The following is a 230686-nucleotide window of genomic DNA, read 5'->3' on the forward strand; positions in this document are numbered from 1 at the left end:
ACAGTGATGAAAAGTAGCCGTATAAAATGAAAAAAAAGCAGGCAATGGCAGCTTAATTATTGAAAGATCTTGTTAGCACCTGGCACCTAACACCTAGCACAGAGCGCCTAGAACCTAGCACCAAGCACCTAGATACGCCAAGGATTACTGGCATTAGAGCGTTGTTTACGCGTCCGTGCACGATCGTTGGCTGCGTTTGTAGGTTGAATACGTTTTGCGTGACTAAGGCTTAACTCGCATGGTTCACCCGGTTTATGATCTTCAGGAATAACGCGGTCACGTGGTGGTAGTTCATATTGAACATCATCGGGTTTAGGAAGATTTTTTAATCTATAAAGATAAAAGTTTTCAACTTTATCTTGTGCCCACTGGGTTTTACGCAAAAATTTAACTGCAGATTTGATGTCAGGGTTGTTTTTAAAACAATTTAGCAGTAGATAAGCATGTAAAAGCTCCCACCCATATTGATCAACTAACTCTGATACAACTTGCTCAAGTTTAACGCCTTGTAGCGGGTTATTGCCGAATAAATCTTCATTACTCATGTTTTACACTCTTTTTCTAAAATCTAATCTCAGAATTATAATTTTTATCACGATAATTTGATACAAGAATATCAAGTCAGTTTGCTTGTGTAATTTACATTTGTTTACTTTATCGGTAATATTACCACGCTTTAATAAGCATCGGCATGACGCCACAACATTGGATGATAGATTTAAGGAATAATATACATGGGTCTTTTTAATAAAATTAAAACACAAGCTACCACTATTGGTTCAAATATCAGCGAATCAACGTCTAAACTAAGCTCTGATATGAGCACCTCAATGAAAGAGAACTCAAAGTTATCGGCGATCCGCTCTGAGATCACTTCAATAGAAGGGCAGCTAAATATTGGTTATCAAGATATTGGTAAAAAATACGTAGAAAATTTACTAGAAAACCAAGGACAAAATATCGAAAGTGCTTTGCAAGAAGCATTAAACCGTGTTGAACCGTTACTTGAGAAAAAAATTGAGCTTGAAGATGAAGCTATTGAAATTGAGAAAAAGCTAAAAGATCAAATCATCATTCAAGAAAAAGCAATTTTTCAAAAAGAATACGATCAAGAAAAAGAGAAGCTTGAAAAAGCCGTTAAACTTGATGTGATCTCTGTAGCAGAAAAAGAACAGAAATTAGCTAAAGCACGATTAAAACTTGATAATTTCGACACTATTCGTAAAGTTAAAAAACAGTATGAAATGAGTTTAATTTCAAAAGACGAATTAAACGAAAAGCTTGCTGCTTTAGGCGTGTAATGACGAAGAAATTAAAGCTTCTTTTACAAGAAGCTTTAATAATACCAATTGAGTTAAATATTTAACCATTCTAGCAGGCTAAATGAAGCGCTAACTACGTCAGTAATTTTTCAAGTAGAACAACGGCATGTCAAAATTCCTGTCTTGTTATTACTGCATTTCTATGTCGCTATAAATACTTAGTAACTTAACACGATTGGTATAACTTATTTTTACTGTTGGCAATTTACTACTACACGGCCTCGGATATTTCCGGCCATCAGCTCATCAGCCGCGTTAATAATCTGCTCTAAATTAATTTCAGTCGATATTTTATCTAAGTAGCTCTGCTCAACAAGCTCACCTAGACGTTGCCATGCTTGGATGCGGTCGACCTTTGGACGCATAACACTGTCTATGCCGATTAATGAAATACCACGCAAAATAAACGGCGCAACGGATGCAGGAAAATCCATGCCTTGTGCTAAACCGCAAGCAGTAACTACACCGCCATACTTTAAAGAAGCACAAATATTAGCAAGGGTGTGACTGCCAACTGAGTCAATGGCTGCAGCAAAACGTTCTTTTGCTAATGGCTTACCTGGATTTGATAGCTCATTTCGGTCGATCACTTCAGAGGCGCCAAGTTGTTTTAAATGTTCGCTTTGATCTACACGACCTGTTGCTGCAACTACGGTAAAACCTAGTAGATTAAGTAAATAGACGGCAAAACTACCTACACCACCGTTTGCACCCGTTACTAAAATATCACCAGAGTCGGGAGTGATGCCTTGCTTTTCAAGCGCAATAATACTGAGCATCGCGGTGTAACCGGCAGTACCAATTTGCATGGCCTGTTTAGGTGTTAACGACGTTGGGAGTGGGATCAACCAATCGCCATTAACAGCGGCTTGTTGAGCCAGCCCCCCCCAGTATTTTTCGCCAACACCAAAGCCATTTAATAATACCAACTGATCAATAGCGAACTCGCTAGAATCACTGGCTGTTACTTTACCCACTAAATCAATACCCGGCACCATAGGAAATGAGCGCACCACGGGGCCTTTTCCTGTGATAGCTAAACCATCTTTATAATTTAGGGTGCTGTAAAGCACATCTAGTTTGACAGGGAGATTGGGTAATTCGCTATTATTTAGTGTTTGTACTGACGCGGTATACTTATCGTCAGTATTATTTATAACAATGGCTTTAAATTGATTATTCATCTGGACTCCATTTAGACCGATCGTCTTTTAATTGTTATGCAAAAAGAGCAATTACTTAAGCCGTTACCTAAGCAATGCACGTAAAAACATTTCAGTATATAAAATAAGTGGCTGAGTATTTTTAGTTAGCTTGGCACGCATTACAGCACCTTCCCAGCCAATCCAAAAAAATTCACTCATTTGTGTGGTATTCACGTTGGCTGCAATAACACGCTCCTGCTGAGCTTGTGCCAGGCAAACTTGCACATGTTGTTGCCAAATCTCGTAACTGGTTAATAGTTTATTTTTAAAGTCAGCGCTGAGGTGGTTTAGTTCCTGATTTAAATTACCGACTAGACAACCGCGACTAAAATCGTACTTTTGCATACCCCTTGCTGCACTTTGGGTGAAATTGATTAGTCGCTCTAAAGGAGGGATATCGCTTGCCCCTAGATAGCGAATAAGTTTAGCAACAAAGTAATCGTTATAAGCGTCTATAACAGCTAAGCCGTAGGCATCTTTATTATTAAAGTAGTGGTAAAAAGAACCTTTTGGAACACCTACTTTTTTTAAAATAGTATCAAGTCCTGTGGCACTGAAGCCAAACTCGGTAAGTGTTTCTACCCCCGTAGCAATAAGTAATGCTTTGGTGTCGGCATTACTGCGGGCAACTTTTGGTGGGCGACCACGTCGTGGTGGATTTTGACTGTTTTTTAGCATAAACACATATTAGACCGATCGTATTTATATATGCAAGGATTAATTATTAAACAATTTAAAAAAGTGTACGTGAAATGTGGGCTAATTAAGTGCGAATAAGCCGCAGTAAAGTGGTCTGAAATAAGTTCAAAAATTAAACTTCTTTACTATTAATGAGTTGAAATAAATTTGTCATAATTACATTTTTTATAGGAACTTCATCCATAAACCGCAGTCACAATTAGAGCAGGAAACTGCGTGTTAGTGATTAGATAGTCGTAATTTTTTGTACATATATGGGTCGCACAGAAGATGGTACGACCACTTTACTTTTTTATATGTTAATTCATTTTTGCATCAGCAGCTTAGTTAAAGTCAATTTATTTAATTGCTTTTGTGATTTGAATTTAACAGTTTTATTAACTATTCATTAAATGTAGATGTCACGAACACTACAAATATATAAATATAAAAGGTGAGGATTTACCTATGAAGAGACAGAAAAGAGATCGGTTAGAAAGAGCTCATTCTCAAGGCTTTAAAGCAGGCCTCGCGGGCCGTTCAAAAGACCTATGCCCTTATCAACAAGTAGACCCAAAATCAGAGTGGTTAGGCGGTTGGCGCGAAGCGATAGAAAATCGCAATATGTATAAAACCTAATTTTTAAGTATTGAATTAAAGCAAAAACGCCGCTGTTTATGAAACAGCGGCGTTTTTGTAGCTGGGTTTTAATAAAAAATTAAAACGCGCTAGTATCTTGGAATAAACCAACTTTTAAATCTTTTGCTTCGTAGATAACGCGGCCATCTACTTCAACAGTACCATCAGCCATCCCCATGAATAATTTACGTTTAATAACGCGCTTCATGGTCAAACGGTAGGTCACTTTTTTTGCTGTTGGTAAAATTTGCCCAGTAAATTTAACTTCACCTACACCTAGCGCACGGCCAAGACCAGGACCACCAGACCAACCAAGGAAAAAGCCAACCAGTTGCCACATTGCATCTAAACCAAGACAACCTGGCATGACTGGATCACCTTTAAAGTGACAAGCAAAAAACCAAAGATCAGGGTTAATATCAAGCTCAGCAACGATTTCACCTTTACCATGCTCTCCACCGTCATCAGTGATTGAGATGATACGATCCATCATTAACATGTTGTCACTTGGTAGACGACAATTGCCTTCTCCAAACATTTCACCTTGACCACATAGGATCAAATCTTCTTTTGTATAACTATTTTTAGGTTCCATAACACTTTTCATCGCTTAGAAATTGCCACGTACTTTAGCGTACACTTGTACGCTAAACAACTCGGAGCAGTTAAAAAAATAATTTATTTGCACGAAATACCACCGCTTAGGTGAAGAACATGCTAATTACACGATTAAATCGCGCAATTACTAGCAAAAATCATTATAATTACCGTGATTTTTTAACCAGTATAAAGGAAGTTTATGATCCTTTTTGTTAACGCACTTACCGTAATTGATTTTTCTTACTTGTGTAATAAACGAGGCGCAGTTGGCGAGAGCTGGATTGTTGATTTAACCTTGCATGGCAAGTTAAATGAAGAGTCTATGGTGCTTGATTTTGGCTTAGTTAAAAAGCAAATCAAAGGCATTATCGACCAATGTATTGATCACAAGCTGGCCATTGGCAACCAAATTAACGGCCAAGTTGAAAACCATGGTGACTACACAACACTTGATTGTACTTTTGGTGATGATCACCACTTAGCAATGAGCGCGCCAAACCAAGCGTTTTGTTTAATTGATGCTGATGTTATTAATGAGCAGTCAGTTATTGAATTTTTAATTGCTACAATCATGCCGCAGTTACCAAGCAATATCGATAAAATCGAAATTGAGTTAAAGCCAGAGCATAGTAAGAGCTTTTATTATCACTATAGTCATGGCCTTAAAAAGCACGACGGTAATTGCCAGCGTATTATTCATGGTCACCGTTCGCAAATTGGTATTGCCCTTGATGGAATGGCAATGCCACGCTTACAAAAGCAATGGGCTGATAAATGGCAAGATATTTATTTAGCGACAGCAGAAGATCAAATTCAAGCGCCGCAGCTACAGCACATCAGCGCCAAAGAAAATGACCTCTGTTTTGCCTATACCGCCGCACAAGGCTATTTTGAAATGGCAATAAGTAAAGAACGGTGTGATATTTTACCCATTGATACTACGGTTGAATGTATTGCAGGTTACCTTGCTGAGCAAGTTAAAGCGCAGCATCCTGACAATGACGTAAAAGTCACAGCATACGAAGGTGTGGCCAAAGGGTCCATTTGTTATGCGTAAATTATTAGCCGTTTCGTTATTTGCTACTGTGAGCTTTTTTGCTGATGCAGTGGAGCTAAAAGGTCACTTAACCCAAGGCGGGTTAGTGACGGGTCAAATTGATGGGGTTAAGTCAGTTATTTTTAATGGCCAAGCATTAAAAACCACCGCACAAGGTGAGTTTGTATTTGGCTTTGGCCGTGATGCTGAATTAACCCATCAATTAGCCTGGGTTGATGCAGACGGTGTCAAACATCAGCAAGCGATTGAGATCACTAAACGTGATTATAAAATTGATAAAATTACTGGAGTGGCAAGTAAATATGTGTCACCGCCAAAAGCGGTAAGTGAACGTATCAGCCGCGAAGCTGTGGCAGTAAGAAATGCCCGAAAAGTTGACTCTGAGCTTAGGTATTTTTTAGATCCAGTTTACAAACCTGCACAAGGGCGTATTTCGGGTGTGTATGGTAGCCAACGCTATTTTAATGGTGAGCCTCGTCGGCCACATTTTGGTTTAGATATAGCCAACAAAACAGGCAGCCCTGTTTATGCGCCTGTCAGTGGTACCGTTGTTTTTGCTGATAACGACCTTTATTACTCTGGCGGAACTTTAATTTTAGATCATGGCCACAGTGTCACGTCTACCTACATACACTTAAGTAAGCTTGATGTAAAAGTAGGGGATACCATTAAACGCGGTGATAAAATAGCTGAAATTGGTGCGACTGGCCGTGTAACTGGCCCTCATCTGGATTGGCGTTTTAATTGGAAAGGCGAACGCCTTGATCCTGCACTTATGATGTTAGATAAATTAGCAAACCAAAAGTAGAGAACATGACAACTCAAGTAAACCGTGAAGAAATAATTGCTCAGCGTATTAAAGACTCAACGACTTCGGTCACAAAAACAGTATTTCCTGGGCGCACTAATCACCACAATACCTTGTTTGGTGGTGATGCATTGGCATGGATGGACGAAGTTGCATTTATTGCTGCAACGCGCTTTTGCCGTAAACCATTGGTAACCATTTCATCAGATAGAGTTGATTTTAAAGAAGCTATTCCAGCTGGAACCTTCGCTGAATTGATCTCAAAAGTTGTGCATGTAGGCAATACAAGTTTAAGAGTAGACGTTGAAATATTCTTAGAAACAATGCACAGGGATGATAAACACTCGGCAATTACTGGCAGTTTTACATTCGTTGCGGTCGATGACAATCACAGACCTACGCCGGTTGTATGCGATAAGATGATTTATGGTTTTTAAACCGAGTTGTTAAGTTAAGAAAGCACTTTTATGGTGCTTTCTTAACTTAATAAAAAGAACACATCATACTATTTTGCACTGTTATATATCTTTAGCATCTGCGTTAAAAAAATAATTTAGTAACCAAGTAGGGGGCTTAATCTATTCTCTACTTGGTTACTCACATTTAAGGTATTAAAGCACCATAGCGGCTATCCAGCCAAATATTAGCAATGGAATATTAAAGTGGATAAAAGTAGGCACAACTGAATCCCAGATATGATCATGCTGACCGTCAGCGTTTAAGCCGGAAGTTGGTCCTAAGGTTGAATCGGAAGCAGGGGAGCCAGCATCGCCTAAAGCACCTGCGGTTCCCACTAAAGCTGCGGTTGCCATCATTGAAAAGTTAAGCTCTAAGCACAGTGGCACAAACAAGGTTGCTATTATTGGCACTGTGGAAAATGAGCTGCCAATCCCCATGGTGATCATTAAACCAACTAATAAAATTAGTGCAGCTGCCAAAGGTTTGTTGCCATCAATAATCAATGCGGCGCTTTGTACCAAGCTAGTCACATCGCCTGTCGCTTTCATTACAGAGGCAAACCCTTGAGCTGAGATCATTATAAATCCAATCATTGCCATCATTGCTACGCCTTTACTAAATACGTCGCTATTTTGCTCCCACTTAACTACGCCAAACAAACTAAAAATCATCACCCCAACTAAGCCACCTAAAATCATTGAACCACTGACATTTTGTGCTGCTAAAGAGGCTAATACCGCTGTAATACCGACTAACAATACTTTTTTAGGTTGTTCTACAACCACATTAGTTGCGTGCTCTTGATGTTCATCATGCTGATAATCCCGATGTTTTCTATAACTGATAAACACCGCTACAATTAATCCAACTAACATGCCACAGGCAGGAATGATCATCGCCATAGGTACTTGGGTATTAATGATTTCTAAGCCATTTTCCACTAAGTTTTTATGTAAAATCGAGTATAAATAAATTCCACCAAAGCCATAGGGTAAAACCATATATGAGGTTGCTAGACCAAACGTTAAAATACAGGCAATAGCACGTCTGTCTAACCTTAGTTTATTAAATATAACCAGTAGCGGGGGGATCAAAATTGGTATAAAAGCTATATGAACTGGGACTAGGTTCTGCGATGAAATTGCACACACTAAAATTATCAGTAAAATAAAATAGCTTAAATTTGTTTCGCTATTACTACTATTGTTATTTACTTTAGCGAGTAGTTTTGCAGCTAAAATGCGCGTTAAGCCTGATTTTGAAATCGCAACAGCGAATGCGCCTAGCATTGCATAGCTTAGAGCGATCTCAGCTCCGCCAGAGAGGCCTGCGTTAAATGCGTTTAGGGTATCGTTTAAGCTAAGTCCGGCGGTTAAACCGGCGACTAAAGCACTTAAAGTCATAGCAACAATTACATTAACGCGGGCTAAAGTAAGGCCAAGCATTAAAATAACGCCAATCACGACTGCATTCATAGAGTTCTCTTAGTTGTTGTTTTAATTAATTTTACCAGATTTTTACTGTGTTTTTTACGATAAGCGCTAAATATTAGCTGGCGATAACGCACATCGGAGTATAATTGCGCAAATTGCATGATATATGTCCGCTTGTTAGGCAGCTGTTGAGCTGCATATGCTAAAAATTGCAGCGGCGTTTGATTTGACGGTGCAGAAATACCTTGCTTATTACACCAACGCACAACAGTAAGGTAGTCTTTTGCGAGTGAATGCGCTGGCGATTCTGGCTTTTTAGGCCAAGACAAATACACAAAGTAACAAATAAAGGCTAAACATACGGTTGCTATCACCATCAGTGAAATTTGCCAAAGCTGTTTATTACCGAATAATTCTTTTAGCAGGGAAGATTGCTTTTGCTGGTCAAAACCTAACACCCAATTTGTCCATTGATAATCAAGATTTTCAAGCTTAAGCCTTAACCAGTTAATACCAGCAATATTACTCAATCGTAATAAGCCAAAACTCAAGTTGCTTGTAAATTCGCTATTCAGCTGCAAGTGCTGTGATAAAGATCCGTTTAATCGTTCAGGTGAAACAACCGCAGTTGCATCAAAAATTTGCCAACCTTTATTTTTTATAAATACTTCAACCCATGCATGGGCATCATATTGATAGACGCTCATATAACTATTTTGTTGATTATACTCACCACCTAAGTACCCCGAAACAACGCGGGCAGGAATACCAACACTTCTAAACATAAATGCAGCTGTGCTGGCATAATGGCCACAAAAACCACGTTTATTAGCAAATAAAAACTGGTCAAGGGTGTTGTTACCGGTAATTGGATCCGGCGTTAAGGTATAGCTAAAGTTATTATTGGCAAAGTAGTCATACAGTGCTGAATAAAAAGCCTGATCATTGTTATTATGTTGTTCATATAGACGTTTAGCTAAAGACTGCGACTGTAAATTAGTCTCTTTAGCTAAACTAAGCTGCACGTTTTGATAGTGTGCAGAGCGAGAGAGTTCAGCCAAGCTAAAAGCATAACTCTGGGCTGTATAGCTAATACTATTAGCTAAAAAACGTTTCCGCAGTAGTAATCCATTGCTGGTTGTTTTTACATCTTGATGGGCCGAGTCGGCAAACTGTAAACCATAAAGCCAAGGCTTAGCGCCAGGCTCTGCAAAAATTTGATAACTATATAATGGTTCACCACGTTCAGCTGAGGTGATTTGGTCAATTACTTGTTGGCTTTTTAAAATGTCCGATATTAACCAGCGTTTCCCATCAAACTCATCATGTATAATCGCTCGCCAGTAATAGGGGGAAGATGGCTTTTGCTGATCAAATTTAGCTCGAAATACTAACTCATCTGAATTAGACAGTTTGGCTATATCAAATGGATCAACACTTTCTGACAAACCGGTTTTAGCGAGTTTTGGCCCCGGTAATTGCCAAAATGCGGGAAGTTTCGGTAACAATAATAATAAAAATATCGCTAAAGGTAGTGCTAGCAACAAAAGTTTGCAGCTGTCTTTAGCTGCAATTTTTAAACTATGTTTAGATTCAATCAGCGCTAAAAGCGCAAAATTTAAAATATATAGCATGCTAATTACTAGCGTAGCAAATAAGCTCTGAGAAAATAGATATACTGTTGAGAGACTAAAAAAACTTAACAAAATGATAGTTTGATAATGCTTTTTTGTATTGGCTTGCAGTAATTTAAATAAGCTAGAGAGGATCAGCATCGCAACAAATAAAGTCACCGTATCGCTAAAACCTACGTCATAAAACAAGATCAATAGACTCAAACCGGCCAAAGTATTTGCTAATATGGCATTGGGTTTATTTCTTTTCAATAAGGTAACGGCTAGATTCCAAATACACAAACTAGCTAATAATGTATTAAATAGAGGAGGTAACTCAGTAAAAATAAAACTCAGCACTAAAATATAAACAATAGATAACGACAAATTGATCGCGGATAAATTATCAGTGACTTTCATTTTCATCCTTTGCAAAACGGCTTAGTGCTTCTAAACACTGTTTACAATGTTCTTTGGTATCACTGATCGCGTATAGTCCTGCTTCTAATTGCAGGCCATAACTAACGCCTTGTGAGTAAGCCTGAGTGACTAAATAGCTTAATTGTTGTAGGCGGGATTCGGTATTTCCTTGTAACTGATTAAAATCAAAAACAACACTTTGGGCTGAATAATTTACAAACTCTTTTACCATTAATTGCTGAGTTTTTGCGTAATGTTTCCATGATATTCGTTTCATATTCATACCAGTTTGATGAATATTTAAACCATCAAATTCATCACTACCATGGCTGTTTTTATGCAGGCCATCATCAGTGTTGTGGTTATTTTGCAAACTAGCTTCATGCAATGGTTTGAGTTGTTGCGGGTAGACAAATACCGTATGTGCTAATTGCATGTAGCTCCATACTGATACTAATCCAAACGGGTACTTGCTGATTATTTTTAATCGGCGCAAGGGGTATTCACCACGTTCTTTTAATCCTAAATCTAAATTAACTATTTGCTTTTGACTGGTTATTTCATCAACGGTTGTGAGGGTTTTATTTTCATAAATAAACTGCAATGATTGACATTTTTTTTCGGTTTTTAGTTGCAGCTCTAATAATGCAGAGCAGGGAGCATAGCTAGCTATATGATTTTTATAATCAATTTTTAATCCTTTAAGATTGCTATAACCCATAAGTAGCGAAAATATCATTACGACAAGCATTAAATAAGCCATCGCTAAAATCAGATTATTCTGATAATTAATGCCTAATATAAAATTAAGCATAGTAACCACTAAAAAGCTCACGCCCAATTTTGATGGCAAAACATATATTGTGTTATGCGTTAAGGTAAGATGTTCGGTATTATGTTTATTTCTTACTAATAGCTTGAATACCTTAGCTTTAAACTGAAACCAAAAAGTAGGGCGCTTTCCTGTTTTATTGTTCATACCTTAAAGTGGCACATCAACAGTATTTATTAATTGTTTGATCTGTTGTGAGCTAACATCATGCTGCAGACCTAAACGATGTTCGCTAACACTAGCAAAAATAGTTTGCACATCATCAGGGGTAACAAAGTCACGACCATCAATAAACGCCCATGCTTTCGCGGCTTTGCCAACTGCAATACTGGCCCGTGGAGATAACGCATTAGCAAATTGGCTGTTATTTCGGGTAGCAGATACAAGCGCCAAAATATAATCAACAACTGGTTCACTTAACATAACAGCACTTACTTTATTTTGTATTTCAATTAATTGTTGTGTATCGATACGTACAGGTAAGTGTGCATAATCACGATTATGTTGGCCTAAAATGAGTTTACGTTCAGCTTCTTTAGGTGGAAAACCCAAACTAATACGCATAAAAAAACGGTCTAATTGAGATTCAGGTAAAGGATAAGTACCTGATTGATATAAAGGGTTTTGAGTTGCTATAACAAAAAATGGTGTTGGTAGGGCATGTTTATCACCATCCATAGTAACTTGGTTTTCTTCCATTGCCTCTAATAAAGCGCTTTGTGTTTTTGGACCTGCGCGATTTATTTCGTCCGCTAAAACAACTTGACTGAAGATAGGCCCTTTATGAAAAGTAAATTTATGCTCATTGGCATTAAAAATACTTGAGCCCAGTATGTCGGAGGGTAATAAATCACTGGTAAATTGTACTCGTTGATACGACAAACCTAATACCGCAGCAAGTGCATGCGATAAAGTGGTTTTACCCATACCTGGCAAATCTTCAATTAATAAATGACCTTGGCTAAATAAGCAGGTTAACGCGAGTTTTATTTGTTGCTGTTTGCCAAAAATAACCTGGGATAAATCATCAATGATCGCTTGTACGGTCTGTTGCATAGTAACCTTGTAGGTTGATAAATTACATTAAATAAGTTCGAGGCGTTTCATCACAGTATCAACTTTTTTAGCATTAAATGGTTTTGCAATAAAACCTTTAGCACCTAGTTCCCAAGTATTTTGAACATTTTCGAGGCTGTTATGGCCAGAGCACATGACAACATGTGTATGTGGGTAATTGTCATTTAAGTATTCAAGAATTTCTGTACCATCGGTATCGGGCAGTTCAATATCGAGAAAGATAACATTCGGGGATTTTTCATCAATCAACGTTTTAGCTGATTCAAAATCTCTGCTTTCAAGAATATCTTCAAAACCTAACTCAGTTAAGATCTGATTTAAGTAGTCACGTATATCTTGAACATCATCAATTATTAGGATTGGTTCTAACGGGCGCACAAATTCCATATTGTTTACTTCTTGTGATACAGCTTAAATTGTATTTTTAATACTATGCTAAGCGATAATGAAGCTCAAGAAAGATACTCGAATTAAACTGTATTATTGAAATAAATCATCACTAAGTCCGATACCGTCTAGTATTGGACTTAGCGGGTGGTTCTAGGTGTGTATTTGCAGAGGTTCGCATTAATATATTTAACAACCTATAATTTATATTATGTTAAATAGAGTGAGTTTTATAAGTAACAACCTAATTACCGTGATTAATAAACGCTATTTTCCCTATTTGCATGCAAATTTAGATTAAATCAGTTACACCAATTTCAAACACCTAACTCACACATAACTAATTGTTAATGGCTGGTTGTTTAACTTTGACTCTAAACGCACTTTAAAAGCTGTTTTATATTAGCTGACTTTGAGCACTGCTCATTTACACACAAATATAATGAGCTGCCGATGTTTAAACTTTACCGGCAGCTATGATGGTATTTAACCCTGGCCTAGCTCTGCCGTGATCATAAAATCTTGGTACGATATTTTTACTTGGTTGCCTATATAAGCAAACGTATTTGGTTTTTGAACAGCGTTCATTAGTTCGTGTACTTGCTCAATTGCCAGTTGGCCAGTTAAGAACTTTTCAACTTGAGTGCAGCTAACTGTAACAGCGCTACTATATATAGGTGCGTTTTTACGTGACATTCCGTTTAGTATATTCACAGGCAAGTGCCCTAGCGTTAATTGCTAGCTATCTGGTATCGACTTTTTAAGCGCTAACTTTGCTGCTGTTACTTAAATTTCAACCATACTTACTAATCATTTTTAACTTTACATAATTATATTTGTAAACCATGTTTATATTAGTTACTAATGTAAAGGAGTACGATATGAAACTTATTTCTATTATTGCTGTTACATCTATACTTTGTGGTTGCAGTACATACTTTAAAAAATCCTATATATCTATTGCCGATAAAAATGAACAAACTGTTGGTACGCTCTTTGTTTGGGAGCCAGATACCAGTGCTGCAGTTATCTTAAACGATCCAGATGGAACAATTAGAGCTTGCATGCAAACTGCATTAGCTATTAAAACAACCGATAGCAAAGGTGAAGCAACTATTTCAGAAGCTATTTTGAACTTGTCCAAAACTGCCGCAAGTGTCTCAACTAGTCAAGGCACTAGTTCTGAAAAAGCGCTTGCGCTGGCTGAGTTATCTGGTTCAATTAAGCAAACTGCAAATATTTTAACAACAACTACTGAACGAACTGCTTTTTTGAACATGGGATTATTTTATATTTGCCAACTATCTGCAAATAAATCAATATCTGAATCTACAACTCTACAATTAACATCTGAGCTTATTAAACAAACCGTTACAATGCACAATAAAGAATAAAAATTTTGAGTTTCAGCCAGTTAATATCATTTTTAAAAGTAATAAAATCATATTAACGGTAACCCCCTACTCCGGCCACTATTGGATTGTTTCTGCATTAACTAAATACCAATAGAATAACCTGCAGATGCGAGTTTGTCTGAAAATTTCATTTAAAAGTCTTTATGCTCATCATGAGTGATATAGCTCCAAACTAATGCCGTATTCAATATTCGTGATAGTTATTTACATAGAGTGACTAATAATGGTCTTTATTTCTTCAAATATCATTTTTTCAGAAGTCATGCTAAATTAATTCTATGCAAAATTTTTTGCTAAATAACATTATCGATAATATCGATGATGTTGACTTCGGTATTTTAGAAAAAGTAAAAAGAAAAGTTAGCAGTAAATAATGATAAAGGTTTACTACATGTAGCTATTGTATTCACATACATAAGAACACTCCGTGTTGTGGACAATTGTTAGTATGTACCTTAAAAAATATTCACTGGAACTTTATTTATGCATTTTGGCAGTTGAAATAGATGAAGTTAATAAAACTAGCTCAGAACTTCTCCAACTAATATTAGTGATTAGTAGCTAACACTTTGGTTGAAAAAGTTTTAGAGAAATTACTTTATAAAAAATTGCCTACAAGACGTGAACTTCTGATGTGCAAAAGTTACAACAATACTGACTCAAAAGCTTTTGACTGTCATGAGTGAGGTATTTGTTGATACTGTTGCAGATGGATCTTTGTCTATGGCGTAAAAAAGGATATTAATATGCTTAAAAATACATTTAAAATTGCAACTTTACTGTGTGCAACATTAACGATTTGTAATGTTGCAGCCCTTGCTCCTCAAGCTGATCGTGCAGTTATTCAATATATGAGTGCAGATATTTTACTACCAGATAATTCATTGCTTAATGTTGATATGAGCTTTGATTGTGGTAGTGACTTTTCTAAAACGGCGATGATTATAACCAGTGATGCAGGTGCGCATTTACTTGCTACTGCATTTGCAAGTATGTACGGCAACGCAGCAGGTGATCAGGTTTTGCATAGTTGGAACACTAAAGTAAATGAAGCTGACCCTCGAAAGCCTACATTTCTAGTTGTAACTCCTCCTGAAAATGCTCATGAAAATTGGTATAAAAGTACTATATCAAAAGGGGTTAAAAAAACGTTAAATTATCAAGCGGAATCATTAACATCTGAACGTTCTGATGATTTAAACGTAGAGTTACCAATTGTAAAGCCATATTGTGGTTCTAGAGATCACAGGCCAACATCGGCACAATAATGGTCACTAGGAAATGTGTAAGCCAATTTGATTGGTAATAATAATAAAATGGACACCATTATGAACAAGTTACTATTTTTAATCTTCTTTATGTTGAGTAGCACTTATTGTTTTGCATTTAACATGCAGCATTTGAATGCCGCTACCCAAGATAATAACAAGAATATTTATTTTTCTTCACATGATGGTGTCTATCGTTTCGATGGTAGTCATTACCTAAACCTTTCGAGTATCTCTATTTTACCTAAGCGCTGGACAAGTGATGTTATCTTTCAATCACCAGGTTATTTGTATATAGCCTATAAAGATAAAGAGGTGTGGCAATTTAATCTAAATACGCTTGAAGCCGTTAAACTTAGTGATATCGCAGCTAGAAAGCTGGCAGTAAATAATACATATTTATTTATGTTAGCTAGAGAGCAATTAACGTTACTTGATCTAGAAACATTTGAAGTTACTGAGCCGCTTGGTAAAAAAGATAAGATGTTTGATGTATCTGCCTCAGCCAACCATGGGTACATTATGGCAAATGACGGTGTCTACGTGATTAATAATAGGAGTGTACGATTAATTGATGACACACATGTTAGTGACGGAGAGCTAGTTGCTACACCTTACGGAGTGATTTATTTTTTAAATGATCATATGACATCATATTCATACCTGAATGACATAAAAATTTTTAATGACGACATTACAAGTGCAAGACATCTGCGCTTTTCACCTCCATATTTTTTGTATTATGTAGACCGTGGCTCTATAAACCAAGCTGAAATAACACAACTATCAGTGTTACAAAAAGGCATAAACTCCCATCCTCAAGCATATAAAGACTTGTTTGTTGATGATGAACAAAATTTATGGGCATTAGATGTTAATAGCTTTGAGGTCGTTTCATCTAAGGTCAGACTCGATCGTCTTTCAATTGCTTCGATTTACAATGTGATCGCAACAGTAAATGGTAAAACCTGGATAGGCTCTGATAACGGGCTTTATATTTACTCTGACGGTCACTATTCTGCTCTTAACAATTTGAATCAGCAAATCTCAAAACTTGGTTTTTCTGTCACTGCATTACAGCAAGAAGGTGACACGCTGTTCGTTACTACTAATTTAGGTGCATATGCTATTAACTTGACTACACAGCTTGTTACTCAGTTCTTTAAAGGTTATGTAATTAACTTAGCAGTTATTAATAAACAGATTTACTTATCCACAAATGATGAGGGAGTTCAAATATTTGATTTAGCCCTTTCGCAACTCGATTCAGGGTATATCAATAAATTTCTATCGCATAAGACTGCTTGGGCAACTAAAAACCTTGGAGGTATACTCTATATTGCTAATGAAAAGGGGTTGATATCTTTTAATCAACGGGGTGATGCCTCGATTGAACTTGAAAAATATGCACCTATCGCAGATATTCAATTGTTAGGTAATACACTTTATGCTGCAACTTACGGCAGCGGTTTATTTAGAAAAATTAACGGTCAGTGGGAATCTATTGTAAGCCCGCTATATATTAATGAGCTACATTCATTGAGCCAAGAGCTCTATTTATCTACTAACCATGGTATTCACAAGTTTAGTATGGATGATGCTTACACTAATCTTTTAGAAGGTACAGGAGATCATTCTTTTACACCAAATGGAATATTAAGTATTAGTGATAAAATTGTTGCGGTTAGCAACCAAGGCGTAATAAGAGTTGAAAGAAAAAAGCAAGAAACTATACCAAATAGTCGTATTAGTTATATAAGAACAAACACTAAAACGTACTTAAATCCAGAAACGTTAAAAGTGAATAACTCTGGCTGGCTTGATATAGCTTTGACTAATTATAGCTACACGCTTAGCGATCACATTAATTATCAATACCGCTTAAATATGAGTGAATGGCATGATATCCCTACCCCATTAATACAATTAAATAAGCTAAACCCTGATAATTACACATTAGAATATAGAAGCAAAGTTAATGGAGGTATGTGGAGTAAGCCACAGTCTTTCAATTTTTTTGTAAGTGGGCCTTGGTATAGCTCAAATAGTGCTTTGTGGTTTTATGCTTTAATACTAATTAGCTTATTTTTAGGTGTTGCTAGCTTTGTATTCTTTTGGTTGCAGAGTTTTCACCGTGTTTTTAAGTCACATCAAAAGCAATTACAGCGTGAAGGGCTAAGTGTTGCTGCTATAAACTTAGCAAACGGCATAGATTTATGTGGCGGAGATCAAATAATGGTATGTAAAGGCCTTGATAAACTTAAAAAAGCACATGAAATTTTAAGCCCTATTGCTAATAGCCATGCAAGCCTTGGGCAGAACGACTTGGCTACAGCGATTGATATGCTACATATTAAATGTTTATCAAGGGATGGTATTGAGTCGGAATTCAATATCACGCTTGGTAATGAAGTTCTTACTAAACAATTACAGTGTGATATTTATGCGGTGTTATACCATGCTGTTGAGAATATATTTAAACATGCAAGTGCAACTAAAATAACAGTTCACTTAAATAAGATCGGTAACAAGTTAATATTGCAGGTACTAGATAACGGTAAAGGCCTATCAATGTTTACCCGCTCTATAAATTTTGGCCTAGGTTATTACGTGATGAATAGTATTGCAAAAGAATATAAACTGCCTATCAAGCGAAGCTCTAGCAGCAAAGGGACTAAGGTAGTAGCCCAATTTCCAGTGATCTTACAACCCAAAAAAATTCAAAAAAGTGAGTTACATACAAGCAAATATCAGCCAAATTAATGGCTGAACATATGGCAGCTGTTGCTGCTCAGCGGTTATACACTTCAACGTGCACTATCAAGCGCTGATCTGATTAATGCAGCGCCGCAGTAAATGGGATGTTTTTACATATTTCAGCTTCAGCGATAAGAATTTCTTCTAATCGCGAATCGACCTCATTTTTATCAAAATATTCATAAGCCAGCTCGACAAATAAGTTTTTATGTTTTTCTTCTGATTTAGCTATTGCCACATAAAAATCTTTTTCTTTGCCGATTGGTAATGCTTGTGCAACTAAAGAGAAACGCTCGTGTCCCCTCGCCTCAATTACGGCACCTACTAATAATCTATCCATTAAAAACTCGTCGCGGCCATTTCTAAAAATCGCGCGAATTTTTTTTACGTACGGATCTTTTTGGTCGTTACCTAAGTTAACATCACGATCAAGCAATAGCTTTAATACTTGTTTAAAGTGGATCATTTCTTCCAGTGCTAAATCGGTCATTGCTTTTACAAGCTTGCGGCGATCTGGATAATGCGACAACATCGACATAGCCATACCGGACGCTTTTTTTTCTGCAGCGGCATGATCTTGTAAAAAGGTGTCAAAGTCTGCCATCACAGCTTCGGTCCATGCAAATGGAGTGTGGTATTTTAATTCGAACATAAATATTTTACCTAAAAACTAATGGCGAGATTTTAACGCAATTGAACTACAAAATCTTGTTACAGCAATAATTTTTAATTACCTTGAGTAGTTACTTCTTATCAAGATGTTGGGTATAGATATTTATCGATTTTACCATTTGCTGTTGATGCAACTTTTAGTGGATGTTTTATTGCATTCCAAGCTGTTACCTTGCCGCCAATATTCATTTTTTCAAACTTTGTCAGTTCAGTTTGTAATTGCAAAAAATCACAAAGCTGATTAAAACTGTTTGGATGGGCTATATCTATTGATAAAAAGTCAGCTGCTCGCTTAGCAAAATAGTTATGTGCAGCACTTTTGTGTTGCTCATAGCATTGTTGTAAATAGGCATCATTGTGTAACTCATTAATAGAAAAACTACCAAAGGTATGCAGATAACAACGCTTAATATGTGGGTTAAAACCCCCATCCTCTCGCATTAAGTTGGTGTGCATTCTCAGTAATAATTGGCGAATTGAAGGCAGCCACTTTTCTGCTTCCCGCTCTAAATAGATAAATTTAGCACCTGGATAAAGTGAATCTAAATATTCGTAATCATTAAAAATTGGTGTGTCAGCAATCACTTGCGCTTGGTTAAAACATTGCTTGGTATAGGCTGTATGGGCACAACTAAAACCAAGTTGTAAAAATGCATGGCATACACTGGTTGTGCCCGTACGAGGTAGGCCAATTATAAAGATTTTAGTTATTGGATTCATAATGACTTGTGGAACTGAATGCTTTTTTCTGGAGTAAACCATAATGCACTGTTGTTAATAGGAGTTAAGTGAGGAAGATGTGTATTTTCTAATTTTATAATCATTTTTTCTTGTAATTTTGCGCTTGCAATAATTTCAGCGAAGTGGCGATTAAATAATTTATCAAACTCACCATTTTGATGTGCTTTTTCTAGACCAATTTTAATTGCATTATGTAAATCATCGCGCTGCGAGTTAACAAAAAAGTAGATCGCTGCTGGATAATTAAAAACGACATTAGGCACCGTAGTAATGTGATCGCTTGCATCAAGCTGCTTTAATTCCCAATCAACTTCTAAAATTGAGCGAGGAAATGCATCCCCACGTCCTTTAACAAGCATATTAAATAAGGAGTCATAACTTGTTGATGTTGAAACTTGAAAACCGTTATCGCTTAGAATTACCGTGTCTGGCCAGTCATGTCCTTGAATAAAATAAAGCTTTTTAAGTTCAGATGGCATTTTTACGGCTGTAAATAATGAAAGTTTGTCTTCAGTAGTAAGTAGTAAACGCCAACCATATAAACCTTTATAAATTGGAATTCTAATAGGCTTAAACAACTGCTCTCTTTCTATACTTGTCATTGACCATACTACATTAACCAGCTCACCGTGTTCTAGCTCTTTTAAAGAACGGCTTTGTACCATTTTTATCGATGATTGTAAGGTATACGCTTGGCCACTATATTTTAGTGCAAGTTTGAGTAACTCTAGCGGATACCAATTATCTAGTTCGTATTCACGCTCTGGCTTAGGATAAATAACATTCAGTGTTTGACGCGGATCATTATGATCAACAGCTGCACTAACAGGGTTTACTATCAATGATGTAGAAAGTGCAAGCCATGTACAAAACATTTAGAAAAAACGACCGAGCAGTAACGCAATTGCACTTAACGCGAGGGTTGCAAAGGTTGATAGCATGCCTATAACTCTAAGTTTTAAGGTATTATCATTAATCGCAATGCTGTGGCATACGCGACCAAATACTAATAAAGTCCCTAAAAGATGGCAATAATGACTGCTTAAACCTTGGTACTCTGCTAAAAAAATAAGGATCAGCGCGAAAGGTACGTATTCAATAAAATTACCATGAGCTCGCGTTGCTCTCAGTAGTTGTTGGTTATCGTTAGTACCTAATGATATTTGATTTGCTTTTCGCACTTTTACAACATTTATACTTAAATAAATATACATAAAAGCTAATATGGCTGCGTAGAAAGATATGATCACAATAAACCTAATTTTTATCTAATAGTTTATAAGAACTTGTGTATTGCCAAGTCCCCCTAATAATTCGTATTACTATACAACTATTGTTATTTAAATAACAAATGATAATCAACCTCAGAAAACAACATCACTTATTTTAACCTTTGTATGGTCTTGCTACTGAGATTAATAGAATGACCTTATACAATGCCCTCTCAATGACGTCTATTATTTAGACGATTTCGTCGCATATCAAGCAATAAGCTAATATTGTAGTCAAGACGCTCAATGCGGTCCGTAAAATTAAAGTTACAACATCTTGCTGCTTGCTATTAGGAGTCCATATACTAAGTAAGTTTTAAGCCTCCAGCTAATAAAACATGCATATATTGGAAACGTTATTATTAATAATTAGACGTAAAACAAAGTTTGTTGTTAAGCTTACTGCATAAATTAGCTGTTGTTGGTACAACAACTAAGTCATCTTAAGGTTTCATATATGTTCACTCCGCGAAAAATTGCCGATAATTACCGAGAATTAGTCAGTAGTATCGGTTTCTATCCATCGTTATTATCAGTGATATTTTTATTGTTTGCTGTACTTGTAACAACTACAGAGTATACGTCTTTTGTTATGGAGCTTAAATCGCTGCTTGAGGTACTATTGGTTGATAGCGAAGAAAATGCACGAACGATTCTAAGTACATTAACGGGTAGTATTATTTCGCTAACTGTTTTTAGTTTTTCTATGGTTATGGTGGTACTTAATAGTGCCAGCGCAAGTCTATCACCAAGAGTATTACCGGGGCTTATAACGCGTAAATCACATCAACTTGTTTTGGGCTTTTATCTCGGCAGTATTATTTTTTCAATCGTTATGCTGATCAACATCCGGACTATGGATAATGGTGAAATAGGAATTCCTTCATTGGGCATACTTTTTTCACTTGTTTTTGGCCTGATATCGTTAGGCTTTTTTGTATTTTTCATCCATTCAATTTCAAGGGCTATTCAAGTCGATAACGTATTAAACGACTTATATAAGAATACTAAAAATGAATTGAAATCGATTATTAGCATGCAAAAAGATAACCCTATCGATGTATTTCCTAACTTTGACGATTGGTCTAGTATTTCAAGTAAAACTGAAGGTTACTTTAAAGGCGTCAATAGCGATAAACTATGTGCCCTTTGCCAACAACATGATATAAAAATTTATGTTGTAGTTAAGCAGGGTTTTTTTACTGTTGAAGGCTATCCGTTTTTAAAATGTAATCATGATTTATCTGATAACGAGCAACTCCTTGAAGATTTACTTAATTGCTTTATTTTTTATATCGAAGAATATGTAAGTGACAATTATCGATTTGGAATGACACAGATCTCAGAGATTGCAGTGAAAGCGATGAGCCCGGGTATTAACGATCCAGGTACTGCGGTAAAGGCGATCGATATGCTCAGTATTTTACTCATTGATCGATTAAGCATTTATAACGTTAATTACTCTTTAAAACATAGTGATGATAAACAGCCACTGTTATATTTCCATGAAACATCATTTGATGAATTATTGCATGATAACTTCACGCCAATCCGCAACTATGCAAAAAGTGATGGTTATGTGATGAATAATGTACTCGAAGCGTTCAAAAACATTTTGTTCAGAACCCACCAGAACAGTAAAGCAGCGCAGAGTCTATTTACTTATTTAGATGCTATTATCGATGATGTAAATGAGAATATTAGTAATCAGTATGATCGCGACCAAATAATTAATATGCTTAATGCTATCGCGAGAATCTCCCCTGAAATGGGAGATAAATTGGTGGCGAAATTTCGCCACCAATGAGTTGGCTGTTAATTTTTAATTAGATAAATAGCGTAACTGTCTGCCGAAATTGTGATTTCGCCGGCATGATAGGCATCAGGGACGAAACTGCCAGAATTACTGTCTGACAACATGGTTTTTTCAGCACGCATATAAGGTTGAGCTGATACGTTCATAGGGGCATTTGAAGCACTATACAAACCTTTGAGTTCTACGTCATAATCAGCAGCAAATTCTTTTGCCGCTGATTTAGCATCTGCAATTGCCATTTTTTGCACTTTCTTTTGCAATGACTCAAAACGACTCGATGTGAACTCAGTTTGGTTTATTTCATTAATGCCTGCGTTCACTAAACTTTGCAGCAGTAATGGATATTTTGTTACATCCGTCAGTGTGAGTGAAAGTGTGCGACTAACCCGGTAACCAATAAAGTCTTGCTTACCTGTTTCACGGTTGTATTGATTTTCTCGGTTAATTGAGATTTGTGAACCATAAATACTTTTTTCATCAATCCCCTGCTGCTTTGCTAATTTAATCGCTTTAGCCATAGTTTGATCAGCTTTTTGTTTAGCGCTCATCAAGTCCTTATCAACTTCAACAATTGCAACGCCTAACTTTACATTATCGGCAATAGTGGAGATTTGCGCTTGGCCTTGAATGTAAATGTGTGGGGCATCTGGTGTACTGGCTGCAAATACATTGAAACTTAGAGTCGCGGCTAACAATGGTAAATAACGCATACATATCCTTAATAGTTTTAATAACGTTATTAGATACCGTACGCGGTTAATTTAAAATGAACAAGCATAAAAAAACAGGCCGAAGCCTGTTTCTAGATAATTTACTAGTTAATCAGCAGTGATCACTTAGATACTACAACGTTTGTAATTACGGTATTTTGGTAACCAGTAATTTCTGTCAATTGCCGCCCATAACATATCATCGCTGATCTCAAGTGCAGCCCCCTCTTCGATGGCTTTTTTAGCCACACCAAAAGCAATGCGTTTACTCAGTGTTTCAATTTCTGTTAGTGCAGGTAATAAACTCCCTTTACCGGTATTAGCTCGAGGTGATGATTCTGCCAATATTTCACTCGACACCATGAGCATTGCATCAGTAATACGGGTGGCCTTCGCCGCAATGACACCTAAACCAATACCAGGGAAAATATAGCTGTTATTACATTGTGGGATTACAAATGTTTCACCGTCATAAACAACCGGTGCAAATGGGCTGCCAGTTGCAACAATCGCTTTGCCTTGTGTCCAATTGATCACATCTTCCGGCAGTGCTTCAACTTGCTTAGATGGATTACTTAACGGGAAAATAACGGGCTGTTCGCATCCATTATGCATGGCGCGAATAACTTGCTCAGTAAATAAACCAGGTTGCCCTGATACACCAATGAGAATATCAGGAGCTGTGCAGTGCATCACATCTAGCAATGACGCGTATTCACCGCTGTATGTCCAATCAGCTAATTTATCTGTAGGTTGGGCAAGTGCTTGCTGGAAGTCGCGCAGTCCTTCCATACCTTGAGTTAACAAACCAAAACGATCAACCATGAAAACTTGGCTGCGGGCTTGTTCGTCAGAAATACCTTCCGACACCATTTGCGTAATGATTTGCTCGGCAATACCACAACCTGCGGAGCCTGCACCTACAAACACTACTTTTTGTTCTGATAATTGTGCATTCTTCACTCGACATGCAGCAAGCAACGAACCAACTGTAACCGCCGCTGTGCCTTGAATATCATCATTAAAACTACAAATTTCATCACGGTAGCGTTTTAATAAAGGCATTGCATTAGGTTGTGCAAAGTCTTCAAATTGTAATAACACATTTGGCCAACGACGCTTAACGGCTTTAATAAATAGATCTAAAAATTCATCGTATTCATCTTGTGCAATACGTTTATGGCGAGCACCCATATACATAGGATCGTTTAATAACTTTTCGTTATTCGTTCCTACATCAAGCATAACCGGTAGCGTATAGGCTGGGCTTATGCCACCACAGGCGGTATAAAGTGATAGCTTACCAATTGGAATGCCCATGCCACCAATACCTTGGTCGCCTAAACCAAGAATACGTTCACCATCGGTGACAACGATAACCTTTACTTTGCCTTTGGTCGCATTACGTAAAATATCATCGATTTGATAACGGTCTTCATAAGAGATAAATAAACCGCGCGCGCTGCGATAAATGTCTGAGAATTTTTCACAGGCATCACCCACGGTTGGGGTGTAGATAATAGGCAACATTTCTTCAAGATGGTCACGCACTAAACGATAGTAAAGTGTTTCGTTGTTATCTTGGATGGCGCGTAAATAAATGTGTTTATTTAGGTTGTCTTTAAAACTTGAATATTGTTGATAACAACGTTCAACCTGCTCTTCAATCGTTTCATAGCGAGGAGGCAGTAATCCCGCAAGGTTGAAACTTTCACGCTCTTTTTGAGTAAATGCACTGCCTTTATTTAAGAGTGGCGTTTCGATCAGACCTGGGCCTGAGTGATGAATATAAAGATAATTTGGGTCAGTATTTGTAGTCATAAGTCCAAGCTTAACGAAGTCTTTAAGTTACGATCTGTCATTATTACTGTTGAATATTAAAAAGCAATGATATTCAATCTTGTCAGACCATTAGGAGAAAATAAGACGTGTGCGCTTAACACACACGTAAAAGTAGATTGTACATTAAATCACGATGTCAATTAAGGCTTATTCACTGGCATTTCGTGCTCTTTAAGAACAATACTTTGCTCACTTAAAGCGATCCCTTCGCGGCGAGGATCTGCGGCACCAAATAAAGTGCCATTGACGACTTCAACCGCATGCAAGCCAGAGTTTAAATCGACGACTTTTACTGTATGACCCCGTTTTTGTAAATCAGGAATAATCGCCTCTATAGCGGTGCCTTTTTCAACACTTGTATAATTATTACGATTAGTAATTCTTGGTAAGTCAATGGCTTGTTGAGCAGTTAGTTGCCAATCTAATACGCCAATAACTACTTGCGCGACATAGTCGATAATTCGGCTACCGCCAGGTGAGCCGACCACTAAGCGTAAACTGCCATCGTTATTAAACACCATCACCGGTGACATTGAGCTGCGCGGGCGTTTACCTGCTTCAACGCGGTTGGCTAATAATTTGCCGTTTTTGCGCGGCGACAAGGCAAAGTCGGTTAATTGGTTGTTTAATATATAACCGTTCACCATAACCGTTGAACCAAACGCCATTTCTATTGAGCTGGTCATTGATACCGCGTTCCCTTCACTGTCAACAATAGATACATGAGTAGTAGATGGCAATTCATACGCATCATCTTGTGCGTAACTCAGTAATGGACGAGGTTGCCCTGCATAGGCTTTTTCGTCTCGCTCACTTATTAATTTTGTCCGTTGCTCGATATAGCGTTTATCGAGTAGCTCATTAGTAGGAATATCTGCAAAATCGGGGTCGCCCATATACACATTACGATCCGCAAAAGCGAGTCGCGATGCTTGGCTAAAATAATGCAGGGCTTGTGCAGAATTAGCTTTAAATTGACCCATGTTCTTATCTTCAAGCAAAGCGAGAATTTGTAACACCGCGACTCCGCCACTGCTCGGTGGTGCCATGGAACATACTTTATAACTGTGGTACGGGGTGCAAACTGCGTCACGTTGTTTACTTTGATAATTAGCTAAATCGGTTAATGCTAAAGTACCTGGTGCCACAATAGAATGAGTGACCGCAGCAACCATTTGCTTAGCGTTATCGCCTTTATAAAAAGCATCAATGCCTTTACTGGCGATTTTTTTGTAAACTTCAGCAAGTGGTTGGTTCGTTTTAACAGTGCCAACAGCAAGCGGTTTACCATCTGGAAAAAAATAATCACGGATCACTGGAAGTGTTGTCACCCCAGGGTTTATTTGTTTGGCTAACAAAGCATGTAAACGCGGTGATACTACAAATCCTTGTTCAGCAAGTTCTATGGCCGGTTTAAACAGTTCCGCCCATGCAAGTTTGCCATATTGTTGATGCGCTTTAGCAAAGGCATGCAATAAACCAGGTACACCCACTGAACGGCCGCCAACCACTGCTTCAATCCAAGGTGCCGCGTTACCTTTTTCATCTAAAAACAATCTTTCGTCAGCATTACTTGGCGCTGTTTCGCGGCCATCAAAGCTGGTTAGCTTATTATGACCTTTGTCAAAATGCAGCATAAAAGTCCCACCACCAATTCCTGATGATTGCGGCTCGACCAAGGTCAAGACTAATTGCGTTGCAATGGCAGCATCGACTGCACTGCCGCCCTTAGCGAGTATGGTTTGTCCTGCTTTAGCAGCATAGGGGTTTGCCGCAGCAACCATATACTGCTGACCAGTTACATGTTGCTTAAGTTGATGGCCTGTAGCGGCTTCTGGCTCGCGTACTTCTCGTGGTGTTTGAGTGGCTAAAACAGGTAAAGTGAGAAGAGTTAAACTAAAGACGACGCTGGTTTTAAAAGGTAAAAACATAAAAAGACCTTAATTGCATTGAGATGTTTGGCATCTTAAAGTTAAACGGGCACAATATGCAAAATTTTGCTGTAAAAATAAGAATAAAATGGTCAATTTACCACTTCAACCCCGATATATTTTACCCCCGCTGTGTTTAATGGCATTAAGCGCCCTATTTGCAGCGTTTAATTTAAATGATGTTTTAGAGTTTAATCGCCAGCTCATTGACCAAGGCCAAGTATGGCGTTTGATCACGAGCCAATATGTGCATGCTAACTGGGCGCACTTAGCATTAAATTGTGCCGGTATCGTACTGATATGGGCGTTACATGCTGAGCATACAAAACCGACGCAATATGCATTGCACACCTTATTTTTGGCTGCTTGGTGCGGTATTGGGGTTTATTTTTTTTGTCCTGATATTCACATTTACACCGGATTGAGTGCACTACTGCATGGTGTAATTGTGTGGGGGGCAATCAAAGATATTGAAGTTGGCATGAAAAGCGGCGGTTTATTGTTTATCGGTATTTGGCTTAAAATTGCTTATGAACAATTTCATGGCCCCAGTGCTGAAGTGAGTAAATTAATTGCCTCTCGGGTTGCTGTTGATGCTCACTTAATAGGTGCAATTGGCGGAATAGTACTCGCAACGCCATTGCTGATAAATTATATAAAAAAACGCCAAGCATAAGCTTGGCGTTGTCTAAAAATTTAGTGCTTATAAACTTTCTTTAAATAGTTTATGAATACGACGGTATTCATCTAACCAACTAGAAGGCTGTACAAAACCATGTGGTTCGACTGGAAATATAGCCGTTTCAAAGTTTTCTTTTTCAAGCTCAATTAAACGCTGTACTAAGCGTACTGAGTCTTGGAAAAACACATTATTATCAACCATAGGGGCGTTGATCAATAAGCGGTTTTTAAGTCCCTGCGCATAATATATAGGCGAACTTTTTTCATACGCAATTGGATCAACATCTGGGTGATTTAAAATGTTTGATGTGTATGGACCATTATAGTGTGCCCAATCGGTAACTGGACGAAGCGCAGCCCCGGCTTGAAATAAATCAGGCTGAGTAAATAACGCCATAAAGGTCATAAAGCCACCATAAGAGCCGCCATATGTACCCACAGCACCGGTATCAACATTGGCATTTTCAGCCATCCATTTAACACCATCGGCTAAATCTTCAATTTCTGGGGTACCCATTTGACGGTAAATCGCCGTACGCCAATCACGTCCATAACCTTTTGATGCGCGATAATCCATGTCCATCACTACATAACCTTCAGAGGCTAGTAATGAATGAAACATAAATTCGCGGAAGTAACCTGACCAACCCATGTGTGAGTTTTGTAGATAACCTGCACCATGGTTAAAAATGATCGCTTTGCGGTTTTTGCCGCTCTCACCTTCTACATAGTCTGCTGGGTAATATACTTTAGCGTATACCGGTTGTTCAGTATGACTTGACGGTACCGCAACAATTTTAGGCGCAATTAATTGTTTTGCTAAAAATTCACTCGATACTGTATGAGTTAGCTGCGTTGCAGTTGTATTCGCTTTTGCATCAGCAACATATAACTCTGGTGGAGCCATGATTTTGGAATGTGTTAACAATAATTTGCTTTGATCAGGGCTTAATTTATAGTCGGTCATACCGTCTAAGTTGGTTACTTGCTCTGATTTTGCCGTTTGTGGATCAACGCGGTAGATTTCATATAGACCAGGATGCTCAACATTGGCTTTGTAATAAATTGCACTGTCGTCATCTGTTAGTGTGAGGTTCGATACGACAAACTGACCTTTGGTAAGTTGTGTTGCTTTACCATTGAGTGGTTTTTTATATAGGTGGCTATAGCCAGTTTCTTCAGATAAATAATACAAGGTATCTGAATTATTTAACCACCCAAAATCGTTATAAGCATAGTTAACCCATGCATCATCGTGTAAACGGTGTTGTGAAACAAGTTTGGAATTTTCAGCATCAACAGTAGCTAACCAACGGTCTTTGTTATCCCATGCTTCAAGCATAATCGCGACTTGCGTGCCGGCTTTGTTCCAGACGATAGCACTTTGATCCCATCCCCAATCCATCATTAGGTTGATAGCACGAAGTTCTTTTTTAGATTCATATGTTTTGCCGTCACGGGCATAGTTTTCTTTTTTAACTGCCGCTAATACATCTTCATCAAAACCAGGTAAGGTATCAAATGCGAGTGCTGTTTGCGTTTGCTCAGTTAAATCTATGTAGATAACTTGCGAGGTTTGTGGTTTTTCATCAGCAACACGACGACGTACTTTTTCAGCTTTTACCCGTGCATCATCAGCAATATAGTTTGGCATGATGTCGGCTTCATCTCGCCAAGGTTTGGCCTCAGTGACAACAGCAATTAATGCTTTACCATTTGGTGATAACTGCACATCGGCTAACTCATTGCCTTTACCTAAGTAAAACTGAGCATCGGCAATTGAACTATTTTGCTGGTTGAGTTGCTCTTTGCGCGCTTGTTTATCTTTTTTATTTTTATGAGTCAGCGCAATGTAATCAATCAGTTTATGCTGTTCTTTAGCGATGTAAGTTTCAGGCTCTGTAACTCCTTTTGGTGCATCGCTCAAATGAAGATTTACAAGCTCAGCTTGCAGTCCTGTTGCCAAATCTACTTTATAAAAAGTGTTTCCTTGACGATAAGCTAAATTACCATCAGTTAAAAATTGTGGTTTAGATTGTTTAGCACTGTCGTGAGTAATTTGTGTAATTGCACCTGTATTGATGTTCTTTACAAATATATTACCTTCAAATACATAGGCTTGCTGTGTACGATCCACTGAATAAACAGCATCACCAGCCCCTAATGTATGCAACTTATTTAACGCTACTTGGCTTGCCGCTTGGCTATCAACAGCTTGTGTAAATAAGTCTCGAAGCTCATTACCTTGTTGTTTTTGCGCATAGACAACTGTTTTTGAATCAGCAGCCCAAAACGCACGCTCTGCTTGGCGGCCTAACCAATCAGGATGAGCCATTGCTTGCTCAAGTGTGATCGCGCTGCTGCCTGTATCAGCAGGCGTTACAACAACGCTGGCAACAGTTGATTGTGGTTGCTCTTTAGGGGTAGATGCGGTTGATTGACAACCGGACAACATAACGCTGGATGCTACGGCAAGTGCAATTAAGGTTTTTTGAGTAGAAGATTTAAAAATCATAGGGCTTCTGTAAGGTTATTGTAATTCCCCCAATTTAAGCAGAAGCGCCTATGTAATAGCAATTATTTCAGACAAACAGCCAAACTTTGCTGTTTAATAACCAAGTTACTTTATAGAAATATCTAACCACACCATGCGATGATCTGACGATGCATTACGATCTTTAATTAACCGGTATAACTCGCTACTTTTAGTTGGCCAAAATACCCCACCGTCATGGACTTCAATGCCATAAGTTGAAGGCAAAACATAATCTGCACGAGCTTGCCAGTAAGCTGTGTAAGCCGCAGCATATTTTTCACTGTAAGTGGTTTTAGCGCCCTTACTAGTTGGTGTAAATTGACTATTTATTAATGAGTTTTTTAAAAGTTGATCCGTTGTATCTGGGCGTTTTTTATCTCCTTCAGGAGCCGCATTTAAATCTCCGACTATAACAAATCGTGATTTTTCAGCTAACCCGCCTTTGACACCATGATCGTCATAGAGGTAATCTGCGCTGGCGATATAATCTTTAATCAAACGTACTTCATCATGATTACGTAAGCCGTTTCTATCTTCAGCACCATCAAATACAGGAGGCGTTGGGTGCGATGCAATAACGTGCAGCGTTTTACCTTTTACAGTAACCGGAATATCCCAAAACGATTTTGAGCTGAGCCTCAAAGCTTGCCACTCTTCGTTGTTATACCAATTTTCACCTGTAGTTGGATCAATTGGCATTTTAGCATTTGGCATATCTTTGTATTTAAAGGTTTGTAAGGTACGAATTTTATTAAAATCAATTGGGTAGCGAGATAAGACGGCCATACCATAATGGCCTTCAAAAAAGCCAAAACCAAATGCATCCCCTTTAATACCAGTTGCTTGGCCGTCATTATCTAGATCAAATGGCGTTTTCAAACCTGTGTTTACTGGGCCAACATAGCTGTACGGATAATCTATAGCGGGCTGTTTATTTTGGCTTTTAGCAAGGTAGTGCGTTTTAAAATAATCAATGCCTTGCGCTTTGCTGACATAATCAAATTCATTTAATAATAAAATGTCAGGGCGAATACGTTGAATGATCTCGGCAATATTTTTGATTTGTGGATGATTTGTTTGTAACGCATTTACCAGGCCATTAGGATCAACGTCCTTATCATTTTCAGCATAATTTGTTGCATCCATGCTCACATTAAACGTGGCTACACGTAAAGATGATGCGGCCAATGCTGAGTTAGAAAAACCACTGATTAATAGGCACGCTAATGTGGCGATAGAAAACTGCTTCTTCATACGATATATCCATCTAAAATTAATAACAAAATGACACTACTTACGACTATCCATAAAATAATTGCCATTATAAAGGGCTTTAGTCCTGCTTGTTTTAATACAGCCAGTGATAAGCCACTGCCAATTAAGAATAAAGTCATTACCAATAGTTGTTTTGCTACGGTGTTGATCAGCTGCCAGAGATCCGTAAATTGAGGCAAATACGTATTGATCAATGCAGCAGCTAAAAAACCAACAATAAATAAAGGAATGCTGGCCTTTTCTTCTGAGCGCCAAAAGACACCTGCAATCGTAGTGTAGGGAATGATCCACATCGCACGTGTGAGCTTAACTGTTGTAGCAATACTTAGTGCCACAGCTCCATAAGCTGCTGAGGCCCCTACTACACTGCTTGTATCATGAATAGCTAACGCTGCCCATAAACCAAATTGGTGTTGGCTTAAACTAAAGTAATGACCAATGGTTGGAAATAGTAGCAAACCGACACCGTTTAATAAAAACACTACACCAAGTGCAACCGCTACTTCGTGATCTTTAGCTTTAATTACAGGCGCCATCGCTGCAATCGCACTGCCTCCACAAATGGCCGTACCGAATGATATTAATACACCTGTGTTACGATTTAATTTAAAGACTTGCGTTAAAATTTCACCAAGACCAATGATCGCTGTAATACTGACTATGGTCAGTACCAGCGAACTGCGACCAACTTCAATCACCTGATTAAAATCAACAGCAAAACCTAAGCCAACCACCGCGGCTTTGAGCATCCATTTACTCGCCTTTTGGGATAGCTCTGCAAATGGATTACCGAGCAAAATAGCAAACATCGCGCCACAAATTAGGGCACTACCACCACCAATCCAAGGGGTGATACACAGGCCAAAAAAAAGCAAGTATAGAGGCTTTTTAATCCGATCAGACACAGACAAAATAATCCCTTCGTTACGAGCGCACAATCTTTGTAGTGAGCTTATGCACAACTGGCGCTACAAGAATTACGGTAGGAAATGCGACACAAAATGCAAAAGCCCACGCCGCTAGCCAAATAGAAACTATGTTATCAATTAAACCAACATTAAAAATTGAAATTACCAATGACATAAAACCAGACATAAATAATGCCATGAAAAAAGCGAATACCACGGTTCTGTATTTAGCGCTAATCATAAAACCATTCCTCAAGTAAAAAGCCGAGATAAACTCGGCTTTTTTAGTTAATTTAAAATCAACGCGGTGCTGGCCGCTAATACGCCGGGATAATCTTCCTCCGGAAGATACTCCGACAATTGTGCTAAGCGTTCACCTAACTCATGAAGGTTCGCAGCAGATACATTAATATGGCCCATTTTACGACCAGGCTTTGCTGTTTTACCATACCAATGACTCGTAACCTCAGCAATGCTTAGTACTTGCTGAGGAATCGCGGCTTGTCCGAGCACATTCACCATTGCCGTAACACGCTGCAATTGTGTGCTACCTAATGGCAGCCCAGAGACTGCACGCATATGATTTTCAAATTGACTGCAATGCGCGCCTTGTTGGGTCCAATGACCAGAATTATGAACCCGAGGAGCAATTTCATTGACCAATAACTGCCCTGCCACATCGAAAAACTCAATCGCCAATACACCAACGTAATCAAGCTCATTAGCCAATTTATTAAATGCATCTTCAGCTTGTTGTTGAATCACAGATTTTTCTTTACCGGCGATAGATAAGGTTAAAACACCATTGGTATGCTGGTTTTCAGTAAGTGGGTAAATAGCGGTATTACCACTTTTATCGCGAACACCAATGATTGATACTTCACGATCAAATGGGATCATTTGTTCGGCAATAATAGTGTGTGGCGCGGATTCAGTACCGGAGGCAATAAAATCAGCCATTTGTGACCATATCTGCTCAATTTGATCATCTGATTTTAAACGCCACTGGCCTTTCCCATCGTAACCGGCTTGACAGGTTTTGATAACTAATGGCTTACCCAAGCTAGCAACGGCTTGTTCTAAATGGGCTTTTTCAGTGATCAACTGATATGGTGCGCACTTAACTGCGGTTTTACTTAGTAATGCTTTTTCTAGGGCGCGATCGCCACCCGTTTTAATCGCGGCTTTACCCGGATAAAACTTCTTGCTTGCACAGCATAGCGTTAGCACATCATCAGGAATATGCTCAAACTCAGCGGTGATCGCATGAGCGTCTACAATTGCTTGCTCTAACGTTGTAGTATAGATTTGCCCAGTTAATGGGTGAACAATTTTTTTACTACCAACATCATACGCAACCACATTTAAATTCAATGGCGCACCAGCTAAACACATCATACGTGCTAATTGGCCGGCTCCTAAAATTAAAATAGTCATATTACTCTGCTGGATTTGGGTTAGCTAAAATAGTTTCGGTTTGTTCTTTACGGAACGCTTCAACTTTGGCAAATATCTCCGGTTGCTGACAACCTAAAATCTGTGCAGCTAATAATCCTGCATTTGCAGCACCAGCTTCACCAATTGCTAATGTACCTACTGCAACACCTTTTGGCATTTGGCAAATCGACAGCAATGAATCAATGCCATTTAACGTTTTAGACTTAACCGGCACACCTAATACTGGTAACGATGTGAAAGCAGCGGCCATACCTGGTAAATGCGCTGCACCACCGGCACCGGCAATAATTACTTTAATACCACGTTCTGCTGCTGAACTTGCGTAATCAGCGAGTAGTTGAGGAGTACGATGAGCCGATACAACTTTAGTTTCGTAAGCGATGCCAAATTTATCTAGCATGATCGCCGCATGTTCCATAGTTGGCCAATCTGACTTGGAACCCATAATAATGCCAACAGTCATAAATACTCCTCAGTAATGGTTTTAATACCTATAGCGGACTTATGTCCGCATTAAAGGCGGTCATTATACACGTATTAATTGTTAAATTGCGAATATCGAGTAACAAAAAAGCCATGACTAGCATGGCTTTTTGATCAGTATGTAAATTGAGCTTTAGCCTTCTTTACTGGCTAAATATTCAGAGTAAGTACCTCTGAAATCAATTATTTTGCCGTCTTTGATTTCCCAAATACGGGTTGCAACTGAGGATACAAATTGACGGTCGTGAGATACAAACATTAACGTACCTTCATATGCTTCTAGCGCAAGGTTTAATGCTTCTATTGACTCCATATCCATGTGGTTCGTTGGCTCATCCATTAATAGGATATTTGGTTTATGCATCATAATCTTACCAAATAGCATGCGGCCTTGCTCACCACCAGATATTACTTTTACAGACTTTTTAATATCATTTTGTGAGAACAACATTCGGCCTAAGAAACTGCGAACAACTTGTTCATCATCGCCTTCTTGCTGCCATTGCTCCATCCACTGAAATAAGTTCATATCGGTGGCAAATTCATCAGCATGATCTTGCGCATAATAACCGATATTGTGGTTTTCAGACCATTTAAACTCGCCTTGCTTCGGTGCCAAACGACCTGCTAAAGTATTTAACAGTGTTGTTTTACCAACCCCATTTTCACCGATGATAGCGATACGCTCGCCTACTTCAACTAAGCCTTCAAGGCCAGTGAACAGCATATCGTCAAAACCTTGGCCTAAGTTTGTTAATTCAAGGGCATTACGGAATAACTGTTTTTCTTGCTCAAAACGAATGAACGGTGTTTGACGTGACGATGCTTTAACTTCATCTAATTGAATCTTGTCAATTCGCTTGGCACGAGATGTTGCTTGCTTTGCTTTAGATGCATTAGCTGAAAAGCGCGAAACAAACTGTTGTAGCTCGGCAATTTGATTTTTCTTCTTGGCATTTTCACTTAATAAGCGTTCACGAGCTTGCGTTGCTGCAAACATATATTCGTCATAGTTACCTGGGTAAATACGCAATTCACCATAGTCAATATCAGCCATATGCGTACATACAGAGTTTAAGAAATGACGGTCATGGGAAATGATGATCATTGTGCAATCACGTTGATTGAGTACATCTTCGAGCCACTTGATAGTATAAATATCCAAGTTATTAGTTGGCTCATCGAGTAGCATGATATCTGGATCTGAAAATAACACTTGCGCAAGAAGCACTCGCAGTTTAAAACCAGGAGCAATCTCTGACATCGGACCGTAATGCTGATCAGTTGCAATACCTACGCCCATTAGTAGCTCGCCGGCTTTAGATTCTGCAGAATAGCCATCCATTTCAGCAAACTCAGTTTCAAGATCGGCAACCTTCATGCCATCCTCTTCACTCATTTCAGGCAAGCTATAGATACGATCACGCTCTTGTTTAATCGCCCACAGCTCTTTGTGGCCCATTATCACAGTATCAATAACTGAATATTCTTCGTAAGCGAACTGGTCTTGGTTTAGTTTAGCAACACGTTCATTTGGATCAGTACTTACATTACCAGCTGACGGTTCCAATTCCCCACTTAAGATTTTCATAAATGTTGATTTACCACAGCCATTTGCGCCAATTAAACCATAACGGTTACCTTCGCCAAATTTAGCTGAAATATTCTCAAATAACGGTTTAGCACCAAATTGCATGGTGATGTTAGCTGTACTGATGATAGCGCTACCCTCCAACGGGGAAAATCAAAGAAATAAAATTGGCTGGAGTGTAAACCAAATAGGCCTATTTTTCCATGAATTATTAGCTTTGTGAGCTATAGCTGCAACGCATTAAAATAAGCTAATTTGGATCAATTTATTGTGCTCGCATTTTGTCGCCGGACAAAAAAGGAACAGAAATTAACAATTCAAATTTCCTCTATCATTTTTTAATGATATTTTTTCACTTTAGCCATTAATTTAGCTTTGTTAGTCTGCGCGACCAAAGGACAATGATAGATAGCACACAAGGCAATATCAAATGAATAGAAAATTAATTGGGGTCATTATCGCAAGCGCTTTGATGGCACCGAGCGTAAACGCTGTTGAAGTTTATGATGACGGAAAAAACAATTTAACCATCGGTGGTTTTATTGACGCCAGAATAATCCACACACAAGGGCAAACTGAAATAGTTAATGGTGCATCACGGATTAGCTTTGATTTTAGCCGCAAACTAAAAGATCAGTGGTCAGCTTTAGCCTTATTAGAATGGGGTGTAAACCCTGTTGGCAGTAGCGATATCATCTATAACAACCGCTTTGAATCTATTCAAGATGAATTTTTATATAACCGACTTGGTTATATAGGTATAGCGCATGAAAAATATGGCCAAGTGACAATAGGTAAACAATGGGGGGCTTGGTACGACGTAGTTTATAGTACTAACTATAGCCTAGTTTGGGATGGTAATGCAGCCGGTGTTTACACCTACAACAAAGACGATGGTGCAATTAATGGCACCGGGCGCGGTGATAAGTTATTGCAGTATCGTAATACGTTTGGTGATTTTAGTATTGCAACTCAAGTGCAATTTAAAAATAATGATTTTTATACCTGCGATATTGAAGCCATTTCAGAAGCTGCTTGCCAGACATTGTGGGAAAGTGGCAGTGATCTTGCTCAACAAGTAGAATTTAATTCAACCTATGGGGCAGCCGTTACCTATTCTGTAAGCGACGACTTAAAACTTACTGCCGGGTTTAACCGCGGTGAACTAACCGTAAATTACGCAGCAGGACGTATTCAGTCTGTTAATGATTTTATTTATGGCGCAGGTGTTACTTGGGGTAATTTCAACAATGATGGCCTTTATTTTGCCGCAAATATCAACAAAAATGAAAATCATGATACCGATAACTTAGGCCGTCTGATCAAAGACGCGATTGGGGTAGAGTCATTATTATCTTATAAGTTTGATAATGACATTCGTACCTTCATTGCATATAACCTCTATGATGCTGGAACAGATTACGTGATCCAGCCAAATTTTAACGCCGATCCTAATGACAACTTTAAACGTCAATTTACAGTACTTGGCTTTCACTATCTATTCGACGAAGATACGATTTTTTATATTGAAGCACGTAAAGACTTTAGTGATTTTTCAAGTGCCGATAAAGAGCAAGAATATCAAATGGGTCTATCAGAAGATGATGGCATTGCATTTGGTTTTCATTACACATTATAACTAGAACACTTACAGGCTGATTATTTAATCAGCCTGTTTTGCTAATATCAACCACCCGCTGCGATCACACTTTTTTGCTTTACCTTTAGTTGCAAACGCTTTTGTCAAAGCCAAATAACCTTCCTTAGGTCCTAAAATTATCCATAACATTAAAATTCCCCCCGGTAATAAAATTGCTTTAAGTAATGGTCCTAGCATGTAAGAATAAAAAATAATAAATGGGATAAATAGTCCGTAACCAATAACTTGTTTGATAAAGTTCATATAAGTTCCTTGCTTAAATGAGCGCGCTCATAAATATAATTGAGCGCAGTCACTTTTTCAAGTAACTTCATCTTTACTATCACAAGTTAAATATAATCAATTGATATACAATGAATAAAAAAACGCAAACCTATAATAAAATTCTTACCTCGGCTTGGCTGTTATTCTTAGAGCAAGGTTATGCTCATACATCTACACGAGAAATCGCAAAAGCGGCTAATGTGGCCGTTGGTACAGTGTTTAGTCATTTCGAAAATAAAATCGACTTACTAAAAGCAGGAATGCAGCAACAAATAGATACGATCATTCATCAGGCTAGTTTAACTGATCGCCAACATGCACCAAGGCTTAAGTTACGTCACTATGCCCTACCGTTATTTGAATTTTATTGTAATAACATTGAATTTAGTAAAATATTGATAAGCGATATGATTTGGCAAGCCGATTTTTTTGAACAGCAAACGAGTGAGTTTAAAAAACGGCTGTTCGATGAACAGCAAGAGTTTGACGATATAAAAGCAAGTGTGATGTTAGATTGTTATTTTATGACCATTATTTCAGGGTTAAATGAACCTGCGCCAGAACCTGAAAAAATGCTACGCCAACTCACCAGCAAAATATCTATTCTTTAGCGACAACTTATTTCACTTTTAGCATTAAATTTAAGCTTTTAACTTACCCTCTGTTTAAGTTAAAAGCTTAACTTAAAGTAATAGCGATTTTCTATGGTTAAGTGCAAACTCTGTAACTTATCTATTGATAAATTAAACGTCGTTAGTGTGTAAATAAAACTCACCTTCTGAACCCCTACTAATTCGCTGCAATTACTGACTTTTTACTGATATTTTTTGATTTAAGACGTTGTATCAATGAAGATCCCTCCATAGCCAAATAAGCATAACTCTTGTGATACGTTTAATCGAATTACTAACTTTGATTTATCAAGCTCATAATTCCTCTTGATAGCTTTTAGTAAAAAATAACTTTTATGCAGAGTTATCTTAATTAATAAAAATAGTATGATGTGTTCTTTTTTGGTTTATTACGCAGATTTCTTACTGTCTTATTCTTTAGTTAAGCATATTAGTTTATTGATGAATTATAGAAATCGAGTACCTGCTTAACACTAACCACCGGGTTTTCCAAGTGCTCTAAACCTTCATTAATTCTGCTATTCCAAATAATATCATTAGCATATATGTTAAGGCTATTATTAAGACCAGCAAAGGCACTTAACATTAAAGGATGCTCGGCGCTTCCTACTGTTATATAGAGCGACAGCGGTATGTTATCGTCTGTATTGAGGCTTCGTTGCGATAAGAATCGAGCAAACTCTTTTACAACTGTCATGTCGTCGTACCAAGCAGCCGGACTAAATGCAAAATAACCGTTAAACAACCAAGGTTTTGTGCTCATAGTGTATAAAACAAAACTCCCTCCTGCTGAATAACCCGACAAAACACGATTATTATCTAGCTTATAATGTGATTCTAAATACGGTAATAACTCACCTTCAATAAAAGCCAAAAATTGATCTGCTTGACCAAATAATTCTGGTGGATTTTAACTTGCTGGTCTTGCTTGGGTATTCACATCTTGGCGTGCATACGGTGGGACTAAATCACGATTTCTAGTAAAGGTCCAAAATTGTATCCTGCTGCGCTGGTAGCTCAGCCATCACTGAATCCCACTGCGTAAGATTAATTACCGTCGGTTCTAATGATCAAGGAGTAGCGTTTATTTGGCTCAAAATTGCTAGGTAAACGAATAAACACTTTCCTATTTTCATCCAATACCTGCGAATAAATTGTGATGTCTTTAAAATTTGACGTGTAATGCGCGTTGTATTTATAAATGACAATAGCGCATGCAATGAAGCCGGCTGTACTCAATAGAATTATGATTGCAGTGCGATTAAGTTTTTTTAATAGCAGCATAGCTTTCAGGTAAAGATTGTTTTAAAAACAATACCCTTTCTGTATTTTTAATTAAACTACCGTTATGTAACAAAGTATGATTTACAGTTGATACACCCATTGTTCACTCGCTACATGAGTGAATTTAAAACGGCGAAGTAATTGCTGGCTTTGGGTGTTTTCTACCGCCACTTTAGCCTTTAAATTAGTAATGTTCAACTCATTGCCTAACAGCTTAACTACGGCTTTTATATTTGTTAGCAAGAATGCTAATGCTTCAGACATAAACCCATTCCCCCAATAATTTGGAGACAACTCAAAACCTAACCAAGCAGTATCTTCTTCAATATCATATAAACCAATGCAGCCAATCAAGGTCGACGTATTTAATAAGTAGATTCCAAAGCGCAGCGTATTTCCTTCATACATGCCAGTAATATCATCTTGGATCAGTTGTTTTACGTCATCACGTGTTAGTGGCACTGCATAGTCATTAAACTGAGCAACTAGCGGCTCAGACAAAATAGCCCACAACGCGCTACAGTCCCTATGCTTAATTGGCTTTAATGTGATTCGACTTAGTGCAAACTCATTGTTCATAAATAAAATTAAATTACGGCTTTAAAGCCCGCTATTATTCCCTTAAGATACCCGTCATACAAGTTAATAACTGAGCTAATTATGAATGACGAATTTAAAGTAATACAACCTACAACCACAGTTTATTGCCCAAAGCGCGGTGAAGGTTGGACCCTTACAGGTATTACTAGCATTAATGAATTTACATCGGTTATGTTTGATGGTGTGCGTTATACGTTACCTGCACGTGAAATCATTGAACAGTTATTACCTAACCAGCTTGCTCGTGAACAAAAATAGCCACAACTTAAAATTCCCCGTTAAAGATACAAAATAAAGCCTTTAGTATTATAAAACACCTCAATTTAGCCAGCATTTCGTGTATAAATGCCAACCGTTCGTTAAGATATGTTGCTTTTGTAATCAACCATTAGGATAATTGTACAGTACTTTGAGGTTAATAACGGATGCGCTCGGCTTATAGGAATTAAGCAATACAATTTTGGGAACAAGGATAGGCAGCTATAAACCAAATTGTAATTACCTCAGACTAACTATAGCTGTAACAATGGATCCTCGTTAAAAGGCCTACTCTAAATGAAAACAACACTAAAAATTACAACCCTGTCTGTTGCTATCCTTTCATCTTTGCAAGTTGCGCATGCAAACCAATGTAACGGTCAACTTTATGGTATTAATGCTGGACGCGGTGACACCGGTATTATATTTAAACTAGACGAATATACACAACAAACTCAAGCACATTCTAGAGCTAAATACAGCTCTTCAGCGCTTGCTCATATTCCGGAAACAAATCGCTTGTATTACATCTCAGCACCTCGCCCTATTGAATATCAAGTAGATGTTGAGCACTTAGGTTTTAATTCAACAGAGCTCAAATCTCTACCTATTAGTGGCAGTAAGTTTAAGTACATCAAATTGGCCTATGTTGATTTAGATACAAACGAACATGTTGAAGTTGGCAGAACAAGTAACATGTATCGTTTAGTGTATGACCAACAAAATAATCGCTTACTTGGATCATATAAAGATAAGCTATACGCGATCGATCCTGAAACTAGCGAAACAACTTTACTTGGAAATATTACAGGCCTTGAAAATGACCAAGGTATCTGGCGTGGTGACATGGTATTTAAAAATGGTGAATTAATCTTAGTCACCAGTACAAGTTTATATACTGTGAATGTGCAGGAACTTACGGCAACAAAATTATCTGATCACAACTTAACGACTGTCACAGGCGCTGCACTTAACCAGCAAGGTGATATTGTATTAAGCCGAACTATTTTAACTGATCTAGGCCATTCTAATAAATCTGAGTTGTACAAAGTAAATAAAAACACTGGTAATACCTGCCATGTTGCAGATTTTCCAGTACGTTTAAATGATTTAGCAACTAATTTTAACGAATCAGTTGCATGCTACGATGCACCAGTTTGCACCGTGTCAGATATTCCAAGCTTTACTATTGTACCGATTGTTGATTCAGTAGACGAAGGTAGCGCATTATCTTATAAACTAGAGCTAAGCAATAGTTATGAACAAGATAGTGATATTTATGTATCGACTTCAGCAGGAACAGCAACAAGTAGCGACTACAGTTTCTCTGATCAAGTCATTACTATTGCGGCAGGTGAAACAACTGCTTCATTTACAATCCCAACAATTGATAACGATGACTATAGTGAAACTAAAACCTTTACCGTCAATGCCGTTGCTCAGCTTAATGTAACTGGTTCAAGTTCTCTACCAGCGTCTATCTTAAATGATGATGCTCAGTGTATTGCCGAGAATTACACACGGATCAGTTACTCTTTTATCTCTGAAAATTCTGGTTATAATAATGATTGGGGTATTAAGGTTAATAACCAATATATTAAATTGTTAGATGAGCATGGAGCATCAGGTTATTACGACGTTAAAGCCAGTGATTCAATCGTTTACGTACTTTCCGTGAACGGTAATGCAAACAATCTTAAAACAGCCTATAAAGCCAGTGGTACTAAGCAATATTGGGAAGATCAAAACGACAGAGACTACAATGACTTCGTCGTAAATGTCACAACACAACCAATTCAAAAAGGCTGTAATTAATCTGAACTTAGGATAATAAATCCCTTACCCAAGGTTCAGGTAATTCATAACTTTCCTGTTTATTATTATCAAATTTACCCCACAAAAAAAGCCAGCATCGCTGGCTTTTTTTGTGGGGTAAATTGAAAATTAACGTAACGCGTTAATTCGACCATAAAGTGGTGGGGGTGAAGAGAATAACTCAGCCATACCTTATACGAATCGACTTAAATATTTAACCATTCTAGCGGGCTAAATAAAGTGCTGACTGCGTTATTGATTTTTTATGTACGACTGCATGGATGCAGGAGGTAGAGCAATGCAGGAGCAATTGCCGAGAACAACTACATGTCAAAATTCCTGCCTTGTTATCACTGTATTTATCTGTCGCTATAAATGGTCAGTAACTTAACACGACTAGTATTAACCACTAGCAATACCCACCATAACAATAAAATAGACACCCACTTTTAATAATCTCAGAGTAAACATGATTTTTATCTGGTAATTTTACTGTGTCCCCTAACATGCTCTCAATTTATCATGCAAATAAACAACTCATGATAAAAAACCTAAATAACAAACACACTAAAAAGTGCATTATTGCAATGCGCAGCTTTTTGTTTGGTTGACGTTTTAAGCAAGTAGCTTTTCTATATTATGAGCAAGACAATAAAGTTGCCGCATAATGCAATGAAAGCATTACTTTCGTTTTTCCGTGTAAGGTCAATTTATTCATGCATTTTAAACTGTAATATTGCACAGTTTACTTACAAGCAAACAGGCTCAATACAGCCTAACCTTTTACCATTTCTTAAATAAAAAGCTGTCATAGCCCTATTGAGCTGTCTTTTTGAGCTTCATTCTGTCGATGTAACTTACTTGCAGTCTTCCAACGCTTATCGACTAACCGTGGGTTTAGAACACAAGATCCCCCGTTTAGTAATAATGTGTTACAGGCGACAGTGGTGTTTTTATAAAAATAGTACGCACTAATTAGATACGCAGTTTAATCAAGTTGAAGGTTAGTGATCGACTCGCCATATCCATACAGTGTGGTATCACCAATACCAAAAGTAGGCGCTTGAAAGCGAAAGCTCTTGTCAAAGCTCAAAAAAAAAGGCATTAACATTGCGCTAGGCAATGACTATTTAGCGTCACAAGGTTTAGTGTCATTGAGAGATATTTGGATCAATATTCATGAGGGGAGATGAGCCGCCCATTGCACTTGCTGTTAATAAAAAGCGCATGATGAGCGGTCTGGGGCTTGATGTTAGAGACCCCCGGCTATCCGATTTGCTCTCACTCTTTAATCAACACCCATCGCGCGGTTTTAACCCACTTTTTTAAACAGGCAATTTCTTCCATACAGCGTAGTTCATTTAAAACCGACAAATACTGCTCTTCATTTGACGTATACATAACAAATGCATCACCTTCGCTATCAAATTGAACAGATGCAAAATGTGTATTTGCTCTCACAACTTGCTCTATAGATGGGCCATTGCCGCTAAAACCGTAGGCATTAAACAACTCTGTGAATGATCGCTTATCATCCTTTAAATCAATTTCCACAGGGATCGTAATTGAAAAATAGGTCTCATCAGAATATATGATTGGAGGATAATATTCTGTAATGTCAGGGTTAGCCAGTGGACGAATCCAATAGAACACGAACAATACGAGTAAAATGCAAACTACAATTATTTTCAAAATTTTCATCCTTGAGAACTAACGCTGAGTTTTACGACAATTTTGATGCCGCGAAGCGGTGTAACAAGTAAAAATGACACCCCCATTTTAAAATCACCTAAAAATAGCATCAAATAAGTTCAGATCAAATCAATTTACCGCCTAAAACTCATTCAAAATTACATTTACAATTATCTTGGGAAGCTTTTATTCTACAAATCCAAAATTACTGACATGCAAACCCTTGCCTTGGGGCAATATTTGACGTTTTAGCTGGGTATAAGTACTGGCCAGTAGTTTTTCGCTGTTGTTAACGTTGCTACATTTTGCTGGTTATTCATTACGGCGTTAGCACATATATAAATACAAAATGTCTTTGCGACTAAAGCAAGTAACTTGCCTTTCCCCCCTCTGCGATGTTCATAAGACTTTCCTGTAAAGCAGTCTTCACCACATAAAAATGCTCGGCGAACACAACGTGAAATACAGTGATAATACTTTGTAGCGGCACCATGATTATTTTTCACACTAATTAAAACTTAGTATTTAGCTTTGTAAAATGCAAAAATTAAGGTGAGTGTCTTACTTATTTATTATTTATAAATTAAACATTGGGTTATCGTTAAAATGAGAGCCCAACTAAATAAATTATTTTAAAATCTAGAAAAAGCCATATTACTTATCTATATGTTCAAATAAATTGATAGGCTTTATTAACAAACAGGATACGGCTGTTACTTTTGTTTATTGCTTAATTGTGTTTTGATGAATTACCTAAAATTTAGATCCCTTTGGTTCTTAAGTAGCTTCATTTATAACAAAGCGAATAAAGTTTAAAAATAAGAAGAGAAAATAATGACAAAACTTAATAACAATAGCGTAGTTATATTAAGCGCAGTTCGTACCGCTATCGGCAGCTTTGGTGGCAGCCTTAAACATTTCACGCCCGCCGAGCTAGGCACTCTATGTGCGAAAGAAGCACTAGCCAGAGCCAAGCTATCACCCAACCAAGTTGGCTCCACTGTAGTCGGTAAAGTAATTCATAACGGCCCTAAAGACGCATACCTTTCAAGAGTCATTGGGCTAGATGCGGGGTTACCTATTAGTAGTCACGCAGTAACTCTCAACCGATTATGTGGCTCTGGTCTTGAAGCCATTATACAAGCAGTACAACAAATACAATTAGGTGATGTAGACGCAGCCCTTGCTGGCGGAGCTGAAAGCATGAGTAACTCAGCTTATACCCTCGAAAGTAATCGCTGGGGGCAAAAAATGGGCAATAGCATCATGCAAGATGAACTCACCTCCACATTACAAGACCCATGGGATAATAACCCAATGGGAATAACCGCTGAAAACATTGCAGATAAATACACTATTAGCCGCGACCAGCAAGACGCTTACGCAGCTCAAAGTCATCACAAAGCAGCAAAAGCGATTGCTGCAGGCCATTTTAAACAGCAAATACTCCCTATTGAAATCAAATCAAAAAGTGGCAGCCATATTTTTGATACTGACGAACACGTGCGAGCCGATACCACAACCGAGAAGCTCGCTACCTTAAAGCCCTACTTTAAAAAAGATGGAACCGTTACCGCAGCAAACTCATCAGGTATAAACGATGGCGCAGCCATGTTGGTACTCATGTCTGAGCAAAAAGCGAATGAGCAAGGCTTAAAACCTCTTGGTCGATTAATAGGTTATGCCAGAGCGGGCGTTGATCCCTCGTTAATGGGCACCGGCCCAATTCCTGCGGTAAAACACGTATTTGAAAAAACAGGCTTAACCATTGATGATATGGATGTAATTGAGTCTAACGAAGCCTTTGCAGTACAAGCTCTGTGCGTTGCCAACGAGTTAAATTTCCCAGCGCATAAGGTAAACCCGAATGGCGGTGCAATTGCCTTAGGCCACCCTGTTGGCGCAACGGGCGCAATTTTATCAACTAAATGCTTGTACGAACTCAAACGAATTAATGGCAAATATGGGCTAGTCACAATGTGTATTGGCGGTGGGCAAGGCATTGCAGCCATTTTTGAAGCGCTTTGATTCTAAGTTTGTAACAACTATTTGATACCACATTAGGTTTAAACATAAGAGCTTTATTCACAAGGAGAACTAAGAGACGCTTTGCTGTTAGAGGAAACAAACAATGTGAAAGGCTATTTTTCTTCTCGTTTGCTCCTCTTTCATTTTTATTTGTGCAAATAGCTCTTTAAAGGCTTTTTTCACAAAGGGAGCAAAGCGCTGCTACACCTTATAGGTTAATAACAAACGCTTTACTTCAAACCTCAGCAAGCAATTCGTCTACAAAACGTGTTTTAAAGTTAACTTTCTTACGCCTAATAAAACACCACCAAATGAGATTAAAAATAATATTGGTAAAAACAGTAATGCATCAGTGTTGTCTATATCTGTAGCTGGGCTACCAATAACCGCCAGCGTATTAATTAACAGCAGTATTAAACTTGATTGCAGGTAGCCCTTGTAACCAATAGCTCCTGCAAACAACAGCATAATAAATGATCCTGATATTGCAGGCGTAAAAGGTGCTGCGGCGAGTAACATGCAAACAAACGAAAATATAACAGCACAACCAATTATTACTTTAAACATAACATCCTCCATGGTGCTTAACAGTTAATCCAATATAGCTTAACTTAAAGCACCTTATCGTGCCTTTTTTCCACCAGCTATTTATAGCTGTATTATCAAAAATCGTATTCCACCTAACAGGTTTCAACCAGATTTTTGGTTTATCGAAAAAATACCTATTCCCAAACTGCCGTTCACAGGGCTCGCCATCTCTATCACCGTCCATTTTAGTATTTGGGCAATGTTGAATAAAAAATAACGCCTCTGCATAGGAGGTCATTTGGCTACAATGTTGGCGGCCATCACAACGAAATGTTGGTGGTGTTTTATTAATTGAGTTTGAACTAGCGGGCATAAATGACTCTAAGTTAGCATTAGTCACTACTGGTGTTTGCTTGGTATTTAAAAAACCGGTTTTATACGCACTAAAACCAATACTAAAAATAATGGCGAGCGTTATAAGTTTCATTAACGGTGAGTTTTTACGTGACGTTTTACTTATTTTAACCGGCCTTGTAGAGGCTTTTATTTGTGGTTGTGCTAATACGCCCTCAATACGGCAATTTACAGCTTTGGTTTTACCGTTAGCCTCGGTTGCAACCTCAAAATAGATAATGTCGCCCACTTTAGGTTTACGACTCATATGTTTGAGCGATGAAATGTGTATAAAGGTATCGTGTTGCAGTGTAGTTGATTTAATAAAGCCAAAGCCTTTATCGTCATTCCACGATTTTAATAATCCTTTGTTCATCCTTGAGTCGCCTAGTTTATTATTTTTAATTTTACAGCCGTTTTAAAAGAGGCTTAAAACCAAGCAAGCCTTAGTGAGTTAAACTTAGCAATTTTCCATGTTAACTAACTCATTTTGCAAAAAAGCGTATTTTTGCTTCTTTTAATGTGCTTAAAAATACAGAAAACGCACAAATCCCAGCACCTATAAACGCAATTTGAAAGCTAGATAGCGAAGAGAAACTAAATTGGTCAGAATACATGTACTCCCCTAATAACTGTGCAAAGGTAGCCACGCCTAAAATAATTAACAATGGGCACACAACTAGCGTAAACCAAAACCAAATACGTTTAATACCTTTCATAAAAAATCCTTTTATTTTAAATTTAACTTAGAGATTAATTAGCTTATAAGCTACCAGCATTTTAAAAGCAGCTTATAAGGTTGCCACATGAGTTTGATGTCTGAAGTCAAGATTTGACCCCATTTGGTTCTCTTGATGGAATGGTGTTGAATCTGACTTGTATTCAATAATCAAATTAGCCGATTTATCATGCCTCCACTTTTGATAAAGTCGAAGCAATGGAGCCACTAGCAAGCCTATACCTACCGCTACATAAGTTAAAACACCATCATCAAGAACATCACTAAATACCAAAAAACTTAGTTGGATAATAGCAGCGCCATAAATTCCAATAAAAGCTAATGAAAAAAGATGATTCATCGTACCTCTTGAGCACTAAAGCCCCAATAAGGGGCTGATAATAGCTTGCTAAAATGTGAAACGAAGTGGAACCGAGCAAACTGTTAGCAGTCCCGACTTTATTGGATTGTTATGTTTACATACCAAACCAACTAGTCATTTTGAAATAGACCACTTTAGTTTCGCCATTTGATGTTTCAATGGTTATAGCATCGTATACATCATTGCCGTTGGAGAGCATAGATTGACTTACTTTTTTAAAGTTTGGATACTTCTCTTGCAGCCATTGATTCTCCATTGGTATACCATCAAAGCTACTTTTAGCATTAGGAAAAACAACTGCATTTTCAAACGAGCTACCTTCAATCCCATCATATGAGGATGAAGTTGAAGCACATCCGACCATAGCTAGACAAAATACTAAAATAGATAATTTATACATAACTTTCCTTGTAAACATAACACCTAATTAACAGGCAAAAAATGGTTGGCTAAAATGTGTAGCGAAGCGAAACCGAGCAAACTATTTTTAGTCCCGCTTGATTGGCTTATAGTTATATGCAATTTACGGGATGCCAATTTCCCATAGTTGTTCATTACTTAAAAGCTCATTTGTCCCGTCATTTGCTTGGATTAAACCTAAACAATATTTATTAGAAATAAAGAGCTTGTTAGTTGCCAACATAACGACTACCACATTACCTAATTCATGTGGCTCTAGCCAAACATTTTGGGTAAATATTTGACCATCTATTTCTAATTTAATGTCAACGCAAGGCATCAATTTACCATTGATAAATTGATCTCTTAAAAACTCTAATTTGGCATAAATGCTAGATTCATTCATTTTGCATATAACGCCCGCTTAAATTGCGTAAAAAGCTGGCTTTGGTTTTTGCTCCGCAAAAAATATGAGCGCTTTTGGAGTCAAATTTAAAGCCCTTGTAGTTATATGTATTAAGCACAAAGCTTAATTGCTATCTCTTTACCGTTATTCCAGTACATATGAGGCCTAATTTTGTCAGAATTTAAAATATCAGTAACGCTATTATACTGATTAAAAAATGGAATAAGTTTAGAGGCTATAAGATTTGTTAATCTTGTAATTTTAGCTTCTGTATTTAGGCCTGACTCAAAATCAGACAGCCTATAAAAATCTCTAATTTCTTCATCAGAACTTAACAGCTGCTCAAATCGAAAGCGTAAATGGCAATCTAGTTCTTTTGGGTAGTCTACTTCTTTTGTTGCTTGAAAATAGATACCAACATTAAAGTAAACACAACCGCTGTTCCGAGAACATTGGATGTTGAACCACTTTGCTAATTCACCCTCAGCACAAGCCCAAGAAGCCCCTTTCTTTTTAAATCCAAAAGCTTTGAATTGAGCTTTTAATGCTTCTTGAAGTTTTTTACTTATAATCGACGACATATAGTACAACCTCAAAAATACATATAACGCCCTAATAACGGGCAAATAATAGTTGGTTAGAATGAGCGACGCAGGAGCAAAAAACAACTGTTTTTTGTCCTTGTTTAACAGCTTGTTAGCTATTTTTTATCTCGGTAGTGCGAATTGTTGCTTTATGCCAAAATCCTCCGCCATAAGTTCTAGCTAGCGTTATAAATGAAATACATGTGACTAAACTTAACCCAATTAATGAAGTATACAGCCAGTGAATAGGTGCAGAACAACTGAATTCAGGTAAAGAATTAAATAATAGAAAACACCATAATACTGTTACATAAAGACTAATTAACAAATTGATTTTAGACACTGATATTGGGGATGGACCGGTAATTAAATGAATCGAATTTTCTTTGATTCCTTTAGGTGCATTACGTCTTAAAACAACTTTATATAGAGGGCCTGTAACTTTATCTTCTAGCATGTCCACATGCTTTTCCCAGTTTTCTTGCCATTGTTTACTCCCTCTATTTACACATACCCAAGCAAAAGAGAACACTACACCTAGACATGACAAAATAACAGAAAGATCCTGCTTTTCATCAACAGATGAAGCTTGAATAGCAATAAAACCAGCAAAAATAGCACCAATAAAAGTCCAAAAATAAGTGGCTCTTTTCCAGTAAAGCTCTATTTCAAACTTACGAATATCCAGTGCGTGCTCAAGGGCTTTTTCATGTTTTTTGTCAACATAAAAATCCTTTTCGTATTCTGACTGAGAGTAATTAGATTCTGGCACTAAACTTCCTTGAAATAGCTAACGCCCGCCTAACACGCAATGTGTTGGCATGGCTTTTTGCGTTGTTTGCCAAAACCATGACAACTAATCATTGTCGGAGTTAAGGCGTTTGTTAAATTGCATTGCAAACGTTTCATAATCTCTTGATTTTAAGTTGGTAATATTATTTAGTACCAAGCGTTGAGAGCCATATGTAACTGCGAAACTTACGGCAACACCAGAATTGATATCTAAAACGATATCTGAACGTTTGAAACCTGTCTGTTCAAAATTACTGATTTTAGAAAGTACCAATGCTACTTCTTTACCTTTAATAGTAAATGTCATTGATGCTTCTGTGACTGGCTCATTATTAGCGTTTTTAGAAGGATAAATTAATACATTCCAGCTAGGGTCATTGCCAGCGGTTAGCCTGTGAATACCGAATTCACTCGCTTGCTCAGGCGTAATTATTTTCTCGGAAATAAATACCATATCCGTAGTAGCAACTGAGCACCACGGTAGAATCAAAAATAATAGGGCCAAAAGTCTAATCATACTTCCCTGCAATATAACGCCCCAAGCAGGCGATTTTATGAGTGTTTTTCAGCGAGTAAAATTCCCGCTGACTTGGCTTGTTATATGACATTAGTGCAAAACACCCCATGATTCACATACCCCACCAAAAGTAGAAACCAAAGATGAAGCCTTTCGCTGCGTATCCATTATCAGATCATAGGATACGATTGATTTGATATTAAAAAGCACATACCCATTACTTTCTTCTTCAGGCTCAAAAACCTCAATAGCACCGTACTCTTTTTCCAGAATATTTAATGCTTCTTGCGAAGGCGGCCAACTATTAAAATCAACATTGAAATCAATTTCCCAAGTTTTTGAGAAATCAAAACCAGAATCGTCTAGCCGCCGCAGAACATCACCGTCAACATCATTTGGAAAATTCAACCAATGCTCCTTGGCATATAACGCTTCAATCAGCTGCTGCGTCAGCAGTCTGCTGAATTGACTTGTGTACGCCCGGCATGGGCATTGACTTATGAGGTGAAAGTCCTCTGTAGGAAGATCACCGTTTAAATAACATACTGTTATTAAACGATAACTACTAGCGAATGGCAAGGGCTAAATCGCGAGATATTGCATATGAGTTCCAATGGATAAAACTAACGCTTACATAAGCGGAAAATTATAGCCAACTGTAATTTTTCCGTTTGATGTTCTTGTTAAGTTGCTGGAAAATACATCTCTGTGTCATTGATATATAGACGCAATATTTCGCCTCGTTTAATACCGCTAACGTTATGACCCAAATCTTTACGAATGGCAATAAACAAATCTTCTACGCACGCTAACATTACCGTTGTATCTGAAGTGTCAGCTAAATTTGTTAATGTATCTCTGAAATTACCAAACTCCTTAACAATGTCTTTGGAACCCCAGATAACTAGGTCTCGTGTCGTATCCGCAAAAAATTTAATCATTTCTTGCTCCGAGGGTTGTTCTTTACCTAATTTTTCAGCAAAAGTTATTAAGAAAATAAATTCAATTATATTTTCATAAATTGGTATTTTTTTCTCTCTTAGTTGGTTTTGTATATCTACTTTATGCTCTTGCTTTTTCGAAAATAAAACAGTGATAACTGAAACAAAAATAGTAGCAGAACCTGCAATCATTCCTGCGGCTAATTTAGGATCCACACTACTAAATATCGCCCCCACCGCTTTAAATAATAAATAAGCTCCCCAAATTAATAGAGCTATTAAAATAAAACCAATGATTAATTGAAATACTTTTTTAATTTTTTGCACGAGCTCTCCATAGCAACTTAACAGCTTATTGAACACCACTTTGGGGGTTTATAACACCCCAAAACGGCGTATATTACATTGCTTAATAATTCCACTAAACAACTTCAATGTAAACAAGTAATTACGTAGGCTATAAAATGACTATTGTTAAAATAGACCAAAAAGACTTTTAATAATGTTATGGGACAAAAAAACACTGTACAAATAAACAGTATCGCTAAATATGCCATTTTTTTGCTTATAAAACATTCAGCTCACTGGCTGGTAATTTAGCTCGGTGGTTTTAATTTTTGCTGCTGTTGATTATGATGAGCGCACACCCTGCCTTTTTAAATCCATTAAGGTTTTTTCAGTCATTTTATTAAGGATTATCTCATGTCTAGCTATAATGAATCTCCAGAGCAAATTGCACAGGCCACTGAAGGCTATGTGATGCAGCAAACTATGTTGCGTATTAAAGATCCAAAACCGTCGCTGGCATTTTATGAAAACGTATTGGGCATGAAACTATTAGGAAAGTATGACTTTCCTGGTATGGAGTTTACTTTGTACTTTTTAGGCTACGAGCAAGACATGCCAAAAGGCGATGATAAACAAAAAACACAGTGGGTGTTTCGCCGCCCTGCGCTGATTGAGCTTACCCATAACTGGGGCACTGAAAACGACGACAGCTTTAGCGGTTATCATAGTGGTAATGAAGAACCAAAAGGCTTTGGCCATATTGGTATTAGTGTGCCTGATGTATATGCAGCGTGCGAGCGCTTTGCTAAGTACGATGTGGAATTTGTAAAACAGCCAGATGGCGGCTCAATGAAAGGCCTTGCCTTTATTAAAGACCCAGACGGTTACTGGATTGAAATACTCTCGCCGGAGGGCATTACTGAGATTATTCAATCGCAATAAAAACCATTAAAAATAAAAAAGCCTGCAAATGCAGGCTTTTTGTTTACAAGTACTGTGAAAAACTTGAATTTTTTTAACGACGTAGTGCGTCTATTCGTGCGTCAAGCGGTGGGTGAGATGAAAACAACTCAGCCATGCCTTTACCACTGGCAATACCAAAGGCCATCATTGAGCCTTCTAATTGCGATGGGTGGTTTTGCTTTAATCGCTCAAGGGCTGAACGCATTTTATCTGCGCCTACCAACTGAGCTGCGCCGTTATCGGCTGCAAATTCACGTTTTCGGCTGTAATGGGCAACCACTATGCTTGCCAATACACCAAATAATACTTGGAATAACATATCGAATAAGAAGTAAGTCCAGCTGCTGCCGCCCTCTTCTTCATCGCTATTGATAAAGTTATCTACAATGCCAGCCAGCACTTTCGCGGCAAAAATAACAAAAGTATTAACCACACCTTGAATAAGCGTTAGCGTTACCATGTCGCCATTAGCAACATGCGATACTTCGTGCGCCAGTACGGCTTCTGCTTGATCTTGGCTCATGTTATGTAATAAACCCGTACTTACCGCCACCAACGAATTATTTTTACTTGGGCCGGTTGCAAAGGCGTTCATTTCTGGGCTGTCGTAAATCGCCACTTCTGGCATGTTAATGCCGGCTTTTTTAGCTTGAGCAGCCACAGTGTTTACCAGCCATTGTTCGGTTTCGGTACGAGGTTGGGTGATCACTTGCGCACCGGTTGATTTTTTTGCGATCCATTTCGACATAAATAACGAAATAAACGATCCACCAAAACCAAATACAGTCGCAATTAGTAAAATTCCGCCAAGGCTACGATGGCTTAAGCCCAGCGCACTCATTATTATTGAAAGCACCACACCTAATACCAACATAACCGCGAGGTTAGTTAATAAAAACAAAAATACACGTTTCATACGAGTTCTCCAAAAATAACATTTATTGCTGAGCGATTTACTATGTTTGATCGGCTTTGAGCAATCACTGCGTTATGACACACTATGTCATAACGTCAGCGCTATTCTGTGACAAACTATGTCACAACACAAGGGTTATTTATGGATTTATCGATAATTTTTCAAGCAGGGTTTTATAAATTTGTAATTTAGGGGTTTGCTCTGTGTATGGGCTAATGGCAAGCAGTGGAAATGGTAAACGTGTTTTCAGTGAATCTAGGTTTGCTTGGTATTCATCCATAGTGGCATCAACTTGGTTTGCAATCCACCCTACACAATTAATCCCTAAGCTTTGCATGTGTGCAGCAGTGAGTAATGCATGATTTATACAGCCTAGTTTCATCCCTACCACTAATATTACTGGCAGTTGCTCTGCTTTTACCCAGTCGTATAAATACTCGTTATTATTAATTGGTAATGCCCAGCCGCCTGCACCTTCTGTTAACAGATAATCGGCGCCTTGTTGCTTAACATGTTGATAAGCCGTGCTTAGCTTTTCTACTGTTATGTTTATACCCGCTTGCTCTGCAGCTATGTGGGGAGCTATTGCCGGCGCAAATGCAAATGGGTTAATTATGTCGTATTTAGCACTGACTGTGGCACTTTCCATTAGCATTAGCGCATCGGCGTTTACGAGCTGCTCAAACGCCATTTCACACCCAGAGGCAATCGGCTTAAAGCCTATTGCGCGCTTTTTATGTTGTGCGAGTAACTTTAACAGTAAACTGGTTACATGAGTTTTACCGGCGTCGGTATCGGTACCGGTAATAAAAAACTGGTTCATGGCATGGCCTTATTATTTTTACTGGGCTTTTTCTAATGATAACAATACTACATGGTAAGATACATGGGCTTTATTGTTTATAATCGGATAGGCATCACATACTTTTTTTAGTGCTGATTTAGTTAATAAACCACGACGACTTGTTGCATGATTTTGTGTGGTGGCACCAATGGCTTTAATCGATTTTATAGCCGCTAATGCACTGCTGTGTTGATCGGTATAGATGACTTTTTTTGAGGCGATGATCTTAAACCCGGCCTTTTCGACCGATTGGTTTATATTATTATGGCTTGCAAACTGATTAATATGATTGTGTGAATCAAGCGCAGCAAAGGCGGTTTTTATCTCGTTTAATGACCCTGCAACAACCGTACTAATATAGGCTTGCCCGCCTGGTTTTAATGCTTGGTAAAGCGAGTGCATTAAGATTTCAAAATTAGCAGACCACTGCAGCGCAAAATTACTAAATAGCACATCAATACTATTAGCTTGCAGCGGTAAGTTATCCATATCGGCGCACAGTTTAGGGGTGTTTAAGGCACTGCTTTTTAGCATGTTAAAACTTAAATCTATGGCAACAACTTGGCCAAATAATGCCCTTAAAGCCTGAGTATTAACAAGCGGCCCTGCGCCTAGGTCAACACAGAGCTTTTTAGGGTTTGCACTAATGAGTTTAAATAAATCATTCGCCGCTTGTTTTTGCACATTAGCATGCAGGCTGTAACTGTTTGCTGCTTTTGAAAAGTTATGTGCTGTGGTTTTTTTTAAAGCCTGAGTAGCTAAATACACTGTAGTGGGGCTAAGTGGCTTAGTTTTAATTGCCTGCGGGCTTATCATGAAATGACCTTTTGTAAACTACCAACGAGTTGTTTTATATCGTCATGGGTGTGGGCTGCACTTAAGGTAATACGCAAACGCGAGGTATTGTGTAAAACAGTTGGCGGGCGAATAGCCGTTAGCCAAATGCCCTGCTGCTTTAGTTGCTCACTGGCTTTTAACGTTTGCTCAGCGCAGCCTAAAACAATCGGTTGAATCGCGGTGTTTGATTCCATTAACGCAATGTGCTGCTCTTTAGCTAGGCGTTTAAACAGCGCAATATTAGCATTTAATTTGGCTCGCCTGTCGTTGGCGTCTCTTATGCTTTTAATACGTGCCAAAGTATGAGCGGCAATAAACGGTGACATAGCGGTTGAGTAGGTATAATCACGATTAAACTGCAGCATGTAATCTATAAAATGCTGCGAACCTAATACGCACGCCCCACTACTCGCAACCGCTTTACCAAAGGTGATCACTAAAATATCGGGCAAGGTGTCGGCTGCAATTAAGGCTTCACAACTGCCAAGCCCCGATTTTCCTAAAACACCAAAACCATGGGCGTCGTCTATCATTAACCAGGCGTTATGCTGCTTTGCTAATGTAAATAGCGCTTTAATTGGCGCGGTATCACCATCCATTGAGAACACACCTTCAGACACGATGAGCTTATTGCGCGCTTTTGATTTTTCTAGCCGTGAGCGTAAATGGTTTATATCGTTATGGTTAAAGCGTACTAACGCGGCGTTAGCGTGTAATGCGCCATCAATTAAACTGGCATGATTGAGTTTATCTTGAAAAATCGCACTGTGTTGCGCTGTCGCTTTATCTTGAAACAAGGCTTTAATAACACTGCTATTTGCGCTAAAGCCCGAATTAAACAACATGCCAGCCTCATAACCCAAAGCACTACATAAAGCTTGCTCAAGCGCTTGCTGTGGTTGTTGATAACCTGTCACCAATGCTGAACTGTGGCTACCTAGCAATGGCGCACTGGTTAACTCAACCGGCGAATCGCCAAACCCTAAGTAATCGTTACTCGCAAAGTTAAGGTAGGTTTTATCATTAACCGTAATAGTGCGCGCCGTTGCGCTTTGCACTACATAGCGTTTACGCAATAGCTGTTGTGCTTTGCGTTCATCTAAATGGGTGTTTATAAATTCAAATGACATAAATGCTTTAACCTGCAACGCGATACTTTAAACCATTACCATAGTACTAAGCGCTTTACGCTTCGTAAAACATCTCAGAGGTTGCTTTATCTGCCACTTGCGATGACAAAGACGCAGCAACGGCTTCATCTGAATAATCGTGGCGTGTTTCTGGGTTCATCCCGAGCTTTTTAATTAATTGCATGTCGGCATCGGCTTCTGGGTTTTCGGTAGTAAGAAGTTTATCACCATAAAATATAGAGTTTGCGCCTGCAAAAAAGCACATTGACTGCATTTGCTCGTTCATTGCAGTGCGCCCTGCTGATAAACGTACGTAACTATGCGGCATCATAATACGTGCTGTGGCAATGGTACGAATAAACTCAAACTGATCTAAGTCATCAACATTTTCAAGCGGTGTCCCTTTTACCTTTACTAGCATATTAATTGGCACGCTTTCTGGCTGCTGGGGTAAATTAGCTAACTGCATTAATAAGCCATAACGATCGCTTGCTTGCTCCCCCATCCCCACAATACCGCCGGAGCAGACTTTCATACCAGCGTCTCGCACATTACCAATGGTGTCTAAACGATCTTGGAATGTCCGAGTTGATATAATTTGCTCATAGTATTCAGGTGAGGTGTCGAGGTTGTGGTTATAGTAATCAAGCCCTGCACTGCGCAGTTCATGGGCTTTTTCGTTATTTAACATACCTAAAGTCATACAGGTTTCAAGGCCAAGGGCTTTTACTTCTTTTACCATTTGCGAAATGTATGGCATGTCTCTGTCTTTTGGATCTGACCATGCAGCCCCCATACAAAAACGGGTGGCGCCTTTTTGTTTTGCTAACCGCGCTTGCTCTACCACTTTTTCTACTTCTATTAGGCGCTCGCGTTCTAAATCAGTTTTGTAATGACCCGATTGCGGGCAATATTTACAGTCTTCTGGGCAGGCACCAGTTTTAATAGATAACAACGTAGAAATTTGTACTTCGTTTGGATTAAAATTAGCGCGATGCACAGAGGCGGCTTTAAACAATAAATCGTTAAATGGCATTTCAAATAAGGCTTTTACTTCCTGATGTGTCCAATCGTGGCGAACAGCTGCAAGCTCCATAATACTCTCTTTTATTTTTTGCTCTTGGTGTTATTGGCTTAGAATACGTATTGCCGTACCATTGTCAACGAACCTAAATAGAATTGAGTTTACGAATGAGCGAAAAACAATCGATTGACCTTAATTTTGATCGTCAACATATTTGGCATCCATACACATCTATGATCCAGCCGTTGCCTGTATACCCTGTTAGCCACACTCGCGATAATCGAATTTTCCTTGCCACCGGCGAAGTGCTAATAGATGGTATGGCCTCTTGGTGGAGTGCTATTCATGGTTATGGTCATCCGGTATTGAAAAATGCAGTGATTCAGCAAGTAGATAAAATGAGCCATGTAATGTTTGGTGGCATAACCCACCAGCCAGCAGTAGAGCTCTGTAAAAAGCTGGTTGCAATAACCCCGAGTAAGTTGCAAAAAGTATTTTTAGCCGACAGCGGCTCGGTAAGTGTTGAAGTGGCGATAAAAATGGCTTTGCAATATTGGCTTAGTCAAGGAGTAACCAGCAAACAAAAACTGATGACGCCTTATAAAGGCTATCATGGCGATACCTTCGCTGCGATGAGCGTATGTGATCCTATTAATTCAATGCACTCTTTATACCAAGGCTTTTTACCTGAGCATGTATTTGTGCCTGCACCAAAGACTCAGTTTGGACAACAGTTCGATAAACAAGAAGCACACCACCTTGCACAGTATTTCGAAGAACATCATCAGCATGTTGCAGCTTTTATCATCGAGCCAATTGTACAAAATGCAGGGGGAATGAACTTCTATCATCCTGAGTATTTAAGAACCGTGCGTGAACTATGCGATCGTTACGGTGTATTATTAATTTGTGATGAAATAGCCACAGGGTTTGGCCGCACAGGTAAGCTATTTGCCGTAGAACATGCTGATATTGAGCCAGATATTTTATGCATAGGTAAAGCACTCACAGGTGGCATGATGACGTTATCTGCAACATTAACCACAGATAAAATTGCCATTGGTATCAGCGAAGGTGAAGCTGGGGTATTAATGCATGGCCCAACATTTATGGGCAATCCATTGGCCTGCGCAGTGGCTTGTGCGAGTATTGATTTATTACTTGAGCAAGACTGGCAAGCACAAATAGCCCACCTAAACGATGCGCTGCAAGCATTACACCGTTGTAATGATCTTGAGCATGTTGTTGATGTAAGAACGTTAGGAGCAATTGGTGTGGTTGAACTCGATACTGTTATCGATGTAGCAAAGATACAAGCTTTCTTTGTTAGTAAAAATGTATGGATCCGCCCTTTTGGTAAGCTTATCTATTTAATGCCACCGTATATTAGTTGTTCAGGCGATATCACCACATTAGCTAACGCCATTTACGCCGCAATTGCCGGAAAACATTATTAGCATATCATCAAGACCCCAAATAATTACCCAACCTAATCGTAATTTGGGTAATTATTACCACTCAAACATATAAGCCATTTTGCTGATCATTTTCAGTGGAATGTTATGGCTATTACGTTTGGCGTACAGGTGTTGCATTGATTTGTCTTTTACTTCACCCACAATCACTTCTTTAACTTGGTAGCCTAGTGCAACAGCGGCTTGGCTATAAGCAATAAATTCCCATTTCTTGATGTTAGTATTATCAACAATAATAAGTGGGATTTCTTGCGCTAACGCATTTATAAAACGAGCTAAATTTAAATTGTGGTATTGCGACAGTTTGAACTTATCAAACTGATACTCCCCTTGCTCATTATAAAAATAATCATCGGTCGAACAGATTAAGTATTGGCTTTGATCGCCCGCTACCATTTCATCGGCTAGGTTTTGCGCATAATAAGACTTACCACACCCTGGTAAACCACGTAAAATAAAGACTTGTTTCATAATACCTATATGTTTAGCAAGTTAGTTTAAATATCGTAATTGCATATAATGCCACAAAACCCGTTTTTATCGCAGTGAAAATCGCCTTTAAATTTTGATCTAAGTTGTTTCTTATCACAAAAAATTAAAGTTCTAGGTTTTAAACGACAAAAAACCACAAAAATGCAAAAGAATAAGCAAAGAGTTACTTTTGAATGTTTTTTTATTTTACATTCAAAGGTAAGATACACCGTTCAAGTGCAATAGCGCACATATTAATGTAGGCAACTTATATCATTGGAGTGAAGATGAGCCACTTAGCGATTTCAGAGCTATTAAAAGGCAAGGTTGCGGTAGACAGCCAAGTAACAATTAAAGGCTGGATCCGTACACGCCGCGATTCAAAAGCAGGAATTTCATTTTTAGCCGTTCATGACGGTTCGTGTTTTGATCCTATTCAAGCGGTAGTACCTAATTCACTAAATAATTATGATGAAGTTACTAGCCTAACAGCCGGTTGCTCTGTGTCAGTTACTGGTGTTTTAGTACAATCAGCAGGCCAAGGTCAATCTTTCGAAATTCAAGCAAATAGCGTACAGGTACTTGGTTGGGTAGAAAACCCAGACTCATACCCAATGTCGGCAAAACGCCACAGCATTGAGTATTTACGTGAGCACGCTCACCTTCGCCCACGTACCAATATGATTGGTGCGGTAACACGTGTACGTAACTGTTTAGCGCAAGCTATTCACCGTTTCTACCATGAGCAGGGTTATTACTGGATCAGCACCCCTATCATCACCGCAAGTGACTGTGAAGGTGCAGGCGAAATGTTCCGCGTATCAACGCTTGATATGCAAAACTTGCCACGTACAGATAAGGGCGATGTTGATTACAGCGAAGACTTCTTCGGTAAAGAAGCATTCCTTACTGTATCAGGTCAGTTAAATGGTGAGACTTACGCCTCAGCGATGTCAAAAATTTATACTTTTGGCCCGACTTTCCGTGCAGAGAATTCAAATACTTCTCGCCACTTGGCAGAGTTTTGGATGGTCGAGCCAGAAGTTGCGTTTGCTGATTTAGAAGATATCGCCAAACTTGCTGAAAACATGCTTAAGTATGTGTTCAAAGCGGTTCTTGAAGAACGTCGTGATGATATGGAGTTTTTTGCTCAACGTGTTGAGAAAACAGCTATCACGCGCCTAGAAGAATTTGTTGAGAAAGATTTTGCACAAGTTGATTACACTGATGCAGTAGAAATTCTTAAAAGCTGTGGTAAGAAATTTGAATACGCCGTTGAATGGGGTGTTGACTTACAATCTGAGCACGAGCGTTACTTAGCAGAAGAGCACTTTAAAGCACCAGTGGTTATTAAAAACTACCCACGTGACATTAAAGCATTCTACATGCGCCAAAATGAAGACGGCAAAACCGTTGCTGCAATGGACGTTGTAGCACCAGGTATTGGCGAGATCATTGGTGGTTCACAGCGTGAAGAACGTCTTGATGTACTTGATGCACGTTTAGAAGAAATGGGCTTAAACAAAGAAGACTACAGCTGGTATCGCGACCTACGTAAATACGGTTCAGTACCACACTCTGGTTTTGGCTTAGGTTTCGAACGTTTAGTTGCCTATGTAACTGGTATGGGCAATGTACGTGACGTTATTGCCTTCCCACGTACAAAAGGCAGTGCAACTTACTAAAATGAGTTGATGCTCATTACTGCAATAGATTACTGCAAAAGCCAACCTTAGGGTTGGCTTTTTTGTTTGCTAAGTCAATCAGTCGACTTCCCTATTAGACCTTTTATTAATTGATTTTCTGTGCTTTATATTTAAGACTGAAAATTACAACTCAACAAAGGTCAATGGAATGAATTTAAAATCGCTATGCTATACACTCTTCGCTGTCAGTATTGGTTTTCTATATTACTTCGAGCAACTATCGATAGTCGCGGCGCTAATCATTGCAATTTTTACTGCTCTATTCGCTTTTACAGCCAAGTTAACTGACAAAAAACCAAACCCTGCGTCAGACATTAATAAACAGCCCCAACTCAGCAATGTTGCTCAAAACATCACAGTGGCAACCTCTCAAAATGCAATTGGTGCAGCAGAAGTCGGATTCTATGTAGATAGCCTAACTAAAGAAATTGATGGTTGTTACAGTGAAAGCGAATCGGTTAGCGCTGCAACACAGGCGTTATCCCATAACAGTAGTGAACTCACTAATAGTATCACCATCGTAAATGCAGCAATGTTGCAAACATCTCAGGCATCAACATCAGCAGAGCAACGCTTGCAAATAGCCACACAACAAATTGATTCGTTGTCTAACTCAATTACTAACGTCGCAAGTAAGTTAGATTTATTATTAAAAAGTGCAACTGATATTCAAAGCATTACCCAAGTTATTCAAACCATTGCTGAGCAAACTAATTTACTGGCATTAAATGCCGCCATAGAAGCTGCACGAGCGGGTGAACAAGGCAGAGGCTTTGCTGTAGTTGCAGATGAAGTACGTAATCTTGCCAATAAAACCAATCAAGCCACTAAACAAATTGCACAGATGCTAACTGAGATAAATACTAATAGCGTGCAAACAAATGATGATATGAAACAGGTTTCTTTACAAAGTGATGAAGTGAAAACCGAACTCGAAAATGTTACCCAAGCATTTTTAACAATAAATCATGATATTACAGACTCATCATCAACCTTAGAAAACATGCAGCAAGCAGTATCTGCTTTTCAACAAGCAACCACACAAATAAATACCTCTGTATCAAGTATAAGCCATTTGCTAGCTGAAATAGCAACCAAAGGTAACTCAATTTCATCACAAGCAGCTATGTTATCGATAGGATCTGAAACCATCTTTAGAGAGCTCAGTAAAGTTGAACACAATGCCTTTTTCAAGCCTATACTCAATGCAGCAACAACGGCAAGCAATGCAATCGCGGTAAAATTTACTGAGTTGCTAGAAACGAAGCAATTAACTGAAAAGCAGTTGTTCTCACAAGAATATCAAGCAATTAAAAATACTAACCCCACAAAATATACAACACCATACGATACTTTAACCGATAAAATTTTACCGCCAATTCAAGAGCCTATTCTTGAAAATGACAAAATTCTTTTTGCTGGTGCCGTAGACAAAAAAGGTTACTTCCCTACCCACAATAAGCGCTACAGCCAGCCAATAACTGGCAATTACCAACAAGATTTAGTGAATAACCGCACTAAACGTATTTTCAACGATGCCACCGGCAGCCGCTGTGGCAGCCACACTGAGAGCTTTTTATTGCAAACCTATAAACGTGATACCGGTGAAATTTTACATGACCTATCAGTACCCATTTATGTAAATGGCAAACACTGGGGCGGTTTTAGAATTGGTTTTAAAAGTAGTTAAAAAGAAGCAGTAAGCCGTCAGCCATCAGCCAATTATTAACTGCCGTTTTAGGGCAAAATAACAAGCTTTGAATTTCACTATTTTAATTACTTGTTTACAAAAGTAATTATTGGTGGAATTATCAAGGTATGTAATAGATACCGTTTTGGGGTGTTATAAACCACCAAAATGATGTTCAATAAGCTGTTAGGTTTCTAATCCAAGGTTGGTAAAATTGATTCAAAATGGATATACCAGAATAGCATTTTATGCACTGATCGTAGCCAGCATACTGAGTGTTTTAGTTAGCTCAAGTTTGTTAGCACTACTTCCCGACGCAGAAGGAGTTACTTTATTATTAGTGTTGCTTACGCCTCTTCTCATTTTCATAAACTTGTTTGTCGCATACAAAATTCGACAAGGTAAGGTGTCATTTATTAAACTGGCTTTTTGGCTCTATGTAATACAAATAGTAGGCTTTGATATTGGTGGTTGGGCATTCTCCTTATTATTGGGTTTTACATTCCATCTCTCTTGGGCAATAGGGGAATCTTCCATCACGATTAATTTCTTTGCTATTTTGATGTCGGTGTTATTATTTAAAGCAATGAAAAGCGTAAACGAAACCTAATCGGGTAGCCGGAGGTCTCTAACCTCCAGCCCCCACACCACCCATCATGCACTTTTTATTAACAGGAAGTGCATGATGGGTGTGTCATCTCCCGTGATGAATATTGATGCAAATATCTCTCAATGACACTAAACCTTGTGAATCTAAGTGATTGCCTAGCGCAATGTTAATTCCTTTTGTTTTTGAGCTTCGACAAGGGCCTACTTTTGGTACTGGTGATATCACACTGTTTGCTAACACCCAATTTCATTAAACTGCGTACTTTAGTGCGTGTTATACCTTAAAAGAGCGCCATTGCCGCCAGTAACACATTCTTATCCTACGGCGGTTCCAGTGATCTAAATCCACCGTTAGCTAATTAAAATAAAGGTCAAAATAGACAGCCCAATGGCGCGACGACAGCTTTTTCTTGAAGGAATGACAAAAGATTAGGATGTATTGAGCCCGCATACCTTTAAGTAAAAAGCGCAATATTACAGTTAACAAGGCATGAACAAATTGACCTTACGTGGTCAAACGAAAGTGAATGCCTTCACTTCATTCTGCGGCAACTGTATTGCTTAGTTCATACTATAGAAAAGCTTCAAAACACGATGCATTAATAAAGGTAAGCTGCTACCTCTCCAAATAAGCCACTAAACACCTGTCATACCTCCAAAACGCCAATTAAAGCAACAGCAAATCCTTTTTTATATTTTACGTATCATCAAAGTAACTAATTGAATCAAAATAGGAACTCGGCTATGGTTAATGCATCAATAAAAATAAATTAAAAACGAGTTATTCTTTAGGCTCGTTATACACCTAAGGAAAGTTTGGCATGAAGCTAACCATTATTTCACTAATCACTTTATTTTTACTAGGCTGCGCTGCGGCAGGAGTTCCATATACAAGTGACCCTATGACGAAGCTAAATTACGCATATCAACTAATGGGAACTCAGGGACGAGGATTAGCAGCTGAAAAACTTGGATTAGAGGCACTTGCTGAACTTGAAAAATCAAAAAATATTTATGGTGTTGCTGAGGCTCATACCTTTCTAGGTTTGTTTTATAAGAATAGCAGTTACCGCGAACACAAAGACTTTTACATAAAACACAATGAATACGATCCAACAGCTTCAAAATCAATTAAACATTTTGAGTTAGCTGCTAAAGCATTTGAAGAAGACGGAGATTACTGGGGTGTGTCAAAGGCTTTGTTTTCTATGGGTAATGCATACGGTACAGATAATGATTATGTTAATGGTTGCAAAAAATACCAAGAGTCTTTATCTGTATACAACAGCGATAAAAATGTGTTCAGGGGGCGAACTCACCCGCACAACCCAGTATTTAAGTCATTTGATGCAATGATTGAGGCTTTCATTGCGAAGCATTGTGAAAGCGGTGTATAAAGTTATTCTACAGCCTCGTTATAACTACTCGTAAGCTCGGTTGTAGTTTCGATATCACGGAGAGATGAAATTAATAAACTAATCACAAAAGAACACAAGCTACTGGTGGTTTTGTGTATATCAATACTCCTTGCAATTTTGGCTGTTAAATGGGCAAATGAAGATAGTCCAATTTATAGGCCATTAATTCAGGATATGCGTTTGGTTGACTCAGTTAAAATCGCAGATGTATTGGAGCAAGAGCGTATTCACTACTATGCAGATGTTAAAAACCATATGCTTTACGTCAACCAAGAACAATCAGAATTAGCTCGTGTATCGTTGGTTAAAATTGGTATTGTTATTGAATATCCCGAAGTTACTAAGCACTCTGATTTGAATAAAGCTTATGATGAATTCATCAAACAAAAGAAACTAGAAGAAGAAACTGGAAAAATATGGCAAAAACCTTGGTTCTTTAAACTAGTCAAATTGATTATGGGTGCACTGGTAATCATAGTTCTAATTCTTGCTGTTGTTCGCCCTGCTCTCGCAGCAATAATCAATGACAAAGATGAAAAGTAATTATATAATCGGGTAGTCGTAGGTCTCTAACCTCCAGTCCCCACACCACCCATGATGCACTTTTTATTAACAGAAAGTGCAATTGGCGGGTCATCTCCCGTAATGAATATGTATTCAAATATTTCTCAATGATACTAAACCTTGTGAATCTAAGTGATTGCCTAGCGCAATGTTAATTCCTTTTGTTTTCGAGCTTCAACGGTAAGCATATGGCTAACAACACCTAGTTTACTCAATGTTCCAGGGTAACAGCGGCTCAAGGTTATTAGGCTGCTCAGTAAGGTGCCCAAGCAAGTAGAAATATAGTGCTAAAAACTGGACTAACATTGGCACTAAACGATAGCTGAGGCGAAAGCTAAGAACCTTAATTAATTATTTATGAGCAACTGTTTAAAAAATCAATAACGTCCTCTTGTAAGTCACAATACTCATCATCATTCAAATGCAGTACATCTAAGACTTTTGATTCTATAATACCCCACTGTGGTATAGGCGAGCCTCGTCTGACCATAGTCACTAAGTTTTCAGACATTTTCAAAATAGCAAAGCAGATTTGTTCATCTGTATCTGTCACCTCAGCAAGAATAGCTGCATTGTGGTGGTTGAGGATTAACTGACATATCTCTTTTGGTAAATGCCAACTATTAGCAAAATAATAGCCAACAACTGCATGGTTTGTTTTATATAAACGCTCTTCAATCTCAATAATAGTTTCTTTGTCTGTTTGATTAGCGCAGTGCAAAGCGGTTAAATAATTATCATATTTTATTGCCATAGGAGGCACACCGCAATCATGAAAAAGCCCAAGCGTATACAAGGGCTCTATGGCTATTTGTTTTTTAAGACGCTGACCTATCATCATGTTTACATTAGCAATCTCGGTTGAAGTATCCCAAAATCTTTCTAAACTAATACAGCTGTTATCGGTTGCAAACATTTCTTTTAATTTCAAGCCCTGTGCAAGCGCATTGACTCCGTCCCAACCAAGAAACATCACAGCTTGTTTTATATCAGCCACAGTACGAGATAAGCCATAAGCAGGAGAATTTATTATTTTTAGTATTGCTGATGAAATTGCTAAATCTTTTACCACTACCTTAGCGGCATCAGCAATAGGCGCATCGCCAGTTGCTATTAAATTTTGTAACTCAGTTAATATTTCAGGTTTAGGAGGAATAATAAAATTTCTATTTATATCTTTCAGTATCTGTTCGTTTATCTCAATCATGTATGTTTGATCCCTGAAGGTGCTTATCATTATAAGAACAAATAGATAATTAATAGTAGAAGTTCATCGCAACTATGACAACTAAAATAGGAAGCGCTAGATGAATTACAGCTCAAATAGTTAAGCTATTACTGACAAACAAAAAAGCACTGTATATACATACAGCACCATTTAAAATGCTACTTTATTAATCAATTAAGCTATAAAACAAAAACGGCAAGCCGAGGCTTGCCGTTTTATTACACTTAAAAAAGGTTTACTTACAAACGAATACCGCCGTCAATCTCAACCACGCGACCGGTGAAGAAGTCGTTTTCGATAATATACTGCGCTGTGTGCGCAATTTCATCCGCTTCACCAAAGCGCCCTACGGGTGTTACTGCTAGCATACGCTGCTTGGCTTCTGGTTTCATAGCATCAGTCATATTAGTACGAATAACGCCCGGTGCAATGGCACCTACACGAATACCAAAACGGCCAAGTTCTTTTGCCCAACCTGTAGTCATCGCTACCACACCCGCTTTCGACGCAGCGTAGTTAGTTTGACCAATATTACCCGCACGAGCAACACTCGACATATTAACTATCACGCCACCTTTACCCGATTCAATCATATGGCACGCAGCTTCACGCCCCGCTAAAAACACGCCGGTTAAGTTTACATCAATCACTGACTTAAATTGATCAAGCGCCATTTTAGCAACCACTTTGCCTTCTTTGGCTTTGATAAACATACCATCGCGTAAAATACCGGCATTATTTATCAATACACCAATATGACCAAAATCTGTATTGATGGTATTAAATGTATTTACCACCGCATCTTCATCAGTCACATTGGCAACATAGGCTTTTACAGTTACACCATGTTGGCTAAGCTCAGCAACTGCATCATCTAACAGCGCTTGTTGCATATCAATTAACGCAATATTAGCACCAAGCGACGCAAGTTTATGCGCCATTGCAAATCCTAAACCTTGCGCGCCACCGGTGATCACCACGGTATTATTTTTAATTTCCACCTGTTACTCCTTCGAGAATAATTTAAATATGGCGCTAAAGTCTTCGCTGCCCGCACCTTGGTGTTGCAACATGGTATAAAGGTTTTTAGCCATTGACCCCATCGGGGTTACTGAATTACTTTGCTGCGCGGCTTCCATCGCAAGACCTAGGTCTTTAGCCATTAAATCAACCATAAAGCCTGGTTTATAATCATTACTAGCCGGGGCTGTGTCCATCACACCTGGGCAAGGATTGTAAAGCTCAAGAGTCCAGTTACGACCAGAGCTGGCGGTCATAATGTCGCTCAGCACTTTTGCTTCAAGGCCATTATTTATACCCATTTGAATTGCTTCACTGGTTCCCGCCATAAGAATACTCAATAGCATGTTATTACAAATTTTTGCGACTTGTCCTGCGCCAATATCACCTGCATGAAAGATATTTTTACCCATATCAGCAAGCACCGGCTGGGCCTTAGCAAATTGCTCATCGCCACCACCGACGATAAAGGTCAGTGTACCTGCCGTTGCACCGGCAACACCACCGGATACCGGCGCGTCAACAAAGTCGATACCATGTTCACTAAGCTCAGCGCCTACGTCGCGTGCTGATGCTGCATCAATCGTTGAACAATCAATTACTAACGTTGACTTTGCTAAAATATGTACAAGTCCGGTATCACCTAAATAAAGTGACTTAACGTGCTTACTGGCCGGTAGCATGCTGATCAATACATCAACATCCGTTGCACAATGTTTAGCATCATCCGCGGCGATCGCGCCATTTTCAGCAAGTAGATTTACGACCGTTCGGTTTAAATCAAACACCTTAACCTGATGACCCGCTTTAACTAAGTTGGCAGCCATTGGGCCACCCATGTTACCTAAACCAATAAAACCAATAGAAAGTGACATAACATTATCCTTGTGTAAGTTGTTTTAGTGGATGTGAGTCGTGATCCCAACGTTGAACAAAAAAACTCTCGACTAATTCATCAGGGATCTGTTCAATCGTTTTAAACTGCCAATTAGGGGCGCCGTCTTTATCAATCAGTAACGCACGAATACCTTCTTGAAACTCGCCGACTTCACCACAGCGAACCGACATACCCAGTTCCATTTGAAAACATTCGCCTAAACTTTTACCTTTTGAACTGGCAAGTTGACGCTCAACTAAGGCGCAACTGAGCGGGCAACCATGCTTTAATGCCTTTTGTGCTCGGGTAAGCCACGTATCGTCAGTTTCTAGATTTAAGATATAATTTACTTTATCGCGTAGATCAGTAAATTCACCCAATTTTTGAATGGTGGCTAAATGCGCCTTTACATTGCCTTTTGGCATTCGCCCAGAAACATTATCAAGCTCGGTAAGTAAACTGGTCAGCTTCTCGTGATTCAATGAAGCCGTTTTACCCCACTTAATACTGCACAATTGCTCAATCAGAGTGTCGTATTTATCCGCCTTGAGGTAGTGATCAGCCAATGCCACATACATTGCATCGTCACAATTAATAGACGCTGCAGTTAACCCCAAAAATAAGCCGACATGTTCAGGCATTTTATGTAGAAAATAACTACCGCCTACATCTGGGTATAAACCAATTGTTAGCTCAGGCATAGCAATACGTGAGTTCTCAGTTACCACACGATGACTTGCTCCGGCCATTAAGCCTAAACCGCCGCCCATCACAATACCATTACCCCAAACAAGGATCGGTTTATCATAACAATGAATGAGGTGGTCAAGGCGATATTCGTGAGCAAAGTAATCTTCTATTAGATTTGCCGGTTCACCGCTGTTCATAGCATTATGCAGGCTGACTACATCACCACCGGCACAAAATGCTTTATCCCCTGCCCCTTTAAGTATCACCATCGCAACATTACTGTCAGCCGCCCATGCGTTAAGTTGCGGCGCTAATAATTTGATCATCTCAAAATTAAGTGCATTTAACGATTTAGGGGAGTTGAGCGTGGCAAAACCAATGAGTGAGCCGTTTGCAGCGCTCGCAGTTTCAAACACCACGGGCGCATCTGGTGAATTTAATTGCGTTAACTCAATCATTAGCCATTCACCCAATTTGCTTTGCGTTTTTCTAGGAAGGCATTCACCCCTTCTTGTTGATCTTGTGTATCAAACAAACCAACAAATAACTCACGTTCAAGCGGTAATACATGCGCCATTGGCTGAGTGCGGCCCTTTTGGATCAGGGTTTTACAGGCACTAACAGCAACAGGACTTTGATCTGCCACTTGAGTAGCTAATTTAATTGCCACAGCAAGACTTTCGCCTTGTGGTACCACTTCTTCAACTAAGCCAATTTGCAGGGCTTTATCTGCTTTTAGACGCTCACCACATAAGATCATACGTTTAGCCCAGCCTTCACCAACTAACCATGCTAGGTTTTGCGTGCCACCCGCACACGGTAGTAAACCTACTTTGGCTTCTGGTAGTGCCATTTGTGCTTGCTCTTCTGCAATGCGAATATCACATGCTAACGCCACTTCTAGACCACCACCCATGGCATAGCCATTGATCGCGGCAATGGATACACCTCTAAATGCAGTTAATGCTTCAAATGCGTCACCAAATACTTGCGACATAGTCGCTGCTACGCCTTTATCGCCACCAGCAAATACATTTAAATCAGCACCAGCACTGAAGAATTTTTCACCTTCACCGGTGATCACTAAGGAGTAAACATTTTTATTGTCATTGAGCTCATTTACCATATTTTTTAAGGCAATTAACGTGTCTTTAGTCCAGGTATTCGCTGGCGGATTAGACATGGTTAAAATCGCTACGTGACCTTCAATGGTTAATTCAATACTTGGGTTTGACATTTCGCGCTCCTTATAAAATATCGGCTGCTGATTCAGCTAAAATACGGCGTGCAATAATCACCCGCATGATCTCGTTAGTACCTTCAAGAATTTGATGAACGCGCACATCACGAACGTGGCGCTCCAGTGGGTATTCTTTGATATAACCATAACCACCATGAATTTGTAGTGCGTCATTACACACAGTAAAACCTACATCAGTGGCAAAACGCTTTGCCATGGCGCAATAAGTGGTTTTTTCGCTGTCATTATTATCAAGTTTAAAAGCCGCTAAACGCACCATTTGACGCGCCGCAACAAGCTCGGTATTCATATCGGCAATTTTAAATTGCAGCGCTTGAAAAGCAGCCAACGGTTTACCAAATTGTGTGCGTTCTTTTAAGTATTCACGGGCTGTTTCAAGTGCCGCTTGGGCAGTGCCAATTGAACAAGTTGCAATATTAATACGCCCGCCATCAAGGCCTTGCATTGCAAACTTAAAGCCTTCACCTTCTTGACCTAATAAATTATGAGCAGGTATGCGTACATCTTCAAAACTAATTAGTCGTGTTGGCTGCGCATTCCAGCCCATTTTTTCTTCTGCTTTACCGTATTCAACGCCTTTGGCATCAGCCGGTACTACAAACGCAGAAATACCCGCCGCACCTTCACCGCCAGTACGCGCCATAACTACTAACACTTCGGTCTCGCCTGCGCCTGAGATAAACATTTTTGAGCCATTGATCACGTAATCATCGCCATCACGAACCGCTTTTGTTTTCAATGAGGCTGCATCGGAGCCTGAACCAGGCTCTGTTAAACAATAAGAAGCTAGTAGCTCACCCATAACAAGTTGATCACAATATTGAGCTTTTGTTTGCTCAGTACCAAAACTTGCAATCATCCAGGTCGCCATATTGTGAATGGTCAACATTGCGGTTGTAGCTGTACAACCCATCGCCAACTGTTCAAAAATAATACTTGAATCTAAGCGCGACAGGCCTAAACCGCCTGCTTCCTCTGGCGTATACAAACCACAGAAACCCAGTTCACCTGCAGCTTTAATGGTATCTTTTGGAAAAATATGTTCGCGGTCCCATTTTGCTGCATAAGGAGCCAGTGCTGATTCTGCGAATTGACGAGCTGTTTGAGCAAATGCTTGCTGATCTTCTGTTAAATTAAAGTCCATTGGAGACCTCTTGTTTATAATTGCGTTGTCAAATTAGATATTCGTGAAGAGCAACGAAGGCAATATTGTGTGTGAAATAGCCTTCGTGCCCCTCTTTTTTATTATGTGGAGTAAGTTAAATTAGTTATTTAAGATTAATGCTCATGTTTGGACCAGAGGCAATCTCGTCTTCAAACCAACGTGAAGTAATTGTTTTGGTCTCAGTATAAAAACGAATACCTTGCTTACCGTACGTATGCGTATCGCCATAGAATGAACCTTTCCAACCTGTAAACGAAAAGAATGGCAGTGGCACAGGAATTGGTACGTTAATACCCACTTGGCCGACTTCAATCTCATGTTGGAACTTACGCGCAACCGCACCACTTGAGGTGAATAACGACGTGCCATTCCCAAATGGAGAATCATTTATAAGCGCGATTGCTTCATCAAGCGAATCAACAAACATACACGCCAGTACTGGGCCAAAAATTTCTTCTTTGTATAAATCCATCTCAGTGGTGACGTCAGTAAATAAGGTAGGTCCTACCCAGTTACCTTTTTCAAAGCCTGCAACAGTAAAATCAGAGCCATCAATTAAACACGTTGCACCTTGTTCTTTACCTTGTGCAATCAGTGACAAAATACGCGCTTTGGCTGCGGTCGATGTTTGCGGACCATAGGCTGCATCTTTGTCATCCCACACACCCGGGCGCACATTGGCAAAACCGGCTTTGATGTCTTCAACCCAGTCTTTCGCTTGGCCAACAAACACCGCCACTGAAATACCCATACAACGCTGACCCGCAGCACCAACAGAGGCACCAACAAGGTTATTAACTACATGTGAGCGACTTGCATCAGGCATGATCACCATGTGGTTTTTAGCACCGACACAGGCTTGTACACGTTTTAAATTAGCCGTGCCTTTAGAGTAAATGTATTCACCTACGCCACACGAGCCAACAAACGAAATTGCACGTACTGCGGGATCTTCTAATAAGCGGTCAACTTGTACTTTAGTGCCATGAACAACTTGTAATACACCTGCTGGTGCGCCGGCTTCAATGAACAGTTCAGCGAGTCGCATTGGCGTCAGCGGATCTTGCTCAGAGGGTTTTAAAATAAAGGTGTTACCACAGACAATCGCCAGTGGGAACATCCATAGTGGGATCATCGCTGGGAAGTTAAACGGCGTAATACCCGCGCACACACCCAGTGGTTGCATGTATGAGTAAGTATCGATTTTACGGGCCACGTTTTCCATGGTTTCGCCCATCATTAAAGATGGCGCATTAGCTGCTTGCTCAACCACTTCAATACCACGCCAAACATCGCCTTTGGCATCTTCAAAGGTTTTGCCTAATTCATGGCAAATAATGGTGGCTAGTTCATCGTGGTGCTCTTTTAAAAGTGCTGCATACTTCATCATAATGCGCGCACGTTCAGTAATTGGCACATCTTTCCAGCTTTTAAAAGTGTCTTTGGCTGATGCGATAGCCGCATCCATTTCAGCGTCGGTAGCACACGGTACTTGTGCTAACACTTCTTGGTTTGCTGGATTAATAACGTCAATCAGTTGATCTGATGTTGATTGAACAAATTCGCCGTTGATCAGTAATGGTACTTGGTGCATAACGCACTCCTCCCCAGAGGGTAATAAATTAAGCCGCAGTAGTTATTGTTAAAAGAGCCTACGGCTGTAAGAGTTTAAATTTAACTAATTTATAGTGCTTCAACCGCCAGTGCGACCGCCTCGCCACCGCCAATACATAAAGACGCTACGCCTTTTTTCAGGCCTCGATTTTTAAGAGCATGGATTAGTGTCACTAAAATACGTGCGCCGCTAGCACCAATTGGGTGGCCAAGTGCACAAGCACCACCATTAACATTCACTTTGCTGGCATCAAGTTTTAATTCATTAATCGCCAACATTGTTACCATGGCGAATGCTTCGTTAATTTCCCATAAGTCAACGTCGTCAGTTGTCCAGCCTGCTTTTGCAAGCAAAGTATTCATTGCGCCAACAGGAGCAAGAGTAAACTCACTTGGTTTTTGAGAATGGGTACTGTGCGCAACAATACGACACAGTGGCGTAAGCCCTTGTGCTTTGGCGTGCGATTCACTCATTAAAATAAGGGCTGCGCCACCGTCTGAAATTGACGATGAATTAGCCGCAGTGATGGTGCCGTCTTTTTTAAACGCAGCACGCAAACCGGGAATTTTTTCTGGGCGTGCATTACCTGGTTGCTCGTCAATGCTGATGGTTACATCGCCCTTGCGAGAGCTAATAGTGTGCGGCGCAATTTCATTTACAAAATCGCCATTTGCAATCGCGGCATTGGCTTTGGTCAGTGAATTAAGTGCAAATTCATCCATTTGCTCGCGGCCAATACCGTATTCATCAGCCGTATCTTGAGCAAAACAGCCCATCGCTTTATTATCGTATGCGTCTTCTAGGCCATCACTCATCATGTGATCTTTAATTTCGCCATGGCCCATACGCATACCGCCACGCGCTTTAGGAATAAAGTATGGCGAGTTGGTCATGCTTTCCATGCCACCTGCAACCGCGCTGTTAATTGAACCGGCTTTAATTAAATCATGTGCAAGCATGGCGGCCTTTAAACCTGAACCACATACTTTGTTGATGGTCGTAGCGCCAGTACTGCGCGCAAGACCTGCTTTTAACATTGCTTGACGTGCTGGCGCTTGACCTAAACCTGCCGGTAATACACAGCCCATGATCACTTCATCAATAGCTGTATCGCTTAATCCGGTGTCAGCAAGCGCACTGGCAATGGCTGTTGCACCTAACTCAGTGGCGGCTGCATCACTAAGGGCTCCCATAAAACCACCCATTGGGGTGCGTTTTGCTGCTACAATAACAACGGCTTCGGTAGTCATAAAAAAGGCTCCATTTTATAATTGGCTATATTCATATGCAGAGATTAGCCAAACACTGTATTTATAATCTGCTTATGAGCATACATAATATTTACGTTTACGCCAACGTAAATCTAAAATCAAGGTTTTTGCGCCCAACAAAAGTGTAAACATATCTTTATTTTGCTGTAGCCTAATACAAACAGCGCCCCTGCAAGCTGCATTAATACAGGTTACACCTGCTATTTATGGCTTTAGGTTATTAGTCTAAAGTATAAGTTCTACAATCCACTTTACCTTTACGTAAACTTCACTTATATTGGAGTTATTCGAATGAGGTAAAAACACTATGAATCAAGATAATCAAACAAACTTTGCAAGTTCAGCCGCCGAACCGGCAAGCAATGAACAAACCTTTAGTATCAGTGAACTGGCTAAAGAGTTTGATATAACCACCCGCTCAATTCGCTTTTACGAAGATCAGGGCTTAATTTCACCTGAGCGTAATGGCCAAACCCGTATTTATTCAAAACGCGATAAAGTGCGTTTAAAACTTATTTTACGTGGCAAGCGGTTAGGTTTTACCTTAGCTGAAACAGGCCGTTTGTTTGAACTTTATGATGCCGATAAATCCAGCGCTAAACAGTTAGTGACTATGCTTGACTTAATTTCAGATAAAAAAGCTGATCTAAGCCAACAAATGGATGACATTAAAGTTGTCTTGATGGAATTAGTAACCGCAGAGCGTCGTTGTCGCGACACCTTAAATCAATTAGATGAATAACTAGTTTTAAACAATAACGATTAAATGACTATTCATTAACAGTCTCTCACACAGGAATGAATCATGAGCACTATTTCACTATATAAAGAAATGAACTTTGGCCTTGGCGAAACCGCAGATATGATCCGCGATCATGTAAACAGTTTTGCTAGCCAAGAAATTGCCCCTTTAGCTGAAAAAACCGATCTTGATAATGCGTTTCCTAATCAGCTTTGGCCACAACTTGGCGAAATGGGTGTATTAGGTATGACCGTACCCGAAGAGCTCGGTGGTGCCGGTTTAGGTTATCTAGAGCACGTAATCGCAATGGAAGAAATTAGCCGAGCGAGTGCCTCTATCGGCCTAAGTTACGGTGCTCATTCTAACCTGTGTGTTAATCAAATTAACCGTAATGGCACGCAAGCACAAAAAGAAAAATACTTACCAAAATTAATTAGTGGTGAGCATATTGGTGCCCTTGCCATGAGTGAGCCTAACGCAGGCTCTGACGTAGTATCAATGAAACTTAAAGCCGAGAAAAAAGGCGATAAGTACATTTTAAACGGTAATAAAATGTGGATCACCAATGGTCCAGATGCGCATACTTTAGTGATCTATGCTAAAACTGATTTAACCGCTGGCGCTAAAGGCATCACCGCATTTATTGTTGAGAGTAATTTCCCTGGTTTTTCTACCGCCCAAAAACTCGACAAACTCGGGATGCGCGGCTCAAATACCTGTGAATTAGTGTTCGAAAACTGTGAAGTACCAGAAGAGAACATCCTTGGCAATTTAAACGAAGGCGTTAAGGTACTAATGAGTGGCCTTGATTATGAACGTGTTGTGCTAGCGGCAGGCCCGCTGGGTATCATGCAAGCCTGTATGGATATTGTTGTACCTTATATTCATGAACGTAAGCAGTTTGATACACCGATTGGTCAATTTCAGCTGATACAAGGCAAAGTAGCCGACATGTATACACAAATGAATGCAGCTCGCTCTTATGTATACACTGTTGCGCGTTCATGTGATCGCGGTGAAACGACCCGTAAAGATGCCGCAGGCGCAATTTTATATGCGGCAGAGCTGGCAACTAAAATGGCACTTGATGCTATTCAAATTCTCGGTGGTAACGGTTATATCAACGAATACGCCACTGGCCGCCTATTGCGTGACGCTAAGCTTTATGAAATTGGTGCCGGTACCTCAGAAATTCGTCGCATGCTAATTGGTCGCGAATTATTTACTGAAAGCCGTTAAGGATAAGCGCTATGACTATTTTAAAATCAAGCGTCAACCCTCACGACCCGCAGTTTTTGCAAAATCATAAAAATATGGCGGCACTGGTTGATGATTTACGCGATAAAGTAAGCGAGATCAGCCAAGGTGGTGGCGTAGCGTTAATAGAACGCCATGAAAGCCGTGGTAAAATGTTCGTGCGTGAACGCATTAGTACCTTACTTGACGAAGGTTCACCATTTTTAGAGATTTCACAATTTGCAGCATTTGGTGTATATGAGCAAGCGATTCCTTGTGCCGGTGTAGTTGCCGGTATTGGCCGTGTTAAAGGCGTTGAATGTATGATCATCGCCAATGATGCGACAGTTAAGGGTGGCACCTATTTTCCGCTAACCGTTAAAAAACATTTACGCGCACAAGATATTGCCGAGCGGTGTCACCTACCGTGTATATATTTGGTTGATTCAGGTGGTGCCAACCTACCTGAGCAAGATGATGTGTTTCCTGACAAACTGCACTTTGGTCGTATTTTTTATAATCAAGCGCGTATGTCGGGCAAAGGCATTCCACAAATTGCAGTAGTTATGGGTTTATGTACCGCAGGTGGCGCGTACGTGCCTGCAATGGCCGACGAAAGCATCATTGTAAAAGAGCAAGGCACAATATTTTTAGCCGGCCCACCGCTGGTAAAAGCGGCTACAGGTGAAGAGGTAACCGCAGAAGAACTTGGCGGCGCTGATGTCCACTGTAAAACATCAGGGGTTGCCGATCATTACGCTGAAAATGACGCTCATGCGTTATCAATTGCTCGCCAATGTATTGAACGAATTAATTATCAACGCCCTACTTCGCCAATATTAGAGCAAGTAAAAGCACCGCGTTATGATATTAACGAATTATACGGCATTGTTGGCACCGATCTTAAAAAGCCATTTGATGTTCGTGAAGTGATTGCGCGTACCGTGGATGACTCTTCGTTTGATGAGTTTAAACGTTACTTTGGCGATACATTAGTGACTGGGTTTGCGAAAATCTATGGTCATCCGGTTGGGATTGTTGCTAACAATGGCATTTTGTTTAGTGAGTCAGCTCAAAAAGGCGCGCACTTTATACAGCTGTGCGCACAACGAAATATTCCACTGGTGTTTTTACAAAATATTACCGGCTTTATGGTAGGTAAAAAATACGAAGCCGAAGGCATTGCTAAACACGGCGCTAAAATGGTGATGGCTGTTTCGTGTGCTGATGTTCCAAAATTTACCGTATTAATTGGCGGCTCTTATGGCGCAGGTAACTATGGCATGTGTGGTCGTGCGTTTGAACCGACTATGATGTGGATGTGGCCTAATGCGCGTATTTCTGTGATGGGCGGCGAACAAGCAGCAGGCGTTATGGCGCAAGTTAAACAAGATGGTTTAGCCCGTAAAGGCCAAAGCATGACTGATGAGCAAATCAGCGAGTTTAAACAGCCGATTATCGAGCAATACGAGCAACAAGGTCATCCATACTATGCCAGCGCCCGTTTGTGGGATGACGGTATCATCGATCCAGCAGATACCCGAAGTGTGCTAGGTTTAGCTCTCAGTGCTGCAGCCAATGCACCAAAACGTGATTCGCAATTCGGCGTATTTAGAATGTAAGGACGTGAGTATGTCAGTAACACTACAAATAACTAAATCAAATGTGGCTGTACTCGTTTTAAGTCGCCCTGAAAAGCGCAATGCCTTTAACGAGCAAGTGATCCAAGAACTTATTCAATGTATAGAGCATGCTAATAGCTTAAATGTACGCGCCCTTGTTTTAAAAACTGAGGGAGAGCATTTCTCTGCAGGGGCTGATCTTAATTGGATGAAGTCCATGGCAAACAATGACTTCAGTGAGAATCTTGCGGATTCAAAACAACTTGCCAAATTAATGCATGTATTAGCCAGCAGCCCACTGCCAACGGTATGTGCTGTGCAAGGCGCGGCATTTGGCGGCGCACTGGGCTTAATTGCCTGTTGTGACATAGCCATATGCCAAGACAATGCACAGTTTTGTTTAAGCGAAGTAAAACTTGGCCTCATTCCAGCTGTAATCAGCCCGTATGTGATCAGAGCCATTGGCGAGCGCGCTGCACGTCGTTATTTTTTAACCGCTGAGATTTTTGATGCCCACACAGCCAAGCAATTAGGCTTAATTCATCAAGTAACCGGTAAACTTGAATGCGCGCTTGATCAACTACTCGAAACACTGATCAACAACGGCCCTGTCGCGGTTCGCGCAGCAAAACAATTGATCAACGATGTAGCTGGCCATGATATTAATGAACAAATCATAAATTTAACCGCAGAGCGTATCGCCAAAATTCGCGTATCTGAAGAAGGTCAAGAAGGGTTATCTGCCTTTTTTGAAAAACGCCCACCAAATTGGCAAAAATAGGGATCACCATGAGCACACAATCATTACAAAAAATTCTTATTGCTAATCGCGGCGAAATTGCCTGTCGGGTTATGCGTACCGCAAAGCAAATGGGCTTAACCACTGTGGCGGTTTACTCTGATGCAGATAAAAATTCACAACATGTAAAACTCGCCGATGAAGCCTACCATATTGGCGCAGCGCCGAGTAAAGACTCCTATTTGGTAGCTGATAAAATTATCCAAGTAGCACTGGATGCAGGTGCTGATTGCATTCACCCTGGTTACGGCTTTTTATCTGAGAACAGTGAATTTGCAAAGGCCTGTGAAGCCAATAATATTGCGTTTATAGGCCCACCAGCGAGCAGTATCGAAGCAATGGGCTCAAAAACCCGCGCCAAAGAAATAATGGCAGCCGCGAATGTACCATTAGTACCTGGTTATTATGGTGACAAACAAGATCCTGCGTTTTTACAAGCTGAAGCTGAAAAAATTGGTTACCCAGTGCTTATCAAAGCAGCCTTTGGTGGCGGTGGTAAAGGCATGCGCGTGGTTGAACATGCAAAAGACTTTATCAGTGCTCTACAAGGTGCACAGCGTGAGGCAATCGCCGGTTTTGGTAACGACTTAGTACTACTTGAGCGCTATGTTAATAAACCACGCCATGTTGAAGTGCAAGTGTTTGCTGATAATCACGGTAACTGTGTGTACTTAGGTGATCGTGATTGTTCATTACAACGCCGCCATCAAAAGGTGATTGAAGAAGCCCCCGCGCCTGGTTTATCTGACGAACTACGCAAAGAAATGGGCGAAGCCGCAGTACGCTGTGCACTTGCGATCAATTACCGAGGTGCAGGCACGGTTGAGTTTTTACTGTGTGGCGATGAATTCTTCTTTATGGAAATGAACACCCGGCTGCAAGTTGAGCACCCTGTTACTGAAATGGTGACTGGTGTCGATTTAGTTAATTGGCAAATTAACGTCGCCGCAGGTAACCCATTACCCATGCAACAAAGTGATATCCAATTACAGGGCCACAGCTTTGAAGCGCGTATTTACGCCGAAGATCCAAGCAATGACTTTATTCCTTGCTCTGGTACAATCAATGGCTTGTATATACCAGTTCAATCTGAGTATGTACGCATTGACACTGGGATCATGCAAGGGGATGAGATCAGTCCATTTTACGATCCTATGATCGCTAAATTGATCGTTCATGATGACTCGCGCGAGCAAGCTTTAGCACGATTAAGCACAGCCCTTGAACAATTCCATTTAGCGGGCTTTAGTTGTAATGTGAGTTTTTTACACACCCTTGCTAACCATGCAACCTTTAAGCAAGGCGCTCCTGATACTCACTTTATTGAAGAGCAAGGCGATGCGTTGCTTAAAGTTGATCAACAACACGCTGTTAGCAGCCGCATTATAGCTGCATTTAGCTATTTAACTGGGCTTAATCGTCAAGGAACTCAGAACGCATGGGACAGTCTAGCTGGTTTTAAACTCAATGCAGAAGCAACAATTAAGGTGCCATTCGTTGATAATGCGATCACTGCCGCAGCTCATCAAGCGGGGTACACAGTCCGCATCGATGAGGTTGACTATACAACCTCTGGCAGTATCGACAATAACCTGTGTAGTGTATTTATCAATGGCAATAAACATATCGCCCATGTGGTTACTGCAGACAATACCATCACAGTAATGTACAAAGCATTGCAAACTACCTTTGATATTTTTGATAAACACTATATCAGTGATCACGAAAGCGATGCCCTACCGCTTGCAGCACCACTTAATGGTACCGTTGTAAAACACCTTATTGACGTTGGCAGCACCATCACAAAAGGTGATGCTGTGGTGATCATCGAAGCAATGAAAATGGAATATACGCTCACCGCCCCCCATGATGGTGTATTGCAAAGCTATTGTTTTGCAGAAGGTGCTCTGGTGAGTCATGGTGCCCTATTAGCAATTGTCAGCGATGAGAGCGCAGCAGATGAATAGTACACTACCAAGTCATGTTCGCATTGTTGAAGTGGGTGCCCGTGATGGCTTACAAAACGAGCGTGCAGTAACTACTCAAGATAAGGTAACCTTAATTAACGCCCTTGCTGATGCAGGTATTAAAGACATTGAAGCAGGCGCATTTGTATCACCGAAATGGGTGCCACAAATGGCCGATTCCAGCGATGTGATCAGTGCGCTTGATTTACCTACGACTAATTTAACGGCACTTACGCCTAACTTAAAAGGTGCAGAAGCAGCCCATGCTGTGGGTATTAAAGAATTTGCTATTTTTACTGCTGCCAGTGAAGCCTTTTGTCAGAAGAATATTAACTGCTCAATTGACCAAAGCATAGCCCGCTTTACTGATGTAATGGCCTTTGCTAAATCACATAATATTCGTGTTCGTGGTTATGTTAGTTGTGTGCTTGGCTGCCCATACGAAGGCGATATCGATCCGCAGCGCGTACTACAAGTATGTCAAAAGTTATTAGACCTTGGTTGTTACGAAGTAAGCCTAGGTGACACTATTGGCGTAGGTACCGCAAAAAAGGTCGATGAGCTGTTGGACGTACTACTAGCTGAAATTGATAAGTCATTGTTAGCTGTTCATTTTCACGACACTTATGGTCAAGCGCTCACAAATATTTACACTGCCTTAAAGCGAGGTATAGCAACGGTTGACAGTGCAGTTGCAGGCCTTGGTGGCTGCCCTTATGCAAAGGGTGCGTCAGGAAATGTTGCCACTGAAGATGTAGTTTACTTACTACAAGGACTTGGCATAGAGCATGGAATTGATTTAGAAAGACTGGCTAAAGCTGGTTGGGCAATTTGCACGGCATTAAATAAACAACCTGTGAGCAAGGTATCCTTGGCACTTAAAAATCAAACTACTGATCAATAGTCTATATTTAGCCTTAAATTAGTAGTCATATAATTACAAATAAGGAGTGGGCCCATGGCCGGTTTCGATAAAGTGGTTTCAAGTTATGAAGCTGCAATGGAAGGCTTAAAAGATGGCGATACCATTATCGCTGGTGGTTTTGGTTTATGCGGTATCCCTGAGGGATTGATCAGCGAAATCAAACGTAAACAAACCAAAGAACTTACTGTGGTATCGAATAACTGCGGTGTAGATGATTTTGGTTTAGGTATTTTATTGCACGACAAGCAAATTAAAAAAATTATTGCCTCCTACGTGGGTGAAAATGCCCTATTCGAACAGCAATTGTTGAGCGGCGAGATTGATGTCGAGCTTACTCCGCAAGGTACGCTGGCTGAAAAAATGCGTGCCGGTGGTGCTGGCATTCCTGCTTTTTATACAGCGACAGGTTACGGTACGCCTGTGGCAGAAGGTAAAGATGTAAAAGAATTTAACGGACGCCCTTATATCTTAGAAGAATCAATCACTGGTGAGTTTGCCATTGTAAAAGCATGGAAAGCGGACCGTTATGGTAATTTAGTGTTTCGCCATACTGCCATGAACTTTAATCCAATGGCCGCAACAGCAGGTAAAATTACCGTTGCCGAAGTAGAAGAAATTGTTGAACCGGGTGAATTAGAACCAAGCCAAATTCACACCCCTGGTATTTTTGTTAATCGCGTGATCAAAGGTAACTTTGAAAAACGCATTGAACGTGTAACCACTCGCGATTAAGGAGCAATAATTATGGCATTATCACGTGAACAAGTCGCAATGCGCGTTGCACAAGAACTACAAGACGGTTATTACGTTAACCTCGGTATCGGTATTCCTACGTTAGTGGCAAACTACGTACCTGATAACATTGAAGTGATGTTACAGTCTGAAAATGGCTTACTAGGCATGGGGCAATACCCTACTAAAGCAGAGCTTGATGCAGATATGATAAACGCGGGTAAAGAAACCGTGACAGCAGCTAAAGGCGCAGCCATATTTAATAGTGCAGATAGTTTTGCAATGATCCGTGGAGGTCATGTAGACTTAACTGTTCTAGGTGCATTTGAAGTTGACCAAAACGGTAGTATCGCATCGTGGATGATCCCTAAAAAGTTGATCAAAGGCATGGGCGGCGCGATGGACCTTGTCGCTGGTGCAAAAAATATTATTGTTACTATGACCCATGCAAGTAAACATGGTGACTCGAAACTGCTAGAAAGTTGCTCTTTACCTTTAACTGGTGTTAACTGTGTAAAGAAAATAGTGACAGATTTAGCCGTGTTAGAAGTCAAAGACGGCGCATTTCATCTTTTAGAACGCGCACCGGGCGTGTCAGTTGATGAAATTATTAGTAAAACAGCAGGTAAATTACTTGTTGATGGTGAAATCCCTGAGATGGTTTTTTAATTTAACGCTCAGGTTCACCCTGTACCGACCTCATTCCCAGTGCCAATGGCGCTGAGTTACCCAAAATCCCTCGCAAGAGGGATTTTTTTTACCCTATTGCTAGGTTGCACTATGTTATGGCAAAAAAACTGTTTGTGCCCCATAATTGTGAAAACCACCCGCTATCTGTAATGCATAAAAAGTAAAATAACTAACTATTTAGCTGTCAAACTCAGCTTTGTAGATTAAATAAACTTTTAAAGTGTGCTTTTTAAGCATAAATCCACTAATTCACGATAACCCATACAAATCTTGTGCGTACTTTGCAAATTGGGTTAATAATTGCTTAACTAACGGTATGAGTTAATTAAATAGTATTATCATGCAAACACCTATCAGAGGATTGCGTTCATTTTGTTTTGCGGCAAGAACGCTAAGCTTTAAAGAAGCCGCCAATCAGCTTTATTTGACTCCATCTGCTGTTAGTCATCAAATAAAGCAACTAGAAGAACAGTTAGGGATTGAGTTGTTTGAGCGCCAAACACGCTCAATTAGACTTACAGCTGCGGGGAAAAACTTTTATGACTCGGTATCACCACTTATAAAAGCACTCGAAAAAACCATTAACGAATTTAGTCAGCTGCAAGAAAATATAACCATCAGCATTACTTTGCCAGAGTTTTTTGCCAGTGAGTTATTAATGCCGAAACTGAGCGAGTGGACTGTTGAGCACCCTAAAACCAATTTACAACTAAACACCATGAAAACGCGTAAAGAGTTAACTAAACAAAGTGATTTATCTATTGTGCTGTCGTCTTCGAAGCCAATTGAAGGCGTTGTCCACGAGCTGTTTTCATTACAATACACACCGGCTTGTAATAAAGAAAATTGGCAACAGTGGCACAAAAAGCCACTTGAAGCATTACAACAAGTGCCGTTAATTTTGCACAAAGCGCGTCCTTGGGCTTGGCATCAATGGGCTGAACATGCAGGCCTTGATGACTTTTCACCCAAGCAAATTATACAAGTAGATAGTATGTTTGGTGTTGCCCGTGCAGCGCAACAAGGTATGGGTATAGCGCTAATTCCTTTGCCTATTAGTCAAACATGGTTTGACGAAGGCTGGTTGTGCAACTTTACTGATGAACCATTAGTAACCAAGGATAAATACTATTTAGTACAGCACTACCCTGGCGAGGCAAATGCACAGCTTGAGCTATTTATAAAATGGCTGCTAGACACATTTAAACACTTAAAATAAAGCCAATAACAGTGATGATCCGACATTAATTGTACTCTTATAATTTGATATACAACTCATTAAATACGATAAACCCAGCTCAATGGGTTTATCGTAAAAATAGTTTATTTTGAAGCCTTACTCTGCATTTCCTCAGCCATTATTCTAAACTGTTAGGTGTCTTTGCGAGCGACAAAATCTAACACAGTTGCATTGATACAATAACGATCTTCACCTTTTGGGCCTTCACCTGGGAACAAATGCCCTAAATGAATACCCGTAGATTTAGATTTAATTTCAATACGTTGCATACCGTAACTATTGTCTTCATGCATGGTCACACTGTCTTTGATGGGGTGAGTAAATGACAGCCACCCGGTGCCCGATTTGAACCGATCCCGAGTATCAAACAGTGGTACACCACTGAGTTTGTCTATAAAAATACCGTCCGGGGTATTTTTAAAAATATCGTACTGTTTACAAAACGGACTATCTGTACGGGCCTTAAATGCCACTGTATATGCTTCACTATCCCCTAATTTAAATGCGCCAAGTGCTTTATAAAACTCTTCGCTAGACACATAACCTTGGCGACCATAAACCTCTTTACCATCTTCTAAAAATAAGATTGTTGGGGTGGCCCACGTCGCTGATTTAATCGTTAAACCATCAAGTTGATCGGCTTTACGATAAGTGACGGCAATGGTTCCTTGATAATCATTTAACACATCTTTTTTGAGTTTTTCACAATAAGGGCAGTAATCTCGTGAATCAATGATCACTATCTGCTTTCCTGCGAGTAAAGCCGTATTATCAACTTTATCATCACTGCGTTTTTCAAAAACAACGCCTGTTGAATGATCTGGGCAATAGCCATTAGGATTTTTAACTAAGTAGTCTTGGTGATATTCCTCAGCCGGAAAAAATACCGTTAATGGTTTTATAATGGTTTTTATAGAGCCATAACCAGCTTGGGTTAGTTTATCTTGATACTGCTGTTTTAATTCTTCAGCCAGTGCAGCTTGTTGCTCAGTAGTAGTTAAAATAATTGAACGGTACTGCGTGCCAATATCATTTCCTTGGCGATTTTTTTGCGTTGGATCATGACTTTCAAAGTAACTTTTTAATAACGTTGCAGCACTGATTATATTGCTATTGTAAGTAACCTGAACAACTTCAGCGTAATTATTTTCATCGAACTTGCGCGATGATTGGGTAATATTACGATAAGTTGCTTTAAAACCCTTACCATCTGCATAGCCTGACTTTGCATCAATTACACCAGGAAGCGCTTCATAACGTTTTTCTGCCCCCCAAAAGCAACCAGAACCAAGTACCATGGTTTCTAAATGCATTGTTGCTTGAATATCATTATCTTTTTCATTGTTAAGGGAAACACCATAACTTGCCGCACTGAACAAAATTGTTAAAGTGGTTAATTTAAGCCAATTCTTTGCTGCCAACATACTCTACCTCTTTCTATTTGTTGCTTCATTTTAGTAGACCTTGAAGCAGAACATATTATTTCAGGAATGTGGGTTATTTTATCGCTCATTATTGCGGCTTTACCGAATCCGACTTAACCTATGCGAATAAATGAGGTAAAACGTGTTTATTTAATAAAGGTACAAATATGAAAAACCTTATTGCTTTTTCTGCATTATCAATTGCCCTTGCACTTAGTACGCAAAGCCATGCTGCAGAGTTTAATTTTTCTTCCAAGCTTGATAGTAATGCACAAGCATTAGTGTTGTTTTACAGTGAGGATGGGAGCAATACCGCATTTAACTCAATCAATAAAAAGTTCAATGCTCAATTACAGCACGCTATTGAAAATGAAAGTTTTAGTGGCAAATACGCCAGTACTGTTGAATTAATTGCACCTTATAATAGTGACTATAAACGCGTGCTAATTGTTGGTACCGGTAAGCAAGATAAGCTTGATAGAGCGTTAATGACCAAACTAGGTGGTAATATTCATGCGCGATTAATGAGCAGTAAAACAACAACTGCTGCGGTTGCATTCGATGACGTTGAAGGCGTAAACAATAACAGTGTACTTAGTGCTCACTTTGCACACGGTGCAAATTTACGCGACCATCGTTTTGAAAAATATAAACAAAATCCGAACACTCACACTGTCAGTTATCATTTTGACGTTAGTAATTCCAAGCAAACAAAACGTAATTATTCTGAACTTGAAAGCATTCAAGCAGGAGTGTTTTTAGCACGTGACTTAACCTCAGAAGTGGCCAGCGAAATGACTCCTGTTGACTTTGCTAGTGCGGCAAAAGAGCTTGAGTCTCTAGGTGTAGAAATCACTATTTTAGAGCCTAAGCAATTAATAGAACTAGGTATGGGGGCACTTGAAGCTGTCGGGCGTGGCAGCGAACAAGGCGCTCGCTTAGTCGTTGCACATTACAAAGGCTCAAACGCGACCCCTATTGCTCTGGTTGGTAAAGGGATCACCTTTGACTCTGGTGGTTATAGTATCAAAACAGGCGCATCAATTGCGCGTATGAAATCTGATATGGCTGGCGCCGCCGCTGTACTTGGGACTATCAAAGCAATGGCGCTTGCAAAAGCTGACAAAAACATTGTTGCCGTTATGGGTATGGCTGCCAATATGGTGTCGCAATACGCTGTTGCCCCTGGTGATGTGGTTCGCACCGCAGAAGGTTTAAGCGTTGAGATTGTTAATACTGATGCAGAAGGACGCTTAGTATTAAGTGATGCAATGTGGTATGCACGTGAATATTTCAAGCCGGAGATCATGATAGACGTTGCCACCCTTACCGGCTCTAAAATCAAAGCCGTAGGTAACGATTATGCGGCGGTGTTTTCTGATGACGATACGCTTGTTACGCAACTCACTTTAGCTGGAATGCAAGTAAACGAAAACCTATGGCGCTTACCGCTGGGATATAAAGAAACCTTAAGTTCAGACATTGCCGATCTTAAAAACCTAGGCTCAAGTGGCCCCGGAGCAACAACGGCCGCCAGCTTTTTGCAACATTTTGCTGGTGAAACTCGTTGGGTACACATAGATATTGCAGGTAATGCACTAGCAACTAAAGGAAAAGATGAAATTTCACCAGGCGGCACAGGTTATGGTGTGCGCTTGCTCAGTGAGTGGCTGTTAAGTAATTAGCAGTAAGCTATTATAACTTAATGCATTCTACTAACATCATTAGTTGTTATAACAACTGTGGCATTATCAAACACCTACTCTAAGCAATAGTGAGTGATATGCCACAGTTTTTTATAGTCTGACTCACATATCTAGTTTACGTGTATTAGTCCAGAACATTCCATAACCAAACTAATGTGTTTGCGCTACACTGGGTAATGTTAATATTGCAAGGTTGTTAACTAGTCGCATCGCTATAAACATTTCATACGTTATATGCTAGTTTGAGGTATTCAAGAATAATAAATACATTTGGCTATGGATCAACAAACTATCTCTCCAACTATTAGTGTCCTCAGTAATAACAGCATATTGCTTGATGCCACTGCCCTAAACGATGACAGTCTGAGCATTCAAAAAAAAATCTGGGCACTAGTGCAACAATGCAACACCAGCGACGCCTTTATAGATGTAGTACCCGCAATGAACTCGCTGACAGTTTATTTAATAGACCCTACTTCGCTTGCTCACTGGCAAGCTCAGTTAGCACTTTGGTGGGCAAATATAAATCCGCACGACTATCAGGGTAAGCATCATAAAATTATTACCCAATACGGTGGTGACTATGGCCCAGATCTAGACTATGTAGCTGAGTATCACAATTTATCGCCACAACAAGTAATTGATATACATAGCCAAGGGCATTATCAAGTATTGTTTTTAGGCTTTCAGCCAGGCTTTGCATATTTGCACGGTCTGAATAGTCAATTACATACTCCGCGCAGAGCACAGCCGCGAACTCGAGTGCCCAAAGGTTCGGTTGCCATTGGCGCTAATCAAACCGCGATTTACCCAGCTGATTCGCCCGGTGGTTGGCATATTATCGGCCACAGTGATTTTGCATTATTTGACAGTGAAAATACTCCACCATGCGCAATACAACCGGGCGATACGCTGCAATTTATTACTAAGGAGTCGGTATTATGATCACCGTAATAAAGCCCGGAATGCAAATGACGATTCAAGATCTCGGCCGTCATGGCTATCGTCATTTAGGAATTGCCCAATCTGGTGCGCTTGACCCTTATGCAATGATCATTGCCAATCGTTTAGTGGGCAATGATGATAATCAAAGTGTTATTGAGATCACTTTAGGCTTAGCGCAATTGCAGTTTCAATGTGCCACTGTTATTGCGCTGCATGGCGCTGATATGCAAGCAAAGCTTGATGGAGTAAGTATTTATCCCGGCTGGAGTTACCCAGTAGAGCAAGGACAAACACTGACATTTGCCACCGCTCGGCAAGGTTTTCGCAGCTACCTCGCAATTAAAGGCGGCATTGATTGTCATGCAGTGATGAATTCAACAGCCACCGATATTGCAGCAGGTTTTGGTGGCCTAACGGGCGCGCCTTTACAAGCCAATGATCAAGTCCCAATCACGCCATTTGATGGCAATTGGCCGCAACGTGGTGCGATTGCCCCCGCTAAGCGCAGTGTGATCCGCGTCCATTCAGGCCCACATAAACAATTACTATCACAACAATTTAGTGATTTTTTTGCCCAGACGAAATGGCAAGTCAGTTCGCAAAGTAATCGTATGGGAGTGAGGCTCAGTACTGAGAATAATCAATTAATGCATACACATTCATTGCCTTCTTTAGCTGTTAGCCCGGGCTCTATACAACTAACGCCCAGTGGTGAGCCTATCGTATTGCTAAATGATGGCCAAACAACCGGAGGATACCCGCTACTTGGTACTATAATAAGTGCGGATCAACACCAATTTGCACAACTTAAACCTGGTGACTTTGTGCGATTTGAATTCGTCAACCTAGCAGCTGCAAATACTGCGCAGCGAAAACTTGACGCTCACCTACAACAATTGACTATTGCACTAAAAAACTTGAGCATCAGATAACCAATCACTAAATAAAAGCTCAGCTTAATAAATAATAATAAACACAGCACAGTGTAGGAACTATGATGTTTGATCTTAATTATTGGCCATTAATTGGCATTCCAGTGGTTGTGCTAGGATTTGCCTTGCGCTTTAACCCACTGATTGTAGTAACCGTTGCTGGCCTTGCAACTGGTTGGGCGGTAAATTTAGATATCCTCACCCTTTTGCAAACCTTTGGCGAGAAGTTTATGAACTCTCGTCAACTGGCCAGCTTTATTCTTATTTTACCCGTTATCGCACTGCTAGAGCGCTATGGTTTACAACAGCATGCGAAAAACTGGATTGCACAAATTCAAAGTGCCACCAGCGCACGTATATTAGCCCTGTATTTTATCGTTCGAGAATGCTCAGCAGCCCTTGGGTTATTAAGCCTTGGCGGTCAAGCACAAACTGTTCGTCCATTATTAGCCCCCATGGCATTAGGTGCCGCGACCAATAAACACGGTGAGCTGCCAAAACCCATAAAAGACATGATCAGCGCCCATGCAGCTGCCGTTGATAATATTGCGATGTTCTTTGGAGAAGACATTTTCATTGCTTTTGGTGCTGTACTATTGATGGATGCCTTCTTAAAGGAAAACGGCATTGCCGGTATTGAACCGCTGCATATTGGTTTATGGGCTATTCCGACCGCCATTGCCGCACTCATTATTCATTTATTTAGATTATCTCGTTTAGAAGCAAAAATAGCTCTGGCTGTTGCTCACTACAAACAGCAGGAAGTGTGATGAGTAAAGTACTAACAACCGATGTAACTAACTCAAACGCTACAATTATCACCATTGAGAACATTTATTTATTAATCGGTCTCGTTGTGATGTTTTTAGTTGTTCGAACGCTGCAAGACAAAAACCATCCAAAAAGGCTCACCACAGCATTATTTTGGTTGTTATTTGGTAGCAGTTTTTTATTTGGTGATGTATCTATTGCCTTGTTCGGCAAAGCCAACACTTATTTATGGGTTGGTGTGAGCGTAGTATTAATTGCCCTGTTAGCGGGTTTAAACCTAGTAAGCATGGGCAGTTATCAACCACTCACTGAGCAGCAACAAACACAATCGGCCTCTCGCCTGGGCAATAAATTATTTGTTCCCGCATTAATGATACCCGTGATCACGGTATTACTGACTGTTTCTTTTGATGGTATCGCAATTGGTGATTATTACTTACTTGATCAACGTCATTTAACTCTCGCATCTCTCACTATAGCGTGTGTGTCTGCGCTACTGATTGGCTGGAAAATTACTGGGGGAAATCCGATTGAAGCTATCACTGAATCCCGTCGGCTGCTAGATTCTATCGGTTGGGCAGCAATACTGCCACAAATGCTAGCAATGCTTGGTGGCGTGTTTATTGTGGCGCAAACAGGAGACTCAATTAAAGAGTTGGTTACTTTATTTATAGCGCCAGAGAATCGTTTTATGCTGGTGGTGCTGTATTGTGTTGGCATGGCGTTATTTACCATGGTGATGGGAAATGCGTTTGCTGCATTTCCGGTAATGACTGCGGGTATTGCTATGCCTTTTTTAATCGAAGGTCATGGCGCCAGCGCCGCACCACTGGTAGCAATTGGGATGTACAGTGGTTACTGTGGAACGTTAATGACGCCAATGGCAGCAAACTTTAATATCATTCCAGCGGCATTACTCGACCTAAAAGACAAATACCATGTTATAAAGGTGCAAATACCTACTGCGCTGGCCTTATTAACGGTCAATATTATTTTAATGTATATGGTGGTTTTTAATGACTAAACTGACATCAAGCATGCCCTGCGTATTGATAACTGGGTTTGCACCATTTGGCGGCGAATCGCTCAATCCGTCGTGGCAAGCGGTAAGCAAACTCGACGAACATTTAATCGCTAAGCACCGAGTAATAGCCCTTGAGCTACCGTGTGAGTTTAATACCTCATTAGAGGTGCTTTATAAAGCCATAGAGCAGCATCATCCGGTTCTAGTATTATGTATCGGCCAAGCCGGTGGCCGCAGTGAAATAAGCATAGAGCGTATCGCGATTAATATTGATGATGCCCGAATTAAAGACAACGCAGGAAAGCAACCCATTGATCACCCCGTAGTCAAAAATGCTCCTGCTGCTTATTTTGCACAATTACCTATCAAACGCATGTTATTAGCACTGCAACAAAGTGAGATCCCAGCCGCCATTTCTAATACAGCGGGTACATATGTGTGTAATCACGTTATGTATGGTCTATTACATCATATCAATGAGCATGAACCACACATCAAAGGGGGCTTTGTGCATATCCCTTATTTACCAAGCCAAGCTGTGCACCATAATGGCGCACCGAGTATGAGCGAAGAAACTGTGCTAAGCGCGTTAAAAGTAATGATCAACGAAGCTATTGTTGCAAAACAAGATGTAAAAGTCGCGGCTGGCACCACCCACTGACCAATTTGGTGCATCAGCGGCCATACTGGTGCATAAATTATTCTGAAAATATTGTAAAAGCTATGTGACTTAGTTAATTATTTCTGTTAAAACAAACGTGAATGGTTAGGTATTATGACCTAACTAACACACATGATAGGAATGAGGAGTTACTATGTGTTCAATTTTTGGTGTATTAGATATAAAGTCTGATCCCGCTCCATTGCGTACGCAAGCAATTGAAATGTCAAAATTATTACGTCACCGCGGGCCTGATTGGTCTGGTGTATATTCATCTGAGAAAGCGATTTTAGTGCATGAACGTTTAGCCATTGTTGGTGTATCAAGCGGTGCGCAGCCTTTATACAACCCTGAAAAAACTCATATTCTAGCGGTTAATGGCGAAATTTATAATCACAAAGAACTTGCCGCTAACCTTGAAACCGATTTCACTTTTCAAACTCAATCAGATTGTGAAGTTATCTTAGCGTTATACAAACAGAAAGGGCCTGAATTTTTAGATGATCTGAACGGTATTTTTGCTTTTTGTTTATATGACGAAGAACAAGACGCTTATTTAATTGGCCGTGATCATATTGGTATTATTCCACTTTATACTGGCCACGATGAGCACGGTAACTTTTATGTTGCCTCAGAGCTAAAAGCACTTTCACCAATCTGTAAGCATATTGAAGAATTTCCTCCTGGACATTTTTTATGGAGTAAAGATGGTCAATTGCGCCCATATTATGCCCGTGATTGGCAAAGCTTCGATGCAGTTAAAGATAACAGCGCAAAAGCCGAAGACGTCAAAGATGCACTTGAAGCCGCCGTTAAACGTCAATTAATGTGTGACGTACCTTATGGCGTGTTGTTGTCAGGTGGTTTAGATTCATCCGTTATTTCAGCTATTACCCAACGTTTTGCAGCAAAACGTATTGAAGATAATGATGAAAGCGATGCATGGTGGCCTAAACTGCACTCTTTCTCGGTTGGCCTTGAGGGCTCCCCAGATCTAGCGGCTGCACAAAAAGTAGCTGATATGATAGGAACTGTTCATCACCCGATTATATTTACGATTCAAGAAGGGATTGATGCCCTACGTGAAGTTATTTATCACATTGAAACCTACGATGTAACTACGATCCGTGCTTCTACTCCGATGTACTTAATGGCTCGCCAAATCAAAGCGATGGGTATTAAAATGGTGCTCTCTGGTGAAGGCGCTGATGAGCTATTTGGTGGTTACTTGTACTTTCATAAAGCACCAAATGCACAAGAGTTTCATGAAGAATTAAACCGTAAAGTATCTAAACTGCACATGTTTGATTGCTTACGCGCAAATAAATCAATGGCGGCATGGGGTGTAGAAGCCCGCGTTCCCTTCCTTGATAAAGAGTTTGTTGATGTTGCTATGCGTATCAACCCTGAAGCTAAAATGTGTAAAGATGGCAAAATTGAAAAGCATATTTTACGTGAAGGCTTTGACGGCTACTTACCTGATGAAGTGTTATGGCGTCAAAAAGAGCAGTTTTCGGATGGTGTAGGCTACAGCTGGATTGATACATTAAAAGAGTTTGTAAACGAGCAAGTAACCGATCAAGAGCTTGAAAACGCAAAATTTAAATACCCTATTAACACACCTGATTCAAAAGAAGCGTATTACTACCGTACTATTTTTGAATCTCACTTCCCAGGTGATGCAGCCGCTAAATGTGTACCACACGGTAAGTCTGTAGCCTGTTCAACGCCTGAAGCGTTATTATGGGATGCATCATTTCAAAATAATGCCGATCCATCAGGTCGTGCCGCAGGTATTCATAACGACGCCTATGCACAAAAGAAATAATAAGCCTAGTCGCTTATTAAATCTGGCATTAACTCACAGACTGCACAAAGCCCCGCGCTTTGTGCAGTCTTTTGCTATTGAGCAAGTTTTTAACGATACAGCGAGACGCTGTAAAGGTTCGTCTGCGTTAATTGTTATTTATAAAACAGGGTTAACAACTCGACTAATGCAGCGCATTGCAAAAAACACCGCTCAGCCCGCCACCGTATTTTTAAATCAAGCCAATATCAAAAAAAATCGATGCCCTATTCGTTGGTTTAATCACAGCCATGAGATCAGCCGCTGTGGTCATGGGACACTCGCCGCTGCACTGTTTTTACAAAAATGGCAAGGGTTTAGCCCAAACACCTTTTATACAAATACAGGGGAAGTATTTGAAACCAGAATACATCAACGCGCACTGCAACTACAATTAGTCACCATTGATAGCACCGAGGTACAAACAGAGGTTCTGCTGCAACAAGCCATTCCTACCTCAATAGTGCAAAGCTATAAAACGGCAGAAATTAACGGCTACAGTACTGTGATGATTAACAGTGTTCAGCCTTTAGAAACACTCGCGATAAATACAGCACAATTACAATACTACCCAAATGCAGTGATTGTATTGCAACAACGCCAAACAGCTAATCAAACCACACAGTGGCATTTTCGATATTTTGCTCCTTATTATGGCGTGGATGAAGATAGCGCTACTGGTTCAGCCATCAGCATTATTGCCCCGATAATCAAACAATACACTGAACAAACACATGGCCAGCTTTTCCAAGATTCTGTTGCCGGAGCAACCATTAATTACCGTTTAAAAAACAGTAATGTCATTATCAGTTAAGCCACTAAATTTGACGGTGTATTTTCCAAGCCCTGCATAGTCAATTTCAGTATCAACATCAGTGTCTAACTCAATAACACCACAATATGAGCCTGTTATGAGAATTTGGCCAGCAGCGAGCGTGATCCCACACTTAGCCAGATAATTTACTGCCCAATAGATTGGTGTTTGTGCCAGACCACATGGGTGCTTGCCAAGATAGCTATGACAGCGATTATTTTGTGTTATCGCGATAGTAATATGTGCCGCATCATAAGCTGCTTGCTTATTAATTTTAGGACCAAGTAACACCCCTTGGTTACTTAAGCCATCCGCTAACTTTGCAAAGTGATTTGCTTGATACGCTGTAGAGAAACGGTTTTGGATCAGCTCAAGTGCCATATGCGTGTCACTCACCGCGTGGTCAATTTCAGCTTCGCTATAGCTTGCCTGCTTTGGCATATTTTGCGCAAACACAAAAGCAATTTCAGGCTCTATCCGTGCCTTGTTTTGTTCAGTATATAATGTGCAGATTTGTGCAAATGATTGCGGCGGCTTTAATATTGGAGCCAAAATAATCGCACCGTTATCAAGTGGTAATAGGCATTTCCAACCAAATACTTGGCCCTTGTTTAATGCAATCATCAATTGTTGAACAGCTAAACTATCTTCAGTGCTTGTTAATGCTAATTGTGGCGGTAAATCTGATTGTGGCGCTGCACTTGTGCGTTGTGCAAATAAATGTGCTGCAATCGTTTTTAATTTAGTAGAACTGTCCACACTAACCTCTTCGTAATAAGGTTTTATAATGGCTACACCAGCAGCCGTAGGTTTAATGTAGTATTTATACTATTAAAAAATCAATTTGCGCAGCATTTTTAGCTAAGTACAGCTAAATAATAAATTATGGACTGTTCATTGTTTAAATTGGCCTTAATAAACACAATGCAAAATACCCCTGCTCGTCTTGCCACGTTTGCTCTAAACGTAATCCAGCTTGGGCGCTAAGTTCAGTAAATGCCTGTAGTGCGTATTTATGGGAGTTTTCTGTATGGATGCTCTCACCTTGAGAAAAGCTAAATGATTCGCCATTGACGGTGACTGTTTGATCACAGTTACTGATCAAATGCATTTCAATACGGCTTAGTTTTTCATTAAACCGTGATTGGTGATTAAACTGGCTAAGATCGAAATCAGCATTTAACTCAGCGTTAATACGCTGGAGCAAGTTTTTATTAAATGCCGCGGTGACGCCTTGTTTATCGTCATAAGCATCAAGTAATACTTGACGGTCTTTGAGCAAATCAATGCCAATCAGTACATAACCGTTAATACCACATAACCGATGGAAACTTTTCATGATCTCAATGGCTTTTAGCGGTGAAAAATTGCCTATTGTTGAGCCTGGAAAATACACGAGGTTCGTTTGGCTATCCAATTGTGTTTCACGGCTTAACTGCTTTACCATTTGGCTATGAGTAAAATCCCCCAACAACGGCGAAATAGCTAACTCAGGAAATAATGGAGATAAATGGGCCAGTGAGTAATTAAGCATTTCATTAGAGATCTCAAATGGCACAAAACTTTTCACATTCACTAAGTGCGCTAACAAATAAGCAATTTTTTTACCTGAGCCACAGCCCGGCTCTATGATTGATAAGTTATCAGGAAGCAACTTGGCAATTGCTTGGCTGTGCTTGGTTAAAATGCTCAGCTCTGTGCGTGTCACGTAGTACTCATCAAGCTCAGTGATCTGCTCAAACAAAGCGGCCCCATTATCATCATAAAAATATTTACAGGGTAGATTCTTTTGTTGCTGTGACAGTCCCGCAATAACATCGTTTAAAAAGCGGTTATCAATGTCGGTTGTCATTAATGTTGTTACTTGGCTCATGCTCAATCCTTAGCGAGTCTAATACCACTGCGCATCCACGCTTGGTGTGGGTAATAGAAATTGCGATAAGTTAGTCTTAAATGATTTTGCGGGGTAAGTTTACAGCCACCGCGCAGTACCATTTGGTTCGCCATAAATTTACCATTGTATTCCCCTGCCACGCCTGCTATTGGCTTAAAGCCTGGGTACGGTAAATAGGCGCTGTTTGTCCACTGCCAACAGTTGTCGGTCAGCTGGGTGATAGTTTGCGCCGCATTACTGTTAGCAACGCTTTCCCATTCAAATTCGGTTGGGAGGCGTGCTTGTGAGTAATGTGCAAAAGCGTTTGCTTCGTAAAAGGTAACATGGCTTAGCGGCTCATTTAGCGCCAAAGGCTGTAATCCAGCTAATGTAAATTCAAACCACTCATTATTTACTTTATGCCAATAGAGTGGCGCAGTTTGCCGAGCATTATTTATCTGCGCCCAACCGTCACTGAGCCAATGCTCTGGGTTTTGGTAACCACCATCTTGTATAAACGCTAAATACTCAGCATTGGTAGTTAGCCGATTAGCAAATTTAAATGGCTGAATAAGCACTTCATGAGTTGGCCGTTCATTGTCGTAGCTAAACGTTTGCTCAGTTGCACCAATATTTGCAGTATGCTTTGAAAATGCCACAAAGCTAAGAGGACTGGCTTGCGTAACAGGATTTTCTATACGGATTTTGTTAGTGTCACAATAAGCAGGAAACAACGGATTAACTGAAAAGTTATATTGAATGTCCATCAGCATTAATTCTTGGTGCTGTTGTTCATGGTTAAGTCCTAATTCAATAACTTGCTTTATTGACTCGCTACACGGTGCACTCAGTAATTCAATCACCGCCCGGTCAACATATTCTCTATAGGTAATCACGTCATCTAAACTAGGCCGCGATAAACTCCCTCTGCAGGCACGCTTAAATTGTTCAGCTATACCGTTATAATATGAGTTAAATAAAGTTTTAAAGTTAGGATTAAATACTGTGTAGTGAGAGCTATGTGCAATTAGTAAAAAAGTTTCAAAGAACCACGTTGTGTGCGCAAGGTGCCATTTACTAGGGCTTACATCGGCCATAGCTTGTAATTGGCAATCTTCTGCTGATAACGAGTTTATTAACGTCACGCTTTGGTGTCGAACACGCTGGTAATGATGGACTAATTGATGCTCATCAGCTGTGTTTTTAGTGTTCTCTTTGCCATGGTTACTCATAGTAATGACTAAATTCCTTATCACAACTTAACAATGATATAGCTCACCTAATGTTAAATCATATTCATATTACGCTTTCATTACTGCGACTATAAAACGTCAATCTCGTGCAGCTGCCTTTTACAACTACAAAAAATAATAGTTCAATTAACCACAAAAAACAGCCGCGATTACTTTAACAATCAAACTAATTTTTGACCTTTTGCGAATTATGTAGTTTTATATAAAAACATAAAAATGGTTGCAATGGCCATATAAGCCGCTATTTAACTACAAAATCATTTACATTTGGTATTTAACTCATACACTAGTAGCTGTATGATCATCTTTTAAATTAGTTAGTCTTCAAATAAATTTAAGTATCAATTATTACCTAACCTGAACTTTGCTTTAAAAATTTACTAACGTAGTGATTTATTATCCAAAGCTCAGGTTACTTAGACTAATTAAATTAGGTATGTTGCTGGTAACAAGCAGCTTGTTAGGACAACAAAAGAGGTATTGCATGAGCGAAAATCATGACAAATATAGTATCGACAATACGGATTACACCGTAGGTCAGGATAACGTGCAAAAATGGGGATTTGATATACACAACCCTGTTTTTGGCATCAGCGCGGGCCTGATTGTCATCTTTTTAATCGCCATTCTCGCTACCGATCCACAAACTGCAAAAGCAGCACTTGATGGTGTGAAACTCGATATAATTAATAATTTTGATGCCTTGTTTATGTGGGCTGCAAACTTCTTCGTTATTTTTTGTTTAGCACTGATTGTTTCTCCTTACGGAAAGATCCGTTTAGGAGGCAGTGATGCTAAGCCTTCATATACTCGTGTTTCATGGCTCGCTATGTTATTCGCCGCAGGCATGGGTATTGGCTTAATGTTTTGGGGGGTAGCTGAACCGGTTGCATATTTTACTGGTTGGTATGAAACACCACTGAATGTAACAGCCAACACCCCAGAAGCTGCAAAACTGGCAATGGGGGCAACTATGTTCCATTGGGGCCTGCACCCTTGGGCTATTTATGCTGTAGTTGGCTTATCACTATCATTCTTTACATATAACAAAGGTTTACCACTGTCTATCCGGTCAATTTTTTACCCTATATTGGGCGATAAAGCATGGGGCTGGCCTGGTCATATCATTGATATTTTAGCAGTACTGGCAACTTTATTTGGCTTGGCAACATCATTGGGGTTAGGCGCTCAGCAAGCGTCTGCGGGGATAAACCACGTGTTTGGTCTCGAAGGTGGCATTGGCTCACAAATACTCGTTATTGTTGGCGTTACCCTACTGGCTATTATTTCTGTTGTGCGTGGTATCGATGGCGGTGTAAAACTCCTTAGTAATATCAACATGCTAATTGCTTTTGCCCTTTTGGTATTTGTTTGCTTAGTTGGCTTTGCTGTTGCGATGGGTAATATTCCTACCACCTTTATGGGTTATGTAGAAAATATCATTCCATTAAGTAATCCACATGGCCGTGAAGACGAAACATGGATGCATGGCTGGACTGTATTTTACTGGGCTTGGTGGATTTCGTGGTCACCGTTTGTAGGCATGTTTATCGCTCGCGTATCACGCGGTCGTACTATCCGTGAATTTTTGATTGCGGTATTACTTATTCCAACATTGGTTACAGTATTATGGATGTCAATTTACGGCGGTATCGCAATTGATCAAGTAGTCAATGGTGTTGGCGCACTTGGCCTAAATGGTTTAACCGATGTCCCTATGGCTATGTTTCAAATGCTAGATGAATTACCTATGTCTAATATTTTGTCTGTAATTGCTGTGCTATTAGTTTTAGTGTTTTTTATCACTTCATCTGATTCAGGGTCATTAGTAATAGACTCTATCACTGCTGGCGGGAAAATTGATGCGCCAGTACCACAACGCATATTTTGGGCATCTATTGAAGGTGCTATCGCAGCCGCGCTACTGTGGATTGGTGGAACACAAGCAATCGAAGCACTGCAAGCAGGTGCGGTCTCTACCGGCTTACCATTTACAATCGTCTTGCTGTTTATGTGTTTAAGCCTTATTTTAGGTCTGAGAACTGAGCCGTTACCGGCTAAATAAACGCTATTTAAAACCACAAACGCCGCAAATTTGCGGCGTTTTTTTATTTAAGCTTATTAGCTAAAGTTCAGGTTAAGAAATTTTTAACTCCATAACTGCGAGATCGGTGTATCTTCTCGGTAATGGTGACTCAATTGTGCTTGTAACAGTTCAGCCGTTGCTAAAGCGTCAGTTAAAGCGTTATGGTTTTTATACACAGGTAATGAATAGCGCTGGCGACAATCACCTAATCTAAGCGAACCTAACTTAGAATTAAATAACCAACCTAGCAAACCCTGCCTGGCTTTTAAGGCTTTTCGTTCAATTTCCATGGTATCAACCAAAGCAAAGTTGATCCCCTCGTTAAGCCTAAGTAACAGTGCAGTATTTAAGAAGTGTCGCTCAATCGCGGCATAGTGTACAACAACCACTTTACCACTGAGTGCTTGCAATAATGGCTCAATAATATGATTAAAATCCGGTGCATCGTCAATTTCTGAATGTGTTATGCCATGTATTACAATGGATCCCTCGTTGAAATTACGCCTAGGGCGCACCACCCAATGGCGACTATCTTTGCAATATATACGCTGTAAATTAAAAGGAATTAAACCAACGCTGACAATATCATCACTGGTGCTATCTAAACCGGTTGTTTCAAAGTCCATTGCAACAAATGGCACATCTTTAATTGCTGCGAATTTATCGCTAAAAGCAGCTCCATAAAAACGTTTGATAGTGTCATTTTGAGCGCCGCTTAATAAATTTTTATAGCGTGTTGCCCAGTCAATCATTGCTTGCTTTTTGAAAGCCATAAATTACTTTACCCCAGAGTTTGCTGAGTAACTAAATTTCAAATAGCTTTGTGCTTTTTCTAAAATTGCAAAAGCTTCTTTTAAGTTACGCTGCTCAAAAGGCGATAATAAATGAGGGTCTAAATCGTTGTCGGGTTCTTCCCCTTGTTCAATTTGCCACGCTTGGTGACGGATCCGCATCATGGCAATATATTCTAGCGCATCTCTCAAATCTTGTGCTTTGCCTTGCGGTAGAAGCTTGGCTTCAATAATATCTTCTAAGCGTTCGAACGAGTTTTGCTTACGTGATCCAACCGCCAATGCGTGAACACGAATAACATCTGAAAGCGGCGCTGTGCCTCTGCGCTTTAAATTCATAGAACGTTTATGCTGACCGTTGTGCTCCATAACAAAGCCTTTAAAAAACCCCAATGGTGGGGTTCTGTTGCGAGCATTTGCAGCCATATTAGCTAAAAATACGCGATTAACTTTGCTTTGTTTGGCAATAAATATTTTAAGCTCATCGGCCCATTTGGTTTTACCCCACACCCCGTCTAAATCAAAAAATATGGAGCTATTTAGTAAGGCTTGCGGTTTAGGCAGCTCTATCCACTGAGCAAATTGCTCAAACCATTGTGCACGTGTTTTTCGCCATTTTTTAAATGACGCCATTATTTCGCCATCACAATAGGTATAACCGCATTGAGCTAAACCATCACAAACAAAATCGGCAATATTTTGAAAATACGTATCATGAAGTTCAACATCATAATCATCATCTAGAATGAGCGCGTTATCTTGATCAGTAACAATGAGTTGCTCATCCCGCGCCATTGAACCTAATGCGATAAAACAGTATGCAACCGGCGGCGGCCCATACTTTTCTTCGGCTAATACCAGTAACCTTTGTTTAAAAGTGCGGCCAATCACAGCCATTGCCGTGCCAATCATATGCGAGTTTGCATCTTCATTTACCATGCGTACAAACACATTCGGCAGCTGGCGTGCATAGTGGGTTAAATCTTCAATCGATTGCTGCGCAAGTATTCCACGTACCAATAGCAAGCTGCTTTGTGATTCATAGCGTAAAATATCAGAAAGAGAAATAACCCCAATTGGACGGCGTTTTTGGACCACCGGTAAGTGATGTAAGTTATCACGTAGCATCGCAAGTACAGCTTCGAAAACATAGGCATTGGCATCTAATAAAACCAAGTTTGTAGACATTATTGTATGCGCGGGTGTGTCAAATGCCAGCCCATGAGCAATGACTTTGGTACGTAAATCTTTGTCTGTGATAATACCAACAACTTGACCATCATCTTCCTCTGGGTCGTCGTTAATAGGTTTGGTACTATCAGTAACTAAAACCGATGACACCGATTCATCAGTCATAAGCTGGGCAACTTGTTGCACCGTTGAATCAGTATTAACTGTTACCACATCACGGTGGATCAGCGATTTTACTTTTGCCGTGGTTAAATCATTACCATCGGCTTGTTCAACAATTGCCTGATGTAAACGAACATTACCATCCGTTTCAAAATAGTCAGCAAATGAATCAAATTCGTCGCAATAGCGGTTAAATAGTTCAACATTAATGCAATACACTAGCGTATCTTCAAGTGCTTTAGCTGGAAAGCGAACCTTGCGATTCATCAGTAAACCCATCTGCCCAAATATACCGGCAGTGGTTAAACGATTATCCAGTTCCCCATTACGTCGATACATTTCAACAGAGCCGCTTCTGATCACATAAAGATCGGCGATATCTTGACCAAATAATAAAATATCGGTGTGCGCTCTAAAGTAGGCGACTTCAACCTGTTGCGCGAGCTCATTGATTGCTTTACTCGGTAGGCTGTCAAAAGGCGGGTGTTGTGCTAAAAACTGCGCGATTTCTACTTGTTCGGCTTGCATAAAAAAAACCTGTTGGGGATAGCTTTCCCAAGTGTGAGCCTAATTAACTTATTTTTCAAAGATAAATAGTTAATTAGGCTATTTTAATTGTGATTTACTCTACCTTATCAAGCTCCTGCGCAAGTTGCTTACTTTCATCACCACGGGGGGTAGTAAAGCGCGCTAAGCCCAAGTAAATTACCGGTGTTAAATACAACGTAAATAGCACCGCTAAAGACAAGCCACCAAACACGACCCAGCCAATCGCATTACGTGCCTCAGCCCCCGCTCCGGTTGATAATATTAGCGGCAGTGCACCTAGTAAGGTTGATATCAAGGTCATAGTAATTGGTCTTAAACGTACTAATGCTGCTTGCTCTACAGCTTTACGAACAGTTAAACCTTGGTCGCGCAATTGGTCAGCAAATTCAACTAACAAAATCGCGTTTTTCGCGATTAAACCAATTAACATCACCAAACCTATTTGCGAGTAAATATTTAACGAAGTACCAGTTAAATACAGTGCTAAAATTGCTGATGTAATACCAAACGGTACCGTTACCATCACCACCACGGCGCTATTAACATTTTCAAACTGTGCAGCTAATACTAAAAATACGATTAAAAATGCCAGTATGTAAGTGATAAATACTTCATTAGAAGTTTCTTCAAAGGTTAAAGCTTCACCTTTAAATGCCAAGCTAATGCCACTTGGTAGCGTTTGCTCTGAAATATCACGTAATTGCGATACCAGCTGTGCAATACTCATGTCCGCCGGCAGTTCCATATCAAGCTCGATAGCACGACGCTGTGCGTGGCGTTCAAGCTCAGCGGCAACACCTTCTTCTGTTATGGTTGCAACGCTACTCAGTGGTACTAACTGACCGTTATTTGCACTGATATATAAATTAGCGAGATCACTGGGATCTTTAATGGTTTGATTTTGTGCTTGCAGAATAATCGGTACCGATTGGTCACCAATATTTAAATCTGCAATATCATCGCCATTTATCGCAGCACGTAAGGTGATTGATATATCACTCAGTGACACCCCTAATTCCTCTGCACGGCGTCTATCAATATTAACGCGCAATTGCGGCTGTGATGGCTGATATGAAATACGCACGTTGTCAATCGACGGGATAGTCTGCTCAACCTGTGCAGCAAAATCTTGTGCGGCCTTATAAATCTGCAGGTAATCTTGCCCTAATAGTGCCAGCTCAATACCGCCACCTTGACCGCGTAAATTTAAACTATTTGACCCAGACGGATAACCTGCCGCCCCAGGAATATTACCCAGCGGACCTCGAATTTTATTAATGATCTCTTGCTGTGAAAAATGACGCTCATCCCAGTGTTTTAAAGGCACGGTAATAAACACAATATTTGGATCCCACTGCCCTACAACAGTATAAATAGATTCAATTTCGCCGCTTTGCACATACGGCAGCAAAATATCTTCCATTTGCATTGCTTGACGGTCCATAAAATTCAAACCAACACCGTCAGGGCCCCGAGCAAAGATACGTATTTTTCCGCGATCTTCTGAAGGCAGTAATTCATTATCTAAATTGAGATACAAAGCACCCGAACCCGCAGCGACTAATATACTAGCTATAAACGTAAGCCACGCATGATCAAGCACCCAATGAATGGTTTTAGTATAAATATTAGCAAGCCAATGACCTATTTTAGCAAATGGGTGTTTACCACCTTGTTTGAGTTTTAGCTTTGAGGTGAGCGCTGGCACTAATGAAAGCGCTACAAAGCTTGAAATGATCACCGCTCCCGCAAGTACCCCACCAAACTCCCTAAATAATCGCCCTGCGGTTGAGGGTAAAAAAGCGATAGGAACAAATACCGCCGCTAACACCGCTGTCGTTGCGACAACAGCAAAAAACACTTCTCGCGTGCCAATTACCGCAGCAGCACGGCGGCCAAGACCTAAACCGCGTTGACGTTGAATGTTTTCGCTGACCACAATCGCATCATCAACAATCAACCCCGTTGCTAACACTAATGCCAGCAAAGTAAGTATATTGATTGAAAAACCCAGTGCCCATATCAACGCTAATGAACCAACCAAGGCAACAGGAATTGCAAATGCAGGCACTAAAGTCGCGCGCCAAGAGCCGATAAATACCCATAATGTAATGATCACCAGCAGCACAGTTAGCACCAGTGAGTAAATCACCTCATCAACTGAGCTCCTGATAAATTGTGCATCATCAGAAGTTAAAGTAAATTTCAGCTCCGGAAAACGCGTTTGCATTTTTGCTAATAAACTTAATACTTCGTCAGATATTTCAATGGTATTTGACTGTGCTTGACGTATAACTTCCATGCCAATCACTGGCTGGCCGTTTAAGCGCACCATAGAGCGAGGATCCGCAGGACCAAAATACACCGCCGCAATATCACCAATACGCGTACCATCACGAATAATAATATCGGCCACTTGCTCAGCGGTAACTGAGGTTGCATCTGCGCGCACTATAATTTGTTGATCCGTCGATTTCAAACTACCTGCCGGTACATCAAATGGCGCTTGGCGCAGTACTTGGGCTACATCAGGAACGGTTAAATTAAAACTGGTTAATTTAAGTGGATCAAGACGCACCCGTAAAACACGTTTTCGGTCACCATTTAAACGTACATCGGCCACACCTGGAATGGTTAAAAACTGCGGTGCTAAATCAACCTCAACCAGTTCAGTCAACGCTTCAAGGGCTATGGTATCGCTTGATACGGTTAGCGATACAACCGCCTCAGCATCATTATCAGCCTTGATAATAGAAACGCGCTCAACTTCTTCAGGCAACTCACGTTGTACACGTGCTACCGACTCACGGGTTTCATTCGCAGCATCATCAAGGTCAACACCAGCACGAAACTCAACAACAATCCGTGCGTTACCTTCTTCACTTTGTGCGCGAATAGTTTTTACACCACTTACGCGGGCTACCGCCCCTTCAAGTTTACTGGTTACTTCGGTATCAACAGTCTCTGGGGAGCCACCAGGAAATGAAGCCGACACCGTGATCCTTGGCGTATCAACATCAGGCAGTTCACGAACTTCAACCCCGGCAATGGCCGCAATACCCGCAATAATGATCAGTAAATTAAGTACTACAATAAGCACTGGGCGGCGAATGGCCATTGAAGGGAGATCTTGCATCATAGGTTGTTGTTTCATACCTACTCCTGCGCTGCTGCAAGCGGCTTGATATAATTAAGCTCTTGCGCTGGGCGTAAACGTTGTACGCCTTCAACTACCAAAATATCGCCTTCGTTTAAAGGCCCAGATACGAGCAAACGACCCGCTAAACGTTGCTGAATTTTAACATCAACGCGAGTTGCCTTTTGCTCAACACTTTTCCATACATAGGGGCCAGTTGCCCCCCATAAAAGCGCAGCTTCAGGCACTGCAGCTAAACTCTGCCCTAATACCTCAATATGTACTCTAAAACTCATACCCGGTAAAAATTGTGCTTGTGCATTATCCAGTTTTGCTTTGACACGCAGCGTACGTGTTTGTGGATCAATGCGTGAGTCAAGATAAGCGACTTGCGCATTTATCGCATCGCTTCCTTGCCACGGCATCACAGTCACATTACCGCTAGTTCTAAGCATTGTAATAGCTGACTCTGGTGCATTAAAATTAATGTATAACGAACGAGTATCATCAATACTGGCGATGGCTGTTTGAGTGGTAATTCGATCGCCAACTTCGACATCCGTTAACCCCATGGTGCCACTAAAAGGTGCTCGTACTTGGCGATCTTCTAATTCGGTTTCGGCTTTAGTCACCGCAACCATAGCTAACTCATACACGGTTTTTGCATCATCTAGATCGCTTTTTGGCACCGCGCCTTTAGCATGACTTTGCTGTAAACGTGTTTGTATTCGTTCACTATCTGCAAGTTTTATTTTCGCTTCATTAAGCGCCGCTTTTTGTCTGCGCGAATCGAGCTCTAATAAAATAGCTCCTGCGGTTACCTGATCACCGGGTTTAAAATGCACAGCCGTGACTTTATCCCCCACTGCAGGATAGAGGATAACAGAGCGAATCGCTTCGGCATTACCAACCGCTTGAACTTGCTCTTTTGCACGTTCCATCGCAACAGGTTCAACAATTACGTTAGCAGCAAATGCCGATGGCATTACCGCTGAACAAGTAATAAAAACACTGACTAAAAGAACTCGTAATTTCAAAAAGATCACCTAATTAATTATTATTTCCATTATGGTACGCAGTGTAACAGTGTTTTGATCAATAAAAAGTCTAGTTCGATTAACTGTCAAAACAATACGTTGAAATACCTTTATAGGGGAAAGTAACTAGGGCAGTGTATTTAATGCTAAGAGGCTAACTAGCTATAAATACCCTATACATAAACAGCCTAATTGGTCAGAATAAGGTATTGTCTTAAATTTACTCATAATGGTAGTTTGAGCTTTTAGAACTAAAAATTGTTGAATTTACGGGTTAATAAACCCTGAAAGTGGTCAAAAATATCTAGTTTATTGCTAAGTACTTTTGAGTAAGTGGGCAAACAGGTATAGTATGCAACAATAGTTTTTATTAGGGTCCACTCTGCTAGTTTATATTTAAAAGGACAATTATGTTTAAGCAAAAATTTACCGATATACATGGTATTACACACCAAGAAGCCGTATTTTTGGTCAACCTTATTAACATCAGTGAACAGCTTTCTAAGCAACTACAATTCGATCACAGCGGAGAAGTTAGCGTTGAGTCTTACGAACATGGCAATGTTGAATTTTCAGCCGTTTATTGGACATCAGCAAAAGCTAAAGAGGACGGTTGTGAGCCGCTGATTTTTATGTATAAAAAAGATGTGTACACACTAGAGCAATGCACTATTGCTGTAGATAACGCTAAAGACATGACACCTGAACAGCTCACCAATGCCGCCGAAGCGCATTTAAAAACATTAATCTAAAGTTAGCATGTATACATGGTGATTTAATAAAAACATCACCGTGTTAACACGCTTATTTAGAACTTAAGATGACACCTATCACAATTATTTACCTAAAAAAGATACTCACCACATAAAAATGCACGACGCACGCCACGGGATACGCAATGGTAATAACCGTATCCACACAATTTATCTGACGTTTCCTTGCAATTGCCATGTATCAACCAGTTTGTATTTTGGACTAATTAAAAATTAATAATATGGAAAATACATACTTTAGAGTGCGTGTTTACTTTTTCCTTTTAAGAATATAAATAAATTCCAATCTCACTAATAACATAGAAAAAATGAGCTAAAATTTAAAGTTTGTATTGGTCATCAAATGATGTGGTTTTATCTTTTGTGAACTAATGTCTTATTCCAGATACAGCCTAGGTGCAAGAAAGGTTTATTTGCATAACATTTGCGGTACTTTGTGCAGACTGAGACATAATTTAAAAAAGGGTCCTAGATATGAAAAAATTTATTGCAACGACTACTAAAATTTTTCTGATTTCTACTATGCTACTAAACGCAAAAGTTAATGCGTGTACTCGCCTTGTTTATCATGGCCCAGATAACACGGTGTTGACCGGTAGAAGTATGGATTTTTCTATTAATATCCCTGCAAATTTATGGATTTTCCCCAAGGGGATTGAGCGTAATGGTGAGGTTGGGCCTAACTCAATTAGATGGCGTTCAAAGTATGGAAGCGTAGTCGCAAGCTCATGGGATATTGCAGCACCTGACGGAATGAATGAAAAAGGACTAGTTGCAAACCTATTATGGTTGGTAGCATCTGAATATCCCAAATTTGATTATGATGGTGAGCGTCCAGGTCTTACTATTGCAGCTTGGGCACAGTACGCGCTAGATAATTTCGCAACTGTTGATGAGGCGGTAAAGTTTTTCGAACAAGAAAAGTTTGCAGTTGTATCAGACTTTATTCCTGATACCGATAAGTTCACGACAGTTCACTTATCATTATCTGATGCAAGCGGAGATAGTGCTATTTTTGAGTACATAAGTGGCAAATTAAAAATACATCATGATCGTTCATATAAAGTGATGACTAATGACCCTGTATATGAACAACAACTTGCTATAAAGAGCTATTGGGATACGGTCTCTGGTCAAGACTTTCTCCCAGGTACTGGTAAAGCCGCCGATCGTTTTGTTCGAGCATCTTATTACTTGAGCGTATTACCACAAACTAGTGACCCTAAAATCGCAGCCGCAAGTGTGTTTAGCGTTGTCCGTAATGTTTCAGTTCCTTATGGAATTGCAATCGAGGGGCAACCTCACTTATCTAACACTCGCTGGAGAGTTGTTGCTGATCAGGGGAATTTAATTTACTACTTTGAAAATGCGCTTACTCCAAATGTTGTTTGGGTAGACTTTAATAAAGTGAACTTTGAAAAAAATGCAGATGTCATGAAGTTGCCATTAGATAAAAACCAGACTTATGCTGGGGAATCCAGTTCTTATTTTATTAAATCAAAACCCTTTAAATTTAAAGGGTTAGATAGTAATCCATATTAAAAATTAGTTTACAGTGTAAGTCCGCAATGGTCGATATTAGTTGTGGACTTAATATAGCAAGTTTAAAACCTAGTAAACAGCGAACTAAAGTTTATAACTATTCAGAAGTTCGTGTTGCTCATATATCATTTAGATCTTAAACGTATCCAATTACTTATATATCCCCCACTGTTGCTGAAAAACTCTAAAAGCTAGGTCAATGCCGCTTTTGGCAACAGTGATGAAATTTGTTCAGCGCAGGCCCGATAACAGTATCTAAATTTCAGGCTCTTTATCTTTAATAGCTTGGTTATTATTATTACTCTTATAAAACGCAACATCCTCCATGTAACTCAAGCGCAAGTTTATTGTTGAAAAAAGCTCTTGTGCTGTACTTGCAGCAAAAAAAACTAGATGAGAGCAGCAAAGGTCAAGATGATTCGAAACATAATATCTTACCTTTTGAATTAGGGGACTGTTATTGTGCAATAAAACCCTAAGGATTAAATTTATTCAATCTTGATTACCATTAAAAAAGCCCCAGACAATGCTGAGGCTTTATAAAACGGTAGTAATAGCTCTACTAAATTACTTTTTGCGCTGTGCGTCTTTTTGCGCTTTTTTAGCCTCTTTACGCTTTTGTAAAACGGCTTGTGCTTCGTTGCCAATATGGCCTTCGCCACGAGCTTGCGCTAATTCAATTTGCTTTTGACGCTCAGCAAATCGTTCACGTTGTTCATCGGTGACATCATCAATACAATGATGACACGAGACACCTTCCATGTACTCTGGTTTGAGTTTTTCGTCTTCAGTGATTGGCATACGACACGCATGACATTGATCATATGAGCCTTTTTGTAGGTCGTGATCGACTGCTACGCGATTATCAAATACAAAGCACTCACCTTCCCACATGGTTTCTTCTTTTGGTACTTCTTCTAGGTATTTTAAAATGCCGCCTTCAAGATGGTACACATCTTCAAAACCTTGCTCTTTCATGTAAGCAGTTGATTTTTCACAGCGAATACCACCAGTACAAAACATAGCTACTTTTTTATGTTTGCTCGGATCGAGGTTTTCTTTTGCCCACTGCGGAAACTCGCGGAATGTTTTAGTATTTGGGTCTACTGCGTTTTGAAAAGTACCAATTTCGATTTCATAATCGTTACGGGTATCAACTAAAATAACCTCAGGATCTGAGATCAATGCATTCCAATCTTGTGGTTTTACATAACTGCCAACCACTTTCAGCGGATCAATCCCTTCAACACCCATTGTGACGATTTCTTTTTTTAGTTTTACCTTAGTACGGTAAAACGGGCATTCATCATCAAATGATTCTTTGCTAACAATGTTATCAAGGTTTGGTTGGCTATCTAACCAGCTTAAAAGGTTGTCAATGCCTTCACGCTTGGCAGAAACTGTACCGTTGATACCTTCTGCGGCAATTAATAAAGTACCACGTACTTCATTGGCTTCCATCACATCTAACAATGGTTGGCGTAGGGCTTCGTATTCAGGTAAAGAAACAAACTTATAAAGTGCACATACAACAAAGTGCTCGCTGGTTACATTGTCTTTATGGACAGCAGTCATGGTGATTCCTATTTTGCTTTAGCCGTTATTGGCGGTAACCGAATCGTAAATCCGGCGCATAATACATATTGAGGGCGCGTATTTTACGCTTTTTCTAATTAAATGCAAAAAAAGCAGTGATAATTGGCTTTTTACTGTTAGCCGCACTCGGGACTGCGCTATAATAGCGAAATTATTTATACCCAAACAAATTGCTCATTTTGGAGAAACACACTTTGCATTTTACTGATCTTGGGATTGATACTCGCCTTGAAACACAATTAGCGCATCAAGGGATCACCCAGCCCACTGATATTCAGGCCCATGCAGTGCCCACCGCACTGGCAGGCCATGACATTTTCGCCCAGTCTAAAACTGGGTCGGGCAAAACCTTGGCATTTTTATTACCTGCTGTTCAACGGGTTATGAAACAAAAGGCGCTCAGTAAACGTGATCCTCGTGTGCTTATTGTGGCGCCTACTCGTGAACTGGCGACCCAAGTATTTACCCAACTTCGCCTGCTAATTGCAGGTACTAATATTAAAGCGGTGAAAATATTAGGCGGTGAGAACTTTAATGATCAAATTAAAGCACTGCGTAACGACCCGCAATTTGTTATTGCTACACCGGGTCGTTTAGCCGATCACTTAACTCAGCGTTCATTACAATTAAGTGGACTTGAGTTACTTATTTTTGATGAAGCTGACCGTATTTTAGATTTAGGTTTTACTGCACAGTTAAAGATGATCAACGAGCAAGCTGATCATCGCCTGCGCCAAACATTATTGTTTTCAGCGACACTGGATCATGCACAAGTCGATGCGTTATCACGTAATTTACTGAAAAAGCCAAAACAAATTACCCTTAGTGCGGCTAACGAACAACATTCAGATATTAAACAAAGCTTATATTTAGCAGATCACCTTGATCATAAAGAAGCGCTGCTTGAGCATTTTTTAAAGCAAGACGAGGTCGGGCAATGCATTATATTTACAGCGACTCGTACAGATACCAGCCGTTTAAGCGAATCACTTAATGCTAAAGGTTTTAAAGCCCAAGCATTAGCAGGTGATTTAGCACAAAATAAACGTTTAGATATCATGGACGGCTTTAGCCGTGAAAACTTTAAAATTTTAATAACCACCGATGTTGCCTCTCGTGGTCTTGATTTACTGAGCGTAACTCATGTAATCAATTTTGATTTACCTAAACACGCCGAAGAGTATGTGCATCGTATTGGTCGTACTGGTCGAGCTGGCTTTAAAGGCACCGCTATTTCACTGGTCGGTCCTAAAGATTGGTTAAGCTATAAAGCAATTAAATCATTCTTAAATGATGAACTTGAGTTTCATACCGTTGCAGGGTTAAAAGGTAAGTTTAAAGGTTTACGCGAACCAAAACCTGATGCAACATGGGCTAAAGCACAAGAAAATGTAAATCCTAAAGTAAAAGCTGTGACTAAACGCAAAGCAAAACCTAAAAAGCCACAAGCGCCAATCAAAGCCCCTCTTAATATTGATGGTGATGCACCAATGCGCCGTCGTAAAAAGCCAGAACAGGAATAATTATGAGTTACCTTGGAACCACCCAAACCCTATTCGTTAACGAAGTAAGTAACGAAGGCGCGTACCTTGATGGTCATGATCTGGGTGAAGTTTTTTTACCAAGCAGTGAAATTAAACATGAGCTAGAAGCTGGCGACAGTGTCAGCGTCTTTATCTTTTTAGATAATGCTAATCTCGCCACTGCAACAACTAAAAAGCCGTTAGCTCAAGTAGGTGAATACGCCCTACTTCGTGTTAAAGAAATCAACAGCATTGGCGCTTTTTTAGATTGGGGGCTTGATAAAGATGTACTGGCACCGTTCAACGAACAAAAGCCAAGAATGCAAGAAGGCTATTCTTATTTAGTACGTTTGTATTTAGATAACGCCAGTGGCCGTATTTGTGCATCAAATAACTTTAATCGTTTTATCAATAAAACGGAGCCTGAGTACGCGCCGCTGCAAGAAGTACAATTAATTGTCGCTGGCAAAACCGATATTGGCTATAAAGTATTAATAGAAGAAGCACATTACGGCGTTATATTTTACAACATGGTGTTTAAAAACATGTTTGTTGGCCAACGCTTAACTGGATTTATTCAAAAAGTACGTGAAGACGGAAAAATTGACGTTATTCTTGAAAAACCAGGTATGGCAAAAGTAAGTGACTTGGGTGAGAAAATAATGGATAGATTAAAATCCGAAGGCGGTGTTATTGCTTTAGGTGATAAATCGGATCCTGAGACAATTAAAAAAGTTTTCTCAACCAGTAAAGCTAATTATAAAAAAGCCATTGGCGGTTTGTTTAAGCAAGGCCTAATTGATATTGAAGCTAAGGCTATTAAGTTAAAGTAAAAAGAAGCTACTAATATTTAGTGCTTAATAAAAGAGTAAAGTGAAAGCTTTGCTCTTTTTTGTTTTATAAGCTCCAATGGCAACTATGAGCGATAAGCGGTCGATCAGGTGAGTCGTTTTTAACTTAGTAAGAATAAGAGGACACTTTCCTCTTTTTACATATTTATATAAGTTACATAAAGCAGAATATATATAGCTAGCAATAACTTATGCTTTTTGCTATTAATACAAACTCATAAAATAAGGACGTTTTCGCGCTAAAAAAGGGAAAGTGTCCTCTGATAAAGTTGTTATTCATCATATTCGTAGTAGGTAAAAATGGATAGTACAGAAAAAAAACTCAAAGTTATCATCCCACAAGATGTTCAACAAAAAATAGACAATGATGAGTACATATTAAGAGGTAGTCAAGTTAGAGATAATTTGGGGAAAATTGTTTGTAACTTAGAGACATTGGATGTTGAAGGTGATGATTATTTTTCTCCTAGTCTTTTCTTGATACAAAATAACCACACGTTTATATCTCAATCTGTTATCTCGAAAAAGCTTATTAGTGACCTTGAAAGCACTAAAAGCAAGTTTGCCGCAATAGAAAACAAGCTTGATGAGGTGATTGAGTTTCAAACGAATTCCTTGGTGTCAAAAGTTTTAATTTTCAATGAGTTGTTTGCTACATTCCAAGAAAAAAGTAGCCTCTCAGATCAACGTTCGGTCTTCTCTAGTGGTGTTAATGCTGCTTCAGAAATAGCTGCTAACTTAGAGTTGTATCTTAAAAGATATTTAGATGGGACAACCGTCTTTCATCAAAACGCACACTATAATGGTCAGCTTTACTCTGACTATAAGAAGATAGATGGATACAAGCCAAGTATAAAAAGAACAAAGTTTAGTAAGTTTTCTGATAGCAAAGCTTTTTATTTTACCTACGCATTTATGAACATCATTAACAATCTAAATGTTCTTAGTTTGTGTGTAGATAAAAAGGTTCATCCCAGATATCAAGATAACCTCCTTGAAGTCAGAACCAAACTGGTTAGTTTGATAGAAATTCTGATTAATGGTTTGTGTAATGAAAATGATATCTATCAAATGTGTTATTCAACTAATTATTCAAACTCATATTACCCATTGGAAAAATTGATGGAAATAGTCGAGTTTGACTCTAAAAGGTCAATAAACGATCTAATCTTGGCTCATTATCCTACAGAAGTTAGTGTTAGTTATGATGAAAGCCGCGTAGATTCGTTGAATACTTGTATTTCATTGGTTAAGGAAATTGACAACCTGTTATCTCGAAGTAATCAACTTTCTGATTTGAAATTAGAAGAAATACCTGAAATTACCGAGCTTGTATGGTTGGCGCTGAATGATGAATAACTAGTTGCTCAATTTCGTTTGTAAACTCACTGGGACAATTAACAGTTGGCTTGGCGCTTCGAGCAAGTATAGCCAATAGTCAATTGCCCCTTAGCAAAATGTTATCAACGGCGGCTTCTGGCACATTGCGGACTATTCATCGCCAAGTTATTAAGTTTGTATACCCAGAAATAAAAAGAGCAAAGTAAATACTTTGCTCTTTGTTCTTTGCTCTTTGCTCTTTGTTCTTAGTATCTGTAATAGTACTAGTTAAAATAACGCTTGTTTATTTTATCGAGTCATTAATTTCTTTAAGAACCGCGACTGGGTCTGCTGCTTGTGTGATCGGACGGCCAACAACTAAATAATCGCTGCCATCTTCAATTGCTTGCTTTGGTGTCATGATACGTTTTTGATCTCCTGCATCACTGCCTGCTGGGCGAATGCCTGGGGTCACTAGTTTAAAATCGTTACCGAGTAGCGATTTTAATTGCTTGGCTTCTTGCGCTGAGCATACTACCCCGTCAAGGCCTGACTCTTTGGCAAGCTTAGCCAAATAGATAACTTGCTCAGCAGGCGTTTTTTCAACACCTAAACGCTTTAGTTCGTTTTCATCCATACTGGTTAAAACGGTAACGGCAATTAATAATGGCGCTTTATCACCAAATTGCTCAAGCGCTTGTTTGGCTTTAGTCATCATTTCAACACCGCCACTGGCGTGAACATTCACCATCCAAACACCCATTTTGGCAGCTGCGGTAACCGCTTTGGCAACTGTATTTGGAATATCATGAAACTTTAAATCTAAGAATACGTCAAAGCCAAGGTCAATTAATTCTTTTACAAAAGCAGGTCCAAAATAGGTAAACATTTCTTTGCCTACTTTTAAACGACATGTATCAGGCGATAATTGCTTTACAAAGTTTAAAGCGGTTTGCTGATCATCGTAATCGAGGGCGATAAGAACTTTTTTTGAATGTTCGAGAGACATAACTTTCCTAAAACTGATTGTAGAAGTAAGTGAATATTTTTATAGAAAACTAAAAACCGTCTAAACCACGGCTCGGTACTATGGTTTCCCAATGTTTGCACGAAGGACAAACCCAATAAATTGTATGACTGGTAAAGCCACAGTGTTGGCACTGAAAATCTGGCTTGGTCGCAATATAAGATGTGACCAGTTTATCTATTTGGTCTAGTACATCTTTAATATCATTATTTTGTTTTGCTAATAGCTGTAATAAAAAACTAAAGCCACGAATTGTCGGCTGACGTTTTAAACTATCAGTTAAAAATTTAATTGCTTGTTCGGTATGCCCTTGCTCAAGTAATGCTTGGCAATGTTTTATTTTTATTAGCACCCCACCCTTATCAAGTAGCTGCTGTAATAATTCATGAAATTGGTGGGTTAGGTTTAATTGCTCATAACTGTGAGCTAAATCATCTATAAACAAGGGCGCAAAAAAAGTGAAACTACAGATCAGCTCACGCCAATAATAAATTGCTTTTACGTAATCTTCTTTTGCAAATGCTGATTTACCTAATTCATATAATGGGCGGATCGCTTTATGATTTAGGCTAATGGCTTTGCGCATAATTTGCGGATCATTGCTAAGCAACGCAGCTTCACAATAAAAGTTAGCAATGGCTTTGAAATGTTGCGGCTTTGAAAATAAATCACTGTGTGCTTCAAACATATTGATACCCTTTTCCCATTCGCGTGTTTGCGAATATAAATTAAGTATCGGCTCTAATGCATCACTGTGGTTGGCTTTTACTAACCACACTAAATGTTCTTCGGCGCCATCAAGCAAACCTGCCATAATATAATCTTCAGCAAGTTCAAGGCGACTAGCAGCAGCTTGTTGTTCATTAAGGCTTGGGTGTTTGAGCAGTAATTCGTGGATTTTTATTGCACGATCTAATTCACCTCGGCGGCGAAACATCGTTGCTAATGTAGAATAATGTTCAACAGAGTCAGCGGCGACTTCAAGCAAGTTGATTAAGTGCTCAAGGCCTTGATCTTCCTCTCTGTCGAGTAAAAACTTTAAGCCTTTACTGTATTCAGATGTGATCTGACGATTAAGTTGATGAGCTTGGTTTTTAGCGCTATTTTTACCCATGATCCAGCCATAACCAGCCGCAACAGGTAAAAGTAAAAACAAAAGCTCAATCATAGTTAGGTGTCTTTATTAGCAACAAGCTTATTATTATCTTTTTCAGGCGCTAATTTTTTTTTCAAACGATAGTTTTGCCACTTTAATTGCGAAAACAATTTAAAGCTAATAAAACAACCAATTGCGACACCTAAAGCAAAGCAGATACTTATTATCATTGCGAGGGGTAAAGTATTGCTGGCAATAATATAATTTATTTGCACTAACTGTGGATTTTGCGAACCAAGTACAAATGCAAAAATTAAGCATATTGCTACCAGGATAATTTTTAATACCCTAAACAAGTAACTACTCCAACTAAGTAACTAGGCAATGCTCGCGTTTACGCGATCTCGTAACTCTTTGCCTGGTTTAAAATGTGGTACGTGCTTACCTTCTAACTCAACCGTGTCGCCAGTCTTTGGATTACGACCTGTGCGAGGTGAACGAAAGTGTAATGAGAAACTACCAAAGCCACGGATTTCAATACGATCTGAGCTTGATAATGAGCCGGCCATTTGTTCAAGAATTTCTTTAACAGCATTCTCAACATCTTTCACAGGTACATGCGCGTGTTGCTCGGCTAATTGTTCTATCAATTCTGACTTAGTCATAACGTTTCCTTAAAAAGAGATAAAGGAAGGGCAACACTGCCCTTCCAATTAAGACTGATTAATTAGTCTTTTTGTGCATTTGCGAATGCAGCTGCCATTGCGTTTTCGAACACTGGCTCTTCTTTCTTAAGCTTTTCTAGTACTTCTTTCTCTTCTGCTTCGAAAAGAGCTTTAACTGAAAGGCTTAAAGTGCGGTTCTTACGATCAACACCAACATATTTCACTTCAATTTCGTCGCCTACAGAAACAACAGTAGTTGCATCTTCAACGCGCTCTTGAGCGATATCAGCTACACGGATGTAACCTTCAACGCCTTCGATAAGTTCAACAGTTGCGCCTTTCGCATCAACTTCTGTCACTTTACCTTTAACAATAGCACCTTTTTTGTTTGCATCAAGGTAGTTATTGAATGGGTCAGCTTCGATTTGCTTAACACCTAGAGAGATACGTTCACGCTCTGGGTCAACTTGCAATACGATAGCAGTGATTTCGTCGCCTTTCTTGAATTCACGTACAGCGTCTTCGCCAGGTGTATTCCAAGAAATGTCTGAAAGGTGTACAAGACCGTCAATACCACCGTCAAGACCGATAAAGATACCGAAGTCAGTGATTGATTTGATCTTACCAGTAACTTGATCGCCTTTGTTTTGTAGACGAGCAAATTCTTGCCAAGGATTAGCAATACATTGCTTAAGACCAAGTGAAATACGACGACGTTCTTCGTCGATTTCAAGAACCATAACTTCAACAGTGTCGCCTAAGCTAACAACTTTAGAAGGATGAATGTTCTTGTTAGTCCAATCCATTTCAGAAACGTGTACTAGACCTTCAACGCCTTCTTCGATTTCTACGAAGCAACCGTAATCTGTAAGGTTAGTTACACGACCAGAAAGTTTAGAACCTTCTGGGTAACGACCAGCGATAGCTGCCCATGGATCTTCACCAAGCTGTTTAAGGCCTAGAGATACACGAGTTTTATCTTTGTCGAATTTAAGAACTTTAACTGCGATTTCGTCGCCAACATTAACGATTTCTGAAGGGTGCTTAACACGCTTCCACGCCATATCAGTAATGTGTAGTAGACCATCAACACCACCAAGGTCAACGAACGCACCGTAGTCAGTAAGGTTCTTAACGATACCTTTAACTTCTTGACCTTCAACAAGGTTAGCAAGAAGCTCTTCACGTTCTTGTGAGTTTTCAGATTCGATAACTGCACGACGTGAAACAACAACGTTGTTACGTTTTTGATCAAGCTTGATTACTTTAAATTCAAGCTCTTTGCCTTCAAGGTGAGTTGTGTCACGTACTGGACGAACATCAACAAGTGAACCAGGTAGGAAAGCACGGATTGAATCAACTTCAACAGTGAAACCGCCTTTAACTTTACCGTTGATAACACCAGTAACAGTCTCTTGCTCTTCACATGCTTTCTCAAGACGGATCCACGCTTCGTGACGCTTCGCTTTCTCACGAGAAAGGATAGTTTCACCGAAACCGTCTTCAATTGCATCTAGTGCAACATCTACTTCGTCGCCAACAGCAACTTCTAGTTCACCAGCAGCATTTTTGAACTGCTCTGCAGGGATAGCACTTTCTGATTTAAGACCAGCATCTACAAGTACAATGTTGTTCTCGATAGAGATAACTGTACCTTTAACGATAGAGCCTTGCTCTGCTTCAAAACCCTTTAAGCTTTCTTCAAATAACTGCGCAAAATTTTCTGACATACGAATATACGTCTCATATATTATTACCAATAAGCAACCATGCTGCATGGGGTTGTTAAAATAGCACTGGCATCCTGCTGGCGCATAAATAGTTTATCGTCGCTTTGGAAGTTTACCTTCGACAATCGCTGCATCTAATAAAGTCATAACCTTATCAAACACTTGCTGTGCATTAAGCTCGCTAGTATCGAGTTCAATAGCATCGTCAGCTGGTACAAGCGGCGCAACAGCACGATTCATATCGCGGTCATCACGTGCTTGAATATCTTCTAATAGACCACTTAGTGTAACATCAAGACCGCGTTCATTCAACTCAACAAAACGTCGGCGCGCGCGTTCTTCTGCACTAGCGGTTAAATAAATTTTTAATGGAGCATCTTGGAACACCACAGTGCCCATATCGCGGCCATCGGCTATTAGCCCATTTTCAGTTCGAAATGCACGTTGGCGCCGTAATAATGCTTCTCTTACGCGCGGTAAAGCTGCTACTTTTGAAGCGGCAGCTCCTACTTCTTCATTTCGAATTGTTGTTGATACATCTTCACCTTCCAGAATAACCTTTCCAGCGTTAGTTTGACTATCAACTAAAAACTGCACATCTAAGTTAGCAGCTAAAGGCACCAATGCCTCTTCGTTGTCTAGTGCAATTTGGTGATGAAGTGCTGCTAGTGCTAATACGCGATAAATCGCGCCACTATCCAGTACATCCCACCCTAATTTATCGGCTAACAAGCGACAAACAGTTCCTTTACCTGAACCACTTGGGCCATCAACGGTGATCACGGGCATTAATAACGCCTGCATTTAAACCTCCTGCAATGCACACCAAAATAAAACTGCGACATTATACGTTACTTAATTAAATATATCCGCTTTTTGTATGTAACTTTTTATATTTCAACTTTAGTCATTTATTGACTAACCGATGCTAGTACATTGAAAAATGTTGGAAATGTCTTGTATGTACACTTAGGATCATTGATAGTTATTGGCTTGCCGCCTACCGCTACCATGGCAAAACACATCGCAATACGGTGGTCGTCATAGGTATCAATCGCCACATCGTTAAAGTGTTTTGGCGGTGTTATTTCGATGAAATCTTCACCTTCAACTACCTCTGCACCGACTTTACGCAGCTCTGTCGCCATTGCATGTAAGCGATCCGTTTCTTTTACGCGCCAGTTATAGATATTACGAATAGCGGTTGGACCATCTGCAAATAACGCCACTGTCGCAAGGGTCATCGCCGCATCAGGAATAGCATTGGCATCGATATCAACACCTTTTAATTCACCTTTACGTACCACTAAGCGCTCGTCATACCAATCTATTTTAGCACCGACCTGCTCCATCACTTTTGCAAAGCCAATATCGCCTTGCACAGATTTGGCACCTACACCTTTGATCTCTATTTCACCACCGGCAATTGCCGCCGCAGCGACAAAGTAAGATGCACTTGATGCATCCCCTTCAACCATAATACGCTCAACAGCTTGGTATTGCTGCGCACCTTTTACAGTAAAGGTTTTATAGTTATCGTGAGTTACCGATATGCCAAAGCGAGCCATTACATCTAAAGTAATATCAATATACGGTTTAGATACCAACGTCCCCTTAATTGTAATGCACGTATCGCCATTAAATAACGGCGCTGCCATTAATAATGCTGTTAAAAATTGGCTCGAGATACTGCCATCAATTGCAACGTTGCCGCCATTAATTTGCCCACCAACAATTTTAAGTGGCGGATAGTCTTTATTTTTTAAATAACTAACATCCCCACCGAGCGCTTGTAATGCATCAACTAGGTGACCAATTGGACGTTCCTCCATACGTGGCTCGCCAATTAGTTCATAGTTCCCCTTCACCGCTGCTAATACCGCAGTCAGTGGACGATACGCAGTGCCTGCATTACCTAAAAACAATGGCTCAGCTGGAGTTAAAAACTGCCCGCCAACACCTTTTACAGTGGCTACAGTTTTATCATCATTAAGACTGACATCAACGCCCAATAATTTTAATGCACCAAGCATATGACGAATATCATCACTGTCTAATAAGTTTTCTACAACCGTTGTGCCTTGCGCAAGTGCCGCTAACAATAAAATACGATTTGATAAACTTTTTGAGCCAGGTAAGGTAACACTGCCATTTACTAGATTGATTGGCTCTAAGCGTAACTGCTCCATTAACTGTGCTCCTTGGCAAATTTCGCCATAAAGTCAACTAACGCTTGTACACCGGCAAGTGGCATGGCGTTGTAAATACTCGCACGCATACCGCCAACAATACGGTGACCTTCAAGTGCAAGTAAGCCAGCTTCTTTTGCTTGGGCTAAAAACTGTGCATTTAAGCTTTCATCATTGAGCCAAAAAGGCACATTCATACGTGAACGACAATGCTTAGCAACCTTATTACTATAAAACGGTGATTCATCAATAAAGCCATACAGCAGTTCGGCTTTTGCTATATTTTGCTGTTCCATGGCTTTAACACCACCATTTTGCTCAAGCCAGTCAAATACTTCTGCCGCTAAATACCAAGCAAACGTAGGTGGCGTGTTATACATGCTGCCTTGTTTTACTTCGAGTGCGTAATCAAATATACCTGGCTTTGCAACCCCTTCACGCTCAAGCAACGTTTTACGAATGATCACAATGGCAAGGCCTGATGGACCAATATTCTTTTGTGCACCAGCGTAAATTAAATCAAACTGCTCAACATCAAACTCACGCGATAAAATAGTTGATGACATGTCTGCAACGATCGGCGCTGTTGGGTGACTTGGTACATCAAACACTTCAATGCCATCAATGGTTTCATTTGGGCAATAGTGGATGTATGAAGGATCGGCTGGAAATTGCCACTCACTAACTGGTTTGATAGAAAATTGCTCATTTGTGTCATTACGGACATCAAGCTCAGTGACGGTAGTAAATTTGACCGCTTCGTCAACCGCACCTTTAGACCACACACCATTTTCACAATATACGGCGTCTTTACCTGCTTGGTGCAGGTTCAGTGGCACTGCAGCAAATTGGCCTCGACCACCGCCATGCATAAACAGCACTTCAAATTCATCGCTGATATTCATTAACCGGCGTAAGCTTGCTTCACATTGTGCCGTTAATGCTAAAAATTCTTTACTACGGTGACTGATCTCCATCACCGATACACCTAAATCTTGCCAATCAAGAAATTCTTTTTGTGCTTTTTCCATCACAGCTGGCGGTAACATTGCAGGCCCAGCACAAAAATTATATATACTCATTACCTTTCCTCATTCCAGTAATTTAACAATTGTTTTTAATTGCTAATTTTAACAATTAATTTTTTGATTTTTATAGTAAAAAAAAGCGGCCGAAGCCGCTTTAATGATTAATGTTATGCCTCTGGAGGATTATCCCCAGCGTCATCATTAACAGTGTCGACTAGTTCAACGCTTTCACCTTCGATAATAGCGTTAAGCTCATCGATTTCGATCTCTTCGATACGTTGTAAACCAACTACTTGCTCTTCGTCAATAGTTCTTATCAAAATAACACCTTGGGTATTTCGCCCAACGGTAGAAACTTCATTAACACGAGTTCGCACCAGAGTACCTCGATTAGAGATAATCATGATTTCATCGTTATCGTCAACTTGTACAGCACCAACTACAGCACCGTTACGCTCACTTACTTTGATTGATACCACACCTTGAGTCGCACGACTCTTAGCAGGGTAGTCACTGAGCAATGTACGCTTACCGTAGCCGTTTTCTGTCACGGTTAAGATAGCACCATTCGTCTTAGGTACAATTAATGATACAACACGTTGCCCTTCAGGCATCTTAATACCACGAACACCTGTTGCAGTTCGGCCCATCTGACGAACACCCTTAAACTTGATTTCCGGGTTACCGTTTTCATCAAGTACTGGGTTGCCATTTTCATCTAAAACAGGTGATTCTTCTGCTTCTTTAAAGCGAACAACTTTACCAGCATCAGTAAACAACATGATTTCGTTGCTACCATCAGTGATATCGACACCAATCAAGCTATCACCGTCGTTTAAGTTAACGGCAATAATACCGCTAGCACGTTGACGGCTATACGCAGTCAATGGTGTTTTCTTCACGGTACCGAATGCAGTTGCCATAAAGATGTATTTATTTTCTTCATACTCACGTACTGGCAAGATAGCCGTAATACGTTCGTCTGCTTCAAGCGGCAATAAGTTTACAATTGGCTTACCACGGGCTGCACGACTGGCAAGTGGTAATTGATACACTTTAAGCCAATATAAGCGACCCGCCGTTGAGAAACAAAGAATCGTGTCGTGAGTATTAGCAACTAGTAGACGTTCAATGAAATCTTCATCTTTCATCTTGGTTGCTGATTTACCTTTACCACCACGGCGCTGTGCTTCGTAGTCAGACAATGGCTGATACTTCACATACCCTTCGTGAGATAGGGTTACTACTACGTCTTCTTCTGTGATCAAGTCTTCAAGACTAATATCATGAGCCGCGGCATTAATTTCAGTACGACGTTCGTCGCCGTATTGCTCTTTAATTTCAACTAACTCATCGCGAATAACTTCCATTAAACGCTCAGGATTAGCAAGAATATATAAAAGCTCGGCAATTAAATCTAATAACGTTTGGTATTCGCTTAGAATCTTTTCATGTTCAAGACCAGTAAGCTTGTGTAAGCGTAAATCTAGAATTGCTTGGGCTTGTTGCTCAGAAATATAATACTGACCATCACGAATGCCTAAGTCATCCGCTAACCAATCTGGACGGGCAACATTTGCCTCACCGGCTTTTTCAAGCATGGCTTTCACATTACCTAATTCCCACGGACGGCTAGCAAGTGCTACTTTAGCTTCAGCTGGCGTTGGTGAGTTACGAATAAGCTCGATAATTGGGTCAATGTTAGCAAGTGCAATTGCTAAGCCTTCAAGCATGTGTGCACGATCGCGGGCTTTACGTAGGTCAAATACCGTACGACGGGTCACTACTTCACGACGGTGAATGATGAATTCTTCAAGCATTTCTTTTAAGTTGAAACACTTAGGCTGGTTATTGATCAACGCAACCATGTTCATACCAAACACAGTTTGTAACTGAGTTTGTGCATAAAGGTTGTTTAAGATCACTTCGCCTACGTCACCACGTTTGATCTCGATAACGATACGCATACCGTCTTTATCTGATTCATCACGTAATGCACTAATGCCTTCAATCTTCTTATCTTTAACAAGCTCAGCAATCTTTTCGATTAAGCGGGCTTTATTTACTTGATAAGGGATCTCGTGAACGATGATCGTTTCACGATGGGTTTTTTCGTCAACTTCAATTTCCGCACGTGCACGCATGTACACTTTGCCACGGCCAGTTAAATAGGCTTGTTCAATGCCTTTTTTACCGTTGATAATTGCCGCAGTTGGAAAATCTGGGCCCGGAATATAATCCATTAGTTCATGAATGGTTAATTCAGGGTTTTGAATAAGTGCTAAACAGCCATTCACAACTTCAGTTAAGTTATGAGGAGGAATGTTCGTCGCCATACCTACCGCAATACCCGATGAACCGTTCACTAATAAGTTAGGAACTTTGGTCGGTAATACGTCAGGAATTTGCTCTGTACCATCATAGTTAGGTACAAAATCAACAGTCTCTTTTTCAAGATCAGCCAAAAGCTCATGAGACATTTTCGCCATACGGACTTCGGTATAACGCATTGCTGCTGCTGAGTCACCATCAACTGAACCAAAGTTACCTTGGCCGTCAACTAACATATAACGTAAAGAGAATGGCTGGGCCATACGTACGATTGTGTCATACACCGCACTGTCGCCATGGGGATGGTATTTACCAATTACATCACCAACCACACGGGCTGATTTTTTGTAAGGCTTATTCCAATCATTATTAAGCTCGTTCATAGCAAACAAAACGCGGCGGTGAACAGGTTTTAAACCATCACGTACGTCTGGTAGTGCTCGTCCTACAATTACGCTCATTGCGTAATCTAAATAGGAGTTTTTTAACTCGTCTTCAATATTGACTGGCAGAATTTCATTGGCGAAATCAGTCATTTGATATCACATTCCTTCAGTATTGACCCACGAAAGTGCCACATATGGGCGCTTGCGGGGATTTAGTTATTATTACCAAGTCATGCTACCACAATTAATTTAGATTTACAGGCGCTAAATCTTTGCGATTTATTAATTTACCCCTATATAATGGCCTGAGATTGACGAGGAAGTTTTTTATGACCGAACATCAGAATGTAGATAGTGCAGAAATTGCAAAGTTTGAAGCCATCGCTGAGCGTTGGTGGGATCGTGAAGGAGAATTTAAACCCCTTCATGAAATTAATCCATTAAGATTAGATTTTATTGCCGACAAGGCCAAAGGCTTATTCGACAAAGAAACACTCGATGTCGGCTGTGGTGGCGGTATATTGAGTGAAAGTATGGCGCGAATGGGCGCACATGTGACTGGTATTGATATGGGTCAAGAGCCGTTAACCGTTGCGAAACTGCACAGTTTAGAAACCGGTGTAAACGTTGACTATATAAAAATACCTGCCGAACAGTATGCCAGCGAACACCCTGCCCGCTTTGATACTATTACTTGTATGGAAATGTTAGAGCATGTGCCAGACCCTGCATCTATCATTCATGCAGTAGCAGAATTAGCGAAACCTGGTGCCGATGTATTTTTCTCTACATTAAACAAAACCCCAAAAGCATATTTGTACGCAATTATCGGGGCGGAAAAATTATTGAAGATGGTGCCTGATGGAACCCATGATCACAAAAAGTTTATCAAACCAGCACAACTCATTGCATGGGCAGAACAAGCGGGCCTCAAAGTACGTGCTAGTGCGGGACTGAGTTATAACCCTTTATCAAAGCAGTACAGCTTAAATACCGACGTTAGCGTTAATTATATTCTGCATTTTGAGAAACTAGCGTAATGGCTGGTTTTAACACAGCAACCCCCGCAATTGATTACGACGCCTTTATTTTTGATTTAGACGGTACATTACTCGATACCGCAGATGATTTAGGGGCTGCGCTAAATTACGTACTCGCTGATCATAACCAACCATTAGTAACCGCTGATATATATCGTCCTGCAGCTTCTAACGGTGCAATGGCGCTGCTTGCAGCTGGATTTGGTCAGCAATGGCACGATCACCCAAATCAAGCTGACTTACGCCAGCAGCTATTAACGGCCTACGCAGATAATATTGCCACCCATAGTCAATGCTTTACTGGAATTGCACAATTATTGATCGCGCTTGATCAACAACAGATCAAATGGGGGATCATGACTAATAAACCTGAGTTTTTGACTATTCCATTAGTTGCTGCAATTGCTGAACTCAAAGATGCACAGGCAATTGTCAGTGGTGACACCCTCGATATCGCTAAACCATCCCCTTTACCTTTACTGCATACAGCCCAACTGTTAAATGTTGATCCGAATCGTTGTTTGTATATCGGTGATGCGCAGCGTGACATAATTGCAGCCAAGGCTGCAAACATGCACAGCGCTGCTGCATTGTGGGGCTACATCCCTAGTGAAGCTGAAGCATTGAGTTGGCAAGCCGATTTTAATTGGCAATCACCTATTGATGCATTTAACCATATATAGTGCCATGTTAAATTTTAACCACTACATATTGTGATCGTGTTACTTTTTGCACATTGTTTGTTGATAAAAAAAGCAGCCAAAATTTATTTTTAAAATGCGTAAATTTAATCGATCATCAGTTGATTTTTATAAATTTCATTTTAATCAGATGGTCAAAGGTTAATGGCTACTAACACAAGCGTGTTATCCCAACGTTATCCACAATTAGGGGCGTTTATGCCCCTTGCAAATGATCGCATACCACACTATCTTGTGATCTAGAATTTGATGAACACCAGATGTTGTGGCTAAATGTTATTCAATTAAATTCGCGCTAATACAATTTTATTGCAATAAAAAATTTATTTTAAGAAAAATGTGTCACTAAAAAATATTATATCCCAAGGAATACAGGCAAAACTATGAACCAACAGCTATCTGTAAGCAAACGTGACGGCCGTAAAGAGTCACTTGATTTAGATAAGATCCATCGCGTTATTGCTTGGGCCGCCGAAGGTCTAAATAATGTGTCTGTCTCACAAGTTGAGCTGAAATCGCACATCCAGTTTTATGATGGTATTCGTACTGAAGACATCCATGAAACCATCATCAAAGCGGCCGCTGATCAGATCTCTAAAGAGTCGCCTGATTATCAATATTTATCAGCCCGCTTAGCTGTATTCCATTTGCGTAAAAAAGCCTATGGTCAATTTGAGCCACCGCGCTTGTATGATCATATCGTTAAGTTAGTTGAAGATAAGCGTTACGATGCACACTTACTAGCTGACTACACAGAGCAAGAAATTGATCAACTGGATGAATACCTTGATCATGGACGTGATTTAAACTTCAGCTATGCTGCTGTTAAACAGCTTGAAGGTAAATATTTAGTACAAAACCGTGTTACGGGTGAAATTTATGAAAGCGCACAGTTTTTATATATTTTAGTTGCAGCCAGCTTGTTCTCTGATTACCCAAAAGAAACGCGTTTAGACTACATAAAGCGTTTTTACGATGCGGTGTCATTGTTCAAAATTTCATTACCTACGCCTATTATGGCGGGAGTTCGTACCCCTACGCGTCAATTCAGCTCATGTGTACTGATTGAATGCGGTGACAGCCTAGATTCAATTAATGCAACCTCATCAGCGATTGTAAAATACGTATCGCAACGTGCAGGTATTGGTATTAATGCTGGTCGTATTCGCGCACTAGGTAGCCCTATTCGCAATGGTGAAGCATACCACACCGGTTGTATCCCGTTTTATAAGCACTTTCAAACGGCTGTTAAAAGTTGTTCGCAAGGTGGTGTCCGTGGTGGCGCAGCAACCCTGTTCTATCCACTTTGGCATCTAGAAGTTGAAAACTTATTAGTGCTTAAAAACAACCGTGGTGTTGATGATAACCGCGTTCGTCACTTAGATTACGGTGTACAGTTTAATAAACTAATGTACTCACGTTTGATCAAAGATGATTACATCACATTATTCAGCCCGTCTGATGTGCCTGGTTTATATGATGCATTTTTTGAAGATCAAGATGAATTTGATCGTCTTTACGTACAATATGAACAAGACGAGTCAATTCGTAAAAAACGTATTAAAGCTATTGAGCTGTTTTCAATGTTTGCACAAGAGCGTGCTAGCACTGGCCGCATCTATTTACAAAACGTTGACCACTGTAATACACACAGCCCGTTCATTGCTAAAGTGGCACCAATTCGCCAATCTAACTTATGTTTAGAAATTGCATTGCCAACTAAACCACTTAACAATGTTAATGATGAAGAAGGTGAAATTGCACTGTGTACGCTGTCGGCCTTTAACTTAGGTGCGATTGAGTCACTGGATGAACTTGAAGAGCTTGCAGAACTTGCGGTACGTGCACTTGATAACTTACTGGATTTCCAAGACTACCCGGTGCCAGCAGCACATAATGCAACTATGGGCCGTCGTACACTAGGAATAGGCGTAATCAACTACGCATATTACCTTGCTAAAAATGGCAAACGTTATTCTGATGGCAGTGCCAATGCATTGACTCACAAAACATTTGAAGCAATTCAGTATTACCTAATGAAAGCCTCAAATGAACTGGCTAAAGAACGTGGTGCATGTCCTAAATTTAACGAAACAACGTATTCGCAAGGTATTATGCCAACCGATACGTACAAACGTGATTTGGATAAAATTTGTGATGAACCATTGCATTTAGATTGGGATACATTACGTGCCAATATTAAAGAGCATGGTATGCGTAACTCAACGTTATCTGCGTTGATGCCATCTGAGACATCGTCGCAAATTTCAAATGCAACTAATGGTATTGAACCACCACGTGGTCATATCAGTGTTAAAGCCAGTAAAGATGGTATTTTAAAACAAGTTGTACCTGAGTATGAACGCCTTAAAAATAATTATGAATTATTGTGGGATATCCCATCAAATAAAGGTTATTTAGAATTAGTGGGTATTATGCAAAAGTTTGTTGACCAAACAATTTCTGCCAATACTAACTACGATCCAAATAAGTTTGAAGGTGGTAAAGTACCAATGAAGGTCTTATTACAAGATTTACTGGGTGCTTACAAACTTGGCGTTAAAACCCTTTACTACCATAACACCCGTGATGGTGCATCTGATATGCAAGAAGATACACCAGAAGTGGAAGATGATGATTGTGCAGGCGGTGCGTGTAAAATCTAATCGGTAATAAATATAAATTGGAAGCGGGCTATACGCCCGCTTTGCCCTGTTCGTTTTTTGAGTGATCTTATGTCTTATACTACTTTTAGCCGAAACCATAATAACCAACTACAAGAACCGATGTTTTTCGGCCAAACCGTTAACGTATCGCGTTATGATCAACAGAAGTACCCTATTTTCGAAAAGCTAATTGAAAAACAACTATCGTTTTTTTGGCGTCCTGAAGAAGTCGATGTAAGTAAAGATCGGTTAGATTTTCAGGCCTTACCTGATCACGAAAAGCATATATTTTTAAGTAACTTAAAATATCAAACCTTACTTGATAGTGTGCAAGGTCGCTCGCCTAATGTTGCGTTACTGCCAATTGTGTCGATCCCAGAACTTGAGACCTGGATTGAAACATGGGCATTTAGTGAAACAATCCATAGCCGTTCATATACACATATTATTCGTAACGTTACCCAAGCCCCTGAGCTTATTTTTGATGATATCGTTAGTAACGAAAAGATCAGTGAACGTGCTGATGCCGTAACTAAATATTACGATGAATTAATTAATAAAGTGGCTGTGTATAACTTATACGGTGAAGGTAAACATGAACTTAATGGCGAAACAGTTCATATCAGTTTATTTGAACTTAAAAAGCTTTTATACCTTGCAATGATGTCAGTGAATATCTTAGAAGCGATCCGTTTTTATGTCAGCTTTGCCTGTTCATTTGCGTTTGCAGAGCGAGAATTAATGGAAGGTAATGCTAAAATTATTAAGCTGATCGCCCGTGATGAAGCGCTTCATCTTTCTGGTACTCAGCATATTTTGAATATTATGCAAGATGGTAAAGACGATCCTGAAATGGCTATCGTAGCAGCTCAGTGTCGTGATGAAGCGATCAAGATGTTTGTTGATGCTGCTGAACAAGAAAAAGAATGGGCTGAATACCTGTTTAAAGATGGTTCAATGATTGGCTTAAACAAAGATATTTTATGCCAATACGTTGAGTACATTACTAATGCTCGTATGACTGCAGTTGGTTTACCAACACAGTTTAAAACCAGCAGTAACCCTATCCCATGGATCAATTCATGGTTGGTGTCAGACAATGTACAAGTTGCTCCACAAGAAGCGGAGATCAGCTCATACCTTGTAGGCCAAATTGACTCTCAAGTTAATGCCTCTGATTTCGGTGACTTCGATCTCTAATGACCAGCAACAAAACTGCAAAGATCCACTTTGCAGATAATAGCCAGTGTGTAGATTTTGACACTGGCTGTCATTCCCTTTTAGACTGCCTAGAACAACAGCAATATGAAATTCCTTTTCAGTGTAGAGAAGGATATTGTGGTGCCTGTAGAGCAACCCTAGTAGCAGGGCAAGTCACCTATAACGAAGAACCACTAGCCTTTGTACGAGATGGAGAAGTACTGCTGTGCTGCTGTAAACCCGATGGCAATATCACTCTCAATTTGAAGTAATTTATTAATGCCAGTCAAACTGCTTTGTTTCATAGCAATGTATTTTATCACTGATCATTAAACTACTTTCATCTATGGTTACATCCCAATTTAAACTGCGTGTTAAATCCACCTGAATATCATCAATAAACTGCTGGTCAATCTCAATAATATGGCTATTATCAAATAACTTTAACCGTGACTGAGATTGCGTTAACCATTCACTATTGCCCGTTGTTAAAATTAATAATTCATCCACCTGCTTAGCGATCTTAACTAATTCATCAAGGTCAGGTTTATCAACACTTAACCAGGTTTTATAATGTTCGTCCAACGCTTGAATTCCTACATCTGGCTGTAGTTTATCAGCAAGTTTATTAAGCACTGCATGGCTGTCATAAGATAAAATACAATAGCCTAATAGCTTTAAAACAAAATGCTCCAGTGTTTCATTTTTAGTCAACGCTGTGGTAAAAATTTCTTTGTGATTACGCTGATGACGCAGATCAGCTATGCTAAATCGTGCTTTAAAAATACGTGTTTTATCAGACATAATATTCACCAGTCTCGCCGTTACTCCTATTGAGTATAGCCCAATCTGATATAAGCACGTTTATTTTAAAGTTATGGTATAACATTATTGATCAGCACAAATGATGGTGTTATATTATATCACAACATAATAGCAACAACGTAGTAACCATGATCCGACATTCCTTAATATCAACTGCAATTATCACTGCTTTAAGCTCTTATTCTGCTCATGCTGCGCTGGTAACTGGGCAAGTTTTTGACAATAACAAGCAACCACTCAGCTATGCCGATGTGCACGTACACGGTAAAGCACAGTCAATTAAAACTGACGAGAATGGCCGATTTAGTATTAATATTGATGCTAATAGCCAATTACATATTAGTAAAAATAATTTTGTTGATGCTAGAGTTCAAGTAACTGAAACCAGTTCTGCTCTAAATATCACGCTTGTACCTACGTCAGTTGAATCTGTCGTTGTGTACGCCTCTGCCCTGCATAAAAATAGCTTAGAGATGATTTCACCAGTGAGTGTACTCAGTGGCGATGAACTGCGCAATAAAGCAAAACCCACGTTAGGCGAAACGCTCAAAGGCCTTCCCGGTGTTAATGCCAGCTATTTTGGCCCTGTTTCATCTAGCCCTATAATCCGTGGCCTAGATGGCCCTCGCGTTAAAATCACCCAAAATGGCTTAGACAGCAGCGATGCGTCACGTATTGGCCCAGATCACGCAACATCGAATGACAGCCTAGCTGCAGAACAGATTGAAGTTTTGCGTGGCCCAGCTACGCTACTTTATGGCTCAGGCGCGATTGGTGGCGTAGTTAACGTAGTAGATAACCGCATTCCAACTGATAATATCGAGCAGTTAACTGGGGCTGTTGAATACAGCCATGACACGGTTTCAAATGCCAACACCTATGCTGCCAAGCTTGAGACGGGCCATAACAACTTTAACTTCCATTTTGACGGTACCAAACGCACTGGTGATGACTACCAAACTCCGCGTTTTAACTTACCTGAAGAAGAGCACGAAGATCATGAGGGTCATGACGAAGAAGAGCATGAAACAGCCACCTCGGTAAAAAATACCTTTATTGATAGCCAAACCGTTAACTTTGGTACTAGCTATGTAGGTGAGCATTTAACGCTAGGTGTTTCTTATGGCCGTATTGAAACCGACTACGGTATTCCAGCACATAGCCATGAACATGGCCATGATCACGAACACGAACACGACCATGATGAAGGCGAAGAAGAAGCCGTTTATGCGCGTGTAGAACAAGATCGCTGGCAAGGTTTGATGAGCTATGCATTACACAACAACTGGATTGAAACTATTAATTTACGTCTAGGTTATACTGATTATCGCCATGCTGAAATTGAAGATGGCGCGATCGGTACTATCTTTAGTAATGAAACCACTGAAGCACGTTTAAATATCGAGCATAAGTTAGGTAATTGGCATGGTATGGCTGGTTATCATTTTAGTGAATCTGATTATGATGCCGATGGTGAAGAAGCCTTCACACCCGCTAGCAAAACGACTACTCATGCATTATTTATCCTCGAAGAAAAACAGTTTGGCAACGTGACATTAGAATTAGGTGCGCGTATTGAAGATTATAATATTGATAGTAATGTCGGTGCTGCTGCGCATGACCATGACCATGACCATGAAGATGATCATACTGATGAACACGCCAATGAAATAACGCCTTACAGTAAAAGCTTTACTAATCTGAGCGCTTCAGCAGGCGCTATTTGGCAATATACACCCGGACAAAGTATTGCGCTGAGCGTGTCACACTCTGAACGCGCACCGTTATCAGCCGAGCTATTATCAAATGGTGTCCATATTGCAACTGGCACCTATGAGCTTGGTTTAGGCTACGCGATAGAAGACGGTGAAATTCACTTCGAACCTGAAAATATCAAACAAGAAACATCAACCAATATTGATTTTGGCTTTAGACGCTTTAGTGGCGATTTTGGTTATACGGTTAACTTTTTCTATAACGACATTGCCAATTTTTACTATCAGCAAAACACGGGGTTAATGTTTGATGAAGAGCACGGCCTTGAAGCTGCAGAGCCTGGCCACGATGATGGTATGGCTGTTTATCAATTTGTCAGTAAAAATGCGAAATTATACGGCATTGAATTTGATGCACATTATCAATTAAATTCAAATGCGATGGTAAAAGTATTTGGTGACTCAACCACTGCAAAACTTGCTGATGATGAAGGGTATTTACCGCGTATTCCGGCAAATAAGTTAGGTTCAGAATTTCAGTATAATATCAGTGATTGGCAGTTCAGCTTAACTGGCACACACTACTTTGAACAACGTGATATTACGGCTTATGAAACCGCAACTGATGGCTATACACTGTTTGATGCGCAAGCAAATTATCAATTAAGTGTCGGTCCGGTAGATACACAGTTTTATATCAACGTTGATAATATTACGGATGAACTGGGTTTTGTACATAGTTCATTTATTAAAGATGAAGCGCCACTTCCTGGGCGTAACTTTAGAATTGGTCTACGTGGTTATTTCTGATCTCAGTAAATAACCATAAAAAAGCCGCGCTAATAGTTATTAGCGCGGCTTTTTATTACTCAATTTCTAATTAAAGAATTTCGTGTAGCTCAACGTCAAATACCAGTGTTGAGAATGGTGCAATTGCAGCACCGGCACCACGTTCTCCATAAGCAAGCTCATGAGGAACATAGATACGCCATTTGGTGCCTTCAGGCATCATTTGTAATGCTTCAGTCCAGCCTTTGATCACGCCACCAACTGGAAACTCAGCAGGTTGACCACGCTCATAAGAGCTGTCAAATACAGTACCGTTGATAAGTGTACCGTGATAATCAACACGCACTGTTGACTCAGCAGTTGGCTTGTTGCCTTCACCTGTTGCTAGTACTTCATATTGAAGACCAGACTCAGTCACAGTGATTTCAGCACGTTTTGCATTTTCTTCTAAGAATGCAATGCCTTCAGCTGCAAGTACTTTCGCTTCTTCTTCACGACGTGCTTGGATTTCAGTGTTGATTTTTTCGAATGCAGCTTGGATCTCAGGGATCTCAACTTGGAAATCGCCGCCCACATACGCATCTTTCATGCCTGCAAATACTGAATTTAAGTTTAAACCTTCGAAAGGGTTAGCTTTAAGTTGCTCACCCATCTGTAGGCCAATACCGTAACTTGCTTTTTCAGCATCTGTAGTAAAATTATCTGACATAATATGTTTCACGTTTTGTTTATACCAAGCTTAATAACGCTGGTATCAGTTAAAAGACGCGCCTATGCTATCATAAAAAAAAGCCCTTTTGGGCTTCTTTAGAGCTAGTTTTTAGTGAGTTTTCGCTTTATTAAGCGCACAGCAAAAGTCAAGATTGGCAAGCTGATTAAAATACCAGCAAGTAATGGACGACTCAGTAATGCCTGCGTACCAACTAATAGCACCGGCACGACTAATAAACCGATACAACCAATAAATATTGCCGCAATTTCTGGCCAGTATTTATCATATTTAGTAATTAAATGCCCAGCTAATAGATTAAAGCCTAGGCAGTAAAGCATAGCTGTGAGCAATACATGCTCTGGTTGTGCATCCATCGCCATTTTAACGAGTAAGTTAATAGCACTGTGATAACAGTAGCCAAACACCGACCATAACAGTACGTGTTTTAGCACCCGTTGTGTGGTGTTTAATTGATTTTGCTGTGACATCTTAAACTCCAGATAGCAAAAAGCCGCCCATAAGGCGGCTTTTTAAATATGGTGGAGAGATAGGGATTTGAACCCTAGAGGGGCTATAAACCCCTGCCGGTTTTCAAGACCGGTGCATTCGACCACTCTGCCATCTCTCCGTACGGCGCGGATAATAGGGGTTAGCCGCCTTGTTGTAAAGCCCTAAAAGTAAAAAAGTTCAAATTAATCGTTACAATTACTCAAAGCGCTTAAAAATACATCAATAATACTGTTTTGGACGTTTCGCGACCCACGAACACAGTAAGCAGACTAATAAGCTAAAAGTTACAAAACTTAAGCTCTGAAAAATTAAATCAAAACGGTTTAGATCATCACTTGGTACAAGCACCAATACAAAAGCGGGTAAAATACTCACAAACAACACGTAACAACACACTTTAAACGCTCTACCAAAATCAAATCGTCTTGTGCGTTGCATCCACCACGCTAAGATAACCACAATAGCAGTTGATGAGATCGCTATTAAATGAGGAGTCTGTGTACTAAATGCTGTGTAAAGAGTGATAGCCGCACCAACAAAACCCCATAAGGACCACGTTAACCATTTTTCTTTTTCACGTAAAAATAAATTTCCCATTATCCTCGTCTTCTTGTTGTTATTCTAATTAAGACACTCCATACATTAACAAACTGCAGAAAAATAACAAACCATTGTATTGAGGGTTATTGCATCCAAGCGCTTCAGACAGCCAAGCTACCTAAAGATAATAACAAAGGTAGCCTTAATGCATTCTGACTGAAATAACACGACAAAGTTCCAATTAATTACGTTTTGGCAACTATAAGTTTGTGAAAAAGTGTTCTGGGCTATGACGAACAGCCTTTTTACAGTCCACTTCTGGAGTGCCTAAATACAGGTAACCGACAATCTCATCTTCATTATCAAGCTTTAACGCCGCTTTTACCGCCTCACTTTGCGCAAAGTAACCAGTACGCCAGACACCACCCAGTCCTTGCGCAAAAGCTGCTTGTTGCATAGCTAACACAGCACAACCAGCACTTTGTACTTGTTCTATACGCGGCACTTTTGGGTGCGCTTGATATTTGGCAATGGCAATGATTATCATCGGTGCACGCAGCGGTAACTCTTTGGCACGATTAATTACTTTTTCATCTTGTTGTTCTGCAACTGCACTTTGATAATAAATTTCGCCGAGTCGTTCTCGCGCATCTTCTGCAACAACAATAAATTGCCAAGGCGCAAGGCAACCATGATCAGGCACACGAAGCGCTGCTTGTTTAATAATATCAAGTTGACTGTTGTTTGGGGCAGGTGCAATCAGTCGAGGATCTGACTGACGAGTCAATAAAAGCTCAATAGCGTCCATAGCGATTCTCTAATTAAAAAAGAAACTAGCATAGCATTGATAGGGATTGCTGAGAAAGTTTGAAAGTTAGAAAGTTTGCGACGGCCGTCGCAAACTGACAGGTAGAGATTTAGATTATTCGAATCTTTTCCGTAACCAGTGATCAAGGCTAACAAAACGCCCACCGCCGGTAAAAAATAAACTCAATAACATCGCAAAATAAATTGCTGAAAACTCAATGCCATTATTCAAAATCGACGGCTTACCCTTTTCATAAAGGTAATCTGGGAAACCATGTTCTTGTACAAGTCCTCGAATTTTCTCAATACGTTCTTTTACTTCTCGGGAATTATCTAAACTTTCTTTTGCACCGGGGATCGCCAACCAATCAAGTACTTGTGCAGCACTAGTATCTGGATCTGTCGGCGCAATCGCAAACCAGCCATTGTGCCAATGTACAGAGGTTGCGGCAACGACCATAGTAAACATCAGCGGTATGCTAACCAGACGGGTTAATAAACCAACTAAGAGCAGCCAGCCACCGAGAAATTCACTCCAGCCAGCTAAAAAAGCCAGTAAATCTGGAAAAGGTAAGCCTAAACCCCAATCTGGGTTACCAAACCAAGCAACAACATCTGGAGAAGCTAAAAAGAATTCAAAAAACCCATTACCATTACCACTGATATTTAGCTTGTTATAACCTGCGATGATCATAACTGGCGCCAGTATCAGTCTAAATAGTAAAGCAGGGATACCATCAAAAATGGCTATTTTTTGTAGGGAAGTTTTATATAGTGTGATCAATGTATTCATCGTAGCAGTCTAGTCTTTTGAAATGTATTAAACAAAGACCGCTACGATTAAAAGTTTATTTCAGTTAAATTTTACGCGCGACCTGAAGCGCTTCATAAATAGCTCGTTTTGCATCAATTGCAGATGCTAATTTGGCCCCGCCAATTACATGTACTTTAGGATTACCGATTAACCCCGACATTAATTCGTTATTAGAGACTTGCCCGATACAAGCGATCACTGTATCAACAGGTAGCACCTGCTCCTCTCCTGCCACAGTAATTTTTAGACCTTGCTGATCAAAATGATGATACTGACAATCAGCGATCTGTTTTACACCATGTTGCTTTGCAACTTGACGATGTATCCAGCCCGTTGTTTTACCAAGCTCACTGCCAAAACGCCCAGCGCTGCGTTTTAGCATAAACAATTGACGATTATCTTTATCTGGACTTGGCTGACACTCAATTCCCCACTGCGATTTAAAATCAGCAATACTTTGGTCTTTATGTTCACTTAAAAAAGCAACCATATCAAAGCCAATGCCGCCGGCACCTAAAATTGCAATCGATTGCCCTAATTCAACTTCACCACGAATAACTTCATCGTATGAAAAAACACGTTTATTATCCGCGCAGGTAAAGTTTGCCTCACGCGGGCGCACCCCCGTTGCAAACACCACGTCATCGTATTGCTCAAGCATTTTATCGGTAAAAGGAGTATTGAGTGTTACCGTGACCTTTAGACGTTCAAGTTCATTAATAAAATAACGCAAGGTATGATTGAAATCTTCTTTACCAGGAATTCGCATCGCTAAATTAAATTGGCCGCCCATATCTGTATTTTTATCAATCAGCGTTACCGTATGACCTTTTTGCGCTAAGTAACAACTGGCAGATAAGCCCGCAGGCCCAGCACCTACAACCAACACATTTTTAGCCTTGTTGGTCAGCTCAAGAGGATAATCTAGCTCAAACCCCGCTTGAGGATTCACTAAGCATGTTGCTCGTTTACCTTTAAATACATGATCTAAACAGCCCTGATTACAGCCGATACAAATATTAATGTGTTTACTTTGTTGTGCTTGATATTTATTAAAAAACTCTGGATCGGCTAATAGTGGTCGTGCCATCGAAATCAGATCGGCATCCCCTGCAGTTAAAATTTCATTGGCAATCTCAGGAGTATTAATACGATTTACAGCAATGACAGGAACCGATACCACTTCTTTTAAACGTTTTGAAGCTTCTTTAAATGCACCTGCTGGCACCATACTCGCAATAGTAGGTACTCGTGCTTCATGCCAGCCTATGCCGGTATTTAAAATATCAACTCCAGCCTGCTCTAATGCTTTGGCCTGGATAGTAACCTCTTCAGGTGTTGACCCATTCGGAATTAAATCCATCACCGATAATCGAAAGATAATTAAAAATTCTTTATTTACTTTGGCACGTACAGCTTTGACTATCTCTAACGCTAAACGCATACGGTTTTCTAAACTTCCACCGTATTCATCTGAGCGTTTATTGGTATGCGGTGCCATAAACTCATTAATCAAATAACCTTCTGAGCCCATCACTTCAACGCCATCGTAGCCTGCCTTTTGTGCTAAATAGGCGGAATGAGCAAAGTCTTTGATGGTTTTTTTTATTGCACTGAGCGACATTGCTTTGGGTTGATATGGGTTAATAGGTGCTTTAATTGCACTTGGTGCTTGATTAAATGGATGATACGCATAACGTCCAGCATGTAATAATTGTAAGCAAATCTTACCGCCGTGTTGATGGACAACATCAGTGTATGCACGGTGCTTAAACACATCATAATAGCTATTAAAAGACGATGAGATTGGGGTTAATTTGCCACGCAAATTAGGACTGTAGCCCCCCGTAATGAGCATCGCAGTACCACCTTTAGCGCGCGCTTCATAAAAAGCACGCAGTCGTTTTCGGTTATGCCATCCCTCTTCAAGCCCCGTGTGCATTGAGCCCATTACCAAACGGTTACGTAGCTGTGTGTGTTTCAATTGTAATTGTTGTTCTAACATCCTCTGCCCCAATGAACTGGTCTAACCTCTATACATTAGCCAATTTTGCTCGATTGGCAAGCAATAAGCAACAAAAGCGATAAATTAGTTAATATGTTCACATTCTCACGGTTAAAACCTCGCTCATAAATACTTAGTTACGATTTAACAGTTAAATTAATTTTTATTCTGAGCTAAGATGGTGACAGATATAAGTTGTACCAGACTAAGGATTTATTTTGATTGCAAAGCTATTTAAAGGACTGTGGGCAGGAATTAACTTTTCTCGTCGTTTAGTCCTCAATTTTTTATTTGTGTTACTTGTCATTCTTTTCATTGTTTCAATCATAAGTGATGACAATGAAATTAATGTTGCTGACACATCTGTGCTCAGGTTAAACCTCAATGGTCCAATCGTAGAGGAAAAAGTTTACGTTGATCCAATTGAATCTGCCATCAATGACGCAACACAGAGCAACGATGAGCCCGCTGAAATTTTACTTGATGATATTATCAATGTAATTGATCAAGCCACTGAAGATAAACGCATTAGTGTGATCTTGCTGGATTTACAAAAAATGCCTAGCGCGCATTTAAATAAATTAAAACAAATCACTCTAGCGTTAGAGCGGTTTAAAGCGAGCGGCAAAAAAGTAATTGCCTCTGGTTATTATTACTCACAAGCACAATATTACATTGCTGCGCACGCTGATGAAATATCTATGCACCCTTATGGTGGTGTAGAGATCCAAGGCTTTGGCATGTACCCGTTATATTTTAAAGATGCGCTTGAAAAACTCGGTATCACTCAGCATATTTTCCGTGTTGGTACATTTAAATCGGCTGTTGAACCGTTTATTCGTAACGATATGTCAGATGCAGCAAAAGAAGCTAATAATGTATGGCTAGGTGCATTGTGGAAAGAATACAAACAAGACGTTGCCGCTGTGCGCCCATTTGATGAAGCAAACTTTGATGAAACAATGGACGTGTTTCTGGCAAAAATGCAAGCAGTTAATGGCGATTCAGGTAAATATGCTCTTGAACATCAATGGGTTGATTCTTTAAAAACCAATCAACAAGTGCGTCAACAATTAATTGCCTTAGTAGGCACTGAAGAAACAGGCAAAACCTTTAACCAAGTATCGTTTAAAGAATATCTCTCATTAGTTAAATCGCCGATTGAGTTTGATAACCCAATGACAGAAAAAGTCGCCGTTGTGGTTGCACGCGGTACTATCTCTGACGGCGAACGTAAAGCCGGTGAAATTGGTGGTGACTCTACAGCGGCTTTACTACGTAAAGCACGCTTAGATGATAAAGTAAAAGCGGTTGTACTGCGTATTGATTCTGGCGGTGGCAGTATGTTTGCCTCTGAAGTTATTCGTGCTGAAGTGCTTGCTCTTAAAGCAGCTGGTAAACCAGTGGTTGCTTCAATGAGCTCAGTAGCAGCTTCTGGCGGCTACTGGATTGCCTCTGCTGCCAACGAAATTTGGGCAGCGCCGAGCACAATTACCGGCTCAATTGGTGTATTTGGTAACTTTATGACCTTTGAAAACACCATGGCTAAATTAGGTGTTTATTCAGATGGCGTTGCCACAACTGAAATGGCTGGTCTATCAATCGCTCGCCCGCTTAATGAAAAAATGGCACAGGTTATTCAACTAAGTGTAGAAGATGCTTATCAACGCTTCTTAGAGGTTGTTGGTGAAGCACGAAATATGACCCCTGAGCAAGTTGACTCTATTGCACAAGGCCGTGTTTGGATTGCAAGCCAAGCGCAAGAGCTTGGCTTAGTTGACAAATTAGGCAATAAGCAAGACGCTATCAAAGCGGCAGCTGAACTGGCTAAGCTTGATTTTTATGAAGTTAAAACCATTAAGCAGAGTCTATCGGCGGAAGAGAAATTAATGCAGGATATTTTTGGAAATGCATCGATTAGATCGCTAATTGGCTCACAAAGTACGCTACAAAACGCACTCTCAAACCAAGCATCTATCAATGGTTTAGTTAAGCAATTAACAACTGAGGTTGAAGGTCTAAAAGATTACAACGATCCGCAAGGCATTTATGCCCGCTGCTTAGTGTGTAATATTTCGCAATAAATAGTGTATAGGCTGTAATCGCAGCAACTAACCGTTATACTAAGCCCAGTTTTTTTACTGGGCTTTTTTTATGAAACGTAAACGTATTTATATCGCATATACTGGCGGTACGATTGGGATGAAAAAATCGAGTCGAGGCTATATTCCCGCTGAAGGTTTTTTAACACAAACCGTAGAAAACAATGCCGAATTTAATCGTGATGAAATGCCCTTATTCGATATTCACGAGTATTGCCCGCTGATTGACTCATCAGACATGTCCCCTGCTCATTGGCAACTAATCGCTGATGATATTAAAAGTAAATACCAAGATTATGATGGCTTTGTCGTGCTTCATGGTACAGATACCATGGCGTATACCGCATCTGCTTTGTCCTTTATGTTTGAAAACTTAACAAAGCCAGTGATAGTGACAGGCTCGCAAATTCCACTGTCGCAATTGCGCTCTGATGGCCAAGTAAATTTACTTAATGCGATGTATTTAGCGGCTAATTATCCGATTGCTGAGGTTAGTCTATTTTTCAATAATCAATTATTTCGCGGCAATCGTGCAACTAAAGCACATGCCGATGGCTTTGATGCCTTTGCATCCCCTAACTTAGACCCACTGGCTCTCTCAGGTATTAATATTCAATTATTAAAAGGCCAGTTGAGCCCGTATGTTGAAAATGAGCTACAAGTCACCAACATCACGCCGCAACCTATTGGTGTTTTATACTTGTATCCAGGGATCAGTCATGCTGTAGTTAAAAGTCTGGTAAACGACAATATCAAAGCCCTCGTATTATTGAGCTTTGGTGTGGGCAATGCACCACAAGATCCAGACTTTTTAGAGATCCTCTCCAGCGCAAGTAAGCGCGGTATGGTTATCGTCAATTTAACCCAGTGTTTAAAAGGGCATGTAAATATGGGCGGCTATGCAACTGGTAACGCATTACTTAACATTGGTGTGATCAGCGGTTACGATATGACCTTAGAGGCATGCTTAACTAAATTACACTACTTATTTAGCCAAAAGCTTGAAATTGAAACTATTCGCCATTTAATGCAAGACAACTTACGTGGTGAGTTAAGTAGATAAGCTGAGCGCTTTATAATAAAAACTATTTTTTTAAACTAAAAAGGCACGCTAATTAGCGTGCCTTTCATTTTAACTTATTGGCCTAATTAACGTACTTTCGCGTCAATCTCTACTAAATCAGTTAAATGACATACCTCACCACTATGAGTTTTAATGCCATGCTCACCAAAATAATCTCGCTGTGCTTGTACTAGATGACCATTGCTTGGTGTCGTCAACGTCGCAAAATACGTTTGCGTTGAGCTAAGTACCGGAAATGCTAATCCAGTCATCATTGCTTGACCTGTTATTTTACGCAGCGCTAATGACTCTTTTTCTAAAGTGTCGATAAACTCAACACCTTCAGCGATGTTATCTAAGTAATCAGCACGGATAATACAACCAGCACGCCATGTTTGCAGTGTTTTAGATAAATCGACTTTCCATTGATGTGCACGTGATGCACCTTTGATCAGCGCAAGACCTTGACGATAAGCCAGTAAACTTGCAAACAAGAAGGCATCTTTAAGTTCATCTAAATCTAATTCAACCTGTGAAGTTGATTTAGCTGCATACGTCATTTCTTTCGCTGCATGTGTGTCACCAGTATTGGTTAAGTGACGCGCTTGCACAGCTGCAACCAATGAAGGAACGGCGATACCCAGTTCTAATGCATTTTGTGCCGTCCACAAACCCGTGCCTTTCGCGCCAACTTTATTATCAATCAAATCAACCAACGCTTCACCCGCATCGGTTTCTAACGATAAAATATGACTTGAGATAGATAATAAATAGCTATTGAGTGTGCCTTCAGACCATTGATTAAAAATCTCTGCAACTTCATGTGGAGTGCGGTTAGTGCCTAAGCGTAATAATTGATACATTTCTGCGATTAGTTGCATTAACGCATATTCAATTCCATTGTGCACCATTTTTACAAAGTGACCACTGGCTGATTGACCAACACGGGCAAAACACGATTCACCTTTGTAGCTTGCTGCTACTTTTTCAAACCATGGCTCAACGCGTTCCCAGCCGCCTTCTGAACCACTTGCCATCATCGCAGGACCATGACGCGCGCCTTCAGCACCGCCAGAAATCCCCATAGTGGCAAATTCAAATTTATTTTGATATTTAAGTTTACGAGTAATACCGTCTTTATAATTACTATTGCCACAATCGACGATAATATCGTCACAATCAACGCCTGCATCAACTAAATCGCTGCAAACTTTATCGACTAACTCACCCGCTGGCACTAATAACAAAATTGAGCGAGGCGGCGTTAACCGTTTTACCATATCACCTAAATCAGACACAATGTGCAGACGATCTGCCATGCCTTGTAATTTAGCACAGCTTAATAGCTCTTCGCCCGCGTCTGGGTTTTTATCATAAGCTACTAGCGTCATCCCTTGTTCAATCAAGTTGAGAGCAAGATTTTTACCCATAACGCCTAACCCTACTAATGCAACTTGCATTTAGTGTCCTCCTCGGTAACAACTATTGGTTAGTAAATGAAATAATACCGCGCGCATTATATACCCAAGCCACTTAAAATTGCGAGCCTAGACAACAGATACAACGCTTTGCGCAAGACAAACACGCAAGATACAGTGATTATATCAAACAACCGTTGCCTCGGGGCGATAAATTTTCCTGATATGGATTTCTGAGTCGAGCATTGACGAGACCTGACACCGGTGTCATAATGTGGTCATAATTTTTTTGTATAAAATAATGACAGCTTTACACGTTACCTTGATGTCAACGCGCTATTTGCTGTCAGTAAAAACTGTATTATGCGTGTCAGTTAAACTAACACCTATAAATAACGAAAAACCGTCAACCTGCTTACAACATTGTAAGCCTACAGGAGAATTTGATGCTTAGACGCACAAAAATAGTCGCGACCCTTGGACCTGCAACCGATCGAGATAACAACTTAGAAAAAATAATCCGTGCTGGTGCAAACGTAGTGCGTTTGAATTTCTCACACGGCATTGCACAAGATCACAAAGACCGTGCCCAAGCAGTGCGTGACATTGCCAAAAAACTAGGCAAGCACATTGCTATTTTAGCCGATCTACAAGGCCCAAAAATTCGTGTATCGACATTTAAAGATGGCAAAGTAACGCTACCTGTTGGTGCAAAATTTATTCTTGATGCAAAAATGGAAAAAGGCCTAGGCGATATCAACGCCGTAGGTATTGATTATAAAGAATTACCACAAGATGTTGCCCCTGGTGACTTACTACTTTTAAACGATGGTTTAATTCAATTAACAGTAGTAAATGTTGAAGGTCATTTAGTGCATACCACAGTAACTGTTGGTGGCGTGTTATCTAACAATAAAGGCATCAACCGCTTAGGTGGTGGTTTAACTGCTCCAGCCTTCACTGATAAAGATAAAGAAGATTTATTAACTGCAGCAGAAATTGATGTTGATTATATCGCAGTATCGTTCCCACGCAGTGGCGACGATATGCGTTATGTGCGTTCACTAGCTGAAGCTGCAGGCTCTAAAGCACAGCTTTTAGCTAAAATTGAGCGTGCTGAAGCCGTTGAAACGGTAGAAGCAGTTGATGATATTATCCTTGCTTCAGATGCGGTGATGGTTGCTCGTGGTGACTTAGGTGTTGAAATTGGTGATGCTGCCTTAATGGGTAAACAAAAACTCATTATCCGTCGTGCTCGCTCTCTTAACCGTACCGTGATCACAGCAACACAAATGATGGAATCAATGATCGATAACCCAATGCCTACCCGTGCAGAAGTTATGGATGTTGCCAACGCAGTCCTTGATGGCACTGATGCGGTAATGCTTTCAGCTGAAACAGCGGCAGGCGATTACCCAGAAGAAACCGTGGCAACCATGGCGCGCGTTTGTTTAGGGGCAGAATCACAAAAAGAAACTCACGTTTCTAAACATCGCTTAGATAGTCGTTTCTCTTCTAATGCAGAATCAATTGCATTGTCAGCTATGTATGCGGCAAACCATTTAGATTCAGTAAAAGCGATTATTACTTTAACTGAATCAGGTAGCACAGCAAAATTGATGTCACGTATCAGCTCTGGCTTACCTATTTATTCATTGTCTCGTCATGCCAGTACGCTTGGTCAAACAGCATTATATCGTGGTGTTTACCCGGTATTCTTTGACTCAACACAATGTGAAAAAGATAACATGGTAAAAGATGCCCTTAACACACTTGTGAATGCGGGTTCATTACAATCTGGCGATACTGTGATCATCACTCATGGTGATGCTATGGAAACGATTGGTGCAACCAATACTATGAAAATTGTTACTGTTGCTTAATTAACGCAGTTATAAAAAAACGCGAGCCAAGGCTCGCGTTTTTTTATTTAAAACACATGGTTTAATTTACTTCGTTATATAACAGCTATTGAGCCCGTTTCTAAGTTAACTTGCTAACGCAGCTTTTACTTTATCGCGATAACTACGGCTTACTTTTAATTCTTGGCCGTTCTCAAGCACTAATAAATACTCACCACTTACCTGAGTTACAAGCTTGCTAATTTGTTTAGTATTTACAATCGCACTGCGATGGACACGTACAAATAGCTGAGGATCAAGTTCCTGTTCTAGTTCTTTCATAGTTTTTCGTAAAATATGCGTTTGACCATCTTGGCAATGTAAACACATATAGTCACCAGCGGCATCAACCCATTGAATTGTCGCTACAGGTACACGGATTATTTCACCCTGCTCTTTCACCGCTAAAGATTCTGGGTAACGGCGATCTGTTAATGTATCGCCAGTTGCCAGTTTTTTCAAAATCTCTTCACAATTATTACCAGTAATTCCAGCTACAAAACTCGCCAATTTCTTTTTATGGGCGTTGTCTTGTTGCGTCTTCAAGTAGGTATGCACTTTTTCTACCGCCTGTTTTAGTCTGTTGTCGTCGACTGGTTTAAGGATGTAATCTAAAGCATGGATCTCAAATGCTTTGACTGCGAACTGATCAAATGCGGTTACGAATACAATAGCAGGTAACGCTCTGACACTTTCACTGAGTGCTCTGGCAACCTCAAACCCATTCATTCCAGGCATTTGAATATCTAAAAAAACTAAATCTATTTTCCCTGCTTGGCATGCATCGATAGCCTCTTGACCAGAGTTACATAACTTAATGACTTCGATATCATCAAACTCCTCTAATCTTACCGCTAACCCTCTACGGGCTAATGGTTCATCATCGACAATCAGGGTCTTAATCTTGCTCATTTCTTCACAGCCTTCTCAAACGGAACGCGCAGATTCACTTTCAATCCACTTGGCGTATTATGTGATAACACAAACGAATAGTTATTTTCATACAAAGTTTTCAGGCGGTCTTTCGTATTTGCCACCCCTACCCCTTGTGAATTAACTAATTGGCCATTAAGTAATTCAGTACCGGGGCCATTATCGCCTACTTCCAATAATAGTTCATTAGCAAAAACTTGTGCTTTAATATCAATTACTCCCCCTTCGCTAAGATGAGCTATTGCATATTTAATCGCATTTTCGATGATCGGTTGCAATATTAAACTCGGCACTAATGCATTTTTTGCTTCATCACTGATTTGCACATTCACTTGCAACCGTTCATCAAAGCGTACTCGCTCTATTTCAAGATAAAGCATCAGTGCATGCAACTCTTGTTCAAGTGGGACTTTTTTTATCGGATCGGTATTGAGTGTATAACGTAAAAAGTCGCTCAACTTTGACACCATTAAATTAGCATCTTTATTCTCTTTTACCAAAATCAACGTAGATATAGCATTAAGAGTATTAAACAAAAAATGAGGATTTAATTGATAACGTAGCATTTTCAGTTGTGCTTCATGCGCCATCGTTGTTGCTTTAAGGGCTTTTTGGCGCTCACTTTGCAGTAGTTGATAATATTTAATGCCAAAGTACAAACCACTCCAACAAAGAATAATATAAACCGAATCTAAGCCTTGTTGCAGATAGTAAAACCATTCTGTAGGACGATAACCATGGCGATAAATCTCCCATAAATTAAATTTTTGTATTACCGCCCATAAAGTGCCTGTAATGTACGAAGCGCCGAACACTACTAACATTAAAACCCAAGGAGATGCATTCCAGGCTTTGCGATACATATAGCGCAATGGCACAGTCATTAAACACCCTGCGTAAGCATTGAGTACGATCACAAATACATAAATATCGCGCATCTCAAAGACTTTTGAGCCAATGTAGTTAACAAGTGCATAACCGATCCAACCCGCAATCTGTAATACCCAGAAAAAGCGTTGGCGGTTATCAACTAAGGATTGCCAATTCAAAATAGTTAATTACCTCATTTATTTGTAATTATTATATAGCGTTAGCGCAGTTGGGATCACTACCGACTATCTCGCTTTTCACGAGCCTTACCGCAAATAACTGTTGGTGAAAACTTTATTTTAGCCACAAAAAAAGGAGCCATAGGCTCCTTTTTAATACTTATTTTAAAAGCTTAAGCTGCCGCTAGGCCTTCTTTAGCTTTTGCAACAAGCGCTGCGAATGCAACTTGGTCATAAACAGCGATATCTGCAAGGATCTTACGATCGATTTCTACAGATGTCTTTTTAAGACCATTGATAAAACGGCTGTAAGACAGACCATTTTGACGTGAAGCAGCATTGATACGTGCAATCCATAATTGACGGAAAGTACGTTTCTTCGCACGACGGTCACGGTAAGCGTATTGACCCGCTTTAGTAACAGCCTGGAAAGCTACGCGGTAAACACGTGAACGTGCTCCGTAGTAACCTTTTGCTTGTTTTAAAACTTTTTTGTGACGTGCACGTGCGACAACGCCGCGTTTAACTCTTGCCATTTCTAAAAACCCCTATTAAGCGAATGGTAACATACGTGAAACTAGACCATGGTCGTTCTTATGAACCATCATCTTAGGACGTAGGTGTAACTTACGCTTAGAAGTTTTCTTAGTCAGAATGTGACGAAGATGCGCTTGTTTACGCTTGAAACCGCCAGAAGCAGTCTTTTTGAAACGCTTAGCCGCGCCTCTGTGACTTTTTAGCTTATAAGCCATTGCAATAACTCCAAATGTATTGCTTTAAAATTAGTAAGCAGGCGTGAGATATATTGCTATAGCTCCACTTTTAGGCCTAACTTACTGCCATATTCCGGTGAAAACCCAACATAAATGCTGCAGTTTTACTTTATTACCGGTTAGCACAGGTGAATATTTGCATATTACTTGGTGACCTGAGCTAAATTCGCTGCGTATCTTAGCTTGTTTATTGCTTTTTAGCAACAGGCGCCATCATCATAACCATTTGGCGACCTTCAACACGATTAGGGAAAGACTCAACAACTGCAAGCTCTTCCAAATCGCCTTTGATACGGTTTAATAATTCTATACCAATTTCTTGGTGGGCCATTTCACGACCACGGAAGCGGATGGTAATCTTAGCTTTATCGCCACCTTCTAAGAACTTACGTAAGTTGCGAAGCTTAACCTGATAATCACCTTCATCCGTGCCAGGACGGAATTTGATTTCTTTTATCTGGATTTGCTTTTGCTTCTTCTTCTGCTCTTTTAGTTCTTTGCTTTTTTCAAAGATGAACTTACCGTAGTCCATGATTCTACAAACAGGCGGCTCAGCATTTGGGCTAATCTCTACTAGATCAACACCAGCGGCATCAGCCATAGTTTGCGCGTCTTTTAATGACTGAATTCCAGCTTGCTCGCCTTCAATGTCAATTAAGCGAACTTCTTGAGCTGTAATTTCTTCGTTAATACGATTTTTTTGGGCTGTTTGTTGCCCTTTCTTGCCGCCTCTAATAGTACGTTCCTCCAAGAATATCAAATAATAAGCGTGTAGTTAGCAATTAAATGTATGCCCTACACGCAGAGTTTTTATAGTCGATTTTTAATTTCTTCGCTAATTTTAGCGACAAATTCATCAACATTAAATTTGCCCAAGTCTTCACCTGTGCGGGTACGTACAGCTACTTCTTGTTGTTCAACTTCTTTATCACCAACAACAAGTAAATATGGGATACGTTTTAATGTGTGTTCACGGATTTTAAAGCCAATCTTCTCATTTCTCAAGTCAGCAGCGGCTCTAATTCCAAGTTTATTTAATTTTTGTACAATTTCCTGCACATAAGCAGCTTGTTTATCAGTGATATTCATAATCACTACTTGCTTTGGTGCAAGCCAAGTCGGGAATAAACCCGCGTACTCTTCTGTAAGAATACCGATAAAGCGCTCGATAGAGCCCAATATTGCACGGTGTATCATAACAGGTGTACGACGTTCGTTGTTTTCAGCAACATAAGTTGCCCCTAAACGCCCTGGTAATGCAAAATCTAGTTGCACTGTACCACACTGCCACGCTCTGTCTAAGCAATCGTACAAAGTAAATTCAATTTTTGGACCATAGAAAGCACCTTCACCCGGTAAATAATCAAATTCGATGTTATTTGCTTTCAGTGCATCAGCTAATGCAAGCTCTGCTTTGTCCCACATATGATCTTCGCCAATACGCTGTTCAGGGCGTGTTGACAGCTTCACCACAATTTTTTCAAAGCCGAATGTTTCGTACGTATCGTAAACCATTTGGATACACGCTGATACTTCATCCATGATTTGCTCTTCAGTACAGAAGATATGGGCATCATCCTGAGTAAAGCCACGTACGCGCATTAGACCATGAAGTGCGCCTGACGGCTCGTTGCGATGACAACAACCAAATTCAGCCATACGCAGTGGAAGATCACGGTACGATTTTAAACCTTGATTAAAGATCTGTACGTGACCTGGGCAGTTCATTGGTTTGATTGCGTATTCACGCTTTTCAGATTCAGTGGTAAACATTGCTTCTGAATACTTTTCCCAGTGACCTGATTTTTCCCATAAAGAACGATCCATCATCATTGGACCTTTTACTTCTTCGTACTGGTACTCGCGTAACTTTTCACGCACAAACTCTTCAAGTTCACGGTAAATGCTCCACCCATCGTTGTGCCAAAACACCATGCCTGGCGCTTCTTCTTGCCAATGCCATAAATCAAGTGCTTTACCAATACGACGGTGATCACGTTTTTCGGCTTCTTCTAAACGTTGTAAGTAGGCTTTAAGTTGCTTTTTATCGCCCCATGCAGTGCCATAAATACGCTGCAACATTTTATTATCTGAATCGCCACGCCAGTAGGCACCGGCTACTTTCATTATTTTGAAATGTTGGCAAAAACGCATGTTCGGTACGTGTGGACCACGACACATATCGATGTATTCTTCGTGGTGATATAATCCTGGACGGTCATCTTTAGCGATGTTTTCGTCAAGGATTTGAATTTTGTACATTTCGCCGCGCGCTGCAAATGCATCACGGGCTTCTTGCCAGCTTACGGTTTTCTTAACCACGTCGTAGTTTGTTTTAGCAAGTTGCAACATGCGCTTTTCAATAGCTTCTAAGTCATCTTGACTTAATGAATGTTCCATATCGATATCATAGTAAAAACCATTATCAATCGTTGGACCAATTGCCATTTTTGCATCAGGAAACAGTTGCTTAACTGCATGACCTATCAAGTGAGCACATGAGTGACGAATTATTTCTAAGCCGTCATCATCTTTTGCGGTGATGATTTCAAGACGAGAATCGTCAGAAATTAAATCACAGGCATCAACGCGAGTGCCATTAACACGACCAGCGATAGTGGCTTTTGCTAAGCCTGGGCCGATATCATTGGCTACATCAAGTGTACTTACAGGGTTTTCAAAACTACGCTGACTGCCGTCAGGAAGAGTAATAACTGGCATTATAAGTCCTTACTACAGTGGTGACGCCTACAATGCATCACATGTATTTATTAAATTAAAATGAATAACTCGACAACGCTTTTACGAATAAGCATTGTTAATTTTAACCGTATTTGGTTAATGTATTTGTTGAGTCTTAGCAAACACAAGCGGTTATTGTCGCGTTTGGAGCCACTAAATACAAGTATTTAGCCAGACAAATTGACAAATAACCCTCGCATTTCATACTTAATTTAATTTCAGCTGTTGGATAACCTAATGACGACGTCTAATCGTATCCGTTTTGCCACTTTAAATTTACTTAATTTTACGGCGCCACCTTATTCTTTTTATCAATTACATGAACGTTACAACGCAACGCAATGGCGGCAAAAACAGCAATTTATCACTGACTTTCTACAGCAAAGTCAAGCAACGGTTGTTGCTTTCCAAGAGGTGTTTAGCCCTAAAGAATTGGCCATTTTGTGTAAAGAGCAAGGCTATGACTATTTTGCTACTGTTGCCAGTCCACGCAGTGATCATCTCTATCCACAGGTATTATTTAACCCTGTGGTGGCGATTGCCGCGAAAATCCCTTTTCAAGCATGCCACGAACTCACCCCTTGCCCAGAACTACTTGAGTACTTAAATAATCAAAATGAATTTAAATTTAATCGCACACCTATTAAATGCAGTTTTGATGTACCTGAATTTGGTGATTTAACCTGCTATGTGGTGCACTTTAAATCACAACGGGTGCATTCAATGGCGCATATTTTAAACATTCATAATCAAGACGATCCCTTATTAAATCTATTACAACAAACCGTTGGCATGATGCAATCGCAAATATCACGCTCACTGGAAGCTTCGATTGTTTATTATGATGCGCTAAAAACCCAGCGTGAAAAAAACTGTGCAACATTAGTAATGGGGGATTTTAACGACAATATTGACAGCCCTGCGCTGTCATTCATGACCCAAGGATTTCACCCTACTCGTTGCGAGCCCTGTTTAGAGCTTGAACAACCCATTGTAGGATTAACTGATTCGTTTGAATTAAGCAGTGAATCGGCAAATGGTAAAGTAAAACCAGCAACACATTACTATCAAGGTCGTGGCAATGTGCTTGATTATATTTTGACCTCAGGACACTTTAATACTGATTGTGCATTATCGCGGATAAAATCGTTGCACTATCTAAGCTTTGATAAACACTTAAATCCAAACCAAATTGATGAAGATATCTGCGTAAGCGACCACAGTGGCATTGGGATTGAAATCGGTTTTTAAAATGCACTGTTTTTAAGGCGTTTAATTGATATAATGCTGCCCAAATTAGTTATTTAGAGAATGACAATGAGAACATGCGGTGTAGAAATTACCGGTAGTGACGTACTACTGTGTATTTTAACAAAAGATAACGATGTATTTGATATACGAGATATTCGCCAAACTCGCTTTACCTTAGGTAATGGTAATGACACTGAAGTAATGCGTAAATTCCAATTTGATTTTGCGAAACTTATGCAGGACTATCAAATTGACTCAGTTGCTATTCGTCAACGTGCGCCTAAAGGTAAATTTGCCGGTAGTGCGAACGGTTTCAAAATGGAAACTGCAATTCAATTGATCCCTGAGCTGAGTGTTTATTTATTCAGTACAACCGAGATCAAAGAACAATTAAAACGTAATCCTATTCCTATTGATTTCGCTGAAACGGGGCTTAAAAAGTACCAAGAAAATGCGTTTGTAAATGCATATGTACATTTAATGAAAAAAACCTACCGCAGCGAAGAGCTTTAATTTTCAATTAGAGTTAAATTTATAATCAGATACTACGCTAGTGTGTACTGCAATGTTTTTTTGTAGCTACAGCTAGCGTTTTTTATTGCCTAATATTTATCATTTTTATTACTACATTGGTCGTATAGCGCTTTCATTTGTCGACAATCTGTGTTTTTCTAACTGAGTAGACTCTCACAACATTGACACGGAGACCGTACATGCAAATAAGTAACAATAATACAACTGCAACCGATGCGAATAAAACAGTCAAAGATACAGCTGGCTTAGAGCATAGCTACTATAAAGGAGCACAAAGCCCAGCATTGATCAATAAAACCATAGGTGATTACTTCGACTCCATTGTCGACAATAATCCAGACCACCCTGCGATAGTGCTGCATCATCAAAACATTCGTTTAAGCTATAAAGAATATCAGCAGCAGATCAACCAGCTGGCAATGGGGTTACTGGCTTTAGGTGTAAAACCAGGTGATCGTGTTGGTATCTGGTCACCAAACAACCTTGAGTGGTGCTTAACCCAATTTGCGACCGCCAAAATTGGCGCAATCATGGTCTGTATTAACCCAGCGTATCGTCCAAACGAACTACAATTTGCACTAAATTCAGTCGAGTGTACAACTCTTATAACCGCTTCAAGTTTCAAAGCCAGTAATTACCTAGGCATGCTTAATGAATTACTGCCCGAACTTGCCGCTGCAAAAGCTGGGCAACTGCAGGCAAAAAACCTCCCCTATTTAAAAAATATTATTCGCATTGGTGATGAGCCTGCCGCAGGCATGTTTAGTTTTAGTCAAGTTATAACAATGCCAACGGCCGCCCACCGCGTTGAGCTCAACGCCATTGGTGCAACTTTGCAACCAGATCAAGATATCAACATTCAGTTTACCTCCGGCACAACAGGCAATCCTAAAGGCGCTACGCTCTCCCATAAAAACATTTTAAATAATGGTTTTCTTATGGCTAATGCAATGCGCTTAACTGCAGATGATAAGCTGTGTATTCCAGTGCCGTTATATCACTGTTTTGGAATGGTATTAGGTAATTTAGTATGTATAAGTAAAGGAGCTACGGCAGTATTTCCAGGAGATTCTTTTGATCCAACAATCACGCTTGAGGTGGTTGAAAAAGAACGCTGTACTGCACTGCATGGCGTACCTACGATGTTTATTGCTGAACTGGAACTAAAAGATTTTGCTCGTTTTGACTTATCCAGTTTACGTACGGGCATCATGGCAGGCTCGACGTGTCCTGAGCAAGTAATGCGTAAAGTACAATCGCTGATGCATATGAATGAAGTTGTTATCGGTTACGGCCAAACGGAATGCAGTCCCATTAATAATGCCACGGAGATTGACTCATCCATTGAAAAACAAGTTACTACCGTCGGTCGCGCGCTGGCGCATACCGAAGTAAAAATTATTGACGAAGTGGGTAATATACAAAAAATAGGGCTTGCTGGCGAAGTATGCAGCCGTGGTGCGGGTATTATGCGTTGCTATTGGAATGATGAAGAAAAAACCGCCGCAACTATCGATAAAGAAGGCTGGCTACACTCTGGTGATTTAGGTGTAATGGATGCGGAAGGTTTTGTTGCAATAGTGGGCAGAATTAAAGATATGATCATTCGTGGTGGCGAAAATATCTACCCGCGCGAAATTGAAGAAGTACTTTACACTTACCCTGGCGTGCAAGATGCTGCTATTTTTGGCATCAGTGACGACAAGTACGGCGAAGAAGTATGTGCTTGGGTGCAGCCTAAAGATGATGCCGTGTTAACAGAGCAAGAAATTCGCAGCTTCTTAAAAGATAAATTAGCTTATTTTAAAATACCAAAACATATTCAATTTGTTGAAAGTTACCCTATGACGGTTACCGGAAAACTACAAAAGTTTAAAATGCGCGAACAAATGCAAGCACAATTAAAAGACAACGCGTTTTCATAATTAGCCAAAGCTCACGTTAGTTAATAACGCCCAATGTAATTTAAAACCTTGGGCGTATTATAAGATTAATAGCTTAACAGGCCTATTCTGGCGGTTTTAAAAAATACGTTTGCGCTAATGCATTATGAATGCCCGCTAATTCAATTTGGATTTGATCCATATAATTGTGTAAGTGGCCATTTTTAAGCGCTCTTACATCTTCAGCTTTCAATTGTTTTACCACTGCATCTATTAAATTTATAATCTCTGTAGAGTTTGGCAAAGGTGAAATCAGCGTTTTCAGCTCTATTAAGCAAAACAAAATTGACCGTGGAAATACTTCACTGTGCATCACGAATTCTAATACATCAGCACGTTGCACCCGTACGCTCATCTCTTGTCGATACATTTGATAAGCACTAAGCGAGCGCAATAAGCTGATCCACTGAATATTTTCATAAGGTTTTGCTTCATCGCTGGTGATCAACGTCTCTGAACGAATGTCTAATATCCGTGACGTCATATCAGCACGTTCTATTAACGACCCAAAGCGGATAAACGTAAAACCATGATCATGGTTAATAGTCGCATCTAAAGCACCAAATATTTGATGGGCTGATTCGATGATTTTCTTTAGATAAGCAAATCGGCCACGCTTAGCAAGCCCTTCTTTTTGATTATCTTTTACATAGTAATAAAGGGAGTTAATTTCTTCCCATACATCGCGAGGCATTACGTCTCGAATTGTTCGAGCGCTCTCTCTAGCATAAATAATAGAATTTAAAATAGACGAGCCATTATCACTACCTACAAGTAAATAACGCAGCGCTTTTTGCTCTGTGTAATCAGCGTGTTTATCTTCATACGCCTGACGCGCGCCAATAATATCTATTAATGGCTCCCAGCCTGTACATACGCCTTTAGGTAAATCCAACATCAGCATGTTGTTGACATTAATTAACCGTGCTACATTTTCTGCACGTTCAACGTAACGAGCTACCCAATATAAAGTTTCACCTACTCTTGATAACATATTATTTAGCCTCTTCGTCAACAATCCAGGTATCTTTACTACCACCGCCTTGAGATGAATTTACCACTAATGAACCTTTCACCATCGCAACACGAGTAAGGCCACCAGTAGTGATCTGTGTGTCTTTACCTGACGATAATATAAACGGTCTCAAGTCAACGTGACGTCCATCAGGCTCTGTCCCGTCAAGGGTGGGAACCGTAGACAAATCAAGAGTTGGTTGCGCTACCCAATTCCGTGGATCGGCTTTTATTTGTGCAATGGTTGCTTGTTGCTCTTTTTTAGTCGATTTAGGACCAATCAATAAACCATAGCCACCCGACTCGTTTGCAGGTTTGACAACTAGTTTATCAATATTTTTAATAACATAATCACATTCTTTAGGATCTAAACACTTATAGGTTGGCACATTTTCTATCTTGGGTTCTTCGTCCAAGTAATATTTTATGATGTCAGGTACATAGGCATAAACCACCTTATCATCCGCAACCCCTGCACCGGGTGCATTGACTAACGCCACATTACCTTTCGACCATGCTCGCATTAAACCGGGTACACCTAATTGTGATTCAGGTAAAAAAGCTTCGGGATCTAAGAATAAATCGTCGATGCGTCGATAAATTACATCAACGCGTTGCAAGCCTGTAATTGTGCGCATATAGACACAGTCGTCTTTTTCGACTACTAAATCACGCCCCTCTACTAATTCACAGCCCATCTCTTGAGCAAGGTAACAATGTTCAAAATAGGCGGAGTTAAATACACCGGGTGTTAATACCACTACTTCAGGCTTATCGTCTGGACGAGGTGACATTGCTGCCAACATATCAAACAGTTGTGAAGGATAATCATCAACTGGTAAAATCGACACTTGTTCGAATAACTCAGGGAAAACACGTTTCATCACAGAGCGGTTCTCAAGCATATAAGACACCCCAGACGGCACGCGTAAGTTATCTTCGAGTACAAACATAGTGCCATTTCCATCGCGCACTAAATCGGAGCCGCAGATATGCGCCCATATATTATTTGGCGGAGTAATTCCAACACATTGAGAGCGAAAGTTAACTGATTTTTCGAGTAAGCCTTTTGGAAAAATACCGTCTTTTATTATTTTTTGATCATGGTATAAATCATTTATAAACAGATTCAACGCTTCAACACGCTGTTTTAAACCTACCTCAATAGTTTGCCATTCTTTTTTACCAATAGTGCGCGGAATAATGTCAAACGGCCACGCTCTATCGATCATATTGCCTTCATTATAAACTGTAAACGTAATGCCCATTTCTTTTATGGCAAGATCTGCAACAGCTCTGGCTTTAACTAATTCTTCTTTTGATAAGCTAGAAAAAAACTGTGCTAACTGTTTACCGTGCGTTCGAATATTTCCTTGTGCGTCTATTAATTCATCAAAAAAGCCATTTGTTTGATATGCTTTCCAGTCAATTTTCATACATCCTTCCGCCTTATCCATTATTAATATTGAGTTGTTTTAATCACTCCAATCGAATCATATCAACCGCTACATCAAGCAATTGTGTACCGCCACCAAAAACCACGCCTTTCAAAGGAGTGACATCAGAAAAATCACGGCCAACAGCAAGTGTTATATGCTGCTCATTAGGCATAACATTGTTTGTTGGATCAAAGTCTACCCAACCAAACCTTGGCACAAACACAGAAAACCATGCATGGGTCGCATCTGCACCTTCTAACTTTTCTTCCCCCTCGGGAGGCATTGTTTCTATATACCCGCTAACATAACGTGCTGCTAAACCAATACTGCGTAAGCACGCTATCGCAAAATGTGCAAAATCTTGGCAAACGCCCCTTTTTTGTGCAAAAACAACACTCAAAGGTGTACTAATCGTAGTAAAACCGGGATCATACTGAAACTCATGAAAAATCCGTGCCATGAGATCTTTACAGCCGCAAATCAAGCTAATATCAGCTAAAAACGACGTTAAAGCGTATTCCTTTATACCCTGTACAAAAGGAGTATATTGAGATGGCAAAATAAACTCCGATGTTTTTAACAGCTGATATGTATTTGGCTTTGCGACGATATCGCGAGCCTCTTGCCAAGGCATATCAGTGTCGAAGAGGTTAATATTTGCACTTAATAAAAGTTCCACTTCACTGGTCATAGTCACTTTCAGTTTTTTATGCTGTGTGGCTATTTCAAACGCGGTCACTTTATTATCAAAATAATCCGTAAATTCTTGTAGATAATTTGCCGGCGGCTCAATATCTATGCGACTACTGTGGCATATCTGAGCACGATTTGTTTTTGGTGTTAACCGTGCTTGGTTTTGACACAAGCTAACAAAATCAGCATAACTGTAAGTTGTGGAATGCTTTATTTTATATTTCACGATTGAGCTTGCTCAATATTAGTCCAATTCAATTTATTCGCCGTTTGTGTATGAGAAAAATACTGCAATAATAATACATCACAAAAGGTATTTAAGTTCAGGCGAATATTATGGTTAAACTCGATTAACTGTTTACGAACTCCAGCGTCCGTCCTTTGCAGGTAGTCTTTTTCTGTGACATAGCAACTCGTTTTAGAAAGTAAAATTGCTTTTTCATGTGCTGCTATCACTCCCTGTCTGCGTTTAGTCGGTAAATGCTTGCATAACTGGTTTATTTGCTCTAACTGAAAAAGTAATGAGCGAGGGTATTCTGCATCCAGTAATAACAGCTCAAGCCCAGTACCTATACTTTGATACATTCTATAGCGACGTTTATGGGTCACTAAGCTAACTTGACTACTCAAAACCGCTTCGAGTAAACCAAGCTCTTCAGCTTGCTCGAGTTCTTGCGTTAATAAAGCCCCTGTTAATGAGGTGATTTGTAAGCTGCGCTCAATCCTGCGACCCATCTCAAGTAAAAACCAGCCATTGCTGTTTGGCATACAATCCACTAACGAGCCATTAAAGGCCATGATCAAACCAATCACTTTATCTAAAATACTTTGCATCGCACGTGATGAAATGTTGATATTGATATGCTTTAGCACTTTAACTTGCTCATTGATTTCATCAATAATACGACGACTATCATGAGACAATAATTCTTGGATCTGTACTGATGCATTCGCTAAATAGTTTAACGTATTTATTATGCTACCCGCGCGTAGCTCATCAGCGAGTAAAGCAAACGCTGTTTGCTTAGACACTGCGCTATCAAATTCTTCAAGCTTGATGGCTTGCTCTACATAAGGGTAAACAATATGCTGAGCGCTGATAGCAGCCAACAAACGAGCAACAGTACTGCGGCGTATTAAATCTGGATAAATAGCCAACTCAGTGTAACGATCAATAAAGATACGTAATATTCTTATGGTATTTTCACAGCGCTCTAAATAACGACCGAGCCAAAATAAATGTTCTGCGGTACGACTTGATATAACCCCTTCAAGTAAGCTTACATCCATTCTTTTTTTAATTGGTGTTGGTACACTTTGCTCAGTTAAATCAATATCTTTACTGGTATTTATCCAAGTATCTTTGAGCCAACCAGCGCCCTTAGCGTTAGCACTATTTTGATAAGAGAAACACAGTGCCGATGGCAGCACTTCGATGCCATTTTCTGTGGTTAATACATAACACCTAAATACCACAGGTTTTGCAATTAACTTACCGTCATCCCAAAATGGTGCGCTACTAAATGCGGGTTTATCTTGAAAATAATAATCGCTAGGTTGCTTAGTTATAAGTTGTTTAATTTTATCCGCGTCTAAATGGCCATCAAGTGTTAGTTTAGGATCTTTATAACTACCAAACACTAACTGTGACCAATCCGATGATTTAACATCTTCAATGCTGTGGTACTTAGGGCAATCTAGTAATAATGGTTGTTGTAAAAGTTGCTCTGATAGCTGGGCTAAATTACATTGTATTGCTGGTGATGAGAGTACCCCGCTACCAAAAGGATTTAATACTTTTACTGAGCCCTCACGTACAGCTTGTAATAAGCCTGGAATACCATGTAACGAGTATTGTGTTTGTTCAAGTGAATCGATACTTTGATCTGGGATCCAACGTAAAATCACATTGATTTTCCCCAACCCTTGTAATGACTTTAAACACACTTCGCCATTACGCACTGTTAAATCAGCGCTTTGCACTAAAGTATAGCCAAAGTAAGTAGATAGAAACGCATGCTCGTTATAATTTGGATCATCGATCCCTTGAGTTAAAATAACAATGCGAGGATCATCCATATAATGAATAAACTCGTTAATGCCTTCTTGAAACAAATTTAAAAACTCTTTAATTTGTTGCACGTTGCATTCAGCAAACTCTTCAGCCATAACGCGCCTAGCTATAATGCGGTTTTTAAGCAATAGCCCTAGACCTAACGGGCATTGGCAATGATCAGCTAAGACTTTAAATTCACCCGATGGTGCGCGATACACATCAACCGCTGTAAAAAAAAGTTTTAGCTCATCACTTGGTAAGCTAAATCCTTCACGTAAGTAATGACTATCTTGGTACAGCTGCTGCGGTGATATTTGCCCACTCAAAAGCAGCTTTTGCTCAGAATAAACATCTTGTTGGATCTTATTAAGTAATAAAGTTCGCTGTTTTATGCCTTGCTCTAACGTATTCCAATCTGCTCGAGAAAACATAAAAGGCAGTGGATCGAAGTGCCACTGTTGATTACTCTCACTTTTAATATTGCCATTTTGCAAAAGTTGCGTAATTTCAATGGCACGACTACTTACATCTTCAGCGGTTAAACTTGCTAAACGATTAAATAAAGTATCCCAATGCTCAGGGTTTAAGCCACTGTGATCCGCCAATTCATCATGACCGTGGCGTTTATCAAGGTATAAAGACAACCAATTAGGCAGCTCTGGCATCGTATTATTATTAATGTACAAGCTAAAAGCGCTCCGCTATAAAAAGTAAACTATCATTCTAGTTCAATTTGTTGGTAATTGTATTAACAAAAGCGTCTGTTAAATAATGACTCTACTTTGCGTAATGTCAAAGTGGAGTCATACAATTAACAACCCAAAAATATGATTTATTTGAACTTAGGTTGTCTCCTTAAATCGAGCGTATTAGGGTAATCTGAATTAGTATTTTCTTCATCGGGAACAACAAATTCACTCACCGATTGTGCTGATTCAAAGCTTCGTGTCGCAGCCGATGGGCTCCAACTAGGCTGATCAGATGCTAATAATGATGGTGTGTGACCATGCTCCCAAAATCGTGCAACCCTTCGCCCTTCAGCTTCAAATGCATTAACGGGTAATGTTTCTGGATTTCGCCCACCAGCATGACTAACATGGTAGACAAAACCACCCATTGAGCGGCCTTCCCAGGTATCGATCAGATCAAATACTAACGGTGCATGTACACCAATTGTAGGATGCAGCGCTGTTGGTGGCTGCCATGCACGGTAACGGATCCCGGCAACCATTTCATCTTTCGCTTTGCCTTTAACAATTTTAAGCGGCACGCGTCGGCCATTACATGTAACGATATAGCGGTCACTCATTGTGCCAATTACTTTGATTTGCACGCGTTCTAATGACGAATCAACATACCGAGCAGTACCAGATGCACTGGCTTCTTCACCCAGTACATGCCACGGTTCAATCGCGGTTCTAAGCTCTAACGTCACATCATCGAGTTCTCGGGTGCCGCAAACAGGGAACCTAAACTCAAAAAATGGGTTTAGCCAACTTACTTGGAATGCAAAACCAGCTTGCTGCAGATCTCTAACAACCTCAGCTAAATCATTTTCAACATACTGAGGTAATAAAAATTTATCATGTAATTCGGTGCCCCAACGGATCAACGGTTTGTGATAAGGCTTTTTCCAAAACCAAGCTAATAAAGTCCGTAATAACAACATTTGCACTAAGCTCATTTGTGAGTGAGGTGGCATTTCAAACCCCCTAAACTCGACAATACCTAGTCGTCCTGTTGCTGAATCGGGTGAATATAGCTTATCAATACAAAACTCCGCCCTGTGTGTATTACCTGTTAAATCAACAAGTAAGTTGCGTAACAAACGATCAACGAGCCATGGCTCAGGTACTTCCCCTTCAGGCATATGTGAAAATGCGATTTCAAGCTCATAGAGCAACTCATCACGTGCTTCATCCACACGAGGTGCTTGGCTTGTAGGGCCAATAAATAAACCTGAAAATAAATAAGATAATCCAGGATGGTGCTGCCAATAAGTAATAAAACTTCTTAAAATATCTGGGCGTCGTAAGAACGGGCTTTGCTGCGGCGTTTCACCACCTAAAGTGACATGATTACCCCCCCCGGTGCCGGTATGACGACCGTCCGCCATAAACTTATCTGTTCCTAAACGTGCTTGTTTGGCTAGATCGTAAAGTGTCGTTGTTCTATCTACCAATTGCTGCCATGACGAAGATGGGTGGATGTTCACTTCAATGACACCTGGATCAGGTGTCACGGCGTATTTTTCTACACGACTATCTTTAGGCGGGCTATAGCCTTCAATAACAACTGGGATTTGCAGGGCTTTTGCGGTGCTTTCAATCGCATTTAATAGCGACATATAATGTTCAAAATGGCTCGTTGGGGGCATAAAGATGTACAACCGCCCTTCTCTTACTTCCAATGCCATTGCGGTTTTGATCATTTGTTGACCAATAAAGCCTTTTTGCAGTTTTTTAGCTTTTGTAAAGTTATCTGGAATATCAAACGGATCTCGCTCAATAATGTTGCTTGTCCACTCAAGGCTATCAAGCGGTAATCTATAACCAAGGGGTGATTCACCTGGTAATAAAAAACAGTATTCGCGTTTAAATTCCCATTTGCATGACTGCCAGCAATGTTTCGCTTGATTAAACTGCAGCGGCAATGCATAACCAACAGGCTTTTCAATACCTTGTTCCATTTTAGCTAAAAAGCCTTTACGGCTCATTGCACTAAGAAGTTCAGGCTGTTTAGGCCCCACCTCTTTGGGTAACGATGCCTCTTGCCATAAATGATATAAAATATCTTCATAGGCTGTAGTGATAGCCTTGGTTTCAAGGCCTATTTCTGCACATAGCTGTTCTGTAAAACGCTTGGTATCTGTGTGGTCTAATTTATAATCTTTATTCGGATCAGCTAATAAACTGGCATCTTGCCACAAAGCTTCACCGTCTTTTCGCCAATAACATGCATATTGCCAGCGAGGCAGTGACTCTCCCGGATACCATTTACCTTGCCCATAATGTGTAAAGCCACCTTTGGTATATGCTTTGTTCATCGCAATAAATAAGCTTTGTGCTAACACTCGTTTTTCTTTACCGTCGGCTTCTGTGTTCCATTGGGGATGTTCCATATCATCAATAGAAATAAACGTCGGCTCACCGCCCATTGTTAAATGAACACCTTCCTTAACATATACATCATCAACTTGCTGACCCAAGCGGTTTATTGCAGCCCATTGTGTTTCTGAATATGGCTTTGTAACGCGAGGGTCTTCATGTACGCGCGTTACTTTGTTATAAAAACTAAATTCTGATTCGCACTTATCTATGCCACCAGAGACAGGTGCTGCTGAGCTAGGTTCAGGTGTGCACGCAAGCGGAATATGGCCTTCGCCAGCAAATAAGCCGGAGGTAGGATCAAGCCCGATCCAACCTGCGCCTGGAATATATACTTCAGTCCATGCGTGTAAATCAGTAAAATCTTCATCAGGACCACTTGGGCCATCAAGTGATTTTTGATCTGATGTAAGTTGGATTAAATAACCAGATACAAAACGAGCAGCCAAACCTAAATGACGAAACAGTTGTACTAACAACCACGCAGAATCTCGACATGAACCGGTTTTTTTTGTGATGGTTTCGTTCGCCGTTTGAACTCCAGGCTCTAAACGAATGCCGTAGCCAACAAGATTATAAATTGACTGATTGACCGCAACTAAAAAATCAACACTTCTGATTGGTTTTTCCGGACGTAACGAATCAATCAATTCTAAAAACTTAGGACTCGCCTTACGTTTTTTTAAATAGGGATTAAGCTCAGCCTTTGCGACTTTATCGTATTCAAATGGAAACTCTTCAGCATATTCTTCTAAAAAGAAATCAAACGGATTAATTACCGTCATTTCAGCCACTAAATCAACAGTAAAACTAAACTCAGTTGTGGGGCTATTAAATACCACTCTTGCCTGATAATTACCAAAAGGGTCTTGCTGCCAATTGATGTAATGATCTTCCGGCACTATTTTTAATGAATAGCTTTTAATTTTAGTTCGGCTATGCGGTGCTGGACGTAAGCGGAAAATATGCGGCCCCATATTTACTGGGCGGTCGTACTTGTATTGAGTATGGTGCGCTATACCAACAGTAATTGTCATCGATTAATCCCTCTTTAATTTTTTGTATAGCCATTTAAGTATAACTTACTACTACCTGCCTGCTATTTAAGCAATATACATTCCATATAGATTACATAATAAAATTAGGCTGTTAGCCTATATATTGGTCACTATTGACTGTTTAGAATCAAAGAGCGAGCGCTGTGAAGAATTATTTGGTGCGACATTCGCACCAAATTAGCACAAAGCTAAGTATTAAAAATCACACAGCGCTTATTATTTTATGTAATTCACCAATAAAGCATGCCTGTTTTTTCTAGCGATTAAATAGAAAAAAGTCCCAATTAATCACAACACCAGTTAAATGCTTCGCTAAAACGAACTTAAAAAATAGTTCACAATAAAACCACGATTAAGCTTCTTAACAGTGTTATAGTAGTTTGATTTTTAATCGCCCTGAAAGCCAAACTAGCAAGCTTAGTGTCTTTAAACAAGCAATGTTGGCATTTTATTTTGCTAATTTATTATTAGCATCAATGCTTAAGGTAGATTGTTCACAGTTAGATCATGACGTAATACACATCCCGCCTATCTTCATATTAAGGACTCTATTTATGCAAACATTAACAAACATTGGTGACAACTTGGTTAAAGGAATATCTGCCCGCTATGGTTTAAGTTATGAGGCAGTAGTACATATGTTAGTTGCAGTAAATAATGGCGGCGGTTCAATGGCGCAGTTTAATTGCCCAGAGCTTGGCGGCTCAGGTCAATGGATGCGCGGTGGAATGACAATGGTAGGAGACATGTTCAATAATGGCTTGAAAAACACCGTTGATAACTTATGTAACGAACTTGCCACTATTTTAGCAAACAACCAAGTTTTCCCCGTCATTCCTGCCGGTACTTTAGGTAGCAACCAGTGGTGGCCAGTTAATTTAGGTAATCCATCGAGTACCGGTTCACAAAACAACACCCGTTATGCTGTTTTTCCTAATCGCTTAGCCATTGAAAAAAATGGTCAGGTCACACTCTATGATACGCTCGATCACCAGATCGGGGGAGTAAGCCAGCAACAAGGCAACGATATATCGCTTACCTTTAGTAGCCAGTGGGGAAACATTAGCGTAAATAGTTTGCCAGTGATTGCTGATGATAGCTTCACTCAGACACATTCAAGTCACAATACCAACTTTGCCCAATCAACAGACTTTGCAAAACAACAGCAATCCCCCCCTGAGACAGGCTCAAATGATAAAATGATGAGTAGCGAGTCGACAGCTATTAATGCTTCGCAATACTCAGTGAATGAAACCCTCGACATTATTGAAAAATTAGCACAATTACGTGATTTAGGCGCACTCACTGATGCTGAGTTTAATGAGAAAAAATCAGATTTATTGCAACGAATTTAACGGCAAGTAATCTCAGGCTTATTAATTTTATAATTTGCTAACTTTATAATTTGTTAGCAATATAGCTAATGTAAGTCTGTTCACTGAATAATTTGTCATTGTATTTATCAACGGATACGGTAAAAAATATGAAAACGTTTAAATGTAACTGCAAAGATAATCAAATATTGTTTTTTGAAAGTAGTCACTGCCTTGCCTGTGGCAAAACTGTTGGTATTGATGACAATTTTAACCTTGTAGAACCCTACGAATTTAATGACACAACGGGCTTATATTACAAAGCGTCAGCCCCTGATGTGCCCTATCAAAAATGTGATAACAATGCACACTATAAGGCATGCAATGGCATGGTTGATATCGACAGTTTTGTACCAGCGCCAGACACAGAAGAAGTGCTGTGTTTCGCATGTCGGTTTAATGAAACAATCCCAGATCTAAGTATTAATCAACACATTCCACTTTGGACCAAAATGGAAACAGCAAAACGCCGGGCATTGTATACGCTTAAAGCGCTTTCTTTACCATTAAATAACCTCAGCCAAGATGCCGAAGGTGGCCTTAGTTTTGATTTTATAACCGACCGCAGTGTTAATGACCATTTCGTGACTAAATTAGCAGGTCAAGAAAATGTTTTTACTGGCCATAACTGCGGCCATATTACAATTAATTTGGCTGAAGCTGATGATGTCGCTCGATCACAAACAAAGCATGCTATGGGTGAGCGCTATCGCACTTTGCTTGGTCATTTTCGTCATGAGTTAGGGCATTATTATTTTGACCAGTTAATTGCAAATTCACCGCAAAAACATGCTTTATGTAAACAATATTTTGGCGATGATTCTTTAGATTACCAACAAGCGATTGATGCCCATTATAAAAATGGCGCTCCTGCTAATTGGCATGAAAACTATATTAGTGAATACGCCACCATGCACCCTTTTGAAGACTGGGCAGAAACTTGGGCGCACTACATGCATATTATTGATACTTTAGAGACAGCAAAAAATTTCTCTATTACCGGTTCTACACTCGGTAATGAATTTGAAGTTGAGGACACTGATGAGTTAAGGCTACCGCAAAACTCGTATTACTTTAATAGCCAAACATCAATCTCAGTAATGTTGGATAGCTGGATGGAATTTTCGATTATTTTAAATTCGTTAAATCGCAGCATGGGCTTAGCTGATGCTTATCCATTTGTTTTAACACAGGCGGTACGCACTAAGCTTTCGTTTGTTCATCACGCGATCCATAACAGACTTAACCTTATGCCTGATTTAAATACAACAGCTGAGAACACATAACAACAGCCTTTATAATGTAATTTCGGCAAATGCTCTATCCGGATTAACAGCACTGACACAGATAACAAACCGCAGTACGTTATCAGCCAGCTAACACAACACATCCGCTAATGAGTATGACCTGTATTGCGTTATAAACTTTTGGTATTACAAACTAAAGCTTGCCTGATACTTAGTTGAAATTAATCGTACTCGTTCAAATGGCCAATGCTCAGCGAGCCAATGTAAGATGCATAACCGTAAGGTATTATTTAATTCCTGACTATCATTACGTAGCCAAAAAGTAATCTCACTATCGAATTCATTGTTCACCCCAGGATCAATATACACTGAGCCTAGGCAGCGTGTTTTTTTCGAGTTTAATATCGCATAAGCAAATGCTTTTTTTTCGTTAAACTCTGCGGCATGTTGAGCTAAGCTTTGACGATTCTCTTCAAGGGTCATATCGGCTTTTGGCCAATCAGGCTTGGGGGCGAATATACCTTTTAGCTGCGGCACACTTGACATTACAGCAGTAAAATCAAGCTCGACTACCTGCTCATTTAATGGAGTAAAATAAAACGCAGTTGTTTGCAGCGCTTCTGGGGGGTTAAAATCCGTCGATACAAATAAAGACATTGCTTCCTTCCTTGCTAATATTTAACTGATAAAACCAGCCATTGTTGTTTTAATCCTATAAAATGAAAGCCGCCAATCAGTAAACAAATGATCGAGCTCCAAAGCCAAAACATCTCACTGCGTCCTAGCGGATTAGTCATTAAATATAATCCTGCAATACCGCGAAATAAATAAATCGCAGTTACCACAACTAACACAAAGCGTATGAAAGGTAGCTGTTTGAACAAACCCGCGGCTGAAAAAGCATATAACGACCAAACGCTTAATACAAAAGCGATGAAGAAAGTGATCAGCGAAGGCGTCAACTTACCCTGCTCTGCGAGCATTGCCATGTGCTCACCAGCACCGAAAAAGCGATACCACGGCGCACCAAAAACAATACAACCAAGGTGAGCGAGTGCGGCTAAAGCACTCAAGCTGCCTGCAATCAGCAAAAATAGGTTCATACACTGTCAACTAATTCACATTTAACTCCACCATAATACGAAAAAGCTATTAACTTCAAGTATTCACTGAAATTATTGTATGAAAAGCGTACATTCATAAACTAAGGTCAACATAAAATACAACTATTGCTGTTCAATTGCGAAGTCCGCTACTAAATTGTCTTGCCTGATATTCAAGCGCAACTGTAATTACGCTTGAATATCAGACGCTACACATTACTTTAGTGTTTGCTCAAACGCACCTACATCGCCAGGGAAAACCACCGGTGATTCAATACCGTCTTTATTAACCGCAGCAACCCCAAAATAATAATTATCAATGACTACATTTTTAAGAGTCGCTTCACTTACATCACCCACATAGCGGCTAAACTGCCATTGTGGTTCACTGGTATAACGCCAATAGAGTCTGTACCCCGTGGTCGTTTTATCATTATTTTTTTGCCATTTTAAGGTCGTACTAGGTTGCACAGCACCTGATATTTCAACGTTATTAGGTGGTGCCGGTGCCCATGCCATTGACGCTAAACTTACCGCATTAAGCGCTGTTAATTTTGCGGTATAATCAAAATCAACGCCATCAATGGTATCACCATAAACAATACCATCCTCAGTGCGTAAGTCTTGATGTTGATGGTTATAATTTTCGTTCGTTTCCATTACCCTTACAGCAGCATAACCCATGTCGTTAAACGGGCGATGATGCCCTCCTCGACCAAAGCGATCAAGTCGATAAACTAACAATGTGTCAAGATTGGGAATATAGCGATCGGCAATGGTATCGATATAACGGGCTAAATTACGACTAGCTGAATCGACCTCGCCACCGGTAAAACGGCGTTTATGCGCTTGCTCTTTGGTTTCGATAACCCGCGTACCTTCAGAGAAAATACGTGCAGTCGTGTTATCAGTAACGCCATTAATACCAGTAATATTACCAATCATGTCATTATTGAGTACACCGTGTACTTGCCAGCCTTGCTTTTGTGCATAGTCGGCTAAAATTTTACCACCAAAAAGTCCTTGCTCTTCGCCTGAAAGCGCGGCATAAACAATTGAGCCATTAAATTTATATTTAGATAACACGCGAGCTGATTCAATCACCCCAGCAACACCCGATGCATTATCATTCGCCCCTGGTGCGTCGCTGGTAAAATCCATTACATCGCTGACCCGTGAATCAATATCGCCCGACATCATCACCATCCGGTTTGGCTGATCAGTACCGCGTTGAATAGCAATAATATTCACCACTTCAACAGGATTTGGAATACGCTTTTCGCCAGAAATGGTATCTTTAACTTCTATTACTTCTAAACAGCCACCGCATTGCTGAGAAATTTTCTCAAACTCAGCCTTGATCCAACGCCGAGCTGCACCAATTCCTCGGGTGTTTGATTTCGTTTCTGATAACGTATGACGAGTGCCAAAATCAACAAGTGTTTGAATATCACTGCCAATACGTGTTGCTGAAACATCAGTGGCAATATCATGAAGCTTGGTTTGATCTTGATAATTTAGCTCAGCGGCCAAGGTGCTTGTTGAAATAAACAATGTAGTTATTAAAATAGCGGGCTTGAGGGTCGATAGCTGATAGGTTTTATGATCAGACATAGTGTTGATGCTCTTTATTATTTGATAAATATACAATACGTGAGCAGTTACCTGCTGCAAATAATTTTGAGACCAACACCTGTTTAACTCGTTCAATCACTGATTGGTTAGATAAACGGGATAATAATCGCGGTATGAACAAATATACGTCAATAAAAAACCCACCAATATAGTGGGCTTATGCATAGTAAAACTATCGTATGTTAAACAACACCTTGCTCAATCATAGCATCTGCTACACGACGAAAAGCAGCAATATTAGCACCTAACACTAAATTACCAGGTTGATCAAATTCAGCGGCTGTATTACTTGCAGTATCAAAGATATTTTTCATTATTTGTTGCAGCTTAGTATCGACCTCTTCGAATGTCCACATTTGCATACTGGCATTTTGCGCCATTTCTAATTGGCTCGTCGCAACACCACCCGCATTAGCTGCTTTGCCAGGGCCATAGGCTATTTTAGCAGCAAGCAACACATCGACCGCTTCTTTAGTACTTGGCATATTTGCGCCTTCACAAACTAATATACAGCCATTGCTTATTAACGTTCGCGCATCAGCTTCAGTTAACTCATTTTGCGTCGCACAGGGAAAAGCGGCATCAGCAACAAAACGCCATACCGCATGTCCATCACTTGGGTAATCTGCACAAGCAATATACTTCGCATCGCTGTGGGTTTCTAAATAGACAGCTAAACTTTCACGCGCACCTTCTTTAAGCTTTTTAACAAGTGCAACATCAATACCTGATTCATGATACAGCGTACCGCTTGAATCACTGCAAGTGATAGGTGTTGCCTCTAATTGATAAAGTTTTTCCATCGCGTAAATTGCCACGTTCCCGGCACCAGAAACTAAACAGCGCTTACCTTTAAGTGAGTCATCATTGTCTTGCAACATGTAATTGGCAAAATAAACAGCGCCATATCCTGTCGCTTCTTTTCGAGCCAATGATCCACCCCACAATAAACTTTTGCCGGTAAACGCACCGTCGTAACGTCCGGTCAACCGTTTATATTGACCAAACATATAGCCTATTTCGCGTGCCCCAACGCCAATATCACCCGCAGGCACATCGGTGGTTGGACCGATATGACGATACAGCTCGTTGATAAATGATTGGCAAAAACGCATTATTTCGCTGTCAGAGCGGCCCTTAGGATCAAAGTTTGCGCCGCCTTTACCACCACCAATCGGTAAGCCAGTTAACGCATTTTTAAAAATTTGCTCAAACCCTAAAAATTTTATGATGCTGGCATTTACACTTGGATGGAAACGTAAACCACCTTTGTATGGACCTAAGCTTGAGTTAAATTCAATTCGATAGCCTTTATTGACATGAATGTTACCGTCATCATCAACCCAGGGGACTCTAAACATAATTTGACGTTCAGGTTCAACTAGACGTTGAATAATCGCATTTTTTTGATAGTCGGCTGAGTTTTCAAGAATAGGTTCAAGTGATTCAAGCACTTCTTCAACGGCTTGATAAAATTCGCATTGTGCTGGGCTAGTTTGTTTTAAATGTGCAATGGTATCATGGATATAATTCATAATTATTCTTCCGTGTTAAAAGTTATGCTTGTCTCAGATGTTAAAATAGACGTGATCAAGTTTATGGGTCATCTAGTTAAGAGCCTTAAAAATTGTAATATTTTTAACACTGTAACATGATAAACCTATATATTTAACGTTCGATAACGTGAATTATTTTTGAGTTGATACGCAAGAGCAACAATTAACGCTCATTAAAAAAGAATATAAATTTATGAAATGTGAATAAATAAAGATTTAAATACTAACGCAGAGAGCAGCTTAAAACACCGATGCTTAAAGTGGGGTTAAAAATCATATCCGTACGATATAAATACGGATATGAACACGTAAATTATTCGCCGCTTGCCTCTGGACGAAGTTGTAGCTGTAAACCAGTTAAAAAGTTACGTAATATTTGGTCATTACATACACGATAATGCTTGTTATCGGCTTTACGAGAAAATGCACTTAACTCATGCTTACTCAAACTAAAATCAGTTAAGGCAAGGACATCGATCACGTCTTCCGTTTTCATATTTAATGCGATACGTAATTTCATTAAAATAATATTATTATTTAATTTACTTTCTGGCGCTGGTTGCTCACCGTCGCGCTTACCGCGCTTTGTATTAATAAAACCATTTAAAAAAATGGCAAACTCAGTATCACTTGGATCTACGTAACCCTCTTCCCCTTCTCTGGTTAGCCAACCAATCACTTGTTGTTGAGTCACGTCATGATCTGCTGCAGCAAAAATTTCAATCATGGTAGTATCAGCTAAATTAAAGGTATAGCGAAGGCGGCGTAAAATATCATTATTAGTCAAAGTAAATTCCAGAGTAAGATAAGACAACCAAGCAGGTATTGCTGGCTTATGAGTAGCCATACAGTTTAGCAGAGTTAACAAGGTCACCCTATTGATTTTTTGTTTTGCTCAACATCCCCATTATGAAGGAACGGCATGATTGATTTAACGCCATTTACTACCGATGCATACCTAGTAGCAACGATCCAAAGTAAGCAAGACACGCTAAAGGTTTTTGAAAATGCTGATTATCGTTGGCTTACACTCGGGGATGAGCTAACTTTACAAGGTGTAATGGAAAAGTCACAACCGCAGCAAGTATGTAATCCGGTAAATCAAGCTATGCTGCTATTTTTGCTTTGTAGCGAGCCCTACTCACAGATATTAAATTTAGGTTTAGGCAGCGGTTGTTTTGAACGAGCAGTGACTAATAAAGCCGGATTTGAATTAACGACTGTCGAAATTAATCCGAATGTAATTAAAGCAGCTAAGCAGTATTTTTTCCTCAATGACAACAATCATATTGTAGCGCAATGTGCTGAACAATTTATTGCTCAAAGTAGCCGCAAATTTGATGTGATTTTAATTGATGTTTTTAGTGGTAAATCGCAGCCAGCGTTTTTACAAAAGCAGGCATTTTTGTGCGACTGTCATGCTCGACTTAGCACATACGGTAAGATCTGCATCAACTTTACTGCAAAAAATAAACAACAATTAATCGCTCTACTAACGACACTTCGAAGTCTATTCAGTCATATTGTGGTGATTGAATTTAACCAATATAAAAATATTGTGCTGATCGCCAGTGAGCAACGCCTTGATGCTATTAATATTGAACAGATAAAACAGCACAACAATTTTAGCTCGCCTGATTTAGCTGCTGAAATTAAACAATTATTTCATATACCTAAGCTTGATTAAAAATGCGAGCCTGGTTGAGCTAAAAACGCAACTTCCTCGGCGCTGGACTGACGCCCTAAAATAGCATTTCGGTGTGGGTAGCGACCAAACTGATCTATAATATTTTTATGGGCAAGTTCATAATCTTCATTACTCAAACCTTTAAATAATACCATCGCCTGTTGGTGTATAAAGCTCGATTCGCTGTGCATAAACGGCATATAAAAAAACCCCCGCTGCTCAACAGGTAATAATTGATCAAAGCCTTTTTCGATTGCCAACTGTGCCAATGTTAACGCTTGCGGATCTTGACTAAACGCGTGAGGGGTATCCCGGTAAATATTACGAGAAAACTGATCAAGCACAATCACTTCAGCTAATGCACCTAAGGCAGTCACTCGCCAAGACGCATACTCGCCTTTTGTAATAGCTATCAACAGATCACTAAATGTATCTCGTATCTTAATATCTGTAGCATCAGATTTTTTATACCAACCAGATGGACCAAGTTCATCAAACCAATAATCAATTACTACTTGATAACTAAACATAAATTTCCCTTAGTTGCCTAATACCTTGGCTGGATCCACTCTTGTTGCCTGCCATGCAGGGTAAATAGTGGCTAACACTGCCAACACAAAAGTTACAATAACAGTGATCACAATATCTTGCCATACCAGCTTACTGGGTAAAAACTCAATAAAATACACCCCTTCCAGCGGGTTTGAGCCTAACAACTGACTCAGTAGGGTAAAAAGCTCACTGATGTTCAGCGCCAGTATCACACCTATAAATGAGCCCAGTACCACGCCAATAAATGCTTGGCTAAGTCCTTGTAAAATAAAGGTCGCTAATATCGTACTGTCTTTAGCGCCCATGGTTTTTAATATCGCTATGTTGGCCTGTTTTTCACGTACTTCCATCACTAATGACGAAACAATATTAAAACTTGCCACCGCAATGATTAAAAACACCACAATATAAACAATGGTTCTGACCATTTGTATATCTTGGTATAAGCTACCTTGGGTTCTAAACCAGCTAGAGATATAAACATAATCATCAATTGTTTGGCCAACCCGTAGCGCAATTTGGTGCGCTTGAAAAACATCGGTTACTGCTAAGCGAAGCCCTGTTACTTGCAGTGGTTCATAACCAAGTACTGATTGCGCCTTACTGAGATGGATGAAGGCAGCAGAACTATCAATAGGGCCACCCATTTCAATAATACCCGCAAGGGTTAAAGTGACCCTTTTGGGTGCTAAAATCTCAGTACTTATCTCGTTAACTTGCGGGATCAATAAGGTAATTAACTCCCCTTGCTTAACACCTAATTGTTTAACAATTTGTTGGCCTAAAATAATTTCGTCTTCGCTTATTTGGCTGACCAACTTGCCATGGGTAAACTGATTAACCGCCGATACGTCACTTTCTAGAGCAGGATCAACCCCTCGCACTTCAACCGCTTTTAGTTCACTTTTGTATTGCGCCATGCCATTGACACTAATAAAAGGTGCTGCACCGGTTACGCCACGTTGCTCTGAGAGCTTTTGAACTTTATCCGGCCAGTTATCAATTGGACGATTAGGCGCAACATATTCAACTTGTGGCACAACGCTTAATAAGCGATGTACTAGTTGTTGTTCAAAGCCATTGATCACCGACAAAGCAACAATTAACACTGCAACGCCGAGTAAAATACCAATGGTTGACGCTTTGGCAATAAAACTAACAAAGCCATTTTTTTCATCGCTGCTGCCGGAGCTTGCTCTAAAACGTTTACTTAAATAGGCACTAAGCAACATGGCTGGCCTCTTTAATTGCCAATTTCCCATCATCAAGGTAAGCAATTTTACCCAGCTTATCGGCTAATTCTAAGTCGTGCGTCACCACTACAAAACTGGTATTCAAACTGCTATTAAGCTCTTTGATCAAATCGTAAATTTTAATCGCATTTTGTTTGTCTAAGTTACCTGTTGGCTCATCGGCCAATACTAAATCAGGTTCGCTCACCAATGCCCGCGCAATTGCCACACGTTGACGCTCTCCACCAGAGAGCATTGATGGTTTATGGCTACTACGGTGCGATAGCCCTACTTTATCGAGCATTACGAGGGCTTTAGCATTGGCTTTTTTAGCGCTGAGACCTTTGATCAACAGCGGCATCGCAACATTTTCTAACGCGTTAAACTCCATTAATAAATGATGGAACTGATAAATAAACCCTAAATGCTCATTACGAAATTTTGCTTGCTCAGCACGTGATAGCTTAGCAACTTGTTGACCTTTAATTTTTGCCACACCGGCACTTTGTGAATCCAAAGTCCCCAAAATGTGCAGTAAAGTACTTTTACCAGAACCAGAGCTGCCAACGATAGCCAGCATCTCACCTTGTTGTAAGGTTAAATCAACCCCTTTTAAAACCTCAACGTGATTTTCACCATCTTGATACACTTTACTTAACTGTTCACATTGGATAACTAAATCATTCATAGCGCAATACCTCTGCTGGGCTAACATTGGCAGCTTTACGCGCCGGATATAAAGTGGCTAAAAAGCTCATGGTAATACTGCCTACGGCAATCAGCGATAAGCTCATTACGTCAAATTTTACTGGTAAGGCAATCCCTGTTAACAAGTTTAAACCTATACCTGCCAGCACTTCGTTGATATAAGCACTGAGTAATAAGCCAAGGGCTGCACCGATACTGGTGCCAATCAAACCATTGTACAAACCTTGGATCATAAATACTTGCTGCACTTGAGCCGGCGTTAAGCCAAGCGTTTGTAAAATAGCCACTTCACTTTGTTTTTCGCTCACCATCATGGTCAATGCAGAGACAATATTAAATACCGCAACTAATACAATCAGCGCCAGCAACATCGACATAATGCGTTTTTCCATTGCGACTGCTGCAAACAAAGTACCTTGTGACTGGCGCCAATCGGTGACTGTATGTTGACTTAAAATTGCACTAGCTGAAGCGCTAAAGGCATCTAGTTGAAAAGGATCGTTCAGTGAAATACTCAAATTAGGAGCACTAGTTTGTGGCAACTTTAATACCCGTTGTAGCGATTCGCCGCTAGTAAAAGCAAGTCCCATATCAATTTCAGAACCTGTTTCATAAATGGCAGCAACGGTGAACAAACGTTGGCTTGGTACGCGACCTAAAGGTGTATAGGTTGACGCATTAGGCATGATCACGCGCACTTTATCACCTAAACCAATTCCCAGTTTACGTGTTAAATAACGACTAACCGCAATGTGATAGCGCGATGTCATGACTGTTTGCCAATTACCTTGAATAACTTTATCGCTGATTTTATAAAGCGATGCGTTATCGTCGTACAAACCTTGCAATAGCACGCCATGTAAATCGCGATTGGTTTGTAAAATGGCTTCACCATGGCGATACAAACTCGCTCTTTTCACAAATTTGGACGCAACAATGGTATCTTGCAGCTGGATCATTTGTGCTTGAGTTTGTCCATCAGACGCAATTTCAACATGAGGAATGAGGCCCAACATATTGGTTTTAAGGTTATTTTCAAAACCATTCATCACTGAGCTGACAGTAAATAATGCCATTAAACCAATGGCGATACCGGCAATGGAGAAAAACGAAATAAAAGAGATAAATGCGTTCCCTTTCGAGGAGCGACTGTATCTCAGCCCGATAAACAGGCTAACAGGTTGAAACATAATTATTTATGGTCACATTTAATGCCAATTCAGCGCTCATACTAGCATAAATAAAGCGCCATTGGGTATGCGCAAAAGTGTAAAAATTCATGACAAATCAACTGCTGTATCAAAATTAAGCCGCTTTATTTAAACTTTTAGTTTAGAGATTTAATAAGGTGATCGAGTAATGCTCTGACATTGGTCGCAACAAATTGTCGCGGAGGATACACTCCCCATACACCTTCTGGTTTTGGCTGATTATTGGTTAAAATAGGCACTAAATCACCCGTGGCTAAATCACTCTCAATGTAGTAGTTTGGCACTTGTATGATGCCAAGACCCTTTTTAGCTGCATCAGCTAACGCCCAGCCACTATTACACTGTAACCGCCCCGCAATTTTAATATGTTTATCACGCCCTTGCTCACACACCCGCCAATAACTGCTGTTGCCGACTAAGCATTGATGGTGCTGTAATTCAGCTAATGTGTGAGGTTCGCCAAAACGGGCTAAATAGGCTTTTGAGCAGCAAATTACAAAATGACGTGCACTTAAGCGTCGTGCTTTTAAGCTAGAGTCTTTTAAATGACCAAGGCGAATAGCTAAGTCAAAGCCGCCCTCAAGTAAATTTTCTTGTTCATTGCTCAGCGCCATCACCACTTCTACATCAGGGTGCAGTTGCATAAAAGTATGCACTGCTGGCATCACGAAGCTTTCGCCATACATAACCGGAGCTGTAAGTTTAATTTTACCTTTAGGAGCATTTTGCTGTTGTGCTAATAACGCGGTGGCGTCGTCCATTGCATGCTGTAAATGTTTTGTTTGATGTAAAAAGACTTCGCCTTCTTTAGTCAGTACAACTTTACGGGTAGTACGCGTTAATAATTGGGTATTTAAGCGCTGCTCTAATTGCGTTACATGGCGGCTTATGTGTGCAACGGATACCCCTAATGTGGTTGCAGCGCGGGTAAAGCTGCCTTCTTCACCGACTGCGATAAATTCGTCTATGCCTAACCAACGACTCATTATTACCATACTGTAAAAGTGTTTTATTAAAATGAAGATTAACATTGTTTGAGAAACAAATAAAATAGCGTTATTGTTTTCAAGTCATCTTCGTATTTAACCAGCAAGAGAATTACTATGTCTGAATTTATAAAATCAAAAGCCGCAATTGCTTGGGGTCCAAATCAACCACTATCTGTAGAAGAAGTGGATGTAATGATGCCTAAAAAAGGCGAAGTAATGGTAAAAATTACTGCTACTGGCGTATGTCACACCGATGCATTTACATTATCAGGTGCCGATCCTGAAGGGATTTTCCCAGCCATTTTAGGGCATGAAGGCGCTGGTGTTGTTTATGCTATCGGCGAAGGCGTAACCAGTGTTGCTGTGGGCGATCATGTTATTCCTTTATATACTGCAGAATGCGGTGTATGTAAAATGTGTACTTCAGGCAAAACAAACTTGTGTTCCGCTGTACGTGAAACGCAAGGTAAAGGCTTAATGCCAGACGGCACGACTCGCTTTTTCAAAGATGGCCAACCAATTTATCACTACATGGGCACATCAACCTTTTCTGAATATACGGTACTGCCAGAGATCTCACTGGCTAAAGTAAACAAAGCAGCATCACTTGAAGAAATTTGCTTACTGGGCTGTGGTGTTACAACTGGTATGGGCGCGGTCACAAACACTGCAAAAGTTCAAGCAGGCGATACCGTTGCTATCTTTGGTTTAGGTGGTATTGGTTTATCAGCAATTATCGGCGCGAAAATGGCTGGTGCCTCGCGTATTATCGGTATTGATATCAACACATCTAAGTTTGATTTAGCCACTAAATTAGGTGCCACAGACTTGATCAATCCAAAAGATTTCGATAAGCCTATTCAAGAAGTTATTGTCGAGATGACCGATGGTGGCGTTGATTTCTCATTTGAGTGTATAGGTAATGTTGATGTCATGCGCTCAGCCCTTGAATGTTGTCATAAAGGTTGGGGGGAATCGGTGATCATTGGTGTTGCTGGTGCAGGACAAGAAATTTCAACTCGCCCGTTCCAGCTAGTCACTGGCCGCGTCTGGCGTGGTAGCGCATTTGGTGGGGTTAAAGGTCGTTCACAACTACCTGAGATTGTTGAACGTTACATGGCTGGCGAATTTGCATTAAATGACTTTATCACTCATACCATGGGTCTTGAAGACATAAACGACGCGTTTGATTTAATGCATGAAGGCAAAAGTATTCGTACTGTGATCCACTACTAATATTAAAAATACAGATACCACATAGGGTGTAAGCTATGTGGTATTTTAGCGAGGAATCCATGTTAGATAATTTAAGCGCCACAAAAGTTAGCGGTGGCTGGCACAAGCAATACAGCCATACATCTACAAGCACCCATTGCCCAATGCGGTTTGCTATTTTCTTGCCACCCGGTGCCAGCCAAACTAATAAAGTACCGGTGCTGTATTGGTTATCAGGCTTAACCTGTACGGATGAAAATTTTATGCAAAAAGCAGGTGCATTTAAAAAAGCGGCAGCGCTTGGTATTGCTATCGTTGCACCTGATACCAGTCCTCGTGGCGACACTGTGCCAGACCAAGACAGTTATGATTTTGGCCAAGGCGCAGGGTTTTATTTAAACGCCACCCAAGCCCCCTATAACACGCACTATAATATGTATGATTATGTGGTAAATGAATTGCCTTCGCTAATTGAACAGCACTTCCCCGTGACTGATAAAAAAGCGATTAGCGGGCATTCTATGGGGGGGCACGGTGCGTTGATGATTGCATTGCGCAATCCAAAAAGTTACACCAGTGTTTCTGCTTTTAGCCCAATCACTAACCCTATTGACTGTCCTTGGGGGCAAAAAGCGTTTAGTCAGTACTTAGGAGATGATCAATCACAATGGGCCAATTACGATAGCTGTGAACTAATGAAAAAGGCACACAGTAACGAATTTTTACCAATGCGTATTGACCAAGGTGATGCCGATAATTTTTTAGTCGAGCAACTAAAACCAGACAACCTAACTGCAGTAGCAAAGCAAGTTAATTACCCGCTAACGTTGAATATGCACGCAGGCTACGATCATAGTTACTTTTTTATCAGCAGCTTTATCGACGAACACTTATCATTTCATCAAGTGTATCTTCAGCGTTAATTGTATCCTCTACTGTGAGGTTGTCAGTCGTTACTTCCTCACATTGTTGTATTGATTTAGTTATTCTTTTGCATACCAGAGTAGGCTCTGAGCTTTCTTGCACTAACCCCACTAAAAAACGATCTACTTCGATGCCTAAGTCCGCAAATGACAAAGTCTGTTCATGACTAAAGTAAGTATTATCTTGAGGCGATACATGTGCGGGGGCCTGCGCTAAATCAGCATCATAATTTGTATCCGCTTTTGAATAAATAACTCCATCAACTAATACACCCGCTACAGTGCACGCGCTTAGTAATTGGCTGACAAGTAAAACGCTAATAAAGTGCTTGAACATAAATTTAATCCTTTATATCCCATTGCTTAAATGCGTGAGTTATTATTTAACTACCTCGAATGAGCCAGTTTTTAATAGCATTAGTATTGCTTAGTGGTTGTATCTGGAATACCCACTATAAACGAACAAGTATAAAACACTGTAAGTGAATGACAATAAAGTAATTAAAAGTTTAAACTAGCTCGATCATAGCAACAGTAATAGGTTTAACTACTCTTGTAACTCCTTCATAAACTCTTTTACAAATCCTATAAGCTGCAAAATAAAAATAAACAAAAAAGGCACTGCACCAATAATTGCAATACTACGGTTAAGTAATTCATTATTTTGTAATAACAATACCCAGCTACTTAGAGCTAAAGTAAAAGACCACACATACAAACTAAATCGATGACTGCTTTTTGTCCCCGCTAAATTACGGATCACTAAAATTGCAGAATCTGCCGAAGTAGCAACAAAAATCAGTAATAATAATAAGCTCGACCAAATAAGCACACCTCCTTGCCAACCTAACTGCTTAAAAAATACAAATAAGCCTTGTGTATAATCAGTTTTAATAGCGGCCATAATGCCACTACTATGGCCGCTATCCCAAGCAATAGCAGATCCCGAAAAAACACTAAACCAAATTAAAGTGACGAAAGTTGGCACAATTACTACGCCAACTATGTATTGCCAAACTGGCCGACCTTGACTTATTTTAGCTAAAAAAACCCCAACAAAAGGTCCCCACGCTAACCACCAAAAATAATAATTATACGTCCAACTATTAGCCCAAGCAGGATCATTTAGTTGACTTGATAATTGCCATGTCCCTGTCACTAATAAGTGGCTATAAAATTTAACGCCACTGATCGCCACATCTATAATCGGTTGTAGTGGTACCATCATGATGAGCCAAATAAGTACTCCAAATGCTAAAAAAACATTAAATTGACTGAGTGTTTGAATACCCTTTTTTAATCCTAAGCGCGCAGATAAGCTAAACAACAGCGCTAATAACATAATAATAATCAAACCAACTAACCAAGGCGAGTTAATGCCAAGCTCAAGCTCAATCCCTTTTCGTAGTAATAATGTTGAATTTGCAATCGTGCCAACTACACCAAAAAAAATAGCTAAAATGGCCACTAACTGGATCACGTATTTACACTTTAGCTGCCCTTCGCGACTTAAAAATGAAGTTGTTACACTCAACACCGGAGCACTTATATCTCCCGCTTTGCCACTGTTATGGCTCAAACCACCTAAGACTAAGCCAAATACTGCGTAGAGTGCCCATGCATGAGCGCCCCAGTTTACTAACGTAATAGCCAATGCAGCACCTTGTCTATCAGGGTAAAGACTTTGCTTTAATGGCGGTTGCAATACGTGCATGGCTGGCTCAGCTACGCCCCAAAAAATTAAACCCGATCCCATTCCTGCAGCAAATAACATTGACAACCAACCAAAAGTTGAAAACTCGACAGATGTATGCTCTCCACCTATTTTACGTTGTCCGAGAGGGCTAATAGCCAGCACAATAACGCTTATCAATAAAAAATTAACTAACAGAAAAAATGGTCCACCCAACACTGATAATGCATTAATGATCAGTGGTTGAATATGCGCGGTGAGCATATCAGGAAATAATAGAGCCCCGCTAACAAATAGCACACACAAGGTGAGCGCTAGTTTTTCAAGATTCGACACTAATTTAGGAATACGAGCTTTAATTACCACATAGATACCTTAAAAATTATACTAATTAAATCGGTTTTATCAGCGCTAACGTTACGACGCTTTAAAGCTACACCAAAGCAACTTTTTAATTTTACATAATTTAGACACAAAAAAACCGGCCGCAGCCGGTTTTCTGATACTTAATACCAATTATATTGATTTACAGAGCTCTTGAACTCGCTTGCATGATCATGCATTTAATAAAACTGAGATCAATAAACTTTACTTTGCAGCCAAAAGCTTCGCTTGCTCTTGTTGGCTTGCCATAAATTCGTTAAAGGTGCCGTGGAAATTAACCACTTCTTTGTCACGAATATCAATAATACGAGTTGCCAATGATGAAACAAACTCACGGTCATGGCTGACAAAAATCAGCGTACCTTCAAAGCCTTTTAATGCATTATTAAGCGCTTCAATGGCTTCCATATCCATGTGGTTTGTCGGTTCGTCCATCACCAAAACATTTACGTCTTGCATCATTAATTTGCCAAACAATAGGCGATTTTTCTCACCACCTGAGCAGTTTTTAGCTTTTTTATTCGCATCATCCGCAGTAAACAATAACCGACCTAACATGCCACGCACCATTAAATCGTTATGCTTGGCTGTACGCCACTGTGACATCCAATCAAACAAGGTTAAATCGTTATCAAAGTCTTTACTACTATCTTGCGGACAATAGCCAATCGATGCATTTTCTGACCATTTTACAACACCGTGATTAGCTTCAAGTTCACCCACTAAACAGCGAATAAAGGTTGATTTACCAACACCGTTTTCACCAATAATCGCAAGTTTTGAACCCGCTTCTAAAATCAGCTCGCCGCCTTCAAACAATACTTCACCGTCAAAACCATGGCCAAAGTCTTCTAAGATCAATGCTTGGCGGTGCATCTTTTTACCTTCATCAAAATACAATGACGGCGCCATTCGGCTTGACGACTTCACTTCATCTAAGCTGATTTTATCCATGCGTTTAGCACGTGAACTCGCTTGTTTTGCTTTTGACGCATTAGCACCAAAGCGGTTAACGAAATCTTGTAACTCTTCAATTTCAGATTGCTTTTTAGCATTACCAGCAAGTAATTGATCACGAATAAGTGTTGATGCTTCAATGTATTTTTCGTAGTTACCTGGGTAAATACGCAGCTCACCGTAATCAATATCAGCCATATGAGTACATACCGCATTAAGAAAATAGCGGTCATGAGAAATAATGATCATGGTACATTTACGCTGGTTAAGTTCGTGCTCTAACCAGCTAATGGTATGAATATCCAAGTTATTGGTTGGCTCATCCAGTAATAAAATATCAGGGTTAGCAAACAAGGCTTGCGCAAGTAAGACGCGCAGCTTCCAGCCTGGGGCTACTTGTGACATTAGACCAAAATGAAATTCTTCTTCAATACCCGCTTTTAATAAAATATCACCCGCGCGGCTTTCTGCACTGTAACCATCCATTTCAGCAAAAACGCTTTCAAGCTCAGCGACTTTCATACCATCTTCTTCACTCATTTCTGGCAGTGAATAAATACGTTCACGTTCTTGCTTTATTTTCCATAATGCAACGTCACCCATGATCACAGTATCAACCACTGAGTATTGCTCAAATGCAAACTGATCTTGGCTTAAGTTACCGACTTTCAGTCCTGGGCCAATTGATACGTTACCTGATGTTGGCACTAATGAGCCATTGAGGATTTTCATGAAGGTTGACTTACCGCATCCATTGGCGCCAATTAAGCCATAACGATTACCGTTACTAAATTTAGCGGAGATATTTTCGAACAAGGGTTCGGCACCAAACTGCATGGTGATATTAGCGGTAGAGATCAAAATGAATTTCCTAAGCAAATACTGACAAGTACACTGTTCGCTGAATAAGGAAAAGTTAATACAGGCAATAAGACGGTATAAAGAGGCCGCGAATTATACAGGCACTAGCTGCACTAGTCGAGCTTAGTCTCAATAATTGACTCACCGAGCACTGGTTTTTATGTGACTTAAATAAATTTTAATGTCATCTACGGTTTCAGCCAATGATTTGTTCGATAGCAACAAAAAAGCGAAGGCAGTGCCTTCGCTTTTTTATCAAACGTCTCGTTTAAGCAAGTTTGTCTGAAGCAACTTTATAAGTTGGATCTTCTATTACATTAACTTCTACTAAGTCGCGCGCTTTATGTAATAACTTTATACAGTCTGGGCTCAAGTGGCGTAAATGCAACTGCTTACCTGCCTTGGTGTATTTATCAGCTAAAGTATCAATTGCTTCAATGGCACTGTGATCTGCCACTCGGCTGTATTTAAATTCGATGATAACGTCTTTAGGGTCATTTTTAACATCAAACAACTCCGCGAACTTTTTCACTGAGCCAAAAAATAATGGGCCGTGTAGTTCGTAGACTTTAGAACCTTCTTCATCAATGTAGTTTGTAGTAAAAATATGTTTAGCATGTTGCCATGCAAATACTAAGGCTGACACAATCACACCCACACATACTGCAATTGCTAAGTCAGTTATCACCGTTACACCCGATACTAATACAATGACAAAAGCATCTGATTTTGGGACGCGTTTCATCATTTTGAAACTCGCCCATTCAAAGGTGCCTAATACCACCATAAACATCACGCCAACCAATGCTGCCAGCGGCACCATTTCAATCAAACTGGCGGCAAAAATAATGAATGCTAGGAGCATTAATGCTGCTGTAATACCAGATAAACGCGAACGACCACCTGAGTTAATGTTGATCATTGATTGACCAATCATCGCGCAGCCCCCCATCGCACCAAAGAAACCACAGGTAACGTTTGCAGCGCCTTGACCAATGCATTCTTTATTGCTGTGACCACGGGTTTCTGTGATTTCATCAATCAGGCTAAGGGTTAATAGTGATTCAATTAAACCAATTGCCGCTAAAATAAGTGCATAAGGTAAAATAATTTTCAGTGTTTCAAAGGTAAATGGCACCATTGGAAGGTGAAATTGTGGTAAACCACCAGCAATAGTTGCCGCACTGTCACCGGTCATATCTTTTAAGAAATCAAGTACTGTACGCGCTTCTAAATCAAATCCGATAACAATGGCGGTTACAGTAACAATAGCGACTAATGTTGATGGCACAGCTGTAGTCAACTTTGGCAAAAAGTGAATAATAGCCATCGTTAAAGCGACTAATCCTAGCATGATCATCATCGGCGTGCCTGTCATCCACTGCATGCCACCTTGACCATCGGACACCTTAAATTGACCTAGTTGCGCTAAGAAGATGACAATCGCTAAACCATTTACAAACCCAAGCATCACCGGATGCGGAACCATACGAATAAACTTACCGAGCTTAAACACCCCTGCTAGTATTTGCAGTATCCCCATCAGCAATACAGTCGCGAAGAGATACTCAACCCCATGATCTAGCACTAAACTTACCATAACAACGGCAAGTGCACCGGTTGCACCGGAGATCATACCTGGGCGGCCGCCAAAAATAGCGGTGATCAAGCCAACAATAAATGCTGCATATAAACCAACTAAAGGCTCTACATTTGCAACAAACGCAAATGCAACAGCTTCAGGAACGAGCGCTAGGGCAACCGTTATACCTGATAAGATATCGTTTTTAGCAGAGCTCGGCGCCTTGCTTAATAAGTTAAACATTGAATTCCTCTTCGGGGTGTGGGATCAAAAAAGCGCTGAATTCTAACAAATTAAGCTAAGGTTAACAATTGCAGTAAGAGGAACATGCTAACGCCTTTATAGCGCTAGCATGATTAGATACGATTAAAGTGGCAGCGATGTACTGCGTTTGACACAAGTCATAGTGACGTTTGAGTGAACTTCTTGAACAAATTCAAGATTCAATAAATTATCACGAACAAACTGTTCATAGCCTTCAATGCCTTTAGAAATGATCCGCAACATAAAGTCCATAGTGCCAGCCATACTGTAACATTCTGTTACTTCATCATAACTTAGGATAAGTCGTTCAAACTCAGCTAAATTTGTACGGCCATGATTTGATAAACGAACATGAGCGTACACTAGCATATCAAAGCCGAGCTTTTTCTCATCCAATAAGGCAACTTTGCCTTTGATGTAACCATCTTGCTCAAGCTTAGCAATACGACGCCAACAAGGTGATTGAGATAAACCGACTTTATCAGCAATATCAGCGGTCGAAAGACTTGCATCTTGCTGTAACAGTGCCAAAATTTGGCGGTCAACATGATTTAGAGACATTTTATTTCTTATTTATTTTACTAAATTGGTTAAATTATACATTGGTTTATAGGTTGAGTCTTGTACTTTTATGCATTTATTATGCGCAACTAACCAAATTTACCACTTATAAATGGATTCGATATGCGCTCAGTCAGCACTTTAGTGTCAGGTCCATGCCCAGATAGAATTCGCGTTTCATCAGGCAGTGTCAAAATTTGATTTTTAATCGAGTCAAGTAACTGCTGGGCATCCCCTTTAGGAAAGTCTGTACGCCCTACTGAGCCTTTAAAAATAACATCACCCACTATCACTAACTGATGTGTTGCTTCATAAAATACAATATGCCCAGGCGTGTGGCCCGGACAATGACGAATGTCAAATCGCAATTGACCCAATGTAAACGTATCGCCATGACTTAACCAATGCTGAGGATGAAAAGGCGCAATTGGTGCAAAGCCAAACATTTGCGCTTGCATAGGTAATGCATCAAACCAAAACAATTCGTCTTTTTGTGGCCCGACAATATCAACAGAAAAATGCTCAGCAAGTACTTTTGCCGCACCGACATGATCAAGATGGCCATGGGTGAGTAAAATACACTGCAAGCTTAACTGATGCTTGGCAAGCTCAGTAATGATTTTATCAGCGTCGCCACCCGGGTCGATAACCGCTGCGTGGCGTGTTTGTTTACAAATAACCACTCGGCAATTTTGTGCAAAAGCGGTCACCGGTACGGTAATTATTTCCATATGTTAATTCTTTATTTGCGGTTTAGTGTCAAATGTCATCAGCACAGGATACTTTAAATAAGCTTGATCATAAAATGGCGTATGCTCATAGAGCCAGTTTAATCGTGCTTGTGCATCTTTAGCAAAAGCGGCATCCTCACGAATTTTTTTATCAAACTCAAGTGCAAGTGCCGGTTTATCTTTGAGCATATGGCGAGCATACGGCGCTAATGCATAGTTTTCCATGTACTCAGTACGTTGAAAAATCGTATTAAACTCACCCCACGCAAAAAATGAATCCGGTGCTTTGGGGTGTAAAAGATGGGCAACTAACTCACCGAAAGGTTGAGCAGTTTCAACTTTAGACCAACCGATCAGAGACTTTTCTGGTACATCGACAAAATCAAAATCTGCGTTTACTCTAAAACGTCCTTCAAACGGTGCTTTATCAAATTCATGCTTTGTTACTACCGCGACTTTTAAATTAGTTACCAGCTCATCACTGCTCACGTTTTCTACTGTAATACCATGTAATTTGAGTTTTTCGACAATGTGTGGATACGCAGGTGGAATATAAAATGTACTTGGTACGGTGATCACGGTTTTTGCGTCCTTCTGCCAGTAAATAGGCAACGCATCATAGTGCTGTTTTTCGCCTAAATACTTTACTTCCATCTGGCCACTCAAGGCGCTTTTACTGCGCGAATATTTGATCCCTGCAAATGCGATAGTGTTTGGCTCTTTTGCATAACTGCGTTCAACAATAAGCTGGCTTGGCACAAAAGCTCGTTCTTTTTCAACCGCTTCGGTTAATTGATGATGATGTTGCGCCAATGCTGAAATAGCCCCATCTAAAAATACATAGGTGCCAAGTACACGTTGTTTATACGGTTTTAATGAATGATTTTCGACAAGAATTGTGGGTAACGATCTTAAATCCCCCCAACCATTCGAATAACGAGGCGTGGCAACCCAGCCCGCTAAGCCTTTTTTAAACTCGCGCTTATCCATTACAAATACCAGCGGCCCAGGTATATGGCCTTGCTCTTGTAATTTTGTGTCGATGATAGGTTTAAAATAATTATTGAGCGCATCTGACACACTTGGCGATTCACTGGCAAATACGGGGTTGTACCCGTAAGTTACATCGTATTGATAATCTGCACCGTCAGTCACATGCACATCGATATATAAATCTGGGTTAAACTGCTTGATCACCTTTAATACACCACGTACTTCCGGCGTATCTAGTTTGGTGAAATCACGATTTAAATTTAAATTATTAGCATTGGTTCTAAAGCCCATTTCAACTGGCCCACGCTGGTTTATGCGATTAAACTGACTACTACGCTCATGGCCATCAACATTTAAAATAGGAATAAATAAGATGTTCACTTGGCTTAAAATATCTCGACGTTTACCGGTTGCAATATCGCGTAGCAACATAAACATCGCATCTTTACCGTCAATTTCGCCGGCATGAATTCCCGCTTGAATAAAAATAGTCGGCTTGGCGTTTTGCATTAACTGCGAAGGTGTAAATGCGCCATCTTCGCTTGCTACCATCATGTTGATCGCACGGCCACTGGCACTATGTGCAATAGTTTGCACTTGGAATTGGGTAGGGTTTGCTGCAACAAGACGATCTACAAAGGCCATAGTTTGCTGATAATTTGGTGACTTTAGCCCTTCGCTTAGTTCGAAATCAGTGGTTAATGGGCCTTTTTGTTGTATCAGTGCCAAACTTTGACCTTGCCATGGCAACAATGGCGGTAAATGGCTATCTAATGTAACACTGGCACTTAACAATAATAAACTGGCGATCATAGGACTCTCAAACGTTGGCCTCTTTAATAGCTTGAAATTATAACAAGGATAAATGACAGATCGCGTAAACTGCGGTGATTCAACAAAAAAATGCAGCCAATGACAATTTAAAAACTTTATAGGGCTAATTTTCACGCATTAAAAAAGGCGCTATAAAAGCGCCTTGCCACTCAAGAATAATGTGCTTAAAACATATCTTGATAAGGATTCGTTTTACTAAATGCAATGGCTTTATCAAAACCGGGAATATGCATGTCGGTATCAGAAATGACAATTTCATCTTCATCAATCATGCCATCACCAAAGCGATAGATTAGCTCATATTGTCCTAAGTCAGCTTGTTGCTGATAATTAGTCTGAGCAGCTGTAACGGTTTGATTGCTCAATGCATATGCATCCATCACCGCACTACCATGGCGTTTTGCTAACATTTTCATGGTCACTATGGGTGACAAAACAGTGGCTGTGGCATTATTTCCGCCAAAGCCTTTTGAATTAATAAAGGCAATATCCATGTCTTCGCATTGATAATGCTCAGTACGAATATCTAAATACTGGTTATGCACATCGTCGGCCACTTTATCTATGGTGGTAATACCCGGCATAATATTATGTGCAAATACACCCAGCGCCATCGCTAATTGGTCGCCACTAGCTGGCGCAATTGTGTGCCCTACATACGCTTTTGGTGCTGCTACTTTCCAATTATCAATGGCAAACGTTTGTGCCACCTTATGATAAATTAATGACTCTGTTACGCGGTTTTGCGGTGTGCTTGAACCATGCGCTAAAATAAAGCTACGTTGTTGTAATGCTTCTTTTCCTAATAAGCTCGTGGCTAATGCCGCCGACTTCGCCATGGTTATATAATTACCCGGTCCCGGTGATGTAATTGATTTTTTAACACCATCAGCATTTACAAATACATCAGGCACGCAGCCTAGAATGTCTGCACCCAACTCCAGTGCTAACGCATCATCCATTAGAATCGCTACTTGTGCGCCTTCACCTAAAGTAAAGCCACAATTTTCGCCAAATGGGCGGCTACTTTTACGATAATCAGGCTCATCATCATTGCTTAAGTTATCCAAGCGGCGTAAACCTTCAATATTCGCCAGCGCACTCATATTACCAAAGCCTTCAACAACTTCAGGAGTAATTGCGCATTCAACACTTGCCACAATAGCAACACGTGTACGCCCTGCTTGTATATCGTTTACTGCAGCGCGCAAGTTATATAAAAATGTTGCACACGCGCCTGAAGTTGAAAACGTAGTGCCTACATTGCCCGTCACATAGGCATTAATAAAATCGGTCGACATTGTATTTAAGCCAAGCGCTAACTGCTTGGTGCTTACGCGGTCACCTTGCTGGCGCGCTTTTACTAAACCACCTAAGCCTTTGTCATCCATTTGACCAATAACCGACGCTGAATAAGTGCCAATTTTATCAGGCTCAACACTATTCATAATGTGTTGCCAATCAAGTCCGGTTGATTTAATCGCGTCAGTAGCAGCAAAAATAGTGGCTTGTAAACCACGTGGCTGGTAGCGACTGTTGTACATAATAGACGGATCAAACCCTGTTGGTAGTTGCCCAGCCGATTTAATCGGATTATCGCGAGTAGAATCATGTTTAATATCAAACTGAGCCGCAATGGTTACTTTTACTTTTTTATTTTCAAGCTCTTCTACTTGCCAACTTGTAGGGACCGGCGAAGGTAAATCTCGACGACGTGTTTCAAACACAATGGCGCTTTCATCTGACGCGGTTAACGTCATTTTTTGCTGCCATGGTGTTGCATCGACATCAAAATGCTCTTTTTCAATTTTACGAATTAACGTACCGGCAATAATTTGCTCACCAAAGCGTGCTTCTATGTCGCTTTGCTCAACAGTATTGCCTTGTAAATCTTGCAGTTGCCCATTCACAAGACTCACTAAATTCATTAACGTGGCGAGGCCTAAAAATGTTTCTTGGCGGGCTTGAGTATCTAAGTTATTTAACACGATACGACGATAACCTTGATGAAAAGATGTACGGCCTGCGGCGTTAATTCCACCCATGCCGATAATAACGGGTAATGCTGTCATAATTTACCTTGAGAAAACGTGTTATAGGAGAAGCTTGCAGTTTAGATGGATTTAATTATCAACATTGTGCTTAAATAGCCAAATAATGAGCCTATGAGGCCAAATCAAACTGGTCGGAGCAATTAAATGGACAACAACTTGGTACTTAGCCCTTTGCAAATAAGTATTTTGGTGTACCAGCACTTATTGATCACCAGTGTCACCTTGCCAATTGAAATGCTCAGAGCCGGTGAGGCGTACGCCAAGGGGCATATAAACAGCGGAACTTTTCGGCCATTAACGATTAATTTAATCGCTGAGGACAGCGAACCTATCAAAAATCGCAGCGGCTTAGCAATATTACCGGATCACACTTACAGCACAGCACCTTACAGTGACTTGATTATTGTGCCCGGTATTTGGCGCAATCCTCGCCCTGTTGTCAGAGCAAACTCTGGGTTAGTTCAGTGGCTTGCCAGTAGCTGGCAAACGGGTAGCTCAATCATTGGCGTGGGTACTGGCAATTGCTTAGTCGCTGAAGCTAAGTTATTAAATGGTCACCCCGCTACCACTCATTGGCATTATGCAGAACAATTTAAACGCGACTACCCACAAGTGCTGCTCAAGCCTGATTTTTTTATCACCCAATCTGAGCGCTTATACAGTGTGGCAAGTCTAAATGCCTTAGCAGATGTGATCGTGCATATTATTAGCCAATACTACGGACAGGCCGCCGCTCAGCATGTTGAGCGCAACTTTTCTCACGAAATTAGGAAACCTTACGAAGATCAGCGCTACCTTGAAGGCGCCGTTGATCGGCATCCAGATGAACTCATCGCGCAAATTCAATTTTGGTTAAAAAACAACTTAACCACAGAACAAAGTTTAACAGAGGTCGCTCAACTATTTAGTTTGAGTTACCGCTCTTTTACCCGCCGTTTTCGCATTGCGACCAACCAAAGCCCCATTGAATATTGGCAGCAATTACGCGTACAAACAGCCAAAGAGCTACTTGCATCATCTAACTTATCAATTCAGGAGGTTGCTTTAGAGGTGGGTTACAATGATCAAGGTCATTTAACCCGCGTGTTTAAGAAAGTGCTCTCGCAAACGCCTAGCGAGTATCGAAAAGTGGTTAGAAGAAAGTTATTTGGTTAATAAGTTGGCGGGGTGTTATTTTTAAACAATTAAACCTTTTAGATAGCAAAATATACAGTGCGAGTTAAACATGAGCATCGACGTTTAACGCGTATCATTTATCATCGCTGTCGATTTGAGTACGCCTTTCAAATACTAGCTTTAATGCTGCGTCCATTTCTTTAATAAAGTCATCCTTAAATGGAAATTTTTCTGATGGTGCTTTCAAATAGCCAATGTGAGCAGTTCGCTTGAAAATAATTTTGTCTTGCTGAAGTTGACTCAAATCAACAAATGGATGGCTTTGCTTAAGTGCTTTAATGCCTGATAAAATGGCCCATTTGTCGTTGATATAACAGTCGATTCTATTTTTAGCCAGCTTCAAAATATTTGATAATGTATCTTTATTTTCCCATATTTTTATTTTGTTTTGCTCCATGGCAGTGTTCAATGCTTGATCGAATAAAAGATACCCTGCATTGATACCAACATTAATCGGCTTTAATGGATATTCTGTGTTTTCAATCTTGAGTAAGCTTGAGTTTGGATTACAAAAAGCTTGTATTACTTCTTCATGCAGCGGCTCTGAGTAAGGCCAAATAAAACTGCGCCCTTGCACATTTTTATAAGGAGGTAGTAAGGCAAAGTCCTCTCCTCGTCTAAGTGCGTCAACACCGCGCTTCCAAGGTACTGGTTGCAACTCTATAATATATTTTTCACTGATCAAATCGGCAGCTTGACGAACTACATCAACATATAAGCCCACTAACTCACCGTCTTTAAGGTAAGAATATGGGGGATAACTATCATCGACTAATATCACAACACGATAGCTTGGTTTGGCCACTACCTGTATTGTAAAAAAGAAAGCAAACAGCAGAAATACAATTCTTTTCGGCCCATTCCACTGTATTATTTGCCAACTCGATTCCATTAAACAACACCTAAATAAATAATCACTGGTTATTAGCGTAGTCAGATTCATATTTTTTACAAATCTTACCATCCCCAAATATTATACCTACTGAAACGCTAAAATAACAAAAGCATAAGGCTTACTCTTATTATTACGATAAGCGTACGACAAGGACCATCTAAGTGTCGGACTTTCTAGGCCATTAACGACCGATTTAATCGCGCAGGACTGCAAATCTATAAACGAGCTAGTCCCTCCCTGAATTATAGATAGAGAAAACTGAACTAAGCAGCAAATAAAATCAAACGCTAATTAGACGTTTATATCTATATAAATTATAGTAATAGCATTAAAAGTGCTAAAAAATCACATGGAGGCGCCATGACGGCAAATTTTAGCGATGTGCTTTTGGATCAAAAAGATAATTCGTCAATCGATGCTAAATTGACAAATTTGCTGGGATTAGTGCGCAAACATTTAAATATGGATGTTGCTTTTATTTCAGAGTTTATTAACGATGAACGCGTATTCAAAGTTGTCGATAATCCATCAGCAAATAAAACGGTTAAAGTGGGCAATTCCGATCCTATTAATGAAACATATTGCCATAAAATCACTGAGAAACAGCTTCGCCCTATTATTACCAATTCAAAAATAAATCCAATTACTCAAATAATGCCAGTAACCGACAAGTTAAACATAGGCGCTTATATTGGTGTGCCTATCAATCTTTCAAATGGTAAATTATATGGTACGTTTTGTTGTTACAAATCGCATCATGATGAAAGCTTAAACGAGCGGGACTTGTCTTTTTTAAACATGATCTCTGAAATTGCAACTGGATTAATTGAAAAAAACCTGCATAACACTGCATTGCATTGCCAAACCAAATTAGCAATTGATGAGGTTATTGCAACCAACAGTATAAGTATTTATTTTCAGCCTATTTTTAATCTATTTAGTAATGAAATTGCGGGCTTTGAATCACTGTCACGCTTTTTTACCAAACCTTATAAAACACCTGATCTCTGGTTTAAAGAGGCAACAGATGTGGGCCTAGGTGAATCTCTGGAAATGCTGGCGATAAAAAACAGCCTCGCCTATATTGCGCAATTTAATGACACCACTTATATCGCCATTAATTGTTCACCATCCCATATACTATCGGGTGCACTTGAATATACTCTGCAAGGAGCCGATTGTTCAAGGTTGGTATTAGAAATAACTGAACATTCACCAATATCAGACTATACAGTAATGCGAGCTGCATTAGCGCCACTGCGAAAAAAAGGGCTACGTTTGGCTATTGATGATGTAGGTGCTGGCTTTTCGTCGTTTCAACATATTTTAGAACTGGAAGCCGACATTATTAAATTAGATATCAGCCTTACTCAAAATATAAATAAAGACAATCGTAAGTTTTTACTGGCCAAGGCACTGTGTGGCTTTGCTAAAGCAATAGACTGTTCGATTGTTGCCGAAGGCATTGAAACGCAAGCAGAGCTTAACGCATTAAGAAAATTAAATGTTGATAATGTGCAAGGTTACTTTATTGGCCGCCCAGCTCCTATTGAAGATGCATTGAGCTATCAAAGCATGACTTTATCAACATAAAAACGCCACTCTTAGTGGCGTTCTGATTCGTTAATTTCTTTTCGATAGTATCGTTTGTGATAACTTTTAACTTTAGCGTGTACACCTTTACTTAAGCTTTTAAACTTAGCTTCAAGGACATCTACACCATATAAAATGCCCACCACTAAAATGGATAGTTTAATAGCTGCCAATAAATTATCGGTTGCAATCACTACACCAATAGATGCCAAAACCCAGATAGTTGCCGCAGATGTTACCCCAACCACAGCGCCATCTTTAGCGAGCATCACTCCAGCACCTAAAAAGCCGATGCCAGTAATAATTTGACCAACCACGCGCGAGTGGTCAATCACATCACCATGGAGCATAAACGCCGTGGCTAAAAACAAATAAGTACCTAATATAATCAGTACTGAGGTTCTTATTCCTACTGGTTTGCCACGTAACTGGCGTTCCATACCAATCAAAGCGCCACAAAATGCAGCACTGCCTATTGCCGACCACGAATAGGGGGCGATATCTACTAATTCAAAAAAAGTCACTCAAAATCCTAAAATTACTGCATGTGTATAGCCAGTGCCGTACTCAAACGAGAACTACCGAAACTGGCCATTTTTAAAAAGTCACTCTTAGCGATGGGTACGTGTTGACAATCAATCGCCAGCTGTTTATCGCTTTCACAAAAAGGGTCATGGACATATAGACAATGCTCATCTAAATGCGTTACACACACCCAATGCGGTGACTTTTTACCATCAAAGCGATACGTACTGATCAATAGCACCACGGCCATTTTGGCTGCTAACCAGCGCTCTATGTGCTCAAGGGTTAAGTCTTGATACTTCACATCTAGTTTGTGATTAATTGCCTCAACCACAAATTGATTATGAACCGTGTGTAAAATTGCTTTCTTCTTATCACTTCTTACGCCATCAACAAACAATGTATCACGTGTATTAATAATCACATCGGCTGTAAAACCGCGTTTATTGGCAGCTAAAGCAAGTCCTAATGGATGACAACCACCATGACCAGAGGTCATAAAAATAGTGGTTGCTTCACGCCAAATATCAAGCTCATTCACTTGTGAAATAATCGCTTTTTTTATTGATGACATTGCCATTAATAATGCCGCTGGCCCGCAAGTAAATTCGGTTGTTTGCTGATACCAAGGCGTTTCACGCGAAAACTCAAGCTCATTGGTTTTACGAATGTTTTTTTGCATCCGCAAGGCATCACTATGATCATCATAATAGTCACTGTATTGCCCAAATACCCGATAGCCAAGCTTTTCATAAAGTGCGATTGCAGCTTTATTATTTACCGCCACTTCAAGACGCATAAATAACCGTCCGCGTTCAGCCGTTGCTCTTTCTAGTGCTTTCAAAAGCTGCTGAGCAACGCCTTTTCCTTGTGCATTTGGTGCAACTGCTAGCGAATATAAACGTGCTAAACGAGTGCCTTTATGACACCACACTAAGCCATAGCCGAGTAACTGTTGTTCTGACTCTGCAACCATTAAAATACCATGCTTGGCTGCAATCCAGCGCTTAAAGCTACGCGCACTTAATCTATCTTGATTAAAACTTTGCTGCTCTATCTCAAGTAACGCTTTTAAATCGCTATCTGTGGCAGCGCGAACTGCCACACTATGCTCGGTCATTAACTTCGACCTCGTGCTTCGAGGCGTTGTTTAAATTCTTCCATAATGATCATATAAAGTTCATCACCTAAGTAACCATCTTCTACTTTATGGTCAATACTTGGGTTATCGTTTACTTCAAGCACATATGCACGGCCTTGGTGTTCTTTAACATCCACACCATAGAGCCCTTTGCCCACAGTTTTACATGCTTTTAATGCCGCATCTAAAACTGCTTTTGGCAACTCAAAAGTAGGCAGTGTTTCAAAACCACCAGAGAAAAACCGTTTTGCATCATGATTATAAATTTGCCAATGATTACGCGCCATTAAATAACGGCATGCATAGATAGCACGACCATTTAAAACTCCTACTCGCCAATCGTATTCTGTGTACATATATTCTTGGGCTAGAACTAAAGCGCTAAATTCAAATAACTCAGCCAATTTTGCTGCCAGCTCATTGCGATCAGTTACTTTGTAGACACCTTTTGAAAACGACCCTTCAGGCATTTTAAGCACTAATGGGTAAGTAAATGCCTCTTCAAGCTGACTGATAGTTTCATCACTTTGATCAGCTACTACCAAGGTTTTTAAGCTCGGTACTTTTTGATAATTAAACGCATCATGTAAATACACTTTATTACAACAGCGTAAAATAGACTCAGCATCATCAATCACCACTAACCCTAGGCTCTGCGCCTTACTTGCCAGACGGTAAGTTGGGTGGTCAATTGCAGTTGTTTGGCGAATAAATAGCGCATCAAACTGAGCGATATTATCTATTTCTTCAAAACTGAGCGCTTGAGCATAGATACCATGTTTAGCTGCCGCTTTAATAAAACGGGCTATTGCATCTTTATCGCTTGGTGGCACTTTTTCATTGTGATCAACTAAAATAGCCATATCCCAGCGGTAACGTTTTTGCGAACTGCTTATACGCCACTGTGTTTGCGTAAACTCAGTTAATTTAGCAACAAAGTCTTGATGCTGCTGAGTATTAAGCGACGCCAATGAACCTTGCTGTAACAGCCCGGCTTCATCTACAAATAAAATAGGCGCTGGATATTGTTTAAATACCGCTTTTGCTGCTTTGTTTTGTAGTTCATTTACTGCATGCCCAAAGTATAAGGCATCATCGAGATGGCCAACATTAAGCATCAAAGTTTGGCCATTACGTAGCGCATTAATCGTTTTTACGCTTGGCAATACTTGATGTTTACGTGCCTCAGCAAGTAATGAGCAATAATAGCCTTTACTCAAGTATTGGCTTGAGTCGCATAGATTAATAATGCGCGTTTTTGGCTCATTATGCTTTGGATAATCTCGTAAGTAGGTATTGAAGGTAATTACGTTTTCGAATGAGTGAGCAAGTGCCTGCTCGTTGTTATCAACCACAATCAAGGTTTTAAACACGACTTTTCCTAAAATAAGTCAAAATACAAATGTAAGAGTGAATATAAATAGAAACACCCATACTGCTAAGTCATCGTTGTGCAACACGTGTACTTAACAGGATGGGTGCTTTAGATTCAGCTACTGCTTAATCTACAGGTGATTTATAAAGGGTTTTTCGCTACCTTTCCAACGAGTAATTTTTAGCGTTAAGATAAGTAAATTTAATCAACCACAGTAAGGTCAAAAAAAGCTGGTTAAAGCTCCTTTCAGCATCACTAACTTATTGAAATAATTTCTAATAACGTGGATTTATTCGCTATTGTAAAACTAAACTCATCACCTTGTTGCTTATCCATCAGTAATTGACCTAATGGTGACAGTGGTGTGAGAACATACACTGTAGTGTCTTTTATTTTAATGCTTAAACCACCAGAAAGTGGCCCTAAAAAATACCATTTTAGATTTTCGTCTTCATCGCAGATACAGACCAGCGAACCAATGGCAACTTTACTTGATACAGCGATTTTAAATGCCTTTTCAAACTCGATAATACTCAAATGGCAGTCATTCACACGCTGTGCTTGCCCTTGCGCTAAATAGGCAGCTTCTAGGCCTAATGTATCGTATTTATTTTCAGCAATATTTTCTTCATGAGTGGCGGTGTCATGGGCTGTCTTTGCAGCAGCCTGCGCGGTACTAAGTTGCGCCTCTAAAGCAAAACGCAGGCATTCAATCACATGGGTTTTATTCATATCTAAGGAATTATTTTAAATCTATAATGACTGTATTTTAACGTGCTTTGGGCTGCGTGTAACTCAATTGGCTAAAAACAAGGTTATTCATAGGCATTGATTAGTAAATATGGAAGGATATTTTTTAATTACTCTTGATTACTCTTGATTAGTAATAACATAAATCAAGCGCTGCTGTTAACAGCGCTTACTCAACTGTTTTTTACTACTTAGCAATCCATGGCGTTACTTTTAGTAATGGCACCGGCACAGTAAATGCTGTTTTATCGTCTTCCCACTGCTCAGTAACACTGACATGACAAATTGCTCCTTGGCAATCAAAAGCAGGATCGGCAATCGTCACTGGCTCTGCAAAAGTCAGCACCACACCTTGTTGTTCAGGCAATAAAAAGCTCATCAGTTTGCTAACAAAAAATCCCGACAGATCCGATAATAATTCATCAAACTCATCATTAAGCTGATACAACTGGTGTTTATTTAAATTACTATTATTAAACTCACGCGCCTCAATTTGCAGTTTTAACTGGCAATCATGGTTTTCATTTTGAGGCTCGATAACCACCACAGCTTTATTTGTATCAAGTTGTTTATCAAAAGGAAGTAAAAGCTGAGCATGCTCAGTATAATTAAGTGAAAATTCCTCTCGCTCAGTAATAATGCGCCCGGTTTTAATTAAACATTCGTCATTACTGGCAATGTCGGTGATGTAAAAATTGACCTGAGCAAATTGAAAATCACCTTTATTGACGACTTTTAAACGATCATAAAAGCCATCATAGGAAACCACAAACTCTTTTGCTTGCACAGTAAACGTTGCTATTAGTACAACGGCTAATGCCATAATATGACTGATACTACGTACTGGGTTATTCATCAAAGTAAGCTCTATTTTGGTTGATCATTTGATTTAATTCTTCGATATACGCTTCACCACGCTCGGAATAGGAGATTAATCCGTAACTTAGCTTAGTCGCTGAAATTGGCTTTTCTTGTAAACGCAAATCGGCGCGGATACTACGTAACTCTTTATAAGCTGCATGGGTATTAATATTTTTAAAATAAGAAGTCACGGCTGCTCGCACAGATTTAAATGCCGCTACTTCATGGTCTGCACCAGTATTACGACGATTAGGCACCATACCGCAGCCTTTGCTATAACACCACTGACCAAAAAAGTTTAATCCTATTCGAGCAAATCGAGACGTTCCCCATGCTGATTCGTTTGCCGCTTGCATCAGCGCTAGCTCTTTAGGAATAATATCAACTCGACGTAATGCCTGACGCAAAGACAAACTATCAATCGTTTCAGGTAATTTATAGCTGTTTAAAATCGTTTTAACTTGCTTAGTTTGCGTGCGACTTAATGGCTCATCGTATTGCACCATCATCAATGCAATCTCCAGCGTTGCCCGTTGCTGCAGGATTTTTTTATTTTCAGCCTCAACATGCGGCCGAATAAAGTTAAAAAAAGCATGTTTTTTTTCTTTTACATCACTAAAGCCGTTAAAATCAGGAAGCTTAACGTTATGTAATGGCTTTTCTTTCTTTTTGACTGGTGGCTTGATTAAGGCTGTTTCGCCCTCAATAGTTGAATTCGTCCTTTCTATAAATGGGTAACTCAATGCCCAAATAAAAAATAGGCTAACGATTAAACGAAATAGATACTTAAGCATGTATTCTCTCAAAAAAACTAATGTTTATGCATGGTATATCCACACGCATCTGACCATTCATTATACCTAAGCACTCCAATAAAGGCGAATATACCCATTTGAAGGATTTATAATCTATAAAAATCGGCTACAATTAAGCGCATAAAAACGCTAAAGAAGTTACCGGATACCCATTAATGAAATTAGACTGGCAAAGCCGCATAATAAATCAAAACAAGTTTCGCCCTAATGACAATCGCTCAGCGTGGCAAGTAGACCGCTCCCGGATAATCCATGCAGCTGCATTTAGACGTTTGCAAGCTAAAACTCAGATAATGGGAATTGGCCTAAATGATTTTCATCGTACACGATTAACTCATTCTTTAGAGGTATCGCAAATTGGCAGTGGTTTACTTCGTCATTTAGAGAAACAACACCCTGACTTCACACATTTTCCCGACCCTAGTTTGCTTGAGACGCTTTGTTTGGCGCATGATATAGGCCATCCTCCTTATGGCCATGGCGGTGAAATTGCCCTTAACTACATGATGCGTGAACATGGTGGTTTTGAAGGCAATGCACAAACACTGCGCATTGTTTCAAGACTCGAACCATACAGTGATGGTCATGGTATGAACTTAACGCGCCGTACTTTGCTTGGCTTTATAAAATACCCGGCTTTTATTGATGACTTATGGCACACCATCCCACATCATGATCCGCAACGTGCATTTATAAAAGCTGACGACTGGCGTCCAGCAAAAGGTTTATACAAGGATGATAAAGGGACCTTTGACTGGATTGTAGCGCCTTTATCTGACGCTGATAAACAACGCTTAGGCGATTTTAAGGCCGTCGATGAGTTTAGATCTAAAACCAGTTTTAAATCCCTTGATGCAGCAATTATGGAACTTGCCGACGATATTGCTTATGCCGTACATGACCTTGAAGACGCAATTGCAACAGAGCAAATCACCCTAAAAGAGTGGCAAAATCATGCCTTACCCGCACTTGAGCTTGTGCAATGTGAGTGGCTTGGCGACAGTAACTTAACAGAGCGGCTATTTTTAGGTAGCGAAGCACAACGTAAAGATGTGATTGGGGAATTAGTAAACTTATTTATTACTCAATCATCCATTGTGCACACAGAACTTGAGTTTGAAAATCCAATTTTAAATTACACCGTTGAACTACCGCACAGTTATCAGCATTTACTTGAGACTTTAAAGTCATTTATTTATCAACGACTCATTCGTGCTTCACATATGCAGCAAATTGAGTTTAAAGGACAAAAATTAATTATTGAATTATTTGAAGCATTTGCCTGCGAACCATTACGACTTTTACCTGAAACCACAGCAAATGTGTTTCGCCTAGCACAACAACAAAATGGTAATACACACAGAGTAATTTGTGATTATTTAAGTGGTATGACTGACGAATATGCGTTTAAAACACACCAACGCCTTTTTTCAAGTAATAGCTAATTAATACTCTTGCGTTGCAAAGTCCCACTGCGCAACCTTAAAAACACCGAAACAATCGCTTCGGTGTTTTATTTATATTATTCAATTACAGTGATTTGATACCCATGTTATAAAGGGTGAAACCGTAAATATCTGCATATTGATCAATAATTTTACTGGTTGGTGTACCTGCACCATGACCCGCATTAGTTTCAATACGGATAAGGTATGGATTGTTCCCTGCACCTTTGGCTTGTAGCTCCGCTGCAAACTTATAAGAGTGAGCTGGCACCACACGGTCATCGTGATCGCCTGTGGTGATCAAGGTCGCTGGGTATTTAACCCCAGCTTTTACATTATGAACTGGCGAGTAGCCTTTTAAGTAATCAAACATTTCTTTACTTTGCTCACTCGTACCATAGTCATATGCCCAGCCAGCTCCGGCGGTAAAAGTGTGATACCGTAACATATCAAGTACGCCTACTGCAGGTAGTGCGACTTTAAATAACTCAGGGCGCTGAGTCATGACCGCGCCAACTAATAAACCGCCATTTGAACCACCGCGAACGGCTAGGTAATCACTTGATGTGTATTTCTCTGCGTTTAAATACTCAGCAGCAGCTATAAAATCATCAAATACATTTTGCTTTTTAAGTTGTGTACCCGCATCATGCCACTGTTTACCGTATTCACCGCCACCACGAATATTAGCCACGGCGTAGACACCCCCTTGCTCAAGCCACGCAGCAATGGTTGAACTAAAGCTTGGCGTCATGCTGGCATTAAAACCGCCATAACCATATAGAATAGTTGGGTTAGTACCATCACGTTTTAAATCTTTTCTATAGGAGATGATCATCGGTACTTTAGTACCATCTTTTGAACTATAAAATACTTGTTCAGAAGTATATGCCGCAGAATCAAACTGCGCCCCAGATTTACGGTAAACGTCTGAGTTACCAGTATTTACATCAAACGCATAGGTATTGCCCGGCGTTGTGTAATTAGCGAATGAATAATAAAGCGTACTACTTTCTTTTTTACCACTGAAACCACGAGCGGTACCCACACCGGGTAAACTAATTTCACGAACTAACTTGCCAGCTTTGTCATATTGTTGCACTTTAGAAATGGCATCAACCATGTATTTTGCAAAAAAGAAATCCCCCCCTTTAGACATACTCAATACATTATCTGTTTCTGGGATCAAATCTTGCCAATACTCAACAGTTGGGTTTGTGGCGTCTACCGTCACTACTTTCTTATTCGGCGCATTTAAGTTTGTTACTAAAAATAACTTACTGCCGTCGTTATCTAAAACGTAAGTGTCTGAATCTGTATTATCAAGCACTGAGACAAGTTTGCTGTCTGGCTTGGTTAAATCTTTAATAAACAGTTTATTACCAGATGTTGAAACACTAGCAGAAATCAATAAGTAGCGATTATCACGCGTTACCGAGGCACCAATATAGCGATGTTTTTGTTCCTCAGAGCCGCCATATATAAGTTCATCGGTTGTTTGTGCAGTTCCTAATTTATGGTAATACACTTTGTGTTGATCAGTTTTTGCCGAGAGTTCACTGCCTTTAGGTTTATCGTAGCTTGAGTAATAAAAACCATCGTTGCCAACCCAAGCAATACCACTGAACTTTATATCGATTAATGCACTTTCAATTTGCTCTTTACTTTGCGTATCAATAATAATGACTTTTCGCCAATCACTGCCACCTTCAGAGATCTGATAAGCTGCTAGCGAACCATCTTCAGAGAAAGTCAGACCAGACATTGAAGTTGTACCATCTTCGCTAAACTTATTTGGATCGAGGAAAACCTCTGCTTCGCCCTTGCCTTTACTACGATAAAGTACATATTGGTTCTGTAGGCCATCATTTTTATAAAAGTAGGTGTATTCACCTTCAGTAAATGGAGCCGTTACTTTTTCGTAATTCATTAGCTTTTCAAGGCTGGCTTTTAATTTATCCCGGTACGGGATATTTTCAAGATATGAAAAAGTCAGTTCATTTTGTGTTTTAACCCACTTAGCCGTATCACTGCTCATATCATCTTCTAACCAACGGTATGGATCAGCCACTTTCTCGTCAAAGTACTGATCAACCACAGTCCCTTTTTTTGTTTCTGGGTAAGTGATAGATTGGTTAGCAGTTATCGGTGCTGCTGCATTATTTTGATTGTTTGTTGATATTGATGTCGATTCAGAACAACCCCAAAGCGCAACTAACACCGCGCAAGTAATGGCTTTTTTTAACATGATTATGATCTTTTAATTATTTGTTAGACTCATAACGGTATAAATTTGTCGTAAGTATGTCTAGTAGTATGAGATCAAAGCGCCTAATATCTGTAAAGAAATGTAAAACTAAATATTTAAAACCAGTCAATAGCATTAACAAGATATGTGATATGAAAAATACACCAGAATTTACTAGCTTTAAAAAGTTTTACCCATACTACTTACAAGAACATAAAAATATTACCTGCAAACGGTTACATTTTTTTGGTAGCTCTTTGGTGCTTATTATCGTTTTGTATGTGCTGTATAGCCAACAATTTATGCTGTTGTGGTTGCTACCCATTATTGGTTATGGTTTTGCCTGGGTTGGTCATTTCTTCTTTGAGAAAAACCGCCCTGCTACGTTCAAATACCCGTTTTATAGCTTATGGGCAGACTGGGTGATGTTTAAAGATATGCTGATTGGCAAAATAAAATGGTAGTCACTGTTGTTTTGTAATAACCGACAAACAAGCAAAAAGATCATTATGCAAACCTGTTTTTGTCGCTTTTCAGTGATATAGTTAACGCCATTTTTGCTATTCAAGATATTAAAATGTATCGATTATTTGAGCGGATGATCAAGCCGTTTCCCGAACAAAAGCCAACCCAGCCTCCTGCGACGCTATTTGCATTTTGTCGTCACTACACTAAAGGTATGGAAGTCTCGCTATTTTTTATGTCGCTAAGCGCAGCATTGCTCGCGATTTTAGAAGTATCACTGTTTAGCTATATGGGCCAGCTTGTTGATTGGCTAAGTATCTACACCCCTGAAACATTATTTGTTGAGCAAAAATCTGAACTCATAAAAATGGCGATAGTGCTACTTGTTGTCCTACCTATCGTGGTGTTTTTTCATTCTGCGATATTGCACCAAGCCTTGTTAGGTAATTACCCGATGTCAATTCGTTGGTTAGCACATCGCTATTTGCTTCGCCAAAGTGTGAGCTTTTACCAAAATGAATTTGCAGGGCGCATCGCCACCAAAGTAATGCAAACATCCCTCGCGGTGCGTGAAACCGTGATGAAACTACTTGATGTATTAATGTATATCGTGGTTTATTTTGGCGCTATGGTGTTTTTAGTAGCCGAAGCCGATTGGCGCTTAATGCTTCCTTTGCTTGTATGGTTAGCTCTGTATATTTTGATCCAAATGTACTATGTACCTAAGCTCAAAAAAGTGGCTAGCTCGCAAGCAGACGCTCGCTCTGAGATGACCGGCCGAATAGTTGACAGTTACACTAATATTTCGACTATTAAATTGTTCTCATATACCCAACGTGAAGAGCAGTACGCAAAAGACAGCATGGATGTTTTTTTACAACCTGTGTATAAGCAAATGCGCTTAGTTACCAGTTTAAATTTTGCCATTCAAACGCTTAACTACTTTTTAGTATTTAGTGTTGCGGCATTATCTTTGTATTTATGGACTCTGAGCGCCATTAGTGCCGGCGCAATTGCAATTGCGGTAAGCTTAGCACTGCGTTTAAATGGCATGGCACAGTGGATCATGTGGGAAATTAGTGGCTTGTTTGAAAACATCGGCACTGTCGCTGATGGTATGAAAACGTTATCAAACCCAATTGAAGTCGATGATCTGCCTGATGCCAGCACATTAAGTGTAACCACAGGTGCAATTGACTTTAATAATGTGCATTTTAACTACGGTAAAGCCGCAAACGAAACGAATCGCGGCGCTGTTATCAATGGCTTAAATCTCAATATCAAAGCCGGAGAGAAAATAGGTCTTGTTGGTCGCTCTGGCGCTGGTAAGTCAACACTCGTTAATTTGTTGCTACGTTTTTACGATATTGATAGCGGTAGTATCAACATCGACGGCCAAGATATCTCAAAAGTGAGTCAAGAAAGCCTGCGTAAGTACATTGCGATGGTTACCCAAGATACTTCTTTACTGCATCGGACAGTCAAAGAAAATATCCTTTATGGCCGCCCAGATGCCAGCGATGAAGAAATGATGAAAGCGGCTAAACAAGCCAAAGCGCTAGAGTTTATTGATGACCTTGAAGATAGCAAAGGCAACAAAGGTTTTGCAGCCCAAGTGGGTGAGCGCGGCGTAAAACTCTCTGGAGGTCAACGCCAACGTATCGCCATTGCTCGGGTGCTGCTGAAAAACGCCCCGATATTAATTTTAGATGAAGCCACCAGCGCGCTCGATTCTGAAGTTGAAGCGGCTATTCAAGCTAGTCTTGATGATTTAATGACCGGTAAAACCGTCATTGCCATCGCGCATCGACTATCCACTATTGCACAAATGGACCGGCTCATCGTACTTGATGAGGGCGGCATTGTAGAGCAAGGTAGCCATGAAGAACTGCTGGCACAAAATGGTATTTATGCCGCGTTGTGGACACACCAAACCGGTGGGTTTATTGGTGTAGAATAATTTTTACCTAGCCATAACGCCCTAGTTAAGTTTCAAAATCCAAGCGCTGTTTTTTGAAACTTAACCAGCCAAGTGTCATTAAAAAAAATTTTATCGTTTTTAATACAACCTAAAAACCACACCTTCCCTGCCAATTTGGCTACGAAACTGTTCCCTACAAAACTCATATTTTGGGTGGCTTGGCTGTCTATATACCCAAACCACCTAAAGATGCGAGTTTCAGTTGGAATTAAAAGCGATTTAGTAAAGGCATTGATTGCAAGTAATAGTGGTTCTATTGTTAAAATCAATAACGCAGTATAAATCGCTTTTAAACCAACCCGTTGGGCGTTTCACAGGCACTTACTCTCAGCGTTGTTACTTCTTAAAAGGGACTGCCATTGTTGCAAAGTAACGCCTTGATATTAAGCACCTGTGAAACGCTGAATTCTGCATCTTGAGGTGGTTTGGGTATACTGCTATAATCGCGGCCTTTCATAGCCTGCGTAATTTGTCAGAGTGTCTCCTTTTAGCTCTATAATACGCGTATGCGCTAGTAGTTTAAATGACAGCAACCTGTATAAGCGAAATTATCCATGAGCGAAAATAGTCACATTAAAGTCATCGTTGGCATGTCCGGCGGTGTTGATTCTTCTGTATCAGCTTATTTATTAAAACAACAAGGCTATCAAGTTGAAGGCCTTTTTATGAAAAACTGGGAAGAAGATGATAATGATGAATATTGCGCTGCTGCCGACGATTTAAAAGACGCGCAAGCAGTCTGTGACAAGCTGGGGATTGAACTACACACAGTTAATTTTGCCGCAGAATATTGGGATAACGTATTTGAGTACTTTCTTGCTGAATATAAAGCAGGCCGTACGCCAAATCCTGACATCATGTGTAATAAAGAAATCAAATTCAAAGCTTTTTTAGAATTTGCAGCAACGGCGCTTGGCGCTGACTTTATAGCCACGGGACATTATGTACGCCGTGAATTACGCGATGATAAATACGTTATGTGTCGTGGTCTTGATGATAACAAAGATCAAAGCTACTTTTTATACACATTAAGTCATGAACATATTGCACAAACGCTGTTCCCAGTTGGTGATATTGCCAAACCTGAAGTGCGCCGCATTGCTGAAGAACAAGACTTAATTACCCACGATAAAAAAGACAGTACCGGTATTTGCTTTATCGGTGAGCGTAAGTTTAAAGACTTCCTACAAAAATTCTTACCTGCACAACCGGGTGTTATTGAAGACACAGACGGTAACAACGTTGGTGAACACGAAGGCTTGATGTATCACACTCTCGGTCAACGTAAAGGTTTGCTAATTGGTGGCATGAAAGAAGGCTCTGGCGAACCATGGTATGTAGTAGATAAAGACTTAGAACGCAACGTATTGATTGTTGGTCAAGGTAAAGACCATCCGCGTCTTTACAGCAATGGACTAAATGCCAACCAATTACACTGGGTTGATCGTGTTGGACCAAAAGGTACCACCCGCTGCACGGTAAAAACTCGCTACCGTCAAGAAGACCTAAACTGTACGCTGCTCGTTGGCGATGATGGTTTTGCCCGAGTATTATTTGATGAACCACAAAAAGCAGTAACCCCAGGACAATCTGCGGTATTTTATGCCAACGAAATATGTTTAGGTGGCGGTATTATTGATTCGGTGATCAAATAATGAATGAACACCAAGTCATGGCATTAGCAGCCATGTGCCAAGTTGCTAAACAAGTTCAAAAAATAGCGCAGTACGGCAGTAGCAACGATTACGAATTAGAAAAACTATTAACCAGTATTGTACAAACCTCCCCTGATTCACCCAGTGATGTGTATCAAGGCACTGAGAATCTAAGAGATGGTTATAAAATCTTACTTGATCAACTCAGTGCAGGTGAAAAGAAAGATGTTGAAATCGTCAAATACGTTGGCGGTTTAATGCAACTTGAGCGTGCACTGAGCGCAAAAGCAAGTAGCTTAGCAGAGCTTGGTAAAAGCATTGATGATATCAAGCGACGTCTTGATCACTTTGCTATTACTGATGACACTGTTATTACGGCTCTTGCCGATATTTATTCAAAGGTGCTTAGCCCCCTAGGGCACCGAATTCAGGTTTATGGCAAGCCTGACTTACTAAAACAGCAATTAGTACAACACAAAATACGTGCATTATTATTAGCAGGTATTCGCAGTGCAGTATTATGGCGACAAATGGGCGGTAAACGCCGTCACTTTTTCTTTGCGAAAAGAAGAATTATCGCCATTGCTAAAAACCATATTTAATTATCGTTCAAAACTAAAATTTAGGAGTTATTATGGAGCTTTCAGCGTTAACAGCTATCTCTCCGGTGGATGGTCGCTACGGCAGCAAAACCACTGAACTACGCAGTATTTTCAGCGAATTTGGCTTGATAAAATACCGTGTAACAGTCGAAGTTCGTTGGTTACAAGCCCTTGCAGCAGCTGATGCGATCAAAGAAGTACCGGCATTTAGCGACGAAGCCAATGCTTTACTTAACGCGATTGTTGATAACTTCAGCGAAGCCGATGCGCAACGTGTAAAAGATATCGAGCGTACTACAAACCACGATGTTAAAGCCGTTGAATACTTATTAAAAGAAAAAGTAGCTGACAACGCCGAGTTACATGCAATTAATGAATTTATTCACTTTGCATGTACATCAGAAGACATCAATAACCTGTCTCACGGTTTAATGCTCACTGAAGCACGTAACGAAGTATTACTTCCTTACTGTGATCAACTACTTAATGCAATTAAAGAAAAAGCCATTGAGTACAAAGCAGTACCAATGATGACACGTACTCACGGTCAACCTGCAACACCTTCAACTATGGGCAAAGAATTTGCCAACGTATATATGCGTTTAAAGCGTCAACGTGACCAAATTGCACAAGTTGAAATGCTAGGTAAAATCAACGGTGCTGTAGGTAACTACAATGCTCACCTAAGTGCCTACCCTGATTACGATTGGCACAATCATGCTGAGCAATTTGTAACTAGCCTAGGGTTAACATTCAACCCATTTACAACGCAAATTGAACCGCATGACTACATTGCCGAGTTATTTGATGCGATTGCTCGCTTTAACACTATCTTATTAGATTTTGACCGTGATGCATGGGGCTATATAGCGCTAAATCACTTTAAACAAAAAACCATTGCGGGTGAAATTGGTTCATCAACTATGCCACATAAAGTTAACCCGATTGATTTTGAAAACTCCGAAGGTAACTTAGGCCTAGCAAATGCTATTTTCGCTCATCTAGCGCAAAAGCTGCCGGTATCTCGCTGGCAACGTGACCTTACTGACTCAACAGTACTGCGTAACTTAGGTGTTGGTATGGGTTATGCGCTAATTGCATACCAATCAACCCTAAAAGGTGTAAGCAAGTTAGAAGTAAACGAGCAACGTTTACTTGACGAGTTAGATCAGAACTGGGAACTGCTAGCAGAGCCAATTCAGACGGTAATGCGTAAATACGGCATCGAAAAACCATACGAAAAGCTAAAAGATTTAACCCGTGGTAAACGTGTAAATCAAGAGATCATGGCTGACTTCATCGATGGTTTAGAGTTACCGGAAGAAGCAAAAGTAGAAATGAAAAAACTAACACCGGCTAACTATATTGGTCGTGCTGTCGAGTTTATCGACAACCTAGTTTAAGCTTTCTGCGACAACTTATTTTATATACACTATAAAGCGAAAGGCTCTTGCCTTTCGCTTTTTTCATTTTAATGGGCGCAGCATGTATCAATTAACGATTAACGACTTATCCGAGCAAGACTTTCTAACACAGTATTGGCAAAAAAAACCGCTCTTGATCAAGCAAGGGTTTACAGACTTTGCCGACCCGCTTGATGCTAATGAGCTTGCCGGTCTTGCCATGGAAGAGAGCATTGAATCGCGTATTATCACTAATCATGATAATGACTGGCAAGCGCATCATGGCCCATTTGAAGATTTTGAATTACTAACCGAGCAACATTCTACCCTACTCGTACAAGCAGTCGATCATTGGCATCCTAATGCTGCGCAGCTGCTGGAACCATTTCGGTTTATTCCTAATTGGCGTATTGATGACCTAATGATCAGCTTTTCAACGCCTGGGGGTGGAGTCGGTCCGCATTTAGATCAATACGACGTATTTATTATTCAAGGTGAAGGCAAGCGTCATTGGCGTGTCGGTATGCCAGATAATAAACTAAAACAATTTGCACAAAATAAAAGTTTATTACAAGTTGAACAATTTCCAGCCGTGATTGATTGCATCCTAGAACCAGGCGATATTTTATACATCCCGCCGGGCTGCCCACATGAAGGTTATGCTGTAGAAAACGCATTAAACTACTCGATCGGATTTCGTGCACCAAATCAACGCGATCTATTATCAAACTTTGCTGATCACATTATTGATAAAGAAGCGGGAAATAGCCGTTATCAAGACCCTGCAATAACACTGCGCGATTCTAAAGGTGAGATCCAAGCTTGCGAAGTCGAAAACATTAAACTATTAATGCAAGCGGCCCTAAATGACGACGCATTACTTAAATCTTGGTTAGGTAATACACTTAGTCAACCTAAGCATGAAATGGATTTAATGCCGCCAGAAGATTTATTTAATAGTGAACAAATAGCTGAGCTATTGAATGATGATGATGTGATTTTTGAGCGCCTCGGTGGCACCCGTGCATTGTATCAAGTTTTTGAAAATGAAATACTTCTCAGCGTAAATGGTGAAAACTACCCACTCCCTGTTAGTGACTTAACTGCGGTTAAATTACTCACTGACCATACTATGGTGACAGCAGAGCAACTAAATAGTTCAAAAAATAGTTTAGTTTTTATACAAACCTTTACTACACTAATTAATGAGGGGATTTGGTTTTGCTAGGAGTGTGTTTGTATGGGCTATCATATCAACAAGGTAGAATGGGATATAGGCAAGGAGTTACTACAACAGATCAGAGAGCGGGTATTTGTATGTGAACTACATATTCCCAAACATATCGAGTTTGATAATCTTGATAGATATGCTCATCATATACTGGTAACAGATGACAGCCAAGGCCCAGTTGCAACAGGCCGATTATGTAGCGATGGCCTTATTAGCCGTATTGCGGTGCTGCCAGAGCACCGTAATCGCTCCGTCTATCGTTCATTGCTGAATTATATTGTTGAGCTTGCACAACAGCAGGGTTGTGATTGCGTCAGCATTAATTGTATTTTAAATGAGGTAGAACGATTTAAACGTAATGGCTTTGAACAACAAGGTTGTGTGTTTATGGAAGCAGGTATTCCACGGCTTCGTATGCAATGCCCCATTAATAAATTCAATACGAAACCATTTACACTGGTGCATTGATAAAAATTTATTAAAAATGGCCATCCTAGCGAGTTAAAAACCACCAATTTAACGCAATGGGCATTAAAAAAGCGAACATATTAATGTGTAACTCCACATAACACGTTCGCTTTTTTAATTTTTAAAGCTGTTCTTTATATTAAAATCTTTAAGTTAAAATTATAAATAAGCTTTCAGGTTAATTAACTTCGTTTGCCCACAGCTCTTCTTTTTCGTACATTTCATAAATACCATGCGCACGATTAATTAGTAGGTTTGCAAAATCAACTTTAGTTTTATCGTGTCCACCGGTTTGCATAATTTGATCTGCTTTTAACTGCCATTGCAGAGAAAAATATCGCAGCGCATCACGCGCATTTTCGGCAACTGATGCTAACGCATGATCAGTTGGTAAGCGACCGGTGATAACCCAATAACTTTTACCGTCTTGGCCTTTAAACTTCCATAGGGCACATAACGGAGCGATAAAGCGGCTTTCTTTTTCTAGCAAAGTTTTTGGCATTACGCCCTTCTCTGCTAAATGCTTTTGTGCATTTTGAAAACACTCACGTTGCCATGCAATACTTTGCTGCTTTGCTTGTTCTTGTTCTTCTGGTGTTAATTCTTTAAGTTGTTTTTGTTCCACAGTATTCATCACTCGTTTACATCATTTTAGCTACTTTAAGTGCATATAATTATCGGTGCAAGTATAAAAGACCAATTCCAGCGAGATCATAAGCGATCGCCTGTTTTTTCTACATTCTAACCCATCGTTCTACGCACAACTGTTTACTAATACTGCAAAAAAATCAATTTATAGCTAATTTATAAACTATAAAGCCGCTGTTAATGCATACCAGCACGGTATTATTCATCGTTTGTTTAACGATAATTCTTTTTCGCTGTCATACGATTAAAAAAACTAGGAAAGAAACGTTTTATAGTCGGAGCCCAGCCACTGATCCCCTCGCCAACCACCACTTCATCTTTACGTTTAGCTATTGCACTGACCATTTGCTTCACAGCAGCCGTTACATCCATACCATTTTCAATGGAGTGTTCAGCCTTATTTTGCGCAATACCATGTTCATTAAGTGAATTATGAGCAATAGCCGTTTTTATAGAGCCTGGGCAGATAGTCAAACAATGAATGTTTTTATCGGCCACTTCAGCTCGCAAACAATCCATAAAACCAACGACTGCATATTTAGAGCCTGAGTAACCGGTTCTGAATTTAGAGCCAACTTTACCTGCGACACTACTGATTGATACTACACAGCCGCCGCCATTTTTAACCATACTCGGTAATACCGCTTTAGTTAGCGCAATCAAACCAAAATAGTTAACTTCCATAAGTTGACGATACACAATAAAGTCATTTTCTAAAAACAAACTACGCTGCGACACGCCACCATTATTAATTAAAATATCAACGTTACCAATCGTAGCCATACTATTTGCAACATACTCAAGTACCCGCTCAGGTTGTGATAAATCAAGAGGTATTACTTTGTGTTGTCCAGCCGGTAACTCGCTACAAAGTTGATTTAGTTTATCTGCACTTCTGGCTGATAAAATAATATTAGCGCCTAAGTGTGCTAACTGTATCGCTAACTCTTTACCAATACCTGATGATGCCCCGGTGATCCACACCGTTTTATTATTAAAGTTCATGCTCTACCTATGATTATTATTAAGGCTTTGTAGGACCCGCAATGTCTGTGATCTGTTGCTCGAGTTGTTTATATAGTCCGAGTAAAAAAAGCGCCTCAACAAGCACAAATAATGGCCCAATGATAAGCCCGATTAAGTCATCAACAAAAGCTGGTTTTTTACCTTCAAAATAATGCCCAATAAACTGTAAAACCCAGCCAAAAATAAAAACACCTATACTAACAGCTAACCAGCTAGTAAAACTAAGTGATGCAATTGGCGCAGCCGCTATACTCATTACTACTAAAATAACAGCCATTATCAAACCTAGTGAGACATTAAGCAGTAAATAATAAATCACAGTAGCTAACACAAAAACATGAGCGCCATTGATAACATGATCAGCAACCGGTAAATAAATACGCGCTAATAAACACAATACAGCGTATACAATGAGTGGAATACCAAAAAAGTGTGTGAGTACATTGCGTTTTGAACGGTGATATAAGCCATAATTGCCCAGTTGTTGTTGCAGTGTTTTCATTTTCTTTACTTTATATAATTATCTTATTATTTACTTTAGCAGTTAACACAACGTAACAATGTCTTCTAGCCGACATTTGTAAAATCCACTTATACAAATGCGCTTATGATTTTACCTTTATCGTGATCCGGAGTTTTAGATTGTAACTCACGGCCTTTTTGATATTCTTGTCCAAGCATTTTTTGTAACGATTCCATTTGTTTTGCTAATTCGTCATTCCCCCCTCCCTGCTCTTGTATTTTTTCTGTCAGCTTTTCAATCGCGGCCTTAAGTTCAGCTATTTTATCTTTATCAACACCTAATCGTTGATAAATAAGCGCTTCATTTGCTTTTTCTAAAAAGTCTTTTCCATATGAAGGGTTTTTAGGGCTGCTAACAGTATTAGCTTGGCTATTTATTGCCGTTTCTGGCAATTCGGTTGCCGCTTTAGGATGGCTTATGCTTTTCGCTTGCACAGGAGGGTTATAAGATTCTGTACGGTACTGATTATTAAATATTAGTGAGCTCATTGCTTCAAATCCATTGATAGTTTTATTTTATAAAGCAAATTTAAGGCCAATGTACTTATATCAGGTAAAAATAATAACGCAGCTAATGTACAAGTAAAGCCAGCTGTTGTTTATCAAGAATTTCTATACGCTGGTAATGCAGGGAAATAAGCTTTTTTTCACTTAATAACTGCAAGATTTGATTAATAGTTTGACGAGTTAAATAGGTCATATCTGCGAGTTGTTGCTGCGATAACATAATAGTAGCGGTATTACTGGGCAGCGACATGGTTGCCATCATAACCAGCCGTTTACAGACTTTCTGCTGTGCAGTTAATAAAGCATGATCTTCTAATGAAGTGAACAGCAGCCGCATTTTTTGTGAAAGTAAAACACCAAAATCATGCCAGTAAACAGGCGTGATTGCCAATAATTGTATCAGTGCCCGATGCGGTACATGTAGCAATCGAGCGGGTGTTTGTGCATAAACATCGTGGGTACGCAAACCACCATCAAATAAAGCAACTTCACCAAACCAAATAGCGGGATCTATAAAACTCAGTACCGCTTCTTTACCTTCTCCATTTACTCCACTGACTCGCATAACTCCATTAACAACAGCGTATAAACCCGCATTTTCATCTCCTCTTAAAAATAATGCTTCACCCGCATCGAGTTTAATTACTTTTGCATGTAACAATAGCTGGTGTTGAAATTCTTTAGAGCGGCTACTAAACCAATTTCCTTGGTTAACTATCGCACGGTCCTGTTCATTCATATCGGTTTACTCTACATTAGTTTTAATAATCAAATAATAAAAGGGATCATTATGTTACACAAAGTTATTTACAGCGGCTTATTGCTAAGTACGTTATCTGCACCAAGTTTTGCAGCAGCTCCTGATCAACAGCTCAACAAGAATCTAAAAAAAGCTAACCACAGTGTAAGTGAAAAAGTGATCACTTGGCGACGCCATCTTCACCAATACCCAGAGCTTAGTAACCGCGAATTTGAAACGGCTAAATACATTACTAAACATTTAAAAGCACTGGGGCTCGAAGTACAAACTGGGATAGCCCATACGGGTGTAGTTGCTAAACTCAAAGGTGGTAAAAAAGGCCCTTTAGTGGCGCTGCGTGCCGATATGGACGCCTTGCCTGTCACTGAGCAAGTTGATTTACCGTTTGCTTCAACTCAGACCTCAACCTACCGTGGTAATGAAGTCGGTGTTATGCACGCCTGCGGCCATGATAACCATGTCGCTATTCTAATGGCTGTAGCTGAATCGTTGGCTAAAATTCAAGATGACTTAGCGGGTGATGTATTATTTGTCTTTCAACCAGCTGAAGAAGGTGCCCCAGAAGGTGAAGAAGGCGGTGCTGAACTCATGCTAAAAGAAGGCTTATTTAAAGAAAAACCTGACGCCGTGTTTGGTTTACATGTAACCAGTTCATTAAACACAGGCCAAATTGGCTTCCGTGAAGGCCCGCTTATGGCCAGTGAAGATTCATTTACAATTAATGTACAAGGCCGCCAAACTCATGGTTCACGACCATGGAATGGTGTTGATCCGATTGTGGCATCATCACAAATAATTATGGCCACACAAACAATTTCATCTCGCCAAGTTGATGTTACTAAAGCGCCGTCAGTTATTTCGTTTGGTGCTATTAATGGCGGCGTACGTTCCAATATCATTCCGGATAGTGTCGAGTTAATTGGCACTATTCGCACCTTTGACCAAGCAATGCGCGCTGATATCAAAAAGCGTTTAGTGAAAACAGCTGAAATGGTCGCTGAATCCGGTGGTGCTAAAGCTGATGTACATATCGACCACGGCTACCCTGTCACCGTAAACGATGTAAAACTCACGCAAAAAATGACGCCAACACTAACTAAAGTTGCTGGGGCTGAGAATATCATTACCACTGATTTGATCACCGGCGCTGAAGATTTCAGCTATTACGCTTTAGAAACTCCTGGATTGTTTTTCTTTTTAGGTGTTACCCCACAAGGTCAAGATGCAAAAACGGCAGCAAGTAATCATTCACCACAGTTTTTCGCTGACGAGCAAGCACTGCAATTAGGCGTGAATGCGATGACGCAGTTAGTTGTGGATTACTTTGCGATGAAAAAATAACCAGAACTCCAACGTACATGCTAAATCATAATCGGTTAGCATAAAATAAATATACCCACACTCTGTGGGTATATTTAAAAGTATTGATAAACCTACGCGGATTTATTTTATCGTGCGGTTAGTAGCTGTGATAAATAGTCAGGCTTACCTTCAATACGTTCAAGGTGAGGATATTTAAGGCCATCATGATAATCGATCTGGATTTCACTGTACTGATCAAAGTTTTTCACCAAGAGCTTAATTGGCGCTTTTGAGCCTTTAGCATCCGTCACTGCATCTTTGAGTGCATCAGCACTAAATTGAGTATTATTAACGGCAACAATTTGCATACTTGGCGCAAGACCCGCATTAAATGCAGGGCTATCCCATAATACGTCACGCATTTTGCCTTCTTTATTTACCGAGAAGCCCAGAGAATAAAGTAAATCAGTTGATTTATAGCGGCTTTCAATTGCTTTAATGCCCTCAGAGGCTTTATCGTTATAGGTCAATTTCCAACCTTGGTCTTCCAGTGATTTAGATAAGTTAACATGGCCTTTTAAACGCGAATTAATAAAGTCATCCCATTGATACTTTTCAATACCATTAAGCGTGTTAATCACATCATCAAATTTGTAGGTCAACACATTCCAATCACCCGGGTTTACGCCAAAAAAGTTGTGGGCAAAATCATCTAATGAATGACTGTTGTTACTCAATTCACGTAATTTTGCATCAACCGCAAACCAAATTAATTCTCCACCAGAGTAATAGTCTTCGCTCATTTGATAACTACGATAAGGCAAAGATGAACGCTGAGCGATAGTTGGATCGTTGGTTGTATCTAAAATATTACGCCATGCCATGCCAGGTCGGCCTTGGTCGTAGGTTGCACCTAAACGAGCTAGCATATCCATCGCATTTTCTTGGCTCCAAAGTCCTGAACGAGCCGCAATGACTTGCCCCCAAAACTGTGTTTGCCCTTCATATACCCATAAACCATTAGCTTCTTTAACTTGGTTATAGGTCGGTGTCCATAATGCGTCAGGGCGACGATACTTACCATTCCATGAATGATTAAATTCGTGTGCTAATAAATCGCGACCGACCCATGACTTATCCCAGTCAGTAAAATAATTTTCTTTCGCGCTATTTTCACTTGAGCGATGATGTTCCATGCCGATACCGCCTAACTTATCTGTCAGGGCAAGTAAAAAGTCATAATGATCAAAGTGATGTGCACCATAAAGCGCATACATTTGTTGAATAAGCTCACGGTGTGCTGTTAACCCTTCTGCACTGATCTCAAGATCTTTTTCTTTATCGGCAAAGACATTTAAGAACACCGGAGTATCTGCATTTGGGTTTAAATCAACACGCTTATAGTGGCTACCGGCAAACATTGGCGAGTCTACAAGGTTTTCAAAATCAATTCCCTCAAAGGTAACTGTATTGCCTTTTTGCGAAGACTTTTCAAGTGCAGTAGCAAACTGCCACCCTTTTGGTAACGTTACACTCGGTTGAAATTTAATTTTACGGCTATAGTGCCCAGCAGGGTAAAGCGCTACTGTATCCCATTGTAAATTGAGCATTTCTGGCGTCATCATAACGCGCCCTTGCTCTGAACTTTGTGGTGACAAGAATTGATATTCAACATGCAACTCACGTACACCTTTAGGAACTTTAAGATTAAAAGCATATACGTTGCCAGGATCTCGTTGCCATTCGATCACTTTACCTTTTGCTGACATTTTCAATCCAGCCAACTGACTTATTGGTCCAATTGGTGAGTGATGTCCAGGTATCCATTGCGGATAAAGCAAAGTCATTTCACCAGCATTAACAGGGATAGTTTCGTTTATTTTAAAAATACGATGAGCTAGATCTGTGGCATCAACCGCTATTTTTATAGTGCCGGAATATGGGGTATCAGTCGGATTTGGAACATCAGCAAACGCTGGAAGCATAAAGCCCATAACAGAGCTGAGGGCAGCAGCAAAAACATGTTTATTCACTTACTTCTCCAATTAGAGAGGCGCAAAGCACGCGCATTAGATTGGTATTGTCCTAGTAATTTGAGTGCAAAACACTCGGCAACCTCCATTTAATTTCAGAAATTTCTGAAACAATCAACATCCGTTATAACTATAACAACAGCTAATAGCAATGATTTATGGACGAACAACCATTTAATGCGTTCAATTTATTTGCGCTTTAAGTCAATTTATAGTGCCGTATTTAGCTGTATCAGCGCTTATTTGCATTCTTGTACTGAGAATATAAGAGCGCTGCAAGCACTGTTTTAAAACTTAATCATGCATAATACCTATGTTCAGGCTAAATAAATCATCAGTACGCTATCCTAATAGGCTACTTTTTTGGTAATGGTATGGAGACCACAATGGCATCTGACTATTTTCATTTGTTAAATTTGATCGGGGTAGCGTTTTTTGCCATCTCAGGTACTCTAATGGGCCATGAAAAAAACATAGGAGGTTTTGGTGTTGTGGTTGTCGCGTCAGTGACAGCGCTCGGCGGCGGCACACTGCGCGACGTATTATTAAACCACCCAGTATTTTGGATAGCCGAACCGGATTATTTATACGCAACATACAGCGCCATATTTATCGCCGTAATATTTATTCGTCATTTACCTCACGTATCAAACTATTACATGTTGCTGGTCGATGCTTTGGGCATGGCAATTTTTAATATTGTTGGCATTGAAAAGTCCTTAATCGAAGGCACTACGATGATTGTGGCTATTACTATGGGCATGACCACAGGCATCTTTGGTGGTCTAATGCGCGATGTAATATGCCGTGAAGTCCCCCTTGTCATGCGCGAAGAGCTCTACTCCACCGCGTGCCTATCTGGTGGCTTAACTTATGCCACACTGTTTCTATTAGAAGTACCTTATGTTTGGTGTATTTTAGGCGCACTCTTTATTACCGTATTTTTACGGCTCGGTTCCCTACACTGGGGATGGCAACCAAATATATTTAGAAAAAGGTCGGTTAGAAAACAATAGTTTGCTATGTGAAGTTCCGATTAAAACGCCGAACTTTTGTACGTACCTTTTTCATCGATGATGACGTATTAAACTGAATCTTACATCCCAATGTCCATTTTTCGTACCAGGTTACACCATAAAATTCATAGTTATTTAAGCTGAAATAAGCAAGAGTATATCGTTTGCCTTAAATTCAAGCTCCATAAGTAGATCATCGTATTTCCAGTCTCGATACTCTTGTTATTGGGTCAGGATTTGCTTTGTGAAGTCAGCCATTTATAGGTGGAAATATGATACTTTTAGGCACCTTGTCTTATTTTACCCCTATTTTCTCCACTGTGTTTGCATCTATTAACTTATCCGTTGCTTTAGCTGACTATTTTTTACAAGGTGTTGTACTCGTGACTATTGGGTCGTTAATTTGCTTTTGGGTTACCCGCACAAAAAAAACCTGTAGTAGATAACTAAATGTAAAAGCGAAAAGCAAATAACGCTTTTCGCTTTATCAGGTTTTATTAGTTGGCTAATCTTAGCCCTAGCATCACCAGCATAACTAGATTCGCAATTACGCCAATCAAAAAGAAGTAGCTACGCGGGCTGGGGTTTTTCTCTGTGGCAATTGCGTAATACAGTACCATATGAATTAAACGTGCAATGACGTAAACCCAAATACAGATTGCAAAAACCGAACTGTGGTAATTAATCACAAAGGCAAATAAAACCGTTCCAATAAATAACGCGCTGTTTTCTAATGTGTTATGAAAGGTGCGATGCGCTCTAAATATAAAACTCTCATGAGATAGGTCTTTATCAATTTTTCCTGGCACAGCCCCAGGCTGTTTGGCTTTACTAAACGTCGCCACTGCCCACTGTACTAACACCATAATTAAATATAAATAAAATGCTATAAACGCTGAATGTGCTATATCGGTCATTGCTTAATCCTTTGTGTTGTTATTAGAGTAGTAGTTATAGCAACTATCAAGCCACATATAAGCCACTGATATATATAGAAATTACTTTTTAGTAAAATGATTTTTTGTAATAGATTCATTCTTTATATAAAACTTACTCTATAACAGCGGCTTGGTATTTTTTGCAGCCTAAGCGCAACCACAAAAACAATACTAATCATTTACTTTATAAATTTTGTTTGATTATTTATTCTAAGTATTGTTTTATAGCGTTACTGATAACGGAACGGTAAAATAAATATGATGAATAAAATAACCAAATGCTTGGCAACCTTAGCTCTATTGAACTGTGTATCAGCGCCCGCTTTTTCAGCTCAATATGAAATCGAAAAAGGTGAAAACTTTTCTAAGTTGGCGCAATACAAAGACGTAACCACCATTAAACGCAATTTCGCAAAACAAATAGCGCTTAATTACAGTGTATTAAACGCTGATCTTAAACAAACGCTAAGCCAATATAAACTGGTTTTGAATGCGGACCAGCTACCGTCTTTAGGCATGCACACACAACAAAATACTCGTTTAGCAAACAGCGCGTTACAACAACTTAAAGGTTTACCACAAAACACCGGTAGTTTGTTACAAGTGCGTTTGGCAAGTGACACAATGCTTAGCGCTTGGCAGCAAGGCGAACGCCCTTTATTTGCATTTGCACCTGCTGGTGACGATTCGCAATGGAGCGAGATTGAAGCCTTCGATCAGTTTGGTGACATTCACTATCTTAGTGTTGATCAAATGCCGACCCAACCTGTATTTATTGTCGAATTAGATCAACAAAAAGTACAAGATGCGGGTATTGCAGTAATGAGAGGAATTTTATCTGCTAACAAATTCAGTAAAACCACGGTTAGTCCACAAAACCAGTTAAGCAATGAAAAACCTCTGCAAACCAGTGTATTGAAAAAAATACGCTTAGAAGATGACAAAGAACCTTGGATCTCAGGTGGTGCTGAAATTTATGCCATTGTAACGGGTATCGACCCGACACGAGATGAACCAATATTAGATATCGTTGATTTACCGTATTTAGATCATGATCAAACCGATTACAGCCCTAATCAGGTACTCATTCATTGGCAGCGTTATCGTTGGCAGGCGGTTGATTTACTCTTAATGGAACAAGATGACAACACCAACTATAAAACTTTAGCAATAAAATTATTAGAAATATCAGAGCAAGTGATGGCGAGCATTCCTGATTTACAAGCGCAAGGTTATGCCATTATCCCTAAGCTGACCAATGAACTACTAAAAGCAATGCCGGATGAATGGTTTACTAATAATGACGATTATGTTGATGTTTTTTACACGCTGTTTGAAAACAAAGACTATCAAGAATATAAAGGAGCAAGCAGTAATGCGACCATTACGCTGTCTCCTTTAGAAATTAACCCAAGACTAAACTAAGTCATCCCCATTCGCTTAATTATTATTGCGGATGGTATCTTCAGTAGCCACCCATTAGCGCTTTAACGTTAACGGGTGGCTTTATCTTAAACAGCCACTTTTTTGAAAACACGCGTTATATTTTAATACCCTAACCTTGCGCCACTGATTTACGAAAGCGCATTAATGCAACAGTAAAAAACACACTGCCAATAACAACTAACGCTAAAAAGTAAGGCCAAACTACATCCCACCCTGCCCCTCGGTATAAAATTGCTTGAGCAAATTTTACAAAATGCGTTGTTGGCGCCAATAACATAATATTTTGCACCACCTCAGGCATACTTTCTCGCGGCGTAACACCGCCAGAGAGCATTTGTAATGGTAATAAAATTAAGATCATCAATAACCCGAGTTGCGGCATAGTGCGCGCCTGCGTTCCCAACAATATACCCAGCGATGTGGTCGCAAATAAATGAATAGCAACGCCAAATAAAAATAAGCCCGCCGAGCCATGAATAGGCACTTGTAACAAACCTTCGATCACAATAAATAATGAAAACGTAGTCAGTAATAAAATCACTAACCCATTGGCCCAAATTTTCGCCATCACTATTTCAAAGGGGCTTAACGGCATCACTAATAAATGCTCTAATGTGCCGTGTTCGCGTTCACGGATCACCGCGGCGCCAGTTAAAATAATCGAAATCATTGTGATCACGTTCATTAATTCCATCACGCTACCAAACCATACACTTGTCATGTTTGGATTAAACATAATGTGCGCCGATTGCTTTATTGGCAGTGAATAAACGGTTCGATAACCTTGCACAAACTCATTTACTTCGCCGTTAATAATGGTTTGAATATAGTTATCACCAATAAATGCTTGCGACATGCGCGTAGCATCTATATTTACTTGAATTGTAGGTTGCTTAGCTGCAAGTACATCACGCTCAAAATAAGGCGGGATATTAAGCACAAAAGTATAACGGCCATTATCCATAGCTGAGTCAACATCGCTTAATGAAATACTGTCTGCCGTTTTAAAGTAAGGCTCATAAAAGGCATTAATAATACGCTTGGATAATTGCGATTGATCGTGATCAACAACTGCAATCGGCGCATTATTTAACTCTATCGACGTGGCTGAAGCCACCACATAAATCAACCCAGTAAAAGCAAAAAAAACAAATAGCAGTAAAACCTTATCACGCCATAAACTACGCAACTCTTTAATACCTAAATTAACAATGTTTCCGCGACGTTGCATGGCTATTTATCCTGCTTTGGAAGTAAAAATACACTGGCCAGAGTCAGCACGGGTATAAAAGCGAATAAAGGCAGTAGCTGGGCTGATAAATCAGAAAAATTCAGCGCTTTATTAAAGACCCCTCGACATGCCTCTAAAAAGTAGGTGGTCGGAAACAGTTTGCCTATAATCGCGCCAAACCCTTCTAAGGAAGAAACAGGGTCAATTAACCCACAAAAGTTAACGGCAATCATCAACACCACCACCGTAGTGGCTGCCAGTGCTGAAATTTGTGTTTTTGTAAAAGCCGAAATTAACAGCCCCACTCCGGTAGTCGCTGTAACGTATAATAATGCAGCCAAACTAAGCGCCCAAAAGCTGCCTTTTAGCGCCACACCAAACACAGTAATAGCAAGTGCGACTAAGCCAAAAAAGCTGATCATACTCACTAAAATGTAAGGCAGCTGTTTGCCAATAATAAATTCCAGTCGATTAACCGGTGTGACATATAAGTTTATGATTGAACCCAACTCTTTTTCTCGTACTACGCCAAGCGCCATCAATATCGCAGGAATAAATACCAATAACAGTGGAATAACCGCCGGCACCATGGCCTCAATGCTTTTAAAATCTTGGTTATAACGATAGCGAGATTCAATATTAGCTGGCACTAAATTGGGTATCTGCGCATAAGTGCGCAAAGATAAGTTGGTTAAATAGCTGTAATACACGCCGCTCATATAACCATTAATCGTTTCTGCCCTAAACGGCATAGAACCATCAATCCACACTACAATTTCAGGTTTACGGCCGCGTTTAAATTGCTGACCAAAGTTAGGTGGAATTTCAACGGCCACGCTTAACTCGCCACTGCGCATTCGTTTATCAAGTTCTTGCGGGCTTTTAATATCTGCTTTTTGAATAAAGTAACGTGAACCTGCAATATTTTGAATGTAGTTGCGGCTCTCTGGCGATTGGTCTTGATCTAGTACCGCAAAGCTTAAATCTTCAACATCAAATGTAATGCCGTAACCTAAAATAAACAGCAAAATTATTGAGCCCAGTAAAGCAAACGTTAGGCGAATAGGATCGCGCCATAACTCTAGCGTTTCGCGATGCGCATAACCAAATAACCGCAACAAACTAAATGCGGGGTTAGTGTTATTTTTACGAGTAGCCAGCGCTTTAGCCAATGCTTTGGGTTTATCCGTTATCGATGCTTGTATCGCCGAGCTTGCTCCGGCTGCATTTACCGCCTCTTCTAAATATGCAATAAAGGCAGCTTCTAGTGTGTCGGTATTACGCGCTTGGCACAGTGCAGCTGGCGTATCGCTGGCAAGTATTTTACCTGCATGCATTAACGAAATTCTATCGCAACGTGCTGCTTCATCCATAAAGTGAGTCGAAATAAAAATAGTCACGCCTTGTTCGCGCGAAAGCTCAATGAGTAACTGCCAAAAGTCATCCCTTGCAACGGGGTCTACACCCGATGTGGGCTCATCAAGTATGAGCATTTCAGGGCTATGTACTACCGCAACAGCAAGCGATAAACGCTGGCGAATACCTAGGGGCAAATCGGTAGGAAAATCGTCACTGTATTTTTTAAGGTTAAACCGAGTAATTAAATCTTTAACGCGCGGCTCTATTTTCTCTGCGGGTAAGTGAAATAAACGAGCATGCAATACCAAGTTTTGCTTCACTGTAAGCTCGTTATAAAGCGAAAATGCTTGTGACATAAAACCAACGCGTTTGCGGCTTTCGATGTTATTGGCATCGACCTTTTCACCAAACAATTTTGCTTCGCCACTGGTTGTGGGTTGTAACCCCGTAAGCATTTTCATTGTGGTAGTTTTTCCACAGCCATTTGAGCCTAAAAAGCCAAAAATTTCACCTTGTTCAATACTTAAACTCACGTTGTTAACAGCGGTAAAATCACCAAATGTTTTACATAATCCATTTGCTTCTATAGCGAACTGGGTTGTTTTTATGTCTTGTTTACGAGGTGGCACAACTAACCGCTGATGATCATGACGTTTTTCTTCAGGAAGTAATGCTATAAACGCTTCATCAAGCGATTCTTTATTAGTTTGCATTTTTAGGTTTTGTGGGCTGCCCGTACCGATTACTTTTCCATCGTCCATAGCGACTAGCCAATCAAAATCATCGGCTTCTTCCATGTAGGCGGTCGCAACCAGTACGCTCATCTGTGTATTTTCAGCGCGAATACTGTTTATTAATTGCCAAAATTGACGACGCGATAGCGGATCAACTCCGGTTGTTGGCTCATCTAAAATCAATAATTGAGGGTCATGGATCAGTGCGCAGCACAAACCGAGTTTTTGTTTCATCCCGCCAGAGAGCTTTTCTGCGGGGCGATCGGCAAATGCCTCTAAGCCTGTACTTTTTAAAAGGTTATTAATTCGTTGTTTGCGCTCTGCTTTATTTTGAGAAAAAAGGCGACCAAAAAAATCTATATTTTCAAACACAGAAAGTGTTGGGTACACATTTTTGCCAAGCCCTTGAGGCATGTAAGCAATGCGTGGCGACACCGAATTACGAAAACTACTACTACGCATATTGCCGTTTAATACCTCAACCTCCCCCTCTTGAATCGCCCTTGCCCCCGCTATAAGTGCCAATAAGCTTGATTTTCCTACGCCATCAGGGCCTATAAACCCAACCATTTTCCCGGCAGGTAATGAAATGCTAATGTTGTCCAGCACGCGATTATTAGCATAGCGATGACTCACCTTAGTAAGCGTAACTACACTTTCAAGAGGTGGCTGTTGCGCGTTTTTATCAGTGTTATTATTAGCGTTATCCATTATTCAGGTACTCGTACCTGTAACGACGTAGGCCAATTTTTTTCAGGTGCTAACAACACATAAGCAAGCCCTGGCACCCCTGTTTTTACTTGTTTGATATGATCTTTTAATAACTGCGAGTCGAGCTTTACCTTAACTCTAAACATCAGTTTATCGCGCTCGTTTCGGGTTTCTACCGATTTAGGGGTAAATTGCGCCTGTGCAGACACAAACGTCACTTTAGCCGGCAATGTATACTCGGCAACAGCATCAATAACAATGCGCGCTTGTGAGCCTATTGTTACCTTGCCCGCTTGCGCTGTTGGTAAATATATACTCATATAAACATCGGTTAAATCCAATAACGATAAAACCTTGCCACCACTGCCAAGCACTTCGCCAGGCTCAGCTAATCGATACAATATGCGTCCATTGATTGGTGCTGTGAGCGTGCTGTCGGCTATGTTGCTTTGTAATCGCTCAATACGTGCCTGCGCTGCTTCTATTTCAGCATCCGACTGCACAACTTTTACGTTTGCCGCGGTTAAAGCTGCTTGCGCAATAGCAGAGGTGGTTCGTTGTTGATCAACCACTTCTTTTGAAATATGGCCTTTTTCTAATAATTTTGCAGAGCGGCGCAATTCAGTTTGTGCAAAATTAAGCTCACTTTTATGCTGCTCTACAATCGCTAATGCGTATTTACGAGACTCATTGGCAACACGAAGCCCCGCCTCAGCTTCACGTAACTGTGCGTTTAAATCATCAGTGTCAATAACCGCTAACGTTTGACCCGCTTTGACCATATCGCCTTCTTGCACCATAACGTCAACTAAGCGGCCCGGTAATTTTGTAGCAATATCGTACTCGGTCGCTTCAATTCGCCCATTTCCATAGGCAACACTGTCAGGGAGTTGTTCAGCAAATGATGTAGGTTGCAAGGTTTGCCAAGCATACCAGCCAACCCCGCCCACAATGACCAAAACAGTGAGTTTACTCAAAGATTTGAACGTTGATTTAATTGTCATGTGCTAAAACTCCATGTATGTAAAAAGTAATGTAAGTGGGGTAGTAATAAGGTAAATAATTTTTAGGATACAGCACGCTAATTGTTATATGAAAGCAACCCTGCTTTGTAAGTACAACAAGGGTAGTTGTAATAAGCGATTTAAACGAACTTAAAAATCTACCGTCACTAATCTACCACTCTCACCGTTAATAAAGATGATATGGATCAATATAAATTAGAGTTAATGCACTAATTATTAGTGATTTTTTAAAACAACAGGATAAAAGAAAGGAAGAACATCAAGGCACCTAGTGAGCGCCTTGATATTAATTATGCCAGCGGCAGATCCGCTTACAATTTTTAGTAACAAAACCCGTCAAGACCTTAATGCTAAGCTAATCAATATCACGCCATGATCGGTGCTTAAATCATCACGCTCAAATTCAGGGTTAATTAAATGACGATCGTAAGTATGGTAATCGCTCACCTCAAAAAAGCTGTCGTCGTAACTTGAGTCAAACTCGCAAGATAACAAAATGTAGTCAAGCACTGAGCTGCTCGCGCCAAAATAATGGGTAGGCTTTCGCTTTAAATCCACTGTATTTTCATTATTTTGATTAGCCGAATTTAATTGCGACTTTGCAAATAACTGCCACGCGTCGTTAAGGCAATATTTTGCAAGGTAAGTTTTACTGTCAAACGTCGGGGCAAAGCGCAGTGTATTTGTTAGTAAATGGCTTAAAACTCCATCAGCTAAGTCGTTATTAAAATCGCCCATTAAAACCATTGGGTTTTGTGTAGATTCGCGGCGTGAAATTATGTCTATCATCAGTAATGTGGCTTCACTGCCGCGCTGAATAGTTGAGCCCCAACTCCCTGCTATATCGGCTTTTAATAGCTCGATAATATTTTTTTCGGGTGTGAGTTCTTTGTTTTGCTCATCGAGCTCTATCATGGAGCGCTTAGACTTAAAATGCACCACATAACAATCCGTGTTGCCGATATGCGGTAAAGTTATTGTAGCTCTAAGCACCTTTCGGCTAAATGTAAAATCATCAGTTAAACCAAGGGTTTTAGCAAGCTCATGGTCATGCTCAACACTTGCCACTTCAACGATTGGGTATTTAGCAGCAAGTGCTACTACAGGTCGTTTGTAAATAAAGTCGTCGATTACCTGAGGCTCATCTACCACGGCAAAGTACACATAACCTTGCTCTTTAACTAATTCTTTAAGCGACTCAATACTAAATACTTCTTGAAAGCCAATCACATCAGGCTGATGCTCGGTTAAGTAATTAATAAGCCAACGCTGCTTTTTAGCCCACTGCTCTGCGGTGTATATGCGTTCAAATTCATAATAGGCATTAGGCGGCTCAAGGTAATTAAACAAATTAAAAGTGGCAATTTTAAGGGTCGTATTAGTAATAACCGAATCGTCTGCAGTGGTGTTTAAAGGTGTTTTAGTGTGTGATTCAAGGTTGCTGATAAGGCTGCCCTACTTAAAATAAGAAAAACGATTATAGCGGGTTATGGCTATATTAATCTAAGCGGTGAAAATTTTTCAATATCAAATTCATAGCGTTAATTTACACTAACTTATCATTTTTTAAGGCACACGGTCATTATGGATTACTCAAACTTCGGCACTAAATTTACTCAACCTAATGGTATTACACAGTTAATGGAAGATTTAGGCGATGCTAAAAACAGTAACAATCCAAATATTATTATGCTCGGTGGTGGTAATCCGGCCTTAGTGCCTGAGGTTAATGATATTTTTATCAATGAGTTACAAAAGCTTGTTGTGAATAATACACTTTCCAACGTATTTGGACTTTACGATGGCCCTGCGGGTAATGATGCATTTCGTGCAGTTCTGGCCAAGCAACTAAAAAGTGAATACTCATGGGATTTAACCGCAAATAATATAGCGCTTGGTAATGGCAGCCAAGCCAATTTTTTTGTATTATTTAATCTGTTAGCTGGCAGTATGCCTGATGGCAGCCATAAAAAGGTTTTATTTCCGCTGGCACCTGAATATGTAGGCTATGCAGATCAGGGCTTAACTGACGATATGTTTGTAGCAATAAAGCCCGATATCGAAATTTTAAATACTGAAAGTGGCTCAAACCAATTTAAATATATCATTGACTTTAAAGCTGTTGAGCAAGTATTAGTAAGCGACAGCAGCATTAGCGCACTGTGTGTGTCTCGCCCTACTAACCCTACAGGCAATGTCATTACTGATGAAGAAGTACATCATCTCGATTTATTGGCTAAGCAATATAATATCCCACTGATCATTGATAACGCCTACGGCGACCCATTCCCTGGGTGTATTTATACCGATGCAAACTTAACCTGGAACTCAAACATTATTTTATGTATGTCGCTTTCAAAGCTTGGCCTACCGGGTTTGCGAACCGGTATTGTAGTGGCTAACAATGACATAATTAAAGCCATTGGCCGTGTAAATGGCAGTATGGTTTTATCGCCTAACAGTTTTGGCCCAAGTTTAGTAACACGTTTAATTAATGAAGATGAACTCCTCCCGCTGTGTAAAAATTCAGTGCTACCTTTTTATCGAGAAAAAGCACAAACAGCAATGAACTTGTTTGATGAAATATTTGCCCACCTCCCCGTTTACTTACACAAAGTAGAAGGCTCATTTTTTATGTGGCTGTGGTTTAAAGAGGCAAAAATAACCAGCGAACAACTTTACCAAAAGCTCAAAGAGCAGGATGTTTATATTATTCCCGGGCATAATTTCTTTATTGGTATTGATGATGCTTGGGCACACAAACACCAGTGCATTCGCATTAATTATGCAACCGATGCCAGCACTTTGCGAAAAGGCTTAGAGGCTATTAAAGCCGTGATGGCATGAATGGAGTGATATTGTGTGGGGCATTCAAACTCTTTGCGTGAATACAGTGCGTGCAAAGCGTTTATAGTGCCTATAGTTATTGGCATAAACCTGTGAACAATTTAAGGTTATTCAGTCATTCTCGAGGTCGTTAAATAAGCCCTAAACAGAGGTAAGCGGTTATTACTGTTATTTATTGATTGTATTAATTTTGTGCAAACGCGCCACACCCCCTTTAAATTTATATATAAGTTGGTATGCTACGCGACCTTTTTTAACATATGATTATCATCAAAAAAGGGTTTGCCAAGGGGCGGCTAACGCTGCAAGGCACTTAAAATAAGTGGCAGCAATAATACAGGCATCGCGTTATAAAACGCTAGATGTAACTTTAAATAGCAATATGCAAAAGTACTATTAAGGTCAATTATGCGATTAGGACCAGGACTACTCGTCACCGCTGCCTTCATTGGACCAGGGACTATTACGACTGCCAGCGTGGCAGGTGCAAACTTTGGTTTTGCACTAATATGGACATTACTGTTTTCAGTAATTGCCACCATATTATTACAATCTATGGCGGCGCGCCTTGGCGTAGCCACCGGGCAAGATTTAGCGCAAGCGCTAAGAGCCCACATTGAAACGCCCCTATTTAAATCGCTCGCTATATTTTTAGTGATCAGCGCCATTGGAGTAGGCAGTGCCGCCTATGAAGCTGGCAACCTTAGCGGTGCCAGTATGGGATTAATTGAAATATTTCCTCATGTTAATGCCCAGCTTTGGACGCCACTCATTGCATTTTTAAGTGCGGTGTTACTTTACAGCGGTAAACACAAAGTCGTTGAAAATGCGCTTATTTTATTAGTGATTTTAATGAGCCTAGTGTTTATCTCTACGTTAGTTATGGCTGCCCCCTCGCTGAGTGATGTGTTAGCAGGGTTTATTCCAACTATGCCTGAGGGTTCAATTACCACCGTATTGGCATTAGTGGGCACCACCATAGTGCCGTATAACTTATTTTTACACTCAGGTGTTTTAGCTGCAAGGCACGACAGCAAAAGTGATAAGCAAAAAGTCATCAAGCAAACTAATGTAGACACTGGCGTATCTATCACCTTAGGTGGCGTGATCACGCTGGCTATTTTATCAACCGCGTCAGTGGCATTTTATGGCACAG

202 protein-coding genes, 1 tRNA gene and 7 pseudogenes (1 of these 210 cut by a window edge) are annotated in these 230686 nt (G+C 40.0%); 78 read left to right on the forward strand and 132 right to left on the reverse strand.

Annotated features, from left to right (window positions below; genetic code table 11):
- Window positions 1-128 precede the first annotated feature (128 nt).
- Window positions 129-545, reverse strand: a complete 417-nt coding sequence (locus H5182_RS00005; protein ID WP_182759273.1) for a VF530 family DNA-binding protein — start codon at window positions 543-545, stop codon at window positions 129-131.
- Between the two features lie 189 nt (window positions 546-734).
- Between H5182_RS00005 and H5182_RS00010 the strand changes: the two genes are divergently transcribed.
- The gene (locus H5182_RS00010; protein ID WP_149981103.1) at window positions 735-1301 is read left to right on the forward strand and encodes a hypothetical protein; all 567 of its coding nucleotides are present in this window, start codon (window positions 735-737) and stop codon (window positions 1299-1301) included.
- 212 nt (window positions 1302-1513) lie between these two features.
- Here the strand turns inward: H5182_RS00010 and H5182_RS00015 are convergent, their stop codons facing one another.
- Window positions 1514-2506: an MDR family oxidoreductase gene (locus tag H5182_RS00015; RefSeq protein ID WP_182759274.1), complete on the reverse strand. Its 993-nt coding sequence runs from the start codon at window positions 2504-2506 to the stop codon at window positions 1514-1516.
- Between the two features lie 63 nt (window positions 2507-2569).
- Entirely contained in the window at window positions 2570-3205 is a 636-nt protein-coding gene (locus tag H5182_RS00020) for a TetR/AcrR family transcriptional regulator (protein WP_145233944.1), read from the reverse strand.
- 468 nt (window positions 3206-3673) lie between these two features.
- On the opposite strand from H5182_RS00020, the gene rmf reads away from it, so the two are divergent.
- The gene (gene rmf, locus H5182_RS00025) at window positions 3674-3844 is read left to right on the forward strand and encodes a ribosome modulation factor (protein WP_016707188.1); all 171 of its coding nucleotides are present in this window, start codon (window positions 3674-3676) and stop codon (window positions 3842-3844) included.
- A gap of 79 nt (window positions 3845-3923) precedes the next feature.
- Here the strand turns inward: rmf and fabA are convergent, their stop codons facing one another.
- Window positions 3924-4439 (reverse strand): bifunctional 3-hydroxydecanoyl-ACP dehydratase/trans-2-decenoyl-ACP isomerase, encoded by a 516-nt coding sequence (gene fabA / locus H5182_RS00030; RefSeq protein ID WP_145233946.1) that lies wholly within the window; start codon window positions 4437-4439, stop codon window positions 3924-3926.
- A 204-nt stretch (window positions 4440-4643) separates the two neighbouring features.
- Between fabA and H5182_RS00035 the strand changes: the two genes are divergently transcribed.
- From H5182_RS00035 to H5182_RS00045, 3 genes are read left to right on the forward strand one after another with little or no spacing between them, the layout of a single operon-like run.
- Window positions 4644-5501 (forward strand): 6-carboxytetrahydropterin synthase, encoded by an 858-nt coding sequence (locus H5182_RS00035; protein ID WP_149981106.1) that lies wholly within the window; start codon window positions 4644-4646, stop codon window positions 5499-5501.
- A complete protein-coding gene (locus tag H5182_RS00040) occupies window positions 5494-6309 on the forward strand; it encodes a M23 family metallopeptidase (RefSeq protein ID WP_182759275.1) in 816 nt (271 codons plus the stop codon). Before H5182_RS00035 ends, H5182_RS00040 begins: the two co-directional genes overlap by 8 nt.
- A gap of 5 nt (window positions 6310-6314) precedes the next feature.
- Entirely contained in the window at window positions 6315-6746 is a 432-nt protein-coding gene (locus H5182_RS00045; RefSeq protein WP_064666260.1) for an acyl-CoA thioesterase, read from the forward strand.
- 174 nt (window positions 6747-6920) lie between these two features.
- On the opposite strand, the gene H5182_RS00050 is transcribed toward H5182_RS00045, so the two are convergent.
- The 6 genes from H5182_RS00050 to H5182_RS00075 all read right to left on the reverse strand — a co-directional run bounded on the left by H5182_RS00050 (window position 6921) and on the right by H5182_RS00075 (window position 13244).
- Window positions 6921-8243 (reverse strand): Na+/H+ antiporter family protein, encoded by a 1323-nt coding sequence (locus H5182_RS00050; protein WP_145233952.1) that lies wholly within the window; start codon window positions 8241-8243, stop codon window positions 6921-6923.
- Window positions 8240-10234, reverse strand: coding sequence for a DUF3488 and transglutaminase-like domain-containing protein (locus H5182_RS00055; RefSeq protein WP_182759276.1), 1995 nt, complete (start codon window positions 10232-10234; stop codon window positions 8240-8242). The genes H5182_RS00050 and H5182_RS00055 overlap by 4 nt, the downstream gene beginning before the upstream one ends.
- Window positions 10221-11048: a DUF58 domain-containing protein gene (locus tag H5182_RS00060; RefSeq protein WP_182718843.1), complete on the reverse strand. Its 828-nt coding sequence runs from the start codon at window positions 11046-11048 to the stop codon at window positions 10221-10223. Before H5182_RS00060 ends, H5182_RS00055 begins: the two co-directional genes overlap by 14 nt.
- A 168-nt stretch (window positions 11049-11216) precedes the next feature.
- A complete protein-coding gene (locus H5182_RS00065; protein WP_182732067.1) occupies window positions 11217-12122 on the reverse strand; it encodes a MoxR family ATPase in 906 nt (301 codons plus the stop codon).
- A gap of 27 nt (window positions 12123-12149) precedes the next feature.
- Window positions 12150-12530 (reverse strand): response regulator, encoded by a 381-nt coding sequence (locus H5182_RS00070; protein WP_145233960.1) that lies wholly within the window; start codon window positions 12528-12530, stop codon window positions 12150-12152.
- Window positions 12531-13016: 486 nt separating this feature from the next.
- Window positions 13017-13244, reverse strand: a complete 228-nt coding sequence (locus H5182_RS00075) for a hypothetical protein (RefSeq protein ID WP_259398192.1) — start codon at window positions 13242-13244, stop codon at window positions 13017-13019.
- Window positions 13245-13411: 167 nt separating this feature from the next.
- On the opposite strand from H5182_RS00075, the gene H5182_RS00080 reads away from it, so the two are divergent.
- From H5182_RS00080 to H5182_RS00090, 3 genes are all read left to right on the forward strand, one after another.
- Entirely contained in the window at window positions 13412-13924 is a 513-nt protein-coding gene (locus tag H5182_RS00080; RefSeq protein ID WP_182732068.1) for a hypothetical protein, read from the forward strand.
- 767 nt (window positions 13925-14691) lie between these two features.
- On the forward strand, window positions 14692-15213 hold the full coding sequence (locus H5182_RS00085) for a hypothetical protein (RefSeq protein WP_182732069.1): 522 nt from the start codon (window positions 14692-14694) through the stop codon (window positions 15211-15213).
- Between the two features lie 60 nt (window positions 15214-15273).
- Entirely contained in the window at window positions 15274-17976 is a 2703-nt protein-coding gene (locus H5182_RS00090; protein ID WP_182759277.1) for an ATP-binding protein, read from the forward strand.
- A gap of 73 nt (window positions 17977-18049) precedes the next feature.
- On the opposite strand, the gene H5182_RS00095 is transcribed toward H5182_RS00090, so the two are convergent.
- The 4 genes from H5182_RS00095 to H5182_RS00110 form a co-directional block, all read right to left on the reverse strand.
- On the reverse strand, window positions 18050-18622 hold the full coding sequence (locus H5182_RS00095) for a tRNA-(ms[2]io[6]A)-hydroxylase (RefSeq protein ID WP_145233370.1): 573 nt from the start codon (window positions 18620-18622) through the stop codon (window positions 18050-18052).
- Between the two features lie 101 nt (window positions 18623-18723).
- Window positions 18724-19353 (reverse strand): sulfotransferase family protein, encoded by a 630-nt coding sequence (locus H5182_RS00100; protein WP_182732097.1) that lies wholly within the window; start codon window positions 19351-19353, stop codon window positions 18724-18726.
- Window positions 19354-19358: 5 nt separating this feature from the next.
- On the reverse strand, window positions 19359-20258 hold the full coding sequence (locus tag H5182_RS00105; protein WP_145233366.1) for a transporter substrate-binding domain-containing protein: 900 nt from the start codon (window positions 20256-20258) through the stop codon (window positions 19359-19361).
- Window positions 20259-20633 (reverse strand): MAPEG family protein, encoded by a 375-nt coding sequence (locus H5182_RS00110; protein WP_145233364.1) that lies wholly within the window; start codon window positions 20631-20633, stop codon window positions 20259-20261.
- Window positions 20634-21111: 478 nt separating this feature from the next.
- Between H5182_RS00110 and H5182_RS00115 the strand changes: the two genes are divergently transcribed.
- Complete coding sequence (locus tag H5182_RS00115) at window positions 21112-22461, forward strand: DUF2254 domain-containing protein (RefSeq protein WP_145233363.1); 1350 nt, start codon at window positions 21112-21114, stop codon at window positions 22459-22461.
- 8 nt (window positions 22462-22469) lie between these two features.
- Here H5182_RS00115 and H5182_RS00120 read toward each other — a convergent pair whose 3' ends face one another.
- The 3 genes from H5182_RS00120 to ggt form a co-directional block, all read right to left on the reverse strand.
- The gene (locus H5182_RS00120) at window positions 22470-23180 is read right to left on the reverse strand and encodes an SIMPL domain-containing protein (protein WP_182732073.1); all 711 of its coding nucleotides are present in this window, start codon (window positions 23178-23180) and stop codon (window positions 22470-22472) included.
- A gap of 126 nt (window positions 23181-23306) precedes the next feature.
- A complete protein-coding gene (locus tag H5182_RS00125) occupies window positions 23307-25001 on the reverse strand; it encodes an NAD-dependent malic enzyme (protein ID WP_182759278.1) in 1695 nt (564 codons plus the stop codon).
- Between the two features lie 161 nt (window positions 25002-25162).
- A complete protein-coding gene (gene ggt / locus H5182_RS00130; protein WP_182759279.1) occupies window positions 25163-26953 on the reverse strand; it encodes a gamma-glutamyltransferase in 1791 nt (596 codons plus the stop codon).
- Window positions 26954-27041: 88 nt separating this feature from the next.
- On the opposite strand from ggt, the gene rrtA reads away from it, so the two are divergent.
- Window positions 27042-27629: a rhombosortase gene (gene rrtA, locus H5182_RS00135; protein ID WP_149981163.1), complete on the forward strand. Its 588-nt coding sequence runs from the start codon at window positions 27042-27044 to the stop codon at window positions 27627-27629.
- Between the two features lie 27 nt (window positions 27630-27656).
- Here rrtA and H5182_RS00140 read toward each other — a convergent pair whose 3' ends face one another.
- The 7 genes from H5182_RS00140 to H5182_RS00170 all read right to left on the reverse strand — a co-directional run bounded on the left by H5182_RS00140 (window position 27657) and on the right by H5182_RS00170 (window position 36014).
- Entirely contained in the window at window positions 27657-30149 is a 2493-nt protein-coding gene (locus H5182_RS00140) for a prolyl oligopeptidase family serine peptidase (RefSeq protein ID WP_145233353.1), read from the reverse strand.
- Window positions 30150-30254: 105 nt separating this feature from the next.
- A complete protein-coding gene (locus tag H5182_RS00145) occupies window positions 30255-31424 on the reverse strand; it encodes an endonuclease/exonuclease/phosphatase family protein (RefSeq protein WP_182759280.1) in 1170 nt (389 codons plus the stop codon).
- The gene (locus H5182_RS00150; RefSeq protein WP_182718854.1) at window positions 31421-32356 is read right to left on the reverse strand and encodes a YeiH family protein; all 936 of its coding nucleotides are present in this window, start codon (window positions 32354-32356) and stop codon (window positions 31421-31423) included. Before H5182_RS00150 ends, H5182_RS00145 begins: the two co-directional genes overlap by 4 nt.
- 13 nt (window positions 32357-32369) lie before the next feature.
- The gene (locus H5182_RS00155) at window positions 32370-32594 is read right to left on the reverse strand and encodes a DUF2798 domain-containing protein (protein ID WP_145233348.1); all 225 of its coding nucleotides are present in this window, start codon (window positions 32592-32594) and stop codon (window positions 32370-32372) included.
- Between the two features lie 47 nt (window positions 32595-32641).
- The gene (locus tag H5182_RS00160; RefSeq protein ID WP_182735528.1) at window positions 32642-33790 is read right to left on the reverse strand and encodes a 5-(carboxyamino)imidazole ribonucleotide synthase; all 1149 of its coding nucleotides are present in this window, start codon (window positions 33788-33790) and stop codon (window positions 32642-32644) included.
- Window position 33791: 1 nt separating this feature from the next.
- Entirely contained in the window at window positions 33792-34274 is a 483-nt protein-coding gene (purE, locus tag H5182_RS00165; RefSeq protein WP_145233343.1) for a 5-(carboxyamino)imidazole ribonucleotide mutase, read from the reverse strand.
- A 153-nt stretch (window positions 34275-34427) separates the two neighbouring features.
- Window positions 34428-36014: an ABC-F family ATPase gene (locus H5182_RS00170; protein WP_145233417.1), complete on the reverse strand. Its 1587-nt coding sequence runs from the start codon at window positions 36012-36014 to the stop codon at window positions 34428-34430.
- 301 nt (window positions 36015-36315) lie between these two features.
- On the opposite strand from H5182_RS00170, the gene H5182_RS00175 reads away from it, so the two are divergent.
- Entirely contained in the window at window positions 36316-37524 is a 1209-nt protein-coding gene (locus H5182_RS00175) for a porin (RefSeq protein ID WP_182732078.1), read from the forward strand.
- A 24-nt stretch (window positions 37525-37548) separates the two neighbouring features.
- On the opposite strand, the gene H5182_RS00180 is transcribed toward H5182_RS00175, so the two are convergent.
- Window positions 37549-37788, reverse strand: a complete 240-nt coding sequence (locus H5182_RS00180) for a hypothetical protein (RefSeq protein WP_145233341.1) — start codon at window positions 37786-37788, stop codon at window positions 37549-37551.
- Between the two features lie 110 nt (window positions 37789-37898).
- Here H5182_RS00180 and H5182_RS00185 point away from each other — a divergent pair, with 110 nt between their 5' ends.
- A complete protein-coding gene (locus H5182_RS00185) occupies window positions 37899-38420 on the forward strand; it encodes a TetR/AcrR family transcriptional regulator (protein ID WP_182759281.1) in 522 nt (173 codons plus the stop codon).
- A 451-nt stretch (window positions 38421-38871) separates the two neighbouring features.
- Here H5182_RS00185 and H5182_RS22595 read toward each other — a convergent pair.
- Window positions 38872-39725 (reverse strand): annotated as a pseudogene (locus H5182_RS22595) (alpha/beta hydrolase).
- An 81-nt stretch (window positions 39726-39806) separates the two neighbouring features.
- A complete protein-coding gene (locus H5182_RS00195; RefSeq protein WP_182759282.1) occupies window positions 39807-40304 on the reverse strand; it encodes a GNAT family N-acetyltransferase in 498 nt (165 codons plus the stop codon).
- Window positions 40305-40385: 81 nt separating this feature from the next.
- On the opposite strand from H5182_RS00195, the gene H5182_RS00200 reads away from it, so the two are divergent.
- Both H5182_RS00200 and H5182_RS00205 read left to right on the forward strand, forming a co-directional pair.
- The gene (locus tag H5182_RS00200) at window positions 40386-40583 is read left to right on the forward strand and encodes a hypothetical protein (protein ID WP_145233335.1); all 198 of its coding nucleotides are present in this window, start codon (window positions 40386-40388) and stop codon (window positions 40581-40583) included.
- A gap of 297 nt (window positions 40584-40880) precedes the next feature.
- Window positions 40881-42398, forward strand: a complete 1518-nt coding sequence (locus H5182_RS00205; RefSeq protein WP_145233333.1) for a Calx-beta domain-containing protein — start codon at window positions 40881-40883, stop codon at window positions 42396-42398.
- Between the two features lie 1281 nt (window positions 42399-43679).
- On the opposite strand, the gene H5182_RS00210 is transcribed toward H5182_RS00205, so the two are convergent.
- Window positions 43680-44090 (reverse strand): hypothetical protein, encoded by a 411-nt coding sequence (locus tag H5182_RS00210; protein ID WP_145233331.1) that lies wholly within the window; start codon window positions 44088-44090, stop codon window positions 43680-43682.
- 299 nt (window positions 44091-44389) lie between these two features.
- Window positions 44390-44602 (reverse strand): annotated as a pseudogene (locus H5182_RS00215) (hypothetical protein); the annotation flags it as partial.
- Between the two features lie 322 nt (window positions 44603-44924).
- Between H5182_RS00215 and bktB the strand changes: the two are divergent.
- A complete protein-coding gene (bktB, locus tag H5182_RS00220) occupies window positions 44925-46118 on the forward strand; it encodes a beta-ketothiolase BktB (protein ID WP_182759283.1) in 1194 nt (397 codons plus the stop codon).
- Between the two features lie 258 nt (window positions 46119-46376).
- On the opposite strand, the gene H5182_RS00225 is transcribed toward bktB, so the two are convergent.
- The 11 genes and pseudogenes from H5182_RS00225 to H5182_RS00275 all read right to left on the reverse strand — a co-directional run bounded on the left by H5182_RS00225 (window position 46377) and on the right by H5182_RS00275 (window position 52105).
- Window positions 46377-46685: a DUF6419 family natural product biosynthesis protein gene (locus H5182_RS00225; protein WP_182759284.1), complete on the reverse strand. Its 309-nt coding sequence runs from the start codon at window positions 46683-46685 to the stop codon at window positions 46377-46379.
- Window positions 46686-46839: 154 nt separating this feature from the next.
- Window positions 46840-47415, reverse strand: a pseudogene (locus H5182_RS00230) (cold shock domain-containing protein); the annotation flags it as partial.
- 109 nt (window positions 47416-47524) lie between these two features.
- Window positions 47525-47758 (reverse strand): hypothetical protein, encoded by a 234-nt coding sequence (locus tag H5182_RS00235; protein ID WP_182759285.1) that lies wholly within the window; start codon window positions 47756-47758, stop codon window positions 47525-47527.
- Between the two features lie 72 nt (window positions 47759-47830).
- Window positions 47831-48118, reverse strand: coding sequence for a hypothetical protein (locus H5182_RS00240; protein WP_182759286.1), 288 nt, complete (start codon window positions 48116-48118; stop codon window positions 47831-47833).
- A 115-nt stretch (window positions 48119-48233) separates the two neighbouring features.
- Window positions 48234-48539, reverse strand: a complete 306-nt coding sequence (locus H5182_RS00245; RefSeq protein WP_182732086.1) for a hypothetical protein — start codon at window positions 48537-48539, stop codon at window positions 48234-48236.
- A 123-nt stretch (window positions 48540-48662) separates the two neighbouring features.
- Window positions 48663-48944 (reverse strand): hypothetical protein, encoded by a 282-nt coding sequence (locus H5182_RS00250; protein WP_145233317.1) that lies wholly within the window; start codon window positions 48942-48944, stop codon window positions 48663-48665.
- A 110-nt stretch (window positions 48945-49054) separates the two neighbouring features.
- A complete protein-coding gene (locus tag H5182_RS00255) occupies window positions 49055-49525 on the reverse strand; it encodes a DUF4304 domain-containing protein (RefSeq protein ID WP_182732087.1) in 471 nt (156 codons plus the stop codon).
- Window positions 49526-49640: 115 nt separating this feature from the next.
- Complete coding sequence (locus tag H5182_RS00260; protein WP_182759287.1) at window positions 49641-50300, reverse strand: hypothetical protein; 660 nt, start codon at window positions 50298-50300, stop codon at window positions 49641-49643.
- A gap of 84 nt (window positions 50301-50384) precedes the next feature.
- Window positions 50385-50837, reverse strand: a complete 453-nt coding sequence (locus H5182_RS00265) for a hypothetical protein (protein ID WP_182759288.1) — start codon at window positions 50835-50837, stop codon at window positions 50385-50387.
- A gap of 90 nt (window positions 50838-50927) precedes the next feature.
- Window positions 50928-51245, reverse strand: a complete 318-nt coding sequence (locus H5182_RS00270) for a ribonuclease E inhibitor RraB (protein WP_182759289.1) — start codon at window positions 51243-51245, stop codon at window positions 50928-50930.
- Between the two features lie 275 nt (window positions 51246-51520).
- Window positions 51521-52105: a hypothetical protein gene (locus H5182_RS00275; RefSeq protein ID WP_182759290.1), complete on the reverse strand. Its 585-nt coding sequence runs from the start codon at window positions 52103-52105 to the stop codon at window positions 51521-51523.
- Between the two features lie 375 nt (window positions 52106-52480).
- Between H5182_RS00275 and gloA the strand changes: the two genes are divergently transcribed.
- Entirely contained in the window at window positions 52481-53008 is a 528-nt protein-coding gene (gloA, locus tag H5182_RS00280; protein ID WP_182759291.1) for a lactoylglutathione lyase, read from the forward strand.
- A 73-nt stretch (window positions 53009-53081) separates the two neighbouring features.
- Here gloA and htpX read toward each other — a convergent pair whose 3' ends face one another.
- The 5 genes from htpX to bioB all read right to left on the reverse strand — a co-directional run bounded on the left by htpX (window position 53082) and on the right by bioB (window position 57852).
- Window positions 53082-53945 carry a protease HtpX gene (htpX, locus tag H5182_RS00285; protein ID WP_064666216.1) on the reverse strand — a complete coding sequence of 288 codons (864 nt, stop codon included), beginning with the start codon at window positions 53943-53945 and terminating at the stop codon, window positions 53082-53084.
- A gap of 139 nt (window positions 53946-54084) precedes the next feature.
- Window positions 54085-54768 (reverse strand): dethiobiotin synthase, encoded by a 684-nt coding sequence (gene bioD / locus H5182_RS00290; RefSeq protein ID WP_182759292.1) that lies wholly within the window; start codon window positions 54766-54768, stop codon window positions 54085-54087.
- Between the two features lie 18 nt (window positions 54769-54786).
- Window positions 54787-55605, reverse strand: coding sequence for a methyltransferase domain-containing protein (locus tag H5182_RS00295; protein ID WP_182759293.1), 819 nt, complete (start codon window positions 55603-55605; stop codon window positions 54787-54789).
- Window positions 55602-56756 carry an 8-amino-7-oxononanoate synthase gene (locus H5182_RS00300; RefSeq protein ID WP_182759294.1) on the reverse strand — a complete coding sequence of 385 codons (1155 nt, stop codon included), beginning with the start codon at window positions 56754-56756 and terminating at the stop codon, window positions 55602-55604. The genes H5182_RS00295 and H5182_RS00300 overlap by 4 nt, the downstream gene beginning before the upstream one ends.
- A 55-nt stretch (window positions 56757-56811) precedes the next feature.
- On the reverse strand, window positions 56812-57852 hold the full coding sequence (bioB, locus tag H5182_RS00305; protein WP_182759295.1) for a biotin synthase BioB: 1041 nt from the start codon (window positions 57850-57852) through the stop codon (window positions 56812-56814).
- A 95-nt stretch (window positions 57853-57947) separates the two neighbouring features.
- Between bioB and bioA the strand changes: the two genes are divergently transcribed.
- Window positions 57948-59237, forward strand: coding sequence for an adenosylmethionine--8-amino-7-oxononanoate transaminase (gene bioA, locus H5182_RS00310; RefSeq protein WP_182759296.1), 1290 nt, complete (start codon window positions 57948-57950; stop codon window positions 59235-59237).
- 54 nt (window positions 59238-59291) lie between these two features.
- Here bioA and H5182_RS00315 read toward each other — a convergent pair whose 3' ends face one another.
- Window positions 59292-59726, reverse strand: a complete 435-nt coding sequence (locus tag H5182_RS00315; protein ID WP_145233300.1) for an AAA family ATPase — start codon at window positions 59724-59726, stop codon at window positions 59292-59294.
- A gap of 287 nt (window positions 59727-60013) precedes the next feature.
- Between H5182_RS00315 and asnS the strand changes: the two genes are divergently transcribed.
- The 3 genes from asnS to H5182_RS00330 all read left to right on the forward strand — a co-directional run bounded on the left by asnS (window position 60014) and on the right by H5182_RS00330 (window position 63732).
- Window positions 60014-61411 (forward strand): asparagine--tRNA ligase, encoded by a 1398-nt coding sequence (asnS, locus tag H5182_RS00320; RefSeq protein ID WP_182718872.1) that lies wholly within the window; start codon window positions 60014-60016, stop codon window positions 61409-61411.
- A 169-nt stretch (window positions 61412-61580) separates the two neighbouring features.
- Window positions 61581-63122, forward strand: coding sequence for a methyl-accepting chemotaxis protein (locus H5182_RS00325; protein ID WP_182759297.1), 1542 nt, complete (start codon window positions 61581-61583; stop codon window positions 63120-63122).
- 214 nt (window positions 63123-63336) lie between these two features.
- Window positions 63337-63732: a hypothetical protein gene (locus H5182_RS00330; RefSeq protein ID WP_182759298.1), complete on the forward strand. Its 396-nt coding sequence runs from the start codon at window positions 63337-63339 to the stop codon at window positions 63730-63732.
- Between the two features lie 84 nt (window positions 63733-63816).
- Here the strand turns inward: H5182_RS00330 and H5182_RS22600 are convergent.
- A pseudogene (locus H5182_RS22600) lies at window positions 63817-64080 on the reverse strand (group II intron reverse transcriptase/maturase); the annotation flags it as partial.
- 472 nt (window positions 64081-64552) lie between these two features.
- On the opposite strand from H5182_RS22600, the gene H5182_RS00335 reads away from it, so the two are divergent.
- Both H5182_RS00335 and H5182_RS00340 read left to right on the forward strand, forming a co-directional pair.
- Window positions 64553-65128 carry a hypothetical protein gene (locus H5182_RS00335; protein WP_182759299.1) on the forward strand — a complete coding sequence of 192 codons (576 nt, stop codon included), beginning with the start codon at window positions 64553-64555 and terminating at the stop codon, window positions 65126-65128.
- Window positions 65129-65329: 201 nt separating this feature from the next.
- A complete protein-coding gene (locus tag H5182_RS00340; RefSeq protein WP_220494597.1) occupies window positions 65330-65692 on the forward strand; it encodes a hypothetical protein in 363 nt (120 codons plus the stop codon).
- A gap of 376 nt (window positions 65693-66068) precedes the next feature.
- Here the strand turns inward: H5182_RS00340 and H5182_RS00345 are convergent, their stop codons facing one another.
- The 8 genes from H5182_RS00345 to H5182_RS00380 all read right to left on the reverse strand — a co-directional run bounded on the left by H5182_RS00345 (window position 66069) and on the right by H5182_RS00380 (window position 74819).
- Entirely contained in the window at window positions 66069-66920 is an 852-nt protein-coding gene (locus H5182_RS00345) for an HDOD domain-containing protein (protein ID WP_149982457.1), read from the reverse strand.
- Window positions 66921-67180: 260 nt separating this feature from the next.
- Window positions 67181-67942 carry an SDR family oxidoreductase gene (locus H5182_RS00350; protein ID WP_145233291.1) on the reverse strand — a complete coding sequence of 254 codons (762 nt, stop codon included), beginning with the start codon at window positions 67940-67942 and terminating at the stop codon, window positions 67181-67183.
- A gap of 3 nt (window positions 67943-67945) precedes the next feature.
- Window positions 67946-68836: a 3-hydroxyisobutyrate dehydrogenase gene (gene mmsB, locus H5182_RS00355; RefSeq protein ID WP_182759300.1), complete on the reverse strand. Its 891-nt coding sequence runs from the start codon at window positions 68834-68836 to the stop codon at window positions 67946-67948.
- Between the two features lie 4 nt (window positions 68837-68840).
- Window positions 68841-69986: an enoyl-CoA hydratase/isomerase family protein gene (locus tag H5182_RS00360; RefSeq protein ID WP_182759301.1), complete on the reverse strand. Its 1146-nt coding sequence runs from the start codon at window positions 69984-69986 to the stop codon at window positions 68841-68843.
- Entirely contained in the window at window positions 69986-70765 is a 780-nt protein-coding gene (locus H5182_RS00365; RefSeq protein ID WP_182759302.1) for an enoyl-CoA hydratase, read from the reverse strand. Before H5182_RS00365 ends, H5182_RS00360 begins: the two co-directional genes overlap by 1 nt.
- Window positions 70766-70775: 10 nt before the next feature.
- On the reverse strand, window positions 70776-71933 hold the full coding sequence (locus tag H5182_RS00370; protein ID WP_145233281.1) for an acyl-CoA dehydrogenase family protein: 1158 nt from the start codon (window positions 71931-71933) through the stop codon (window positions 70776-70778).
- Window positions 71934-72057: 124 nt separating this feature from the next.
- Complete coding sequence (locus tag H5182_RS00375) at window positions 72058-73548, reverse strand: CoA-acylating methylmalonate-semialdehyde dehydrogenase (protein WP_182759303.1); 1491 nt, start codon at window positions 73546-73548, stop codon at window positions 72058-72060.
- A gap of 89 nt (window positions 73549-73637) precedes the next feature.
- Window positions 73638-74819, reverse strand: coding sequence for an acetyl-CoA C-acyltransferase (locus H5182_RS00380; RefSeq protein WP_182730584.1), 1182 nt, complete (start codon window positions 74817-74819; stop codon window positions 73638-73640).
- A 328-nt stretch (window positions 74820-75147) separates the two neighbouring features.
- Here H5182_RS00380 and H5182_RS00385 point away from each other — a divergent pair, with 328 nt between their 5' ends.
- From H5182_RS00385 to H5182_RS00425, 9 genes are all read left to right on the forward strand, one after another.
- The gene (locus H5182_RS00385; RefSeq protein WP_145233276.1) at window positions 75148-75582 is read left to right on the forward strand and encodes a MerR family DNA-binding transcriptional regulator; all 435 of its coding nucleotides are present in this window, start codon (window positions 75148-75150) and stop codon (window positions 75580-75582) included.
- Window positions 75583-75645: 63 nt separating this feature from the next.
- Window positions 75646-76821: an isovaleryl-CoA dehydrogenase gene (locus H5182_RS00390; RefSeq protein ID WP_182730585.1), complete on the forward strand. Its 1176-nt coding sequence runs from the start codon at window positions 75646-75648 to the stop codon at window positions 76819-76821.
- A gap of 11 nt (window positions 76822-76832) precedes the next feature.
- On the forward strand, window positions 76833-78440 hold the full coding sequence (locus tag H5182_RS00395) for a carboxyl transferase domain-containing protein (protein ID WP_149982463.1): 1608 nt from the start codon (window positions 76833-76835) through the stop codon (window positions 78438-78440).
- A gap of 10 nt (window positions 78441-78450) precedes the next feature.
- Window positions 78451-79221, forward strand: coding sequence for an enoyl-CoA hydratase/isomerase family protein (locus H5182_RS00400; protein WP_145233273.1), 771 nt, complete (start codon window positions 78451-78453; stop codon window positions 79219-79221).
- Between the two features lie 8 nt (window positions 79222-79229).
- Window positions 79230-81206, forward strand: a complete 1977-nt coding sequence (locus H5182_RS00405; RefSeq protein ID WP_182759304.1) for an acetyl/propionyl/methylcrotonyl-CoA carboxylase subunit alpha — start codon at window positions 79230-79232, stop codon at window positions 81204-81206.
- A complete protein-coding gene (locus H5182_RS00410; protein WP_182759305.1) occupies window positions 81199-82110 on the forward strand; it encodes a hydroxymethylglutaryl-CoA lyase in 912 nt (303 codons plus the stop codon). The genes H5182_RS00405 and H5182_RS00410 overlap by 8 nt, the downstream gene beginning before the upstream one ends.
- A 54-nt stretch (window positions 82111-82164) precedes the next feature.
- Entirely contained in the window at window positions 82165-82863 is a 699-nt protein-coding gene (locus H5182_RS00415; protein ID WP_145233270.1) for a CoA transferase subunit A, read from the forward strand.
- Between the two features lie 12 nt (window positions 82864-82875).
- Window positions 82876-83532, forward strand: a complete 657-nt coding sequence (locus tag H5182_RS00420) for a 3-oxoacid CoA-transferase subunit B (protein ID WP_145233269.1) — start codon at window positions 82876-82878, stop codon at window positions 83530-83532.
- Between the two features lie 361 nt (window positions 83533-83893).
- Window positions 83894-84772, forward strand: a complete 879-nt coding sequence (locus H5182_RS00425; RefSeq protein ID WP_145233266.1) for a LysR family transcriptional regulator — start codon at window positions 83894-83896, stop codon at window positions 84770-84772.
- Window positions 84773-84924: 152 nt separating this feature from the next.
- Here the strand turns inward: H5182_RS00425 and msrA are convergent, their stop codons facing one another.
- A complete protein-coding gene (gene msrA, locus H5182_RS00430) occupies window positions 84925-86217 on the reverse strand; it encodes a peptide-methionine (S)-S-oxide reductase MsrA (RefSeq protein ID WP_182719001.1) in 1293 nt (430 codons plus the stop codon).
- Between the two features lie 167 nt (window positions 86218-86384).
- Here msrA and H5182_RS00435 point away from each other — a divergent pair, with 167 nt between their 5' ends.
- From H5182_RS00435 to H5182_RS00470, 8 genes are all read left to right on the forward strand, one after another.
- On the forward strand, window positions 86385-87902 hold the full coding sequence (locus tag H5182_RS00435) for a leucyl aminopeptidase (protein WP_182759306.1): 1518 nt from the start codon (window positions 86385-86387) through the stop codon (window positions 87900-87902).
- A 297-nt stretch (window positions 87903-88199) separates the two neighbouring features.
- A complete protein-coding gene (pxpB, locus tag H5182_RS00440) occupies window positions 88200-88868 on the forward strand; it encodes a 5-oxoprolinase subunit PxpB (RefSeq protein WP_145233263.1) in 669 nt (222 codons plus the stop codon).
- Complete coding sequence (locus H5182_RS00445) at window positions 88865-89800, forward strand: biotin-dependent carboxyltransferase family protein (protein ID WP_182759307.1); 936 nt, start codon at window positions 88865-88867, stop codon at window positions 89798-89800. Before pxpB ends, H5182_RS00445 begins: the two co-directional genes overlap by 4 nt.
- A 65-nt stretch (window positions 89801-89865) precedes the next feature.
- Window positions 89866-90570 carry a DUF969 domain-containing protein gene (locus tag H5182_RS00450; protein WP_145233413.1) on the forward strand — a complete coding sequence of 235 codons (705 nt, stop codon included), beginning with the start codon at window positions 89866-89868 and terminating at the stop codon, window positions 90568-90570.
- Window positions 90570-91595 (forward strand): DUF979 domain-containing protein, encoded by a 1026-nt coding sequence (locus tag H5182_RS00455; protein ID WP_182759308.1) that lies wholly within the window; start codon window positions 90570-90572, stop codon window positions 91593-91595. Before H5182_RS00450 ends, H5182_RS00455 begins: the two co-directional genes overlap by 1 nt.
- Window positions 91588-92256, forward strand: coding sequence for a pyroglutamyl-peptidase I (pcp, locus tag H5182_RS00460; RefSeq protein ID WP_149982472.1), 669 nt, complete (start codon window positions 91588-91590; stop codon window positions 92254-92256). Before H5182_RS00455 ends, pcp begins: the two co-directional genes overlap by 8 nt.
- A gap of 154 nt (window positions 92257-92410) precedes the next feature.
- Window positions 92411-94084 (forward strand): asparagine synthase B, encoded by a 1674-nt coding sequence (gene asnB, locus H5182_RS00465; protein ID WP_145233255.1) that lies wholly within the window; start codon window positions 92411-92413, stop codon window positions 94082-94084.
- Entirely contained in the window at window positions 94068-94916 is an 849-nt protein-coding gene (locus H5182_RS00470; RefSeq protein ID WP_182759309.1) for a PhzF family phenazine biosynthesis protein, read from the forward strand. The genes asnB and H5182_RS00470 overlap by 17 nt, the downstream gene beginning before the upstream one ends.
- On the opposite strand, the gene H5182_RS00475 is transcribed toward H5182_RS00470, so the two are convergent.
- The 3 genes from H5182_RS00475 to egtB form a co-directional block, all read right to left on the reverse strand.
- The gene (locus tag H5182_RS00475; protein ID WP_220494598.1) at window positions 94887-95675 is read right to left on the reverse strand and encodes a 2-keto-4-pentenoate hydratase; all 789 of its coding nucleotides are present in this window, start codon (window positions 95673-95675) and stop codon (window positions 94887-94889) included. The genes H5182_RS00470 and H5182_RS00475 overlap by 30 nt on opposite strands.
- Before the next feature lie 142 nt (window positions 95676-95817).
- On the reverse strand, window positions 95818-96789 hold the full coding sequence (gene egtD, locus H5182_RS00480) for an L-histidine N(alpha)-methyltransferase (RefSeq protein WP_182759310.1): 972 nt from the start codon (window positions 96787-96789) through the stop codon (window positions 95818-95820).
- Between the two features lie 2 nt (window positions 96790-96791).
- Window positions 96792-98021 carry an ergothioneine biosynthesis protein EgtB gene (gene egtB, locus H5182_RS00485; protein WP_182759311.1) on the reverse strand — a complete coding sequence of 410 codons (1230 nt, stop codon included), beginning with the start codon at window positions 98019-98021 and terminating at the stop codon, window positions 96792-96794.
- A gap of 505 nt (window positions 98022-98526) precedes the next feature.
- Here egtB and H5182_RS00490 point away from each other — a divergent pair.
- On the forward strand, window positions 98527-100107 hold the full coding sequence (locus H5182_RS00490; protein ID WP_145233245.1) for a BCCT family transporter: 1581 nt from the start codon (window positions 98527-98529) through the stop codon (window positions 100105-100107).
- An 83-nt stretch (window positions 100108-100190) separates the two neighbouring features.
- On the opposite strand, the gene H5182_RS00495 is transcribed toward H5182_RS00490, so the two are convergent.
- The 4 genes from H5182_RS00495 to H5182_RS00510 form a co-directional block, all read right to left on the reverse strand.
- Window positions 100191-100901 (reverse strand): 3'-5' exonuclease, encoded by a 711-nt coding sequence (locus tag H5182_RS00495; protein WP_182759312.1) that lies wholly within the window; start codon window positions 100899-100901, stop codon window positions 100191-100193.
- 3 nt (window positions 100902-100904) lie between these two features.
- Entirely contained in the window at window positions 100905-102800 is a 1896-nt protein-coding gene (locus H5182_RS00500) for a putative nucleotidyltransferase substrate binding domain-containing protein (protein ID WP_182759313.1), read from the reverse strand.
- Window positions 102801-102894: 94 nt separating this feature from the next.
- The gene (locus H5182_RS00505) at window positions 102895-105975 is read right to left on the reverse strand and encodes an efflux RND transporter permease subunit (protein WP_145233239.1); all 3081 of its coding nucleotides are present in this window, start codon (window positions 105973-105975) and stop codon (window positions 102895-102897) included.
- Between the two features lie 2 nt (window positions 105976-105977).
- The gene (locus H5182_RS00510; protein ID WP_182730593.1) at window positions 105978-106994 is read right to left on the reverse strand and encodes an efflux RND transporter periplasmic adaptor subunit; all 1017 of its coding nucleotides are present in this window, start codon (window positions 106992-106994) and stop codon (window positions 105978-105980) included.
- A gap of 410 nt (window positions 106995-107404) precedes the next feature.
- On the opposite strand from H5182_RS00510, the gene H5182_RS00515 reads away from it, so the two are divergent.
- Window positions 107405-107746, forward strand: coding sequence for a hypothetical protein (locus H5182_RS00515; protein ID WP_149982479.1), 342 nt, complete (start codon window positions 107405-107407; stop codon window positions 107744-107746).
- Between the two features lie 95 nt (window positions 107747-107841).
- Here H5182_RS00515 and H5182_RS22505 read toward each other — a convergent pair.
- Window positions 107842-107945 (reverse strand): annotated as a pseudogene (locus tag H5182_RS22505) (transposase); the annotation flags it as partial.
- A 296-nt stretch (window positions 107946-108241) separates the two neighbouring features.
- Here H5182_RS22505 and H5182_RS00520 point away from each other — a divergent pair.
- Complete coding sequence (locus tag H5182_RS00520) at window positions 108242-109309, forward strand: linear amide C-N hydrolase (RefSeq protein ID WP_182759314.1); 1068 nt, start codon at window positions 108242-108244, stop codon at window positions 109307-109309.
- A gap of 567 nt (window positions 109310-109876) precedes the next feature.
- On the opposite strand, the gene H5182_RS00525 is transcribed toward H5182_RS00520, so the two are convergent.
- A complete protein-coding gene (locus tag H5182_RS00525; RefSeq protein ID WP_145233236.1) occupies window positions 109877-110884 on the reverse strand; it encodes a rhodanese-related sulfurtransferase in 1008 nt (335 codons plus the stop codon).
- A 215-nt stretch (window positions 110885-111099) separates the two neighbouring features.
- Here H5182_RS00525 and H5182_RS00530 point away from each other — a divergent pair, with 215 nt between their 5' ends.
- The 3 genes from H5182_RS00530 (at window position 111100) to H5182_RS00540 (ending at window position 114638) form a co-directional block, all read left to right on the forward strand.
- Window positions 111100-112428: a DEAD/DEAH box helicase gene (locus tag H5182_RS00530; RefSeq protein WP_182759315.1), complete on the forward strand. Its 1329-nt coding sequence runs from the start codon at window positions 111100-111102 to the stop codon at window positions 112426-112428.
- Window positions 112429-112430: 2 nt separating this feature from the next.
- Window positions 112431-113261 carry a S1 RNA-binding domain-containing protein gene (locus tag H5182_RS00535; RefSeq protein ID WP_182759316.1) on the forward strand — a complete coding sequence of 277 codons (831 nt, stop codon included), beginning with the start codon at window positions 112431-112433 and terminating at the stop codon, window positions 113259-113261.
- Between the two features lie 318 nt (window positions 113262-113579).
- The gene (locus H5182_RS00540) at window positions 113580-114638 is read left to right on the forward strand and encodes a hypothetical protein (RefSeq protein WP_182759317.1); all 1059 of its coding nucleotides are present in this window, start codon (window positions 113580-113582) and stop codon (window positions 114636-114638) included.
- A gap of 265 nt (window positions 114639-114903) precedes the next feature.
- On the opposite strand, the gene pyrF is transcribed toward H5182_RS00540, so the two are convergent.
- The 9 genes from pyrF to gyrA form a co-directional block, all read right to left on the reverse strand.
- Window positions 114904-115608 carry an orotidine-5'-phosphate decarboxylase gene (gene pyrF, locus H5182_RS00545; protein ID WP_182759318.1) on the reverse strand — a complete coding sequence of 235 codons (705 nt, stop codon included), beginning with the start codon at window positions 115606-115608 and terminating at the stop codon, window positions 114904-114906.
- Window positions 115609-115657: 49 nt separating this feature from the next.
- The gene (gene lapB, locus H5182_RS00550; RefSeq protein ID WP_145233226.1) at window positions 115658-116794 is read right to left on the reverse strand and encodes a lipopolysaccharide assembly protein LapB; all 1137 of its coding nucleotides are present in this window, start codon (window positions 116792-116794) and stop codon (window positions 115658-115660) included.
- Window positions 116795-116796: 2 nt separating this feature from the next.
- Entirely contained in the window at window positions 116797-117078 is a 282-nt protein-coding gene (locus tag H5182_RS00555) for a lipopolysaccharide assembly protein LapA domain-containing protein (RefSeq protein WP_016707217.1), read from the reverse strand.
- Between the two features lie 21 nt (window positions 117079-117099).
- Window positions 117100-117387, reverse strand: coding sequence for an integration host factor subunit beta (ihfB, locus tag H5182_RS00560; RefSeq protein WP_016707218.1), 288 nt, complete (start codon window positions 117385-117387; stop codon window positions 117100-117102).
- Window positions 117388-117449: 62 nt separating this feature from the next.
- On the reverse strand, window positions 117450-119117 hold the full coding sequence (rpsA, locus tag H5182_RS00565; RefSeq protein WP_029216020.1) for a 30S ribosomal protein S1: 1668 nt from the start codon (window positions 119115-119117) through the stop codon (window positions 117450-117452).
- Window positions 119118-119210: 93 nt separating this feature from the next.
- Window positions 119211-119921, reverse strand: coding sequence for a (d)CMP kinase (gene cmk / locus H5182_RS00570; RefSeq protein ID WP_149982486.1), 711 nt, complete (start codon window positions 119919-119921; stop codon window positions 119211-119213).
- Window positions 119922-120028: 107 nt separating this feature from the next.
- Window positions 120029-121306 (reverse strand): 3-phosphoshikimate 1-carboxyvinyltransferase, encoded by a 1278-nt coding sequence (gene aroA / locus H5182_RS00575; RefSeq protein WP_182730600.1) that lies wholly within the window; start codon window positions 121304-121306, stop codon window positions 120029-120031.
- Entirely contained in the window at window positions 121306-122388 is a 1083-nt protein-coding gene (serC, locus tag H5182_RS00580) for a 3-phosphoserine/phosphohydroxythreonine transaminase (protein WP_182759319.1), read from the reverse strand. The genes aroA and serC overlap by 1 nt, the downstream gene beginning before the upstream one ends.
- 113 nt (window positions 122389-122501) lie before the next feature.
- Window positions 122502-125201 (reverse strand): DNA topoisomerase (ATP-hydrolyzing) subunit A, encoded by a 2700-nt coding sequence (gyrA, locus tag H5182_RS00585; RefSeq protein WP_182734225.1) that lies wholly within the window; start codon window positions 125199-125201, stop codon window positions 122502-122504.
- A 179-nt stretch (window positions 125202-125380) separates the two neighbouring features.
- Here gyrA and ubiG point away from each other — a divergent pair, with 179 nt between their 5' ends.
- The 5 genes from ubiG to yfaE all read left to right on the forward strand — a co-directional run bounded on the left by ubiG (window position 125381) and on the right by yfaE (window position 130930).
- The gene (gene ubiG, locus H5182_RS00590; RefSeq protein WP_145233215.1) at window positions 125381-126091 is read left to right on the forward strand and encodes a bifunctional 2-polyprenyl-6-hydroxyphenol methylase/3-demethylubiquinol 3-O-methyltransferase UbiG; all 711 of its coding nucleotides are present in this window, start codon (window positions 125381-125383) and stop codon (window positions 126089-126091) included.
- Window positions 126091-126774, forward strand: coding sequence for an HAD family hydrolase (locus H5182_RS00595; RefSeq protein ID WP_182759320.1), 684 nt, complete (start codon window positions 126091-126093; stop codon window positions 126772-126774). Before ubiG ends, H5182_RS00595 begins: the two co-directional genes overlap by 1 nt.
- 401 nt (window positions 126775-127175) lie before the next feature.
- Window positions 127176-129458 (forward strand): class 1a ribonucleoside-diphosphate reductase subunit alpha, encoded by a 2283-nt coding sequence (gene nrdA, locus H5182_RS00600; protein ID WP_145233211.1) that lies wholly within the window; start codon window positions 127176-127178, stop codon window positions 129456-129458.
- 69 nt (window positions 129459-129527) lie between these two features.
- Complete coding sequence (gene nrdB / locus H5182_RS00605; RefSeq protein ID WP_145233209.1) at window positions 129528-130658, forward strand: class Ia ribonucleoside-diphosphate reductase subunit beta; 1131 nt, start codon at window positions 129528-129530, stop codon at window positions 130656-130658.
- Window positions 130658-130930 (forward strand): class I ribonucleotide reductase maintenance protein YfaE, encoded by a 273-nt coding sequence (yfaE, locus tag H5182_RS00610; protein ID WP_145233207.1) that lies wholly within the window; start codon window positions 130658-130660, stop codon window positions 130928-130930. The genes nrdB and yfaE overlap by 1 nt, the downstream gene beginning before the upstream one ends.
- 4 nt (window positions 130931-130934) lie before the next feature.
- Here yfaE and H5182_RS00615 read toward each other — a convergent pair whose 3' ends face one another.
- Window positions 130935-131462 carry a YaeQ family protein gene (locus tag H5182_RS00615; protein WP_182717449.1) on the reverse strand — a complete coding sequence of 176 codons (528 nt, stop codon included), beginning with the start codon at window positions 131460-131462 and terminating at the stop codon, window positions 130935-130937.
- Window positions 131463-131611: 149 nt separating this feature from the next.
- Here H5182_RS00615 and H5182_RS00620 point away from each other — a divergent pair, with 149 nt between their 5' ends.
- Window positions 131612-134008: a TonB-dependent receptor domain-containing protein gene (locus tag H5182_RS00620; protein WP_182759321.1), complete on the forward strand. Its 2397-nt coding sequence runs from the start codon at window positions 131612-131614 to the stop codon at window positions 134006-134008.
- A 70-nt stretch (window positions 134009-134078) separates the two neighbouring features.
- Here the strand turns inward: H5182_RS00620 and H5182_RS00625 are convergent, their stop codons facing one another.
- The 7 genes from H5182_RS00625 to H5182_RS00655 all read right to left on the reverse strand — a co-directional run bounded on the left by H5182_RS00625 (window position 134079) and on the right by H5182_RS00655 (window position 139375).
- On the reverse strand, window positions 134079-134696 hold the full coding sequence (locus H5182_RS00625) for an FKBP-type peptidyl-prolyl cis-trans isomerase (RefSeq protein ID WP_182717447.1): 618 nt from the start codon (window positions 134694-134696) through the stop codon (window positions 134079-134081).
- A 104-nt stretch (window positions 134697-134800) separates the two neighbouring features.
- A complete protein-coding gene (locus tag H5182_RS00630; RefSeq protein ID WP_179959208.1) occupies window positions 134801-135187 on the reverse strand; it encodes a hypothetical protein in 387 nt (128 codons plus the stop codon).
- 49 nt (window positions 135188-135236) lie between these two features.
- Window positions 135237-135327 (reverse strand) — tRNA-Ser (locus H5182_RS00635).
- A 101-nt stretch (window positions 135328-135428) separates the two neighbouring features.
- Complete coding sequence (locus H5182_RS00640; protein ID WP_145233198.1) at window positions 135429-135806, reverse strand: hypothetical protein; 378 nt, start codon at window positions 135804-135806, stop codon at window positions 135429-135431.
- Window positions 135807-136008: 202 nt separating this feature from the next.
- Window positions 136009-136557 (reverse strand): NAD(P)H nitroreductase, encoded by a 549-nt coding sequence (locus H5182_RS00645; protein WP_145233196.1) that lies wholly within the window; start codon window positions 136555-136557, stop codon window positions 136009-136011.
- 114 nt (window positions 136558-136671) lie between these two features.
- A complete protein-coding gene (locus H5182_RS00650) occupies window positions 136672-137349 on the reverse strand; it encodes a DoxX family protein (protein WP_149982495.1) in 678 nt (225 codons plus the stop codon).
- A 64-nt stretch (window positions 137350-137413) separates the two neighbouring features.
- Window positions 137414-139375, reverse strand: a complete 1962-nt coding sequence (locus H5182_RS00655) for an FAD-dependent oxidoreductase (RefSeq protein WP_182759322.1) — start codon at window positions 139373-139375, stop codon at window positions 137414-137416.
- Between the two features lie 218 nt (window positions 139376-139593).
- Here H5182_RS00655 and sppA point away from each other — a divergent pair, with 218 nt between their 5' ends.
- The gene (sppA, locus tag H5182_RS00660) at window positions 139594-141459 is read left to right on the forward strand and encodes a signal peptide peptidase SppA (protein WP_182759323.1); all 1866 of its coding nucleotides are present in this window, start codon (window positions 139594-139596) and stop codon (window positions 141457-141459) included.
- Window positions 141460-141529: 70 nt separating this feature from the next.
- The gene (gene ansA, locus H5182_RS00665) at window positions 141530-142540 is read left to right on the forward strand and encodes an asparaginase (RefSeq protein WP_149982498.1); all 1011 of its coding nucleotides are present in this window, start codon (window positions 141530-141532) and stop codon (window positions 142538-142540) included.
- 86 nt (window positions 142541-142626) lie between these two features.
- Here ansA and gndA read toward each other — a convergent pair whose 3' ends face one another.
- Window positions 142627-144000, reverse strand: a complete 1374-nt coding sequence (gene gndA, locus H5182_RS00670; protein ID WP_145233185.1) for an NADP-dependent phosphogluconate dehydrogenase — start codon at window positions 143998-144000, stop codon at window positions 142627-142629.
- A gap of 404 nt (window positions 144001-144404) precedes the next feature.
- Between gndA and pyk the strand changes: the two genes are divergently transcribed.
- Entirely contained in the window at window positions 144405-145841 is a 1437-nt protein-coding gene (pyk, locus tag H5182_RS00675) for a pyruvate kinase (protein ID WP_182730606.1), read from the forward strand.
- Window positions 145842-145946: 105 nt separating this feature from the next.
- Here pyk and H5182_RS00680 read toward each other — a convergent pair whose 3' ends face one another.
- The 6 genes from H5182_RS00680 to thrS all read right to left on the reverse strand — a co-directional run bounded on the left by H5182_RS00680 (window position 145947) and on the right by thrS (window position 151335).
- A complete protein-coding gene (locus H5182_RS00680; protein ID WP_145233180.1) occupies window positions 145947-146771 on the reverse strand; it encodes a LytTR family DNA-binding domain-containing protein in 825 nt (274 codons plus the stop codon).
- Window positions 146768-147841: a sensor histidine kinase gene (locus tag H5182_RS00685; RefSeq protein WP_145233178.1), complete on the reverse strand. Its 1074-nt coding sequence runs from the start codon at window positions 147839-147841 to the stop codon at window positions 146768-146770. The genes H5182_RS00680 and H5182_RS00685 overlap by 4 nt, the downstream gene beginning before the upstream one ends.
- Before the next feature lie 173 nt (window positions 147842-148014).
- Window positions 148015-148377, reverse strand: a complete 363-nt coding sequence (rplT, locus tag H5182_RS00690) for a 50S ribosomal protein L20 (protein WP_008110477.1) — start codon at window positions 148375-148377, stop codon at window positions 148015-148017.
- A 15-nt stretch (window positions 148378-148392) separates the two neighbouring features.
- Complete coding sequence (gene rpmI, locus H5182_RS00695; RefSeq protein WP_004587840.1) at window positions 148393-148593, reverse strand: 50S ribosomal protein L35; 201 nt, start codon at window positions 148591-148593, stop codon at window positions 148393-148395.
- Between the two features lie 208 nt (window positions 148594-148801).
- Entirely contained in the window at window positions 148802-149365 is a 564-nt protein-coding gene (gene infC, locus H5182_RS00700; RefSeq protein ID WP_145233176.1) for a translation initiation factor IF-3, read from the reverse strand.
- A 59-nt stretch (window positions 149366-149424) separates the two neighbouring features.
- A complete protein-coding gene (gene thrS, locus H5182_RS00705) occupies window positions 149425-151335 on the reverse strand; it encodes a threonine--tRNA ligase (RefSeq protein WP_145233174.1) in 1911 nt (636 codons plus the stop codon).
- Between the two features lie 258 nt (window positions 151336-151593).
- Between thrS and H5182_RS00710 the strand changes: the two genes are divergently transcribed.
- The 3 genes from H5182_RS00710 to H5182_RS00720 all read left to right on the forward strand — a co-directional run bounded on the left by H5182_RS00710 (window position 151594) and on the right by H5182_RS00720 (window position 155066).
- Window positions 151594-152607, forward strand: a complete 1014-nt coding sequence (locus H5182_RS00710; RefSeq protein WP_182734231.1) for an endonuclease/exonuclease/phosphatase family protein — start codon at window positions 151594-151596, stop codon at window positions 152605-152607.
- A 66-nt stretch (window positions 152608-152673) separates the two neighbouring features.
- Window positions 152674-153120, forward strand: coding sequence for a DUF3010 family protein (locus tag H5182_RS00715; RefSeq protein WP_145233170.1), 447 nt, complete (start codon window positions 152674-152676; stop codon window positions 153118-153120).
- A 200-nt stretch (window positions 153121-153320) separates the two neighbouring features.
- A complete protein-coding gene (locus H5182_RS00720) occupies window positions 153321-155066 on the forward strand; it encodes an AMP-binding protein (protein ID WP_182759324.1) in 1746 nt (581 codons plus the stop codon).
- 82 nt (window positions 155067-155148) lie between these two features.
- Here H5182_RS00720 and H5182_RS00725 read toward each other — a convergent pair whose 3' ends face one another.
- The 5 genes from H5182_RS00725 to H5182_RS00745 form a co-directional block, all read right to left on the reverse strand.
- Window positions 155149-156078 carry an alpha-E domain-containing protein gene (locus H5182_RS00725; protein ID WP_145233168.1) on the reverse strand — a complete coding sequence of 310 codons (930 nt, stop codon included), beginning with the start codon at window positions 156076-156078 and terminating at the stop codon, window positions 155149-155151.
- 1 nt (window position 156079) lies between these two features.
- Window positions 156080-157534 carry a circularly permuted type 2 ATP-grasp protein gene (locus H5182_RS00730; protein ID WP_145233167.1) on the reverse strand — a complete coding sequence of 485 codons (1455 nt, stop codon included), beginning with the start codon at window positions 157532-157534 and terminating at the stop codon, window positions 156080-156082.
- Between the two features lie 43 nt (window positions 157535-157577).
- The gene (locus tag H5182_RS00735) at window positions 157578-158456 is read right to left on the reverse strand and encodes a transglutaminase family protein (RefSeq protein WP_182759325.1); all 879 of its coding nucleotides are present in this window, start codon (window positions 158454-158456) and stop codon (window positions 157578-157580) included.
- The gene (locus tag H5182_RS00740; protein ID WP_182734233.1) at window positions 158453-160972 is read right to left on the reverse strand and encodes a circularly permuted type 2 ATP-grasp protein; all 2520 of its coding nucleotides are present in this window, start codon (window positions 160970-160972) and stop codon (window positions 158453-158455) included. The genes H5182_RS00735 and H5182_RS00740 overlap by 4 nt, the downstream gene beginning before the upstream one ends.
- Window positions 160973-161118: 146 nt before the next feature.
- Window positions 161119-164430: a DUF2126 domain-containing protein gene (locus tag H5182_RS00745; protein WP_145233164.1), complete on the reverse strand. Its 3312-nt coding sequence runs from the start codon at window positions 164428-164430 to the stop codon at window positions 161119-161121.
- 575 nt (window positions 164431-165005) lie between these two features.
- Here H5182_RS00745 and H5182_RS00750 point away from each other — a divergent pair.
- Both H5182_RS00750 and H5182_RS00755 read left to right on the forward strand, forming a co-directional pair.
- A complete protein-coding gene (locus H5182_RS00750) occupies window positions 165006-165806 on the forward strand; it encodes an SHOCT domain-containing protein (protein WP_149982508.1) in 801 nt (266 codons plus the stop codon).
- Between the two features lie 128 nt (window positions 165807-165934).
- On the forward strand, window positions 165935-167110 hold the full coding sequence (locus tag H5182_RS00755; protein ID WP_149982509.1) for a putative zinc-binding metallopeptidase: 1176 nt from the start codon (window positions 165935-165937) through the stop codon (window positions 167108-167110).
- A gap of 147 nt (window positions 167111-167257) precedes the next feature.
- Here the strand turns inward: H5182_RS00755 and H5182_RS00760 are convergent, their stop codons facing one another.
- The 5 genes from H5182_RS00760 to H5182_RS00780 form a co-directional block, all read right to left on the reverse strand.
- Entirely contained in the window at window positions 167258-167728 is a 471-nt protein-coding gene (locus H5182_RS00760) for a hypothetical protein (RefSeq protein ID WP_182759326.1), read from the reverse strand.
- Between the two features lie 14 nt (window positions 167729-167742).
- Window positions 167743-168174 (reverse strand): hypothetical protein, encoded by a 432-nt coding sequence (locus tag H5182_RS00765; RefSeq protein WP_182717430.1) that lies wholly within the window; start codon window positions 168172-168174, stop codon window positions 167743-167745.
- A gap of 216 nt (window positions 168175-168390) precedes the next feature.
- Window positions 168391-169788 carry a M28 family peptidase gene (locus tag H5182_RS00770; protein ID WP_182734237.1) on the reverse strand — a complete coding sequence of 466 codons (1398 nt, stop codon included), beginning with the start codon at window positions 169786-169788 and terminating at the stop codon, window positions 168391-168393.
- A 203-nt stretch (window positions 169789-169991) separates the two neighbouring features.
- Window positions 169992-171344 (reverse strand): NADP-specific glutamate dehydrogenase, encoded by a 1353-nt coding sequence (gdhA, locus tag H5182_RS00775; RefSeq protein WP_145233158.1) that lies wholly within the window; start codon window positions 171342-171344, stop codon window positions 169992-169994.
- A gap of 334 nt (window positions 171345-171678) precedes the next feature.
- Window positions 171679-172152, reverse strand: coding sequence for a DUF1456 family protein (locus tag H5182_RS00780; RefSeq protein ID WP_145233406.1), 474 nt, complete (start codon window positions 172150-172152; stop codon window positions 171679-171681).
- Window positions 172153-172287: 135 nt separating this feature from the next.
- Here H5182_RS00780 and H5182_RS00785 point away from each other — a divergent pair, with 135 nt between their 5' ends.
- Entirely contained in the window at window positions 172288-173052 is a 765-nt protein-coding gene (locus tag H5182_RS00785; RefSeq protein ID WP_182759327.1) for a spermidine synthase, read from the forward strand.
- Here the strand turns inward: H5182_RS00785 and H5182_RS00790 are convergent.
- The 5 genes from H5182_RS00790 to H5182_RS00810 form a co-directional block, all read right to left on the reverse strand.
- The gene (locus tag H5182_RS00790) at window positions 173049-173582 is read right to left on the reverse strand and encodes a DUF924 family protein (RefSeq protein WP_182759328.1); all 534 of its coding nucleotides are present in this window, start codon (window positions 173580-173582) and stop codon (window positions 173049-173051) included. The two genes, H5182_RS00785 and H5182_RS00790, sit on opposite strands and share 4 nt — an antisense overlap.
- Before the next feature lie 9 nt (window positions 173583-173591).
- The gene (locus H5182_RS00795) at window positions 173592-174836 is read right to left on the reverse strand and encodes a lipoprotein-releasing ABC transporter permease subunit (protein ID WP_145233155.1); all 1245 of its coding nucleotides are present in this window, start codon (window positions 174834-174836) and stop codon (window positions 173592-173594) included.
- Window positions 174826-175524: a lipoprotein-releasing ABC transporter ATP-binding protein LolD gene (gene lolD, locus H5182_RS00800; RefSeq protein WP_145233154.1), complete on the reverse strand. Its 699-nt coding sequence runs from the start codon at window positions 175522-175524 to the stop codon at window positions 174826-174828. Before lolD ends, H5182_RS00795 begins: the two co-directional genes overlap by 11 nt.
- Complete coding sequence (locus H5182_RS00805; RefSeq protein WP_145233153.1) at window positions 175517-176734, reverse strand: lipoprotein-releasing ABC transporter permease subunit; 1218 nt, start codon at window positions 176732-176734, stop codon at window positions 175517-175519. The genes lolD and H5182_RS00805 overlap by 8 nt, the downstream gene beginning before the upstream one ends.
- Window positions 176735-176871: 137 nt before the next feature.
- The gene (locus H5182_RS00810) at window positions 176872-177741 is read right to left on the reverse strand and encodes a LysR family transcriptional regulator (RefSeq protein WP_179959209.1); all 870 of its coding nucleotides are present in this window, start codon (window positions 177739-177741) and stop codon (window positions 176872-176874) included.
- A gap of 117 nt (window positions 177742-177858) precedes the next feature.
- Between H5182_RS00810 and H5182_RS00815 the strand changes: the two genes are divergently transcribed.
- Window positions 177859-178980 (forward strand): S-(hydroxymethyl)glutathione dehydrogenase/class III alcohol dehydrogenase, encoded by a 1122-nt coding sequence (locus H5182_RS00815; RefSeq protein ID WP_145233151.1) that lies wholly within the window; start codon window positions 177859-177861, stop codon window positions 178978-178980.
- Window positions 178981-179039: 59 nt separating this feature from the next.
- Window positions 179040-179882, forward strand: a complete 843-nt coding sequence (gene fghA, locus H5182_RS00820) for an S-formylglutathione hydrolase (RefSeq protein ID WP_182730618.1) — start codon at window positions 179040-179042, stop codon at window positions 179880-179882.
- Here fghA and H5182_RS00825 read toward each other — a convergent pair.
- The 8 genes from H5182_RS00825 to H5182_RS00860 all read right to left on the reverse strand — a co-directional run bounded on the left by H5182_RS00825 (window position 179836) and on the right by H5182_RS00860 (window position 190814).
- On the reverse strand, window positions 179836-180219 hold the full coding sequence (locus H5182_RS00825) for a hypothetical protein (RefSeq protein WP_182759329.1): 384 nt from the start codon (window positions 180217-180219) through the stop codon (window positions 179836-179838). The two genes, fghA and H5182_RS00825, sit on opposite strands and share 47 nt — an antisense overlap.
- 210 nt (window positions 180220-180429) lie before the next feature.
- On the reverse strand, window positions 180430-181941 hold the full coding sequence (locus H5182_RS00830) for a BCCT family transporter (protein WP_257326090.1): 1512 nt from the start codon (window positions 181939-181941) through the stop codon (window positions 180430-180432).
- Window positions 181942-182163: 222 nt separating this feature from the next.
- Window positions 182164-183777, reverse strand: coding sequence for an ABC-F family ATPase (locus H5182_RS00835; RefSeq protein WP_145233148.1), 1614 nt, complete (start codon window positions 183775-183777; stop codon window positions 182164-182166).
- Window positions 183778-184045: 268 nt separating this feature from the next.
- A complete protein-coding gene (locus tag H5182_RS00840; RefSeq protein ID WP_182759330.1) occupies window positions 184046-185602 on the reverse strand; it encodes a SulP family inorganic anion transporter in 1557 nt (518 codons plus the stop codon).
- Window positions 185603-185725: 123 nt separating this feature from the next.
- Window positions 185726-186184, reverse strand: a complete 459-nt coding sequence (locus tag H5182_RS00845; RefSeq protein ID WP_016707271.1) for an Lrp/AsnC family transcriptional regulator — start codon at window positions 186182-186184, stop codon at window positions 185726-185728.
- Between the two features lie 89 nt (window positions 186185-186273).
- A complete protein-coding gene (locus H5182_RS00850; protein ID WP_145233146.1) occupies window positions 186274-186915 on the reverse strand; it encodes an MBL fold metallo-hydrolase in 642 nt (213 codons plus the stop codon).
- 3 nt (window positions 186916-186918) lie between these two features.
- Entirely contained in the window at window positions 186919-188721 is a 1803-nt protein-coding gene (locus H5182_RS00855) for a M14 family metallopeptidase (protein WP_182759331.1), read from the reverse strand.
- Between the two features lie 185 nt (window positions 188722-188906).
- Window positions 188907-190814 (reverse strand): beta-ketoacyl synthase, encoded by a 1908-nt coding sequence (locus H5182_RS00860; RefSeq protein WP_182759332.1) that lies wholly within the window; start codon window positions 190812-190814, stop codon window positions 188907-188909.
- Between the two features lie 126 nt (window positions 190815-190940).
- On the opposite strand from H5182_RS00860, the gene H5182_RS00865 reads away from it, so the two are divergent.
- Window positions 190941-191951: a GlxA family transcriptional regulator gene (locus H5182_RS00865; RefSeq protein ID WP_182759333.1), complete on the forward strand. Its 1011-nt coding sequence runs from the start codon at window positions 190941-190943 to the stop codon at window positions 191949-191951.
- 94 nt (window positions 191952-192045) lie between these two features.
- Here the strand turns inward: H5182_RS00865 and H5182_RS00870 are convergent, their stop codons facing one another.
- Window positions 192046-192864: an ABC transporter substrate-binding protein gene (locus H5182_RS00870; RefSeq protein ID WP_182759334.1), complete on the reverse strand. Its 819-nt coding sequence runs from the start codon at window positions 192862-192864 to the stop codon at window positions 192046-192048.
- A 363-nt stretch (window positions 192865-193227) separates the two neighbouring features.
- Between H5182_RS00870 and H5182_RS00875 the strand changes: the two genes are divergently transcribed.
- Entirely contained in the window at window positions 193228-194460 is a 1233-nt protein-coding gene (locus H5182_RS00875) for an EAL domain-containing protein (protein ID WP_182759335.1), read from the forward strand.
- 11 nt (window positions 194461-194471) lie between these two features.
- Here the strand turns inward: H5182_RS00875 and H5182_RS00880 are convergent, their stop codons facing one another.
- From H5182_RS00880 to H5182_RS00905, 6 genes are all read right to left on the reverse strand, one after another.
- Window positions 194472-194984, reverse strand: a complete 513-nt coding sequence (locus tag H5182_RS00880; RefSeq protein ID WP_145233140.1) for an MgtC/SapB family protein — start codon at window positions 194982-194984, stop codon at window positions 194472-194474.
- 14 nt (window positions 194985-194998) lie between these two features.
- A complete protein-coding gene (rimI, locus tag H5182_RS00885; RefSeq protein ID WP_145233139.1) occupies window positions 194999-196105 on the reverse strand; it encodes a ribosomal protein S18-alanine N-acetyltransferase in 1107 nt (368 codons plus the stop codon).
- Window positions 196105-197499 (reverse strand): RimK family protein, encoded by a 1395-nt coding sequence (locus H5182_RS00890; RefSeq protein WP_145233138.1) that lies wholly within the window; start codon window positions 197497-197499, stop codon window positions 196105-196107. The genes rimI and H5182_RS00890 overlap by 1 nt, the downstream gene beginning before the upstream one ends.
- 257 nt (window positions 197500-197756) lie before the next feature.
- A complete protein-coding gene (locus H5182_RS00895) occupies window positions 197757-198233 on the reverse strand; it encodes a GreA/GreB family elongation factor (RefSeq protein WP_145233137.1) in 477 nt (158 codons plus the stop codon).
- A 205-nt stretch (window positions 198234-198438) separates the two neighbouring features.
- Complete coding sequence (locus H5182_RS00900; protein WP_145233136.1) at window positions 198439-199107, reverse strand: DUF2987 domain-containing protein; 669 nt, start codon at window positions 199105-199107, stop codon at window positions 198439-198441.
- Window positions 199100-199906 (reverse strand): glucosaminidase domain-containing protein, encoded by an 807-nt coding sequence (locus H5182_RS00905; protein WP_182730627.1) that lies wholly within the window; start codon window positions 199904-199906, stop codon window positions 199100-199102. Before H5182_RS00905 ends, H5182_RS00900 begins: the two co-directional genes overlap by 8 nt.
- 176 nt (window positions 199907-200082) lie before the next feature.
- Here H5182_RS00905 and H5182_RS00910 point away from each other — a divergent pair, with 176 nt between their 5' ends.
- A complete protein-coding gene (locus H5182_RS00910; protein WP_182759336.1) occupies window positions 200083-201372 on the forward strand; it encodes an anti-phage deoxyguanosine triphosphatase in 1290 nt (429 codons plus the stop codon).
- 85 nt (window positions 201373-201457) lie between these two features.
- Here H5182_RS00910 and H5182_RS00915 read toward each other — a convergent pair whose 3' ends face one another.
- Window positions 201458-203620, reverse strand: coding sequence for a prolyl oligopeptidase family protein (locus tag H5182_RS00915; protein WP_182759337.1), 2163 nt, complete (start codon window positions 203618-203620; stop codon window positions 201458-201460).
- A gap of 152 nt (window positions 203621-203772) precedes the next feature.
- Here H5182_RS00915 and H5182_RS00920 point away from each other — a divergent pair, with 152 nt between their 5' ends.
- The 7 genes from H5182_RS00920 to H5182_RS00950 all read left to right on the forward strand — a co-directional run bounded on the left by H5182_RS00920 (window position 203773) and on the right by H5182_RS00950 (window position 211425).
- Window positions 203773-204084 carry a DUF962 domain-containing protein gene (locus H5182_RS00920; protein ID WP_145233132.1) on the forward strand — a complete coding sequence of 104 codons (312 nt, stop codon included), beginning with the start codon at window positions 203773-203775 and terminating at the stop codon, window positions 204082-204084.
- Between the two features lie 113 nt (window positions 204085-204197).
- Window positions 204198-206045 (forward strand): ABC transporter ATP-binding protein, encoded by a 1848-nt coding sequence (locus tag H5182_RS00925; RefSeq protein WP_182734261.1) that lies wholly within the window; start codon window positions 204198-204200, stop codon window positions 206043-206045.
- A gap of 575 nt (window positions 206046-206620) precedes the next feature.
- Window positions 206621-207721: a tRNA 2-thiouridine(34) synthase MnmA gene (mnmA, locus tag H5182_RS00930; protein ID WP_145233130.1), complete on the forward strand. Its 1101-nt coding sequence runs from the start codon at window positions 206621-206623 to the stop codon at window positions 207719-207721.
- Window positions 207721-208323 carry a high frequency lysogenization protein HflD gene (hflD, locus tag H5182_RS00935; protein WP_149982535.1) on the forward strand — a complete coding sequence of 201 codons (603 nt, stop codon included), beginning with the start codon at window positions 207721-207723 and terminating at the stop codon, window positions 208321-208323. Before mnmA ends, hflD begins: the two co-directional genes overlap by 1 nt.
- Before the next feature lie 32 nt (window positions 208324-208355).
- Window positions 208356-209726 (forward strand): adenylosuccinate lyase, encoded by a 1371-nt coding sequence (purB, locus tag H5182_RS00940; RefSeq protein ID WP_145233128.1) that lies wholly within the window; start codon window positions 208356-208358, stop codon window positions 209724-209726.
- 82 nt (window positions 209727-209808) lie between these two features.
- Window positions 209809-210954, forward strand: a complete 1146-nt coding sequence (locus tag H5182_RS00945; RefSeq protein ID WP_182730630.1) for a cupin domain-containing protein — start codon at window positions 209809-209811, stop codon at window positions 210952-210954.
- A gap of 12 nt (window positions 210955-210966) precedes the next feature.
- The gene (locus H5182_RS00950; RefSeq protein WP_182759338.1) at window positions 210967-211425 is read left to right on the forward strand and encodes a GNAT family N-acetyltransferase; all 459 of its coding nucleotides are present in this window, start codon (window positions 210967-210969) and stop codon (window positions 211423-211425) included.
- A gap of 178 nt (window positions 211426-211603) precedes the next feature.
- On the opposite strand, the gene H5182_RS00955 is transcribed toward H5182_RS00950, so the two are convergent.
- From H5182_RS00955 to H5182_RS00975, 5 genes are all read right to left on the reverse strand, one after another.
- Window positions 211604-212059, reverse strand: coding sequence for a DUF4826 family protein (locus H5182_RS00955; RefSeq protein WP_220493027.1), 456 nt, complete (start codon window positions 212057-212059; stop codon window positions 211604-211606).
- Window positions 212060-212286: 227 nt separating this feature from the next.
- A complete protein-coding gene (locus H5182_RS00960) occupies window positions 212287-213078 on the reverse strand; it encodes an SDR family oxidoreductase (protein ID WP_145233125.1) in 792 nt (263 codons plus the stop codon).
- Between the two features lie 19 nt (window positions 213079-213097).
- Window positions 213098-213601, reverse strand: a complete 504-nt coding sequence (locus H5182_RS00965) for a DUF962 domain-containing protein (protein WP_145233124.1) — start codon at window positions 213599-213601, stop codon at window positions 213098-213100.
- 89 nt (window positions 213602-213690) lie between these two features.
- Window positions 213691-214110, reverse strand: a complete 420-nt coding sequence (locus H5182_RS00970) for a hypothetical protein (protein WP_182759339.1) — start codon at window positions 214108-214110, stop codon at window positions 213691-213693.
- 82 nt (window positions 214111-214192) lie between these two features.
- A complete protein-coding gene (locus H5182_RS00975) occupies window positions 214193-214867 on the reverse strand; it encodes a Crp/Fnr family transcriptional regulator (RefSeq protein WP_182759340.1) in 675 nt (224 codons plus the stop codon).
- 51 nt (window positions 214868-214918) lie between these two features.
- Here H5182_RS00975 and H5182_RS00980 point away from each other — a divergent pair, with 51 nt between their 5' ends.
- A complete protein-coding gene (locus tag H5182_RS00980) occupies window positions 214919-216229 on the forward strand; it encodes an amidohydrolase (RefSeq protein ID WP_145233121.1) in 1311 nt (436 codons plus the stop codon).
- A 107-nt stretch (window positions 216230-216336) separates the two neighbouring features.
- Here H5182_RS00980 and H5182_RS00985 read toward each other — a convergent pair whose 3' ends face one another.
- Window positions 216337-218223 carry a M61 family metallopeptidase gene (locus H5182_RS00985; RefSeq protein ID WP_182759341.1) on the reverse strand — a complete coding sequence of 629 codons (1887 nt, stop codon included), beginning with the start codon at window positions 218221-218223 and terminating at the stop codon, window positions 216337-216339.
- A gap of 386 nt (window positions 218224-218609) precedes the next feature.
- Here H5182_RS00985 and H5182_RS00990 point away from each other — a divergent pair, with 386 nt between their 5' ends.
- A complete protein-coding gene (locus tag H5182_RS00990; protein ID WP_149982542.1) occupies window positions 218610-219239 on the forward strand; it encodes a trimeric intracellular cation channel family protein in 630 nt (209 codons plus the stop codon).
- A gap of 4 nt (window positions 219240-219243) precedes the next feature.
- Here the strand turns inward: H5182_RS00990 and H5182_RS00995 are convergent.
- Window positions 219244-219461, reverse strand: a pseudogene (locus tag H5182_RS00995) (ClbS/DfsB family four-helix bundle protein); the annotation flags it as partial.
- On the opposite strand from H5182_RS00995, the pseudogene H5182_RS22220 reads away from it, so the two are divergent.
- Window positions 219458-219685, forward strand: a pseudogene (locus tag H5182_RS22220) (EamA family transporter); the annotation flags it as partial. The pseudogenes H5182_RS00995 and H5182_RS22220 sit on opposite strands and share 4 nt — an antisense overlap.
- Window positions 219686-219736: 51 nt before the next feature.
- Here the strand turns inward: H5182_RS22220 and H5182_RS01000 are convergent.
- Window positions 219737-220156: an MAPEG family protein gene (locus H5182_RS01000; RefSeq protein ID WP_145233119.1), complete on the reverse strand. Its 420-nt coding sequence runs from the start codon at window positions 220154-220156 to the stop codon at window positions 219737-219739.
- A gap of 279 nt (window positions 220157-220435) precedes the next feature.
- On the opposite strand from H5182_RS01000, the gene H5182_RS01005 reads away from it, so the two are divergent.
- Window positions 220436-221602 (forward strand): DUF3103 family protein, encoded by a 1167-nt coding sequence (locus tag H5182_RS01005; RefSeq protein ID WP_182759342.1) that lies wholly within the window; start codon window positions 220436-220438, stop codon window positions 221600-221602.
- Between the two features lie 130 nt (window positions 221603-221732).
- On the opposite strand, the gene H5182_RS01010 is transcribed toward H5182_RS01005, so the two are convergent.
- The 4 genes from H5182_RS01010 to H5182_RS01025 form a co-directional block, all read right to left on the reverse strand.
- A complete protein-coding gene (locus H5182_RS01010; protein ID WP_182759343.1) occupies window positions 221733-222854 on the reverse strand; it encodes an ABC transporter permease in 1122 nt (373 codons plus the stop codon).
- A gap of 2 nt (window positions 222855-222856) precedes the next feature.
- Window positions 222857-225658: a ribosome-associated ATPase/putative transporter RbbA gene (gene rbbA, locus H5182_RS01015; protein WP_182759344.1), complete on the reverse strand. Its 2802-nt coding sequence runs from the start codon at window positions 225656-225658 to the stop codon at window positions 222857-222859.
- A complete protein-coding gene (locus tag H5182_RS01020; RefSeq protein WP_182759345.1) occupies window positions 225658-226662 on the reverse strand; it encodes an HlyD family secretion protein in 1005 nt (334 codons plus the stop codon). The genes rbbA and H5182_RS01020 overlap by 1 nt, the downstream gene beginning before the upstream one ends.
- 357 nt (window positions 226663-227019) lie before the next feature.
- Window positions 227020-228033, reverse strand: coding sequence for an endonuclease/exonuclease/phosphatase family protein (locus tag H5182_RS01025; RefSeq protein ID WP_182759346.1), 1014 nt, complete (start codon window positions 228031-228033; stop codon window positions 227020-227022).
- 234 nt (window positions 228034-228267) lie between these two features.
- On the opposite strand from H5182_RS01025, the gene H5182_RS01030 reads away from it, so the two are divergent.
- Window positions 228268-229530 carry a valine--pyruvate transaminase gene (locus tag H5182_RS01030; RefSeq protein ID WP_182759347.1) on the forward strand — a complete coding sequence of 421 codons (1263 nt, stop codon included), beginning with the start codon at window positions 228268-228270 and terminating at the stop codon, window positions 229528-229530.
- 408 nt (window positions 229531-229938) lie between these two features.
- On the forward strand, window positions 229939-230686 hold the 5' portion of the coding sequence (locus H5182_RS01035; protein WP_182759348.1) for an Nramp family divalent metal transporter. The gene runs 452 nt beyond the window's last position; the window shows 748 of its 1200 coding nt (coding positions 1-748); it begins with the start codon at window positions 229939-229941; its stop codon lies beyond the right edge, outside the window.

This window comes from Pseudoalteromonas sp. SG44-17 (assembly GCF_014164235.1).
In the GTDB taxonomy this organism is placed as follows: Bacteria; Pseudomonadota; Gammaproteobacteria; order Enterobacterales; family Alteromonadaceae; genus Pseudoalteromonas; species Pseudoalteromonas rhizosphaerae.

Bases quoted from the DNA above. Each gene is read 5' to 3' on its own strand.
- H5182_RS00005 (WP_182759273.1), bottom strand. From the start codon at position 545: ATGAGTAATGAAGATTTATTCGGCAATAACCCGCTACAAGGCGTTAAA.
- H5182_RS00010 (WP_149981103.1), top strand. From the start codon at position 735: ATGGGTCTTTTTAATAAAATTAAAACACAAGCTACCACTATTGGTTCA.
- H5182_RS00015 (WP_182759274.1), bottom strand. From the start codon at position 2,506: ATGAATAATCAATTTAAAGCCATTGTTATAAATAATACTGACGATAAG.
- H5182_RS00020 (WP_145233944.1), bottom strand. From the start codon at position 3,205: ATGCTAAAAAACAGTCAAAATCCACCACGACGTGGTCGCCCACCAAAA.
- rmf (WP_016707188.1), top strand. From the start codon at position 3,674: ATGAAGAGACAGAAAAGAGATCGGTTAGAAAGAGCTCATTCTCAAGGC.
- fabA (WP_145233946.1), bottom strand. From the start codon at position 4,439: ATGGAACCTAAAAATAGTTATACAAAAGAAGATTTGATCCTATGTGGT.
- H5182_RS00035 (WP_149981106.1), top strand. From the start codon at position 4,644: ATGATCCTTTTTGTTAACGCACTTACCGTAATTGATTTTTCTTACTTG.
- H5182_RS00040 (WP_182759275.1), top strand. From the start codon at position 5,494: ATGCGTAAATTATTAGCCGTTTCGTTATTTGCTACTGTGAGCTTTTTT.
- H5182_RS00045 (WP_064666260.1), top strand. From the start codon at position 6,315: ATGACAACTCAAGTAAACCGTGAAGAAATAATTGCTCAGCGTATTAAA.
- H5182_RS00050 (WP_145233952.1), bottom strand. From the start codon at position 8,243: ATGAATGCAGTCGTGATTGGCGTTATTTTAATGCTTGGCCTTACTTTA.
- H5182_RS00055 (WP_182759276.1), bottom strand. From the start codon at position 10,234: ATGAAAGTCACTGATAATTTATCCGCGATCAATTTGTCGTTATCTATT.
- H5182_RS00060 (WP_182718843.1), bottom strand. From the start codon at position 11,048: ATGCTTAATTTTATATTAGGCATTAATTATCAGAATAATCTGATTTTA.
- H5182_RS00065 (WP_182732067.1), bottom strand. From the start codon at position 12,122: ATGCAACAGACCGTACAAGCGATCATTGATGATTTATCCCAGGTTATT.
- H5182_RS00070 (WP_145233960.1), bottom strand. From the start codon at position 12,530: ATGGAATTTGTGCGCCCGTTAGAACCAATCCTAATAATTGATGATGTT.
- H5182_RS00080 (WP_182732068.1), top strand. From the start codon at position 13,412: ATGAAACTTATTTCTATTATTGCTGTTACATCTATACTTTGTGGTTGC.
- H5182_RS00085 (WP_182732069.1), top strand. From the start codon at position 14,692: ATGCTTAAAAATACATTTAAAATTGCAACTTTACTGTGTGCAACATTA.
- H5182_RS00090 (WP_182759277.1), top strand. From the start codon at position 15,274: ATGAACAAGTTACTATTTTTAATCTTCTTTATGTTGAGTAGCACTTAT.
- H5182_RS00095 (WP_145233370.1), bottom strand. From the start codon at position 18,622: ATGTTCGAATTAAAATACCACACTCCATTTGCATGGACCGAAGCTGTG.
- H5182_RS00105 (WP_145233366.1), bottom strand. From the start codon at position 20,258: ATGTTTTGTACATGGCTTGCACTTTCTACATCATTGATAGTAAACCCT.
- H5182_RS00115 (WP_145233363.1), top strand. From the start codon at position 21,112: ATGTTCACTCCGCGAAAAATTGCCGATAATTACCGAGAATTAGTCAGT.
- H5182_RS00120 (WP_182732073.1), bottom strand. From the start codon at position 23,180: ATGCGTTATTTACCATTGTTAGCCGCGACTCTAAGTTTCAATGTATTT.
- H5182_RS00125 (WP_182759278.1), bottom strand. From the start codon at position 25,001: ATGACTACAAATACTGACCCAAATTATCTTTATATTCATCACTCAGGC.
- ggt (WP_182759279.1), bottom strand. From the start codon at position 26,953: ATGTTTTTACCTTTTAAAACCAGCGTCGTCTTTAGTTTAACTCTTCTC.
- rrtA (WP_149981163.1), top strand. From the start codon at position 27,042: ATGGTCAATTTACCACTTCAACCCCGATATATTTTACCCCCGCTGTGT.
- H5182_RS00140 (WP_145233353.1), bottom strand. From the start codon at position 30,149: ATGATTTTTAAATCTTCTACTCAAAAAACCTTAATTGCACTTGCCGTA.
- H5182_RS00145 (WP_182759280.1), bottom strand. From the start codon at position 31,424: ATGAAGAAGCAGTTTTCTATCGCCACATTAGCGTGCCTATTAATCAGT.
- H5182_RS00155 (WP_145233348.1), bottom strand. From the start codon at position 32,594: ATGATTAGCGCTAAATACAGAACCGTGGTATTCGCTTTTTTCATGGCA.
- H5182_RS00160 (WP_182735528.1), bottom strand. From the start codon at position 33,790: ATGACTATTTTAATTTTAGGAGCCGGCCAATTAGCACGTATGATGTGT.
- purE (WP_145233343.1), bottom strand. From the start codon at position 34,274: ATGACTGTTGGCATTATTATGGGTTCCAAGTCAGATTGGCCAACTATG.
- H5182_RS00175 (WP_182732078.1), top strand. From the start codon at position 36,316: ATGAATAGAAAATTAATTGGGGTCATTATCGCAAGCGCTTTGATGGCA.
- H5182_RS00180 (WP_145233341.1), bottom strand. From the start codon at position 37,788: ATGAACTTTATCAAACAAGTTATTGGTTACGGACTATTTATCCCATTT.
- H5182_RS00185 (WP_182759281.1), top strand. From the start codon at position 37,899: ATGAATAAAAAAACGCAAACCTATAATAAAATTCTTACCTCGGCTTGG.
- H5182_RS00195 (WP_182759282.1), bottom strand. From the start codon at position 40,304: ATGAACAATGAGTTTGCACTAAGTCGAATCACATTAAAGCCAATTAAG.
- H5182_RS00200 (WP_145233335.1), top strand. From the start codon at position 40,386: ATGAATGACGAATTTAAAGTAATACAACCTACAACCACAGTTTATTGC.
- H5182_RS00205 (WP_145233333.1), top strand. From the start codon at position 40,881: ATGAAAACAACACTAAAAATTACAACCCTGTCTGTTGCTATCCTTTCA.
- bktB (WP_182759283.1), top strand. From the start codon at position 44,925: ATGACAAAACTTAATAACAATAGCGTAGTTATATTAAGCGCAGTTCGT.
- H5182_RS00225 (WP_182759284.1), bottom strand. From the start codon at position 46,685: ATGTTTAAAGTAATAATTGGTTGTGCTGTTATATTTTCGTTTGTTTGC.
- H5182_RS00235 (WP_182759285.1), bottom strand. From the start codon at position 47,758: ATGAAAGGTATTAAACGTATTTGGTTTTGGTTTACGCTAGTTGTGTGC.
- H5182_RS00240 (WP_182759286.1), bottom strand. From the start codon at position 48,118: ATGAATCATCTTTTTTCATTAGCTTTTATTGGAATTTATGGCGCTGCT.
- H5182_RS00245 (WP_182732086.1), bottom strand. From the start codon at position 48,539: ATGTATAAATTATCTATTTTAGTATTTTGTCTAGCTATGGTCGGATGT.
- H5182_RS00250 (WP_145233317.1), bottom strand. From the start codon at position 48,944: ATGAATGAATCTAGCATTTATGCCAAATTAGAGTTTTTAAGAGATCAA.
- H5182_RS00255 (WP_182732087.1), bottom strand. From the start codon at position 49,525: ATGTCGTCGATTATAAGTAAAAAACTTCAAGAAGCATTAAAAGCTCAA.
- H5182_RS00265 (WP_182759288.1), bottom strand. From the start codon at position 50,837: ATGATTAGACTTTTGGCCCTATTATTTTTGATTCTACCGTGGTGCTCA.
- gloA (WP_182759291.1), top strand. From the start codon at position 52,481: ATGTCTAGCTATAATGAATCTCCAGAGCAAATTGCACAGGCCACTGAA.
- htpX (WP_064666216.1), bottom strand. From the start codon at position 53,945: ATGAAACGTGTATTTTTGTTTTTATTAACTAACCTCGCGGTTATGTTG.
- bioD (WP_182759292.1), bottom strand. From the start codon at position 54,768: ATGAACCAGTTTTTTATTACCGGTACCGATACCGACGCCGGTAAAACT.
- H5182_RS00295 (WP_182759293.1), bottom strand. From the start codon at position 55,605: ATGATAAGCCCGCAGGCAATTAAAACTAAGCCACTTAGCCCCACTACA.
- H5182_RS00300 (WP_182759294.1), bottom strand. From the start codon at position 56,756: ATGTCATTTGAATTTATAAACACCCATTTAGATGAACGCAAAGCACAA.
- bioB (WP_182759295.1), bottom strand. From the start codon at position 57,852: ATGGAGCTTGCAGCTGTTCGCCACGATTGGACACATCAGGAAGTAAAA.
- bioA (WP_182759296.1), top strand. From the start codon at position 57,948: ATGAGCGAAAAACAATCGATTGACCTTAATTTTGATCGTCAACATATT.
- H5182_RS00315 (WP_145233300.1), bottom strand. From the start codon at position 59,726: ATGAAACAAGTCTTTATTTTACGTGGTTTACCAGGGTGTGGTAAGTCT.
- asnS (WP_182718872.1), top strand. From the start codon at position 60,014: ATGAGCCACTTAGCGATTTCAGAGCTATTAAAAGGCAAGGTTGCGGTA.
- H5182_RS00325 (WP_182759297.1), top strand. From the start codon at position 61,581: ATGAATTTAAAATCGCTATGCTATACACTCTTCGCTGTCAGTATTGGT.
- H5182_RS00335 (WP_182759299.1), top strand. From the start codon at position 64,553: ATGAAGCTAACCATTATTTCACTAATCACTTTATTTTTACTAGGCTGC.
- H5182_RS00345 (WP_149982457.1), bottom strand. From the start codon at position 66,920: ATGATTGAGATAAACGAACAGATACTGAAAGATATAAATAGAAATTTT.
- mmsB (WP_182759300.1), bottom strand. From the start codon at position 68,836: ATGTCACTTTCTATTGGTTTTATTGGTTTAGGTAACATGGGTGGCCCA.
- H5182_RS00360 (WP_182759301.1), bottom strand. From the start codon at position 69,986: ATGATTGAGTTAACGCAATTAAATTCACCAGATGCGCCCGTGGTGTTT.
- H5182_RS00365 (WP_182759302.1), bottom strand. From the start codon at position 70,765: ATGTCAAACCCAAGTATTGAATTAACCATTGAAGGTCACGTAGCGATT.
- H5182_RS00370 (WP_145233281.1), bottom strand. From the start codon at position 71,933: ATGGACTTTAATTTAACAGAAGATCAGCAAGCATTTGCTCAAACAGCT.
- H5182_RS00375 (WP_182759303.1), bottom strand. From the start codon at position 73,548: ATGCACCAAGTACCATTACTGATCAACGGCGAATTTGTTCAATCAACA.
- H5182_RS00380 (WP_182730584.1), bottom strand. From the start codon at position 74,819: ATGACTACCGAAGCCGTTGTTATTGTAGCAGCAAAACGCACCCCAATG.
- H5182_RS00385 (WP_145233276.1), top strand. From the start codon at position 75,148: ATGAATCAAGATAATCAAACAAACTTTGCAAGTTCAGCCGCCGAACCG.
- H5182_RS00390 (WP_182730585.1), top strand. From the start codon at position 75,646: ATGAGCACTATTTCACTATATAAAGAAATGAACTTTGGCCTTGGCGAA.
- H5182_RS00395 (WP_149982463.1), top strand. From the start codon at position 76,833: ATGACTATTTTAAAATCAAGCGTCAACCCTCACGACCCGCAGTTTTTG.
- H5182_RS00400 (WP_145233273.1), top strand. From the start codon at position 78,451: ATGTCAGTAACACTACAAATAACTAAATCAAATGTGGCTGTACTCGTT.
- H5182_RS00405 (WP_182759304.1), top strand. From the start codon at position 79,230: ATGAGCACACAATCATTACAAAAAATTCTTATTGCTAATCGCGGCGAA.
- H5182_RS00410 (WP_182759305.1), top strand. From the start codon at position 81,199: ATGAATAGTACACTACCAAGTCATGTTCGCATTGTTGAAGTGGGTGCC.
- H5182_RS00415 (WP_145233270.1), top strand. From the start codon at position 82,165: ATGGCCGGTTTCGATAAAGTGGTTTCAAGTTATGAAGCTGCAATGGAA.
- H5182_RS00420 (WP_145233269.1), top strand. From the start codon at position 82,876: ATGGCATTATCACGTGAACAAGTCGCAATGCGCGTTGCACAAGAACTA.
- H5182_RS00425 (WP_145233266.1), top strand. From the start codon at position 83,894: ATGCAAACACCTATCAGAGGATTGCGTTCATTTTGTTTTGCGGCAAGA.
- msrA (WP_182719001.1), bottom strand. From the start codon at position 86,217: ATGTTGGCAGCAAAGAATTGGCTTAAATTAACCACTTTAACAATTTTG.
- H5182_RS00435 (WP_182759306.1), top strand. From the start codon at position 86,385: ATGAAAAACCTTATTGCTTTTTCTGCATTATCAATTGCCCTTGCACTT.
- pxpB (WP_145233263.1), top strand. From the start codon at position 88,200: ATGGATCAACAAACTATCTCTCCAACTATTAGTGTCCTCAGTAATAAC.
- H5182_RS00445 (WP_182759307.1), top strand. From the start codon at position 88,865: ATGATCACCGTAATAAAGCCCGGAATGCAAATGACGATTCAAGATCTC.
- H5182_RS00450 (WP_145233413.1), top strand. From the start codon at position 89,866: ATGTTTGATCTTAATTATTGGCCATTAATTGGCATTCCAGTGGTTGTG.
- H5182_RS00455 (WP_182759308.1), top strand. From the start codon at position 90,570: ATGAGTAAAGTACTAACAACCGATGTAACTAACTCAAACGCTACAATT.
- pcp (WP_149982472.1), top strand. From the start codon at position 91,588: ATGACTAAACTGACATCAAGCATGCCCTGCGTATTGATAACTGGGTTT.
- asnB (WP_145233255.1), top strand. From the start codon at position 92,411: ATGTGTTCAATTTTTGGTGTATTAGATATAAAGTCTGATCCCGCTCCA.
- H5182_RS00470 (WP_182759309.1), top strand. From the start codon at position 94,068: ATGCACAAAAGAAATAATAAGCCTAGTCGCTTATTAAATCTGGCATTA.
- egtD (WP_182759310.1), bottom strand. From the start codon at position 96,789: ATGAGCCAAGTAACAACATTAATGACAACCGACATTGATAACCGCTTT.
- egtB (WP_182759311.1), bottom strand. From the start codon at position 98,021: ATGAGTAACCATGGCAAAGAGAACACTAAAAACACAGCTGATGAGCAT.
- H5182_RS00490 (WP_145233245.1), top strand. From the start codon at position 98,527: ATGAGCGAAAATCATGACAAATATAGTATCGACAATACGGATTACACC.
- H5182_RS00495 (WP_182759312.1), bottom strand. From the start codon at position 100,901: ATGGCTTTCAAAAAGCAAGCAATGATTGACTGGGCAACACGCTATAAA.
- H5182_RS00500 (WP_182759313.1), bottom strand. From the start codon at position 102,800: ATGCAAGCCGAACAAGTAGAAATCGCGCAGTTTTTAGCACAACACCCG.
- H5182_RS00505 (WP_145233239.1), bottom strand. From the start codon at position 105,975: ATGAAACAACAACCTATGATGCAAGATCTCCCTTCAATGGCCATTCGC.
- H5182_RS00515 (WP_149982479.1), top strand. From the start codon at position 107,405: ATGTTTAAGCAAAAATTTACCGATATACATGGTATTACACACCAAGAA.
- H5182_RS00520 (WP_182759314.1), top strand. From the start codon at position 108,242: ATGAAAAAATTTATTGCAACGACTACTAAAATTTTTCTGATTTCTACT.
- H5182_RS00525 (WP_145233236.1), bottom strand. From the start codon at position 110,884: ATGACTGCTGTCCATAAAGACAATGTAACCAGCGAGCACTTTGTTGTA.
- H5182_RS00535 (WP_182759316.1), top strand. From the start codon at position 112,431: ATGAGTTACCTTGGAACCACCCAAACCCTATTCGTTAACGAAGTAAGT.
- H5182_RS00540 (WP_182759317.1), top strand. From the start codon at position 113,580: ATGGATAGTACAGAAAAAAAACTCAAAGTTATCATCCCACAAGATGTT.
- pyrF (WP_182759318.1), bottom strand. From the start codon at position 115,608: ATGTCTCTCGAACATTCAAAAAAAGTTCTTATCGCCCTCGATTACGAT.
- lapB (WP_145233226.1), bottom strand. From the start codon at position 116,794: ATGATTGAGCTTTTGTTTTTACTTTTACCTGTTGCGGCTGGTTATGGC.
- ihfB (WP_016707218.1), bottom strand. From the start codon at position 117,387: ATGACTAAGTCAGAATTGATAGAACAATTAGCCGAGCAACACGCGCAT.
- rpsA (WP_029216020.1), bottom strand. From the start codon at position 119,117: ATGTCAGAAAATTTTGCGCAGTTATTTGAAGAAAGCTTAAAGGGTTTT.
- cmk (WP_149982486.1), bottom strand. From the start codon at position 119,921: ATGCAGGCGTTATTAATGCCCGTGATCACCGTTGATGGCCCAAGTGGT.
- aroA (WP_182730600.1), bottom strand. From the start codon at position 121,306: ATGGAGCAGTTACGCTTAGAGCCAATCAATCTAGTAAATGGCAGTGTT.
- serC (WP_182759319.1), bottom strand. From the start codon at position 122,388: ATGAGTATATATAATTTTTGTGCTGGGCCTGCAATGTTACCGCCAGCT.
- gyrA (WP_182734225.1), bottom strand. From the start codon at position 125,201: ATGACTGATTTCGCCAATGAAATTCTGCCAGTCAATATTGAAGACGAG.
- ubiG (WP_145233215.1), top strand. From the start codon at position 125,381: ATGACCGAACATCAGAATGTAGATAGTGCAGAAATTGCAAAGTTTGAA.
- H5182_RS00595 (WP_182759320.1), top strand. From the start codon at position 126,091: ATGGCTGGTTTTAACACAGCAACCCCCGCAATTGATTACGACGCCTTT.
- nrdA (WP_145233211.1), top strand. From the start codon at position 127,176: ATGAACCAACAGCTATCTGTAAGCAAACGTGACGGCCGTAAAGAGTCA.
- nrdB (WP_145233209.1), top strand. From the start codon at position 129,528: ATGTCTTATACTACTTTTAGCCGAAACCATAATAACCAACTACAAGAA.
- yfaE (WP_145233207.1), top strand. From the start codon at position 130,658: ATGACCAGCAACAAAACTGCAAAGATCCACTTTGCAGATAATAGCCAG.
- H5182_RS00615 (WP_182717449.1), bottom strand. From the start codon at position 131,462: ATGTCTGATAAAACACGTATTTTTAAAGCACGATTTAGCATAGCTGAT.
- H5182_RS00620 (WP_182759321.1), top strand. From the start codon at position 131,612: ATGATCCGACATTCCTTAATATCAACTGCAATTATCACTGCTTTAAGC.
- H5182_RS00625 (WP_182717447.1), bottom strand. From the start codon at position 134,696: ATGTCAGATAATTTTACTACAGATGCTGAAAAAGCAAGTTACGGTATT.
- H5182_RS00630 (WP_179959208.1), bottom strand. From the start codon at position 135,187: ATGTCACAGCAAAATCAATTAAACACCACACAACGGGTGCTAAAACAC.
- H5182_RS00640 (WP_145233198.1), bottom strand. From the start codon at position 135,806: ATGGGAAATTTATTTTTACGTGAAAAAGAAAAATGGTTAACGTGGTCC.
- H5182_RS00645 (WP_145233196.1), bottom strand. From the start codon at position 136,557: ATGGACGCTATTGAGCTTTTATTGACTCGTCAGTCAGATCCTCGACTG.
- H5182_RS00650 (WP_149982495.1), bottom strand. From the start codon at position 137,349: ATGAATACATTGATCACACTATATAAAACTTCCCTACAAAAAATAGCC.
- H5182_RS00655 (WP_182759322.1), bottom strand. From the start codon at position 139,375: ATGTTAGAACAACAATTACAATTGAAACACACACAGCTACGTAACCGT.
- ansA (WP_149982498.1), top strand. From the start codon at position 141,530: ATGAAACGTAAACGTATTTATATCGCATATACTGGCGGTACGATTGGG.
- gndA (WP_145233185.1), bottom strand. From the start codon at position 144,000: ATGCAAGTTGCATTAGTAGGGTTAGGCGTTATGGGTAAAAATCTTGCT.
- pyk (WP_182730606.1), top strand. From the start codon at position 144,405: ATGCTTAGACGCACAAAAATAGTCGCGACCCTTGGACCTGCAACCGAT.
- H5182_RS00680 (WP_145233180.1), bottom strand. From the start codon at position 146,771: ATGAGCAAGATTAAGACCCTGATTGTCGATGATGAACCATTAGCCCGT.
- rplT (WP_008110477.1), bottom strand. From the start codon at position 148,377: ATGGCAAGAGTTAAACGCGGCGTTGTCGCACGTGCACGTCACAAAAAA.
- rpmI (WP_004587840.1), bottom strand. From the start codon at position 148,593: ATGGCTTATAAGCTAAAAAGTCACAGAGGCGCGGCTAAGCGTTTCAAA.
- thrS (WP_145233174.1), bottom strand. From the start codon at position 151,335: ATGCCAGTTATTACTCTTCCTGACGGCAGTCAGCGTAGTTTTGAAAAC.
- H5182_RS00710 (WP_182734231.1), top strand. From the start codon at position 151,594: ATGACGACGTCTAATCGTATCCGTTTTGCCACTTTAAATTTACTTAAT.
- H5182_RS00715 (WP_145233170.1), top strand. From the start codon at position 152,674: ATGAGAACATGCGGTGTAGAAATTACCGGTAGTGACGTACTACTGTGT.
- H5182_RS00720 (WP_182759324.1), top strand. From the start codon at position 153,321: ATGCAAATAAGTAACAATAATACAACTGCAACCGATGCGAATAAAACA.
- H5182_RS00725 (WP_145233168.1), bottom strand. From the start codon at position 156,078: ATGTTATCAAGAGTAGGTGAAACTTTATATTGGGTAGCTCGTTACGTT.
- H5182_RS00730 (WP_145233167.1), bottom strand. From the start codon at position 157,534: ATGAAAATTGACTGGAAAGCATATCAAACAAATGGCTTTTTTGATGAA.
- H5182_RS00745 (WP_145233164.1), bottom strand. From the start codon at position 164,430: ATGACAATTACTGTTGGTATAGCGCACCATACTCAATACAAGTACGAC.
- H5182_RS00750 (WP_149982508.1), top strand. From the start codon at position 165,006: ATGCAAACATTAACAAACATTGGTGACAACTTGGTTAAAGGAATATCT.
- H5182_RS00755 (WP_149982509.1), top strand. From the start codon at position 165,935: ATGAAAACGTTTAAATGTAACTGCAAAGATAATCAAATATTGTTTTTT.
- H5182_RS00760 (WP_182759326.1), bottom strand. From the start codon at position 167,728: ATGTCTTTATTTGTATCGACGGATTTTAACCCCCCAGAAGCGCTGCAA.
- H5182_RS00765 (WP_182717430.1), bottom strand. From the start codon at position 168,174: ATGAACCTATTTTTGCTGATTGCAGGCAGCTTGAGTGCTTTAGCCGCA.
- H5182_RS00770 (WP_182734237.1), bottom strand. From the start codon at position 169,788: ATGTCTGATCATAAAACCTATCAGCTATCGACCCTCAAGCCCGCTATT.
- gdhA (WP_145233158.1), bottom strand. From the start codon at position 171,344: ATGAATTATATCCATGATACCATTGCACATTTAAAACAAACTAGCCCA.
- H5182_RS00785 (WP_182759327.1), top strand. From the start codon at position 172,288: ATGATTGATTTAACGCCATTTACTACCGATGCATACCTAGTAGCAACG.
- H5182_RS00790 (WP_182759328.1), bottom strand. From the start codon at position 173,582: ATGTTTAGTTATCAAGTAGTAATTGATTATTGGTTTGATGAACTTGGT.
- H5182_RS00795 (WP_145233155.1), bottom strand. From the start codon at position 174,836: ATGTTGCTTAGTGCCTATTTAAGTAAACGTTTTAGAGCAAGCTCCGGC.
- lolD (WP_145233154.1), bottom strand. From the start codon at position 175,524: ATGAATGATTTAGTTATCCAATGTGAACAGTTAAGTAAAGTGTATCAA.
- H5182_RS00805 (WP_145233153.1), bottom strand. From the start codon at position 176,734: ATGTTTCAACCTGTTAGCCTGTTTATCGGGCTGAGATACAGTCGCTCC.
- H5182_RS00810 (WP_179959209.1), bottom strand. From the start codon at position 177,741: ATGAGTCGTTGGTTAGGCATAGACGAATTTATCGCAGTCGGTGAAGAA.
- H5182_RS00815 (WP_145233151.1), top strand. From the start codon at position 177,859: ATGTCTGAATTTATAAAATCAAAAGCCGCAATTGCTTGGGGTCCAAAT.
- fghA (WP_182730618.1), top strand. From the start codon at position 179,040: ATGTTAGATAATTTAAGCGCCACAAAAGTTAGCGGTGGCTGGCACAAG.
- H5182_RS00825 (WP_182759329.1), bottom strand. From the start codon at position 180,219: ATGTTCAAGCACTTTATTAGCGTTTTACTTGTCAGCCAATTACTAAGC.
- H5182_RS00840 (WP_182759330.1), bottom strand. From the start codon at position 185,602: ATGTTTAACTTATTAAGCAAGGCGCCGAGCTCTGCTAAAAACGATATC.
- H5182_RS00845 (WP_016707271.1), bottom strand. From the start codon at position 186,184: ATGTCTCTAAATCATGTTGACCGCCAAATTTTGGCACTGTTACAGCAA.
- H5182_RS00850 (WP_145233146.1), bottom strand. From the start codon at position 186,915: ATGGAAATAATTACCGTACCGGTGACCGCTTTTGCACAAAATTGCCGA.
- H5182_RS00855 (WP_182759331.1), bottom strand. From the start codon at position 188,721: ATGATCGCCAGTTTATTATTGTTAAGTGCCAGTGTTACATTAGATAGC.
- H5182_RS00860 (WP_182759332.1), bottom strand. From the start codon at position 190,814: ATGACAGCATTACCCGTTATTATCGGCATGGGTGGAATTAACGCCGCA.
- H5182_RS00865 (WP_182759333.1), top strand. From the start codon at position 190,941: ATGGACAACAACTTGGTACTTAGCCCTTTGCAAATAAGTATTTTGGTG.
- H5182_RS00870 (WP_182759334.1), bottom strand. From the start codon at position 192,864: ATGGAATCGAGTTGGCAAATAATACAGTGGAATGGGCCGAAAAGAATT.
- H5182_RS00875 (WP_182759335.1), top strand. From the start codon at position 193,228: ATGACGGCAAATTTTAGCGATGTGCTTTTGGATCAAAAAGATAATTCG.
- rimI (WP_145233139.1), bottom strand. From the start codon at position 196,105: ATGACCGAGCATAGTGTGGCAGTTCGCGCTGCCACAGATAGCGATTTA.
- H5182_RS00895 (WP_145233137.1), bottom strand. From the start codon at position 198,233: ATGAATAAAACCCATGTGATTGAATGCCTGCGTTTTGCTTTAGAGGCG.
- H5182_RS00900 (WP_145233136.1), bottom strand. From the start codon at position 199,107: ATGAATAACCCAGTACGTAGTATCAGTCATATTATGGCATTAGCCGTT.
- H5182_RS00905 (WP_182730627.1), bottom strand. From the start codon at position 199,906: ATGCTTAAGTATCTATTTCGTTTAATCGTTAGCCTATTTTTTATTTGG.
- H5182_RS00910 (WP_182759336.1), top strand. From the start codon at position 200,083: ATGAAATTAGACTGGCAAAGCCGCATAATAAATCAAAACAAGTTTCGC.
- H5182_RS00915 (WP_182759337.1), bottom strand. From the start codon at position 203,620: ATGTTAAAAAAAGCCATTACTTGCGCGGTGTTAGTTGCGCTTTGGGGT.
- H5182_RS00920 (WP_145233132.1), top strand. From the start codon at position 203,773: ATGAAAAATACACCAGAATTTACTAGCTTTAAAAAGTTTTACCCATAC.
- H5182_RS00925 (WP_182734261.1), top strand. From the start codon at position 204,198: ATGTATCGATTATTTGAGCGGATGATCAAGCCGTTTCCCGAACAAAAG.
- mnmA (WP_145233130.1), top strand. From the start codon at position 206,621: ATGAGCGAAAATAGTCACATTAAAGTCATCGTTGGCATGTCCGGCGGT.
- hflD (WP_149982535.1), top strand. From the start codon at position 207,721: ATGAATGAACACCAAGTCATGGCATTAGCAGCCATGTGCCAAGTTGCT.
- purB (WP_145233128.1), top strand. From the start codon at position 208,356: ATGGAGCTTTCAGCGTTAACAGCTATCTCTCCGGTGGATGGTCGCTAC.
- H5182_RS00945 (WP_182730630.1), top strand. From the start codon at position 209,809: ATGTATCAATTAACGATTAACGACTTATCCGAGCAAGACTTTCTAACA.
- H5182_RS00950 (WP_182759338.1), top strand. From the start codon at position 210,967: ATGGGCTATCATATCAACAAGGTAGAATGGGATATAGGCAAGGAGTTA.
- H5182_RS00955 (WP_220493027.1), bottom strand. From the start codon at position 212,059: ATGAATACTGTGGAACAAAAACAACTTAAAGAATTAACACCAGAAGAA.
- H5182_RS00960 (WP_145233125.1), bottom strand. From the start codon at position 213,078: ATGAACTTTAATAATAAAACGGTGTGGATCACCGGGGCATCATCAGGT.
- H5182_RS00965 (WP_145233124.1), bottom strand. From the start codon at position 213,601: ATGAAAACACTGCAACAACAACTGGGCAATTATGGCTTATATCACCGT.
- H5182_RS00970 (WP_182759339.1), bottom strand. From the start codon at position 214,110: ATGAGCTCACTAATATTTAATAATCAGTACCGTACAGAATCTTATAAC.
- H5182_RS00975 (WP_182759340.1), bottom strand. From the start codon at position 214,867: ATGAATGAACAGGACCGTGCGATAGTTAACCAAGGAAATTGGTTTAGT.
- H5182_RS00980 (WP_145233121.1), top strand. From the start codon at position 214,919: ATGTTACACAAAGTTATTTACAGCGGCTTATTGCTAAGTACGTTATCT.
- H5182_RS00990 (WP_149982542.1), top strand. From the start codon at position 218,610: ATGGCATCTGACTATTTTCATTTGTTAAATTTGATCGGGGTAGCGTTT.
- H5182_RS01000 (WP_145233119.1), bottom strand. From the start codon at position 220,156: ATGACCGATATAGCACATTCAGCGTTTATAGCATTTTATTTATATTTA.
- H5182_RS01005 (WP_182759342.1), top strand. From the start codon at position 220,436: ATGATGAATAAAATAACCAAATGCTTGGCAACCTTAGCTCTATTGAAC.
- H5182_RS01010 (WP_182759343.1), bottom strand. From the start codon at position 222,854: ATGCAACGTCGCGGAAACATTGTTAATTTAGGTATTAAAGAGTTGCGT.
- rbbA (WP_182759344.1), bottom strand. From the start codon at position 225,658: ATGGATAACGCTAATAATAACACTGATAAAAACGCGCAACAGCCACCT.
- H5182_RS01020 (WP_182759345.1), bottom strand. From the start codon at position 226,662: ATGACAATTAAATCAACGTTCAAATCTTTGAGTAAACTCACTGTTTTG.
- H5182_RS01030 (WP_182759347.1), top strand. From the start codon at position 228,268: ATGGATTACTCAAACTTCGGCACTAAATTTACTCAACCTAATGGTATT.